Genomic DNA, 230,686 nt, shown 5'->3' with positions numbered 1-230,686 from the left:
GACGCTGAATTTTGCCATCGGCAAATGGTTCACCCCGGGACTGGGAGTACGTCTGCAATATAGCGGCCTTCAGGCAAGAGGATATACGTATGATGCAGGTGCTGACTACGTGAAAGGCACTCAGATGGATGACGGCTACTACAAACAGCGTTTCGACTATATGAATCTGCACGGAGATGTGATGTTCAATCTGAATGCGCTGTTTGGAGGATACAACCAGCACCGCGTATATGAGATCATTCCTTATGTAGGTGCGGGGTTCACTCACAACTACACAAAGCCTCATCGCGAAGCTTTGTCCGTAAACGCAGGTATCATCAATCGCTTCCGTATTTCGAATGCGATAGATATTAACCTGGAGCTGAGCGCAATGGGCGTTGAAGATAAGTTCGATGGCGAAGTTGGCGGCGATCATGGATATGATGGCGTGCTGAGTGCAACGGTAGGGTTGACATACCGTTTCCCCGCCCGTGGATTCCGTCGCCCGATGCCTCAGTTGATTTCTCAGGTAGAGCTGGCTGCCATGCAGGCACAGCTTGCAGAGATGGGAGCTGCCAACCAGCAGCTGCAGAATGCACTGGTTGCCGCACAGAACCAGCCGGTGGCCGAAGTTACAGAAACGGAAGTGATTGTTCCCGATCCGGACATTGCACCGCGTACCGTATTCTTCAAGATTGGCTCTGCAGAAGTTTCTCCGCGTGAAGCAATGAACTTGTCTTATCTGGCAGATCAGATGAAGCAATTCCCGAACGCCACTTACACCGTAAACGGATATGCTGACTCTGCAACCGGTACACCGGCATTCAACAAAGAGTTGAGTTTAAAGCGTGCACAAGCCGTGGTCGATGTATTGGTAAAACAATACGGAATTCCTGCTGACCGCCTGAAGGTGGATGCCGGTGGTGGTGTCGACAAGTTCGGACAACCGATTCTGAACCGTGTAGTGTTGGTGAAATCAGCCAACTAGGAGACGGGATAAAAGAAACAAGCTACAAGTTACTAGCTACAAAAGACGAGGGGCATGCGTTACCGTGACGCATGCCCCTTTTCTTAATTAACTTATGTGTTCTTCCCTTATTCCCCTCTAAATTTCTTTATTTGCTCTGCAATCAGTTCCGCGTCGTCAAAGTAGTTTATCTTCATAGCCTTGCGTACATCATCCAAAGTTGCGGCGGCAGTTTCCCTGGCAGTTTCGCAACCTTTCTTCAGCATGTCGTAGATGGCAGGGATGTCTTTTTCAAACTCCTTGCGGCGGTTGCGGATAGGCTCCAGTGTCTCTTGCATAATTTCGTTGAGGAACTTCTTCACTTTCATATCGCCCAGACCGCCACGCTGATAGTGGGCTTTCAGTTCGTCCAGATTCGGATATTCGGGCAGATAAAGGCTAAAGTGTTCCGGACGGCAGAAAGCATCCAGGTAAGTGAATACGGTGTTGCCTTCCAATTTTCCGGGGTCTTGCACACGCAGGTGGTCGGGGTCGGTATACATGCTCTTCACTTTCTTCTGCACTTCGTCGGCAGAGTCCGAAAGATAGATACAGTTGCCGAGGCTCTTGCTCATCTTGGCTTTGCCGTCCGTTCCCGGCAGGCGCAGGCAGGCTGCATTGTCAGGTAACAGGATTTCCGGTTCCACAAGGGTTTCACCATATATATAGTTGAAACGGCGTACGATTTCACGAGCTTGTTCAATCATCGGTTCCTGGTCTTCGCCCACGGGCACGGTGGTGGCGCGGAAAGCGGTGATGTCCGCTGCCTGGCTGATGGGGTAGGTGAAGAAGCCTACGGGGATGCTTGTCTCGAAGTTACGCATCTGGATTTCGGTCTTTACCGTCGGGTTGCGTTGCAGGCGGCTCACGGTCACCAGGTCCATGTAGTAGAAGGTCAGCTCGCAGAGTTCCGGTATCTGGGATTGGATGAAGATGGTGCTCTTCGTCGGGTCCAGTCCGCAAGCCAGGTAGTCCAGTGCCACCTCGATGACGTTCTGGCGCACCTTTTCTGGATTCTCCATATTGTCCGTCAGCGCTTGTGCGTCGGCGATGAAGACGAAGGTCTTGTCGTACAAGCCGGAGTTTTGCAGTTCCACTCTTCTTCTCAATGAGCCTACATAGTGTCCTATGTGCAGGCGTCCTGTGGGGCGGTCGCCCGTAAGGATGATTTTTTCTTTTGCCATATTATGTATTTTTTAGTTTCTTCATTGTATAAAAGCCATTAGGGCTGGCAAAGATACCTATAATTATCGAAACCTCAAGGGATGACGCTTTCTTTCCTTTTCACGTACACCTTATGGCTTCCGATGCCGCTTGTATCGATTCCGCTGCCGGGAGTATGTGCCCATTTGCGCAGTTCCACAGTGGCGGTGGAGCGGACGAGTCCGGTCAGTTGCCGGTAGATGCTGACAGTAAGGAAGGCGTGCTTGTCTAGATACTGATGCGCTAGAGCCAGACGTTGTTCGGGGGTGTATTTCTTCGACGAGTGTGCGGGTTTCCAGGAGGCACGTTCCAGTTCGCACCAATGGTTGGTTTCTCTAATCAAGGCCTTGTCTGTGCGGAAGTTCACGCCGCTTACGTAGATGCTCCGTGCGTTTCGCTTCGTGGTGCTTTCTTGGGGCTGTTCGCGTTCTTTGTCGGGGTAGATGGACAGTGCGGGGGTGAATACGCCCAATCCTTCTATCTTCACCGAGCGTCCCATTCCCATTTCGTGGGCCAGGGCTTCGCCCAGCTCGCAGATAATTCCTTCGGTTACGCCTTTCGAGAATCCCGAGGTCATGGCGATGTATTCCGCCAGTTCGCGCGTGCCGGTCTGTCCGGTCATCACCATCTTGGGGTAGGTGATCGGTTCGCCCGTGCCTTGCAAGTCGGGCATTTCTTTCATTTGGTAGCGTGTGGTCATTGTTGCGTTCTCCTTTCTTTTCTTTCCTTCGTTGCAAAGTCCTTTTCCCTGCGGAGCAAAGTTCTTTTGGTGGCGGAGAAATCTTAGAATAAAGCCTTTATTCCAAGGAATAGAAATTTTATTTTTAAGAATAAAAGCTTTGTTTGTAGAAACAGAATCCTTGTTCTATTTTTGTATAGGCACAAAGGTAAGTTTCCGTGGCGAGAAAAGCAAGTTTTGGTAGGGAGAATCTTCATATTTATCTGCAAATGCCTTTACTGAGGTATAGTCTTTCTTTTTTATATGGAATCGCATTTTTCGGAAAAAGATTTCGGTTGCGGGTGGCGGTCGTTCTTCTATTATGGAGGATGACGTTTCTTTTATGCAAAAAAACATGCCACAATTTGCTCTTTTCGTAAATAAGTCGTTACTTTGCACAAATTTTAAAGAGACTATGCAATCGCAGGAAATGAGAAGCAAATATAACCTCCGTTCGAATGAATTTCATTCGGGAGCCGTCAGTTTCTCTTTTTTCGAGAAAGATATTTTTAGTTCTTTGGTAATGCGTTAATCCTTTATTGGGTGACGCATTTTTTTTGTGAAATAGCTACAACTCGTAGTTCGTAGCTTGTAACTCGTAACTTAATAGACAACAAGAGAATATGGAAAAGAATTTAAAGAAAGTGCTTGTCTTGGGTTCTGGTGCGCTCAAGATTGGTCAGGCCGGAGAGTTTGACTATTCCGGTTCGCAGGCGCTGAAGGCGTTGCGCGAAGAAGGTATCGGTTCTGTTTTGGTAAACCCGAACATTGCTACTATCCAGACATCGGAAGGTATCGCCGATCAAGTTTATTTCTTGCCGGTAACTCCTTATTTCGTGGAAGAAATCATCAAGAAAGAACGTCCCGACGGCATTTTGCTGGCATTCGGCGGACAGACGGCGCTGAACTGCGGTACGGAACTCTACCAGAACGGAATTCTTCAGAAATATGGCGTGCGCGTGCTGGGTACCTCCGTTGAGGCGATTATGTACACCGAAGACCGTGACCTCTTTGTGAAGAAGCTGGACGAGATTCCGATGAAGACTCCGAAGAGCCACGCTGTGGAGAGCATGGAAGACGCACTGAAGGCAGCCCGCGAGATTGGCTACCCCGTGATGGTGCGCTCGGCTTATGCTCTGGGCGGACTGGGAAGCGGTATTTGTCCGGACGAGGAAGCCTTCATTAAATTGGCCGAAAGCTCTTTCACTTTCTCCAAGCAGATTCTGGTAGAAGAGTCTCTGAAGGGTTGGAAGGAAATTGAATTTGAGGTAATCCGCGATGCCAACGACCACTGCTTCACGGTGGCAAGCATGGAAAACTTCGACCCGCTGGGTATTCATACGGGTGAGTCCATCGTAGTGGCTCCCACTTGCTCATTGACCGACGAGCAGGTGAAAATGTTGCAGGAACTCTCCACCAAATGTATCCGCCACCTGGGCATCGTGGGTGAATGTAACATCCAGTATGCGTTCAACGCCGAGACAAACGACTATCGTGTCATCGAGGTGAACGCCCGTCTGTCCCGTTCTTCCGCATTGGCTTCCAAGGCTACCGGTTATCCGCTGGCATTCGTGGCTGCCAAGATTGCGTTGGGCTATACGCTCGACCAAATCGGCGAGATGGGAACTCCCAACTCGGCATATGCAGCTCCGCAGCTTGACTACCTGATTTGCAAGATTCCGCGTTGGGACTTGACAAAGTTCGTAGGTGTCAGCCGCGAAATTGGCTCCAGCATGAAGTCGGTAGGCGAAATCATGTCTATCGGACGTTCCTTTGAAGAAATTATCCAGAAGGGCTTGCGTATGATTGGTCAGGGAATGCACGGATTCGTGGGCAATGAGGGAGTGGAGTTCGATGACTTGGATTACGAACTGTCACATCCCACCGACCTGCGCGTCTTTGCCATTGCCGAGGCTCTGGAAAAGGGATATGCCATCGACCGCATCTTTGAGCTGACCAAGATTGACCCCTGGTTCTTGGGCAAGCTGAAGAACATCGTAGACTACAAGCAGAAACTTTCCCAATATAATAAGGTGGAAGACATCCCCGCCGACGTGCTGCGCGAAGCCAAAGTGCTTGGCTTCTCCGACTTCCAGATTGCCCGCTTCGTGCTGAATCCGCAAGGCAATATGGAGAAGGAAAACCTTGCCGTACGCGCCCGTCGTAAGGAGCTGGGCATCCTGCCCGCCGTGAAGCGCATCAATACGGTGGCTTCCGAACATCCGGAACTGACGAACTACCTCTACATGACGTATGCCGTTCAAGGTTATGATGTGAACTATTATAAGAATGAAAAATCAGTGGTTGTGCTTGGTTCGGGCGCTTACCGCATCGGTTCGTCTGTAGAGTTCGACTGGTGCTCGGTGAATGCCATCCAGACTGCCCGCAAGCTGGGCTACAAGTCCATCATGATTAACTATAACCCCGAAACCGTTTCTACGGACTACGACATGTGCGACCGTCTCTACTTCGACGAGCTCTCCTTCGAGCGTGTGCTCGACGTTATCGACCTGGAGCAGCCGCGCGGTGTCATCGTGTCCGTGGGTGGACAGATACCGAACAACCTGGCAATGAAGCTTCACCGCCAGTCAGTTCCCGTGTTGGGTACTTCCCCCATCTCCATCGACCGTGCCGAAAACCGTAACAAGTTCTCTGCCATGCTCGACCAGCTGGGCATCGACCAACCGGCTTGGCAGGAACTCACTAGCCTGGAAGATGTGAAAGGCTTTGTAGAGAAGGTGGGCTATCCGGTACTGGTGCGTCCGTCTTACGTACTCTCCGGTGCTGCGATGAATGTATGCTACGATGAAGAAGAACTGGAAAACTTCTTGAAGATGGCTGCTGAGGTATCTAAGGAATATCCGGTGGTGGTATCCCAGTTCTTGCAGAACACCAAGGAAATCGAGTTCGACGCTGTTGCCCAAAACGGTGAAGTGGTGGAATACGCCATCTCCGAGCACGTAGAGTTTGCCGGTGTACACTCCGGTGACGCTACGCTGGTATTCCCGGCACAGAAGATTTACTTTGCAACGGCACGCCGCATCAAGAAAATCAGCCGCCAGATTGCGAAGGAACTCAATATTTCCGGTCCTTTCAATATCCAGTTCCTGGCACGCAACAACGAGGTGAAGGTTATCGAGTGTAACCTCCGTGCATCGCGCAGCTTCCCGTTCGTATCCAAGGTGCTGAAGCGTAACTTCATCGAGACTGCTACCCGTATCATGCTGGACGCTCCCTATACACAACCGGACAAGTCGGCATTCGACATCGACCGTATCGGTGTGAAGGCAAGCCAGTTCTCCTTCTCCCGTCTGCACAAGGCAGACCCGGTATTGGGTGTGGACATGTCGTCTACGGGCGAGGTAGGCTGTATTGGCGACGACTTCTCCGAAGCATTGCTGAATGCCATGATTGCTACCGGATTCAGAATCCCCCGTCCCGAGAAGGGCGTGATGTTCTCCTCCGGAGCCATGAAGTCCAAGGTGGATTTGCTGGATGCCAGCCGCATGCTCTTTGCCAAAGGCTATAAGATTTATGCTACGGCAGGTACAGCCGCTTTCCTCAACGCCCATGGCGTGACGACGGAAGCCGTTTACTGGCCGGATGAACGCCCGGATGCGGAAAACAACGTGATGACGATGATTGCCGACCATGCCTTCGACCTGATTGTCAACATTCCGAAGAACCATACGAAACGCGAGCTGACCAATGGCTACAAGATTCGTCGCGGTGCCATCGACCACAACATTCCGTTGATTACCAATGCCCGCCTGGCAAGTGCCTTTATCGAGGCATTCTGCGAAATGAAGCTGGAAGATATCCAGATTAAGAGCTGGCAGGAGTACAAATAAATTGTTTGCTCTATAAACGATTGCAGGAGCGGAAAGCCGAAAGGTTTTCCGCTCTTTTGGTATACTGCGTTTATTTCCGTATTTTTGTTCGGGGCTGAGTCTCTGTATGAATCAAAAGAAGAAATAATATGAATGAAGTGGAAAAAATGCGTAGCTCCCAGTTGGCGGATATGTCCGTTCCGGAGATACAGGTGAAGTTCGAGCATGCCAAGCGCTTGCTGGCAAAAATGCGTGTGATGAGTACTTACGATGAGGATTACCGGAGTTTGCTGGAGGAACTGGTGCCAGGTATTCCCGCTACTTCCATCATCTGCCCGCCCTTCCATTGCGACCACGGGGATGGGATCCGGCTGGGTGAGCATGTCTTTGTCAATGCCAATTGCACTTTCCTGGACGGGGGATATATCACGATTGGTGCCCATACGTTGGTCGGTCCATGCGTACAGATATATACTCCCCATCATCCGATGGATTATATCGAGCGTCGTACGGAAAAGGAATATGCCTATCCGGTGACGATAGGAGAGGATTGCTGGATTGGCGGCGGTGCCATTCTGTGTCCAGGCGTCACCATCGGCGACCGTTGTATCATCGGTGCGGGTAGTGTGGTGACGAAAGATATTCCATCCGATAGCATAGCCGTTGGTAATCCGGCAAAGGTCATCCGGAAAAATGAGGCAAAAAAGTGAACGTACTAAATGCTTGAGAAACAGAGCGTGTCGCTAAATGACTAAAAAAATATCGAAAAATATTATGCAAAAGTTTTGGTAATGTCAAAATAAGCTGTACCTTTGCATCGCTTTTGAAACGGAAGTGTACGGGCGTTTAGCTCAGCTGGTTCAGAGCATCTGCCTTACAAGCAGAGGGTCGGCGGTTCGAATCCGTCAACGCCCACACAAAATCCAAGCACTTTCGTTCATCAAAAGGGCGTTTAGCTCAGCTGGTTCAGAGCATCTGCCTTACAAGCAGAGGGTCGGCGGTTCGAATCCGTCAACGCCCACTGGAAATTTTCATTCGAAGGTGGTCTTGCAAGTGATTGTAAGGCCATTTTTTTATCCGTTAACTTCCTTTTCTTAAAATCTTTATCCTTTATGTCTTGTTACTCAGAAAAAAGCAGTAATTTTGCAGTCCGATAATTATCATCATAAATACGACGTATGAAACTTGATTTACTTACCGCAATCTCTCCGATTGACGGTCGATACAGAGGCAAAACGGATGTTTTGGCTGCCTATTTTTCAGAATTTGCACTGATTAAATACCGTGTACAAGTTGAAATAGAATACTTTATCACGCTGTGTGAGCTGCCTTTGCCGCAACTGAAAGGGGTGGATAAGGGCGTTTTCGAAACCTTGAGAAACATTTACCGTAACTTCTCCGAAGCCGACGCGCAACGCATCAAGGATATTGAGAGCGTGACGAACCATGATGTGAAGGCTGTGGAGTATTTCTTAAAAGAAGAGTTTGACAAGTTGGGTGGTATGGACGACTATAAGGAGTTCATCCATTTTGGTCTGACTTCACAAGATATCAACAATACGTCTGTTCCTTTGTCTGTAAAGGAGGCGTTGGAGCAGGTGTACTATCCTCAAATAGAGGAACTGATAGCGCAGCTCCGTGCTTATGCGGAAGAGTGGGCCGCTATCCCCATGCTTGCCAAGACACACGGACAACCGGCTTCGCCTACCCGTTTGGGCAAGGAGGTAATGGTGTTTGTCTACCGTCTGGAACGCCAGTTGGCAACGCTGAAGGCTTGTCCGGTGACAGCAAAGTTCGGTGGCGCTACGGGTAATTACAATGCCCATCATGTGGCTTATCCGGAATATGACTGGAAGGCATTCGGCAATAAGTTCGTTTCCGAAAAGCTTGGCTTGGAACGCGAGGAGTATACTACCCAGATATCCAATTACGATAATCTGTCTGCCATCTTTGATGCCATGAAGCGCATCAATACGGTGATGATTGATATGAACCGTGACTTCTGGCAATATATCTCTATGGAATATTTCAAGCAGAAGATTAAAGCCGGTGAGGTGGGCTCCAGCGCGATGCCGCACAAGGTGAACCCGATTGACTTTGAAAATGCGGAAGGAAACCTGGGCATGGCGAATGCTATTCTTGAGCACTTGGCGGTAAAACTGCCGGTTTCCCGTTTGCAGCGTGACTTGACGGACTCTACCGTGCTCCGCAATGTGGGTATGCCGTTCGGGCATATCATTATTGCCATACAAAGTTCTTTGAAGGGTTTGCGTAAGTTGCTGTTGAACGAACCGGCCATCTACCGTGACCTGGACAATTGCTGGAGCGTGGTGGCCGAGGCTATCCAGACCATTCTGCGCCGCGAGGCCTATCCGCATCCTTATGAAGCGTTGAAAGCGTTGACCCGTACCAATCAGGCCATTACGGAAGCGTCTATCAAGGAATTTATAGAGGGACTGAATGTAAGTGAAGAGATAAAGAAAGAATTGCGGGTGATTACCCCCCATACTTATACGGGAATTTAAGCAACCACAGAAGTGTACCGGAGGAATTTCAACTTTTTACTCCGGCAATTGTTATAGAAACATATAAAATTCAAGGTATAATAGAGACAATGAATGGCCGTGAGGCCAAGGTTTAATTTTATTCGAATAAAAAACAATGAGTACAGAAAACGAAACTTGGCGTGATGCTTCTTCCGCAGAGGAGAACTCAGGTGCCGGCCGCGATGGTAACCAATTTAACAAGGAAGGTGGCTACAGCCGTCCGTCTTACAACCGTGATAATGGCGACCGTCCTTATCGCCCCAGATTTAACAGTGAAAACGGGGACCGCCCGCAGCGTCCTTATAACAGTGACCGCCCTTATCGCCCGCGCTTTAATCCTGGTGCGGACAATGGTGACCGTCCGCAGCGTCCTCGTTACAATAACGATAATGGCGACCGTCCCTATCGTCCGCGCTATAACAGCGAAGGCGGCGACCGTCCGCAACGCCCTTATGGAAACAATTCGGGTGACCGTCCTTACCGTCCGCGCTATAACAGCGAAGGTGGCGACCGTCCGCAACGCCCTTATAATAGTGACCGTCCGCAGCGCCCGCGTTATGGCAATGAGGGTGGTGACCGTCCGCAACGTCCTTATAACGGCGACCGCTCCTACAACAGCGACCGTTCTTATAATACAGACCGTCCCTATCGTCCGCGCTATAACAGTGAAGATGGCGACCGTCTGCAGCGTCCTCGCTACAATAATGAGGGTGGTGATCGTCCTTATCGTCCACGCTTCAATTCGGGTGGTGGAAGGCCTGGCGGATATGGTAACAGAGATAGCTATAGTCGTCCTGTCCGTCGTTCGGCCGATTATGACCCCAATGCTAAGTACAGCAAGAAGAAACAGATAGAGTATAAGGAGCAGTTTGTGGACCCGAACGAGCCTATCCGTCTGAACAAATTTCTGGCCAATGCCGGTGTTTGTTCCCGTCGCGAGGCTGATGAATTCATCACTGCCGGAGTTGTTTCTGTAAACGGAGAGGTCGTGACGGAATTGGGAACCAAGATTAAACGCGGTGATGAAGTGAAGTTCCACGACCAGACGGTCAGCATAGAACGTAAGATTTACGTCCTGCTGAACAAGCCGAAGGATACTGTGACTACTTCGGATGACCCCCAAGCACGTCGCACGGTGATGGATTTGGTGAAAGGCGCTTGCAACGAACGCATTTATCCGGTAGGTCGTCTGGACCGTAATACTACAGGTGTGTTGCTGCTGACAAATGATGGTGACCTGGCTTCCAAGCTGACGCATCCCAAGTATCTGAAGAAGAAGATATATCATGTGCATTTGGACAAGAACCTGACAAAAGCCGATATGGAGCAGATTGCAGCCGGCATTCAACTGGATGATGGGGAAATCCATGCAGATGCCATCAGCTATACGGATGACTTCAAGAAAGATGATGTCGGTATTGAAATCCACTCCGGCAAGAATCGTATCGTGCGTCGTATCTTCGAATCGCTGGGATACAAGGTGATGAAACTGGACCGTGTGTATTTTGCCGGTTTAACCAAGAAAGGCCTGCGCCGCGGCGAATGGCGTTACCTCACGGAACAAGAGGTGAACTTCCTGCGCATGGGTTCTTTTGAGTAATATATAATAAGGTATAATAACTGTTTTATGGAAAAGATTAGTAGAACAAAGATTGTTGACCTGCTGAAGCGTGAAGATTTTGGCGCTATGGTCAACGTGAAGGGCTGGGTTCGTACCCGCAGAGGTAGTAAGCAAGTAAACTTTATCGCGCTGAATGACGGTTCTACAATAAATAATGTGCAGATTGTAGTAGACTTGGGTAACTTCGATGAGGAGATGCTGAAAGAGATTACTACCGGTGCTTGTTTGAGCGTAAACGGTGTGCTGACAGAATCTGTCGGTTCCGGTCAGAAGGCCGAAGTGCAGGCCCGCGAAATCGAAGTGCTGGGAACTTGCGATAACACGTATCCGTTGCAGAAGAAAGGTCATTCCATGGAGTTCCTCCGTGAGATAGCCCATCTGCGTCCCCGTACCAATACGTTCGGGGCTGTGTTCCGTATTCGTCATAATATGGCGATTGCCATCCACAAGTTCTTTCATGACAGAGGGTTCTTCTATTTTCATACTCCGATCATCACGGCTTCCGACTGCGAAGGCGCAGGCCAGATGTTCCAGGTAACTACAAAGAATCTGTATGACTTGAAGAAGGACGAGAATGGTTCCATTATTTACGATGATGACTTCTTTGGAAAGCAGGCCAGCCTGACGGTTTCCGGACAGTTGGAAGGCGAACTTGCCGCTACTGCATTGGGAGCCATCTATACATTCGGTCCTACGTTCCGTGCCGAGAATTCCAATACTCCCCGCCACTTGGCAGAGTTCTGGATGATTGAGCCGGAAGTGGCGTTCAATGATATTGCGGACAATATGGACCTGGCGGAAGACTTCATCAAGTATTGTGTGCAGTGGGCTTTGGACAACTGTGCCGACGATGTGAAGTTCCTCAATGACATGTTTGATAAGGGATTGATTGAACGTCTGCAAGGTGTCTTGAAAGAAAACTTCGTGCGCCTGCCCTATACGGAAGGTATCAAGATACTGGAAGAGGCTGTTGCCAAAGGACATAAGTTTGAATTCCCGGTGTACTGGGGAGTTGACTTGGCTTCCGAACACGAGCGCTATCTGGTGGAAGACCACTTCAAGCGTCCGGTTATCCTGACTGACTATCCGAAGGAAATCAAAGCGTTCTATATGAAGCAGAACGAAGACGGCAAGACCGTGCGTGCCATGGATGTGCTCTTCCCGAAGATTGGGGAAATCATTGGCGGTTCCGAACGTGAATCGGATTACAACAAGCTGATGACGCGTATTGACGAACTTCACATTCCGATGAAGGATATGTGGTGGTATCTCGATACCCGCAAGTTCGGTACATGTCCCCACTCCGGATTTGGTTTGGGCTTTGAGCGTTTGTTGCTGTTCGTGACGGGCATGACGAATATTCGTGATGTTATACCGTTCCCACGTACGCCGCGTAACGCCGAGTTCTAGGTTTTGGAATATACAAACTGGATAAAATCATCCGCACAAACATTCTGTTGTTTGTGCGGTTTTTTTATATCTAAAAATGTTATAATCTCAAAATAAATCTTTATATTTGTGTCTAACGGAACGACATAACGTTAACCAACATCATACGAATATGAAACGGAACTATTTCTTTACCATGCTGGCAGCGGTGCTGCTTGCGGTAGCGGGAGCCAATGCGCAGGAGAGCGCAGAGTTTAGGCCTGCGGAACTGGCAGGAATTTGGCAGTTATGTCATTATGTGTCTGAAATCCCGGATGTTCCCGGGATATTGAAACCGAGTAACACCTTTAAAGTGCTGAGTGATGACGGCCGTATTGTCAATTTTACAATTATTCCAGGCAAAGATGCCATCATCACTGGATATGGGACTTATCAGCAGCTGACGGATAATTCCTATAAGGAAAGCATTGAGAAAAACATCCATTTGCCCATGTTGGACCATAAAGACAATATACTGGAGTTTGAAATAGGGGACGACGGGGTAATGTACCTGAAGTATTTTATAGCTAAGGACTTGAATGGTAATGAACTGAATACATGGTTCCATGAAACATGGAAGCGGGTGGGCATGCCTGCAAAATTCCCCGAAGACCTTGTTCGTTGATATTTCTTTTTCTTTCCCGTTTCTTTCTCATGCAGCTTTGAAAGCCTTCTATGACGGCATCGACCGATGAAGGCCGCATCATAAAGAGTTGTTCTGCGGAGATTCTTCCCTTTCTCCGCAGGATAACTTTGTCTGTTGTATATCAGCCAAGTGGCTCTCTAAAAAAAAGTGGAAAACTTTTGCCAGTTCTAAGAAAAACCGTACCTTTGCAAGCCGATTATTATCTCGAAAGGATAAGCATTTAATTCATAGCGAGTTAATCTTCCATTGTCCGGGATGACTGGCTTGCGGTGAAGAAAAACATTTTAGTAGTAACATTTTAAAAAACAATTAAGAGTGGATACTTTAAGTTACAAGACCATTTCTGCAAACAAAGCTACAGTGACTAAAGAATGGGTCATTGTTGACGCTACAGACCAGGTATTGGGCCGTCTGGGCGCAAAAGTTGCGAAACTGTTGAGAGGAAAGTATAAACCTAACTTTACCCCTCACGTAGATTGTGGCGATAATGTAATCATTATCAACGCCGACAAAGTAAAATTAACCGGTAACAAGTGGAATGACAAGGTATATCTGTCATATACAGGTTATCCCGGCGGCCAGAGAGAAATCACTCCTGCCCGTTTGCAGGCAAAACCGAACGGTGATGACAAGTTACTGAGAAAAGTAGTAAAGGGTATGTTGCCTAAGAACAAGTTGGGCGCAAAATTGCTGGGCAATATGTATGTATATGCCGGTAGCGAGCACAAACACGATGCTCAGAACCCGAAAATGATTGATATTAACATACTTAAATAAGAGATAATGGAAGTAGTAAATGCATTAGGCAGACGTAAAAGTGCAATTGCACGTATTTTCGTAAGCGAAGGTACCGGAAAGATTACTATTAATAAGAGAGACCTCGCAGAGTACTTTCCATCAAGCATTCTTCAGTATGTAGTTAAACAGCCGTTGAACAAGCTGGGTGTTGCTGAAAAGTACGATATCAAAGTGAACCTCTGCGGTGGTGGTTTCACTGGACAGTCTCAGGCTTTGCGTTTGGCAATTGCCCGCGCACTGGTGAAAATCAATGCTGAGGACAAGGCTGCTCTCCGTTCTGAAGGCTTCATGACTCGTGATCCTCGTTCTGTTGAACGTAAGAAACCGGGACAACCGAAAGCACGTCGTAGATTCCAGTTCAGTAAACGTTAAGAGTTGGAGAACGGTTGGGGCGGACAAGTTGCTTAATTCTCGACTTTCACCTCTCAACTCTCAACTGAAAAAGCGTTTAGTATCTAAACTACCGGGACTCTTCAGATTCAGACTACCCGGCGGTTGGTTTAGAAGAAACAAAAAAGAAAGTAAACGATTAATTTAAAAGAAAATGTCTAGAACAAATTTTGATACATTATTGGAAGCCGGTTGCCACTTCGGTCACTTGAAAAGAAAGTGGAACCCCGCAATGGCTCCTTACATCTTCATGGAGCGCAATGGTATTCATATCATTGACCTCAACAAGACGGTTGCTAAAATTGACGAAGCTGCTGAAGCTTTGAAGCAAATCGCTAAATCAGGAAAGAAAGTCCTGTTTGTTGCTACTAAAAAACAAGCTAAGCAGGTGGTTGCCGATAAGGCTGCATCTGTAAATATGCCTTATGTAATCGAGCGTTGGCCGGGTGGTATGTTGACTAACTTCCCGACTATCCGTAAGGCTGTCAAGAAGATGGCTACCATCGACAAGCTGACAAGCGACGGTACCTATTCAAACCTCTCCAAGAGAGAAATTCTTCAGATTTCACGTCAACGTGCAAAGTTGGACAAGACTTTGGGCTCTATTGCTGACCTGACTCGTCTGCCGTCTGCTCTGTTCGTTATCGACGTAATGAAAGAAAATATCGCAGTTCGTGAAGCTAACCGTTTGGGTATTCCAGTATTCGGTATCGTTGATACAAACTCTGATCCTACGAATATCGATTTCGTAATCCCGGCAAATGATGACGCTACTAAGTCAGTAGAAGTTATTCTTGATGCCTGCTGTGCTGCTATGCAGGAAGGTCTGGAAGAACGTAAGGCCGAAAAGGTAGACATGGAAGCTGCCGGTGAAGCTCCTGCCAACAAAGGCAAGAAGAAAGCTACAAAAGCAAGACTCGACAAGTCCGACGAGGAAGCAATCAATGCCGCTAAGGCTGCTGCTTTCATGAAGGAAGAAGAGGCTTAATCATACTGTTGAGAGTTGAGAATTGAAAGTTGAGAGTTACTTTACGGCAATTCTCAATTCTCTATTCTCAACTCTCAATTACTTTATAAGGATATTATTAACAATTAAATAAAAAGATATTATGGCTGTAAGTATGGCTGATATAACCAAGCTCCGCAAGATGACCGGTGCTGGTATGATGGATTGCAAGAATGCTTTGACTGAAGCTGAAGGCGATTTCGACAAGGCAATGGAAATTATCCGTAAGAAGGGACAAGCTGTTGCAGCTAAGCGTTCAGATCGCGAGGCTTCTGAAGGCTGTGTGCTGGCTAAGACTACGGGTGACTTTGCCGTTATCATCGCTTTGAAGTGCGAAACTGACTTCGTGGCTCAGAATGCTGATTTCGTGAAACTGACTCAGGACATTCTGGACCTTGCCGTAGCTAACAAGTGCAAGACTCTGGACGAAGTAAAAGCTCTGCCGATGGGCAACGGTACTGTACAGGATGCTGTAACAGACCGTAGCGGTATCACTGGCGAGAAGATGGAGCTGGATGGTTACATGACTGTAGAAGGCGCAAGCACTGTGGTTTATAACCACATGAACAGAAACGGTCTCTGCACTATTGTTGCTTTCAACAAGGCTGTTGAAGAAGGACTGGCTAAGCAGATTGCCATGCAGATTGCTGCCATGAATCCGATTGCGGTAGACGAAGATGGTGTATCTGAAGAAATCAAGCAGAAGGAAATAGATGTTGCTATAGAGAAGACAAAAGCTGAACAGGTACAGAAGGCTGTTGAGGCCGCTTTGAAGAAGGCTGGTATCAACCCGGCTCACGTGGACAGCGAAGACCACATGGAAAGCAACATGGCCAAGGGCTGGATTACTGCTGAAGACGTGGCAAAGGCAAAGGAAATCATTGCTACTGTTTCTGCTGAGAAGGCTGCACATCTGCCTGAACAAATGATTCAGAATATTGCTAAGGGTCGTCTTGGCAAGTTCTTGAAAGAAGTTTGCTTGCTGAACCAGGAAGACATCATGGATGGCAAGAAGACAGTTAGAGAAGTCTTGAAAGAAGCTGATCCTGAATTGAAGGTTGTTGACTTCAAGCGTTTTACTTTGCGCGCTGAATAATTCCGCTTAGAAACGATTCTATAAAAAGAAGTGGCCGTATATGGGGTTGAATTCCTAAACGGTCACTTTTTTTATGCCTCTACAGTTGCAGTGAGACGGATGATGGTTTGGTTTATCCTACGGGCTTAGTTTGCGTGTATCCTTCAGCTTTCAGCAGGTCAATGACACGCTGTTTGAAGTCGCCCTGCACAATGATTTCTCCATCTTTGGCACTTCCACCCACTCCACATTTACTTTTCAGCAATTTGCCCAGTTCTTTCAGGCCATTGTCGGTGCCCACGAAACCGGTGACAAGAGTGACGACTTTGCCGCCTCGGTTCTTGCGGTCCAGCTGCACGCGCAAGCGTTGTTGTGCAGGGGGGAGGGTAGCTTGCTCCTCATCGTCATTCATCTCATATTTGTAGTCCGGGTTGGTGGAATAGACTATATTCAACCGTTCTTTCCAATCATTATTCTTCATACTTTTTTTAAAAAAACTTCCCAAAAGTACGATATTATGTGGAATTATGCAATTAGAAATTATGTTAAGCTTTTGTTGCATCCGTGTTACTGATTAGAAAAAAAGCACTACTTTTGTCAATCGCAATATTGAGAACTTAAATAAGAAACTATGAGCAGTCCGTTACAGAAAAAAGAAACCATGAAGGTGCCGGAACCTACTTTGCGCCGGCTTCCGTGGTACCTTTCCAATGTAAAGTTGCTGAAACAAAAGGGGGAACGATTCGTATCATCCACCCAGATTTCCAAGGAAATCAATATTGATGCTTCACAGATTGCCAAAGACCTTTCGTATGTTAATATCTCGGGCCGTACGCGTGTGGGATATGAGGTGGACACGCTGATAGCTGTACTGGAGGATTTCCTGGGATTTACCAATATACACAAAGCATTTCTGTTCGGTGTTGGAAGCTTGGGAGGTGCTTTGCTGCGCGACTCGGGTCTGAGCCATTTCGGTTTGGAGATAGTGGCTGCTTTTGATGTGAAGCTTGAATTGGTGGGTACGACATTGAGCGGCATCCCCATCTATCATTCGGACGAGTTCAAGCAGAAGATGCAGGAGTACGATGTCAATATAGGCGTGCTGACGGTACCTATCGAAATAGCCCAGCAGATAACGGATTCCATGGTAGAGGGTGGTATCAAGGCCGTATGGAACTTCACCCCGTTCCGTATCCGCGTTCCCGAGAACATTGTCGTGCAGAACACTTCCCTTTATGCCCATCTGGCCGTGATGTTTAACAGACTAAACTTTAACGAAATCAAGTAATGAAGATTATTGCTGTAGGAATGAACTATGCTCTGCACAACAAAGAGCTGGGACATACACACGAGAATAAGGAACCGGTTATTTTTTTGAAACCCGATTCAGCTATACTGAAAGATGGCAAACCTTTCTTTATCCCCGACTTTTCCAACGAAGTGCATTATGAGGCAGAAGTGGTGGTACGCATCTGCCGTTTGGGCAAGAATATTGCTCCTCGCTTTGCCCATCGCTATTACGATGCGGTGACGGTGGGCATCGACTTCACGGCACGCGACTTGCAACGTAAGTTCCGTGAGGCGGGTAATCCGTGGGAGCTTTGCAAAGGTTTCGACAATTCGGCAGCTATCGGTACCTTTGTTCCTTTGGAACAGGTGGGCGGCAATGTACAGAATCTGGACTTTCGTCTGACGATTGATGATAAGGAGGTTCAACGTGGCCATACAGCGGACATGTTGTTCCGGGTAGATGATATCATTGCCTATGTCAGCCGCTTCATGACCTTGAAAATCGGTGACTTGCTGTTCACGGGAACACCCGCGGGAGTCGCTCCCGTCAGCATCGGACAGCACTTGCAGGGTTATCTTGGGGAAGGGAAAGTACTTGACTTCAATATTCGCTGATTATCTTCGTCTTGTTTTTTCTTGTTACCTCGCTTTTTTTCCGTACTTTCGTGTCAACTTAAAGAAGCAACGATATGAAGATACGTGTAGGTTTTGGCTTTGATGTCCATCAACTGGTGGCAGGGCGCGAACTTTGGCTGGGCGGCATCCGCCTGGAACATGAAAAGGGATTGTTGGGGCACTCGGATGCGGACGTGCTCATCCATACTATCTGTGACGCATTGCTGGGAGCGGCGAATATGCGTGACATCGGCTATCATTTTCCTGATACTGCCGGTGAGTTTAAGAACATAGACAGTAAGATTCTGCTAAAGAAAACAATAGAATTGATAGCTACCAAAGGCTATTCGGTAGGTAACATTGATGCCACCATCTGCGCTGAGCGGCCTAAGTTGAAGACCTATATTCCCGAAATGCAGCGTACGCTTGCCGCGGTGATGGGAATAGATGAGGATGCCATCTCCATCAAGGCCACCACCACGGAGAAACTCGGCTTTACGGGCAGGGAGGAAGGTATATCCGCCTATGCCACTGTATTGATAGTAAAGGAATAATAATATCAACTCAATTTAATCATCCACTTATATGAAGAAAATCTCCTTGGCCTTTTGTCTGACACTTTTATCCTCCTTGTTCTGCCCGGCACAAGTATCGCCTTTGCAGTTCAACAAGAACGGAGAGTTTAAAATCGTCCAGTTTACAGACATCCACTTCAAGTATGGCAATCCGGCTTCGGATATTGCTTTGAAGCGTATTGGCGAGGTGCTTGATGCTGAGTGCCCCGATTTAGTAGTCTTTACCGGCGATGTGGTTTATGCCGCACCTGCCGATACAGCCATGCGCAAGGTGCTTTCCTATGCTACGGACCGTAAGATTCCTTTTGTCGTAACCTTTGGCAACCACGACAACGAGCAGGGAAAAACACGTGCTGAGCTTTATGACGTTATCCGTTCCATGCCTTTCAATATCCAGCCCGACCGTGGCGGAGTAGAATCTCCCGACTATGTCCTCACACTGAAATCCTCGGACGGCAAGAAGGATGCAGCCCTGCTTTACTGTCTGGATTCCCATTCCTACTCCAAACTACCCGACGTAAAGGGGTACGACTGGCTTACTTTCGACCAGGTGAACTGGTACCGCCAGCAGAGTGCCACTTATAAAGCAAAGAACGGTGGGCAACCTTTGCCTGCACTAGCATTTTTCCATATTCCTTTGCCGGAATATAACGAAGCCGCTTCCGACGAGAACGCCATACTGATAGGTACCCGCATGGAAAAGGCTTGCGCTCCGGAACTGAATACGGGCATGTTCACTGCCATGAAAGAGGCTGGTGATGTGATGGGTATGTTTGTCGGGCACGATCATGACAACGATTATGCCGTAATGTGGAAAGGTATCCTGCTGGCTTACGGCCGTTTCACCGGTGGTAATACCGAGTACAACCATTTGTCCAACGGTGCACGTGTCATTTTGATGAAGGAAGGTGCCCGTACTTTCACCACCTGGATTCGTCTGAAAGGTGGCGAAATTATTGATAAGACGGTCTACCCCGACAGCTATATGAAGGACGATTGGCGTAAGCGTCCGTTGGTGACGGAATAATGGTGAACTTAAAAAGAACGATATGGACAAGATAAGGACCGGATTAGCCGCTTACGGAATGTCGGGACGTGTTTTCCATGCCCCCTTTATCTCCACTAACCCTCATTTTGAATTGACTGCCGTTACGGAGCGCAGTAAGGAACTCTCCCGGGAGAAGTATCCCGACGCTTGTATTGTGCGGAGTTTTGAGGAACTTATCGAAGTGGAAGAGCTGGATTTGGTTGTCATCAACACGCCGGACAGCACTCATTATGAGTATGCCCGCCGCGCCCTCGAAGCAGGTAAGCATGTGGTTGTGGAGAAGCCTTTCACCACCACCGTGGCAGAAGCTGAGGAACTTGTGGCATTTGCCGCAAGCCGGGGGCTGACCTTGAGCGTTTACCAGAACCGCCGGTGGGACTGCGATTTCCTGACAGTTAAGCAAATACTGTCCAAAGGCTTGCTGGGGCATCTGGTGGAGTTTGAATCCACCTTCCCCCGTTATCGTAATTTTATCAAGCCGAATACTTGGAAGGAAACCGGACAAGATGGGGGCGGCTTGACCTATAACCTGGGTGCCCACGTCATAGACCAGGCTGTGCAGCTGTTCGGTATGCCCGAAGCCGTCTTTGCAGATATTGCCACGTTGCGCAAGGACAGCAAGGTAGACGACTATTTCATCATCCATTTGCTACGTCCCTCAAAGGCGCCCGAAGTGAAGATAACGCTGAAATCCAGCTATCTGATGTGTGCGAGCGAACCCCGTTTCGTCCTCCACGGTAGGGAAGGTTCTTACGTGAAATATGGTTTCGACCCGCAGGAAGCCGCCTTGACCGAGGGCGTATTGCCCGGCACTTCGCACTGGGGCGAGGAGGACAAATCCTCTTGGGGACTGCTTTATACGGAAAAAGACGGTAGAATTGTTTATGAACCCTATCCAAGTCTTCCCGGTGATTATGCAGTTTTTTATGAGAATATTTATCGGCATATCCACCACGGCGAACCTTTGCAGAGCGATGCCCGCGAGGTGGTCGGAGTCATCCGCTTGATTGAGGCAGCCTGGGAAAGCAGCCGTATGCAGCGTGTGGTTCGTATCTGATAGAAAATCTTTTACCCGGTAGGGACGTGTAACTTTACATGTGTCAATCGGGTGTATTTCGTACTTCCTATTATATAGGTACGCGCGATGCGTGCCGATGCTATCTTCATTACTTCTCCCATCTGGTAGGCATGTTCCACGGCGGGCAGCTGGCATGATTTCCGGCTTGCCGTGCGTGCATTCAGCCGGATGCTGACGAAGTTGCCGATGGAGTCTTTCAGTTTCAACACTTGGCGTACATAGAAATAAGGAGTGGTCCCTTTGAGCTGCGTCTTGTAGGGGTTGTCTTCCAGTCGCACGCTGAGTACGGTCAGTGTCAGGTTCTCCACTTTTTCCCCTTCCTTCCCCAGGAAACGTCCGCCGGTGGTTTGGTACGTTTTTCTTCGTTGTATGTCGAGGTGGACTGAATGGTAAATCTTGGCAATCTGTACGAAACGTTCCTGCTTGGGGATGCGTGGCTGGAATTTGAAGGCTATCCACGTAAGATAGGCTGGGTCTATACGGAGAATTTCGTGCAGGAAATGTCCGTGGTATTTGCCTATGGAGATAATGTCGTCCCCTTTGCTCTGCATTCTTTTGGCATTGTACTCCACAAGCAGCAGGCTGCGCGGTGAGTAGAAGCATAGCGTGCTTGCCATCCGCAGCGTTTCGTGAATGTCGGTGGAAAGGTCGCAAATGTAGAAGATGGACTGTCTCCCGGGCAGTGGAGAGTAAATCCACAAAGTATATTGGAGATACTCAGGCCGGGGCAGTACGATAAGATAGGCGCCTACTTCCTTATAAGAGGCTCTCCCTTGATTGTATGCATTCAGTTTACTATACAATAAGTCTTGTTCAGTCTGCGGTATACCGGGTATGATTGGATTTGCCATAGCTCGGAATAATTTATTCCAAATATACATTTTTGGAATGAAAGAAACAAGGGGAAGCCAAGAAATATCAGAAGCGTATCATCAATTCCAATACTACTTTGTCTTGTTCCGACTCCTTCGCTATGCTGTTTTTGGCATAGAAGTATTTCTCGTAATTCAACCGGAGGTCTGTGCGGAATGCTTTGCTGAGGCTGAAGGTGATGCCGCCCGTTAGGCGTTGGCGTTTGTAGTCGGTCACCGTCAATCTGCCGGTTTCTTCATCGGCGGTTTTGGCGTCGCTCTGGTCGGTCATCATGTCGTAGCGCAGCAGGAAAGACATTTTGTTGAATACTTTCCGTAACGGCAGATCGTAGTTGATGAAGGTGTTGACAGCGTGTACATCTTTGAAAGCGTTGTCGGAATATTGCTTGTACAAATATTCGCCTTCGATATGGAAACGGCCGGTTTCATAGTAGGCACCGATGTCGTAGGATTGCATACGTACTTCTTCCGGCTGGATGCTCTGCACGCTCAGTGTTAGGTTCAGTCCTTTGGTGAAGAGAAATTGGGCTTTGGCGGAGTAGTTCACTTCCTTGTGCCATTCTTTCTGGTTAGTCAGTCCGGAACCGTTGAAAAGTCCTCCTTCCACAGTGATAGGTACACCGGTAGGCAGGGTATATCCTACTGTGAACCCCACGTCCCGTACATTGCCCACTTGCTTGGCGATGAACGAGCGGTTGGGGAAGTATTGCTGGTGCGGTGAGCGGTGGGCGTCGATGGTGAAGGGGACGCGCATTTGTCCGGTGGTGACTGTCAGTCCTTTTGTCGGGAAAAGCCGGGCGTAGGCATCCAGCATCTTGATTTGACCTTCGTCGGAGAGGTCTATCTCGGCTTTGTAGGCTACGCTAGGCAATACGTTACCCGTCACGCTGATGCGGGCATTGCGTACTTCGAAACGTCCTGCACCCATGGTGGTCTGATATTCGTATTTGGCGCGGATGGTTCCGTGGACTTCCGGTAGGTAGTCTTTGGTTTCCATCTTCTCCTTTTCAATCTTTTTTCCGTCCTCGTTGATGGAGGGCGTTTGGGCAATTGCGGCCAGCGGCAGCAGGGCAATTAGTACTGTCAATGCACTTTTTTTCATAATCTGTTGTTGTCGAATGATTTGTCGATGACAAAGTTCGGACATGCGTGTTGTGTTTTTGTGTCATATATGTTGCATTGTTGTTACAAAAACTGTTAGAGAGAAGAACTGTGATAGGTGCCGTTTTAATCTTTTTATGGCTTGATTTAGTTTCTTGCTTTTATTAAAACGTTGGTTGTTAGGATTATATGTGCACTGTAGCAAAAGTTTCAGTCTGAAATATCAATGAAATATTCCTATCTTTGAAGAAAATATCAAGAACGTTTGTTTTAGAACTCTGATGCTTATGAAAAGACAGTTGTTTTTAGCAGGAATAAGTTTGATGCTGGGCGGCATGCCGATGCTTGCTCAAGATATATCTCCGGTGAATTCCGTTTCTTACGAATGGAAGAGTGTACCGATAGTGGGAGGAGGCTTTGTGGACGGTATTGTTTTTCACCCAGAAGCTCCCGGTGTCCGTTATTGCCGCACCGATATGGGAGGAGCCTACCGGTGGGACGCTGCTTCCAACCAGTGGACGCCCTTGCTGGACTGGATAAGTCTGGATGAAAGCAATCTGCAGGGGGTGGAGAGCATTGCCATCGACCCGCAGAATCCGCAGAACGTGTATATTGCCTGCGGTACGTATACCAGTAGCTCCAATGGGGCCATACTTTGTTCTTATGATGGCGGCAGAACCTTTGCCCGTATCGATGTGCCCTTTACGATGGGCGGCAACGAGAACGGGCGTGGTAATGGGGAACGGATGATGGTGGACCCGCAGAATGGGAATATCATTTATATGGGAACCCGTTTGCATGGTTTGTGGCGCAGTATGGATAAGGGGCAGAGCTGGGCACGGGTGGTGTCTTTCCCGGATGTCTCCGAGAAGTTCAATCCTGCCGACCGTGCTGCATGGGGGAATCGCGGTAGTGGCATTGTCTGCATAGTCTACGATGTACAAGGTACTCAAGATGGGCGTGGTACCCGTGACATTTATGTGGCGGCTTCATTGATGGGAAGGGAAAATCTGTTCGTGAGCCACGACTATGGTGAAAGCTGGCAGCCGGTTGAGGGGCAGCCGGTGCAGTATCGCCCCACGCATATGGTCTTGACCGGTGACGGGCAATTGATTCTGACGTATGGGGATACTCCCGGTCCAAGCCAGATGGGGGATGGAGGTGTGTGGAAATACGATATCCGTAAAGGCAAATGGACAGACATTTCTCCCGTCAGACTGCCAGGTGGCGAAAAGGCAGGATTTGGCTATGCAGCCGTATCTGTAGATTCTCGTAATCCGAAGCATCTGATTGCCAGTACACACAGTCTAGGGGGCAAGCACGGTTATAAAAGTGATGAGATGTTCCGTACGACTGACGGTGGCAAGAGCTGGAAACCGATTTTCAAGACGGGATATGAGTATGATTATTCCAAAGCTCCCTATACAAAGGTAACGCCCCTACACTGGATGTTCGACATAGAGATAGACCCTACCGACGCTGAACATGCCATGTTTACCACCGGTTTCGGCGGTTGGGAAACTTTCAACCTCTCTGCCGTGGAACGTGGGGAACCGGTGAAATGGAGTATCATGTCTGCCGGTATCGAAGAGACCGTGCCTCTCGAACTCTATGCTCCCGAAAAAGGGGCGCGTCTGATTTCCGGTATCGGTGATTATGGTGGCTTTACGCATTTCGACCTCAATCGGCCCGATTCGTTGGGCAGCCATGCCAATCCTCATTTCGGAAATACGAATGGAGTGACGGGTGCCTGGCTGAAGCAGGATTTGATAGTCAGAGTTGGTACACTGTTCGGCCATCAGCCGGGTGCAAAGACCATTTCATATTCAGAAGATGGGGGCAGGCACTGGACTATGTGTGCCACTGTTCCGACGGAAAAGTCTCGTAATGGGCATATCGCCGTGGCAGCAGACGGCTCTTCTTGGATTTGGACACCCGACCGCTCGGAGGCTTATCTGACCCGTGATAAGGGGGCTTCTTGGCTATCTTGCCGTGGTTTGCCTAAGAATATCCGCGTCATTGCAGACAAGGTGAACCCCCAACGTTTTTATGCTGTAGATGCTGTGGCCGAAATATTGTATAGCAGCGAGGATGGTGGGGCGACTTTTCATGCCGACACATTGAATTTAACTGTTAAACGGTTCCAACGGGGTAATGCCGGTGCCGCCGTACGAAGAGGAGATCCGCGTGGAGGACAAGACCGTATCTACGCTACTCCCGGTCATGAAAAAGATTTGTGGATTGCAGCTTATGATGGTTTGTACCGCTCTGCTGCTTCAGAAAAATTTGATTTCCGTGCTTTGGATAAGGTACGTACCATCTATGCTTTTGGTTTCGGCAAGGCAAAGCCAGGCAATGATTATCCTGCCATCTATCTGATAGGCGTAGTTAACGGGCAATACGGTTTCTTCCGTTCTGACGATGCGGCGAACTCTTGGGTACGTATCAACGATGATGCCCATCAATATGGCCTGGTATTGCATATCTGCGGTGACATGCAGGAATATGGGCGGGTCTATATAGGGACACATGGTCGGGGAATTGTGACGGGAGTACCTGCGTCATAACTTTTCCATGTAGTCTTCATAACATCTCCGTATCTACTTCTCATCTAGTCCGTACATCTTCCGCCTCTATAGGAGCGGAGATGATACGGACTTTTAGGCTTTTATAATAGCTGTATAGGAACTTACTTTATTTAAGCAAAATATTATTCGTTTATTAATGTTTTATATATTGCATATCAATCTTCCCTTCATTTCTTAATAAATGTTGGCTAATGTTTTATGATGGTATTGCATAACCTTAAATGAAAACCTAATGATACATTTATATAGATATATTATTTTAATAATTAGCCTTTGCACTACCCAAATAGTTTCCGCATACGGATTGAGATTTCGTGGCGCAGCCAGCCCTATTGACGAAAGAACATCCTATGATGTGTTTGCCCACAGTTGTTCCTCTTTCAAAGACTACTTTGACTTGGAGTTCAACATGGCGTTGTATTCTACCGAGAGTATCGGCTATGTGTTGCGGGTTAAGGGAGCTGACGAAGGACAGATTTTCAATCTTTTCTTTGATTTTTGTGGCGATGATATCTTGTTCCGTCTGAACTAGGAGGGGAAGTGCGTGTTGATAGCCTTGCCTGTCAGTAAGGCGGAGGCATTGGTTCAAGGTGAAGATAGCTTTCAATCTGAAGCAGGATGAGATTACTCTCAAAATTCACAATCAAGAAAAGGTATGTAAGGGTATGCTGTTCTCTGATGAGTCCAGTCCGAAAATCGTGTTCGGTAAGAGTTACCACATCATTGACGTTTCGGAGATAGCTGTTGACAAATTGGTTGTGAATGCCGAGCATACTTACACATTTCCCTTGGATGAGGCAGACGGAGAATCTGTCTGTAAAAGGACCTCAGCGAGCATGGAAGCTCCGGGCATACCTTTATATATGGGTGTCAGTGGCATGGGAGCGGTTATTACAGCCTTTTCTCCGTTATCAACGGCCTCCATTTCATTCTTCAGGGCGTATGTGAGACGTACTGTGTCTTTCACATAGAGGTAGCCGGGTTTCATCTCAAGGGTCCTGGTATGTTCCTCGCCTATCTTGACGTATCTGCTTAAATCGACATTCTCCGGTTCGATGACGACTGTTACAATCGGGAAGGTTATCCATGGCGACCCGGTTACGGTGTGGCGTTTTATTGGTGGCCTGGGACTGGGGGGACGGTAATTTGTTCTGTCGCCCTGCTCCGGGTCTCTTCGATTGCTGCCTCTATCTGTTCCAGGTCGCATAGTCAAAAGGGAGCTTCGGGGCTCCGTTATCGGCAGGTTTGCATTTCTCACTCATCTTTCCAAACATCTTTCTCTTCAGCCATGCCAGGGAGGCGTTCAACTCAACGATCGTACCCCGGAGTTCTTCTATGGTCCTTACCTGGGCTGAGATGATCTCACTCTGTTTGCGGTTGATATCCAGCAGCTGTTCCATTGAGTATTCCACAGCTTGTCCGATTGCATCTTCTTTTGCCATTCAATATCTTTTTTGATGATATAAAGATAGCGAAAAGCTACAAGAAAAACAAGCCTTCAAGCTGTTTGTTTACAACCGTTTACCAATACTTTTTCAAATTGGAAAGCCGTCTCTGCCTGCCTTTACTGACATCTTCATTGATGCCTTCCACCATAACGATCAGGTCACTCCAGGTCGTGGGGTAAGAATGGGTGGTAGGATCATAGGCGGGTATCTTGAAGGTGCCTTCTTCAAGCAGCTTTTCATAAAGGACCAGACCTCCCAGTTCGGCATGGAGCAATTTTATCTTGGTCCGGAAACGGTTGTAGAAAATGAACACGTCTCCACTTCACTCTGTTGCTAACGGAAAAGAACGAAGATAAATTTTTCTCTGCTCATCATGTGTTTACGTCGCTGCATCATAGACATTATTTTTTGCAGCAAAAGTAAGGAGGAAAATGAAAGTAGAAGGTGTTATTATTCAAGTACTTACGATGAAAGCAAATTCAATCATTGTTGGTCCTTCGTCAATTTAGGTATGAAAATCATATCAAACTTTTGATTCTTAATTCTGTCATAAAGTCATAAAAATGTGGTTATTTTTTCCTTGATGTAACCTGTGATTACTATGATACCTCTTTATTATTCTGAAAATCTTTGGGAAGTACGCCAAACTTAGCTTTGAAGCATTTGGCGAAATAAGATGAGGAACAGAATCCTGTTTGCTCAAAGATTTCCGTTATGCGGTATCCTTCTTTTAACAACTCGGCGGCCCTATTCAACCTGCAATTCTTCAAGTATTCGTTGGGAGACATACCTGTAAGAGCCTTAAGCTTCCTGTAGAAATTAGAACGGCTCATGTTCATTATCGCAGTCAAAGAATCTATTGAGAAGTTTTCGTCTGACAACTGGTTGCTAATGTTTTCTTTCAGCATTTTAAGAAATTCCATATCTTTATTGGAGAAGAAAGCTTCTGTTTGATGTAAATTATTTTCTATGTTAGCCAACGGTTGTATACGTTTCTGCAAGGAACGGCGTAGCCTCAGCAAGTTCCTTATTTGCATACATAATTGCAATATCGTGAACGGTTTTTCCACATACGCATCCGCTCCGTGGCAAAAGCCTTCGGTCTTCGACTCAGGCAATGTCTTTGCCGTAAGCAAGATGACGGGAATATGCGAATATTCTATGTTGTCCTTAACCCTCTGACATAATTCCAATCCATCCATGACAGGCATCATCACATCGCTTACTATAATGTCCACATCGTGATTGTCTATTATTTTAAGAGCTTGTTCCCCGTTCTTTGCCTTCAGTATCTTAAACCACTTCTTCAAATTTGCCGATTCCATTTTCAGCAAGTCCGGATTGTCTTCAACCAGCAGGACTATGTGGTTCTGTTGCAGCAGTACGTCATCATCGGAAATAGCTTCTTTATCATTCATCATTGCAGAATCTGATAGGACTTCAAGCCTTTCATCTTCTGGTATCAGTTCGTTTTTGTATAAAGGCAGTGATAAAACAAATGTTGTTCCACCCTGCTCGTTGTCCTGCACATAGAGTTTCCCATGATGGTTTTCCGCCAACGTACGCGCATAAGCAAGCCCTATGCCTGTGCCGGGCTGGTGCTTTTCCCCTTTCGACTGATAGAAGACCTGAAATACCTTCTCTTTTTCTTGGTTGTCTATGCCCGGTCCGTCATCGGCAACATAGATATTGACATAATCGCCATCAACATTCGATGATAACACGACACTCTTTTCCGCATATTTCATGGCATTGCTAAGGAGATTTACCAGTATTTTCCTTATTTTATCCTTATCGACCCGTATTTCGTGCTGGAAATCTGCGCCCACATCGTTCTGTAGATTGATGTTCTTTATTTCCGCTATCCCTATAAACTGTTCATAAGTCACTTTGATAAGTGAACCTATATCGGTGGTTTCAAAATTAAGTTTCATTTCCCCCGATTCAATCTTCTGAAAATCGAGCAGCTCATTTGTCACCCCAATCAAATAGTTTACGTTCCTGCTCATTACTGAAAGATACTCTCTCTCCTTGCTGTTGACCGCAGAGTCTTTCATCAAGTTGTCCAGCGGAAGTTTAATCAACGTGAGCGGAGTCTTTATTTCGTGTATCAAGTTTATGAAGAAATTGATTTTGTTTTTGTACAATTCCCTTTCCTTCTCTTCCTTGAACCTTTCCATGCGCAAGTTGTACCTTTTCTTGAGGTGCCTGTCTCGCTTAATCAACAAATACGTCAGCATGGATATTGTCAAAATAGAATAAGCGCAATATGCCCATACTGATAAATACCAGGGTGGAGTAATGATGATTTGCAGCTTGGCAACCTTGTCGTTCCATACTTGGTCGTTATTCGAGCCTTTCACGTACAAGCAATACTTTCCGGGAGCGAGGTTGGTGTACGTTACGGAGTTGCTCTTCGTCTGATTCATCCACGATTTGTCCAGCCCCTCCATTTTATATGAAAACAAATTCTTTTCAGGCTCCACATAACTTAAAGATGCAAAATGCACAGTGAAGCTATTGTACGAATGTGGTATTCTTATTTTCCCAGACAAATATAAAGGTTTATCATTACCGATTATCTTTTCTTTTTCGGCATTTTCCTTGACTTTTAAGAAATTAATGTCAGTGATGTAAACAGGAGGAATAAATTTGTTTTGCTTGAAATTCAATGGATTAAACACGTTGAATCCATTGCTTCCACCAAACATCAAAGTTCCGTTTTTTGTGGTGTACGATGCACTTTCGCAGAAGAAATTCCTCTGCAATCCATCCAATGATGTGAAATGGGTATGATTTAAGCTGTCGTTCGTATTGAGACAACACAATCCAGAATTGGTGGAAAGCCACAACTTTCCTTCCATGTCCTGCTCCATGGAGTTCACCACTATATTTGAATGCAACCCATGTCCCCTGCCATATTCCCCGATAAAGCCATCCTTATCATAGTCAAACAAGCAAAGCCCGTTTCCGTTCGTACTTAATATGAGTTTACCTTCCTTGTCCTCGAAGATTTTTATTACAGAATTATTAGGCAAGGAATAAGGATTTTCCGGATTATGTTTGTAGTATCTCCATGTTTGGGTGTTAAGGTTGTGCCTGTACACTCCTCCGTTATCTGTGGCAAACCAGATATTATTTTTGCCATCCTCATATATATCGGCTATAGCCATCATAGCTCCCAAGATTGTTTCAGTCCTGAAGTTATCGTGTTTTTTGTCATAATAGCACACGCCCCAATTGGTGCCTATTATGATGTCTCCACCTTTAGTCCTTAATATCTTTTTTATATTATTGCTGGTGATGGTGTTTGGTGAGTTAAATGAACTAACGTAGTGCTTTGTTTTCCCAGTTGTAAGGTCCATAACAATCACTCCGTCCGACAATGTTCCTATCCACAATTCATTATTATTCCTGCATAGCGAGCGTATGTCATATTTCAGGTTCGTCCCTGAAGGGGATTCTTCCAGTAGATTTTTCTCTATGTCGTATTTGTACAATCCATTCTGCGAACCTACTAATATAGTGTTGTCCTCCATGCCTTGACAGAAAGCATTTACCATGTAGTTACCTGGTATGTTGTGATTGTAGAATCGCTTATTTCTAGGGCTTATGTGCATCACCCCCGAATGTTCTGTTAGCACCCATATCCCCCCCTCATTGTCTTTTACCAATTCGTTTATGTCCAGATTATAAATGCTCACTTTCTCTGAATATTCAAATTCAGAAATCGCCTCATCGTGGGGAGTGAATATATACAATCCTTTGTTTGTCCCTAACAGCAGTTCTTCGTTACCGAGCGGAATGATGCATTTTACAGACTTGAAGGTCGCATTTTCCAGTTTATGATGCACAATATCTCCCGATTGCGGATAAAACTCAAACAAGTCGTTTGTGTCGCCTCCTCCTATCCAGAGCGAATTTTTCCCTTTGCAGATGAACCTGTTCGTTAGCAAAGGAGTCTCAAGGTTCAGGCGATTTTCCGAGAAATTGTAAGCGTCTGCAAGCTTACCGTTGAGGTCAAAGTGTAAGAACTGTTCCTGCAAGGTGGTCAAATATAAATCTTTCCCATCGGTATATACGTCCAAGATGAACGAGTAGTGTGAATTGTACTGTTCAAGCACATCACTGTCAACATTGTACACGAAATATCCCTGTCCCATTGTGGCGACAAGTATTTTATTGCTGTCCAATTGTACGATTTTACTTACCTCGCTGCTTATGGAAACGCTGTATCTGGTTATTTTGTCGAACTTCTCAAGGGTGCCGATTCTGTCATAAACGTATACCCCGTAGTCAGTGCCCATCCATATCCTGCCTAATTTGTCTTCAAAGAGGGAGTGTATAGAAACGTTTCCTAAGTTGTTATCCGAAATCTTCAGTGGAATGTTCCTTTTACCATCGAAACAGCACAAACCGTTTCTTGTACCTATCCACACGAAACCAAACTTGTCTTGCAAGAGGCACTTTGTCGAATTATGCGGCAGTCCGTCTTTGTCTTGATAAATATTTATTATGTAGTTCTTGTAATCCTGCGCATTCAGACTAGATACCACGCAACAAAACAAAAATATGACCATTAATACGTTTTCCGTTCGTCTTCCAATAGTGTTTGTATGGTATTTTATGTGCATAATACTAAGAATGTTTTTAAGGCACTGTCATTGTATTTTATTTACACCAGCAAAGTTATAAAAATATTCATTAAAAAACAGGTAAGATTGCAAATCTATTTTAAAGGATTTGCAATTTTACCTGTTTACTTCTACCTTATAAAAGTACCCTGTATTTCGCTATCGGCTTTATTTGCCGAACAGCAACATTAGTGCCGGAATGCCTGATGCAGAGTAACTGTCTATCGTATCGGTAGGGTTCACCTTCACATCATATTCCCCACCGCAGATGTTCCTTTGTTCATCCCTATTGTTCCATCCTATGTTTATGGTGTGTTTCAAGAATGGCAGGTATTGCGATTGCCCACAATCGTAAACCAGCATGGCCATGTATTGTGCGAATATTGCCGTGTAAATGCCCTGTTCTATCCCATTCTCAAAAGGAAGTATCCCTTTTGGGGCCGACATGGTCTTTATGGAATAGTCGGCAACGAGTATGGCGTTATCTAAATACGACTTCTCATCGGTGGCTTGATACAGAAGTACCGATGCTCCTATGAAAGTAGCTTGGTTGTAGATGTGTGCCTTCCAATTGGGCGAGTCGCTTGTGCCGTGCTTGCTATCAGCTACCCTTCCGGTTTTGGCATCCAGTAAATTTTCTGTTCCCCATGCGTATATTTCTTTGGCTTTCTCCAAATATTGTGCTTTGGTTTGGTAGAGAGGTCTCTTTACATCTGCCTTTGGCTCTTGCCTGTCATCTGGCACGCAGTTGTAAAGAGTCATGGCTGCCACTACCGTTGGAAAGTTTATGCACGCCATTTTCCCATCGCGCTCACTGTCGTTGGGCTTAGGGTTTCTTATAGGATGCCATTGCCAGAACATCCCGCTTCTCTTAGGGTCATAAGACCCTGTATCGCCAACCTTTTCGGAACCGTACCATACTCGGCTGAAACTGGCTTCCGATAAGTCAAGGTACTCTTTTTCGCCAAACAGTTGATATGCACGCGCCAAGGTTATTGTCCACCACTGTATGTCATCGTATATGAACCAGCCCGTATTCTCATTGTTGTCATGGAAGTCGAAACCGGCATAATGTTTCTTGTTGCCTTCGAAGATTCTGCGGTTCAATTTCAACAAGTTTTCTTTCCTTTTGCTGTTCTTGGTCTTGCAGGCAAGTTTGTATGCATTCATGGCCATGTCCCAATAGATAGGCTGGCACCAGATGGCTGCCGCTCCGTTCCACCGGTCTTTGGCTTCAGAGTATGATGTGTTGGTCTTATATATGTATTTATTTTCATCAAGCAGACACTGGTTAAAGCCATCGTAAGCCTGCCATATTTCTTTTATCGCTTTGTCTTCCTGGCAAGAAGAAAAAGCAAACGTATAAATGCCCGCTATAAAGCCCAGTAAAATTAGCCTCTTTCCTTTTTTCATGTCAAATGTTATTTGTTCACTGAGAATTTGAATATCGTGTTGCTGTTGTATTTTTCTCCCGGGCGTAAGATGCACGACGGCCATTCGGGTTTGTTTGGAGTATCTGGATATTTTTGTGTTTCAAGACATACGGCAGCACGGCAGTTATACTTAATCCCTTTCTTGCCGATTTGTGTTCCGTCCAGGAAATTGCCCGTGTAAACTTGTATTCCAGGTTCATTGGTAAACACCTCCAGTTTTATTCCACTTTCTGTAGATTCCAGTGATGCGCACGCCGTGTTCAAATTGCCCTCGGTGTCAAGTATCCAGTTATGGTCTATCCCGTGTCCGTTCTTCAGTTGTTCGCACTCCTCGATCAGCTTGTCGCCCAGCCTTACTGGTTTTCTGAAGTCGAAGGGTGTTCCCTCCACAGGCAAAATTTCTCCAGTCGTCATAAATGTGCTGTCTATAGGAGTGTAGTTACTGGCGTTTACCATCATCAGATAGTCACTGTTACCCTTCTCCGGTTTTCCGTCAAGATTGAAGTAAGAGTGGTTTGTCATGTTTATGATAGTAGGCTTGTCAGTCTCGGCTTCGTAATTTATGTTTATGGCGTTGTCGTTCGTCAGAGTCATTGATACGGTACATGTCACGTTTCCCGGAAATCCCTCTTCCATGTCTTTCGCGAGATATGAGAGTTTGATTTCATTGTCCGAAACCTTCATGACATCATATATCACGTATTGGAAGCCTTTAAATCCGCCATGCAGACAGTGACCGTAGTTGTTTTGTGGCAACTGGTATTTCACTCCGTCCAAAGAAAACTGTCCGTTACCGATTCTGTTGGCATACCTGCCTATGCTTGCTCCAAAATCAGAGGGATAATCTATGTAATCTTTTATGGATTCAAATCCCAAAACTACATCGCGCATATTTCCGTCCTTGTCCGGAACCATTATAGAAACGATACGTCCACCAAAGTTGGTGACACATACTTCCATGTCGTTTTTATTTTTGAGTGTGTATAACCCTGTATTTTTACCATCCACTACGGCTTTGAAGTTTTCGGGTTGCAGTCCCGAAGCCGTCATTTGTAATTCTTCCTTTTTGTTGCCTGTGCAAGCCATTAATGCCCCCAAAACGAACACGGATAATACTGATGATTTCATAATGATAAGAGTTTGAAAATTAGATACAGCACTTTGGCTAGAAGTTTGAAGTCCAGCCAGAGTGCCGTAAATGATGCGTTAATTATTGTTATCCTGTGAATCTTTTTATCTCAAATATACTAATTTCTTTTACTTATTTTCAAGCATCTTGTCCATCAAAACCTTCATCCAATATCCTCCTATTACCGAACGTGCACGGAAGCCAACCCACAATCCGCCTTCGGTGTGGTGCCAATCGCTGATAGGCACTCGTGTAGCGGTTTCGTCAATATATTTATAGATAGGATTTGAGAATTTCTGGAAAGTGTCCATGTCTGAAGCCATGGCGGCGGTCCACATTACCCAGTCGGACTTTGTGTATTCCTTGCGGCTGTCCAGTGGAAGGCCGAATTCGTTCTGTTTGGTCAGGTAATAGTTTATTTCTTTTTCTATCACATTGTTAGGAAATAATTTAAGTCCCCACATCTTGTCCCATACCATATTGTATTTCTGGCTCCAAGTATCCTTGCGGTCGAAAGCAAGGCGATAGTGGTCGCCCTCTCGGGCCATTTCCTCCCATTTCACAGCCATCTTCTTAGCAATTTCGGCATATTCCTTGGCTACTTTGTTCATACTCAGCATTTTTGCCATTTCGCTATAAGCGGCCACTCCCATGATAGCTTTCACTGCAAGATTGGCGTTATGTGCCCAGTGTCCTGCAAAATCATCCGTGCAAAGTTGGTTCTCGGGGTCTTGTCCGTATTCCACCAAATAGTCAGTCCATATAGTAAGTAGGTCCCAATATTTTTTGGCATAGTTTGCATTGCCTTCAGCCTTTGCAATTGCAGCAGTAAGTATCACCATGTTTCCACTTTCCTCTATCGGCATATCACCTCCATAGACTTGTCCGTTGGCGATAGGATATGTACCAAGGTCGTGTGCGGCAAACGGTTTATTCCATCTTCCTGATGCACTGTATTCGAAAATACTAGTCATCATGGCCTTTTGCAGCTCGGGATTGTATGCCAGAAATAGCGGCGCCGACGGGTAAGTAAGGTCCACTGTGTTAATACATCCGTTACTGTTGTTTTCTTTAGAGAAAAACATCAAGTTTCCCTCCTTGTCGGTGAACAGCTTGTGTGCCGTTATGACCTGCCTGTAAGAGGCGGCACATATTTCGGCATATTTCTTGCCTCCCGCCTTCTCGGCATCGTTCATTATCATGGCATCGAAGTCTCGGCATCGTTCCATAACGTTGTTATAATTGTCTCTTGCGCGCTCAAAAGCATCGAAGATTGTAACTTTCCCGCCGTGCCTCCAGTATGCCATGTGGCGTTCGTACATATATTCTATGGAATAAACATCATCGTAACCCAGCATCATGAACCCGCTCTTTCCTTTGACAGATACATTGCCCAGATCATCACAGTATGCCATTGCCGGCATCTTGTCGGCTTTTCTGGTTATTACTTCCCCTTTCGACGGAAGTAGTTCTCCTTCCTTGGCAAACGAAGCTTTCATGGCATTGTAGTCGCCCAAGCTTACGGTGATGTTTGCATTACTGTTTCCGACCATGTACGCATATCCCCAGTCTATACATATCAGGTCTCCTTTCCTTTCTGTGACAGGTTGGTCAATGCTTCCTGCTTGAATGTAATTCATTCCGTTGTGCTTTATCACCTGTGCCTTGGTGGGCTGTGTCATTTCGTTTATGCTCAACTGTGGTGTGGTTTCTATGTACACTTGTACATCGTGTTCCTTCTTGTCAATGGACTTTGCCTGATATGATATGTAGTTGATAGGAGTAGAAATCAAATCCAAATCGTCAATCATCACCGGAGCAGTGAATACAATGTCAAGTTCTACCGGACCGCATGCAAACGTGTAATAAGTCTGTGTGGGCAATACATCTACCGATTTCTGCACTGCTAAGTTCTCGAAAGCTGCTGCATCGTCGGCTGGAGTGAAAATGCCGAAATCCACATAAGCCCCGCCCGTGGTGTTGTGACAGTGCGCTGCAATCACGTTCTTTCCGTTACGCAGTTTTTTCTTTGTCTCGCTTGTAAGTTCCAGCAGTACGTTGTTTTTCCAAGTATATCCGGTTGACACCAGCCTTTCACCGTTAAGGTAAAGCTCGAAAACATCATCGTGCGAATACTTTATATATATCGGAGCTTTTTCATCCACATCATTCAGTGTAAATTCGCGTCTCACCCAGATGTCTTCGGTTTCCCATTTGGTTCTTGCTACCGGTTGATCGTTTGTGCCGAATGCCCCTTTTCCTTTTTTCCATCCTGAAGCAGAGTAATCTATGTTCGTCCAATTTCCATCGGGCTGTTGGAATATGTAGTCGCCTTCCCAAGCTTCGCTTCCGGCCATGGGCAGCAAAGCCTGCAAATTTTGTTTTCCCATAAAACGATATACCTTGCCATCTACGCGAACTGCCCCTATCAACGATTTTTCATCGTTGGTCCAGTGCTTGGTCACACCTTCGTTCAAGTTATCGTATGGCGACCATATAGAAAAATATGGGTCTGATGTAATTAATGGCACAGAAGGCAAACGCAAATCTGTCTTTTGTACAGGGGTAAACAAGTCAGTAGCATTAATCTGACAAAAAGCCGTCAGCATTAGCATGGTTAATGTTGTACTTTTCTTCATAATTATCTTCTTTAAACTAATGACAATAAACTTAATTCTTATATATGCAATACCTATTTTCGTCAGGTTGATATGCCTGATTCCTCGACAATGCAAATGTAGCCATCGCACGACTCGCTCATAAATAAAGGTTAATCAAAAAAAAGTAATTTCTATTCAAAATGTGTTCATATATTCCTTGTAGATGTTTTTGTAGTGTATCTTAATTTGTCAATGCGTGCGCCAAAATCTATATAGCCGCGATTATTTATGTGAGTGTCGGCATTCATAGAAGAGTTATTATCACAAGAAAAGCCCTTCTTTGAAAATAACACAAAAAAAGAATACCAAAAAATAGCAAATCCTGTTCTATGAATGTCATAAATGAATCGGAGAACAGTTTGTGTTATTTATTGACCAATGACTTCCCTGTTTTTTCTGTCGTTTATTGTTGCTTTGCAACACTACTAATAGAAGAAAGCAACTTTACAAGCGAAACTTTTGCTATATTTTGATAATATAACCTTATTAATTAAAAAATGTACTATGTCTAGAAAAGAGCATTTAGTTTATTTAGCAAGTAGTAGGAGAATGTGGAACATATCCTTATGTATGGCTGCATTTTCTTTTTTGCCAAGTACATTCGTTTATGCTACAGCGGACAATCCGTCTGAAGAAATTGTACTGGCAATGAATTTGGTCCAACAACAGCGCACCGTAAAGGGAGTCGTAGTGGATGTAAATGGAGAACCCATCATTGGGGCCAATGTCAAAGCTGTGGGGAGCACAACAGGAACAATTACCGATGTCAATGGAGAATTCTCACTGACCGTGGCAACCGATGCGACTCTTGAAATCTCGTTCATCGGGTACAAGGCCCAAAAAGTGACCGTTGGGGCTTCCAATAAGGTAACTGTGACATTGAAAGAAGACACGGAAGTACTGGACGAAGTTGTAATTACCGGTTTTGGTATGGCGCAGAAGAAAGCTACGCTGACCGGTGCAGTCTCTTCGGTACGTTCGGAGGACATTGCGCGATCTTCGGCCGTTACAGCAGGTGGTGCGTTGGTAGGTAAGATTGCTGGTGTGAATACACGCCAGCAAGATGGACGTCCCGGTGCCGAAACTGCTTTGCAGATTCGTAACATGGGTACTCCGCTCTTCGTGATTGATGGTGTCATCTCTGACTCAGGACAGTTCAGCCAGATGGACTTCAACGATATTGAGTCTGTTTCTGTACTGAAGGATGCATCGGCAGCTCTATACGGTGTACGTGCTGCCAATGGCGTGGTGGTGGTGACTACCAAGAAGGGGGTACGCAACTCGAAGAATACTGTTTCGGTGAACGCTTATTACGGTTGGCAGAAGAACTCCAAGTTCATCAGCCCTGCCGGTGTGAAGGACTATGTACATGCCTATACTACGGCAGAATTTTTTTCGGGACGTCCGGGAGGCGACCGCCGTTATAACAAGGAAGAGTATGACAAATGGATGGCAGGTACGGAGCGTAACTACCAAGGATGGAATTGGAGCGATTATATCTGGGTATCTGCTCCGCAATATTATGTCAATACAAGCTTCTCGGGCGGTACGGATAAGGCAAATTACTATGTAGCCGTGTCTCACATCAACCAGGATGCCACCATCCGCAACTACGGTGGTTTCCGTCGTACCAATGCCCAGATGAACATTGAGATGAATGTAAACGAGCGCCTCAAAGTGGGTGCAAGCATGAACGGACGTATTGAAGACCGCCGTCATCCGGGAGTTCCTGGAGCTGATGATACTTGGTTGCCGCGTTTCGCTACGATGAAGAATCAGCCAACCAAACGTCCGTTTGCCAATGATAATCCTAACTATCCGCAAAAGGTATCAGACCAGGCCGAAACAAATTTTGCTATCTTGAATTACGAAACTACCGGTAAGGTTTCCGATGTATGGCGGGTGATTCAATTGAATGGTACAGCTGAGTATGAAATTTTGAAAGGGCTGAAGTTCAAGGGAATGTTGGGCTACTACTATGCTTATAATGAACTGGATAACCAGGAATATACTTATGAACTGTATGGTTACGACGAAAATAGTGATTCGTATTACGTGACTGACCGCATGGCTAACCCTTACCGTGAACGCAACCGCGAAAAAGTGGAAGATCAGTTCTCTAACTTTCAGTTGAACTTTGACCGCAAGTTTGGCGATCACTCCATTGTGGCCGTGGCAGGTTTCGAGGCCAGCCAGCGCAAGCGTCCCCGCATGTGGCTCCACTCTACGCCGGTTTCCAACAGTATGGATTTGATTCGCTTGAAGGAACTTGTAGAGTTCAATGATGATGGCGACCGCACGGAGGCCCGTATGGGATATTTGGGACGTATCAACTATAACTATGCCGACAGGTACTTGGTAGAACTGATTGGCCGTTGGGACGGTTCGTGGAAATTCCGTCCGGGACATCGTTGGGGCTTCTTCCCCTCTGCCTCTTTGGGATGGCGTGTTTCGGAAGAAAACTTCTGGAAAGAGAGTAAAATAGGTAATATCGTTACCAACTTCAAGTTGCGCGGTTCGTATGGTGAAGTGGGTGATGATGCTGTGGCCGACTATTCTGCCTTCGATTTCTTGCCGGGTTATAACTATAACAGTGGCGGTGCTGTGCTTGATGGCAACTGGGGGGGAGGTACGTCTACTCGTGGCTTGCCTAACCAGACTTTGTCATGGATGACTTCCAAGATTCTGGACCTCGGTATCGACCTTGGTTTCTTTAACAATCGTCTGAACGTGCAGCTTGATTACTTCCGTCGTATTCGCGAAGGTATCTCCGAATCTCGTTACGATGTATTGATTCCGAGTGAAGTGGGCTTTGGCTTGCCGAAAGAAAATTTGCGTTCGGATATGCACCGTGGTTTCGATGCTTCAATCGGTTGGACCGACCATATCAACGATTTCAACTACAGTGTGGGAGCCAATGTCACTTATTCGCGCTTCTGGGATTGGGAACAGTATAAACCCCGTTTCAGCAATTCATGGGATGAATATCGCAACAGCATCTGGCATCGTGTGGGCTATGTGAACTGGGGATATGAGGCTGTGGGCCGCTTCAATAGTTGGGAAGAAATTGCTAACTATCCTATTGACAACGACCGCAAAGGTAACCGTACAGTAGTTCCGGGCGATATCAAGTACAAAGACCAGAATAATGACGGTGTTATCAACTATCTGGACGAACGTCCCATCGGTTATCGTGTAGACAGTACGCCAACCCTGAACTTCGGTATCAATTTAGCGGCTTCCTGGAAAGGTTTCGACCTTGCCATGGACTGGACCGGTTCGGGAATGACTTCGTGGCAGCAATGCTATGAGACGGCCCGTCCCTTCCAAAACGATGGTAATAGCCCCGATGAAGTGTTGAAAGATGCCTGGCATCTGTCCGACATCTGGGATGCCAACAGTGAATTGATTCCGGGCAAATATCCGATGCTCCGTCTGAATTCGGACGAAACCAGTGCTTACGACAAAAGTACCTTCTGGCTACACAATGTGCGCTATATCAAGCTCCGTAACCTGGAGTTCGGCTATACGCTACCCAAGAATTGGCTGGGACGTAGCGGTATCAGCAACCTGCGTGTGTTTGTTTCGGGTACCAATCTGCTGACCCTCTCCAATCTGTCGGTAATGGATCCGGAATGTGTTTCGGATAACGGTTTGGACTATCCGCCGATGAGAGTGATAAACCTTGGTGTTAATCTTAAATTTTAAGTAAGCAATGAAAAAAAGATATTTGTTTGCAGCCGCGGTTGCTGCAATGTTGTCAATGAGCAGTTGTAGCGGTTTCCTGGATACGAAGCCCGATACGTTGCTGACACAGGATCAGACTTTCGGTGACCCTGAACTGGTGAAATCGGTATTGGCCAACTTTTACGGTCGGGTGACCATCGGCCAGCGCATCGATGATTGGGATCAGTGGACTATGCTGGATGAGGTGATTCATTATGATACGAACGATGACCAGAATATCGATCGCAACAAGTGGCGCAATTATGATTATACGCTGGTGCACGACCTGAACCAGTTCTTGGAAGCTATCAAGCCCTCTGCCGCTGTGGATGAGGCGACCAAGACGGCTTACATGGGTGAAGTGCGCTACATCCGCGCATGGCTCTATTTCTGTATGGGACGTACTTTGGGCGGTGTGCCCATTGTAGGCGACCAGGTATTCGACTATACGCCCGGCATGGACATCACGACACTGCAAGTGCCCCGTTCTACGGAAGAGGCTCTTTATGACTATGTCATTTCAGAATGCCAGGAAGCAGCCCGGATGCTTACTAAGGATACCAATAGAAATTCTGCACGCGCCAACTATTGGGTAGCGAAGATGCTTGAGGCTCGTGCGGCGCTGACTGCAGCTTCACTTGCTACTTACAACACGGTAGAAGCACATCCTCAGTTGCGTACTGCTGGTGGTGAGGTCGGCATTCCGGCTTCGCGTGCCAAGGATTATTATGAAACAGCTTTGGCTGCTGCCAAGGAGGTGATTGAGAATGGTCCGTACACTCTGATGCGTGCCAAAGACAATACACCGCAGGCTTATGCCGACAACTTCTACAAGGCCGTGTGCCAGAAAGACGGCAATACGGAAGTTATCTGGACACGCGACTACGTGTCACCGGGACAAACTCACGGATTTACGAAAAACAATCTGCCCAAAAGCATTGAGCAGGATACCGGAAGCGACCGTCTCTCTGTACTTCTGAATTTGGTAGAGGCATTCGAACCGATAAACGCTCCCGAAGAACAGAGAGGAACGACCGTGCCGTTCGAAGTTGGTACACCGGATAATCCACGTTTCTTCGATGATCCCACTGAACTTTTCCTTGAACGAGATCCGCGTTTGATGGGCTCCATCATCGTACCGGGCAGCACTTTCGACAGCAAAGTGATTGAAATGCAAGCCGGACAGTTGAGGAAAGAGAATGGAAACTGGGTTGAACTGACAGGTGCACGCAATTCGCACGATGATAGCGGCAACCTGATTACAGCCAATAACGGTCCGTTCGGAGGAAACGAGCGCGAGATAAACCGTACAGGATTTTATGTACGCAAGTACTTGGATGCCACTCCGTCGGCAGGTACCATCGGTAGAGGATCAGCTATGTGGAATGTTTATTTCCGTATTGCCGAAGCTTATCTGATTGCTGCCGAAGCAAGCTGGGAGCTGTCGCGCAATAATAGTGACACGGAAGCATTGAAATACATCAATGAGGTTCGTTCACGTGCAGGTGTATTGCCTTTGACAATGATTGACCACGAACGAATCATGCACGAGTATCGTGTAGAGTTGGCCTTCGAAGGAGGTCGCTGGTGGAATCTGAAACGCTGGATGGAAGCAGACAAGATTTGGACTGGAAGCGAAGATACGCGTACATCAAAGCGTCTGGGCTTGTGGCCTTACCGTGTAGTGGCTCCGGGCGATGTGAATAATGGTAAATGGGCGTTCATTGAGAAAGACATGCAGAAATTGGATTTGTGGCGTCGTCCATTGAAATGTACCGATGTGCAGTACTATTCTGAAATAGACAATGGTTGGATAAACAACAATCCGAAGTTGGTGAAGAATCCCTATCAATAACTTTAAAAAGAAGAAACAAAGAACATGAAAACGATATCTAAAGTTTTTTCAGCTATTCTTTTAACGGCTTTGACTCTTACGAGCTGTATGAAGGATAATTATGATGAACCTACTTCTTTTATCAGAGGAAGAGTGGTTTATAAAGGCGAACCTTTGCAACTGTGCGGAAACGAGGCGGTGAGACTGCAACTGTACCAGCGTGGCTATGCGAAGCACGATCCGGTAGAAGTATTCGTCAACCAGAACGGTGAGTTCTCCGTATGTATTTTCGATGGTCAGTACCAACTGATTACCAAGGACGGAAACGGTCCTTGGAGCCCTGCCGGACGTGACACGATAGAAGTAAGCCTGCGCGGACATGCGGAAGTGGATGTGGAGGTGACTCCTTATTACTTGGTGGACAATGCGCAAATGAGTTTGGACGGCAACAAAGTGAATGCTTCGTTTACGGTGAACAAGATTGCAGGCACAGGCATTGACCGTGTGTTTGTCATGTTGGGCACTACCCAATTCTTGAGTGACGGCGAACACAATGTGGACCGTTACGATGAAATGGATAACATGGGCAGTTACGATGAAACCGGGAAAACATATACTTTTGCTACAAAAGATTATACGAATCATCAAATGTTTCAGACGGCTCTGAAAAGAGGGACTTTGTTCGGTCGTATCTGTATATGGCCTAAAGGTTCTGACCAAGGAATCTATTCCGAGGTATTCCGCTTGAAATAATTGTCTTGTCAGATAAAGATTGTTGAATAGGGGGGAAGAGGGTGCCGGTTTTGCCCTTTTTCCCCTTCTTTGGGTTCGTCCGGCATGAACGTATTCTGACAGATAATAAGTGTTATTAGTTGTGATAGCGACATAGAAAAATAGAGTTTTGTTTTTAATGAAAATAGTAAATGAATAAATCATATATCCTTGCATTGGCATTATGTGCGGCCTCTTGTTCTTCAGTAACATCCTATGATGAAGCCCAAATGCTCAATGTCATTCCCACAGAGAAAGTTAATATAAATTATGTCAGTAACCGTGCGCCGCTACAGCCCATGCGGTTCATCAAACTACCAGTCGGCAGCATTCGTCCCGAAGGTTGGGTACGAACCATGCTGGAATTACAACGCGATGGTCTGAACGGACATTTAGGCGAAATCAGTGCTTGGCTGCAGAAAGAAGACAATGCGTGGCTGAAGTCCGGTGGTAAATGGGGCTGGGAAGAAGTCCCCTATTGGCTGCGGGGATATGCCGAAGTGGCCTATTTGCTGGAAGATGAAAGAATGTTGAAGGAGGCGAAGACATGGATTGAAGCGATTCTGGGCAGCCAACGTGCAGACGGGAATTTTGGTCCCTATATCGAAGTGAACGGCTCTCAGGATTTTTGGTCAAATATGGTAGCATTATGGATTCTTCAATCTTATTATGAATATTCTTCGGACGAGCGAGTCATTGATTTCATGACCCGTTATTTCCACTATCAACTGAGCGTGCCGGATGAAAAGTTCTTGTCGTCTTATTGGGAAAACAGTCGTGGTGGTGATAATCTCTGGAGTGTGGTTTGGCTTTACAACCGTACTGGTGATAAAGACTTGCTGAAATTGGCAGAAAAGTTGCATCGAAATACGGCAGATTGGACAAAATCAACCGAACTCCCGAACTGGCATAATGTGAATGTTGCCCAGTGCTTTCGTGAACCGGCCACTTACTACCTGTTCAATGGTGAAAGGAAGTATTTGTCGGCAAGCTATAATGTACAGAGTTTAATTCGACGTACATTTGGACAGGTACCCGGTGGAATGTTCGGGGCAGATGAAAATGCCCGCATGGGGTTCTTTGACCCTCGTCAAGGAACTGAAACCTGTGGCTTTGCCGAGCAGATGGCTTCGGATGAAATTATGCTTTTGATTACCGGAGATACTTATTGGGCAGAGAATTGTGAAGATGTGGCTTTCAATAGTTTTCCGGCTGCATTTATGCCGGATATGAGGTCGCTTCGTTATATTACCTCACCAAACATGGTGATGAGCGATAGCGAAAATCATAAGCCCGGCATTGACAATGCCGGGCCATTTTTGGCCATGAATCCGTTCAGTAGCCGCTGCTGCCAGCACAATCATGGCTTCGCATGGCCCTATTACGTGGAACATTTGATGATGGCTACACCAGACAATGGAGTGGCAGCCGTCCTTTATAACAGTTGTGATGTAACGGTGAAAGTGAGTGATTGTGAAACGGTGCTCATTAAAGAGCGGACAGATTATCCGTTCGATTCTCACATCTCATTTACAATAGAGAGCAATAAAACGGTAGCTTTCCCCTTTTATATTCGTATACCAAGTTGGACGAAAGCTGCGGAAGTGAAAGTAAACGGAAAAAAAATAAATGCCGATTTTGCAGAAGGAGAATATTTACGGATTCAACGCGAGTGGGAAAACGGAGATTGTATAGAAGCGGACTTCCCGATGGAAATATCTTATAGAACATGGCAAGTAAATAAAAACAGTGTCAGTGTAGATTACGGTCCTTTGACTTTGTCGTTGAAAATAGGAGAAAAATATGTAAAAAAGAATAGTACGGAAACGGCTATTTGGGATTCCCAGTGGCAAGAAGGAGCGGATGTGGAAAAATGGCCTTCATACGAAATCTATCCGGAAACTCCGTGGAACTATGCCTTGCAAATCAATTCAGGGGTTATGTTGAAGGAACACAGAAAATTGGAACCGAAGGTTAATCCATTCACTTCAGAGAATGTGCCTCTGATTTTTCAAGCAAAAGGAAGAATCGTTCCAGATTGGTCGGTAGATGAATACAAACTTTGCGGTGTACTGCCGGATGAGTGGTCGGCAAGGTCGGAGCAGGTTGATGATATTGAACTTGTGCCGATGGGAGCTATGAGGTTGAGGATTTCTGCTTTCCCAACATGCAATTAGCAGCTAAAGATTTATGTCCCGGCTATTTACGGCTTTGAGAGGAGTGAAAACCTTGTTTTAATCTTTCCTCCTCTCTATTTCTTCTTCTTTTCTTTTTTACTGTTTTTAAGTATACGACACCTGGATGTCGTAACACTTAAAATATACTTTTTGTAACCTAAATAGCTAAGCGAGCCTTAATTTAACGTGAGTTCGATATAAGAATAAATATCTTTCACTTATAATTAGAAACATAGCGATAAAAGTATTAAATTATAGTGCTCAATTATAACATTTAAACGATTACCACTATGTTTCCAGAGTCTAAAGTTACATTGTATGGCCGATGATTTTTGCAAGGAATTTACATTTCAACAGGAAAAATATATGATTGAGGATAAGAAGACCAAGCATCGTAACAACCCCAACCGTATGAGTGATGCAGAGATTATGGTTATTCTAATCCTGTTTCACTCCGGTGGTTTCCGTTGTTTCAAGCATTACTACAAGGAGTATGTCTGTAAACATCTGAAACACCTTTTTTCCGCGTCATGTTTCTTATAACCGTTTTATAGAACTGGAGAAGGAAGTATTGCTTCCCATGACCATCTTCATCAAAAAAAGTCCTGCTGGGAACCTGTACCGGCATCAGTTTCGTTGACTCCACTCCCTTACGTGTATGCCGTAACTAAAGAATCTTGATTCATAAGACATTTGAAGGGCTTGCCGAGCGTGGAAGATGTTTTATAGGATGGTTCTTCAGATTCAAGCTGCATCTGATAATCAATGACAAAGGAGAGATCCTCAATTTCATGTTCACGCCTGGAAACGTGGATTACCGGGAACCGTTGAAACAGGGTAAGTTTCTGGAAAACATCAAAGGAAAACTATGTGCAGACAAGGGATATATAGGTCAGGCTCTGTTTGAAAATCTTTTCCTGAATGGCATACAGTTTGTTACTAAAGTTAAAAATAATATGAGGAACTCACTGATGAGTATTGCTGACAAGATTCTGCTCAGAAAAAGCACCTTGGTTGAAATGGGCAATGACGAACTGAAAAACATCGCACAGATTGAACACTCAAGACATCGTTCATTCAATAACTTTATAGCCAACTCCTTGTCGGCGGCATACTGCTTTTTTGAAAAGAAGTCCGTCATTGACGTAAATTTTGTCAATGACGGACAACTTGCTATTTTTTGATTTTATTTCGAACCCACGTTATTTAAGGTTGGTATGTGACGAAGGTATCTGTTCAAATATGGATTTGATACGCTTCATGTCCAGTTTAGGAGTGCGATCATAATAATAAACTCCGTTCTTTTCCTGTTCCACATCGGTAAGTTGTGTATAACAAAAACCTACTACATGTTTTGAGTTTTTCAGCGCCTTTATTTGTGAGTCAAGGCGTTTGTAAAACTCTTCTTCTGTTTGCGGGATGTTGCCGTATCCCCACGAGTTTTTACGTTCTTCGGCTTTCATCCATCCGATTCCTCCGAACTCATCTACCATATACGGTTGTCCTTCGTACACAGCCAAGAAATTCTTATTGGCATTGCGATATGGCTCTTTTCCGTCTTTGAACTCTAACTGTTCTTCCAATTTGTTTCCCTCCTGTGTGTAGTTGTGCACACTCCAGATGTCGGTAAGTATGTGGTCATCGCCACTGGCGTCATTTATAGGCCGTGTGGCATCCATGCTTTTGGTGACATTATACACATCGCGAATCAGGCGCGGATAAGTACTTTCCCTGCTTCCCCATGTCTCGTTGAATGGAGTCCATGTGACAAGAGACGGATGGTTACGGTCGCGGGCTACTATGTCGCTCCATTCGCTGATGAAGTTTCGCACGGCAAGTTCGTCATTGATGTCCATTCCCCAACTTGCGCTTTCGCCCCATGTGATGTAGCCTAATTTGTCTGCCCAGTAATAGTATCTTTCTTCGAATACCTTTTGGTGAAGACGGGCGCCATTGAAACCTGCGCTTTTTCCAAGCATGATGTCATTCTTGAGTGCTTCGTCGGACGGAGCTGTCCATATACCGTCAGGATAGTATCCCTGGTCAAGTACGAGACGTTGGAAGTAAGGCTGGTTGTTGAGGTAAAATATGCCGTTTGCCGTATGTACCTTTCTCATTCCCGCGTATGAATGAACTTCGTCCACTACGTTACCCGACATGTCTTTTACTCTATAAATTAGGTCGTACAAAAATGGAGATTCCGGTGACCATAATTTCGGCTTCTTCACCGGAAGTACTATACATGCCGAGTTAGAGCATTTTACTTCTTTTCTTGCTATGATTTTGTCTTCGTCTTTAAGTACCACTTCCAAGATGTTGTCCGATTCGTTATGGAACTCTGGGAGTATTGAAAGTTGGTTTTGGTCTATGTCGGGACGTACGACAGACGATTTCAGTCCGTTTTTATCTACCGCTTCAAGCCAAACTGTTTGCCAAATGCCTGTAACACGAGTGTATGAACATCCCTCGGAGTGGTATCGGGAGCATTGCTTTCCTCCGGTTTGCTTTCCAGAGCGCAAATTGTCCTTCACATGGACTACAAGGTTGTGCGTGTTTCCCGGAGTGACAAAGCGTGTCAAATCTACGGAAAAAGAAGAACTGCCTCCCCAGTGTTCCTGCACGCTTTTTCCGTCAATGTAAATCTCGGACCAATAGTCTATCGCACCGAAGTTCAAGAATATCTTTTTATCCTTCCAGTTTTCCGGTATTGAAATCTTTCTTTGATACCACATGCAATTGATGAAATCGGTGTGTGTTACACCTGACAATTTGCTCTCGGGACAAAACGGCACGGTTATATCCTTGCCTAGATGTTCGGAATTGTATAACTGGCGGTTTTCTCCCGATTGCCCGAAGTCGAAATCGAAAGTCCACGTACCGTTCAGGTTAATCCACTGCTCGCGTTCGAACTGAGGGCGAGGATACTCTTTTCTGGGTAAAGTCTCAGCATTACCAAACTGCGCCATCAATAGGAATATGGCGACAACGATAAGTTTTTTCATTGTTCTTGATTGTTTTAAAATGGTATTAATCATATTGAAAGTCTTTTCAATTTCCACATAAGGATTTCTCGACTACAAATATTCCCCAAAGAATCAACATGTAAAGCCATATACTGATTTATAAAAGAAAAAAACTGTTCAAAAAGCCCTATTTATACGTTTTTTATTACTTTTGTGTGCGTCTTTTGATATTGATAGCAGCTCATTTCATTAAATCTAATCTTGATATGCGTAAAAGTTTAGTCTTTGCTATAATCATGGTGATATGCAGTGTGACTTCATGCCTGCATAAAGTTTCAGAAAATAATGATTGCGTTTCGAACACGTTTCAAAATCCCATTCTATCCTCAGGGCATAATCCGCAAGCTATTTTTTATAAAGGAAAATATTACTATACGCATGAAACGAACGATAGGATATTGCTATGGGAAGCCGATGATATAACAGACATGGGAAATTCTTTATGCAAAGAAGTGTGGAGACCGAAAGAAGATGTGGGAAGGCACAACTTATGGGCACCGGAGATACATAGGATTAATAATAAATGGTATATATATTATGCCGCGGATGACGGTAATACCGACAACCATCAGATATTTGTGCTTGAAAATGATGCAGAGACACCAATGACAGGAGAATTCAAGCAAAAGGGACCGATTATTTCCAATATAGATTGGAACTGGGGAATACATGCGTCAACGTTCGTGCATAACAACACGCAATACCTTATTTGGAGCGGATGGTCTCAACGAAGAGTGATGGAAGAGACTCAGTGTATATACATAGCAAGCATGAAAAATCCGTGGACACTCAGCAGTGAAAGGGTGATGATTTCAGAGCCTACATTCAGTTGGGAAAGACAATGGATAAATCCTGATGGCAGTAGGACGGCCTACCCGATATATGTCAATGAAGCTCCATATTTTATAAAGTCGCTCAATGGCGACAAGTTGTTTATCTTGTATTCGGCAAGCGGATGTTGGACACCTTACTATTGTGTGGGATTATTGCACTGCGATGCGGATGCCGATTTGTTGGCTCCGGTTTCATGGGTCAAGGAAAAGGAACCGGTATTTTCTTTGTCTATGAATGATAGTGTATGGGGACCTGGCGGCGCTTCGTTTGTTCCATCGCCCGACAGCAGCGAGTGGTACGTGTTGTATCACGCCAGAAATCTGCCCAATGGAGTAATCGGCAGTGGCGAACTGAGGTCGCCACGAATACAGAAAATATCATGGGATGAAAGAGGTTTCCCGGTTTTAGGTACTCCTGTCAGCCTGAATAAGCGTATGCAGAAACCCTCGAACAAGAGTAAGCAGGATTAAGCGTGTATGGGGGATTATAATGCTAGACCCACAAAAAAGTAATAAAAGAAGCTTGTACAGGGCTTTTTGAACAGTTTTTTTCTTTTATAGAGCAGTATGTGTCTTTATATATTGGTGCTTTAATGGATATTTGCAATCAAGAATTTTTTAATGCGAATGAAGTATCGTAATTTTATTCGTTAGAGGGCATCAATATTAACATATATAATTATACAAACGATATGAGAAAAAAGCTTTTATACCCCTTGTTGGTATCATGCCTTTTTGCGTGCAGTGACAAGGATACGTCTTATGAAGTCGTCAAGAATGACTTGAGAGCTCCAGCCTACCCGCTTGTTACCATCGACCCTTATGCCAGTGCATGGTCCATGAGCGATAACCTTTATGACAGCCCCGTTCGCCATTGGACGGGTAAGGATTTCCCTCTGATTGGCGTGGTGAAGGTAGACGGTGTTTCCTACCGTTTTATGGGGACTGAAGAATTGGAGATGAATGCAATCGTGCCCACCTCTCAGCAAGGGGACTGGACTGGACGGTATATCACAGACAAGCCCGCTGGCGACTGGACATCTGCCGATTACAATGATTCCGGATGGAAGTCGGACCGTGGTGCCTTTGGTACCAAAGAAAATGAGCCTACAGCCAAGACCCAATGGGGAACCCGCAATATCTGGGTGCGCCGTACGGTAAATATCGACCGCGATTTGACCGGCATACCTGTCTATCTGGAATTCTCCAATGATGATGATGCCGTATTCTATATCAACGGAGTGAAGATACACAGTACGGGAACCACGTGTAATAAGAACAAAGTCGTGAAACTTTCCGATGAGGCTTTGGCTGCTTTGAAACAAGGAGACAACATCATTGCCGCCGAGTGTATCAATCCGGTCGGCAACGGTCTGCTCGACTTCGGCCTGCAGATTCCGAAACATCAGGAAACCGTGTTTGGCAACACAGCCGTGCAGACCTCTGCCGACGTGCAGCCCATGCAGACACACTACGCTTTTACCTGTGGTGATGTCGACTTGAAAGTCACTTTCACGGCACCTCTTTTCATGGAAGACCTGAAGCTGTTGAGCCGCCCCGTGAATTACCTTACTTACAGTGTTGCTGCCCGTGACGGCAAGGAACACGATGTGGAGGTGTACTTTGAGGCCTCGCCGCGCTGGGCGCTCGACCAGCCTTACCAGCAATCTGCAAGCGAGGGATATGAAGCTGACGGGCTGCTTTACTTGAAGAGCGGAAGCAAAGAGCAGAATATCCTGGCTAAGCAGGGCGATGACCTTCGCATTGACTGGGGATATTTCTACATGGTTTCCGGTAAAGAAAACACAGCATACAGCATCGGCAACAGTACCGAACTGCGCAAGAACTTCGTGAACGGCACCTTTAATTCAGCTTCGCTTGCGGGTGAGTACAGCAACGGGAATATGGCCTTGGTGCGTGACTATGGTAAAGTGAGGAAGGTTACCGACAAGATAATGCTGGGATATGACGACATCTATTCCATCCAATACTTCGGTACAAACTTGCGTCCTTACTGGAACTCGAAAGGCGACCGTACCATCGAGTCGGAAATGCTGGCCGCCTACAATGAGTATGACGAGTTGCTGGCACGCTGCTATGCCTTCGATAAAAAGTTAATGGAGGATGCTTCTGCCGTAGGCGGCAAGGAATATGCCGAACTCTGCGCGTTGGCCTACCGTCAGTCCATTGCCGCCCACAAGCTGGTGGAAGCCCCCAACGGTGACCTTTTGTGGCTGTCGAAGGAAAACAACAGTAACGGCTGTATCAATACGGTGGACCTGACCTACCCCTCGGCTCCCCTCTATCTGATCTATAATCCTGAACTGGAGAAGGGCATGATGAACGGTATCTTCCATTATAGTGAAAGCGGCAAATGGACCAAGCCTTTCGCCGCCCATGATTTGGGTACCTATCCTCTTGCCAACGGACAGGTTTACGGAGGCGATATGCCGGTTGAGGAGAGTGGAAACATGCTGATTCTTACGGCTGCCATTGCTGCCGTAGAGGGCAATGCCGGCTATGCGGCCAAACATTGGGAAGTGCTCACCACCTGGACCGACTATCTGGTGGAAAAGGGACTCGATCCTGAGAACCAGCTCTGTACCGACGACTTCGCCGGACACTTTGCCCATAACACGAATCTTTCCATCAAGGCAATTTTAGGGGTAGCCTCTTATGGCCGGTTGGCCGAAATGCTCGGCAAGAAGGATGTTGCCGAAAGCTATACAACGAAGGCCCGTCAGATGGCGGCTGAGTGGGAACGTATGGCCAACGACGGTGACCATTATCGTCTGACCTTTGACAAGCCGGGTACCTGGAGCCAGAAGTACAACCTTGTCTGGGATAAATTGCTCGGACTGAATATCTTTGACACAAAAATTGCAGAAATGGAGATACCTTATTATCTGACGAAGCAGAATATTTATGGTTTGCCTCTGGACAGTCGTGAGACTTATACCAAGACCGACTGGATCATGTGGACTGCTACAATGGCTCCTGACCTGGCCACTTTCCGTGAATTCATCGTCCCCCTGCATAAGTTTATGAACGAAACGATAGACCGCGTGCCTATGTCCGACTGGGTGTTTACCGACAAGCCCAACTGGCGTGGCTTCAAGGCCCGCTCGGTAGTAGGCGGATATTACATGAAAATGCTTGAAGGCAAGCTGATTGGAAATAAACAATGACAAAATCTATTAAACGAATGAAAAGACTTTTTACATGGGGAACCGCCCTCCTTCTTGTAGGCGGTATGCAGGCGGCCTTACTGCCGGTTGACGAGCCGATTACTCCTGTTGATTACGTCAGCACCTTGGTTGGCACGCAATCCAAGCATGCCCTTTCTACGGGCAACACTTATCCTGCTGTGGCAATGCCTTGGGGTATGAATTTCTGGACACCACAGACCGGTACTATGGGGGATGGATGGGCTTATACTTATGATGCCGACAAGATTTGCGGATTCAAGCAGACACACCAGCCCAGTCCGTGGATTAACGATTACGGACAGTTTGCCATTATGCCTATCACCGGAAAGGTGGCTTTCGACCAGGACGAGCGTGCCAGTTGGTTTTCTCATAAAGCCGAGACCGCCACTCCTTATTATTATAAAGTCTATCTTGCCGACCATGATGTGACGGCGGAATTTGCTCCTACCGAGCGTGCCGCTGCCTTCCGTTTCACTTTCCCTGAAACGGAGGAAGCCTATGTGGTGATCGATGCCATGGACAATGGCTCTTTTGTGAAAATCATTCCGGCTGAAAAGAAAATCATAGGCTACACCACCAAGAACAGTGGTGGTGTGCCAAGCAATTTCAAGAACTACTTTGTATTGCAGTTCGATAAGCCTTTTACTTATACTGCTGCCGTGAAGGACGGAAAGATTGCCCCTCGTACCACCGAGGCAGGTGCCAATCATGCCGGTGGCATCATCGGTTTTCATACCCTCCGTGGCGAGCAGGTGAATGTACGTGTGGCTTCCTCATTCATCAGTCACGAGCAGGCCGAGTTGAACTTGAAGGAACTGGGTGACCGGACGCTTGAAGAGGTGGCGAAAGCCGGGCGTGACGAATGGAACCGGGTACTGGGCCGCATTGAAGTGCAGGATACCGACCTCGACCGTCTGCGTACTTTCTACTCTTGTTTCTACCGTTCGGTGCTTTTCCCGCGCAGTTTCTACGAGATAGATGCGCAAGGTCAGGTAATGCACTACAGCCCCTATAATGGTGAGGTGCTGCCCGGCTATATGTTTACCGACACCGGTTTCTGGGACACTTTCCGTTGTCTTTTCCCTTTCCTTAATCTGATGTATCCATCCATGAATGCCAAGATGCAGGAAGGGTTGGCCAATACTTACAAGGAGAGCGGTTTCCTGCCCGAATGGGCCAGTCCGGGACACCGTGGGTGCATGGTGGGCAACAATTCTGCCTCTGTGGTGGCAGATGCTTGGCTGAAGGGACTGCGCGGCTACGACATCGAGACATTATGGGAAGCTGTGAAGAACGGTACGGAGAAAGTGCATCCCGAGGTTTCCTCTACCGGACGTTTGGGACATGAGTATTACAATAAGCTGGGTTACGTGCCTTATAATGTGGGAATCAACGAGAATGCAGCCCGTACGCTGGAGTATGCCTATGACGATTGGTGCATCTACCAGCTGGGACTTTCGCTCGGCAAGTCGAAGAAAGAACTGGCTCCTTTTGCCAAACGCGCGCTGAACTACCGGAATCTTTTCGACCCTGCCCATAAGTTGATGCGCGGCAAGAATGAAGACGGTACATTCCAATCGCCGTTCAATCCCTTGAAGTGGGGTGACGCCTTCACCGAAGGAAACAGTTGGCATTATTCATGGTCGGTTTTTCACGATCCGCAAGGACTCATTGACCTGATGGGTGGCAAGGACTTCTTCAACCAGATGATGGATTCCGTGTTTGTGTTGCCGCCTGTGTTCGACGAAAGTTATTATGGTAGTGTCATCCACGAAATTCGGGAGATGCAGATCATGAATATGGGTAACTACGCTCACGGCAACCAGCCTATACAGCACATGATTTACCTCTATAATTATTCCTCCCAGCCGTGGAAGGCGCAGTACTGGCTGCGTGAGGTTATGGAGCGTATGTACAATGCCAATCCCGACGGCTATTGCGGTGATGAGGACAACGGCCAGACATCTGCTTGGTACGTGTTTTCAGCTTTGGGATTCTATCCCGTCTGTCCGGGTACAGACCAGTATGTGCTGGGTGCTCCTCTTTTCCGTTCTGTGCGTCTGCACTTGGAAAATGGCAAGACTGTGACGATTGAAGCTCCTGAGAATAGTCGTGCCAACTGCTACGTGCAGAAACTTACAGTGGATGGCGTTGACTATACACGCAACTTTCTGACACACGAGCAACTGACGAACGGCTCCTCACTGCGCTTCACTATGGACAATGTGCCCAACAAACTGCGTGGGACAGGAGAGGAGGATGCTCCTTACTCCTTCTCGAAAACGCTTAAAAAGAAGAAGTGACCTCAAAGCCAAAACCATAGCAATTAATGATGAGGGTGTGCCGAATGTCTGACGGAGTGATAGCTGAAAAATGTTTTGACACACCCTCTCTCTTTTACGATAAATCACTGTTTGAAAACCCTATTTACCATGAAACTTAAGAAACTTACTATTTACTGCTTGGCATTGTTTTGCTCCTCTTCTTCCGTTTATGCGCAATCTGGTGAAGAAGTTCAAAAGAAACGTAGCGGCAATCCGATTTTTCCCGGTTGGTATGCCGACCCTGAGGGAGTAGTGCTGGACGGGAAGTTCTGGATTTATCCTACATATTCCGCTCCTTATGATGAACAGACTTTTATGGATGCCTATTCTTCGCCCGACTTGGTGCATTGGACCAAACATCCACGCGTGCTTTCAAAGGAAAATATCCCATGGTTGCGCCGTGCTTTGTGGGCGCCGGCTGTTATCGAGGCCAATGACCGCTATTATCTTTTCTTCGGAGGGAACGATATACAGAACAACTCTGAGATTGGCGGCATCGGTGTGGCTGTGGCAGACAATCCGGCAGGTCCTTTCAAAGATGTGCTGGGCAAGCCCCTGATTGATAAAATTGTGAATGGCGCACAGCCCATCGACCAGTTTGTGTTCCGTGATGACGATGGCACTTACTATATGTACTATGGCGGATGGGGGCATTGCAACATCGTGAAACTGTCTTCCGATTTACTTAGTGTCGTTCCTTTTGATGATGGCACAGTCTATAAAGAAGTGACTCCTCAGGACTATGTGGAAGGTCCTTTCATGTTGAAACGTAACGGAAAGTATTACTTCATGTGGTCGGAAGGCGGTTGGGGAAGTCCCGACTACCGTGTGGCCTATGCCATTGCCGACTCTCCTTTCGGGCCGTTCCATCGCGAGGGAATCATTCTTCAGCAGGATGCCGATGTGGCTACCGGTGCCGGACATCATTCAGTGGTGCGTGGAAAAGGTAAGGACGAATGGTACATCATTTACCACCGTCGCCCGTTGGGAGAAACGGCAGCAAACAGCCGTGCCACCTGCATTGACCGGATGTACTTTGACAAAAAAGGAAAGATAAAGCCGGTGCGCATGACTTTCGAGGGAGTGAAAGCTACCACCCCTCCACTTGACTAATAGCAATTTTCAATTCGAATTTATATAGAAGAAATATGAGTCTTAATTCCAAAAAGATTTGTTTCAGTCTTGTTCTGGCTGCGGCTGCCGGGATGGTTCAGGCTGTCAATAGTAGCTGCCTTCTTGCCGATGCGGGCTTTGTAGCCGTGCAGGATAATACGGCATCTGCTGGTAACTATACCTCTAACCGTCCTAAAGAGAAACAACGACTTTTCCGTTCCACTGCCGTGGAGAAAGAGATTGTCCGTGTACAGAAACTTTTGAAGAACCGCAAGCTTTCCTGGATGTTTGCCAACTGTTTTCCAAATACGCTGGATACTACTGTGCACTTCCGCAAGGGCAGCGATGGAAAGCCTGATACTTTTGTATATACGGGTGACATCCATGCTATGTGGTTGCGTGACTCAGGGGCGCAAGTATGGCCATATGTACAGCTTGCCAATAACGACCCGAAACTGAAAGAGATGCTGGCCGGTGTTATTCTACGCCAGTTCAAATGTATCAATATCGACCCATATGCGAATGCTTACAACGATGGTGCGCTACCCGATGGGCATTGGATGAGTGACCTTACTGACATGAAGCCCGAACTGCATGAACGTAAATGGGAAATCGACTCGCTTTGTTATCCTTTACGGTTGGCTTATCACTACTGGCAGGTGACGGGTGACACTTCGGTTTTCGGTGCTGAATGGCTGGAAGCCATCCGCAATATTTATACTACTTTTTGTCAGCAGCAGCGCAAAGAGGGTGCCGGTCCCTACAAATTTCAACGCAAGACGGAGCGTGCGCTCGATACGCTGAACAATGATGGTCTGGGTGCTCCTGTCCGTCCGGTGGGACTTATCGTGTCCTGCTTCCGCCCGTCGGACGATGCCACAACGCTTCAGTTCCTTGTGCCTTCCAACTTCTTTGCTGTCACTTCCTTGCGTAAGGCTGCCGAGATTCTGGAAACAGTGAACAAGGAGACTGCTTTGGCTGCCGATTGCCGTGCCTTGGCCGATGAGGTGGAAATGGCTTTGAAACGCTATGCAACCTACAATCATCCTGAATTTGGTACCATTTATGCTTTCGAGGTTGATGGTTTCGGTAATCATTTGCTGATGGACGATGCCAATGTGCCTAGCTTGCTTGCCATGCCCTATCTGGGAGATGTAGACGTCAATGACCCTATTTATCAGAATACCCGCCGTTTTGTGTGGAGCGACAGCAATCCTTATTTCTTCAGCGGCAAAGCCGGTGAGGGTATCGGCGGACCGCATATCGGCTATGACATGGTGTGGCCTATGAGCATTATGATGAAAGCTTTCACAAGCCGGGATGATGCCGAAATCAAAACTTGCATCAAGATGCTGATGGATACGGATGCCGGTACGGGCTTCATGCACGAGTCGTTCCATAAGGATGATGCAACTAACTTCACCCGCCCTTGGTTTGCTTGGCAGAACACCCTTTTCGGTGAGTTGATATTGAAGTTGGTTAATGAAGGGAAGGTGGATTTATTGAATAGCATTGATTAAGATATAACATGAAGAACTTATATACATGGGTGGCTGCCTTCCTTTTCGTGGCATTGGCAATTTCGGTTATGGCTTGTACTTCTGCCTCTTCTGCTGGTACGGTGACGGTGGTTGACCGGCCGGATATACATGCTGTCAATACTAATTATATGGGTTACCGTGCCCCGCTTCGTCCATTGAACTTTATAAAATTGCCAGTAGGCAGCATCCGTCCCGAGGGGTGGGTAAGGAAATTTCTGGAGTTGCAGCGCGACGGCCTGACCGGACATTTAGGGGAAATCAGTGCTTGGTTGGAAAAGGATGACAACGCTTGGCTTACGACCGGTGGGGACCATGGTTGGGAGGAAGTTCCCTATTGGCTCAAAGGGTATAGCAGTTTGGCATATATTCTGAATGATCCGAAGATGATAGAAGAAACCAAATACTGGATCGAAGGCGTATTTGCCAGTCGCCAGCCGGACGGTTATTTCGGCCCGGTCAACGAACGCAATGGAAAACGCGAACTTTGGGCACAGATGATTATGCTCTGGTGCCTGCAATCTTATTACGAGTATTCTCAAGACCAGCGTGTCATAGCCCTGATGACAAACTACTTTAAATGGCAGATGACGGTTCCCGACGACCAACTTCTGGAAGACTTTTGGGAGAATAGTCGTGGAGGCGATAATATCATCAGCATTTACTGGCTTTACAGCCATACGGGAGATGCTTTTTTGCTCGAATTGGCCGAAAAGATTCATCGCAACACTGCGGACTGGACTCAGTCGACCTCTTTGCCCAACTGGCACAACGTAAACATTGCCCAATGTTTCCGTGAGCCTGCCATTTATTATATGCAGACCGGTGATTCTGCCATGCTGAAAGCCTCTTATAATGTCCATCGGCTGATCCGTCGTACTTTCGGGCAGGTGCCCGGTGGCATGTTCGGGGCGGATGAGAATGCCCGTTTGGGATATATCGACCCTCGCCAAGGGGTGGAAACCTGCGGGCTGGTTGAGCAGATGGCTTCCGATGAAATTATGCTTCGCATAACGGGCGACCCCTTATGGGCCGAGCATTGCGAAGAAGTGGCATTTAATTCTTATCCGGTTGCCGTGATGCCGGATTTTAAAGCGTTGCGCTACATCACTTGCCCGAACCATGTCGTCAGTGATTCCAAGAATCATCATCCGGGCATTGACAACCGCGGACCGTTTCTTTCGATGAATCCTTTCAGCAGTCGTTGCTGTCAGCACAATCATGCACAAGGCTGGCCCTACTTTGCCGAGCATCTGGTTTTGGCAACTCCCGACAATGGAGTGGCAACGGCTCTTTATGCAGCTTGCAAAGCTGTGGTGAAAGTAGCTGATGGAAAGGAAATCACTTTGCACGAAGAGACGAATTATCCTTTTGAGGAAGACATCCGTTTTTCTGTCTCTACCGAGGGAAAAGTCGTCTTCCCGTTCTATTTCCGAATCCCTTCATGGACTCAAAAGGCGAAAGTGTGCGTGAATGGTGAGGAAGTGGATGCGGTTCCCGTGGCAGGGAAGTATCTCTGCATCCATCGCGAGTGGTCGGATGGTGACTGTGTGGAATTGACGTTTCCGATGTCTTTGTCCATGCGCACCTGGCAGGTCAATAAAAACAGCGTAAGTGTGGATTACGGTCCTCTCACGCTCTCTCTTAAGATTGCTGAGAAATATGTGGAGAAGGACAGCCGCGAAACGGCCATCGGTGATTCTAAATGGCAAAAAGATGCTGACCCTCAAAAATGGCCCACTACTGAGATATATCCCGGCAGCGCGTGGAATTATTCGCTGGTGTTGGACAAGACAGAACCCTTGAAACACTTCGAGGTAATCCGTAAATCATGGCCGGCCGGCGACTACCCTTTTACGGTGGCCAATGTACCTTTGGAGGTGAAGGCTGTCGGCCGATTGGTTCCCGAATGGGAAATAGATGAAACCGGGTTGTGTGGCGTGTTGCCCGAAGAGGATGCAGCGAGAGGCGACAAAGAAGAAATCACACTCATCCCTATGGGAGCTGCGCGGTTAAGGATATCTGCGTTCCCGAATACAAGAGAATAAATTGATGAATGATGCGGACAGTAGTGAAGTGCTGACATCTTTAACTCCTGACTTGCATAAATAGAAAACTTAAAATAAAATGAAACGTATTGCTTTTTTGGATTACGTGCGCGTGTTTGCGTGCTTCTTGGTCATGTTGGTTCATGCCAGTGAGAATTTTTATGGAGCTGCCGGCTCTACAGATATGGTAGGACCGCAGTCTTTCCTTCAGAATGAGGCCGATAGGTTGTGGGTATCAGTTTATGATGGTTTCTCTCGTATGTCTGTGCCTCTGTTCATGATTGTTTCGGCTTATCTGCTTGCACCGATGAAGAAAGGACAAAGCTGTTGGCAGTTTTACCGCAAACGTTTCCTGCGCATCATGCCGCCGTTCGTCTTTTTCATGGTACTATATAGCACGTTGCCCATGTTGTGGGGACAGATAGACGGCGAACAATCTCTGAACGACCTTTCACGTATCTGGCTGAACTTTCCTGCGCTTGCCGGGCACTTCTGGTTTATGTATCCGTTGATAAGTCTTTATCTGTTCATTCCGGTCATTTCACCGTGGCTGGAGAAGGTTTCGGCCAAAGAAGAACGTTTCTTCATCGGATTGTTTCTGATTTCTACTTGTATACCTTTCCTCAACCGTTGGTTTGGTGAAGTATGGGGACAGTGTTTCTGGAACGAATATCACATGTTATGGTATTTTTCGGGTTATTTAGGCTATCTTGTGCTGGCACATTATATCCGCGTGCATCTTACTTGGGGGCGCTCCTTGCGTCTGCGGGTCGGTTTCCTGCTTATGCTGGTCGGCGCGGCGGCTACCATATGGTCGTTCTATGTCCAGGCTGTTCCAGGAGTGGTTCATTCTACACCGGTCATTGAGGTGGGATGGGCTTTCTGTACCCTTAATTGCGTGGCGTTGACGGCAGGCACATTTTTGTTGTTCGGCTGTATCAGCATTCCGCAGCCTCCGCGCATCATTGCCGAAATGTCTAAACTCAGCTACGGCATGTTTCTTATGCACATTTTCTGGCTTGGCTTGTGGGTGTCGGTGTTTAAGTCTACATTGGGATTGCCCACTGTGGCTGCCATTCCGGTTATAGCGGTATGTACGTTTATCAGTTGTTTCGTGGCAACCAAGCTCATCTCGTTGATACCGGGCAGTAAATGGATTATCGGGTAAAAACCTTGTATTCGCTTTCCCGTTGAAGGCTCGGGAGCTGTCAATTGCCTGCTGCTAACCTCACTGTAGTAGGGGCGTAGCGTCACTGCAAAATGGTTGCATTCTTTTTGCACTGATTATCTGCTGATTCATAAATGGTTATGCTAAGAGGAAAGGAGGTGTAATCAAAGACAGATGCGTAATTGATAAGAAAACGCCGGAACACCTATGAAGTGCGGTAGTGCGAAGGAAAGAGGTCTTACCGGAAAAGCCGATGAATAGGAAGGTTGAGGAAGAAGGTGAAGGCTGTGGAGGATGAAAATACTCTCTCTTTAGCTGAAAAGCTGTGTATTCTGCTTGAAAACGTGTACTTTTGCAGATTATATGAATGAATGGCAGAATATGAACAAATCCGAAAAGCGAGTATTAGTGGGAATGAGCGGAGGTATAGACAGTACCGCCACTTGCCTGATGTTGAGGGAACAGGGCTATGAGATAGTCGGCCTCACCATGTGGGTGTGGGGAGACGAACCGGTGGAAGCCCGCAACCTTGCCGACAGTATGGGAATTGAACACCATGTGGCAGATGAGCGTGAGGCTTTCCGGCAGATTATCGTTCAGAACTTTATCGATGAATATCGTCGGGGGCGTACTCCCAATCCTTGTGTGATGTGTAATCCGTTATTCAAGTTCCGTATCCTGACGGAGTGGGCGGACAGGTTGGGGTGTGCGTTCATTGCTACCGGGCACTACACCCGTCTGGAGGAACGGAACGGGAAGGTTTACATTGTTGCCGGGGATGATGATAAGAAAGACCAGTCCTATTTCCTCTGGCGACTGGGGCAGGAGGTGTTGAAGCGATGCATCTTCCCGTTGGGAGCATCCACCAAGATGCAGGTTCGCGAGTATCTTCGTGATAAAGGATATACGCTCAAGGCGGAAGAAGGGGAAAGCATGGAAGTCTGTTTCATCAAGGGAGACTACCGCGACTTCTTGCGCGAGCATTCCTCGGAGATAGACAGTGAAGTGGGGCCGGGATGGTTTGTCAATTCGGAAGGCGTCAAACTGGGGGAGCACAAAGGATTTCCTTACTACACTATCGGACAGAGGAAAGGCCTGGAGATAGCTTTGGGCAAACCTGCCTATGTGCTGAAAATTAATCCGCAGAAGAATACCGTGATGCTGGGCGATGCGGAACAATTGAAGGCCGGATATATGCTGGCCGAAGAGGAGAATCTGACGGATGAAGACGAATTCTTTGGATCGGAAGAACTCACCGTGCGCATCCGTTATCGCAGCAAACCTATTCCTTGCACCGTGAAGCGCCTGGAGGACGGGCGTCTGCTGGTGCACTTCTTGTCGGAGGCTTCTGCCATTGCTCCAGGACAGTCTGCCGTGTTCTATGTCGGCCGGCGTGTGGTTGGAGGCTCATTCATCGCTTCCCAACGGGGCATCGGGATGTTTCTTTAATTTTTAATTTATAATTTCTAATTGTGAAAAGACTTGTACTTCTTTCAGCCTTTGTCCTGTTTGCGGCGGGAGCATCGGCACAACAAGATACTTTGAAGTATCGTATCAGCCTGAAGGATAAGGCTGCCACCACGTATTCGCTGGAACATCCGGAAGCGTTCCTTTCTGAAAAGGCGATTGAGCGTCGCCGGAAGCAGAATCTTCCGATAGACTCGACAGACCTTCCGGTATGCCGTAAGTATGTGGATGAGATTCGCAGGCAAGGCGCGAAGATTGTCGTTACCGGCAAATGGGAGAATTTTGTTACAGTGTCCTGCAACGACTCTGCATTGATAGAGCGTATTGCCGCCCTGCCTTTTGTTCGGAAGACGGAAAAGGTCTGGATAGCTCCCGGAGGTGACGGGCCGTTCATGGCGACAGAGCGCGACTCTCTGATAAACCGCCCGAGCGTGCATCCCGACAGCATTTATGGATTGGCTGTCGACCAGATACGGCTGAGCAATGGCGATAAGCTGCACGAAGAAGGCTTCAAGGGACAAGGAATGACGATTGCCGTTATCGACGCGGGTTTCCACAATGCCGACAAGATAACCGCTATGCAGAATATCCGCATCCTGGGTACGAAGGATTTTGTGAATCCCCAATCGGATATATTTGCCGAAAGCAGCCACGGCATGGCGGTGCTCTCGTGCATCGCCATGAATCGCCCCGGTGTCATGACCGGTACAGCTCCCGAAGCTTCTTTCTGGTTGCTGCGTAGCGAAGACGAATACTCCGAGCATCTGGTAGAGCAGGACTACTGGGCTGCTGCTGTGGAATATGCCGATAGCGTGGGAGTGGATGTGCTTAATACTTCATTGGGATATTACGCTTTCGATGATAAATCCAAGAATTATAAGCTCCGCAATCTGGATGGGCACTATGCGCTGATGTCACGTCAGGCATCGCGCATAGCCGATAAGGGCATGGTATTGGTATGCAGTGCCGGAAATTCGGGCACCGATTCTTGGAAGAAGATTACGCCTCCGGGCGATGCCGAGAATGTGCTGACGGTGGGTGCTGTCGACAAGGAAGCTGTTCTGGCTCCTTTCTCGTCTGTAGGGAATACGGCAGACCATCGGATAAAGCCGGATGTTGTAGCCGTCGGGCTGGATGCCGACGTTATACGTACGGACGGCAACCAGGGAAGGGCGAACGGTACCTCTTTTGCCTCACCCATTATGTGCGGCATGGTGGCTTGCTTGTGGCAGGCTTGTCCCGAACTTACGGCAAAAGAAGGGATAGAATTGGTGCGCCGTTCCGGTGACCGTACGGATTATCCTGATAATATCTATGGCTATGGCGTGCCCGATATGTGGAAGGCGTATCAGGATTATCAGTCCGAAAGAAACAAATAACGAGAATTTCTGTTGGCTTGCCAATAGTGTATTGTCACTTTATCACGAATAAAGTACTGCTTTATTACGGATAAAATTTTATAAAGTTATAACTGGTTGAATGATAGCTATATGGAAGCCTTGTCTTTACAAGAGTTGAATGCCCTTGTGCGCCGTAGTCTGGAGCAGTGTCTCCCCGATGAGTTTTGGGTGCAGGCAGAGTTGAGCGATGTGCGTACCAACAGTACAGGGCATTGCTATCTGGAATTTGTGCAGAAAGATCCCCGTAGCAATAGTCTGGTAGCTAAGGCGAGAGGCACCATCTGGGCAAATGTGTTTCGGTTGCTGAAGCCCTATTTTGAGGAGGCTACGGGGCAGGCATTTGTTTCGGGCATCAAAGTGCTGGTTCAGGTCACTGTCAGTTTCCACGAACTTTATGGATATAGTTTGACAGTGCAGGACATAGATCCCACCTATACGTTGGGCGATATGGCGCGTCGCCGCAGGGAAATATTGAGGCAGCTTGAGGAGGAGGGAGTCCTCACTCTTAATAAAGAACTGGATATACCCCGCCTGCCACAACGTATTGCCGTCATATCTTCACCGACGGCGGCGGGCTATGGTGACTTCTGTCATCAGCTGGAAAACAATTCCCGGGGGTTCTACTTTTATACGGAGCTGTTTCCTGCCTTGATGCAGGGTGACCGTGTGGAGGAGTCTGTCCTTTCTGCTCTCGACCGGGTGAATGCACGCTTGTTCGAGTTTGATGTGGTTGCCATTATTCGCGGTGGAGGCGCCACGTCCGACTTGTCCGGTTTCGATACCTATCTGCTTGCTGCTGCTTGTGCACAGTTTCCGTTACCTATCATAACGGGTATCGGTCACGAGCGGGACGACACGGTGCTGGATTCTGTGGCACATACCCGTGTAAAGACCCCTACGGCCGCCGCCGAGTTCTTGATAGACCTCATGAACAATGCCGCCGATGAACTGGAAATGCTTGTTTCCCGCTTGCATGAGGGGGTCAGGAATCTGTTGCAGCAGGAACAGCGCAAGTTGTCTGTCTGCAAGAACCGGATTCCTTCTGTCTCATACCGCTGCATATCCGATGCAAAAATGGCTTTACTGACTGCGCGGAAAGATGTAGTGCAAGCTGTCACTTCCTATTTGTCCCGCTATCGCCACCGTCTGGAATTGTTGCAGCAACGCTTGGTGGATGCTTCACCGGAAAAGCTGCTTGCCCGCGGTTACAGCATCACGTTGAAAGACGGGAAGGTTGTGAAAAATGTCGGCTTGCTGAATGAAGGAGATGAAATCACCACCCTGCTCCAAAAAGGAGAAGTAACCTCAATCGTAAATCGTAAACCGTCAAATCGTAAATAATATGGTGTCCAAGAAAAAAGAAACCTACTCCGAAGCCATGGCACGTTTGGAGAAAATTGTCAGCCAGATAGACAACAATGAACTGGAGATAGATGTGCTTGCTGAAAAAATAAAGGAAGCAAATGGAATTATAGCATTTTGCAGCGATAAATTGACCAAAGCTGATAAGGAAATTGAAAAATTACTGTCGGAGAAGCGGGAATCTGAAGAATAAAAGCTATTTTTGTTGCAAAATGTACGTAATAGAAGTAACTAATACTTTGAGATATGAAAGAACTTGATTGGGCTAATCTGCCGTTCGGATACATGAAGACAGATTACAATGTGAGAATTTACTATCGTAACGAACAATGGGGCGAACTGGAAGTTTGCAGCGAGGAAACCATTCCTATGCATATGGCTGCCACTTGTTTGCACTACGGTCAGGAAGCGTTTGAGGGTTTGAAGGCTTTCCGTGGCAAAGACGGTAAAGTGCGTATCTTCCGTTTGGAAGAGAATGCAGCCCGCCTGCAATCCACTTGCCGTGGCATCTTGATGCCGGAACTTTCTACAGAGCGTTTCAAAGAAGCTATTCTGAAGGTGGTGAAGCTGAACGAGCGTTTCATTCCGCCTTATGAATCGGGTGCTTCTCTGTATATCCGTCCGTTGCTGGTGGGTACCGGTGCACAAGTAGGCGTACATCCTGCCAGCGAATATCTGTTTGTGGTGTTCGTGACCCCGGTAGGTCCTTACTTTAAGGGTGGATTCTCAACCAATCCGTATGTCATTATCCGCGAATTCGACCGTGCTGCTCCATTGGGTACCGGTACTTATAAAGTAGGTGGTAACTATGCAGCCAGTTTGCGTGCCAACAAGAAAGCGCACGATTTGGGTTATGCCTGCGAGTTCTATCTGGATGCCAAGGAAAAGAAATACATGGACGAATGTGGTGCTGCCAACTTCTTTGGTATCAAGGACAATACGTATATCACTCCGAAATCTACTTCCATCTTGCCCTCCATCACCAACAAGAGCCTGATGCAGCTGGCAGAGGATATGGGTATGAAGGTAGAGCGTCGTCCGGTTCCTGAAGAAGAATTGCTGACTTTCGAGGAAGCGGGTGCCTGCGGTACAGCTGCCGTTATCAGCCCCATCGAACGTATTGACGACGTAGAGAACGGCAAGTCATACGTTATTTCCAAAGATGGAAAACCGGGACCGGTATGTACGAAGCTTTACAACAAGCTGCGTGCCATCCAGTATGGTGACGAGCCAGATACTCATGGTTGGGTAACGATCGTTGAATAATACGGTAATGTCTATCGTATAAGACTTGCCGGGACTTTGTTTTTATACTTTTAGGCACGGATTGCGCGGAAAACACGGATAGATTTAAGAGAAACCGTGAAAATCCGTGCAATCCGTGCTTAAAATAATATGTTTTATGTTTCAATACTTCTTAAATGGGAAAAAACAAGTTAGAGAAGTTTGCCGATATGGCGAGTTATCCGCATGTTTTCGAGTATCCGTATTCCGCGGTAGATAATGTGCCGTTTGACATGAAAGGAAATTGGCATGGGCAGTTTTTCAAAAATGACCATCCTATTGTTCTGGAACTGGGCTGTGGTAGGGGAGAATATACTGTCGGATTGGGACGCATGTTTCCCGATAAGAACTTCATCGGAGTGGATATAAAGGGAGCCCGTATGTGGACGGGAGCTACCGAGTCGCTGCAATCGGGCATGAAGAATGTGGCCTTTCTGCGTACGAATATCGAAATCATCGACCGTTTTTTTGCTTCGGATGAAGTGAGTGAGATCTGGCTTACTTTCTCGGACCCGCAGATGAAGAAGGCTACCAAAAGGCTTACTTCCACTTATTTCATGGAGCGCTACCGCAAGTTCCTGAAGAATGACGGTATCGTTCATCTGAAGACGGACAGCAACTTCATGTTTACCTATACCCGGTACATGATTGAAAGAAACCGGTTGCCGGTGGATGTGATGACGGAAGACTTATATCACTCCGGCATGGCTGATGAGATACTCAGCATCAAGACCTATTATGAACAACAATGGCTGGATCGTGGTTTGAATATCAAGTACATCAAGTTCCATCTTCCGCAAGAGGGCGAGTTGCAGGAGCCGGATGTGGAGATAGAGCTGGATGAGTATCGCAGTTATAACCGTAGCAAGCGTAGTGGACTGCAAACCAGTAAATGATGTGAATCAGTGGTTAAAACTACTGCTGATTCGCATAAAATATAGTAAATAGTAAATCGTCAAATAGTAAATACAATGACATTATATCCAAAATTAATCCTTGATGCATTGGCAACAGTGCGTTATCCCGGCACTGGAAAGAATCTTGTTGAGGCTGAGATGGTGGCCGATAACATGCGGATTGAAGGGATGAAGGTCAGCTTCTCGCTGACATTTGAGAAACCGACCGATCCTTTCATGAAGTCGATGGTGAAAGCTGCCGAGACGGCTATACATACGTATGTTTCTCCCGAGGTGGAGGTTGTGATTACGACTGAAAGCCGTCAGGCGGCACGTCCGGAAGTGGGTAAGCTATTACCTCAGGTGAAGAATGTTATCGGAGTGTCTTCCGGAAAAGGTGGGGTAGGCAAGTCCACGGTTGCTGCCAACCTTGCCGTGTCTTTGGCAAAGTTGGGTTATAAGGTGGGTCTGCTGGATGCTGATATCTTCGGACCTTCCGTTCCTAAGATGTTCCAAGTGGAAGATGCCCGTCCGGTGGCGGAGAACATTGGTGGACGTGATTTAATTGTTCCGATAGAGAAGTATGGTATCAAGCTGCTTTCCATCGGTTTCTTTGTCGATCCCGATCAGGCCACCTTGTGGCGCGGAGGTATGGCAAGCAATGCTTTAAAGCAATTGATTGGTGATGCCGACTGGGGAGAACTGGATTATTTCCTTATTGACCTTCCTCCCGGAACGAGTGACATTCACTTGACTGTGGTGCAGACATTGGCGCTGACGGGGGCTATCGTTGTCAGCACGCCGCAGGCTGTGGCGCTGGCAGATGCACGCAAAGGCATCAATATGTTCACCAATGACAAAGTGAATGTGCCTATTCTCGGTTTGGTAGAGAATATGGCTTGGTTTACACCTGCCGAACTGCCGGAGAATAAATACTATATTTTCGGTAAAGAAGGAGCCAAGAGGTTGGCGGAAGAGATGAATGTACCGTTGCTGGGGCAGATACCTATTGTACAGAGCATCTGTGAGAGTGGTGATAAGGGCACTCCGGTTGCTTTGGATGAGAATACGGTGACCGGGCGTGCGTTCCTGCAACTGGCTGCCGCCGTAGTCCGCCAGGTAGACCGCAGAAATATGGAAATGGCACCGACACGGATTGTGGAAGTGCATAAATAAACATGGATATTTCCTTTATGAAAAAGGAGCAATTGCCCGTCGCCGGGTAACTGCTTCTTTTTCATTTAAACTTGTTTGGAGAGAGAATTAGTTTATTTAGTTGGAGTAACAGTGGCGTTCTGAACAGCAGGACTCTTTTCCGGTTCTTGCAGACGGAACATGATGGGAACTGTATATTTTACATTTACAGCTTGTCCTCTTTGCATGCCGGGCTTCCACTTAGGCATAATGGTAGTCAGGCGGATTGCTTCGGCATCCAGCAGAGGGTCGGCACTGCGGAGAACTCTGGGATTGATGATGTTGCCCTCTGTATTTACGATAAACTGTATGGTAACTCTTCCCTGAATCTTAGCTTGCTGTGCAGCTGCCGGATATTTGATGTTTTTGCTGATGAATTCCATCATTGCGGGCATACCGCCGGGATATTCGGGCATTTGTTCTACAACTTCAAAAATGGTTCCCTCCTCCGGTACCGTTGTACCTTCCGGAGCATAACCCACTACCACCAGTTCATTTATTTTGTTTTCAATGGGAGCATACTTCACCGGGATCTTGTCTTCTGTCAATCGGAACATTACTGGTACCGTAAATCTTACGCGTACTGCTTCTCCGCGTTGTGTACCGGGTTTCCATTTAGGCATGGCACTGACTACGCGCACGGCTTCTTTGTCCAATTCAGGGTCAACGCCACGCAGTATTTTTACATTGGTAATACTTCCATCCTTCTCCACAACAAATTGCACGATACCCCGTCCTTGTATACCTTTCTTCATAGCTGCTTCCGGATATTTGATGTTCTTGCTCAAGTATTCCATCAGTGCAGGCATACCTCCACCAGTGAATTCGGGCATATGCTCTACTACCTCGAAAATCGGATTGTCTGGAGTTCCCGGGTCGCTTTGCATGACTTCATTCCATTTCTCATTGTAAACGATTGTCCAATTCGTTTTGTTTTCTTTGGGTAATCTTTCATCAGTGAAAGAGATGCCTTTCTTTTTGTTTCCGTCTTGATATAAGAATAATAATTTTGCTTTGGGAGAGGCTTTGAATTCAAAACTTCCATCGGCTTGGGTAGTGACTTCGGTAGGAGTAGAATTAGGAACACTTAGTATTTTCACACCTTGTATTGGCTTTCCATCCTTGTCCACTACCTTTCCTTTGTAAGTCACGGTTTTCGTGTCTTGTTCCGGTTGGGGAGCTACTTGAGGGTCTTGAACTTCCGGTGCCGGTTGTTCGGTTTGGGGATCTACAGCTTCTATGACTTCCACCGCAATCTTCTTTGTGGTACGCGCTACGGTTTCGATATTGCTGACAATCATAAGTAAGGCCGCTAAAGGAAGGAACATCAAATATTTGGTTCTTCCTATTTCTTTGGTTCTCTTTTTGTTCATCATCTTGATGCGTTTTTTTAGAGGTAAAACATTGAAACTGTTATAGATGGTTACTGCAGCCTTTTGATGTGACAATCCTAACAAATGGTATTGATAGGTTTTGGAGTCATAGCCGTTTTCCAATACGCGGGCGTCGGCCATATATTCCAGATTGGTACGGATTTCCCGTTTCATGAGCCAGGCAAATGGATTACACCAGCAGAAAATGCACACCAGTTCACTGATGATGACATCAATGGAGTGCCATTGCCGGGCATGTGTCTGCTCATGGGTCAATATTTCGTTGAACTCCTCTTCCGTATGCGAGGACGGGTGGATAAAAATCCAGTGGAAAAAAGAGAAAGGCCCGTCTGCTTTGGGAAGTAGATGTATACTTGTGTTGCCTATTTGTATCTTGCGGCATCGGCATGTTAGGCGGATGATGCCTGCCAGTTGCATGATGAGGCGTATCATCAGCAATGCCACTATTCCCCAATAGGCGATATTGGCATATTCTGAAAGGATGCTTTTCCAGTCGGTCGGAGCCACTTCTGTGCCTACTGTGAGTTCCGGTAGCACAACGCTGGCATAGAGATCTGCCATGGCCACCATCGGTTCCTGCTCCGTAATCCACGTTTGTATGTTCAGCAAAGGTACGGCAGCGGAAACGGCAAAGAAACAAAGCAGTGCGGTTCTGCGCCAGCCGAAAAATGTGTCTTTGTAGAAGAACAGCCGATAGAATGCATAAAACAGTACTATCGCTACATTCACTTTCAGAAAATAGGCTAACATGTTTACTCCTTTCCTTTCTCTATCATATCTATAATGTCTTTCAGGTCATTGGCCGAAATCTTCTGGTCTTTGGCGAAGAACGAAACCATTTCCTTATAAGAATTTTCAAAGTAGTTGCGCACAAAACCGCTCATAAAGGTACGTTTGTATTCGCTTTCGCGTATAAGCGGGGTATACTGGTAGGTATTGCCTACACGTGCGGCACGGATATATTGCTTGCGCTCCAGGTTTTTCACAATAGATGCTACTGTTGTGTAGGGAGGCGCCGGTTTGGGATATTTGGCAACAATGTCTTTTACGAAGCAACTGCCCAGTTCCCAAATGTACAACATTGCTTCTTCTTCTTGTATCGTTAACTTTTCCATGGATAAAGTATTTAAATGAATTCAATACAAATCTACGAATATTTCGTAAACTGGCATCAAACAGTGAGTTAATTAATCTAAATGCGTTTACTGTATGTATATTCTTTTGTCTGATTGAAAAGAACATGGCTGTTGATAATCTTCTTTTGGTTAAGATTGTCTATCTTTGTTGCAATTAATTCTTTTACCTTAAATAAAGCAGAAATATGGGAACAGTTAAATCGTTGTTGCTGGGAATGTGCTTCGTATTGGGTGCATGCACAAGCCAGACTTCTACTGTGCAAACCACAGAGAAGGGAACTCAATGGGAATGGCAAAATGGTACCATTGTTGTCAAGACTCCCGAGCGTCCGGAAGGACAAAAGAGTGTATTGGGACTGACTACTCCGAAGCTGGAGGCAGTGCGTGTGGGTTTTGTTGGTTTGGGGATGCGTGGTCCCGGAGCAGTGGAGCGTTTCACTTATATTCCGGGTACGCAGGTAGTGGCTCTTTGTGATTATGAAGAGGCCCGTGCAGATAAATGTCAGGAGCTCTTGAAGAAGGCATCCATGCCCAAAGCCGCCGTCTATTCCGGTGACAAGGGATACGAGGAACTTTGCAAGCGTGATGATATAGACTTGGTTTATATTGCTGCGGACTGGCTGCATCACTTCCCCGTTGCCAAATGTGCGCTGGAGAACGGAAAGAATGTAGCGATAGAAGTGCCTTCGGCCATGAACCTGCAGGAATGCTGGGATTTGATTAACTTGAGTGAGTCTACCCGCAAGCATTGCTTCATCTTGGAGAACTGTTGCTATGACTGGTTCGAGATGAATACGCTGAACATGGCGCAGCATGGCGTATTCGGTGAAGTTATCCGTGCACAAGGTGCTTATATACATAACTTGAGCCCGTTTTGGGACTATTACTGGAAGAATGGAGAAAATGACAAGTTGGGCTGGCGTTTGGACTACAACATGAAGCATCGCGGTGACGTGTATGCCACTCACGGCCTTGGTCCGGTGGCGCAAGCACTGGATATTCACCGTGGTGACCGTATGGAAACGCTGGTAGCCATGGACACCAAATCTGTGGTGGGCAAGGAGTTGGTAGAGAAAAGAACCGGCGAGGAGTGCAAGGAATTCCGTAACGGTGACCATACCACGACCATGATTCGTACAGCCAATGGAAAGGTGATTGAGATTCAGCACAATGTAATGACGCCACAACCCTATAACCGTCTGTATCAGCTTACGGGAACCAAGGGATTCGCCAACAAATATCCGGTAGAAGGGTATGCGCTTGACGCTGACCAGCTGAGTGCATCGGGCGTTCAGCCCAAAGTGGATGATTTGAATTCACACGGTTTCCTACCGGAAACGGAGATGGAGGCACTCGTGGAGAAATACCAGCATCCCATTTTGAAGAAGTACGGTGAGATGGCGAAGGAAGTAGGAGGTCATGGTGGCATGGACTTCGTGATGGACAGCCGTCTGGTATATTGCCTGCAGAACGGTCTTCCTTTGGATATGGATGTATACGACCTTGCTGAGTGGTGCTGCCTTGCAGAACTGGGAGAACTTTCCATGGACAACGGTTGTGCGGCTGTGGCATTCCCCGATTTCACCCGTGGTGAATGGAATGTGGTGAAAGGCTACAAGCATGCGTATGCAAGTCCGGAAGAGGAAGCGGCTGCTATGGAGAAGGCAAAGGCATTCACTGCTAAACTGAAGGAGCAGGGAGCCAAGGAATGGGCTGAAAAGTAATAACGGTATACTGATAAAACAAAAAACAGCAGGCCTATCCCTGCTGTTTTTTGTTTTATCAGTTTGTCATTTAGTAACTTTCAATAATTCCTCCTTCATCTTTTCCACTCCCGGGAAACCAGTTTGCCTGAACGTGGTGTTTCCTTCTCGGTCTACAATCAGATAAGTCGGTACCCCTTCTATCTTGAATGCGTCCGAGAGGTATTTCCATTGGGTATCTGTCAGGCGGAAGTGTTCGCCGTGGATGTCGGGAATCATATTCTCCCAGGTCTTCAAGGGGGAGGTTTCACCGGTGATGTACAGATATACAATGTCCTTACCTTTCAGTTCCTCCTTCATGGGGACCATCATCTTGTTTGCCATACGGCATGGACCGCACCAGGTGGCCCAGAAATCTACTAACAATACTTTTCCTTTGAATTTGCTGATGATGGAAGTAAACAACTCTTCGTTGTTGACGTTGGTATCCACTTGGTGGATGGTGTAACCCGTCTTTTTCTTGTTGGCTTCGAGCTGTGCAAGCAACTCGTCATTGGCGGCAGTCAGCATTTCGCGGTATGCGGCGGGCATGGCGGCAACGGTTGCCTTTTGCTCGTCGGTGAGTGGGGTGAAGTTCTTGATACCCCGGTAGAGGGTGACATTACGGGCTATATCGAAGAAGATGCCTTTATCTGTTCCCCATGCTTTGGCCAGTTCCTCGCTCCGTTCTACATTTCTTGGAGCCATTTGTACATACTGGTTGGACAAGACTGCCTGCGGCACATTCAATATGCTCATGTCCTCGTCGGACACGTAGTTGGAGGGCACTTTCCGGGAAAGTTCCTGATAGTAGTTGTTTGCTTCCTCCCGTTTGATGAGATTGGCTTGTAGGGCAGCCGATGTCAAGATGCTGGCAACGGAAGACAGCATGGCATTCGTAGTCAGTTTGTTATTGATAGTCAAAAGTTGTCGGGTAGAAACACTGTAAGGCAATTTGTCTATTGCTTCTTGTGTTTCGCCGGATATTTGGAGTACGTATGCTTTGGCTGCATCAATATCCTTGCCAGCCAGTGCAGCTATGTTTTGATAGAGCTTGTCTTGCATGTTGATGTCGGGGTGGTTTCCGTTCAACTCTTGTGCCACGGTTTCTAGAGGCCCGTTGATGTATACCATTTCTCCATAGGGTTTCCCCTTGCTGTGGAATTTAGACTTGCGTCGGGAAGCTTCGCGTAGATTGACGTATATTTCTGTTGTCTTGCCCGGTTCCATGAAGAACTGGAGCATATGTTCTCTACCCAGATACATGGTACATGGGGTAGTGCCGGGCAACGTTACTTCTTTGGTGAAACTGCCGTCAGGCTGGATGTCGAGTGGTATGTCCATGATGTCTCCTTTGATATTCTCCCACACGGCAATACTGATTGGCATTGCCATATTGGGGCGTGAATCCAGGAGTTTCCCTTTCAGCATGGCTTTTCCATATTGGATGACCGGTTCGGGAAGTTCGGCATTAGGGTCGGTTTTGTGCACTACGGCGTTTTGGGGAAGTGCCAATTCCGGCAGTTTCTTGCTTTTCAGCTGTATTCCCCAGATGCTGAATCCGTTTTCCACCTTTTCGCCTTCGGTGAAGTCGAAGGAGGTAGCATTGTCGGATAGGGGAGGAAAGACCAGTTGGAATTCCGCTTCGCCCGATTCGGGCATCCAAAATTCCTTGCCTGGTGTGATGCCTATGCCGGAACGCAGTTGGTAGGTTTCTCCGTTATTGTCTGTCAGGTAGCTGTCGGGTGCAATCTGTATCCAGTACTTGGGACGATACTTGGCATAGATGTGGAGCACGGTTGCCGTGTCACTGATGACTACTTTGCTCACTTCGATGGAAGTCGTGTTTCTTACGATGAACGGTGGTTGGTCAATCACACGGTTTTTGGCTTGCAGGGTACAGCAGATGCACAGTAGGAAGCCTGCTAAGAGGAAATGGATGTGTTTCATATGAATTGTTTTTTGCGAAAATACGAATGTTTCGTAAAGAAACAAGCATGTGGGAGTTAATTGATGTAAAATGCTTCCATTTCTTCGTTTTTCAAAGAAACCTTGTATCTTTGCCGTCTGATACTTAACACTTAATATCTTGTCATATGAAAACCAGAATTCTTCTGATGGGCTTGTTGTTGGCTGCTGTTGCCAATGCCCAGACTGTCTATCACGATGCTTCCGCCTTCCCCCTTTTGGGCAAAGCAACAGAATCTACCCTTACCCGCTATGAGCGTCTGCCGGACTCTCTGCAGAACAGCTCCCGCAAGCCTTTGTGGGACTTGGGCCGCAACAGTGCCGGACTTGCCGTGCGCTTCCGTTCCAACTCTACAAGCATTTCCGCCAAATGGGAAGTAAGGAACAATATGAGTATGAACCACATGACGCCTACCGGTATTAAAGGCCTCGACCTCTACTGCCTGCAAGACGGCAAATGGATATTTGCCGGTAGCGGTCGTCCGCAGGGCAAGGTCAGCAAGGCGACTATCGTAAGCAATATGTTGTCCGAGGAGCGCGAATACCTTTTGTACCTTTCTTTATATGACGGGGTTACCTCGCTTTCCATCGGAGTGGATTCCCTATCTGCCATCACTCCACCGGCAGTGGACTTGCCGAAACGTGAGAAGCCGGTAGTATTCTATGGTACCAGCATCTTGCAGGGAGGCTGCGCTTCCCGTCCCGGCATGGCACATACCAATATTCTGGAACGTTGGCTCAATCGTGAGTGTATCAATCTGGGCTTTAGCGGCAATGCCTTGCTCGACCTGGAGATTGCCGATGTCATAGCCGGTGTGGACGCTTCTATGTTTGTCCTCGACTTTGTGCCCAATGCTACCGTGGAGCAAATGAGAGAGCGTGCCGATAAATTCTATACCATTATTCGCAGCAAGCATCCCGATACGCCTGTTCTTTTCGTGGAAGACCCTCTCTTTACCCACTCTCCTTTTGACACCAGGATTGCCAAGGAGGTGAAGGACAAGAATGAGACATTGAATGCCTTTTTTCGTTCTTTGAAGCAACGTGGAGAGAAAAACATCTATTTCCTTTCTTCCCGTGACATTATTGGCTACGACGGGGAGGCTACGGTAGACGGCATTCATTTTACCGATTTGGGCTTTATGAGGTATGCTGAGATACTTTACCCAATATTAGAGAAACACATGCGACCGTAATTAGGTATTACAGCCCCGTTTGTCTGTTTGCTGCCTTGCCGATGCTGTAGGGCAACTATTTGTTTCCTTTAACAAAACAGTCTGTTCCCTTATAGGAAACAGACTGTTTCAATATGGCGAACAAACTGTTTTTATATATTGGAACAAATTGTTCTGATACGCTGAAACAAAGTGTTCAAACGTATGTGAACACTTTGTTTCGTAGGCTTGGAACGATGTGTTACGCTTCTATACTCTTATGCTTCTTATACTCTTCAATTACATGTTTCCTGCTCTGCAATATCTGCCAGCGATATACCAGACACGTGGTGATGAAGTAGAAGCCCGTTTGTATCCATAGTGCCTGATACTCGAAAGAGACTTCATTGAGTGTGGCTCCCATACTGTTGATGCGTACGTAGCCGTTGATGCCGAAGGTAGAAGGGAAGATGTACGAGAAGTACTTCCAGAAAGCAGGCATGGCGGCTCCCGGCCACGAAATGCCGGAGAGGAACAGCAGCGGCACTGAGGTGAACACGAACAGCAGCATGCACGTTTCGCGGTTGCGGATGGCAATGGATGCTGTCATGGCAAAGAAAATACAAGCGGCCAGGTAGGGCAGGGTGAACAGAGTCAGGACACCGGGTATCGCTATTTGGTTGAGGCTGAAAAGCCATGGAACCACACACAGTATATATACCGATACCAGTGAATATACCATGAAGTAGCTCAGCCCTTTTCCCATCACAATGCGTAGTGTGCCGTTGTAGTGGCGGTTGATAGGCACCAGGTCGCGGAAGCGGTTCTGTTCGCGTGCCGTCCCGGCAGACAAGCCGATGCCGAGTAGCAGCGTTTGCTGGATAATCAATACCAATACTGCCGGAATCAGGAAAGCGGCAAATCCGTTGGTCGGATTATAGAGGGCGACATCCTCATACTCTATCGGGTAGGCGGTAATCTTGTCCTGGCGGTCGGTGGTATTGGCGCTTCGCTCCACTTTGATGTCTGCGTTCATGGCGAGCGACACGTTGGTGTTGGCGGTCAGCAAGGCTTTGTAATACAGCAGTCCGCTCATGTCGCAGAAGATACTGACCTGCGTCTGCTTACCGCGTACAATGTCGTCGCTGAAGCTGGAGGGGATGTAGATAATGCCGTATGCCCTGCGGTCTTTCAACATCAGTTTGGCTTCTTCCATATCGGCGCAGTAGCTCACGAGGCTCACTTCGGGACTGGAGTCCACTTTCCGCAGGTATTCGCGGCTCAACGAGGAGCGTGAGTCATCCACCACGACAGTGGGCACTTCGTGGATGGTTTCGTTGGTATAGATGAAAGCATATATCAACGGATAGACCAACGGAACGAGCACGAAGAAGATGAGCACGCCCTGGTCGCGGAAGGTTGTACCGAATTCCCGTTTCCATATATAGAACAAGTCATGAATGCCTTGTATCATTTTCTGTCTGAACGTCAGGTCTTTCATTAGGGCATGTATTTATAGTAAACCAACGCTCCTTTCAGCCTATGGGCTATAAGGAACGGGAGCATCATGAAAATAAGCAGCGCTACGTAGTTGACCCACGAGTAAATCATGGGGTATCCATTCAGTGCCTGGTCCACATAAATCAGGAAATAGTGGCGCAGGGGGAACAGATTTGCCAATGCCTGCAATACGGGGTGCATGCCCATGGCGGGGAATGACAATCCGCACATGGAGAAAGAGAGTACGCCCCATAGGGAAGCGAAACTGAGTCCCAGACGCAGGGTAGGCAGGGTTCCTATCATCAATATTCCCATGCCTTGCGATGCCAGCACCAGGCAAAGGGTGGCAAGCAGCATCGGCAGGATGCCGCTGTTGCAGGGAAAATGGAGGAAACCGTAGAGGTATACATTATATAATATTCCCATCAGGAAGAAGATGGCGGTATGCGGCAGCAGTTTGCCGGTAAGGGAAATCCAGATGGAGTTGTTGCCCATGCGCAGCCATTCGCGGGCTGTGCGGTCTTTTATCTCAACTCCGATGGAATAGACGGTCACCATGAAGATAAGCAGCATCAGTACACCCGGTGCAAAGGTGTTGCACAGATATACGGAGTAGTTCAGCCACGGGTTATTGAGTGGATGCGTATCTATGACGATGGGCTGGAGGAAGGCCATCGCTTGCTCCTCGGTAGCGCCTTTGGCATAGAGGGCGGTGCGGGCGGCGGCTCCCGATGCCAGTTCGCTCATCATCTTCATATCTTTGAAGAGCAGTGAGCCGGCAATGAGTAGTGTGTTGTTGGTGTAGAACGAGAGTTTGGGCTGCCGTTGCGCCTGCGCCTTGGCGGAGGTGCCTTCGGGTATATAGAAGAAGCCGTAAATCTCTCCGCGCTGCATGGCGGTGCGGGCTTCGTTGATATTGGGATAGCGAGCCACGACGGCTGTCTGCTCAAAAGCGTCCAAGTTACGTATCAGCTGGCGTGAAGTGGCACTCATGTCCTGGTCTACCACACCTACGGGCATGTCCGTAGGAAGCCCGGAGTCCATCAACGTGGTGAAGAATATGTAGCAGAACAACGGTGCTATCACCATACAGAACAGATAGAGCGGGCGGGAAACAAGACGGCGGCATTCGCGTCTTGCTACATTCCACAAAGCCGTATGTTTCTTATCTCTTTCCATCATCCTCCCCAATAACTCATAACTCCTTTTATTTCTCCAATATCACACTCATTCCCGGACGCAGTCCTTCCACCTTCTCTTGCGGAGCGGCTTTTACTTCGAATGTTTTCAGGTCGAACTGGCCGGTAGTCTTGGTCGCTTTCCAAGCGGCATATGTGCCGAGGTCTTTCATGTAGTACACTTTCAGGCGGATATTCCTATCGAGGGCAGGGATGAACGCTTCGAATTCGGTATTCATACCCAACCCTTGCAGCAAGTCCTCGCGTACATTGAAGGTTACCCACATGTCATCCAGAATAGCGATGTTCATAATGGGAGCACCCGTGCCCACAAGCTCGCCTACTTTGGGGAATATCTCGGATACCTCACCGGCAGTCTGTGCAATCAGGTAAGTTTCCTTGATGTACGATTCAACTTCGGCCACAGCTCCTTTAGCACGTTCCACCAAGGCAGCGGCAGCGGCTTTGTCCTCGCGTTCCGCACCGTTCTTGGCCATATCATACTGGGCTTTGGCGGCTTTCTCTGTAGCCTGGGCTGCATTGCGTTGGGCGGTAACTTCGTCAAGCTTTTGTGCAGACATCACGCCTTGGTCGTGCAGGTTCTTCACACGCGTGTAGGATTTTTCGGCAATCTCCAGTCCGGCCAGTGCCTTTTGCCACATTTCATAGGCAGCTTGTATCTGTTCCCGACGGGCGCCTTTCAAAGCTTTTTCGTTCTGGGCCTGGGCTGCCGATTCGGCGGCGCGTGCTTGTTCCAGTTTGGCCTGCACGTCCGGAGCCTCCAAAATGGCAAGGGTGTCTCCGGCTTGTACGCTTTGTCCCTCTTTTACACGAAATTCCAGAATACGTCCCGGCACTTTGCTCGATACTCGATACTCCGTTACTTCTGCTTGTCCTTGCACAATCTCCGGCCCTTTACGCAACATGAAGAAACCTACAAGGGCAACGATGGCAATAACTCCCGTCAGTGTGAGGAATGCCAACAACATGTTGCTGTTTTGTGATTTTGTATCTAACATATTATTTACTATTTACAATTTATGATTGAAGAAACGATCAATTATCAATTGTCAATTCCCCCGTTGCCTTTCTCAGATAGATTTCCGTCAGTTTTACGTCAATCTGTGCGTCTATCTTTTCCGATTGAGCAGAAAGCCATGCGGTATGCGCTTCGAGCACATTGCTGGCGGGTATAACGCCTTCCTCAAAGCCGAGTGTGGCGTATCTCAGGTTCTCGTTGGCTTTTTCCAGGTTCTTTTCGGCCATGGTCAGTTTTTTGGCAGCTTCGTTCACTTGGAAAGCAGACTGGTTGACCTGCAGCTCTATCTTTTCTTTGGCGTCATCCAACTGGTATTGGGCGATGCGTGCTTCCGATTTGGCTGCTTTTACTTTATAGATGCCTTCGCCCCAGTGCCAGATGGGTACCGATACCATGACACCCACGTTCCACATTCCTTTGAACTTCTTCTCAAAACTATTGAAGACGGAAGGGTTGGTTGCCATATAGCTGCCCATTAGTGCTATGGAAGGAAGATATTCCGAACGGGTGACATTTACTTTTTGCTTGTAAATCCGTGTGGCAAGTTCCAGGCTGCGTACTTCGGGGCGAGTGGCATAAACGTTGTTGATGTCGATGGCACCGTTTTTCAGAGTTGTGGGGGCCAGGTCTTCCTTCTGTTCGTCTGCGAGCATGATAGGAGTGGAAAGGTCAAGACCACACAGTTGGCACAGCAGCATCCGGGCAAGGCTCAAGCCATCGGTTACTTTGGTCAGAGTCATTTCGGCTTCATTCACTTTTACTTTGATGGAGAGTCCGTCTGCTTTGGTGGCAACGCCTTGGGCAATCATTTTGTCGACGTCGCTGTCGAGTTTCTGCAGTAGTTTCAGATAACCTTCTGCCAGCTTCTTTTTATGGGCAAGGGATACTACCTGCCAATATGCCTGGTCTGTACTCAGGATTACTTCCTGCATACCGGTGTTGTGCTGCTGGCGGGCCAGCTCTTCGGCGTATTTGGTGATTTTATTGTAGGCACGTATCTTGCCGCCCATATATAGGGGTTGGGTCAAGGTCAGTGCGCCCGCATACATGTTGCGGGTGTCTGTACGAAAGGCGTCAACCAAGGATTGGCCTGCACCGTCGAGGGCACCTACCAGGCTTTGTCCTAAAGCCGGCAGTTTCCCCGCTATTTCAGGATGAAGCTGCGCTATGACTTGGGCGGCTTGTTGCAAGGGGCCGCTGAGGTTTGTACCCAATCCGGACAAGGCCCCTTTTTGGGCATCACTGAGGATAGACAACTCTTTTTGGCTGCGCATATATCCACCGGTGGCCGAAATGTTGGGAAGGTAATTGGTGAATGCCGCCTTTTTTTGATAATGTGCAGCGTTGATTTTTTCTTGGCTTATCAGCAGTTCTTTGTTGTTGGAAATTGCCAATGCACGGCAACTATCCAAGCTCAATGCTTCCTGGGCCTTCACGGGGAAGGACAGGTATGCCAAACAGATGAAACAGAAGAACTTTTTCATTGGGCTATACATTAATTAAGGTGATGAATCGGTTACTTATACAACAACAATAATTGCATAAACAACGATGCAAATGTATAGGCTTTCAATGATATTGCAAAATAATTTAGAAATTTTTTTAGGCATAAGAACAAAAGAACACATTTTGCAGCGTTACGAAATCAGTAGTATGCCGCATGTTTTATGCTCTTTTGTTCTTACTTGTCTGAAAAATGTATTAATTCAAGTTGAATGATTGTGAACCGATAAGGGTGCCGTCAGTAAAAATGTCTACGCGGTAGGTACCTGCATAGAGGTATTCTTCTACATCCCAATATACGGTGACGGTTTGCTCTTCTCCGTTGTATTCTATATACTTCTTGATGGAATATACCAGTTCCCGGTTCTCGTATGGGAAGGTGTTTGAGGGACTTTTGGTCAGCACGTCATTGTCCGGTTTGGTGATGCGGATGTAGAGGGTGCGTTCGCCGGTTTCTGCAGTGATGTTTTTCACGATGGAGAAGTTTATTTTGAACTTCACGATGTCTTTCACTTTCTTGGCAGTCTTGCCGCGTTTGTTGGTGGGCTGCACAGAGATGTTGGTGGCGTCCAGTTGTGCGGCAAGCGTCACTGTCTTGGTCAGGTTCTTCTTTTCTTCGGACAAGTTGCTGATTTGCCGGGAAGCGGCGTTGTACTTTTGGGTGACATCGGCTATGATTTCCTTCTGTTGGGCAGTCAGGCGGTTCAGCGAGTCAATCTGGTTGATATAGCCTATCATGACTTTGCGGAGAGAGGCCAGTTCCTTCTTCAGACGGCGTATCTCGGTGGCATTGCTGCTCTTCACGGTGCGGAGTTCTTCCAATAAACGTTGGGTCTTCAGTTGTTCCTGCTCCAAAAGTACGGAGAGGGAGTCGTTGGAGACGGTCAGCTTCAGTTCGTCATATTGTCTGGCGAAGTCTGTGTATTGATTTTCAAGGTCTTCTTTATCCAGATTGAATTCCATCACCAGTTCCTTGTTGGTTTGCTTTTCGGAAATCAGCAGAATGGTAACTCCTATTAATAATAAGATAAGGAGGCTGCCTGCCACGATGAGAAGTGTATTCTTCTTAACTGCCATTTTTGATAATGATTAATGGTTAAGTGATTAATGGTTGTGGCTGATTATTCGTCCTACATTCATTAATCGTCCGCAAAATTAATCATTAATCATTAATCATCGTCCACTAATCATTGGCTAAATGTGTATTTAACTAAAATTATTACGGAAATATTTCTCTAATTACGAAGTTCGCTGTACTTTTGCGTCATCTTTAAAGAACACTTATAAACAAAAAACTTTAGAAATTATGTCAAAAGTAACCGTAGTAGGTGCAGGTAACGTAGGTGCTACATGCGCTAATGTGTTAGCCTTTAATGAAGTGGCTGACGAAGTGGTAATGCTGGACGTGAAAGAAGGCGTTTCAGAAGGTAAGGCAATGGATATGATGCAGACTGCTCAACTGCTGGGCTTCGACACCACTGTTGTAGGTTGTACCAACGATTATGAGAAGACTGCCAACTCCGACGTTGTAGTGATTACTTCCGGTATTCCCCGTAAACCGGGTATGACTCGTGAAGAATTGATCGGTGTTAATGCAGGTATCGTTAAGTCGGTTGCACAGAACATCTTGAAATATTCTCCGAATGCTATCCTTGTGGTTATCTCCAACCCGATGGATACCATGACTTATCTGTCATTGAAGTCTCTGGGCTTGCCGAAGAACCGTATCATCGGTATGGGTGGTGCTTTGGACAGCTCTCGTTTCAAATATTTCTTGTCTCAGGCTTTGGGCTGCAACGCCAACGAAGTGGAAGGCATGGTTATCGGTGGTCACGGTGATACTACCATGATTCCGTTGGCTCGTCTGGCTACTTACAAAGGACAGCCGGTAAGCACACTGCTGAGCGAAGAAAAACTGAACGAAGTGGTAGCTTCTACTATGGTAGGTGGTGCTACACTGACTAAGTTGCTGGGTACTTCTGCATGGTATGCTCCGGGTGCGGCAGGCGCTTATGTCGTTGAGTCTATCATCCACAACCAGAAGAAGATGATTCCTTGTTCAGTATATCTGGAAGGAGAATACGGTGAATCAGACATCTGTATCGGTGTTCCCGTAATCCTTGGCAAGAACGGTATCGAGAAAATCGTTGAACTGGAACTGACTGCTGACGAAAAAGCTAAATTTGCTGCCAGCGCTGCTGCCGTTCACAAGACAAATGCCGCTTTGAAGGAAGTAGGTGCTCTCTAATTGAGGGTAACTTAAAATGATAAGCAAACCTCACGGTCTTTTTCCGAAAGGAAAAGTCGTGAGGTTTTTTTTATTCTCCAAAAACAAGAATCATTATGAAAAAACTACTATTAGGTATTGCTGCCGTTTGCCTGGCTGGTTTTACTTTTGCGCAGGATGCTCCGCTGTGGATGCGTCATAGTGTCATCTCTCCCGATGGGACCACCATTGCTTTTACGTATAAAGGAGACATCTATACGGTGCCGGTTGCCGGTGGACGTGCCATGCAGATAACTACCAATCCCGCATATGATACGGCTCCGGTATGGAGTCCGGACAGTAAGCGGATTGCTTTTGCTTCGGACCGTATGGGAAGCCTGGACGTCTACATTGTGGCCAAAGACGGAGGCGAACCACGACGGCTGACTACCCACTCGGGAAGCGAAACGCCGCTTGCTTTTACAGATGCCGGACATGTCTTGTTCTCTGCGGGCATCATGCCGTCTGCCGAGGCTGTTGTCTTTCCCTCTAACGGGCAGTTCAACCAGGTCTATCGAGTATCAGTGGAGGGAGGGCGCCCGACGATGATTTCGTCCATGCCTATGGAGTGCATCTCCATCAATAAGGAGGGAGCGATGTTGTATCAAGATAAGAAAGGTTACGAGGACTACTGGCGTAAACATCACGTATCGCCCATTGCCCGTGACATCTGGATGTATACTCCGGGAAAAGAACCGCAGTACCGCCAGCTGACCACTTTCGGAGGAGAAGACCGTGAACCGGTTTGGGCTCCTGATGGAAAAACATTCTACTATCTGAGTGAGGAAAACGGCTCTTTCAATATCTACCGACGTACTCCCGGAGATGCGAAGGCCGTGCAGTTGACGCACTATACCAAAAATCCGGTACGCTATCTCAGTGCCGCTACGGACGGAAGGTTGTGCTATGGATTTGATGGTGAGATTTACACCCTGCTTCCCGGTGGAGAAGCGCAAAAGGTGAACATCAGCATTGTTTCCGACAGAAACGACAAGGACATTATCCGCCAGATTAAGAGTAGCGGTGCCACGGAAATGGCAGTGTCTCCGGATGGTAAGGAAGTGGCTTTCGTTTTGCGCGGCGATGTCTACGTCACTTCAGTGGAATATAAGACTACGAAGCAGATAACGAATACTCCTTGTCAGGAACGTACCGTAGACTTTGCCCCCGATGGGCGGACACTGGTTTATGCTTCCGAACGTGGCGGGCTTTGGCAACTTTACACTTCGACGATTGTGCGTAAGGATGAAAAGCTGTTTACCTATGCCACAGAGCTGAAGGAAGAACGCTTGACAAACTCGGATGCCGCTTCTTTCCAACCCCAATACAGCCCTGACGGTAAAGAGATTGCCTTTCTCGAAAACCGCAGCACCATCCGTGTCATCAATTTGAAGACAAAGGATGTGCGTACCGTTATGGATGGCAAGTACCAATACTCTTATTCGGACGGTGACCAGTGGTTCCAGTGGAGTCCGGACAGCAAATGGATTCTTTCGGACTATATCGGTGTAGGTGGATGGAACAACAAAGATGTTGTGCTGCTGAATGCCGATGGTAAGGGTGAAATGGTGAACCTGACCGAAAGCGGATACAACGATGGCAATGCCAAATGGGTATTGGACGGAAAAGCCATGATTTGGACCAGTGACCGTGCGGGGTATCGCAGCCACGGCAGTTGGGGAGCCGAAGACGATACTTATATCATGTTCTTTGATGCTGAAGCATACGACCGTTTCTTGATGAACAAGGAAGAAACCACTTTGCTTGAGGAAGTGGAGAAGGCAGAGAAGGAAAAAGCCGGGAAGAAAGACGAAAAGGATGCCAAGAAGAAAAAAGAGGATGCCGACAAAGATAAGGAGAAAAAGGTAGAGCCGTTGAAGTTCGATCTCGCAAACCGCTTTGACCGTATTGTACGCCTGACCGTCAATTCCTCGCATATGGCAGATGCCATGCTTTCTGCTAAAGGGGATAAACTCTATTATCTGTCTGTTTTTGAGGATGGGTACGATCTTTGGGAGCACAATCTGAAAGAGAATGTTACAAAAGTTCTTTTGAAGAAAGTAGGTGCAGGCGCTTTGCAGCCTGACAAGGAAGGGAAGAATATCTTCCTTTGTGCCCGCGACGGAATGAAGAAGATAGAGATTGAAGGCAGCAAGATTTCTCCAATTGAATTTGAGGCTTTCTTCGATTACCGTCCTTACGGTGAGCGTGAATATATCTTCGACCACATCTGGCAGCAGGTAAATGATAAGTTCTATGTGGCAGACTTGCAAGGTACGGACTGGAATGGATACAAAGAAACTTATAAGCGCTTCTTGCCTTATATCAACAATAACTACGATTTTGTGGAAATGCTGAGTGAGATGCTGGGTGAATTGAACGGTTCTCATACGGGAGCGCGTTATTATGCTTCGGGCGCAGCACTTCCTACGGCAGCTTTGGGAGTGTTCTATGATGAAGCTTATGCGGGCGATGGACTGAAGATTAAAGAAATTATAGCTCAGAGTCCATTGACGAAGAAAAAGACGGATGTCAAGCCGGGCTGTATTATCGAGAAAGTGGATGGTGTTGCCATTAAGGCTGGCGCTGATTATTTCCCGTTACTCGAAGGTAAGGCAGGCCGCAAGGTGATTCTCTCGGTCTATAATCCTGTTACCGGAAAGCGGTTTGAAGAAACCTTGAAGCCCATATCTTACGGTGCCCAGAATGAGCTGTTGTATAAGCGCTGGGTGGAAAACTGTCGCAAGAAGGTGGATGAATATTCCGGTGGGCGCATTGCTTATATTCACATCAAAGGTATGGATAGTCCGAGCTTCCGTAAGATTTACTCCGATTTGTTGAGCGAAAGCAGTCGTAAGAAAGAGGCTGTTGTGGTGGATACCCGCCATAACGGAGGCGGATGGCTGCACGAACAAGTAGCGACGTTACTTAGCGGCAAGGAGTATGAACGCTTTGTGCCGCGCGGCCAGTACATCGGCAGCGATCCTTTTGATAGATGGCTGAAACCTTCGTGTATGTTGGTTTGCGAGGATAATTACAGCAATGCCCACGGTACTCCTTTTGTGTACAAGACGTTGGGTATCGGTAAGCTGATAGGTGCTCCAGTGGCAGGAACCATGACTGCTGTCTGGTGGGAAAGCCAGATTGATCCAAGTATTGTATTCGGTATTCCGCAGGTAGGTTGTGTGGATATGCAGGGTAACTATCTGGAGAACCGGACTTTACAGCCGGACATCTTGGTTTATAATGAGCCGGAAGCTGTTTTGAAGGGAGAAGATGCACAGCTGAAAGCGGCGGTGGACCACTTGCTGAAGGGGTTGCAACAAAAGAGATGAGTTGTTAAAGCGCTGATTTTTATATAGAACTCAGATTATTTAACGTGAGTCCGACGAATTCAGACGCTCTGTTGATTCGTCGGATTCATGTTTTTTAAAGTTTTCTCACGTCAGTGTTCTATCTGCAAGAGTATATGACTGAGTTCCCGACATATAGGGACTTAGCCCCTTTCACATTACGACTGTAACCCCTAAACATCCGGATGATGTCTGTGAGAACACCCGGATGTTAAATCAAATTTAAAAGCTTTTGGTTGAAAATATACATTCTTATTGCTTCTACGTCTGGACTTGTTTTATTCTTCTGTCGCGTGTTGAATCAGTTATCGGCTACAGGTGGTAGGTATCTCATTTCGGTATGTCGTTTTCATCTATTCCCAGCCGAAACAAGGGCTGAATAATAATCTGTATTGTTTACAAATAGTGTGGGCCTGAATAGAGTCGTATTCTGAACCTAATTCTGTCGTATAGTGAATGCCATTCAGTCGTATATTGAATAAGGTTCAGTAGTATATTGAATGTATTGTGTTTAATGATGTTGATAATCAGGCTGTTATAGACTTTTGTTTCGTCCTTAATAAAATGCGACAAATTGCCGGAATATCATTGCGCTCATTTCGCAGTGGATACGAATAAGAATTTTGGGAAGTGATATAGGCTTATCTGATATCTGCCCCCCACATCAGTTTATTACGAAGCGTATCAAAAAAGATGTGGTTGTACCGCTTGACTACCTTTATGCTATAGTCGGCACGTGAGATGTGCAACCGGGTCGTTTCTTTGCAGGACTCGCTACGGCCGTCGATGGCAACCAAGAAGTTATGGCTGCGGCTTTCCACATCAAGTGTAATTTCCCAGTCGTCACAAATGACAATGGGACGGACGTTGAGGCTGTGTGGAGCCACAGGGGTGATGGCGATGGTTTTACTGTGAGGCACGATGACCGGACCACCGACGCTGAGTGAGTAGGCGGTGGAACCGGTAGGTGTGGAGACAACCAGGCCGTCAGCTTGATAGGTGGTCAACGGAGCGCCATTGATGGCGGCGTGGATACTGATCATGGACGAACTGTCCCGCTTCAATACGGCTATCTCATTGAGGGCGTAAGGGGATTGTATCAAGCGTTCATCGTCGCACCTCAGTTGCAGTACACTACGCTCTTCCACCTTATAGTGATTATTGTAGATTTCATCGAAGGTCTCTTCCATCTCTTCCGGTGAGATGTCGGCAAGGAAACCCAGCCGGCCGGTATTGATGCCCAATATGGGGATATTCTTCTTTCCTACACGGCTGGCTGCTTTCAGGAAAGTGCCGTCGCCACCGATGCTGATAACCATGTCGGCACAGAAATCATCTCCGTCAAACAATTCGGCGTCAGGTATGTTTAAATGTAAATCGGCAGTCAGGAAGTGATGGAATTCCCGGCAGATGCAGAGCTGTGCATTATGCTGTCCGAGCAACCGGAAGAGGTTTTCTGCATGCGAGGATTTCTTTGCTTGGTAGGTATTTCCGAATATGGCAAATTTCATAATCAATTCTGTTGGATTGAAGTGCAAAGATGCTATTTTTTTCTCAGAATGCTGCCAATATATAACTATTATTTGTACTTTTGTCCCAAACTATAAACCGAATTATGACTAGATTAAGCGTTAATATAAATAAAGTGGCAACGCTGCGCAATGCCCGTGGAGGTGATGTCCCGAATGTTGTGAAGGTAGCGCTGGATTGTGAAGACTTTGGTGCTGATGGCATTACGGTGCATCCCCGTCCCGACGAGAGGCATATCCGCCGTAAGGATGTATATGATTTGCGGCCGTTGCTGCGGACAGAGTTCAATATCGAGGGGTATCCTGCACCCGAATTTATGGATTTGGTCTTGAAGGTGAAACCGCATCAGGTAACTTTGGTGCCCGACAGCCCTACACAGCTGACTTCAAACGCAGGCTGGGATACCAAGACCCATTTTGACTTCTTGAACGAAGTGTTGGATGAGTTCAACAATGCTGGTATCCGTACTTCCGTATTTGTTTCCACCGATGCCGAAATGATAGAATATGCTGCCAAAGCCGGTGCCGACCGCGTGGAGCTATATACGGAACCTTATGCTACGGCTTATCCCAAAGGACGGGAAGCGGCTGTAGCTCCTTTTGTCGAGGCTGCCAAGGTGGCCCGCAGCTTAGGCCTGGGGCTGAATGCCGGACATGACCTGAGCCTGGTGAATCTGAATTATTTTTATCAAAACATTCCATGGCTGGACGAGGTGTCCATCGGGCATGCGCTGATTAGTGACGCGTTGTATCTGGGATTGGAGCGTACGGTCAAGGAATATAAAAACTGTCTTCGCTGATGAATGTAATGTTGTTATTGGCCCAAGTGGCTCCGGCACTGACTGACTCTATTGCAGGTGCCAATCCGGTACTGACACAAGTAAACGCTTCCGACGAAATGAATTTATGGAGCATGGCCATCAAAGGTGGCTGGATTATGATTGTCTTGGGTTTGATGTCCGTACTTTGTTTCTACATCTTGTTTGAACGTAATTATGTTATCCGGAAGGCGGGGAAAGAAGACCCTCAGTTCATGGATAAAATAAAGGATTATATTTTGGGTGGGGAATTGAAAGCTGCCATTGCTTATTGTCGCAGTGTGGATACTCCCTCGGCCCGTATGATTGAAAAGGGTATCAGCCGTTTGGGACGCCCGGTGAACGATGTGCAGGCTGCCATCGAGAATGTGGGTAATATTGAGGTTGCCAAACTGGAGAAGGGAATGACGATTATGGCCACGATTTCCGGTGGCGCTCCTATGCTAGGCTTCCTTGGCACGGTGACGGGTATGGTACGTGCATTTTGGCAAATGGCAAATGCCGGAAATAATATTGATATAACGTTGCTTTCCGGTGGTATTTATGAGGCGATGATTACCACGGTGGGCGGTTTGATAGTCGGTATCATAGCTATGTTTGCCTACAATTACCTGGTGACATTGATAGATGGCGTGGTCAACAAGATGGAAGCCAAGACAATGGCATTCATGGATTTGTTGAACGAACCGGCGAAATGATTAATTAAAGAATTAAGAATTAAAACTTAAAGGCGTGTTAAAACGTAGAGCTAAAATATCACCCAATTTCAGTATGGCGTCCATGACGGACCTGATTTTCCTGCTGCTGATTTTCTTTATGATAACATCTACCATGGTATCGCCCAATGCTATCAAGGTACTGCTGCCGCAGGGAAAGCAACAGACTTCTGCGAAGCCTTTGACAAGAGTCATCATAGATAAGAATCTGAATTATTATGCTGCTTTTGGCAATGACAAGGAACTGTCTCTGACGCTTGAAGAATTGACTCCTTTCCTACAATCGTGTGCGGAGAGGGAGCCTGAAATGTATATAGCTTTGTATGCTGACGAAACAGTGCCTTACCGGGAAATCGTGAAGGTGCTGAACATTGCAAACGAGAATAAATTCAAGATGGTGCTGGCTACACGACCACCGGAAAACTAAATCGTACATTGTACATGGCTAAATTGTAAATGCAATGGTGAATCGGAAGAAGAAAGGAAAATATATAGGTATGGCAGGTGCACTTGTGGTGCATGTTGCCATTATTGCCCTTCTGATACTGGTAGGATTCACACCGCCGGAACCCTCGGAAGAAGGCGGTGTACCCGTTATGCTGGGAGAGGTGCCCGATGCACTGGGCGCTGCCGACCCTTCTTTAGTAAAGGTGGATGTCATGCCGGAGGAAACCGCTCCTCAGGTGCAGGAAATGGTGGAGCAGGACATCATTACGCAGGAAACTGAAGAAACCGTTGCCATAAAGCCCAAAGCCGAACCCAAGAAAAAGGAGGAGGTGAAGAAACCGGAAAAGACGGAAGCCGAAAAAGCGGAAGAGGCTCGCAAACTGGCAGCGGCAAAAGCCGAACGGGAACGTAAGGAAGCCGAGGAAGCTGCCCGTAAACGGGTAGCTGGCGCTTTTGGCAAAGGTGCCCAAATGGGTAGTAAAGGCGATACGGAAGGCGAAGGTATTCAAGGAAGTCCTACGGGAAATGCTCCGTCCGGAGCCACTTCGGGTACGGGAGGCTACGGCTCGTTTAATTTGGGCGGACGTTCTCTTGGTGAGGGTGGATTGCCGCGGCCGGTATATAATGTGCAGGATGAAGGTAGGGTTGTGGTGACCATCACAGTGAACCCTGCCGGACATGTGATAGCAACCAGCATCAACCGCCAGACCAATACCGTCAATCCCGCATTGCGGAAAGCGGCGGAGGATGCTGCCAAGAAAGCCCGTTTCAATGCGGTAAGCGGCTTGAACAATCAGACGGGAACAATAACGTATTATTTTAATCTAAAATAAGAGGAGGAACAATTATGGGTACAGTTTATGTTTTTTTTGCCGACGGATTTGAAGAAATAGAAGCTTTTACTTCTGTGGATGTGATGAGACGCGCCGGACTGAACGTAGAAATGGTGACGGTAACCCCTGATGAAATAGTGACGGGAGCACACGATGTTCCGGTCTTGTGCGATAAGAATGTAGTGAACTGCGACTTCTTTGATGCAGAGCTTGTATTATTGCCTGGCGGTATGCCGGGTGCGTCCACTTTGGAGAAGTGTGGAGAACTGCGTAATCTGGTACTGCGTTTTGCCCAAGAGCAGAAACCGATTGCTGCTATTTGTGCGGCTCCTATGGTATTGGGTAAGTTGGGATTGCTGAAAGGCAAGAAGGCTACTTGCTATCCCGGCTTTGAACAGTATTTGGAAGGTGCCGAATGTACGGGTGCTCCGGTAGAAAGAGACGGTAATATCATCACTGGTAAAGGACCGGGCGCTGCCATGGAGTTTGCATTGGCCGTAGTGGAGCTGTTGCAAGGCAAAGAGAAGGTGCAGGAACTGAAAGAAGCTATGTGCGTAACAGATTTATGATTTTAAATCATAAATCATAAATCATAAATCATAAATGGTTCAGTATGCTCTGATTGTTGCCGGTGGCAAGGGCTTGCGCATGGGGACCGAACTCCCCAAACAGTTTCTCCCGATAGGGGGGAAACCTGTTTTGATGCGCACTCTGGAGGCGTTTTATGACTACAATGCTGAGATACGGATAATATTGGTGCTTCCCCACAGCCAGCAGGATTACTGGAGGCTGCTGTGCAGGGAGTACCGTTTTTCATTGCCGCATGCCATTGCAGATGGAGGGGAGACGCGGTTCCACTCTGTAAAGAACGGTTTGGCTTTGGTCAAGACACCAGCTTTAGTCGGTGTGCACGATGGGGTGCGTCCGTTCGTGGCCCGGGAAGTGATTGCACGCTGTTATGACTTGGCGGCCGAAAAAAAGGCCGTAATTCCGGTAATCGGTGTGGTGGAGACCGTTCGCCGTATGGAAGGGAAAGGCAGTGTGACTGTCGGCAGGGATGATTATAGATTGGTGCAGACTCCCCAGGTTTTTGATGCGGAACTGCTGAAAGCGGCATACGAGCAGCCTTATGCACCCCATTTTACCGATGATGCTTCTGTGGTGGAGGCATTGGGCGTATCTGTCTTTTTGACGCCGGGAAATCGGGAAAACATTAAAATAACCACTCCTTTTGATTTAAAAATAGCCACAGCTCTGATAGGTTCATGTTCGATTTAGCCACGCGTGACATAAAATATTTGTCGGGCGTCGGGCCGCAGCGTGCTTCGGTGCTCAATAAGGAATTGGGCATTTATTCCTTGCACGATTTGCTATATTACTTTCCATATAAATATGTAGACCGTAGTCGGATTTATTATATTCAGGAGATCGATGGGACAATGCCCTATATTCAGCTGAAAGGTGAAATACTAAGTTTTGAGATGGCTGGAGAAGGGCGCCAGCGCAGGTTGATTGCTCATTTCTCGGACGGTACGGGGGTGGTGGACTTGGTTTGGTTCCAGGGCATCAAATATTTGGTTGGGAAGTATAAAGTGCATCAGGAATATATTGTGTTCGGAAAACCGACCTTCTTCAATGGTAGAATCAATATGGCTCATCCGGATATAGACTCTGCTTCGGATTTGAAATTGTCGTCCATGGGGTTACAACCTTATTATAATACGACTGAAAAGATGAAACGGAGTTCTCTCAATTCGCATGCCATCGAGAAGATGATGAATACGGTGGTGCAGCAGTTGCGTGAGCCGTTGCCCGAGACCCTTTCTCCCGCTATACTTGCCGAGCATCATCTGATGCCGTTGACGGAAGCTTTGGTCAATATACACTTTCCCGCTAATCCGGATTTATTGCGTAAGGCAGAGTATCGGCTGAAGTTTGAGGAGCTCTTTTACGTACAGTTGAATATCCTGAGGTATGCAAAAGACCGTCAGCGGAAATATCGCGGTTATATTTTTGAAAGGGTGGGCGAAGTGTTCAATACCTTCTACTCCCGTAATCTTCCTTTTGAGTTGACCAACGCACAGAAGCGGGTGTTGAAGGAAATCCGTAAGGATGTAGGCTCAGGAAAGCAGATGAACCGCTTGTTGCAAGGGGATGTGGGAAGTGGAAAGACGCTTGTCGCACTGATGAGTATGTTGATGGCGCTTGATAATGGTTTTCAGGCATGCATGATGGCACCTACCGAGATCTTGGCAAATCAGCACTATGAAACCATCCGTGAGCTGCTGTATGGAATGGAGGTACGTGTGGAACTGTTGACCGGTTCTGTTAAGGGCAAGCGGCGCGAAGCTATCCTTGCCGGTTTGTTGACAGGAGACATACATATCTTAATAGGTACTCATGCCGTTATTGAAGATACGGTGAATTTTGCTTCGCTCGGTTTGGTTGTGATTGACGAGCAGCATCGTTTCGGTGTGGCCCAACGGGCACGCTTGTGGACAAAGAATGTACAACCTCCCCATGTATTGGTGATGACGGCAACCCCGATTCCCCGTACATTGGCAATGACGCTTTATGGCGACCTGGATGTGTCTGTTATCGATGAATTGCCTCCCGGACGTAAACCGATTGTCACTCTTCATCAGTTTGATAGCCGTCGGATAAGTTTATATCAGTCCATGCATAAGCAGATTGCCGAAGGCCGGCAGGTCTATATTGTCTACCCGCTGATTAAGGAAAGCGAAAAGATTGACTTAAAGAACCTTGAAGAAGGGTATCTGCATGTTTGTGAAGAGTTTCCCGAGTGTAGGGTTTGCAAGGTACATGGAAAGATGAAACCTGCTGAAAAGGATGCTCAGATGCAATTGTTCGTATCCGGCGAGGCACAGATAATGGTGGCTACCACCGTGATTGAGGTAGGTGTAAATGTGCCCAATGCTTCGGTGATGGTGATTGAGAACGCCGAGCGTTTCGGGCTGTCCCAGCTTCATCAACTTCGGGGACGTGTAGGACGTGGAGCTGACCAGTCCTATTGTATCCTGGTTACCGGCTACAAGTTGGCAGAGGATACAAGGAAGCGTTTGGAGATAATGGTGCGGACTAATGACGGCTTTGAAATAGCGGAAGCAGACTTGAAATTGCGTGGTCCTGGAGATTTGGAAGGGACACAGCAGAGCGGCATTGCTTTCGATCTGAAGATTGCCGATATAGCCCGTGACGGACAACTGCTGCAATATGTCCGTGAAGTAGCGCAAACGGTGGTGGATACAGATCCACATGGCATGTTGCCTGAGAACGAGGTCTTGTGGCGACAACTGAAAGCGTTGAGAAAAACGAACGTTAATTGGGCTGCCATTAGCTAAAAAACGGTTAAACATGCACTTTTATTACATTTTATGTTGTAAAACATGTTTGCTTGTAAGTCTCCTATCTATAGGGGATTAAGACATCTTTGCGAGCTTTACATTTTCCTCCTCTTCGAAAAAATAGTTAATGACTGATGTCGTTTTTCAGAGAGAAATGTTACCTTTGGGAGAATTTTTGAAAATCAATCTGGATATTCGCGTAGAACAAGTGGTGTTTGATTTGCCGAGATGCTTGCAACGGATATCAAAATGAATGACGAAACGGATGAATTTTAATTGGATAAAAACTGCTTTATTGGCTGCGACGGCAATGGTTAGCTTGAATTCTTTCTCGCAGGACTTGATTGCCCGCCAAGCCCCCGTCGACAGAAAACTTAAGAGTGTAGATTCACTGGCTTTGCAAAAACAGATACGTGCGGAACAATCATTGTATCCGGGTTTAGATTTGTATCCCAACTGGAACAACGAATTCGTACAAGCCTATGGCAATGCGATTGTGCCTGAGAGCTATACATTTGATTTGACCGGTTTCTGTATGCCTACTCCCAATACCCGTATCACAGATGTATTCGGTTACCGTCCCCGGAGAAGAAGAGCTCATTATGGTTTGGATATCAAGGTGTATGTAGGCGATACAATCCGTGCGGCTTTTGATGGAAAAGTGCGCGTTGTCAAGAATCAAGGTCGTCGTGGATACGGCAAATACGTTGTTATTCGTCACGACAATGGTTTGGAAACCGTTTACGGACACTTGTCTAAACAATTAGTTGATACAAACCAGTTGGTAAAAGCCGGCGAACCGATTGCATTGGGAGGAAATACCGGACGTTCTACCGGTTCACACCTTCACTTTGAAACCCGTTTCTTGGGTATTCCCATCAATCCTGCGCTTATGTTTGATTTTGAAAAGCAGGATATCGTAGCTGATTCCTATACTTTCCATAAGACAAAAGGCTCTTCCGGTACGGCGCGTAGCATGGCATCGGGTGAAGGTCTGTTCTATAAGGTGAAGAAGGGAGATACATTGGGCAGGATTGCCGCCCGTCAGGGAACCTCTGTAGACAAGCTCTGCAAGCTGAACAGAATTACGCGTAAAACAATCCTGAGACCGGGACAAGTATTACGCTGCTCATAAAAACGTAAACAATCTCTATAGAAGAGGGTACTTTAATAGATTTTAGAGTGCCCTCTTTTTCTTTTTCTTTAATTATTCCTATCTTTGCAGCGCACTGTGAAAATAGGCTGTATTCCAGCATAAACAAGCAAGGAAATGAAAGATACCAAGCAACAGTTTGAACATGTCATTGCGGTTTGCCGTGACTTGTTCTCCAAAAAACTTCATGATTACGGTCCGGCGTGGCGCATTCTTCGTCCGTCTTCTGTGACAGACCAGATATTCATCAAAGCTAACCGCATCAGAAGCATTGAAACGAAAGGAGTGACTTTGGTAGATGAAGGCATCCGTTCTGAATTCATAGCTATTGTCAACTACGGAATTGTAGGGCTGATACAGTTGGAGCTTGGATATGCCGAGGCTGCCGATATGACCAATGAAGAGGCATTGGTGCTGTATGATAAATATGCCAAAACCTCTTTGGAGTTGATGCTTGCCAAAAATCATGACTATGATGAGGCTTGGCGCAGTATGCGTATCAGTTCGTATACGGATTTGATATTGATGAAGATTTATCGGACAAAGCAGATTGAAAGCTTGTCCGGAGCGACTTTGGTTTCGGAAGGTATTGATGCCAATTATATGGATATGATTAACTATTCTGTATTTGGTTTAATTAAGATTGAATTTGGAGATTGACAAGAAACATATTATCAGGAAAGTTTGGGTGAACCTCTGCCGTTTTCTGTTGGGGGCTTTGTTCATATTTTCCGGATTTGTGAAAGCCGTTGATCCGTTGGGCTTCTTCTATAAAATTCAAGATTACTTGACGGCTTTCGGCATGATTTCCTGGTTTCCTTCTTATGCACCTTTGCTGGTAGGGATAGTGTTGTCTGCCATAGAGTTTAGTGTAGGTGTTTTCTTGTTTTTGGGTATACGCCGGAAGGTGGCATCTGCATTGGCGTTATTGCTGATGGCTGTAATGACTCCGCTAACACTTTATTTGGCTTTGGCGAATCCGGTATCTGACTGCGGATGTTTCGGTGATGCGTGGATATTGACCAATTGGCAGACTTTCGGCAAGAACGTAGTCTTGTTGGTGGCGGCAGTATCTGTATTCAAGTGGCAGGATTTACTGGTACGTTTCATTACTCCGAAGATGGAGTGGATGATTTCCATGTATACGTTTCTATTTGTGTTTGCGTTGTCCTTCTATTGCCTGGAGAATTTGCCGATACTTGATTTCCGACCTTACAGAATTGGAGCGAATATCAAGGAGGGCATGGAAATTCCGGAAGGTGCTAAACCAAGCGTGTTTGAAAGCCGGTTCATTTTGGAAAAAGGAGGAAAGCGTCAGGAATTTACATTGGACAACTATCCGGACAGTACATGGACGTTTGTAGAATCACATACGATACTGAAGGAAAAAGGTTATGAACCTCCCATTCATGATTTTTCCATGATGAGTCTGGATACATGGGAAGATATAACGGACAGCGTACTGTCGGATAAAGGATATACGTTTCTGCTGGTTGCCCATCGGATAGAAGGAGCGGACGACAGTAACATCGACCTTATCAATGAAATATACGATTACAGTGTGGAGCATGGTTATGGCTTTTATGCCTTGACTTCATCTCCGGAAGACGAGATAGAATTGTGGCGTGACAAGACTGGAGCAGAATACCCTTTCTGCCAGACAGATGATATTACGCTGAAGACCATTATCCGTTCAAATCCTGGTCTGTTGTTGGTAAAGGACGGAACAATTTTGAATAAGTGGAGTGACAACCGGCTGCCTGATGAATATGTGCTGACCGATAGCCTGGACAAGTTGGAATTGGGCAAGCAGAAACAGGAAAGTGACTTACAAACAATAGGCTATGTGTTGCTGTGGTTCATCCTTCCTCTGATGATGGTGCTTTGTGTCGATATTTTAGTCGTAAGGCGTCGGGAGAAACAACGCCTCAGACAACAATAGTATCAAATAGTAAATAGTAAATTGTCAAATAGTAAATACATTAACCCTTTTAATAATAAAAAAAATGAGAAAAAACATTGTTGCAGGAAACTGGAAAATGAACAAAACCCTCCAAGAGGGTATTGCTCTTGCAAAAGAACTGAATGAAACATTGGCTAACGAAAAGCCTAACTGTGATGTAATCATCTGTACTCCGTTTATCCACCTGGCATCTGTTACTCCTTTGGTAGACGCTGCCAAGATTGGTGTAGGTGCAGAAAACTGTGCAGACAAGGAGTCAGGCGCATATACCGGCGAAGTATCAGCTGCTATGGTTGCTTCTACTGGTGCAAAATATGTCATTCTGGGTCACTCTGAACGTCGTGCTTACTATGGTGAAACAGTTGCTATTCTGGAAGAAAAAGTAAAATTGGCTTTGGCTAACGGTCTGACTCCGATTTTCTGTATCGGTGAGGTATTGGAAGAACGTGAAGCAAACAAGCAGAATGAAGTGGTAGCTGCTCAGCTGGCTTCTGTATTCTCTTTGTCTGCCGAAGATTTCTCTAAGATTATCTTGGCTTACGAGCCGGTTTGGGCTATCGGTACCGGTAAGACTGCTACTGCAGAACAAGCACAGGAAATCCACGCTTTCATCCGTTCATTGATTGCTGAAAAGTATGGTAAGGAAATCGCTGACAACTGCTCTATCCTTTATGGTGGTAGCTGCAAGCCCTCCAATGCAAAGGAATTGTTTGCCAACCCGGATGTTGACGGCGGTCTGATTGGCGGTGCTGCCTTGAAGGTTTCTGACTTCAAGGGTATCATCGATGCCTTTAATTAATGGATAATGGAGGATTGATAATTGATAATGGGGATGTGCCCGTTGTCAGTTATCAATTCCCTTTGTTTTTCATTATCAATTATCTACTATCAATTATCAATTATGAAAAAGCTTGGTTTACTTTTAGTTGCATGTTTCGTTTTTGCAACGATTTCTGTAGCGCAGAACAATATTGTGAAAAGCCTGGAACGTAATGTACCAGGACAAGGCAGGGTGACTATCCATCAAGATGCGCGCATTGCGGCATTGATAGGTTCAGAATATGTACCTGCCGGTTCGGATGAGCAGAAAGTAATTAAAAGTTCGGGTTACCGCATACAGGTTTATGCAGGGAATAATACCCGTCAGGCCAAGAACGAAGCTTATGCGGTAGCTACCCGCATCAAGGAACATTTCCCCGAACTTACAGTTTATACCTCTTTCAATCCTCCTCGCTGGTTGTGCCGTGCAGGAGATTTCCGCAGTATCGAAGAAGCGGATGCCATGATGCGTCAGTTGCGGGCTACCGGTGTATTCAAGGAAGTCTCTATTGTGAAAGAGCAGATAAATATCCCTTTATAAAGAATATCATGTTAGGAAAAGAAGAAATTGTATCTCCTTCATTGGATGAACTGAAGGAACATTATCACCGCATCCTTACTCTGCTGGGTGAAGATGCCGGACGTGAAGGTTTGCAGAAGACACCTGAACGGGTGGCGAAGGCCATGTTGTCGTTGACGAAAGGGTATCATATGGACCCGCACGAGGTACTTCGTTCAGCCAAGTTTCAAGAAGAATACAGTCAGATGGTGATTGTGAAAGACATTGATTTCTTCTCACTTTGCGAACATCACATGCTTCCCTTCTACGGAAAGGCACATGTGGCATATATTCCTAACGGCTATATTACCGGACTGAGCAAGATAGCCCGCGTAGTGGATATTTTCTCTCACCGCCTGCAAGTGCAGGAACGTATGACTCTCCAAATAAAAGAATGTATTCAGGAGACGCTGAATCCGCTGGGGGTTATGGTTGTTGTGGAGGCTAAACACATGTGCATGCAGATGCGCGGAGTAGAGAAACAGAACTCCATTACCACTACATCCGATTTTACCGGAGCATTCAACCAAGCGAAGACCCGCGAGGAATTTATGAATTTAATCAGGCATAATTCTTGATGGAAAACTCTCCGAATTGAATTTAAAAATTCAGGATGACTCTGTCTCCCAGTCGCTTTGCCATGATGCTTTTTACTTTGTTCAATTCGTTGTAGCGCTCCATGATACTGTTGCATTGAGTTTCATCGTTGGCTATGGTAGGGTTTTGCAATGCAAATAGAGTATGCTTCAATTCTTCGCAGACGATGGCATATTTGAAGTTAATCATTAACCGTGGTATTAGCTCATAAAGGCGTTCTTCGTCCGTCACCATTTGTTCTATCTGTGATTTCCTTAACTGATAGCGGTTGCTGATAAGCTCCACGCTCAGCTTGCTGATGACGGGGTCGGGATGCGCCACAAAATACCGTTCGGCAGTAAAGCCCTCATTGTGGATACGTTCGGCAGCCTCTGTCAGGATTTGCCGGTGAAGCGGATTATGGAAGGCAAGCTCGTCTTCTTTTAAATCATTGACTATATATTCAGTTACAGTGATAGGAGTTTCCTGCCCCTCTTCATTGGTGACATTGCACATCACCCGCTCGCCATAGAGCACTACCATCTTCAGAATAAGCCGTTCGTATTTATAGAACTCCTGGCCTTCCTTGCCTTCCTGCGGGATGAAGGATACATATTCTTCCTGGGGTAGAAAAGGTGGAGGTGTTTCGGAAGGGAGACTGGCAGGCAGTGATTCGGGCGTGTAGCCGATAACTTGCTGTGCGTCGGGGGGGGCAACTGTGGCTGTTTGACTGCCATTGATGCCTGCTTCTGCATTGGCTCTTGAGGCATTGGCCGACCGACGCTCACGTTCTGCTCGCTCAGCTTGTTGCTCGGCTTGCTTTTCGCGACGTTTGGCAACCTCAGAAACCAGCAGTTTGTCTTCTACGTGCAGTAATTGGGCGCACTCCTTGATATAGACATCGCGCACAATGGCTTCGGGAATGATGGAAATGCTCTGCACAAGGTTTCCTATAAGCTCGGCGCGCTTGATGGGGTCTTTTCCTGCATCTTCAAGCAACAGATTGGTTTTAAAGCGGATAAAGTCCGTTTCATTCTCTTGTATGAAATTCTGGAATTCCGTCGCATTGTGTTTGCGAGCAAAGGAGTCCGGGTCGTCCCCGTCGGGCAGGAGGCAAACTTTGACGTTCATGCCTTCTTCTAGCAACATGTCAATACCTCGGATAGAGGCCTTTATACCGGCAGCATCACCGTCGTAAAGTACTGTCATATTGTTGGTGAAGCGATGAATCATCCGGATTTGTCCGGGTGTCAATGCTGTACCCGAAGAAGCAACCACATTCTCTATGCCCGATTGGTGCATGGAAATGACGTCTGTATAACCTTCGACCAGAAAGCAACGATCTTGTTTCATAATGGCTTGTTTGGCAAAGTATATGCCGTACAGCTCGTTGCTTTTATGATAAATTTCCGATTCAGGCGAGTTGACGTACTTTACCTTGACGCCTTTGGTGGCACCGGCAAGCACACGTCCTCCGAAAGCTACCACCTTGCCGGAGAGAGTGTGTACCGGAAAGATGACCCGCCCCCAGAAGCGGTCACGCAGTCGGTGGTCGTCTGTTTCGTAGCAGAGGCCGGTCTTGACGAGATAGTCTTTTTTGTATCCTTTCTTTAGGGCTTCTTGAGCGAGTGCATCGTGGCTCTCGGTACAGTAACCTAACTGGAACTTCTCGATGATGTCATCGCGGAAGCCGCGGCTGCGGAAATAGGCCATACCGATACTCCGTCCGTCTATGTGGTTCTTTAGGATGTTCTGGAAGTAGTCGCGGGCAAAGTTGTTTACGATGAAGAGGCTTTCCCGTTCGCTCTGTGCTATCTTCTCCTCACTGGATAGTTCGCGTTCTTTGATTTCAATGCCGTATTTCTTAGCAAGATATTTCAGTGCCTCAGGATAAGACATCTGTTCGTGTTCCATGATGAAATGCACTACATTTCCTCCTTTTCCGCAGGCAAAGCACTTGCAGAGCCCTTTGGCGGGGGATACATAGAAGGAAGGGGTTTTGTCATCGTGGAAGGGACACAGTCCTACATAATTCACACCGCGTTTGCGCAGGGTAACGAAGTCCGATACTACATCGTATATTTGTGCGGCATCAAGAATTCTGTCTATAGTGGGTTGGTCTATCATGAAAGCGGTTCTATTAACAGTGCAAAGATAAAAAAAATCCCTCGTTGAGGACGAGGGAACCTGATGTTTTCACAATGGACATTTTATCTATTTAATCTTTTCTCTGATTTTGGTCAGATACTTCTTCATGCCTTCCGCATCCTTGTTGTTGATGATTTCCAGCAGATTCTTCAGTTCCAGACGGATGTTCTCCACTTGTGAGGGAGTGCGCGGGTTGAAGAGAATTTCTTGGAGCAGGTAATCGTCTTCACTCAGCAATCCTTTGGCGATAGCCATGTGCTTTTTGAATGTAGTGCCCGGAGCTTCCTGGTGTTTCATGACTGCCGAAAATACGAAGGTAGAAACAAAAGGGATGGACAGCGAATAGGCTACAGTCTCATCATGTTCGTCGAATGTATATTCAAAGATATTTAGCTTCATTGTCTGGTAAAGGTCTTTAAAGAAAATTTTTCCCAAGTGGTCACCTTCGCTGATGATGATGGCATTCTCTGTATTCAGATTACTAAGACTGGCAAAAGTCGGGCCGAACATGGGGTGTGTCGATACATATCGGAAACCGCTTTCTTCGTAAAATTTCTTCAATCCGGTCTTTACCGAAGCAATGTCACTGATGATGCAGTCCTTAGGCAGTACTGGCAACACTTGGCGGAAGGCGTCCAGTGTGTATTTCACCGTAGCTGCATTGATGACTAGTTCTGGTTCGAATTCCTTGATTTCTTCCAATGTAGTGAAACGGTAGGTGTTGTAGACAAAACGCAGTTGGTGCGGGTTAACGTCGAACACAGCCGTCTCGTGCTGGAAACTCAATATATCTGTAAAGAAAGAGCCCATTTTTCCGGCTCCAAGTATTAATATTCTCATGATGTTTAATGTGCTAATGTGTTAATGTGCTGATGTGCTAATTGCCATGCGGCATTACTGCGCAGCCAATTAGCACATTGGCACATTAGTACATTAAATAATTACTTATTTATAATTTCCATTTGTTGCCTCACACTCTCTTCGTGTATCGCCTCAAATACCTTTTTGATGAACTCGGCATCCATACCGCACAATGCACCTTGCGAGCCGCGTTTCTCAAGGATTTCGTTGTAGCGTCCGGTTTGTAGGATGGTCATATCATGTTCCTTTTTGTAAGTGCCGATTTCTCGTGCCACACGCATTCGCTTGGCCAGCTCTTGAATGAGATTGTTATCACATTCGTCAATCTGCTTACGTAATTCACTGAGGTTTTCAGTGCTTTGCGTTTCCTTGCGGATGACGAGCAGGTTGAGGATGTAATCTAGCACATCCGGAGTTACTTGTTGTGCTGCATCGCTCCAGGCACAATCCGGGTTGCAGTGACTCTCGATAATCAGTCCGTTGAAGCCCAAATCCATAGCTTGCTGGCAGAGTGGAGCTACCAGTTCGCGCTTTCCACCTATATGGCTGGGGTCGCAGATGATGGGCAGGTTCGGGATGCGTCGGCGCAACTCAATGGGGATATGCCATTGGGGCAAGTTACGGTAGAGCTTCTTGTCATAGCTGCTGAATCCGCGGTGGATGGCACCTAGGCGTTTCAGGCCTGCATTGTTGATGCGTTCCAAAGCTCCAATCCAGAGCTCCAAGTCGGGATTTACCGGATTCTTTACCAGTACCGGGATATCGACGCCTTTCAGTGCATCAGCAATTTCTTGTACGGCGAAAGGGTTGGCGGTGGTACGTGCACCTACCCAAAGAAGGTCAACTCCAGCCTTTAGGCATTCGTATACATGTTTGGCGGTGGCTACTTCGGTGGAAACGTACATGCCGGTTTCCTTCTTTACCTCTTTCAGCCAGGCAAGGCCGTCTACACCGATGCCTTCGAAACCGCCCGGTTTGGTACGCGGTTTCCAGATGCCGGCACGGAATAGTTTGATGCCTTTGTCTGCCAGTTGTTTGGCAGTGCTCATTACTTGTTCTTCTGTCTCTGCGCTACAAGGGCCGGCAATGATGAGGGGGCGTTTGTCCTCAATGCCGGGAAGGGTGATGGGTTCTAATTCGAGTTCCATATTCTTTGTTTATTAGTTTTTTAAAGTTTGTTGTATGAATGTCTCTTTTTCACTGTCCGTTTTCCTATATGGGAATCGTCGTTTCCCTATATGGGAACTATCGTTACCCTATATGGAAAATGCATTTACCTGCCTTTGAAAATACAGGTAAACATAAGGGTATGATTCTTAATATACTATATCCTATGTGCTAATTCATTATCTCCTTGATGCGGCTCAATGCTTCTGCCAGCTTTTGGTCCTTGCAGCAGAGGGAGATGCGGATGTATCTCTTGCCGTTGCTGCCGAAGATAAATCCCGGGGTGATGAATACACGCGCCTTGTGCAGCACGCGTTCCGTCAGCTCCTCCACATCTGCACAGGTGTCGGGTATTTTGCCCCAGAGGAACATGCCTACCTGGTTTTCATCGTACGTGCATCCCAGGGTGTGCATGATTTCGCCTGCCAGCCTGCGGCGGTTGCGGTAGTTGGCGTTGTTGCCGTCATACCAGTCGTGTTCGGCTTCCAGTGCAGTGGCGGCGGCGAGTTGCATGGCGCGGAACATGCCGCTGTCGATGTTGCTCTTCACTTTTAGTATCCATTGCACGAAGTCGGCATTAGAGGCAAGCATGCCGATACGCCAGCCCGGCATGTTGTGGCTCTTGCTCATGGAGTTGAACTCTATGCAACACTCCTTGGCGCCGGGGATGCTGAGGATACTGATGGGGTGTTCGTTCAGGATGAAGCTGTAAGGGTTGTCGTTCACGATGACGATGTCCTTGCGGCGGGCAAAGTCTACCAACTTCCGGTATAGTTCGGGGGTGGCATTGGCTCCGGTGGGCATGTTGGGATAGTTGGTCCACATCAGCTTCACGCGGCTCATGTCCATTTGTTCCAGCTCGTCGAAGTCGGGCATCCAGCCGTTTTCTTCTTTTAGGTTGTAGTTCACCACTTCGGCACCGAGAATCTTGCTCAATGAGGTGTAGGTGGGATACCCCGGATTGGGCACCAGCACTTGTTCGCCGGGGTTGACAAAAGCAAGCGTCACGTGCAGGATGCCTTCTTTGGAACCGATAAGCGGTTGTATCTCTGTGTTGGGATTCAATGCTACGCCGTACCACTTCTCGTACCACCGGGCAAAGGCTTGACGCAGTTCGGGGATGCCCACGTAGGGCATGTAGCCGTGTCCATCCGGGTTGCAGGCGGCTTCGCAGAGCGTTTGGATGGTCTTTTCAGAGGGTGGCATGTCAGGGCTTCCGATGCCCAGACTGATGACATCCTTGCCTTCGGCGTTCATTTGCGCCACTTCTTTCAGTTTCTTCGAGAAGTAGTATTCGCTTACGCTTGCCAGACGTTCGGCTGGCTTTATCTTAGATGTTTGATTTTCCATCTTCATATTCTCCTAATATTTTTAGTTCTTTGGTCAGCGGTGTGATTGCTGCGATAGATTGTTTGTATCTCAGTACATTGTCGAACACGACATCTACGTAAAACTGATACTCCCATTCCCGTCCGATGATGGGGAGGGACTGTATTTTGGTCAGATTGATTCTGTAGAAGGACAAGATGGACAATACTTGAGAAAGGCTTCCTTCGGTGTGGGGCAGTGTGAACACCATGCTGGCCTTGTTGACATCCTTGCTGCGGTGCCGGTTCAGTTCATCCACCTGCCAAGGGTCGGCTACCACAAGGAAGCGGGTGAAGTTGTGCTTGTTTGTTTCGATGCCTTCCTGCAGAATCTTCATGCCATAACGCTCTGCGGCTGCTTTGGAGCAGATGGCAGCATGGCCTTTCAGGTTTTCTTTTTGGATGATTTCGGCACTGCGGGCGGTATCTTCGCCTTCCACCACTTTTATACTGGGGTGCTGTCCGAGGAATTCACGGCATTGCATCAGGGCGATAGGGTGGGAGTTGACTTCGGTAATATCAGCCCAGTCTTCATCGGGCAGGCAGACAAAACTATGGGAAATGCGCAGCTTGTACTCGCCAACAATCTGTGCACCACTTTGGCGTAATAGCTCATTGTTATGTAGCAAACTACCTGCAATGGTGTTTTCTATTGCCAGCATTCCTATGGTCTGACTGTCTTTTTTGATGGCACTGAACACGTCTTCAAAGTTGGCGCAACAGATTAATTCTATTTCTTCTCCTTCGAAGTACTTGTGTGCGGCGATGTCGTGATACGAGCCTAATATTCCTTGAATGGCTACCTTTCTCATTATTCTTTATTTTCTTGGTTATGCTATAAAAAAAATCCCGCTTCCATACGATGGAGCGGGATTCTGTATATTTACTTGTTTCTCTATTCAGTCCTTAAGCATCACTGTCACTTGATACATACAAACTCCCGCTCTACTTTCTGGCTAAAGTAAAAGTAAAAAAAGAAGTAATATGCATAAGTAAATGACTTCATACTTGTATTCTCTGTTTTTGAATTACGCGACAAAAGTAATGCTTTTCTTTTATATACAAACAAAAAACAATGTTTTTTTTAGGGATAGTAGCAATTTAACTTATTTCCCTTTAATTTGTACAATGACTTGAACCGGACGATGGTCGGATGAAATGGTGTCTTCTATGACTTTCCGGTATTGTACGTCAAACCGATACCCATTCTTGGAATAGCCGTAGATGTAGTCTATACATCGGTTGGGACGGTCTGCCGGGAAAGTATAAGAGGTTGTGTCATTGAGGGTGGCAAAATGTTTTGCCAATTCCAGCTGGGGAGCGCTTGCTGGTGCAGAGTTCATGTCGCCTGCCATAAAGATGGGCTTATCGACGTTTTGCAAGGCTTTTTCTATCAATGGTACGGCAAGGAGCTGGTCTTCTGGAGTGAGGGACTGGTGTGTGGCACAAAATACATAATCTTTAAATTCTGCAATAATGAGGGTACGTTTTTCTTCCCGTCCGGGCATTGGAATGATTTTGTATTTTATGGGTATCTCTCTGGAGAGGATTCCGATGCCGTAGCTTCCACCCTGAAAAGGAATGGCTGCTGCATAAGTCCCGTGCATTCCGGTCAGTTTTTCTAGTTCTCCGAGAGCATGGATTCCTTTGTTGCGCACCGTTACACTGTCAAGTTCCTGCAGGGCGACTATGTCCGGAGAAGTTTGACTGATAACATTGGCAATGCGTCGGTAATTGTACTCCTTGTCCATACCGATACAATTATGTACGTTATAGGACAATATGTTCACTTGCTGTGCATGGGCAGGTGCGAACATCAGTACAAAAAGTACTGATAGAAATAAATTTCGTTTCATTGGCGGCAATAATTGAATTTGTTATAATCCTAGGATATTACCGGTACTTCCCTCCGGTTGGTTACCATATTGTCCGTTAAAGTTCTGTATCTCTTTAGGATTGAGTTCCAGTCCTTTCTTCATGTCCTCCGCAGAGCCTTCCTTGTCTCCGTTCAGCAACTTGGCACGTCCGCGCTCATGATAGGCCTCTGCGAAATTAGGGTTCAGTTCTGTGGCTTCCGTAAAGAGCTCGATGGCTTCTGCCAGCTTGTTTTGGGTGATGTAAAGCTGTCCTAAGTAGAGGAAGGCTTGTTCGTTAAAGGGATTCAACTCCGTCACTTTCTGATAACTGCTTTCTGCTTTTTCTTTGTCTCCCGTAGCTTCTTCTATCTTTCCACGGAGCAAGATGGCACTTTCGTCTTCCGGGTCTTGTGCCAGAATGGTGTCTATGTCTTCCATCGCTTCCTTGTATTGCTGCATTTGGACCAGTGCTTCGGCACGGAGCAGACGGGCTTCGGTAAAATCATCTTTCAGTACGATGGCTTTCGTAAGATGAGCGATGCACATGATGCCGTCTCCTTGTCCATTGTTTGCTTTGCCTAGCAGGTAGTGTGCCATGGCGTTGCCCTCTTCTATTTCGATAGCTTTCTTTGCCGCTCCTGCCATGGCAGGATAGTCTTCCTGCATGTAGCATACGTTGGCAAGACTGAGGTAGGTGGAGGTATGTTCCGGCTCTATTTCGGTCATGCGTTCCAGTAGTTTGTGTGCCTCGTCCAGTTCGTTGGTCTGGGTGTAGACTTGGGCAAGGTAGCCCATGGTTTCAAAGTCTTCCTGAATGGCAAGGGCTTCAATGAAGCATTTGATGGCGTAGTCTGTACGGCCCATGCGTTGTGCACGCATACCGTCATACTTGAATATCTCAAAATTCTTCTGCTCGTTTTTTTGTTTCTCATTTGTCGGACTGTCTGACTTGCCGGAGAAAAAAAATTTAAAGAATCCCATAGGTGATTAAAAATTAAAGAATTAAAAAATAAAAAGGAAAAGGAGGAGCATGGCTGATAAGAGATGTTCCTCGTCAGCGGCAGGACATTCTTTTCCAACGGCAAAAGTAATGAATTATTTTTTGATTTGAAGCATTCCGTTGACAGCAATTACCTTGCCTTCGTCCAACAATTCATGTAACACATCGATGAGCATGTTTTTATCGTCCGGTATCTGTTCTGCCAAAGTGGCTGGAGTTTGTTGTTTATCAGATAGGGCTTGAAGAATCTTTTCAGAAAATTCCTTTTCCGAAAGGTGGCCGGAAGGTTTCTTGTTCTTCAAATTGATGCAAGTGTCGCACTGCCCGCAGTTATGCTCGTTCTTTTCTCCGAAGTAGTGTAGCAGCATCCGGCTACGGCACACGGTATCGCTGCTCACGTAATCCAGCATGGCACTTATGCGTTTCTCATATCGCTCTTTGCGTTCCTCGTACACGGTGGGAGGGATTTGCAGGTGGCGCATTTCAACCCTCTCTCGCGTGTATATTATATATGGTGTCTTTTTGCGGGGGATGTAACTGACGATATGTAGCTTGGCTAGGTGGATGAGCTGTTCATACACTTGCCGGCGTGTGAGTCCGGTGCATATGGCCAGTGAATCTTCATTGATGAAAGCATGGTCTGTGAAGACCCCGGTATAGGAGCGGAGAATGGTTTGGATGAGTTTGTCCATATCTTCGCCGAGCTCTCTCAGTTTATAAAGTTCATCTCGGCGGATAGTGAACAGTAGCCGGGATGCATTGTCTTGTTCATCTGTATATTCCAGGTATCCCGCTTGTGTCAGAATCTTCAAGGCACTGTCCACGGGAACGGGGAAGTACTTGAACTTTCGGCAAAAGTCTTCTATATTGAACTCGCGTACACAGCCTTGTCCATCTCCCATTGCCATCTGGTAATAGTATTGAAGATGCTCATATACTTCCTTTATATACTCTTTTTCAGGAAAGGTGTCGGGAATGCGTTTGTGCAGTGTTGCCTTATCCGACTTGGCGTAAAGGATGACCGCGTAGGCTTTTTGTCCGTCCCTTCCGGCACGTCCTGCTTCCTGGAAGTAGGCTTCTATGGAATCGGGCAGATCCATGTGGATGACAATCCGTACATCCGGTTTGTCGATACCCATACCGAATGCATTGGTGGCGACCATGACACGGCTTTCTCCTGTTTGCCAGCGTTGTTGGCGGATGTCTTTGGTGGCGTTATCCAGTCCGGCATGGTAGAAATCTGCGGTGATGTCTTCGTTGTGCAGCAGTTCGGTAATTTCCTTGGTGCGGCGGCGGTTGCGCACATAGATGATGGCGCTTCCGGGCATACGGCGCAGGATGTGCAACAGCTCTCCCGTCTTGTTTTCCGTCTTGCGGACGATATAGGCAAGGTTTTTGCGTTCGAAACTCATGCGGAACACATTTTCCTCACGGAAATGCAAACTGGCCTGGATATCTTTCACTACTTCCGGAGTGGCGGTGGCTGTCAATGCCAGGATGGGGATGCCGGGCAGCAGTTTGCGTATTTCGGCTATCTTCAGATAGGCAGGACGGAAATCGTAACCCCATTGTGATATGCAGTGGCTTTCGTCTACTGTAATCATACTGATTTTCATCTTCTGCAGTTTGGTGCGGAAGATTTCGGTATCGAGCCTTTCGGGGGAGATATAGAGAAACTTGAAATTGCCGAAGATGCAGTTCTCTAATGTGACGATGATTTCCTGCCTGCTCATGCCTGAGTAGATGGCAAGCGCTTTGATTCCTCGTTTTTTCAGGTTTTGTACCTGATCTTTCATGAGGGCAATCAACGGAGTAATGACCAGGCAAAGTCCTTCTTTGGCAAGTGCCGGAACTTGGAAAGTGATGGATTTTCCTCCTCCCGTGGGCATTAGTCCCAAAGTGTCCCGTCCCTCGGTAATGCTGTTGATGATGTCTTCCTGGATTCCTCGGAAGGCGTCATAGCCCCAGTATTGTTTCAGAAGCTTCCCCCCCAATCCACCTTCTCCAGCTCCTCCGCTATCAGGGGAGAGCAATCCCGTAGGGAGGGGAGTTTTGAAGTTACTATTGCTGTTCATGGTCTTATTAAACTTCTTGCCATTCCTATCGTAGGTGTTTCAAAATACTCTTAATGCTTTCTTTAGAAGCGGATTACGAGGAATAATGCGGATTCAGTAAAATAAATCCGTGGAATCCGCGTAATCCGCGCCTGAAATTATAACATAAAGAAAATGCTTATATACTTTTGATACATCCTCATGACTTTTAATTCGGCTTTATGTCTTCAATCTGCAACTGCACTTCACCCCTCTTATGAGTATTCTCTTCAATAGAATAGCAGATGTCGAAGGAACGTTTGGTCTTGATGAAGCGTACGTGGGAACTTTGCCCGAAAGCGATGCCGTTCATCACATTGTTCGATTTATTATCCACTAATTCCAGCTTGATATGTTCTTGGTCGCGACCTACGACTTTGCTGGTACCATAATCATAGACATTGTGCGTGCAGAAAATAGGTTTGGCATTGTCCGGTCCGAATGGATTGAACTTCTTCAGGTCGCTGAAGAATTTCGGAGTGATGTCTCTGAAATCAATCTCGGCATTGATGTCGATGACGGCGCATGTCTGTTCCGGCAGGATATTTTGTGATACGAACTCTTCGAAACGTTCGATAAAAGCTGGTACATTTTCCACCTTCATGGAAAGGCCGGCGGCATAGGTATGCCCTCCGAAGTTTTCCAGAAGGTCGCGGCAGTATTCAATGGCTTTGTAGACGTCGAATCCGGAGACGGAACGGGCAGAGCCGGTTGCCATGTCATCCGTGCGCGTCAGCACTACTGCCGGGCGGTAATAGATTTCAGTCAGCCGGGAGGCAACGATTCCGATGACACCTTTATGCCAGTCTTCATTGTACAATACTATAGAACGGCGATCGGCAAGTCCGTCCAAATCGGCCACAATCTTATTGGCTTCTTCGGTCATGGTCTTGTCCAAGTCCTTGCGGGTCTCATTGTATTGATTGATTTGTCCGGCTTTCTCCAGGGCAAGAGAGAAATCTTTTTCAGTAAGCAGGTCAACGGCTTCTTTTCCGTTCTGAATACGTCCGGAGGCATTGATACGAGGACCTATTTTGAATACAATGTCACTGACAGTGATATCCTTGTCCGTTAGTCCGCAGACATCAATGATGGCTTTCAGACCTACACTGGGATTGCTGTTCAATTGCTTTAGGCCATGGTAGGCAAGGATACGGTTTTCACCCATGATGGGTACAATATCTGATGCGATGCTGACGGCGCAAAGGTCCAATAGGGGAATTAGGTGATGGAACTCGATACCATTGTTGATGGCAAATGCCTGCATAAACTTAAAGCCTACACCGCATCCGGACAGATGCTCATAAGGATAGGTATTGTCTTCCCGTTTGGCATTCAGAATAGCTACAGCAGGGGGGAGTACATCATCGGGGACATGATGGTCGCAGATGATGAAATCAATGCCTTTCTCCTTGGCGTATGTGATTTCTTCGACGGCTTTGATACCGCAGTCCAATACAATAATTAAGCCTACACCACTTTCTGCGGCATAGTCTACTCCTTGGATTGAAACTCCATACCCCTCATTGTAACGGTCGGGGATATAGTAATCAATGTTCGAATAGAACTGTTGAATAAACTTATAGACCAATGCCACAGCCGTGGTACCGTCTACGTCATAATCTCCATAAACAAGAATGCGCTCTTTCTTTCCCATTGCCTTGTTCAGGCGCTCTACGGCTATATCCATATCCTTCATCAGGAATGGGTCGTATAAGTCCGGTAATTGGGGGCGGAAAAACTTTCGGGCATCCGCTGCCGTTGTTATTCCCCGCTCCACCAGCAATTTTCCCAATATTGAGCTAATTCCCAATTCTTGGGCCAGTTGTTGGCTTGCTTCTGCCTGTTCGGGTGTAATGGGTTGATAATTCCATTTGTAAGTCATTTTATATATTATTTTTTCTTTTTCTATCTCGAGATGTTGGGGAGTGGGGGCTAATACGTGCACTTTTCTCTAACAAGGTGTAAAGGTATGAAAAACTCTTGAAACGGAGGTGGATTCTGTGGAAAATCTTTATAACTATATGCATTCTCCACTAAAAATCTTTATTTTTGTATCTATAAAAAAATATCGCTATGCTTGTTTTTATTTCTTGTGCAAAGACCATGGCAGCGCACAACTCTGTTGTCGTGCCCGAAGTCACAGTCCCGAAATTTGAGGTGGAGGCTGTGCGGAATGCGTTGGAAATGTCTCAGTATTCGGTATCCGAATTGGAAAGGCTTCTTCGGGTGAATACCAAAATTGCTGCCGAGAACCGTTTGCGTTTTCATGATTTCTGTTCGGAAGAGAATTGTCCGATGCCGGCCATCTGCGCCTATACCGGAGCTGTTTTTAAACGTATTCTTCCGAAGGATTTTTCGGCGGAGGATTTTCGTTATGCGCAAGAACATCTGCGTATCACTTCTTTTCTTTATGGGTTGCTTCGCCCGCTGGACGGTATCAAACCCTATCGCTTGGAAGGAGATGTCCGTTTGCCCGAAAAAGGTGGAATATCCATGTTTGATTATTGGAAGCCTTTGTTGACGGATTACTTCATAGAGGAAATTAAAAACTGTGGCGGTGTTCTCATTAATTTGGCAAGTGCTGAAATGAAAGATTTGTTCGACTGGAAGCGGGTGGAGCAAGAGGTGCGTGTTATTACGCCCGAGTTTCAAGTTTGGAAGGCCGGACAGCCGAAGACTGTCGTTATCTATGCCAAGATGTGTCGCGGAGAGATGACGCGTTTTATTGTCAAGAACCGTCTGGAGTGTCCTGAGGAGTTGAAATCCTTTTCTTGGGAGGGCTTCGTCTGGGATGAGATACGCAGTACGGAGAATGTATGGCATTTTTTGTTAGGTACATCTATGTAATGAAAAGGTACATTACGTTTGGCTCGGATGTTACTATATGTTGCTTTTGATGTTTGCGCAAAATGAAGAACTAAATACGCAATTTAGGATGAGGGAAAAGAATGAACCCTCTACATTTGCATGCAGTAAACTTAAAAGCAATATACTATGAAGAGAAACGGATTTAGAACAGTTGTTGTATTAGCTTTGACCATATTTCTATTGAATGCTCCGGTTTGTGCTACAGCTCCCAGATTGCAGGATACTTGTGCGGAGGCGGGGGATGAGGCTGCATTGCGGCCTGAGTGGATGAGGATTCTCCATGATACACTTCCTATATGTAAGATTTCTATTCCCGGTTCACACGATAGTGGTAGTATCAAAGGAGGGCATATGTTGAAAACGCAAGCAACAGATATTCCTGCCCAATTGCAACAAGGCATCCGCGCTTTTGATATCCGTTTGGAAAAGAAGGATGATAAACTGGGGGTATTTCACAGCCATGCCTTTCAGGATATATATTGGGAAGATGATGTTTTACCTGCTTTTATACACTTTTTGCAAACATATCCTTCTGAGACTTTGATTGTTTCTTTGAAAAAGGAAGGGGGAGAATCGCGGGATTATGCTTCTCTGCTGTCTGCTTCTTTAAGCAACCCCAAGTATCAAAGTTATTTCGTGATGGACTTTCGCCCTGAACTGACGCTGAAAGATTGCCGTGGAAAGATTCTTTTCCTGCATAGGGATTATGCTATGGATAATTATCCTGGAGCAGCATGTGTAGGTTGGGAGGATGACAGCACTTGCCTGCTCACTCTTCGCAATAAAGATGGTAAGGAAGGGATAGCTCTGCTCGAAGATGAGTATCAATATGAATCGGGTGAGGAGGCCGGGAAGAAGGTCGGGGTTTGTATTCATAATATTGAAGGGATATCTGTTGAGCCGGTTTCTTCACGTCGGTGGGGGATTACTTTTGTAAGTGCGACGGGGCTGCCCTTGGGAACCCCTAAAGTCTTTGCTGATAAGGTGAACAAGTCTATTGCTGACTATTTAAAACAAAAGAATAGCCGGAATTGTGGTATTGTTTTTATCGATTTTGTCTGTGAACCTGGAGGAAAAGATTTGGTGGAATATTTGATTGACAGTAATGTTTGCGCAAAATGAAGATTTATATGCGCAATTGGGAATACTGAAAAAAGCATTTTTTTTAATTTTGCACATGTTGAACACCTTAATGTTATATACTATGAAACTGTCAATAGATTTAGGAGGAACCAATATTCGAATAGCCCAAGTGGAAAAAGGGAACTGCTTGAATAAAGTGTCGGTTCCATGTTTAGCTCAGCAAGATGCTTCTACTGTGTTAAACCAGCTTTCTCAGCTTATTCGGAATATGATGAATGAGCAGGTAGATGGTATCGGTATCGGTGTCCCTTCAATTGTTGATCCGGAGAAAGGAATTGTATATAATGTAGCAAATATATCTTCTTGGAAAGAAATACACTTGAAGGAGATTTTGGAGAACGAATTCAAGGTGGCAGTTGCCATTAATAATGATTCCAATTGTTTCACTTTAGGGGAGAGCCTATACGGCGAAGGAAAATCTTACACCAATATGGTAGGCGTTACTATTGGGACCGGAATTGGAGCTGGTGTTGTCATTGACCGCCATTTGTATGGTGGGCAATATATGGGAGCCGGTGAGATAGGCTCATTTCCTTATTTGGACTCTGATTTTGAACACTATTGCAGTAGTTTCTTGTTTAAACGTTATGGAACTACCGGTGCGGTAGTAGCTGAAAAAGCCCAGCAAGGAGAACAAACTGCATTGGAGATTTGGAAAGAGTTTGGGAGGCATTTGGGCAATCTTATAAAGGCAATTCTTTTTGCCTATGCTCCCCAAGCTATTGTTTTAGGAGGCGGTATCGTATCGGCTTTTCCTTTCTTTAAAGATGCTATGGAACAAACAATGCAAAGTTTCCCCTACAAAATCATATCGGATAATGTGAGGGTAGTGGCTTCGCATAAAAAGGATTCCAGTCTATTGGGTGCTGCCGCTCTTCTTGAGTAATAATCCCTATACGATTTAATTGAAAAAATAATAAACGTTTTATTGTTATATTGTTTCACGGATAAATAAGGGCTGTTAGAGAAATACTCCTTTTGTAATAACTATGTAATTCTGCTTTCTGACCTTTGTGGCAGAATTATAATTTTTATATTATAAACTTTAAATTTTGAATGCATGAAACAAGTAAATCTTAGAATCTATCGAACGATTCTGACCCTATTGTTGGGGCTGTTCTTGTCGGCAGGTGCTTATGCACAGCAGATTTCTGTGAAAGGAACAGTAAAGGATCAGAATGGCGAACCAGTGATTGGTGCCAATGTCCTTGTCAAGGGGACGACGAATGGGGTAATTACGGATGTGGACGGAAAGTTCGCATTACAAACCACAGAAAAAGATGTTTTGGAAATCAGCTTTCTGGGGTATAAAACGCAAGAAGTAAAGGCATCGTCGAAGCCTATTACCATAATTTTGCAGGAAGATGCGGAATTGCTTGACGAAGTGGTGGTCATTGGCTATGGAACGAGTCGTAAGGAAGACTTGTCCACCGCGGTTTCTACAGTGAAAATGGATGATAAGTTGAAAAGCCGTCCTGCAAATTTAGGTTCTTATTTGCAAGGACAAATGCCGGGAGTCATGATACAGTCCAATGGTGGAGACCCGATGTCCGATGTCTCTCTGTCTATCCGTGGGCGTGGTTCGCGTGGTACGGACGACAGTTATAACAGCGGTGATGGTGTGCTCTATGTGGTCGACGGCGTGCCGGGAGCCCCTTTCAACATGGAAGATGTGGAAAGTATCACTGTGCTGAAAGACGCTGCTTCTGCTGCCATCTATGGTGCTAGCGTAGGTTCGGGCGGTGTGGTTGTGGTAACCACCAAGCAGGCTTCCGCAGGCAAGGTGAAGGTGAACATCAACATTTCCAAGAGCTTTAAGAACGCTGTGAACCTGCCGGAGACGCTGACTGCCGAAGAGTATAACAGAATCTGGGCTGATGCTTGTACGGCTACCGGTGACCCTCTCCACGCTTCCAGAAACCCGGAGATTTTCCCTTATGGCAACGTTACCCGTACCGATTGGATGGATGCCATCTTCCGCACCGGCTCGCTGGAACACTATGCCCTCTCTCTGTCGGGGGGTAGCGATACGATGAAGGGTTTCGCTTCGTTTGCTTATGATGACGACAAGGGGGTGCTCCTCAATACCTATGCCCGCAAGTTCTCTGCCAAGGCCAATCTGGACTTCCAGGTGGTAAAATGGCTAAAGGTGAGCGAGCGTGTCAGCTACGAATATAAAAACGGACAGGGCGATGTAGGTACCGGTCACGAAGGTGTGCTCAATCAGGCTGTCTTCTTCCCCCGCTCGGCAAGTATATATGACTACGACAAAGAGGGAAAATTGATGATTGATGAAAAAACAGGCAAACCGCTTTACCATGGCACTATCCCCCGTTGGGCATCTGCAGAGGGCATCAATAGTCCTTACGGTGAGATGCGCAACCCTGTTGCCATGTTGGAACGCCTCGACCAGATACGACCTTCCAACCGCATCTACTCTACTACTTCGTTTGAGTTGAAGCCTGTTTCGGGTCTTACGGTGAAGAGTGACTTTACTGCCGGAATCGACATTCGTACGGAAGACATATTCAATTGCCGTGTTCCCGAAATCGGTCGCCCAAATTCTGATAACTCTCGCGATAAGACCAATACTTGGAACAGCAAGCTTTTGTGGGAAACTACAGCCACTTATGCCAAGGTGTTTGCCGACAAGCATCACTTCAGTCTCATGGCGGGTTACTCCATGAGCTACGAAAAGTATAAATATGACGCTTACTACACTACCGGCTACGTCAATGAGGATCGTCACTCCATTACCAACGGCCAGGCAGGCGAATGGAGCAAATTTCAGCCGGAGGAAAACATTTGGGAGGAAAGTATGTTGTCGGTATTCGCTCGTCTGGGCTACTCTTACGAAGACCGCTACTTCCTTACTGCTAGCGTGCGCCGCGATGCCACTTCCAAACTCTATAAGGATAACAACTCCGGCGTGTTCCCTGCATTCTCGGCTTCTTGGAAGATTTCTTCCGAAGAATTCTTTGAACCTTTGAAGAATGTGGTGAATCTGCTGAAAGTCCGCGGAAGCTGGGGACAGGTAGGTAACGTGGCATTGGTTCCGCGCTATTCTTGGAATGTGCCTCTGAATGAAACCGATTGGGCGATGATTTATGGTAAAGATTTGAACAACATTGTATATGGTGGTGTATATGCCGGTTCTATCGGTACGAAAGACTTGAAGTGGGAGACCACCGAGCAGTGGGGAGTAGGTTTGGACATGGGCTTGCTGGACAACAGCCTGAATCTTACTGTGGACTACTTTAATAAGCGCACGAAAGACCTTATCGAGGTGGTGCCTGTTCCTTCGGTGGCAGGTATCTCTGTCTCTCCTTACGGCAACGTGGGCGATGTGGTGAACCGTGGTTGGGAATTCGGCTTGAGCTACAGCAAGAAGATAGGACACGTGACATTTGGTGTAAACGGTAACCTTTCTACTGTTCACAATGAAGTGCTCGACCTTGGTAACCTTGAATTCATGCAACACAATGTGGTAATCAACAGTCTTACCCCGTTGCGTTCCGCCGTGGGCCATCCTTGGTATTCTTATTACGTGCTGAAGACCGAAGGTATCTTCCAGAGTCAGGAAGAGATAGACAACTTTACTTGGAGAGACCCCGAAACGGGCATCAAGCAAAAAGTGCAGCCCAATGCCAAGCCCGGTGACTTCAAGTATGTGGACTTCAACAACGATGGCAAGATTACCGATGATGACAAGCAATATCTGGGCAGCTATATGCCTAAGATTACTTTCGGCTTTGGCGGTAACTTGCAGTGGAAAGGCATCGACTTCAGCTTCCAGTTCCAAGGTGTGGGGAAATCCACCGTTTACAACGGCTTCAAGCAGATGGGTTACACCGGTCGCGGACAGGGTGGCAATATGCTTGCCGACGTAAAGAACTCCTGGGAATATAACAAGACTTCGGGCGTGCCCAGAATCGGTTTGATTTCCGATCCTAATGGAAACTACAACAGCTTGAACGACTTCTTCTTGGAAGATGCCAGCTACCTCCGCCTGAAGAACGTTACCATCGGCTACACATTGCCCGACAATGTGATGAGAGCCATCGGTCTGCCGGGCAGCACGGCTCGTTTCTACCTGAACGGCGAAAACCTCTTTACGGCTACCGATTATAGTGGTATCGACCCCGAAGTAGGAAACTTTGGTATCGACGGAGGTACATATCCCGTGGCACGCTCTTTCAGTATCGGATTTAACTTTAGCTTCTAAATGAAAACCAAACTCTAAAAAACAGTAGATTGAAATGAAAAAATATAAAACTATAGCATTGTCGCTCTTGCTGGGCTTTTCATTGGCCGCCTGCAGTGATTTCCTGGAATTCGACCCTTATGGACTGGAGGGCAGTACCAATTTCTGGAAAACGGAAGAAGATGTGGAAAAGGCGTTGAATGCTTTCCATGAGTTCACCTACCAAGAAGGAGTGACGGGCCGCGGATTCATGTGGTTTGAGAATTGTAGTGACAACATGGTGACCGGTCGTTCACAGAGTGAGGCACAGGCCATTAAGGATTTCCAAATGACCCCGGAAAACGGTCGCGACCAAAAAGACAATTGGCCGTGGATGTACCGCATCATTGCCCGTGCCAACGATGTGTTGCGCAATGTGCCCGACATGTCCATCTCCGGGAGTGTAAAGAACCGCGCCATCGGTCAGGCACGCTTCTACCGTGGTTTCAGCTATTTGTGGCTGGCTCCTTGGTATGGCGATAACGGTGTGAACGGCGGTATTCCTATCGTAACGGAAAAAACGCCGACTGCCGAAATAGACCAACCGCGTCCGACTTCGGTGCTTGCCAACTATGACATGATTATAGAAGACATGCGCGCTGCCGCCGATTTGCTTCCCTATTTGTCCGAAATGGCCAACGAAGACTATGGTCGTCCTCACAAGGCTGCATGCTGGGCATTTGCAGCTCGTGCGGCACTTTACGCTTCGCAGTTCGATGCTAAGTATTACGACACGGTTATTGAGATGTGTGACAAGGTGATGGGTATGACAGGCGCGGATAAACGTGGCCTCTATCCCGACTTTGCCCGTCTGTGGCGCGAAGAGAACAACTTCTGCGAAGAATACATCTTCTCGTTGCTGGGTAATGCAGTGGAAGGTCCTAAATTCCATGGCATGTCGTTTGAGAACGGTGGCTGGGGATTGTATAATACGTGGGGGTACTTCCAGCCTACGCTTGAGCTTTACAACGCTTACGAAGCAGGTGACGAGCGCCGTGACGCTACTATCCTTTATCCGGGCGATCATATCCGGTTTGTGGGGCAGGATGTTACATGGGCGGTAGGCTCATGGGCTACATCAAGCACGTCAGGCTTGACCTGGAGAAAATTCATGTCTCCTTGGGAAAACGCCGACTGTATAGGAAAAAAAGTGAACTCCAATATGAACAATGCCAGCAACGTGCTGGGCACTTGCCTTATCCGTTATGCCGACATTCTGCTGATGAAGGCAGAGGCCCTTATCTGGAAGAACGGCGAAGGTGATTCCGAGGCCAAGTCTCTGCTGAATCAGATTCGCAAGCGTGCCGGATTGCCTGAAAACAGCCAAGCCACCAAGGTGCAATTGAAGAACGAACGCCGTTGTGAACTTGCATTTGAGTTCCAACCCAGCCGCCACCTTGACCTCGTGAGATGGCACGATGCACAGGAAGCTTATGCCAAGCCGTTGCATGGGGTGAAGACCACTACTAACCCTGACGGCTCATTTAATGTGCAGGAGGTTGAAATCTGGCCTGCACGTACATTCAATCCGAATGTAAACCATGTGTTCCCGATTCCTGCCAAAGAGGTGGCAAACAGCAAGAACTTGAAGCAGAATGTTTATTAATGTTTAAATAAATCAATAAAATGAATACGAGATTTTATCCTTATATCATATTGGTGCTCTTCGTGATGGTCTTTGGGGGATTTTTCTCCAAAGCCAAGGCGCAGGACAACCGGTTTAAAGTGATTACTTTCAATGTCTTGTCCTTCGAACAGGAGGATAAATGGGGGGAGCGTAACTCTTTTGACGTGACTCCTTATTCCGACTTCTTGAAAGATGAAAATGCGGACTTTATCATACTCAATGAGGTGGAGAACAGAAGTTCCCGCCAGATGAGGGATGGAAAATATATAGATAAAGTGCAGGAAATTGCCGATAAGTTGGGTATGTTTGCCATCTATGGCTACTCTTACAACCTGAATAACAAGCAGGGACAAAACCCCGAAGAGAACTATACCTATTGCATGAACGAGCTTTATGGTAACGCCATTTTGAGCAGATACCCTATTATCGCTTCTCGTACAATGCAGCTTCCCCGTCCGGCAGGTTCTTCTGACCAGCGTGGTGCCGTGATTGCCGAGGTGGCGTTGCCTTCGGGCGACATCATTGCTGTGGTTGCCACTCACTTCGACCATACCGGAGGACAGCAGGAACAGGCGGAAGCATTGATTGCATTCTTGAACGATACCAAGGTGCCTGCTCTTCTGGCCGGTGACTTGAACGTTTATCCCGGTGCTTCGCCCATAGAGCTTATTGGAACTGAATTTGACCAAATGGGGAACCATTGGGTAGATTATATCTTTGCTTCCAAAGGCGGTTGGAATAAAATTAGTGAAAAGTTTGTGGATGCAGGAAAGCTTTCTGACCATGATCCGGTAATAGTTGAGGTTGAACTTAAAAAGTAATACGATAACGATATGAAAAAGAATATATTATATACATTCGCCGCACTAGGATTCTGCTCAGTACTGGCAGGCTCCTGTATCGCAGAGGACCTTGGAGTGGGCAATATCAAGCAGGAAGAGAACGCTAACTCCGATTGGAACAAAACCAGAAGCGTGGAAGTTCACTTTTTGTCGGCACTGAATGACGCCAACATTGGGGAAACCGATGCGATTGTCAATCATATCAACGCGTTGGGCGAGGATTGTTCCATTGGTGTGATAGACCGTGTGGACGTAAGCGGTGGCAGCAATATGGCCACTCATATCTCTTTTGCCACCAGCCGTTTTCCCGGTTATGCATTGAATAAGGTTGTTAAGAATGGAAATGGCATTGCTACGGAAGGCTCTCTTATCTTGTACAATCACAAGAACAATGCTGAAGAAGGATTCAAGGTGAGTAACGATTGCTTCATCAAGTTTATCAGCATTATGTGCAAGAGTATGGTGAAGGAGAACCAGAAGGACATATTGGTGCCTTTCGCTACGGCACGTTTTAGCTCTAAAGAGCAGATAAATGCTGCAAAATCGGCACTGGGAACCGTTGTGGACAGCAGGCACAATGGTGTGTTGATTGGTACTGTGAAAAGCAATCTTGTGGAGGACTTGAAGAGGGTTGCAGAGTCCATCAGCAACGTAAAGTTTAGCCAAGCTGATATTGCAGCCGGAGAATATGCTATCTTTATGGTTGCAGACAAATCGTGGGTTCTTCGTGAGACTACCACAAATTCAGTGTCCGGCAATGTGAAAGATTATTGTCTGGCCATTGAACCGGGTGTGGAATGATAAAATAGACCTCATTGCCATTGGTCTGATCTGCAAGGGTTGGTGTGCGTGGCATATCGGCTCTTGCAGAATTTTGTTATATGGGAAGGTTTTGTTATCTTTCCTCTGAAGAAAAAATGATTTCTTTATTATGGCGGTGTAAAAAACTCATGCTTTTTATGTACTTTTGTGTCTGTAAGAGTAGGAAAACATCGTAAACAATAACTTGAAAAACATTCATCTCAATGAATTTGAAAGAACTTCTGTATGCCGTTTTGGTCGGTGTAGTGTGTGGGGCTTGTTCGTCCGATGTGAAACAGCCTGTTGATTGCGTAGACCCGTTCATCGGTACCGGCTTCCACGGACATACCTATCCGGGGGCGACTGTGCCTTTCGGGGCAGTGCAACTGAGTCCCGACACGCGTGCCGGAAACTGGGATGCCTGTGCGGGGTACCACTATGACGACAGCACTTTGAAGGGATTTTCGCATACCCACCTTAGCGGCACCGGCTGCATTGACTTGGGCGACGTCCTGTTTCGCCCCACTACACAAAAGCCGGACTTGACGGCCGAAACGCTTTGTCTTCCTGCGGCTTTCAGCCATAAAGAAGAGGAGGCTTCCGCCGGATATTATTCCGTCGTGCTGAAAGAAGAAGGTATAAAGGTGGAACTGACGGCAACCGCCCATGCCGGTGTGCACCGCTACACATTCCCCGCTGGAAAGGAAGCGGCTGTCATCATCGACTTGGCACATCTGCTCGATAACGAACATATCTATGAAGCTACACTGGAACAGACGTCCGACTATGAGATTGCCGGTATGCGCCGCACTAGGGGATGGACGGATAACCAGTATGTCTATTTTGTGGCGCAATTCTCTAAACCTTTTAAGACGGTGGACTTTGTGCAGGAACGGAAACCGGTTGCTACACAGGCAAAATTGACCGGTACCCACTTGCAGGCTTGCTTGGCTTTTGACAACAGCGACGGAGAACCCTTGGTGGCAAAAGTCGGGCTGTCCGTTGTCAGCGAAAAGAATGCACGTGAAAATTTGGAATTCGAAGTGGCGGATTTCGATTTCGATACCGTGCGCAGTGCTGCTCGTACTGCTTGGGAACAGGCGCTCTCTGCCATTGTGGTAGAAGGCGGCAATGCGGACGACAGGAAGATTTTCTATACGGCTTTGTATCATTCGATGGTGGTGCCCAATGTGGTGAGCGATGTGAATGGTGAGTATCGCCGTCACGACATGACGACAGGCAGGATGCCCGAGGGCAGGAAGCATTACTCCACTTTCTCCTTGTGGGACACTTTCCGTGCTTGGAATCCGCTGATGACACTACTCGATGCCGGATTGGTGAATGACATGGTGAACTCTTTCCTGGATATTTATGATGCTTCGGGCGAACTTCCCATCTGGCCTCTTTCTGCCGGAGAGACGGGGACGATGATAGGCTATCACTCCGCTTCTGTCATAGCAGATGCTTATCTGAAAGGCATCCGTGGGTTTGATGCCGAGAAAGCGCTGGAAGCGATGGTAACCTCTGCCGAGAAGAACGAAAAAGGGGCGGACTGCTATGTGCGGAACGGTTTCATCCCCTCGAACATCAAGCGGGAATCTATCTCTTGCCTGCTGGAATTTGCCTACGATGACTGGTGCATAGCCCGCATGGCGCAAGAGATGGAGAAAGAAGATATTTGCAAGACATTCATTGCACGTTCGCAAAACTATGTGAATGTGTTTGATGGGGCTACCAAGTTTTTCCGTCCCAAACGGATGGATGGCAACTGGGAAGCACCGTTCAAGCCGTTGGAGGTGGGACGTGCCTATACGGAGGCCACTGCCTGGCAATATCGTTTCTTTGTGCCGCATGATGTGAACGGCATGATGCAGTTGTTTGGCGGCAAGGATGATTTTGTAGTGGCACTCGATTCCATATTCTCTTCGGACTTGAAGCTGGAAGGGGAACTTTCGGACATCACCGGCTTGATAGGTCAGTATGTGCATGGCAATGAGCCGAGCCATCATATCGCTTATCTGTATGACTATGTCGGTCAGCCTTGGAAAACCCAGGAACTGACACGCCGGTTGCTGCGTGAGATGTATGCACCCACTCCCGAAGGCATCATCGGTAACGAAGATTGCGGGCAGATGTCGGCATGGTATATCCTTTCAAGTCTGGGCTTCTATTCCGTGTGTCCCGGTAGCAATGAATTTGCACTGACCACGCCGCTGTTTGATAAGGTGGTGATAAGGCTGGCCAACGGAAAGACATTGTCTGTGCTTGCCAACAATCCGGAAAAGAATATCTACATAAACAAGGTAGAACTGAATGGAGAAGCCATAGAGGGTAACTTCATTACCTATGAACAGCTGATGGAAGGGGGCGAATTGCGTTTTACGCTGACAGACAAGCCGGACAAGAGCCGTGGAGTTTCGGAAGAGTCGGCGCTTTACTCTTATACTAAGGAGCATGTGGTGTCTGTCCCATACGTTGACAAAGACCTGAATCTGTTTATGGATAAGATAACGGTGGCACTGGCCACGGTAACGGCAGGAGCAGAAGTGAGATATACGCTGGATGGAAGCGAACCTACAGAACTGTCACCGCTCTATGAAAAGCCGCTGGAACTGGACCAGACTACTCCCATAAAGGCAAAAGGATTCAAGGACGGATTCTGCCCAAGCCATACACTCTCCATCATGGCCACCAAGGCTGAGATGAAACCTGCACTTGCAGTCTGTCCTGTGCGGAACGGCACATCCTACAAATATTTCGAGGGTACTTACCGGAAGGTGGCGGATATAGAGAAGAGTCCGTTGCTTGATATCGGTATCATGGCAGAACCTTCCATCAAGGAGGCACGTCAGGAAGACCACTTCGGCTATATCTTCTCCGGCTTGATAGAGGTGCCCGAAGATGGAATCTACACCTTTATGACTCGTTCGGACGATGGCAGCGTATTGTACATTGATGATGAGATGGTGGTGAATAACGATGGTTCGCACGCCGCTATTCCTGCTACGGGGACTGTGGCACTGAAGAAAGGATTCCATGCTTACAAGCTGTATTACTTTGAGGATTACGAAGGAGAAGAGCTGGGTTGGGGCTGGAAACTTCCTTCGGCACAGGAGCTGTCACCTATTCCTGCTTCTGCATTGTATGTGAAATAGTCAAAAAACAGATAACCATGAAGAAAATAGCTTTATTACTTTTCCCGCTTCTGCTCGTATCGTGCGGACAGGAGAAACAGGACAAGCCTGCCGTGCAGGAATCTACTATGAATGTGATGTCTTTCAATATAAGGTATGACAATCCAGAAGACAGCCTGAACAATTGGCGGTACAGGAAAGACCGTGCGGCCAATGCCATCCGCTTTTATGATGCGGACATTGTGGGCATGCAGGAGGTGCTGCACAACCAGTTGCAGGACTTGCAGCAGCGCCTTCCGGATTATGGAGTGATAGGTGTGGGTCGCACAGATGGTAAGGAAAAAGGAGAATATAGCGCGCTCTGGTATAAGAAAGAGCGTTTTGAGGTACTTGATTCCGGCACATTCTGGCTGAGCGAAACGCCCGAAGTGGCAGGTTCCAAAGGTTGGGACGGTGCTTGTGAACGTGTTGCCTCATGGGCGAAATTGAAGGACAAGGTTTCGGACAAGGAGTGCCTGGCCATGAACACGCACTTGGATCATGTGGGCGTTGTGGCACGCCGCGAGGGAATCAGCCTTATCTTGAATAAAGTGAAAGAATTGGGTAACGGGATGCCGGTGGTGCTGACCGGAGACTTTAACTCTACACCGGAGTCGGATGTCATCAAGCATATCACCAACCCGGAAGATCCGGGACATCTGACGGATGCACGCACGGTGTCGCCCGTAGTATATGGACCTGCATGGAGTTTCCACGATTTCGGCAGCATTCCCTACGAACGTCGTTCACTGATAGATTATGTGTTTGTGGGCAACGGATGGAAAGTGCTGAAATATGGTGTGTTGGCCGAGATGGAAAACGGGGCTTTCTTGTCGGACCATGCTCCGGTGCTGGTGACGGTAGAATGAAATGATATGTCGTAATTCACCACAGAGGACACAGAGTTCTACAGAGTTTTTTTGAATTATGAATTAAGAGAAGAATTTGTGTCAATCTGTGTAATTTGTGGTGAAAAATAAAAAATAGAAAGATGAAAAGAATAGCAAAGATAAGTGTATGGGCACTTTTGGCAATCGTGTTGCTGCCCGTTGGAACATCGGCACAAAGCCGTCGTGACAAAGAACAGACCTACGTGTTGGAACAACCGTATGAAGTGACCAAAATAACGCCTCCGCAAGGCAAGAAGGTGAAGAACGTCATCCTAATGATTGGCGACGGAATGAGCTTGATGCACGTTTATTCGGCATGGACCGCAAACAGGGGAAAGCTTTTCCTGGACAACTGCCAGGCGGTGGGTTTGTCTAAGACTTATTGTGCCGACAAGCTGATTACGGACTCCGGTGCCGGAGGAACGGCGATTGCCACCGGACAAAAGACCAATTACCACTATGTGGGAGTGGATACGGAAGGACGACCTTTGAAATCTCTGATTGATTTGGCTTCGGAAAAAGGAAAATCAACGGGTCTGGCAGTGACCTGCCGCCTATGGGATGCTACTCCTGCCGACTTCTGCTGTCACAACAAGGACAGGGATGCAGAAGAGGATGTGGTGACGGGATATGTGGATTGCAAGGCCGACTATGTGTTTGGCGGCGGTGCACAATACTTCGAGAACCGGAAGGACGGACGCAATTTGTTTGAAGAACTGCGTACGAAGGGTTTCCAGACACCCCGCACTTGGGACGAACTGGCGGCTATAGGGAGTGGCAAGGTGTTCGCAGTGCCTTATCCAAAGGATACACCTCTTCCGGCAGAGCGTGGCGACCTCTTGGCGCGTGCATCCTTGAAAGGTATCGAATTACTGAATCAGAACAAGAAAGGGTTCTTCATGATGATAGAGGGCTCGCAGCTGGATGATTACGGACATTTCAACGACCTGGACTTGCTGATGCAGGAAACGCACGACTTTGACCGTACCATCGGAGCTATCTATGAATGGGCTGCTAAGGACGGCGAAACGCTGGTTGTAGTGACGGCCGACCATGAAACCGGAGGACTTACGCTTGTGGACGGCGATTTGAAACAAGGCAAGATTGTCTGCAAGTTTTCCACCGGCAGCCATAGCGGTGTGATGGTGCCTGTATATGCTTTTGGTCCCGGAGCGGAAGAATTTACCGGAATCTATGAGAATACGACCATCTTTGATAAAATAAAGAAGTTGCTTAAATTATAACCAAATAACTCTATTTCCCATGCTGAAACATGTTTTATTGGCAGGTCTGTTGTCGCTCTCGGTGGGTTCGTCGCTCAATGCCCAGAGCTGTGGCAACGATGAGAAGTATCGTCTGCCCTACAAGAATACTTATGTGAAAGAACCGTTGGTCACTGAAAACGAATATCGTGTGGCAAAACCTGAGACGATTGTGCCGAAAAGCTTCGAAGAAGCCCGGCAGATTCTTCCCAATCCCATTTGGGGTGGACATGACAAGGAACTTGAAATGTATTGGAAGGCATGGGAAATAGCTATCGGTAATATTCGTGCTCCTCAAGCAGGCTCGGGTTTTGTCTCAAGCTATTTGGATACAGCTTATAATGGTAATATCTTTATGTGGGATTCCTCTTTCATTCTGATGTTTGCCCGCTATGGTACCCGTTTCTTTCCTTTCCAGAATACGCTGAACAACTTTTACGCCAAGCAGCATCCCGACGGTTTCATTTGCCGTGAAATAAAGGCAGATGGTGCCGATTGCTTTGAACGCTATGATCCGGTGAGTACCGGACCGAATTTGATGCCTTGGTGTGAGATGGTCTATTTCCATCAGTTTGGTGATACAGAACGCCTGCACAAGATATTTCCGGTACTTTGTGCTTATTATAAGTGGTTGAAATTGAACCATACTTGGAGAAATGGAACCTACTGGTCAAGCGGATGGGGAACCGGCATGGATAATATGCCCCGTGTTCCGTCGGAATACAGCCCTATCTACAGTCACGGGCATATGATTTGGTTGGATACAAACCTACAGCAATTATTTACTGCCAATTTACTACTTGAGATGGGCTTTTATCTGGAACGTTGGCAAGAGATAGAAGAGTTTGAAGACGAAGCCAAAATGCTGGGAAAATATATCCATGACAATCTTTGGGATGAAAAGACCGGTTTCCTTTATGACCAATATGCTGACGGTACTCTCTGTACAACCAAGGGAATAGGTGCCTATTGGGCTCTGTTTACTGATGTATTGGATTCTGTACAGTTGGACCGTATGGTGAAGGAATTGGATAATCCTGCCACATTCAACCGGAAACACCGTATTCCTTCTTTGTCTGCCGATAATCCCAAATACAAGGAGAATGGCCGTTATTGGCAGGGTGGCGTATGGCCGGGAACTAATTACATGGTGATGCAGGGACTTGTGCAGAAAGGTTATGGTAAACTGGCACGGGAGATTTGTTTGAATCATTATGCTCAAGTGTTTGAGGTCTATAAGAAGACTGGAACTTTTTGGGAATATTATGCTCCGGAAAGTGCTGAGCCGGGATTTATGGCAAGGGATAATTTTGTAGGTTGGGCAGGACTTCCTCCTATTGCCGAATTGATAGAATTTATTATCGGTATTCGGGGAGATTATGCCAAAAAGCAGATTATCTGGGATATGAATTTGACGGAGACTAACGGCATAGAACGTTATCCTTTTGGTCCCGAAGGGCTTATTTCCTTAAAAGCTGAGGCACGCCGTTCGGCAAGTGATGAACCTCGTATTACAGTAGATTCCAATATCGATTTTGAACTGTGTGTACTCTATGGTGGAAAAGAGAAAAAGATAAATGTGACATCCGGTAAGCATACCTATTAAAGAAGACATCAATCATGAAAAACAATATGTCAAGACGCCAATTTCTGAAGACTGGCGGGCTTGCCTTGGCTGCAATGACCTTTCAGCCCGCTTCCGTATTATCTTCATCCGGGACTTTGAGCCAGAGATATGTTTCGTTGCGTCCTTCTGCAAGCAAAAGGAGCTTCATTTCGAAGGCAGTAGATGCTGCCATTGAAGAAGCAAAGCCTAAAATAAAGGACGAGAAGTTGCGCTGGATGTTCGAGAACTGTTTTCCCAATACGCTTGACACTACTGTCAGATATAGAGTGAAGAATGGCAGACCGGATACTTTCGTCATTACAGGTGATATAGATGCCATGTGGCTGCGCGACTCTTCAGCGCAAGTATGGCCCTATCTGCCGTTGATGAAGAAAGATAGGGACTTGCAGCTGATGGTGGCAGGACTTGTCAACAGACAGACTGAATGTATCTTGATAGACCCGTATGCCAATGCCTTCAACGACGGGCCGTTGGGCAGCTATTGGGAAACCGACCATACACAACATATGGTTAAGGAACTGCATGAACGCAAATGGGAGATAGATTCTTTGTGCTATCCCATTCGTTTGGCCTATCATTATTGGCAATACACGGAAGACACGTCTGTGTTCGATGAAAATTGGCATAAAGCGATGCTGCTGGTGGTCAAGACCTTTAAAGAGCAACAGAGGAAACAAGGCTTAGGACCTTATAGCTTTACGCGCGATTGCGACCGCCCTACAGATTCGCAGATTAACAACGGATGGGGAGCACCGGTAAAGCCGGTCGGCTTAATCGTTTCTTCTTTCCGTCCGTCAGATGATGCTACACAATACGGTTTTCTGATTCCTTCTAATATGTTTGCAGTTGTGTCATTGCGCCAATTGGCCGAGATAGAGGATAAAGTTTATGGAAACAAGGACTTCTCTGGCAAATGTATAGCACTGGCAGATGAAGTGGATGCAGCTATCCGCAGGTATGGTACTTTCAATCATCCGGTTTGTGGACGTATTTATGCTTTTGAGGTCGACGGTTTTGGTAACGCGCTTTGTATGGACGATGCCAATGTACCCAGTTTGCTGGCTGCGCCTTATCTGGGTTATTGTTCTTTTAAAGATGCGATTTACCAGAGTACCCGCAAAATGATATGGAGTGACAATAATCCTTATTTCTTTAAAGGAAAAGCCGGCGAAGGGGTAGGAGGTCCTCATGTGGGATTGAATTATATCTGGCCGATGAGCATCATTATGAAGGCTTTTACAACGGATGATTCCGAAGAAATACGTGCTTGTCTGAAGCAACTTCGTGATACGGACGGAGGGACGGGCTTTATGCATGAGTCTTTCCATTCGGAGGATGCCGCGGACTTTACTCGTTCCTGGTTTGCCTGGACAAATACTTTGTTCGGTGAACTGATATTGAAGACAATCAAGGAATATCCCAACTTATTATCCCAAATACTATGAAGATAAGATATTGGTTACTGGCTATGTCATTCATTTTTCTCTCTTGTGGGAGAGTGGCTGATGATGTAGCGGCAAACTATGGTATTATACCCATGCCGAATGAACTTGCTCCAATGCAGGGAGTGTATGTCCTGCAAGGGGAAAAAACAGTGGCTGTCCCTTCCGGGGAAGCCGCGATGAAAGTTTTTCATTATTTGGAGGATGCGTTGAAAAACACTTCTGTAACGCTGAAGGGTATTTCGGAAACGGGAAAGGCCGATATTTGCTTATCTATAGATAATTCCTTGCCCAATGAGGCCTATACATTGGAGGTTTCTTCCGATAGGATAAATATATCTTCCAATGAAACTGCCGCAGGATTTTTTTATGGTGTCCAGTCTTTGCTGCAGCTCATGCCGGCAGCCATTTATGATGGTGACCGGAAATACGAAGGAAAGATTAGGATTCCTGCTGTCAGCATTACGGATGCTCCCCGTTTCCCTCATCGTGGGGCTATGATGGATGTAGGACGTAATTTTCTGCCCAAAGAGGAAGTGCTGAAGTTTCTTGATTTGATGGCATTCTATAAATTGAATAAATTCCATTTTCATCTGACAGATGACCAAGGATGGAGAATAGAAATAAAGAAATACCCGAAACTGACTGAAATAGGTTCTTATCGTAAACAGACTCAGATAGGACACTCTGATTATTATTTTCCACGGCGTTACGATGGAAAAGAAAAGAGAGGTTATTATACGCAGGAAGAAATAAAGGAAATTGTGAAGTATGCATCCGACCGTTTCATTACGGTCATTCCCGAAATAGAAATGCCGGGGCATGCATCCGCAGCACTGGCTTCCTATCCGGAACTTTCTTGCGGATTGGGAAAGACTTATGTGGTGCGTGATTATTTTGATGTTTTTGATGAGGTCTATTGTTCCAAAGAGCATACATTTGAATTCTTACAAAATGTGCTGACCGAAGTTATGGAACTCTTCCCCAGCCATTATATCCACATTGGTGGAGATGAGTGTCCCAAGAAAGCATGGAAGAAGTGTGCCCATTGCCAGCATTTGATGAAGCGGGAAGGTCTGCCCAACGAAGAAGCTCTGCAAAGTTGGTTTATCCATCGGATTGAGCAATTTGTGAACAGTAAAGGGCGTGACATCATCGGGTGGGATGAGATTCTGGAAGGAGGGCTTGCCCCTAATGCTACCGTCATGTCATGGCGTGGCGAGAAAGGAGGTATCGAAGCGGCTCGCCAACGGCATAAAGTCATTATGACACCCGGCAAAAAGTGTTATTTGGATTACTACCAGGAAAGTCCGGAATTCGCTCCGTTGGCTATCGGCGGTTTCCTTCCATTGGATACGGTGTACAATTATAACCCGCTTCCTGCAGAACTGACTCCGGAAGAACAAGCTTATATAATAGGTGTACAAGCCAATATCTGGGGAGAGTACATACAGACTCCCGAGTATTTTGAATATATGGCTTTCCCCCGTTTGCTGGCTATGTCAGAGGTGCAATGGACACAGCCGGAACATAAGGACTTCGAGTCGTTTGCCCGTAGGCTGGATAAGGAGTTTGAACGATTGGATTATTGCGGAGTGAATGCTTGCCGCAACTTCTATGAAGTTAATCAGACTGGTGCGTGGAACAAGTCGCAGCAGACTTATGAGGTGACTTTGAACACCTTCTGTCCGGATGCCGATATTTACTATGCCGTAAATGATTCAACGGTCAACACTTCATCTTCCCTTTATGGGACTCCGATACCGTTGGACGAGGATGCAACTGTTTATTCGGCAGTTTACAGAGACGGTAAGCCGCTAGGGAAAGTGACCCGCAAGAGTTTTGCTGTAAACAAGGCAACCGGATGTGACTATACTTGTAATCCTGAAGCAGGATGGGAGCACTTGAATAAAGGCTTCGGACTAACTGATGGACGATGTGGCTATGCCCGCGACATGCGTCGCTGGATTAGCTTCTACCAGGATACTGTACAGATTGTAGTGGAACTGAAGAAACCTCAAAAAGTCAAGGAAGTTGCCTTTTCTTCTTTATGGAGGCCGGTAAATGGGATATGGCCGGCAAGAGCGATGGGTGTCTCTGTTTCAATGGATGGTCAGACTTTTATTCCGGTGGGCACTAAACGGCTGACTTATGATTTTACCTTGACGGAAGGTACCCGCTTCCCGGTATCTCTTTCATTTGCCGAAACGGAAGCTGCATTTGTCCGCTTGGAATTATTGAGTGGTGGCTTGTGCCCGAAAGGATATTTTCATGAAGGGTTGCAGAGTGAGTTGGCAATAGATGAAATAGAAATATATTAATCTCAAGAAATTATGAAGAAAATAGTTGTTCTTTTAGTTGTACTGTTGGGCTGTATGCCGGTAACGGCTTTTGCGCAGAAGCAATTCTTTTTTAAGGATGGCAAGTTTGTAGTAGCACAGTTTACAGATTTGCACTGGATGCCGGGTTCTGCAAAGTGTGCCGAAACGGCAGCTACTATCCGTGCTGTCCTGGCAGCCGAACATCCGGATATTGCTATACTGAGTGGGGATGTGGTGACCGATGACCCTGCTATGGATGGATGGAAAAGTGTAGTGGATATTTTCAATGAGGCCAAGATGCCTTTTGTGGTGATGATGGGAAACCATGATGCAGAATACTTGACGCGCAATGAAATCTATGATTTCCTCTTGAAGTCTCCCTACTATGTGGGGGCAAAAGGCCCTGAAGATATTATGGGATGTGGTAATTGTGTGATTCCTGTTTATAGTCCGGAGAAGAAGGACCAGGTAGAGGCATTGCTCTATTGCATGGATTCCAACGACTATCAGCCTAATAAAATCTATGGTGCTTACGACTGGATTCATTTCGACCAAATAGAATGGTACAGAAAGCAAAGTAAACACTTTGCAGAGAAGAACGGTGGTAATCCCGTTCCTGCTTTGGCCTTCTTCCATATTCCGCTGATTGAATACAACGAAATCAGAGGTGACGGGAAAACTTATGGCAATGACAAAGAAGGTGGAGTTGCCTCTGCTAATATCAATTCCGGTATGTTTGCTTCCTTCCTTGACATGAGGGATGTAATGGGAGTATTTGTAGGACATGACCATGATAACGATTTTATAGGAATAGATAAAGGTATTGCATTGGGATACGGACGGGTGACCGGTGCGGATGCGTATGGAGAGTTGACGAGAGGAGCCCGTATCATTGAACTGTACGAAGACCAATTCAAATTTGACACATGGATTTCCACTCCTTCGGGAAGGGAGGCTGCCTACTATTACCCTTCAGGTCTGAATTCGGATGAGGAGCAGAGTATGGCTTATTTGCCGGCTACGGGAACTTCTCCCAAGAAGCAGGGTGTGGCATATACCTATTATGAAGGCAAATGTAAACGTGTTGCCGATATTGCCGCCTGTAATAAAGTGAAGGAAGGGGTGATGAAGAATTTCTCGATTGAAGAAGCAGCCGTCCCTGATCATTTTGCTTATGATTTCCGTACGTTGGTGAAAATTCCAGAAAGGGGAGTATACCGTTTCTATACTTTTTCCGATGATGGTTCTAAACTATACATAGACGGTAAATTGATTGTTGATAACGACGGTGGACACAGCGGACGCCGTGCCGAAGGGAAAGTCGCTCTCGAAGCAGGGTACCACGAGTTGCACCTGCTGTATTTCGAAGATTACATGGGCCAGGAATTGGAAGTCGGGTATTCGGGACGGAATGTTCTGGAAACCGTGTTACCTGATACCATGTTGTTTGTACCGGATTAAATCAGCGCTGGTAACTCTTTGTCTGGTACTCTTTCCGATATTCATTGGGGGAAACTTTCTTCAAAGCTTTAAATTGGCGGGACAAGTTCTTCAGGTTATTTATTCCGACTTGTTCCGCCACATCTGCAATCGGAGCATCACTGGCCAACAGCAATTGGGCAAAGCGTTCCATCCTAAGGTTGAAGATATATTTGTGGATGGACTGCTGGGTGACTTGCTTGAAACGAATCTCCAATAAACGGCGTGATAATGGTACTTGTTTCACTATATCCGATACAGTGATATCAGCCGCTATATTCTGATGGATATATTTCAGAGCGGTTTGGATATGGGCATCGGTGGTAGAATAGAAGTCGGTCGAAAGCCGGTTAATGATATTAACTGGTTGGAGCACTACGTCCCGATAAGTGGCCTCCTCATCATTCAATAGATGTTCTATGAGGGCGGCTGCCTCAAATCCGCCTCTTACAATGTTTTGGCTGATACTGGATAGGGGAGGGTCTGAAAGATTGCATATAATCTCATCATTGTCGACTCCTAATATTGCTATCTTGTCGGGCACTCTGATGTTGTTGACTTTACAGATTTCCGTAATGCGGTTACCTTGATTGTCATCGCAAGCCATGAGTGCCGTAGGTTGCGGCAATGACTTTAACCAATTGAGCAGAGGTGGTGCCTCATAAAACCATAAGTCATCAAGTGATTGATCTTGATAAGAATAGAAATTGTTTCCAAACCCTTGGGCTGCTATACATTCATAGAAACCCTCGCAACGTTCTTGTGACCATACCGTATCGCGATAACCGTAGAATGCGAAGTTCTGAAAGCCTTTACTCAGAAAAAACTCTGCTGCCATTCTGCCGGTCTTGCGGTAATCGCCGGTGATGTTTGGAATATTGCTGAACCTTGATTTATAATCCTGGGCCAACGCGATAATTCCGTTTTCACGGAATAGCTCCACATTGTCATCATTGTCAAATCTGCCGATGATTGCATCTGCATGCCATGTCTTTGCCCATTTTAAGACTCCTTCTATACCATGACTGTTTTTGTAGGAGGGTGGCATACGGCATACTACCCATGGTTCATGGCTTTTGGAATAGGCCAATACCCCCTTTAACAGATTGTACGAAAAGGACTCTGTAAAATCGGTCAATAATATCAATCGAATCATAGCAGTTGACTAAATGTAACAGATTGTTACTTATACAAATGTTAGCTTAATTGACAAATATAGGATTTTATTTCTTTTTCTTCAAATCTTTTCCCTCATATTTGCAGATTGCTTCAATCCACTCTTCTTCCAGTGGTTTGGATTCGTGTTTGGCGAGGTCGAAGGCTACCATGACGGAAGTACAAACGCATTTTACTTCTTGGGTTTCCGTATCGATGACACGCTGTGCCAGATGGAAACTCTTGGTTCCTATTTCAGTAACGGCAGTTTGCACGGCAATATGGTCCGAACCATAAATCTGCGCAAGGAAATTTGCTTCAATATGGACGACAACGATGCCATCCTTTTCCCAATCTACATCCGGGCATACGGAAGCGAAATATTCCGTTTTTCCTAAATCATAAAAAGAAAAGTAAACAGTGTTGTTTACATGGCCGAATTTGTCGACGTCATTGAAGCGTAGTTGTATGGGCAGGGTGTGGTTAAATTGAATTTCTTCCATTGTTTTCTCTTAAACTTTATTTATAATCGCTGCAAAAATACTATTTTTGCATGTTAATCCGTGAACTTATATATCAAGAAATGATAGAAGACATTAAAAAAGCCTGCCAGGTGATGAGCGAAGGCGGGGTAATTTTGTATCCGACAGATACGATTTGGGGCATAGGTTGTGACGCTACCAATGAAGAAGCGGTGCGCCGTGTATATGAAATCAAGCGACGCTCTGACAGTAAGGCGATGCTGGTATTGGTAGATTCCCCGGTAAAGGTGGATTTCTATGTGCAGGATGTTCCAGAGGTTGCCTGGGATTTGATAGAACTGGCTGACAAGCCTCTTACCATAATTTATTCCGGAGCGCGTAATCTGGCTCCTAATTTGCTTGCCGAAGATGGTAGTGTGGGTATCCGCGTCACCAGTGAGGCATTTTCAAAGCGGCTTTGCCAGCAGTTCCGTAAGGCGATAGTCTCTACTTCTGCCAATGTCAGCGGGCAACCGTCTCCCGGCAACTTCAGTGAAATAAGTGAAGACATCAAGTCTGCGGTAGATTATATAGTAGGATACCGCCAAGAGGAAACGGGACGCCCGAAACCGTCCAGCATCATTAAGTTGGGCAAGGGCGGAGTCATCAAGATTATTCGCGAATAAAAGGAAAAAATGGCAGAGGATAAGAGGAGTTTGTTGCAGCGCTTCATCATTTGGCGCGAAAAGAATATCAAGGAGAAGCAATTCATACTGATTCTCAGTTTTCTTGTGGGTATTTTTACGGCGTTCGCCGCACTGATACTGAAAGGCATCATACACTGGATACAGAACTTCCTGACGGACAATTTCAATGCGACGGAGGCCAACTATCTTTATCTGGTTTATCCGGTAGTGGGTATCTTCTTGACCGGACTGTTTGTCCGTTACGTGGTGAAGGACGACATCAGTCATGGTGTTACGAAAATCTTGTATGCCATCTCGCGGCGACAGGGACGTATCAAACGACATAACACTTGGTCGTCCATCATAGCCAGTTCCATTACCATCGGTTTCGGTGGTTCGGTCGGGGCGGAGGCGCCTATTGTGTTGACGGGTTCGGCTATCGGTTCTAATCTGGGAAATATATTCAAGATGGAGCATCGTACGCTGATGCTGTTGGTGGGATGTGGTGCTGCTGGTGCGGTTGCAGGCATTTTCAAGGCACCAATTGCCGGTTTGGTATTTACGCTGGAGGTACTGATGATAGATTTGACAATGTCTTCCTTGTTGCCGTTGCTGATATCCGCGGTGACGGCTGCAACTGTTTCCTATATCGTGACGGGTACGGACGCCATGTTCAAATTCCATTTGGACCAAGCTTTCGAATTGGAGCGTATTCCGTATGTCATTATGTTGGGCGTCTTCTGTGGATTGGTTTCCCTTTATTTCACCCGCGCCATGAACTCTGTGGAAGGCGTGTTCGGAAGGTTGAGAACTCCCTATAAGAAGCTGATAATGGGCGGTGCCATGCTGAGTATCCTGATATTCCTTTTCCCACCGTTGTATGGCGAAGGTTACGATACGATAGAATTATTGCTGAATGGAGTGAGTAATGCCGAATGGGACACGGTGATGAATAATTCCTTCTTCTACGGGCACGGCAATCTGTTGCTGATATACCTCATACTGATTATTCTGTTCAAGGTTTTTGCCTCGAGTGCCACGAATGGCGGTGGCGGTTGCGGCGGTATCTTCGCACCTTCATTGTATTTGGGGTGTATTGCCGGTTTTGTCTTTTCACATTTCAGCAATGAAATAGAGATGACGGCTTATCTGCCCGAAAAGAATTTTGCCTTACTGGGAATGGCGGGGGTTATGAGTGGGGTCATGCATGCTCCGCTGACCGGCGTGTTTCTCATTGCCGAACTTACGGGAGGATACGACTTGTTCCTGCCGCTGATGATTGTTTCCGTCAGCTCTTATCTTACCATTATCATGTTCGAACCTCACAGTATTTACTCCATGCGTTTGGCAAAGAAAGGAGAGTTGCTGACGCACCATAAGGACAAGGCCATCCTTACCCTGATGAAGATGGAGAATGTGGTGGAAAAGGATTTTGTGACCGTGCATCCCGAAATGGATTTGGGTGAACTGGTAAAGGCCATTTCTGCTTCGCATCGTAATGTCTTTCCCGTGGCCGATAAGGAAGGAGTACTGATTGGCATTGTTTTGTTGGACGATATCCGGAACATTATGTTCCGTCAGGAGTTATATCATCGCTTTACAGTGGGAAAACTGATGACTTCGGCTCCGGCACGTCTGTATGATACGGACAGTATGGAGCAGGTGATGCGTACCTTTGATGATACGAAGGCGTGGAATCTGCCGGTGGTGGATGCGGAAAACAAATACTTGGGATTCGTGTCCAAGTCGAAGATATTCAACTCGTATCGTGAAGTGTTGGTACATTTTTCAGAGGACTGAGGACATGTACAATTTACCATTTACAATGTACAATTTGCCATTCGGAGTGCTGTGTACATTGTACATGGTAAATAGTACATGAGTAGCCTCGCAAATTGTACATGGTAAATAGTAAATGGAGTAAATTGTAAATGAAATGGTGGAAAAGAAGAATTTGAGGATTGTATATATGGGTACTCCCGATTTTGCGGTGGAGGCTCTTCGTTGTCTGGTAGAAGGAGGTTACAATGTGGTGGGTGTCATTACGATGCCGGACAAGCCTGCCGGACGGGGGCATAAGCTCCAATTCTCTCCGGTGAAACAGTATGCACTGGAACATAATCTTCCGCTTCTTCAGCCGGAGAAGTTGAAGGATGAGGTTTTTGTGGAGGCGTTGCGTGCATGGAAGGCCGATTTGCAGATAGTCGTTGCTTTCCGCATGTTGCCGGAGGTGGTATGGAACATGCCGCGATTGGGCACCTTCAACCTGCATGCTTCCCTGCTTCCGCAGTATCGCGGCGCAGCTCCCATCAACTGGGCGGTGATTAATGGTGATACGGAAACGGGCATCACCACTTTCTTCCTGAAACATGAGATTGATACCGGTGAGGTTATTCAGCAGGTACGGGTACCCATTGCCGATACGGACGACGTGGGTATCGTTCATGACAAACTGATGCTGTTGGGCGGTCGCCTGGTGGTAGAGACTGTTGATGCCATTCTTGCCGGTACGGTGAAAAGTATTCCTCAAGAAGAAATGGCCGTAGTGGGTGAACTGCGTCCGGCACCGAAAATCTTCAAAGATACTTGTCGTATTGACTGGAACCGTCCGGTGAAGCGTATTTACGATTTTGTACGCGGCCTTTCTCCCTATCCTGCCGCTTGGACGGAGTTGGTCCAGCCCAGTGGAGAATCTATTGTAGTAAAAATCTTCGAGACGGAGAAGATAGGGGAATCCCATCAACTGGCTCCCGGAACCTTGCAGACAGACGGGAAAAACTATATCCGCGTTGCTGCCGAAGATGGCTTTGTCGGCATCCGCTCCCTCCAGCTTCCAGGCAAGAAGAGACTGAAGACGGATGAACTGCTGCGCGGCTTCCGGTTGACGGAAGAATGTGTGATGAAATAACTGATTGTCATTCATCAACTTCCTACTGCAAAACTACTGCATTTGTTTTGCAGCGTCACTGCAACTAATATGCAGTGTGACTGCAACTGCTTTGCAGTAGCACTGTAACACGTTTGCAGTGACGCTGCAAAAGGTATGCAGTAAGTTTGCAGTGAGAGTTTTGACTTCCAATGTTAGGCCGACTTAAATCTTTTATCTATATTTGTACATCACAAAGTTCGTAAACTTTAGAATACAGCATTATGAAACCAATCATATCCCCTTCTATTCTCTCTGCCGATTTCGGTTATCTGGCACGGGACATTGAAATGATTAACGAAAGTGAGGCGGAGTGGGTACATATCGACATCATGGACGGTGTGTTTGTCCCCAATATTTCTTTCGGATTCCCGGTACTGAAGTATGTGGCAAAACTGTCGCAGAAACCTTTGGATGTGCATCTGATGATTGTACAGCCGGAGAAGTTTATTCCGGAGGTGAAGGCTCTGGGAGCCCATGTCATGAATGTGCATTATGAGGCTTGTCCGCATCTGCACCGCGTGGTGCAGCAAATTCGCGAAGCAGGGATGCAGCCGGCAGTAACGATTAATCCGGCAACTCCCGTGTCCTTGTTGAAGGATATTATTAATGATGTATACATGGTGCTGATCATGAGCGTAAATCCTGGCTTCGGCGGACAAAAGTTCATAGAGCATTCTCTTGATAAAGTGCGCGAGTTGCGTGAATTGATTACGGTTACCGGTTCGCAGGCCTTGATAGAAGTGGACGGTGGCGTAAACTTGGAAACCGGTTCGCGTCTGGTAGAAGCTGGAGCAGATGTACTGGTGGCAGGCAATGCCGTTTTCTCGGCTCCCGATCCGAAGGAGGCCATCCGTGCATTAAGGAATCTGTAATCCGTCTTCTGGATTGATAATCGACAGCTGGCAACGGCATCCTTTCCTTCGACTGTTGATGCCGTTGGTAGTTGGTATTTTGTGTGGAGATGCGTTTCCACACGTGCTTTCTGCATGGGAGTATGTGGCAGGTTTTCTGCTTTTTCTTTTTATTATAGGTAGATACAAGCATACCGGATGGGTGTATGGAGCGGCGGTATACCTTTTCTTGGGTGGTACGGGGTTCTGCTTGATGAGTTGGCAGCAGGGAAAGACGGCATTTCCCTTTTCGGGCAAACCTGCTGTTTATAGGGTTTGTATCCGCGAGCATCCCGAAGAGAGGGAGCGCAGCATATTGTGCAGGGTTGTCCTGCTGGGAGAGGTAGAGCAGGATGCAGTTACGGGTTGCCCCCGGAATCATCTTTTTCTGGCTTATTTCCCGAAAGATTCTGCTACGGTCACTTTGTGCCGTGGTGATGAGTTGCTGGTATCTACCCGGCTTGTTCCTCCGGCAAACAATGATAATCCCGACGAGTTTGACTATGCTCGCTACCTGAGGCGGAAAGGCTATAGCGGCACGGCCTACGTGGCTGACGGACATTGGCGGAAGACGGGGCATAATGCCTCTCGCACTGTCAGCCAGGTGGCACTGGATTATAGGGCGAAAGTGGTTGGCTTATACCGGAGTTTGGGCTTTGAAGCTGATGAATTGGCAGTGCTTTCTGCGTTGACGGTGGGGGATAAAGAGGAACTGAGTGATGATATTGTGGAGACCTACTCCGTTTCGGGAGCCAGCCATGTACTGGCACTTTCGGGGTTGCACATAGGTTTTCTGTATGCTTTGCTCTTGTTTGTGCTTCGTCCTTTGTGGAGGCGATGGCGGCGGTTGAAACCTTTGTTGCTTTTGCTTCTGGTCCTTTTCTTGGTGAGTTTTGCTTTTTTCACGGGATTGTCCTCCTCGGTGGTGCGGTCGGTTGTCATGTTCTCTTTGTTGGCGTTTGCCGGTTTGAAGCCGGAAAAGCCGCTGACTCTGAATACGCTGGCGGCAACTGCTTTCCTGATGCTGCTGTGCAAGCCGGCCTGGTTGTTTGATGTCGGTTTTCAGTTGTCATTCTCGGCGGTTACAGCTATTGTACTTGTACAGCCTAAGTTGTATGCCCTTTGGAAGGTTGACAATTGTTTCCTGCGATATTTGTGGGGACTTATGACAGTGTCTGTGGCAGCTCAGCTGGGTACGGCCCCTTTGGTCATTGTCTATTTCTCCCGTTTTTCCACTCATTTTCTGTTGACTAATCTTTGGGTAATTCCCATGGTGTCACTCGTTCTGTATTCGGCGGTCTTTCTGTTGATGCTTACGCCGCTGCCTTTTGTACAACATCTGTTTGCAAGGGTAGTAGAGGCATTGGTACATGTCCAGAATGAAGTGCTTCGCTGGATAGAGCATCTTCCCGGCGCTGCTGTCGATAATATTTGGTTGGATATATGGGGCGTTCTGCTCGTCTATCTGTTCTTGGGGATGGCATATTATGGCTTTCTACGCCTTACGGTACGTAGAGTCTGCTTTGCGTTGCTGGCATTGTTGGCAGTGGTTTCCTGGCATTCCCTTTCCATCATGTCCAATGCTCCCCGGCAGGGGATTGCTTTTTATAGCGTGAGAGGTTGTCCCGTTGTCCATTGTATGGCAGACAACCGTCATTCTTGGTTGGCATGTACCGATAGCTTGCCGGATATGCCGCGTTTGTGCCGTGCCCTTTCTCCGCATTGGAACCGCCTGCATCTGGAGACTCCCCGACTGGTTACCGGAGATTATATAACTCCCGGCTTATCCATGCGCAACCAGATTGTCTCTTATGCCGGTAAGTGCATCTGTCTTCTTTCCGACAACCGTTGGAGAAACAAGAACTCTTCCCGTCCCCTCTCAGTTGATTATTTGTATATCTCCAAGGGGTATCAAGGTGGGATAGAGGAACTTACTTCGCTCTTTTCCATAGGGATGGTGGTACTTGACGCTTCTCTTTCAGACTATTATCAGAATAAGATTGCCAATAATTGCGTTCGCTTAGGTATTCCCTATCTTCTTCTTTCTCAAAAAGGTTCTTACCGCATATTGTTATAAATCACAAACTTTTTGTACTTTTGCCCCTTCAATTTGTTATAAACGCCAAATAGTAAATAGTCAATCGTCAAATAGTAAATAAATATATGTTGACCAAAGTAATAGAACAATCCAAGATAGACCATTTCACCAAATGGTTTGACCGTGCAGACAAGATAGTAATCGTTTCGCATGTGGGTCCCGACGGGGACGCCATCGGCTCTTCTCTGGGCTTGTGGCACTTCTTCAGCTCGCAGGGAAAGACGGCGAATGTTATTGTGCCGAACGCTTTCCCCGACTTCTTGAAATGGATGCCCGGGAGCAAGGACGTCCTTCTGTACGACCGCTACAAGGAGTTCGCTGACAAGCTGATTGCCGAGGCGGATGTCATTTGTTGTCTGGACTTTAATGCTATCCATCGTATAGATGCCATGGGTGACGCTGTTCTTGCATCCCCGGCAAGAAAAATACTGATAGACCATCATCTCCATCCGGAGGATTTCTGCAAGATTATCATTTCCCATCCGGAGATATCCTCCACTTCGGAACTGGTTTTCCGCCTGATTTGCCGTATGGGCTATTTCAGTGACATTTCAAGGGAAGGTGCGGAATGTATCTATACGGGCATGATGACCGATACCGGCGGGTTCACCTATAATTCCAATAATCGGGAAATCTATTTCATCATCAGCGAACTGTTGTCGAAAGGTATTGATAAGGACGAGATTTACCGCAGAGTGTTCAATACTTATTCAGAAAGCCGTCTGCGCCTGATGGGATATGTCTTGTCACAAATGAAGGTCTATCCGGACTATCATGCAGCCTTAATTTCCTTGACTAAAGCCGAACAAAGCCAATTTGACTATGTGCGTGGAGATAGTGAAGGGTTTGTGAACATTCCTTTGAGCATCAAAGGGGTGATTTTCTCTTGTTTCCTGCGTGAAGATACGGAGAAGCCGATGATAAAGATTTCTTTACGTTCGGTCGGTACGTTCCCTTGCAATCAGCTGGCTGCCGAGTTCTTTGGCGGCGGTGGTCATTTGAATGCTTCCGGCGGTGAATTTTATGGAACGATGGATGAGGCCCGCAAGGTCTTTGAGCAGGCTTTGGAGAAATACAAATCGCTGCTGAATGCCAAAGGATAAAAAAAGTTCAGTTGTAAAGGTTAAAAGTTACGAACTTTCTATCTGCAGCTTTCAACTTTCAAGGAAATCAGATACTTTTGTACGAAATTACTAAATAACAGAAATGAAGAAACTTACTTTATTCTTTTTTGCCTTACTTGCAGTTTGTTTAGCCTTCCAGGCATGCGATAATTCTAAAACTTATGCCGAAATGCTTGAGGAAGAAAAAGATGCCATCAAAGCGTTTATCAAAGACAGTAGTATTGTCGTTATTTCTCAAAGTGAATTCTATGCGCAAGATTCGACAACGGATGTAAGCAGGAATGAGTATGTGCAGCTGGCAAGCGGGGTGTATATGCAGATTGTGGATAAAGGTTCGACGAATCCTGCAGATACAGTTAAACCGAATGATTTGGTTTTGGTGCGTTATGAAGAATATGGATTGATAGAAAAGGCGGTGACTTCATCTAATTTGAATAATCCGACAGTTGTGGATGAATTCAGATATACGGTTACTTCTTCATCTATAGCCGGACTTTTTACACAAGGATATATGCTTGCATATTATGGATCGTCCGTGCCTGCCGGTTGGTTGGTCGCTTTGAATTATGTACGTGATGGGGCGCATGTGAAACTGATTGTACCATCTAAGATGGGGCAACAGACTGCCATGCAACAAGTGTATCCTTATTATTACGATATACATAAATTCCAAATTTGGAACTAACCTATAAATTTTAAATCATTAACCTATGACTCTAATCAAATCTATTTCTGGAATCCGCGGAACCATTGGCGGTGGTGCCGGCGAGGGATTGAATCCGCTCGACATTGTGAAGTTCACTTCAGCTTATGCTACCCTGATTCGTAAGACGTGTACTGTAAAAAGTAACAAAATCGTGGTAGGGCGTGATGCCCGCATCTCTGGCGAGATGGTCAAGAACGTAGTAGTCGGTACCTTGATGGGTATGGGCTGGGATGTAGTGGACATTGATTTGGCTTCTACTCCGACTACCGAGCTGGCTGTAACCATGGAAGGTGCCAGTGGAGGTATTATCCTGACTGCCTCACACAATCCCAAGCAGTGGAATGCGTTGAAACTGTTGAATGAAAAGGGCGAATTTCTGAACGCTGCCGAAGGTCAGGAAGTACTCCGCATTGCAGCTGCCGAAGAATTCGATTATGCCGAAGTGGACCAACTCGGCTCGTACCGTCAGGATTTAAGCTACAACCAGAAACATATCGACAGCGTATTGGCGCTTGACCTTGTAGACGTGGAAGCTATCCGAAAGGCAAACTTCCGTGTAGCCATCGATTGTGTAAACTCTGTAGGTGGTATTATTCTGCCGCAACTACTTGAACAACTTGGTGTTCAGCACGTAGAGAAGCTCTATTGCGAACCGACCGGTAACTTCCAGCATAATCCCGAGCCTCTGGAAAAGAACTTGGGTGACATCATGAACCTGATGAAAGGAGGGAAGGCAGATGTTGCATTTGTTGTAGACCCTGATGTAGACCGCCTGGCAATGATTTGCGAAGACGGCAAGATGTACGGTGAAGAATATACACTGGTTACTGTTGCCGACTACGTATTGAAACATACTCCGGGCAATACGGTATCCAATTTGAGTTCGACCCGTGCCTTGCGCGATGTAACTCGCAAGTATGGGCAAGGATATTACGCTTCCGCCGTAGGTGAAGTGAATGTAACTACCAAAATGAAGGAGGTAGGTGCCGTTATCGGTGGCGAAGGAAACGGTGGGGTAATTTATCCGGCCAGCCACTATGGACGTGATGCCTTGGTAGGTATTGCCTTGTTCTTGAGCCATCTGGCACACGAAGGCAAGAAGGTGAGCGAACTCCGTGCATCCTATCCTGCATACTTCATGGCAAAGAATCGTGTAGACTTGACTCCTGAAACAGATGTAGATGCTATTCTTGCCAAGGTGAAGGAGCTGTATAAGAATGAAGAAATCAATGATATAGACGGTGTGAAGATTGACTTCCCCGACAAATGGGTTCATCTGCGTAAAAGCAATACGGAACCGATTATCCGCGTTTATAGTGAGGCCGGTACACCAGAAGCTGCCGAGGAAATCGGTCAGCAGATTATGAAGGTGATTGAAGACCTGGCAAAATAAGACTGATTGTAATGACTGTTATATGTCCCACTTTTCTTTTGGAGAGTGGGACTTTTTTTAGGGAGTATTTATTGCTGCTACAATTCGATGACTTTCTCTATCTCTTCTTCAAAGTTTGGAGTAAAGACTTCCTTTCCTATGCTTTTTTTGATTTCATCAATGTTCCAGAAACGTCCTCCGTCCAGCTCGTCACTGGGGTGTATTTCACCGTCGTAGACCGTTTTGTGTACGAAGACCAGTTCCTTTTCGCGGGCAGACTCGAAGACATAATGCAAGACGGTTTCGGGAACAAAGTCGGTAATGCCGAGTTCTTCGCGTACCTCGCGTTTCAGCGCCATCTCTACACTTTCACCTAAATCGACGTGTCCGCCTACGGAGGTGTCCCACTTCCCCGGTTGTATGTCTTTCCATTCGGGACGTTTCTGCAGATACAGCTCACCTTTGGAATTGAATACATGAAGATGGATTACCGGATGCAGCAGTTTGCCACCGTTATGGCATTCGCCACGGGTGGCGGCACCTATGATGTTGTCTTGTTCGTCGACAAGGGGGAACATCTCTTGATTGTTATCGTGGTTCATTGTGTTTAGGGTATTAATAATGATGAATCTCCATAGCTCAGAAAGCGGAAATCATGTGCCAGTGCATAGTTATAAATCTTCTGCCAGTCGCCGTGTACGAAAGCTGATACGAGCAGCAGCAAGGTGCTTTGCGGTTGGTGGAAATTAGTCACCATAGCCTTCACGATTTTGTATTCATATCCCGGGGCGATGATGATTTGAGTGCTGGTATGCAGAGTCTCCATACTATGCTTGTCAAGATAGGCGACAATGGCTTGCAGGGCTTCTACTGCAGGGGTGGTGGCAGCCTTGGCAGACATTTCATAAGGTTGCCATTGGTGGACGTGCAAGTCTTCCTCCGTGGCTTCGGGATTATTCAGTAAGGTGGCTCCGATGTGATAAAGGCTTTCCAATGTGCGCACCGAAGTTGTCCCTACGGCCACTGCCTTGCCGTCGTGCGCTATGAGTTTTTCCAATGTGTTGCGCGAGACGGAGATGTATTCCGTATGCATTTCATGCCCTTCTATTTCTTCACTTTTCACCGGTTTGAAGGTTCCGGCTCCCACATGGAGTGTCAGTTCTTCCAATTCTACTCCTTTATTGCGCAATGCGTCCAATACGCGTGGGGTGAAATGCAGTCCCGCTGTAGGGGCAGCCACCGAACCTTTGATTTTGGAATAGACAGTCTGGTAAGTCTCCTTGTCACTTTCCTGGGTTTCCCGGTTCAAGTAGGGAGGGATGGGCAATTCACCGAAGACCTCGAGAATGTCGGCAAAAGTCACTTCCGGATTATTCCAGCGGAAGTTTACCCAATGGCTGGTTCCGTGGCATTCGCCCCGTTCGGCGGTCAGGGTGAGTGGTTTGCCTTTCACGGTCATCTCACGTCTCAGCATGCCTTCTTTCCATTTTTTCAGGTTGCCGACCATGCAGAGCCAAGCGGTATGCTCGGTTTGCTGGAAGTTGAGGGCATAGTCGTTCGGCTGTATAGGTTCTAGGCAGAATACTTCAATCAGTGCTCCCGTTTCTTTCCGGAAATGCAGGCGTGCTTGGATGACTTTGGTATTGTTGAATATCATCAGGCTTCCCGATGGCAGATACTCCGGCAGTGAAGTGAATCTGTCTTCTGAAACTTCTCCGTGGCGATACAATAACAGTTTGGACTGGTCACGTACGGACAATGGGAACTTTGCAATGCGTTCGTCCGGCAATGGGTAGTTGAATTCGCTGATTCTGATATGTCTGGGGTCTTCTTTCATGATGGCTTTCTCTTTATTATATCGGCTGCAAAGGTACGGATATTTGGGAAGATTTGAAGAATAAGGGAAATAATTCCTAACTTTGCAGGAAGAAAGTAGGAAAAGACAAACTAAAAGATACGTTACTATGAAGATAGGAGATAAAGTTCGTTTCCTCAGCGAAGTTGGGGGTGGTGTTGTGACAGGATTTCAAGGGAAAAACATCGTGTTGGTGGAAGATGCCGACGGTTTTGACATACCGATGCCCATAAACGAATGTGTGGTGATAGAGACCGATGATTATAATATCCCCACTCCGGCAGCCAAAGCGGCTGCCAAGAAGAAGCGGGAAGAAGAGCAACAATTGCGTACGACTGCTACTGCGGCAAGGCCGTCTGCTATGGAGTCTCAGGTTTCAGAGCCTCAAACGGTCCGTTTGGAGAAACCGCAGATATCTGTTTATCGTCAGCCCGAGATGAAAGGCGGAGATATCCTGAATGTTTTTCTGGCTTTTGTTCCGGAGGATATCAAGGCTGTCAGCACTACACCTTTCGAGGCATATTTGGTGAACGACAGTAATTATTATATGTATTATACCTATTCGAGTGCTGAAGGAAAGTCCTGGACAGTCCGTTCGCATGGTTTGATAGAGCCGAATACGAAACTTCTGCTGGAGGAGTTCGAAAAGTCCGAGTTGAACGACCGTGAACGTGTGATGGTACAGCTGGTGGCATTCAAAGATAACCGTGCGTTCACAATGAAACCGGCTGTCAGTGTGGAAGTCCGCATAGATATGGTAAAGTTCTATAAACTGCATACATTCCAGCAGACGGTTTTCTTTGAAACACCGGCCTTGGTGTATGATATTGTCCGGAATGACCAGCCTGCCAAGCAGGTGTATGTTTCGGCAGAGGAACTGAAGGAGGCTTTGATACAGAAAAAAACGGCAGATACTCCATCCAAACCGCAGACGGTCATCAAGCGTGGGGGCAAGAATGGGATTGTCGAGATTGACCTGCATATCGGCGAGTTGCTGGATGACACCTGCGGCATGAGCAACAGTGAAATATTGAATTACCAGCTGGACAAGTTTCGTGAAGTGATGGAACAATACAAGAAAAAGCGCGAACAACGCATCGTCTTTATTCATGGCAAGGGGGATGGTGTACTTCGTAAAGCGCTATTGGATGAGTTGAAACGTAAATATTCCAATTGCTGCCACCAGGATGCTTCGTTCCAGGAGTATGGATTTGGGGCGACGATGGTGACGATTAAATAAAATCAAGTATTTGAATAGTGAATAGGGCAGTTCAAACGTTGGAATGCCCTATTCATTATTTTTGATGGCTTATATAGCTAAATATTGTACTATGATGTGATTTTTTGTTTCGTTTTAATAAAGCGGTAACGTATGCTCTTTTATGGCTGAGAAATACGCCTTATACTTGACGGCATTTCGCAAAAATATTTTAAGTTTGCAGATGTATTGAATAAATAATCTAATTACGGGAAACATGGGAGAGAGGGTGGATAAGCGAATTCGATTTTACATTTATTGGATATTAGGGCTTGTGTTTCTAGGGGCTTGTGCGCCCGGAGATAAAGAGGACGTATACACAGAGATGAGAGCTTTTGAGGATTTTTCCCGTATAAATGGAGATTCTGTGGCCATTGTGCCCCGCAAGGTAAGGTTGAAGGCTCTTCAAAAGATGGAAGAGGCAAAGGACAGCTTGGTCAAGTATAATTATTTGGCAATGACACTGAAAACATATTTGATTACTTCGCAACTTGATTCGGCGCAAATCGTAATCCAACAGATACATGCCTTTATAGAAAGGCAGCATAGTTCCTCTCAAATGGCAGATTTGGAATCCGAATGTTTCAATATGAAGGGAAATATCTTTGCACGTATTGGGAATATGGATTCTGCCGAAATTTGCTTCCGGAAGGCTTATGAATTACGGATGAGAGGGACTAGGATTGAAGTGGTGCCAGATATTTTGATGAATCTTGCTGATGCGAATAACCGTTTAGGAAAATTGGATATAGGGGCAGCTTGGTATAGGAGAGCTTTGTTGATGTGTGACTCTTTGCATATAGCTTCTACCAAGAAACCTCCCATTTATTATGGTTTGGCACAAGTATATGTTACCATGCGTGATTTCGAACAGTGTGATTACTATTATAATCTGGCAGGGGAAAGCTATGACAGTATGCTGCCTTATGAAAAATATATTTATTTGAATAATAGAGGGACTTCTTACTATTATAGGGAGGATTACCAGACAGCGATAAAATATTTCCAAAAGGTTATTGATTTAGTCGAAGGATATGATGATATGAGTTTTGAACTTAATCTGGGGAGGTTGAATTTAGGAGACTGTTATCTTCAACTGAATATGGTTGATTTGGCTGTTAAATATATAAATGAATGCCAACCTTTTTTTGAGGAAATGGGGGTGAGTACTGCACTATATTATATCGATACGCAGAAAATAGAATTAGCCCTGCTTCAGAAAGACTTTCAAGAAGCACGCCGTTTATTGTCCGAGAGTGTAGTTTCTCCGGGCATCGACCCTGATATGGTACATATCCGTAATAAATACCTTCAGCAGTTTTACGAGGAAACCGGCAACTACAAGAGGGCTTATCACTATCTGCAGAGGAACAACCTGCTTGATGATTCTATCAGGAATGAGCGTGTCCGGATGCGTACGGCAGACTTGACTTTGCGTTATCAGCAGGATTCTACCTTGATGGCACATCGGGTTTTGCTTCAGGAGCAGAAAAACGAGGTGCTGGTGCTGAGGCAGACACAGTTTGTCGTGTTTGCTGTAGCTGTTGTATCTATATTGACGGCGGTTTTTCTTTATCTGTACAGCAAAAAGAAACGTGCTTTGTTGCTTGCACGGAATCATCGCACAGTCTCTACACTTCGTCTGGAGAATATCCGTAACCGCTTGTCCCCTCATTTCATCTTCAATGTGCTGAACTGGGAGATGGCGGAGCGGAATGTAGAAGAAAAGCAAGAGCTTTCGTCGCTGGTAAAACTGATGCGTCGCAATCTGGAATTGGCGGAACAACTGTGTGTAACCTTGGCAGAGGAGCTGGATTTTGTGAAAACATATATTAATCTGGAACGCCGTTCTTTAGGTCCGGATTTTCATTCGGAACTGAAGATAGAAAAGGATGTGCAGCCGGAGCAAATAAGGATTCCGTCTATGATGATTCAAATTCCGGTTGAAAATGCAGTGAAGCATGCGTTGCGCGAGAAGGAAGGTGAACGTAATCTTTGGGTTTCGGTCTGTCGCCGGGGAAACGGTATCTGTATAAAGATAACGGATAATGGTGGCGGTTATCGTCCAGACAGTCGGAACCGGGGCACGGGGACGGGAATGAAAGTCATTATGCAGACCATTCAGATTCTCAACAATAAGAATAAGGAGGCCATTGATGTTTCAGTGCACAATGTCTCTCTACAGAGTGGTGAGATGGGATGTGAGGTGACTTTCTGGTTGCCAGACAACTACGATTACAGGATTTAAAAGAACCGTTTAATCTCGTTTTTTGCAAGGATAGGCATATTTACGGATAAATAGTCCGTAAATGGCTTCTTGTTGCTTTGTATGGGAGCAGGATTATGTATATATTCGCGAAAAGAAAAACATAAAAGAAACATGGATAAATATAAGGTTGCAATAGTTGACGACGATGAGGTGGCTCTTGAGAATCTGAGTTTTGAATTGGGAAAGGATGCACGCTTTTCTTTGAAGGGAACTGCCCGTAATGGCAAGCAAGGGAAAAAACTCATTGCCAAGGTACAGCCGGATTTGTTGTTCTTGGATGTGGAAATGCCGGATATGACAGGAATGGAACTACTGCAGGAAATACGTGGCAGTGTTTCATGGAACATGCGGATTGTTTTCTATACGGCTTATGATAAGTATATGGTTCAGGCTATCCGGGAGGCTGCGTTCGACTATCTGTTGAAACCTTTTGAAGAGCAGGAGTTTCGGGATATTCTTGCACGTTTTGTAGAGCAGGCAGAAGCTGGGCAGAGAATGTCATATCCCATTGGTGCGCCGTTGCATGCCGGACAGACATTTATCGTATTTACGCCAACCAATGATATGCGTGCATTGCGTCCGGCTGAAATCGGTTTTTTTCGCTATTGCTCCGAGCGTAAGCAGTGGGAGGTGATACTAAACAACCAGCCGCCATTGGTGCTGCGTCGCGGAATGACTGCTGAGCAGATTACTCAATATTCATCCAGTTTCGTGCAGATACATCAATCGTATATTATCAATATTGATTATCTGATGATTATAAAGGATAGCAAATGTATGCTTTATCCACCATTTGACAAAGTGACGGAACTGCTGGTTTCCAGAAAGTATAAGAAAGAACTGCAAGACAGATTCTGCTTGTAAAGTGATAAGAATTATTTGGTTAGGGAGTTGACGCCGCAGACTTTGGTGGCGTTGACGTAAAGAAAAGGCATTGAACCTTTAAAGTCCAATGCCTTTTTATTTATCAAATACAATTTTCGTATTCATCAGAAGCGAAGCTTATTTCACTTCGATACCTTTGTTCTGCAGTGTGACATTTAATACTCTGGCATAATCGGCATACTGCTTTTCATTCAGAGTCTTTTTCATCAACTTCAGATTACCATAAACTGCATTACGGAGTAACTTCTCCTGATTCTTCTTGGAATTTGTAGCGCGTTCCATCTGTTCTGTAAAATATTCGCAGATGTTTGCCACTTCTTCATGCTGGTTGGAATCCAGATTCAAATACTTACTCAACTTTGTTATGTTGATGTTACCTTCCCATTTTGCAGTTGTAGGCTGGTTTTCTGCTGCAAATGTTGTAGCAGTCAGGCAGACTGCTGCCACTAATGTTAATCCTAAACGTTTCATAATACCTACTTTTTAATTGTTATTCCTAAAAACTAATTTCAATCTAATACCTATTGAAAACTCTCTAAGCGCTTAGCTTTTTCTTTTACCTATGCAAATGTAGGTATATGTTTTATAACACAAAAATGAATAAGGGAAAAAGTGTAGTCTATACCTTCATTTCTTGACTTAAATCAATTTTATAGTGTGAAAATGCTTTGTTTAGATGCTTTTTGTAATACGAATGTAATGTGGACTAACTGAATTTATATTTGTAGTAGTGGATAAAAGGATTTTTATTAGTCAAAATGTTATTGCCAAATAGTTTCGGGTAATTCTATGATTACTCTGCTTTCAGAGCAGACTCCCACAAAGCCTAATCCGCCTATGACGTTGCAAGGCAGACTGATAGGTTCCATTAAAGCATCGTCGTAATCCCCATCATCCAGGCAGTTTAAGGCTTTTAGATAGCGGTATTCGGCTTCAGTGATGCTAAGCAACCGTATGGTGATGGTTTGTTTGCGGGATATATGGTCGTAGTAGTGTCCCTCTATCGGATAATAATCTTGGTAGAGAGGGGTGTATACTTTCAATGTGGCATAAGAGTTACGGAAAGTGTTATCATTGAATATGTTGTATTTGTTATTTATGGTGGGAAACAATTCATTTTCTTCATCATCATAGTTGCTGGGGTGGCCGTCAGTCAGTATAACATCTTCCCGGTTGATGATTTCGTTCTGCCGGGGAGCAAGGATGGTAGTGTCTCTAGGTATGGAGGCCCAATGCCAAGAGCCGTCCTCGTCTTCCACTTTGATGAGGCTGCCGTTTTCATCCTCCAGATATTCTTTCCATTTGCAATAGTAACTACGGTCGTTCCAAATGTCCAGCCGGTAGTAGTTCTTCTCGTTGGGGCGGTCTTGCAATGTAATTTTGTATTGGCGGTAAAGGGTTTTCCCGCTGTACTCGCGCAGGTAGGCCAGGCAAGTATCCACGTGCAGGCTCTCTATCGGTTGTGGCACGGTGACTTCGGCACTGGCATGGTATTTTCCGTTTTCGGCAGTGGCTTCCAGACGTATGTTGTCACCGGGATGCAGTGTGCTGGTCAGACGATATTTCTTGAAACGTATACTTTTCAGTAATGATTCATAAACGTCCTTATCAAGTTCTCCTTCCAGATGCCCATAAATTTCTTCCGGGGAAACCGCTTTCGGAGTTTCTGCTATTTTGCCATTGATGTAGAGGGAAAGAGTTGCTTCGTTCAAATGTTCAATGCTATAGCCCTCGCCTAAGTGGAGATAGACATCATTCTCAGCTTGTCCGGTTTCGAGCAAGGCGTTCATGATGATTTGCGGATCTTGTTGTCCGGGATTGTAAGGAATTTCGTTTTCGCAGGCTGTTAGGAAGCTTACAATAGTTATATATATAATAAGGTGTAATTTCATTTTTGTTTTCATATGCCGAATTTGTTTTTAAAATCTATAAGTATAGGTAACAGAAGGAATACAAGGCAGTATTGTTATTTTCTTGATGACAGTTTGAGCTTTCTTCTGTCCGGTATTTCCATGATAAATACTTTCGTAGAAATCATCGTAGTATACGTTGTATCTATTTTGGTATTTGCTGTAAACGATATTCGGATTCATGGCATTGTATGCATTGTAGATACTGATATTCCAGGTACGAATACCATGTTTGGTCTTCTTGTTGAAGTTGACGCCGAGATTCAAACGATGGCTGGCGGGAAGGCGGTAATTGTTACGCCGGGAGATGTAGCCGGTTTCCTCAATAGAGCCATCGGGTTTGATGATGATTGTTGCCTTTTCGGGGATAGTGATACATCCACCGGTATTGAATATCCAGGAAGCTCCTGCATCAATGCGGTCACTGAACTTATGGCTGAGATTGAGGCTGATGCTGTGGCGGCGGTCATATTTGTAGGGGAACCATCGGCCTTGGTTGATGGTACCGTTCTTAAAACGGTGATCGGTCTTGGATAGGGTATATGCGAGCCAGCCGGTAGTCTTACCCAATGTTTTCTGTGCCATCAGTTCCAGACCGAAGGAGCGGCCTTCGCCCATTTCTACTTTTTCCTCCCAGTTGGTAGAGGTGCCGAAGAAGGATACACCGTCTTGATATTCAAGTATGTGTTTCATCTGTTTATAATATCCCTCGACGGAGAACTCCCAACCCGGCAGTCCGGAATAGTAGCCTCCTATGGAGAACTGGTTGGCATACATCGGACTGATGTCTTTGGTAATGGGTACCCAGAGGTCGGTAGGCATAGACAGCGGAGTAGAGGACAGCAGATGCACATACTGTGCCATGCACGTATAGGATGCTTTGGCAGAATATCCTTGTCCGAGGTCATAGCGGGCGGAAAGGCGGGGCTGCAACGAATAGTAGCTTTTCCCTTGTGTGTGGAACAGCGATGTGCGTACACCTGCATTCAGACTGAGCCTGGCGTTTACATTGAAATTGTCTTCGGCGTAAAGGGAGATTTCTTGTCCGCGCATGGCATGGCTGTTGCTGGTATTGTAAACCGTATCTTCCTGGAGGGCGCCATTATCTATATCTTGTATTTTCGAGGTAGCTATTCCCGGACGGAACGTATGGTGGATGTACTCTGCACCGAACTTGATGTGGTGCTGCGGCATGGGGGTGTAGTCAAAGTCCATACGCGCACTCCAGTCACGGATACCGGAGTTGAACTTGGAGGAGTAATAGTATCTGTCTTGTACTTTATTGGCGACAGTATAGGTATCTTCTATGTTTCCGTCCAGCCCCATCTCATATTTGTTGTATGAGACGGTGGTGTTGCAAAACAGCTTGCTGTTGAATACATAGTTCCAGCGGCCGTAGGCGATGGTGTTTCCCCAATTCAGATGGCTGTTGTCCTTGGAATAATTCTTAATGCTGTTGTCGTAATTGTCACCGTGGTAGTAACTGTCATAATGATAGTGGTCCTTCCCCTTGTAGAAACTGAGGAAGATGCGGCTACGGTCGCTGAATTTATGGTTGACCTTTGCATTGACGTCGTAAAAATAGTAGTTGTATTTGTCGGAATAGGTGTCGTCTTTGTCTACAATGAGATTTTTGAAGAATAGGGTGGGGATGGCTCGTGCGCTGAAACTGAAGGAGGTCCGTTCTTTCCAGATAGGGCCTTCGATATGCAGTTTGTCCGTCAACAGGCCTATGCTGAATGCGCCGTGGTATTTATGCATGTCTCCGTCGTTGGTCCGTACATCTACTATAGACGAAAGACGCCCGCCGTAGCGGGCAGGAAAAGAACTTTTGAAGAGTGTGGTGTTCTTTACCGCTTCGGGCGTAAAGATGGAGAATACTCCCAACAGGTGGTCTGCGTTGTAAACTGGAATTCCGTCCAGCATAACCAGGTTTTGGTCGGGACCTCCCCCTCGCACATACATGCCAGCAAAACCTTCCATGCCGGCTTGCACACCCGGCATCAGCTGAATGGTCTTCAGCAGGTCGGCTTCTCCCAATATGGACGGGGTATGCCTGATTTGTGTCATCGGTATCTCATGCGCTCCCATGGCTGTGCTTTCTATGCCGGCCTCCCGCTTGTCCGAGAGCACTACGACCTCTGCCAGCTGGTTATTACTGTCCAATCTGACGTTGAGCAAGGTGTCTTTCGTCAGCTCGAACCGGCTATGCCGGCTTTCGTAGCCCAGGTAGGAGAAAACCAGTTCCGTTTCCCCTTCCGGCAAGGTGAGGGAATAGAAACCGAAAGGATTGGTGGCAGTACCTGTGGAACGACGACTCTCAAGGATATTGGCACCAATCAGCGTCTCGGAAGACGCTCCGTCGGTCACGTATCCGCTGATGGTGAACTTACGGCTAACGGGTTTCTGCGGCACGGGCCGCTTATGGAGTAGAATGTGCTTTCCGGATATTTCGAACGTGATGGGTTCGTTTTCAAAGGCACGTTGCAATATCTCACTGATGTTCTTTTGTTTCATCTCCAGTGTGATGCGGTGCGTGAGCTTTACTTCTTCCCCATAGATGAAGGAGAATCCGGTTGCATTTTCCAGTTGCTTCACGAAACTCTCTAAAGTTGCGTTACGGATATTCAGGTTTATACGTGTTTCCTTGTTTTGTGCTGGTGCATGGAGTGAGGAGCTTAAAAGAACCACACACATCAGAAGTACGGTTCTGATGCGGTGGTGCGAACAGATAGTAGAGCTGGTCATTGTCAGTTAAGTTTAGTAGTAAGGATAATGGTGTTGTTTTCTTTTTTATAGGTAAAGTTACCGGCTTCCTTCAGTAGGTCGAGGATTTCTGTAAGACTCTCCCCTTCGCGGAAGGTAGCTGTCATGTGATAGTTCTTCAGGCTGTCTCCTTCGATACGTATATCGGTACGGAACGTTTCGGAAAGTTGACGAACGATTTCCTGCAAGGGTTGCTGATCGAATGTCAGTACGCTATGGATTACTTGGGTTTCCTCGGTAGTATGTACGGCTTCTGTGGGAATGGCTTCCCGTTGCGGTGCTACGTATAAGAACTGATAGGCTGCCCAGCTCGTTACACAGAGCAGGACTACGGCTGCGGCACTGGCTGTACGCATCCAGAACCGCTTCATGCTGCGGCGCTTTAACAAACGGCTTTCCAGCAGCTTCCAGCTGTTTTCTGCCGTAAAGCGTCCTCGTGGGGAACGGGTAGAAGCAACCAGTTTGTTCAGTACCTTGTCGAAATTCTCGTTATTCACTTTCATTTTTGGCAATTTATTAAGAGCCTATGACTCCTTTCCTGCATGTAAAGACAGCTGCTTTTCAGGAATTCCCTATGCCTATATCCTGAAATAATGTTAATCTAAAGCTCTTTGTCCGTGAAAGTCCGTCCAGCTTACGTGTGACTTCCTTGCTTCTCTGTTTCAATCAATAGGGAAAGTCTGCATGAGATGTGCATCTCATACATACATACGCGGCTTCTTGCGAGGAAGATAAAGCAGAGTTCACTCCGTCAGCAATGCTTCCTTGAGTCTTGTGAGTGCTTTTTGCAGTTGCGCGTCTACTGTCTTAGTGCTGATGTTCAGCTCCTCCGCCACTTGTGCATAGCTTTGTTTCTCTTCGCGCAGGCGGATGAATACTTCACGGCAACGCTCCGGCAGGCGGTCGAGCGCCTTGACATATCGGGCAAACAGTTCTTCGCTGATAAGAGTGTCTTCGGGGGAATCGGCTTGGTCTGAAAGTTCGGGAAGCTGTTCGGACGAAAGTGTAGGGTGCCGGTTCTCTTTTTCCAGGTAATTGAGGGAGGCGTTTTTGGTAAGGATAAAGCAGTAATCCTCTATGTTGTTCACTTCCGGCAACCGGGCGCGTTGTTCCCAAAGCTTCATGAAGACGTCGAGCACAATTTCTTGCGCCCACTCTTCGTACTTCACGAAATAGCAGGCAATACGGAACAAACGGTCGTAGCACAGATTGTAGAAACTGTGAAAAGCCCGTTCCGAGTCTTCTTCCTTCATTTGGCGCAAGTAGCGTCTGACTTCTTGTTCGGTCATGCAGTCTCCCGGTTTTGCTGTTAATCAATGAACATCAGGTCGCTTATTATGCCGTCCGAAACAAAGATGCCTTCCCGGGTCAGGCGCAGGCGGTCTGCCTGCATCTCCAGTTTGTGGCTTTGGAGGTATGGAGCCGCTATTTTCATGCAATATTGGCATAATTCCGTGCCGAAGGCTTCTTCCGTATATGTCAGGGAGGCTCCCCACATGGTACGCAGGGAAGTCATGATGTATTCATTGTAACGGGTCACTTTATCCAGGATTTCTGTTTCGGAGGAACGCTGTCCCTCTTCAATGGACTTTATGTATCTTTCCAGAGAAGCTGTGTTCCATTCCCTTGTCTCCGCATTGAAGGAGTGGGCGGAAGGGCCGCAGCCCAAATACGGAATGCCTTTCCAGTAAGCGGTGTTGTGGCGTGAGTACATGCCGGGCTTGCAGAAGTTGGATATTTCATAATGCTCATACCCCGCGGCTCCCAGGGTGTCCATGAGCGCCGAGAAGAAGCGCAGGCTACTCTCTTCATCTACTTCGCTGATGCGGTGGCTTTGCAGCATTTCGTAGATGCGGGTACCTTTTTCGTAAGTCAGATGATAAGCGGAGATATGCTCCACATCAAGGCCGACGGCTTGTTGCAGGTCGCATTCCCACCGTTGGTCTGTTTCATCCGGCAGTCCATAGATAAGGTCGATGCTGATATTCCGGAAGCCGGCTTGGCGGAGGCGGTGTACGGCTGCGATGGCTTGCGTGGCATTATGCCGGCGGTTCAACAGTTTCAGGGTGGGGTCGTCGAATGTCTGTATTCCCATGCTTATGCGGTTGAAGGGGAGGGTACGCAGCATGGACACATATTCTTCCGTCAGGTCGTCGGGATTGGCCTCGAGGGTAATTTCTTCGGCATGTTCTGTTCCATACACCTCTTTGATAGTCCGGAATATCTGCTCGAAATCTTCGTGGGCGAGCTGTGAGGGAGTTCCTCCGCCAAAGTAGATGGTCTCTATCGGTTCTTCCTTCAGATAACCCTTGCGGGTTTTCAGTTCAGTGCACAAGGCATGGATGTACTGCAGCTTCAATTCGCTGCGAGTGGTGGAATAGAAATCGCAATAGATACAGCGTGTCTTGCAAAAAGGTATATGAATATAGATGCCTGCCATGGTATGCTTATGGATATTTATTGCAAAAATAGTCTTTTGGCAGGAGAATATATCGGTTTTCGGGACATTTAATGTAATATGGAAGGAGTCAGTGTCTTGGTGTGTATTCTCAGTTTTGTCTGTAATCCGGAAAAATAGAACATTTTTTGAGTCGTATGGAAATTCATTATTCCGAATAAATTCCTTTTCTTTGTTATCAGAAAAAGGAATAGGTGTCTATTAAAATAATGGGTAATATGTTTGAAGGACTTGACTTTTGGTTTGAACAGATTATAGCTTATTGTATTGCCTTTGTACTGGTGCAGTTCATGCAGAAACAAATATAACGGTAAATACTTTAGTCATTTCCGTCGTGGAATGATTTAATCTTGGGCTTTTTTCTTGTGATTTCTGAGTTTCTGGGGCACTAATGACCGATATTTACCCCTTTTTGAAACAATAGTGCCCCCGAAATTACCGGGGATGGGGTAATTTGCAGTATTGAAAAACAAACTTAAATAATATCATGAGAAAAAGTAACTACTTATGGCTGCTGCTGGTGGCAGTTTTATTGCTGCCCGTTCAGGAAATGGCTGCCAAGAAGAAAAAAGAGAAGGAAGTGACAGACCGCGAACTTTGGGTCGGGGTGTTGTATCAAATGGCTGCTCCGGACTGAGCAATATGAGTGAAGGGAAGCTCTAGGAAAATATGCAGGTGGAGCTTAGCCCCACTTGGGATGGACGCGACAAACGGGTGACCTATATGGAATGCTTCGGCCGTTTGATGGCGGGGTTGGCGCCCTGGTTCTCTTTGCCGGACGATGACACTGCCGAAGGCAAACAGCGCAGGCAACTTCGCGAGTGGGCATTGAAAAGTTATGCGCAGGCGGTAGACCCTGAAAGCCAGGATTACCTGCTTTGGTGGAAAGAGGGGCAGCTGCTGGTCGATGCCGCTTATATTGCTGAAAGCTTCCTGCGAGGATACGATGCTTTGTGGGTGCCTCTGGATAGTTTGACTAAACGGCGTTACATTGAAGAGTTCACCCGGTTGCGCCGTGTGAACCCTCCTTATACCAACTGGCTGCTGTTCTCGTCTACGGTAGAATGCTTCCTGCGCAAGGCTGGGGCTAAGAGTGAGGCTTACCGTATTGTCTCCGCTCTGCGCAAGGTGGAAGAGTGGTATGTAGGTGCCTTGCCCCTGGGCTTGTCCGCTGACCATCCGTTCTGGACAGATGCTCCGCAGGCATGGACCTAGAAAAAGGCGTGGAATTATCTGACTACTGTAGCCTTGCAGCCCGATGGTCGCATAGGGTATGTACAGCCGATTGGCGAGAAAGCCATTCACGGACAAGTGGTTGATGCCCACTCTACTGCTAACTTTGGGGTAGGGGTATTTCTGCTGGCAGCTTGTGAGATGGTGCGTTTTTTGAATGCCGACTGATTTGAGAGAGTAAATAAGTGTATATGTTACACAACATATACACTTTCTTTGTATTATAATGTATATAGTGTTAATTTTACACCCGTTAAAAGGTTTAATATAAAAAGATTATGATTGTACGGATGAAAAACACTTTCCGGATGCTTTTGGCGGCAATGCTATTGTCGTTGTTTGCACTTCCGGGATATTCCTGGCAAAAATCCTTTCCCCAAAAAGATTATGTAGCTTATTTCACTGGGAATAGTGGCGATGAAGAAGCTGTCCGCTATGCTGTAAGCATGGACGGTTATACCTACTGGGCATTAAATGATAATGAACCGGTAATCGATTCGAAAGTCATCAGCTCCACCGGGGGAGTCCGCGACCCGCATATCTTCCGTTGCGAGGATGGCAAGACTTTCTATACAAAACCCCATTCAGAACTTTGCTTTGGCGCCCAATAACCTGACGGATGCTCCGCAAATCTGCCTCGACTTTATGAAACAAGTGCCCACTACTTGGGACGAGATCCGTTTCATTGACGGCTATCCAGGGAGACATATTGTTCTTGCCCGTTGTCATGGCAACACGTGGTACATAGCCGCTGTCAATGCAACGACGGAACCTCTGAAACTGAAACTTGACCTTCTTATGCTGGCAGGACAAGAGGTATCTCTGTATAGTGATAACAAGAAGATGCAGCCTCAATTAAAGCTGCAGAAGATAAAGACTGATGGTTCTCTGCAACTCACGGTTCGGCCGCAGGGAGGGGCGGTAATCGTGAAATAAAGAAGGCATGGAGCAACCCTTGTTTTGTAATGATATATTATGACGGATTACTTATTTTTTAAATATTTGATTATCAAGTGTCTATAATTGGCCTAATTCAGCCGTATACTGAATGGCATTCACTATACGACTGAACCCTATTCACTATACGACTGAATGGCATTCAGAATACGGCTGATTGTGACTATCGAACTAAATGTAAATGATTAATACCGACTTAATACCATGAATAGATTCTTGAAATTATTGTCCTTGTGTCTGTTCTTGACACTGACCGTTCCTTTGTGGGCTGTGATGAACGGAGTGGCGAATGAACCCGATTCAGTCTACCTCTTTTCCTACTCCCATGCCGACGGCAGTGGCGGTTTGAAACTAGCCTGGAGTCCCGATGGCAACCGATGGTTCAGTGTGGCAGACGGCAACTCCTTTGTCAACTCCGACTTCGGTCCCTGGGGGCTGGATCTGATAGAGTATGCCAATGGCGATGCGCGCCGCACCGTGTGGGGAGGAGGAACTGGGTGTGCCCATGGTAGACGAACACTATTACGTGGACTCGGGTTGGATGATTCACAACCAGGACTATTAGGGAAAGTAAGGATAAAGGATTAGGGATTAAGGATTAGAGATTAGAAACTCTGTGCTTTTGTGGCTCTGTGTTGAAATTAAAAATCCGTGTAATTCCGTGCTTGAAAACATAATAACTCAATACCTTAAAAGATATGAAGCAATTATTGACATTGGCATTTGTTGCAGCCATAGCCGGCAATGCATCGGCACAAAAGCAGCAGTCTTTGCATTCGGGTTATCCCATCGACCCGGTGCCTTTCACTTCGGTCAAGGTGACCGACAGTTTCTGGGGACAACGCTTGAAGGCAAACCGTGAGGTAACCATTCCGCTGGCTTTCGGCAAATGCGAGGAGACGGGACGCTATGAGAACTTTGTGAAAGCGGCTCATCCCAGTGACGAATATAAAGTGGAGGGCTTCTCCTTCGATGATACGGATGTCTATAAGACGATTGAAGGGGCAAGCTATTCCTTGCAGACTTACCCGGACAAGAAACTGGAAAAATATATCGACAGCGTGCTCGTCATCGTTGCCGCTGCCCAAGAGCCGGACGGATACCTCTATACGGCCCGCACGATGAACCCGAAACATCCGCACAACTGGTCGGGGCCGGAGCGCTGGTCGGAGGTGGAGAATCTGAGCCACGAGTTCTATAATCTGGGACACATGGTGGAAGGGGCTGTGGCCTATTACCAAGCTACTGGCAAGCGGAATTTTCTGGATATAGCCATCCGTTATGCCGATTGTGTATGCAAGAATATCGGCGAAGGTCCCGGACAGAAGCGTGTGATTCCCGGACACCAGATTGCTGAAATGGCATTGGTGCGCCTCTATATGGTGACGGGCGATAAGAAATACCTCGACCAGGCCAAGTTCTTCCTCGATGCACGCGGTACTACGGCGCGCAAGAATATCTATTTGCAGTCGCACAAGCCCGTGCTGGAGCAGGATGAGGCTGTGGGACATGCCGTGCGCGCAGGCTACATGTACTCGGGCATGGCTGACGTGGCCGCCATCACGGGCGACAGCTCTTATGTCCGTGCCATCGATCGCATTTGGGAGAACATTGTGGGCAAGAAGATATACATTACCGGTGGCATCGGTGCGCGCCATGAGGGTGAAGCCTTCGGCGACAACTATGAACTGCCCAACCTGACGGCCTATAACGAGACGTGCGCCGCCATCGGCAATGTTTATACCAACTACCGTCTGTTCCTGCTGCACGGTGATGCCAAATACTTCGACGTGCTGGAACGTACGCTCTACAACGGTCTGATTTCCGGTGTTTCGCTGGACGGCGGACGGTTCTTCTATCCCAATCCGCTGGCTTGCGACGGGAAGTACCGTTTCAATGCCGACCACACGATTACGCGCCAGCCGTGGTTCGGTTGCGCCTGCTGCCCCAGCAACATCAGCCGCTTCATCCCTTCGCTGCCGGGCTATGTCTATGCGGTGAAGGATGACAAGGTGTATGTCAATCTGTTCCTCTCCAACCGGGCCAAGCTGAAGGTGAACGGGAAGAATGTGGTGCTGGAGCAGGAAACCTCTTATCCCTGGAACGGTGATATCCGCTTGACAGTGGCAAAGGGCAACCAGCCGTTCGTCATGAATGTCCGTATTCCGGGCTGGGTACGCGGCAGTGTGCTACCGGGTGGCTTGTATTCGTATGCCGACGGAGAGGAGCTTGCCTACCGCGTGTCTGTCAACGGTCAGGAGGTGAAGGGAGCACTGCAGAAGGGTTACCTCAGCATCGACCGCCACTGGAAGAAAGGGGATGTAGTGGAAATTCATTTTGATATGCAGCCGCGTGTGGTGAAGGCCAATGACAAGGTTGCCGCCAACCGTGGCCGTGTGGCCATAGAGCATGGTCCGCTGGTGTATTGCGCCGAGTGGCCGGACAATGATTTCGATATCTCCACCCTGCTGCTGAACCGGCATCCGAAGTTCCAAGTGGTGGAGCGCCCCGACCTGCTGGGCGGTATCAACGAAATTACCACCCGTGCGCAAGCCTTGAGCTATGACGCCACGGGCCGCCTTGCCGCGAAGGATGTGAAGTTGACGTTGATTCCTTATTATGCTTGGGCGCATCGTGGTGAAGGCCGGATGGAAGTGTGGCTGCCGATAGAAGTGGGAGCCGCTTCGGCAGAACTGCAGGAATAAACTATGTATCTGTATCTAAAGATTTTATTATTTTTGTAAACTGTTTCCGTATTACTATAACATTTGACATTACTTATATGAAACAACTGATTACCACCCTTTTATTGTCTTGCGCCTTGAGTGCGCAGGCACAACATGTAATGACCGTTGACGTATCCCGGCCGACAGCCAAGATACAGCCCACGATGTACGGCATCTTCTTCGAAGACATCAACTTCGGTGCCGACGGCGGACTCTACGCTGAACTGGTGAAGAACCGCTCCTTCGAGTTCCCGCAGCCCTTCGTTGGCTGGGTACCCTTTGGTAACGTCACGGTGCAGGACGCCGAGCCCTGCTTCGACCGCAATCCCCACTACGTGCGCATCGTCAACGACGGCCGTCGGCTGCGTGCCGGGCTCGACAACGAAGGTTTCCGTGGCATCGGCCTCAAGCAAGGCGAGGAATACCGTTTCACTGCCTATGCCCGCACTCCCGATGCCCGCCCCATGAAGCTCTCCGTTGAGTTGCTGAACTCCCGCGGCGAGAATCTGTTGACCAAGGAAATCGAAATCAGCGGCAACAGCTGGCAGAAGCAGACCGTCCTCCTCCGCTCCCCCTTCACCGATGCCCACTCGCGTCTGCGTGTGGTGTTGCTGACGGAGGGTACGGTGGACATGGACCACATCTCGCTCTTCCCCGTCAAGACCTGGAAGAACCGAGAGAACGGTCTGCGTGCCGACCTCGCCCAAGCGCTCTATGACCTCAACCCCGGCGTCTTCCGCTTCCCCGGCGGCTGCATCATCGAGGGCAACACCCTTGCCACCCGCTACCAGTGGAAGAACTCCGTGGGCCCGGTGGAGAACCGTCCGCTGAATGAGAACCGCTGGAACTACACCTTCAAGCACAAGGCCTTCCCCGACTATTTCCAAAGTCTGGGCCTGGGCTACTACGAATACTTCCTGCTGAGTGAGGATCTCGGAGCCGAACCGCTTCCCGTTCTCAGTTGCGGCCTCTCCTGCCAGTACGAGAGCAACGAAGTGGTGCCCCTCGACGAGCTCGACCTCTACGTGCAGGATGCCCTCGACCTTATCGAATTCGCCAATGGCCCCGTTACTTCCACCTGGGGAAAGCTGCGTGCCGAGATGGGACATCCGGAGCCGTTCCACCTCAAAATGATTGGCATCGGTAACGAACAGTGGGATAAGGTCTATACCGAGCGTCTGGAAGTCTTTACCAAAGCCATCCGCGCCCACTATCCCGACATCAAGATTGTTGGCTCCTCCGGCCCCAACGCCGATGGTGACAAGTTCGACTACCTCTGGCCCGAGATGAAACGCATCGGTGTGGACCTGGTGGACGAGCACTACTACATGGCCCCCGACTGGTTCTTTGCCAATGCCGCCCGCTATGACAGTTACGACCGCCGCGGCCCCAAAGTCTTTGCCGGCGAGTATGCCTCCCACGACCACCCCACGGGCAAGGCCAACAATTTCCTTGCCGCCCTCTCCGAAGCAGCCTTCATGACCGGGCTGGAACGCAACGCCGACGTGGTGCACCTTGCCACCTACGCCCCGCTCTTTGCCCATGTGGATGCCTGGCAGTGGAATCCGGACCTTATCTGGTTCGACAACCTCCGCATGATGCGCACCCCGAACTATTACGTCCAGCAGATGTATGGAATGAATGCCGGTACCGACGTTCTCCGTCTGCAGATGGACGGCAAGCCGGTGGCTGGGCAAGACAGCCTCTATGCTACGGCCTCCCTCGATACCCCTACGGGAGAAATTATCCTGAAGCTGGTCAACGCAGGCAGTACCCCGGCCCAAGTGCAAGTTAACTTCAACGGTTTGAGGAAACGCCAACTCATCGGCGGTTCGTGCACGTATCTGCAGAACTGTGACTGGCGTACGGTGAATACCTTGGAACAAGAAGCTCTCGTTCCCCGTATCCGCCCGGTGCAAGTCGGCGTGCAATCCCTCGACTTGGAGCTGCAGCCCCGTTCATTCAGCGTCTACCGCCTGCATTGACATCCCTTTCCGAAAGGTGGAGGGAGATGGCATACAGTTAGTTTTCCCTCCCCTTTCCGGGGCATGAGCCGTGGAAAATTGCTTTCGTGAGCAAATATTCATCCTTTTTGGGCCGATTCTCCTCTTGAAATAGCCCGATTCGCCTTATTTTTGTAACAGCATTCGGAGCATTCCCTATGCTGTTATTACTATTTTTAAACTAATCATCATGAAGAAACATCTTATTACCGGACTGTTTGCAGCCTTGGCCTTGTCTGCCAGCGCACAGTCTTTCAAAGAATGGCTCGACCCTGAGGTCAACGCCGTGAACCGTGCCCCCATGCACACCAACTACTTCGCCTACGAGTCGGCCGATGTCGCCACCCGGGGCTTGAAAGAACAATCGTCCCGTTTCATGACACTGAACGGCATCTGGAAGTTCTTCTGGGTGAAGGATGCCGATGCTCGCCCTACCGACTTCTGGCGTGTGGGCTACAATGACAAAGGTTGGAACGACATCCCCGTCCCCGGCGTGTGGGAACTGAACGGCTTTGGCGACCCTATCTATGTGAATATTGGCTACGCCTGGCGCAACCAGTTCCAGAACAACCCGCCGCAGGTGCCCGTCGAGAACAATCATGTAGGTTCTTACCGCCGTGAGATTACCGTGCCCGCCGACTGGAAGAATAAGGACATCATCGCCCATTTCGGCTCTGTCACCTCCAATATGTATCTGTGGGTGAACGGCCGTTATGTAGGTTATAGTGAAGACAGCAAGCTCGAAGCCGAATTCGACTTGACCCCTTACTTGAAGCCCGGCCAGAAGAATCTGATTGCCTTCCAGGTATTCCGCTGGTGCGACGGTACCTATCTCGAAGACCAGGACTTCTTCCGCTACAGCGGTGTAGGGCGTGATTGCTATCTCTATGCCCGCGACAAGAAACGCATCCAGGATATCCGCGTCACTCCCGACCTGGATGCCGACTACCGCAACGGTTCCTTGAGAGTGCAGCTCGATGTGAAGGGTGGCGGTAACGTCAGCCTTGAACTGCTGGACGCTGCCGGAAAGCAGGTGGCTACAGCTGCTGCCAAAGGCAGTGGCACTGCCCTGATAAATGTGGAGAATCCTCATAAATGGACGGCAGAAACACCCTACTTGTATACTCTGCGTGCCACCCTGCAAGGCAGCAGTGAAGTGATTCCCGTAAAGGTAGGTTTCCGCAAGATAGAACTGAAGGGAGAACAGATACTTGTCAACGGCCAACCCGTCCTCTTCAAGGGCGCCAACCGTCATGAGATGGACCCGGACGGCGGTTATGTCATCTCTCGCGAACGTATGCTGCAGGACATCCAGGTGATGAAGCAGTTCAACTTGAACGCCGTGCGCACCTGCCATTATCCCGACAACAATCTTTGGTATGACCTTTGCGACCAGTACGGTATCTATGTAGTGGCAGAGGCGAATATCGAGTCTCACGGCATGGGCTACGGCGAGCAGACCCTTGCCAAGCGTGATGATTATAGAAAAGCGCACTTGGAACGCAATCAGCGCAACGTGCAGCGCAGTTTCAACCATCCCAGCATCATCTTCTGGTCGCTCGGCAACGAAGCCGGCTATGGTCCTAACTTCGAGGCCGCCTACGATTGGGTGAAAGCCGAAGACCCCAGCCGTGCCTGCCAGTACGAGCAAGCCGGTAAGACAGGCAAGACTGACATTTACTGCCCTATGTACTATGGTTATGAGGGCTGCCGGAAGTATTGTGAGGATGCCTCCATGACGAAACCTCTCATTCAGTGCGAATACGCTCACGCCATGGGCAATTCTGAAGGAGGCTTCAAGGAGTATTGGGATTTGGTTCGCAAGTATCCCAAATACCAAGGCGGCTTTATCTGGGATTTCGTTGACCAGTCTCCCCGTTGGACGGGCAAGAACGGCAAGATGATTTATGCCTACGGCGGCGACTTCAACCGCTTCGATGCCAGTGATGTGAACTTCTGCGATAACGGTCTTATCAGCCCCGACCGTGTGCCCAATCCTCACATGTACGAAGTGGGGCGTATCTATCAGGACATCTGGACTACTCCGGCCGACTTGGAGAACGGTGAAATCAATGTGTTCAACGAGTACTTTTTCCGCGACCTCTCTGCCTATTACATGGAGTGGGAGGTGCTGAAAGGCGGCAAGGCAATTCGTACCGGTCGCGTGGATAATCTGAATATAGCTCCTCGGCAGACAGCCAAGATTAAACTGGATTTGGGCAAGACCTGCCAATGTACCGAATGGCTGCTGAACGTTTCCTATAAGCTGAAGAACCGCGAGGGTCTGCTTCCCGCCGGCCATGTGGTGGCCAAGGACCAGCTGGCACTCAATCCCTACAAGGCTCCTTCCATGGAACTGAAGAACTGCGTGCAGAGCAATGTAGAGGTGGTGGCTCCCCAAGTGCAGGATAACGATTGGAAGTATCTCATCGTTTCAGGTGATGCGTTCCGGGTAGAAATCAACAAGCACAACGGTTACCTGACCAAGTACGAAGTGAACGGACAGAATATGATTAAGGACGGTGAGGCCTTGACGCCCAACTTCTGGCGTGCTCCGACCGACAATGATTTCGGTGCGGGCCTGCAACGCAAGTACATCGTTTGGAAGAATCCGGAAATCAAGTTGACTTCTTTCAACCAGCGTACGGAGAACAATCAGGTCATAGTAGAATCAGCTTACGATATGCCAGGTGTTTCCGCTAAGCTGGCCTTGACGTATGTCATCAACAATGCCGGTGCCATCAAGATAACCCAGAAGCTGATAGCCGACAAGAACGCCAAAGTTTCGAACATGTTCCGTTTCGGTTTGCAGATGCCCATGCCCCGCAGTTTCGAAACAGTCGAATACTACGGACGCGGTCCGGTTGAGAACTATAGCGACCGTAACCATTGCACAGATTTAGGCATCTATCGCCAGAGCGTGACAGAGCAGTTCTATCCTTATATCCGTCCGCAGGAAAACGGAACAAAGACCGATATCCGCTGGTGGAAGATGTTGAATCAGTCTGGCAGTGGCATTAAGATTGTGGCCGAAGCCCCCTTCTCCGCATCGGCCTTGCACTATACCATCGAGTCTTTGGACGAGGGTTTGGACAAGCAGCAGGGACACTCGCAAGAAGTGGAAGAGGCTGATTTGACTAATCTCTGTATCGACAAGGTACAAGCTGGTCTGGGTTGTGAGGACAGCTGGGGACGTATTGCGCGTCCGGAGTACCTGGTGCCATACGCTGATTATGAGTTTACGTTCATCCTTTCTCCCGTGCGCCACAGCATCGGAATAGAATAACATTTACTGCGTACTAAACCACTGGTTTCATAACACAGCAGCGGTCGCCCTCCCCATTGGAAAGGCGACCGCTTTGCTATTGATGCTTTGTTTGCTTTTGTATATTTCTTCGTTTATATCATGATACAACTTACCTTTTCCGGCAAATGCAATCTGTCAGATGATCGTTGATAAATCCCGAAGCTTGCAGATGGGCATAGCAGATGGTAGAGCCGAAGAACTTGAATCCCCGTTTTTTCATGTCTTTGCTCATGGTATCTGATTCGGGAGACGATACCGGAATCTCACTCAATGACTGGAAGTGGTTGATAATCGGTGTCCGATCGGGAAAGAAGGATAACGTGTAGTTGTAAAAGCTGCCGAATTCTTTCTGTATGGCAAGAAACAGCCGTGCATTGGTGATGGTCGACTTAATTTTCAGACGGTTTTTCACGATGCCGTCAAAATGCATCAGCCGTTCCACGTCTTCGTCAGTCATTTGCGCCACTTGTGAGGCATCGAAATTGCAAAAGGCTTTGCGGTAGCCTTCCCGCTTTTTGAGGATGGTTATCCAGCTCAGTCCGGCCTGGGCACTTTCCAATACAAGGAACTCGAATAGTGTCTTGTCGTCTGTTACCGGTTTTCCCCACTCTTCATCGTGGTATTTCACATACAGCTCGTCGGTTCCGCACCAGCCGCAACGTCCGTTTATAATGTCTTGCATAAGAGTTATTTTTGTAATGAGATGCTAAGATATTGTTTTCATTGTGAATAAACAAATCTATCTATTCAGAATGGACAGTTTCCATATTCTTTCTTACTTTTGCAAAAAGGTGGTTTGGCAAGAAGGACAAGATAACTCTTGCCAATCTCGGCAAGGCAGGCATCCAGACGGTATGTTACAACCTAATGCCGGTGATTGACTGGATTCGCACGGACTTGCAACATTCCTAGGAAGATGAGACATTTCCTATTCAAGCGTTTGCTGGCGCTATACAAAGGGATAGACTGGGAGGTTTTACGCGAAATATGCGTTATTTCTTGTCTGTCATCATGCAGGTGTGCGAAGAATATGGGATGAATATGTGATACACCCTAATGACCCTCCTTTTCAGATATTGTGGGCCGCGTATTGTGACAGACGAGGCGGATATTACCTCGATATTGAGGGCAGTGGACAATCCTCATAATGGCCTGACTTTTTATGCCGGTTCATTGGGTACCGGTGAACAGAATGATACCCGTGAACTGGCAAGGAAGTTTGCCAAGCGTACCCACTTTGTGCATTTGCGCAGTACGAAGGCAATGCCGGCTGTGGTAGACGATGAATTGTACGGAAAATCTGTTTGATTGATTTTTCGTGTAATCCATGTCTAAATAATCTATTAGCGTATGTAAGTCCGACTTAATAGTTGAAAGCCTTGGATTTTACGTAAACCTTGAAGTCTTTGATTCCACCCGGTACCTCGCTTTCCATTCTGGGTAGATATTGTATGCCGGTCAGGGTGCGGGTACTACCCAAGTCAATCACGACAGAATGCGGGTATGGAGTGTCTTTTGTTGTGCTCCAATAGGTTGATTCCTGGAGGTCGAAGATTTTGTCCGCAGAACAGTTGACGTGGGATACGTCTTCGCTGTCGGCATAATTGACAATCCAGGGTTCGCGTGACAGACGTTCCCCATTCTCATCCAGCAGATACATTTCGGCAATGCAAGCCAGGTCTTTTCCATCTTGTGCACTCAAGGCTTCCAGGCAGACATAACGTCCGGTGACGGGTTGGTCGAATTTGCGCTCCTGCCAACCGTTGCCGGGATTGAAGCTGCCGGAGAGGACGGGCTGCTCACCGGACAAGTCGAGATTTTCACCCTCATTGCGGTGTGTCAGCGGTTTGGTAACGAGTAGTTGGTCCAGCAATGGCTCGCTCAGTCCTTCGGACTTAACTTCTTTGGGACCGATGATGTCGAAGACAATCACTTCATTCTCGCCTTTCTTCAACCAGCATCCCGGGATGTAGAGGGTCTGTTGCGGGCCGATTTCCCAAATGCGTCCCATGGCGTGCCCGTTGACGTAGACAAGTCCCTTGCCCCAAGTCTCGAAGTTTAGGAATGTGTCGCTGGGCTTGTTCACCTTAAAGGTGGCACGGTAGCAACCCGGAATGTGTTGTCCTAACTCATCTTTCAGTGAGCCGATGGGCTGGAACTTCATGTTCTTATAGAAATCGTATGTATCTTCGAGATTATAGACTTCCCAATCCTTCAGGTTGCAGGTGAAAGGACGGCCGTCGATGTCTACGGTAAGTTCTACGCTTTGGGTGATACCCTTGAAGTCCTTGATGGCACGTCCAAAGTTGATGCGGCCCATGGCTTCTACCAGAATGTCGAGGCGTGCACCTTTGGGGCAGGCGGGGAATTCCAGTTGCTTTTCACCGTTGCGGCGGTCCAGTTTGCCGATGTATTTGCCATCTAGGAAAACTTGGGCATAATCGTGCGCATCGTTCACAGTGAGCAGGGACGGGGTTTTCATCTCGGGCAGTGTGGTGCGGTAGAGAATACTTCCGAATCCCTGGTTATATTCCTCCATGGTACGGATATTGCAGTCTTTCTTGGCAGCAGGAAGATTGTCGAACAAAGGAGCCATCTCTGTAAATTGGAAAGACGGAATACGGATGGGCTTGATTAAAGCGGGAACTTTAGCCTGCTTCTCGCCGTTCATGTATTTGGACAATGCTTTTCGCAATTCCCAGTATTTGGGAGTGGTCTGTCCCGATTCGCTGATGGGGCGTCGTAGTCGTAAGAGGTTACGTCAGGGGCGAATCCGGGTGAGTTGGCTCCTGCCCAGTGTCCCCAGTTGGTCCCTCCGTGGGTCATGTAGAGGCTGAAGGAGATGCCTTTGGACAACATCTCGTCAATGCCGGCAATCATGTCGGCAGCCGGACGGGTTTCGTGGTTGGCTCCCCACTTGTCGAACCAGCCGCTCCAGAATTCGGAGCACATCAGCGGGCTATCAGGACGGAGTTTCTTCAGCGGTGCAAACTGTTGGTCGATGTTGGCTCCTGTACCGAAGTTCATGGTCCATACCAGGTCGTGGAGTCCGTTCTTGGTGAAGTTGGACGCCCAGTCGCATTGAAACAGTGCTACGCCGGGGTAATTGGCGCGTACGATGTCGCGGATTTGCGATACGTAACTTTTGTCTTCCCCGTAGGAGCCGTATTCGTTCTCTACTTGTACCATGATGATGGGACCTCCGTTCTGTATGGTCATGTCGGCTACCTGCTCGGCAACGGCTTTTTCAAAGATGCCTACACGTTCTATGAAGTAAGGGTCGGATTCGCGCAGGCGTATGTCCTTCTTCTTGAGCAACCACCAGGGCAGTCCGCCCATTTCCCATTCGGCACAGACATAGGGCCCTGGGCGCAGGATGACATACATATCGTTCTGCTGGCACAAGCGGCAGAATTCTGCCAAGTCATTCTGCCCGGTGAAGTCGAATACACCCGGCTGAGACTCATGAGAGTTCCAGAAGACGTAGAGGCAGACTGTGTTCATGCCCAGTGCTTTGCACATTTTGATGCGTTGGTCCCAATAGGCCTTGGGGATGCGTGGATAGTGCAGTTCTGCGACTTTGAGACAAACGGCTTGCCGTTCAATAGGAATGTTCCTTTGCCGGCAGAGAAGTCGCCTTGTCCTTCCCATTGGGTACGCGGGTCCCAGCTGTCGCGCCAGGGTATCGTGATTGTTCCGTCCTTGCCGAATTCAAGCGGGAGCCATACGTAGCGCGAGTCCTCAAGGTCTTTCTTTTTCCAGCGGTCGAACATGGCAATGTAGGCATTTCCTTTTCCGTATATTTGCTGCACGTAAGTGCTTTGTGCATAGAAGGTCTTGTCTGCATCAGGACCGGTACATGGATTGCCGATGGTAGTCCATTGCCCCATGATGGAGTCGGCTACAGCCAGCTCGGCAACATTGGGATCCCAGCCGGTACAACCGGAAGAGAGCATATAGTATTTGCCGTTATACTTGAATACGGCGGGTGCTTCGCGGCTTTGCTTCACGAAATTGCGTGTATAGCGACCAGTGGGCTTCAGGTAGTCATCCGTTAGCTCGCTTATATATAAGGTAGCGTTGTTTTCCGAAGAGTAGAACTGATATGCCTTGCCGTTATCATCAATGAACACTGTTTGGTCGCGGCTCATCGCACCGTTGGGACGGAAGCTGCCTACATAGGTGAATGTTCCGGTAGGAGAATCGCTGACCGCTACGCCGGCACATGCCTTACTGTAGTCAGCACTTTCCACATGCGCCCACATGACGAATTTCTTTGTCTTCTCGTTGTAAATCACTTTGGGACGTTCCAGCACCTTGCTGGGGTGCAGGTCGTGTTTCTCGTCGTCTTTCACGGCAGGAAGTACAATACCCTCGAACTTCCAGTTCAGCAGGTCTTTCGAAGAGTAGCAGCTGACACCGGTTACGTCGGTGCGGTAGCATTCCCACGTAGCCCATTCGGGCAGGATGGTTTCTCCTTTTTTGTATTCGCCATACCAATAGTAGGTTCCTTCGTGGTAAAGAAGGCCGCCGCCATGGGCATTGATGGGATTGCCGTCGGTGTCTTTCCATACTTCCCCTGGTATGATTGCGGCATTTTTCGTTTGTGCTTTTGTTTTTGCAGATGGCAGGCAGCAAAGGCAGGCCAGCAATGCAAAACTCCAAATAATTTTCCTTTTCATTTAAGAATTCGGTATTAGATAATTAATAAATCGTTTATGTTTTGGGCAAAGATATGCGAAAGTTGAGAAATGGAGGGTATGTAAATGTGTCAAAAAGAGGTTGTGTCAAAATGCTGACACAGCCTTTTTTTATGCGCAAAGCCCAGACTTTCTCAAGCCCGGGCTTTGTTATTACCCAAAGTTTTCGTATCTTTAGGCATAAAGTTTTTCGTTATGGCAAAGTTACATTTTCGTCCTTACATTCCCAACCAAACCGTTCTTTTTCCACAAAGAATTGATGAAAACATAGCTGCGAACGACCCGGTCCGCATCGTGAATGCTGTTATTGACAACCTCAATCTTGAGAGTTTCAAGAAGCTTTATAAGGAAACGGGCCGTTGTCCTTATCATCCTAAAATGATGCTTAAGGTGATAATCTACGCCTACATGAATAATTATTATTCTTGCCGTAAAATAGAGAAGCACCTCCTTCGTGACATTCATTATATTTGGCTTGCCGGTAATGAGCATCCGGATTTTATCACGATCAACCGTTTTCGTAACCGTGTAAAGGAGGAAATAAATAATGTATTTACCCAGTTGATTTTTGTCCTTGCCGATAAAGGTTTCATCAGCCTTGATGTGGAGTATATTGACGGCACCAAGATTGAATCCAAAGCCAACAAATATGCTTTTGTCTGGCGCAAGACAGTCGAACGGAACCGTACGAGACTAATGGATAAAATCCGTATTCTCTTGGAGCAGGTGGATGAAACCATTGCACAGGAGAACTCTATAAAAGACACATCCGTGGAGTTTACTTCCTGCAGGCTCTCTGACATAGTGGATGAACTTAAAGAAGCCCTGGAACGCCAGCCTGCAACAAAGGATAAGGAAGAAAAGAAAGCCCTGCGCAAAAAGAAGAAGCAGGTCAGGGAACTTGAAGGGTATCGTGACAAGCTGATAGAATATGACAATCACCTTGATACCCTTGGAGAACGTAACTCCTATTCCAAGACCGATCCTGGTGCCACATTCATGCGCATGAAAGAAGATGCCATGAAGAACGGGCAGACCAAACCCGGATATAATCTGCAAATAGGTACTGAAAACCAATTTATCACAGACTTCCGTCTGTTTCCCAACCCTACCGATACACTGACCCTCATACCTTTTTTCCACTCTTTCCAGTACCGCTATAACCGTTTACCGAATATCTGCGTGGCAGACTCCGGTTACGGTTCGGAAGAAAATTACCGGTTCATGCAGGAGAATGGGATAGAAGCCTTCATCAAGTACAATTACTTCCATAAAGAACAGCGTCCCCGTTATACTCCCAACCCGTTCCATGCCGAAAGTCTCCATTACAATGCCCAAGAGGATTATTACGTTTGTCCTATGGGACAGCACATGAACCGTATAGGAACCAAACGTGACAAGACAGCGAGCGGATACATCACCGAAAGTGCCCGGTATAAAGCAAAAAGATGCGAAGGTTGCCCTTTGCGTGGCAGTTGTTTTAAAGCTCGGGGGAACCGTATTATAGAAGTCAACCACCGATTAAATCAATACAAACGGCAGGCACGGGAAAGGTTGCTCTCAGAAGAAGGTATCAAGCATAGAGGCAGGAGGTGTATAGAACCAGAAGCTGTGTTTGGACAAATGAAATACAACATGGCATACAGAAGATTCCGGCATGTGGGAGAAGACAAGGTTACAATGGACTTTGCTTTCTTTGCTATAGCCTTTAATATCAAAAAAATGTGCGCTAAACTGATAAAAGAAGGAAAGGGGCTCATTACAGTTGCCAAATATTTGTTTATGGGACTATTTATAACCCGATATAATTGGAATATAGCAACTTGCTGCCAAATGCATGAGGAAAAAGTAGCATAGCCAAAAGAAAATATAGCAGAACTTAAAATATAAAAGAGGTTGTGCCAACGTTTTGACACAACCTCTTTTTGTGATGTTTTTCTGTCTTTTCTATTTGGTTTGCACTTGTTTCTTAAGTTATAGGTAGGGGGTATTGTGTTTTATAACATGCTTCCCGATGTTGCTTTTCTTTGAATTAATGCCTAATTTGCGCCTCACAAAAAGTTAACGGCATCATCGTATGTCAGGTTATTCACTTAAAATCTTAATATATCATGAAAGTATATCAGACGAATGAAATTAAGAACATTGCCCTCCTTGGCAATGACGGCTCGGGTAAAACCACTCTCACAGAAGCGCTGCTCTTTGAGAGTGGTATTATAAAACGTCGCGGCAGAATTACTGCCAAGAATACAGTCAGCGATTACTTCCCGGTGGAACAGGAATACGGTTATTCTGTGTTTTCCACCGTTTTCCATGTGGAGTGGAACGGTAAGAAACTGAATATCATTGACTGTCCGGGTAGTGATGACTTTGTAGGAGCTGCCATGACGGCGCTCAACGTTACTGATACTGCCATACTGCTGCTGAACGGACAATACGGTCCTGAGGTAGGTACGCAGAACCATTTCCGCTATACCGAGAAACTGGGCAAACCGGTTATTTTCCTGGTAAACCAGCTCGATAATGAAAAGTGCGATTATGACATGGTACTTGAGCAGTTGCAAACCATATACGGTCCGAAGGTGGTGCCCGTGCAATATCCGCTGGCTACCGGACCGAATTTTAATTCGTTGATTGATGTACTTTTGATGAAAAAATATTCGTGGGGACCCGAAGGTGGCGCTCCCACTATTGAAGAGATTCCGGCCGAAGAAATGGAAAAGGCTACAGAGATGCACAAGGCTTTGGTAGAAGCTGCAGCCGAACATGACGAAGGCCTTATGGAAAAATTCTTTGAGCAGGACTCTTTGACAGAAGACGAAATGCGCGAAGGTATCCGCAAGGGACTGGCTTCACGCGGTATGTTCCCAGTATTCTGTGTCTGTGCCGGTAAGGATATGGGTGTACGCCGTCTGATGGAATTCCTGGGTAATGTGGTGCCGTTTGTGGACGAAATGCCACCGGTGCACAATACACGCGGTGAGGTGGTGAAGCCGGATTCTGACGGACCGACTTCCTTGTATTTCTTCAAGACTGCCGTTGAACCGCATATCGGTGATGTCCAGTATTTCAAGGTTATGAGTGGCAAGGTGCACGAAGGTGATGACTTCACCAATGCAGACCGTGGTTCCAAAGAACGCATTGCGCAGATTTATGCTTGTGCCGGTGCCAACCGTATCAAGGTAGAGGAAATGGTAGCCGGTGACATCGGCTGTACGGTGAAACTGAAGGACGTACATACCGGTAATACATTGAACGGTAAGGGCTCTGAAAACCGTTTCAACTTCATTAAATATCCGAACTCCAAATATTCACGTGCTATCAAGCCGCTGAACGAGTCGGATACGGAAAAGATGATGGTTGCTTTGAACCGTATGCGCGAGGAAGACCCGACGTGGGTGATAGACCAGTCTAAAGAATTGCGTCAGACTATTGTACACGGGCAAGGTGAATTCCATTTGCGTACCTTGAAGTGGCGTCTGGAAAACAACGAGAAACTACAAGTCAAGTTTGAAGAACCGAGAATACCGTATCGTGAAACGATTACGAAAGCTGCCCGTGCGGATTATCGTCATAAGAAACAGTCGGGTGGTGCAGGCCAGTTCGGTGAGGTCCACCTGATTGTTGAGCCTTACTACGAAGGTATGCCGTTGCCCGAAACCTATAAATTCAATGGTCAGGAGTTCAAGATGAACGTCAAGGGTACCGAAGAAGTTCCATTGGAATGGGGTGGCAAGCTGGTATTTGTCAATAGTATTGTGGGTGGTTCCATTGACGCACGTTTCATGCCGGCCATCTTGAAGGGTATCATGTCACGTATGGAGCAGGGACCGTTGACCGGTTCGTATGCCCGTGATGTACGTGTCATCGTATATGACGGAAAGATGCACCCGGTTGACTCCAATGAAATTTCCTTTATGCTGGCAGGACGGAACGCGTTCAGCGAAGCGTTCAAGAATGCAGGCCCGAAGATTCTGGAACCCATTTATGACGTGGAGGTATTTGTTCCGTCGGACAAGATGGGTGATGTGATGGGTGACTTGCAGGGACGCCGTGCCATGATTATGGGTATGAGCAGCGAGGCCGGTTACGAAAAATTGAGTGCCAAAGTACCTTTGAAGGAAATGTCATCCTACTCTACGGCACTTAGTTCACTGACCGGTGGACGTGCTTCGTTCATCATGAAGTTTGCCAGCTATGAACTCGTCCCGAGTGATGTGCAGGATAAACTGATTAAGGAATTTGAGGCTAAGCAAGCTGAAGAATGACTTTCAGGAGTTGGTAGTTTGGCTGTTGTAACTACCGGCTGCTAATATAACAATTGTTAAAGCCGTTGTTACTTCATGGCAAGTAATGACGGCTTTTTTCATTAACGTAGATTAAGAACATGTGGAATTGTGAATTGAATGATTAATTTTTTATTAAATTTGCAAACCAAAGACTTGTGTTTTTGTTATAATGCTCATAATACAACCTAAAAAATGGTCTTCGGTTAATTTACGAGAACGTCCGGTTAAATCAGGTTAATTGGTTAGGAGTGTTAATTAGGGAGTGTTAATTTTGTGACTATGAAAAAGTCAACTATATGGATATTAGGTGTTGTTATGGGTCTTTCCTTCCTCAGTTTGCTGTATTTGCAGATTGGCTATATTGAGGAGATGGTGAAGATGCGTAACGGACAATTTGAGGAGGCGGTGAAACGTGCGTTGATGGCTGCTTCGAAAGAGGCGGAGTCCGCGGAGGTTGTGCGTTGGCTGAATGAGGATATCTCCGAGGCGGAAAAGAAAGCATGGGAGCAATCGCAAAGCAGTAGCGGAGTGATGCGGACCCAGCGGTTTGTGATGACAGCTCCGGATGGCAGTGTCCGTTCTTCGGTGGAATTGAAGACTTTCAGCAATGAGCCTTCTGAATTGCCAAGAGCAATGATTTCACGCAAACATGGGGTAAAAACAATTCCCCAGACTTCACGCTCGCAGATAGAGATGCTTAAAAATCGCTATCTTTACCAGCGTGCATTGGTAGATGAGGTTGTGTTGCAGATGGTATATAATGCCAGTGACAAGCCGATTGAAGAGCGTGTTAATTTCAAAAGTCTGGACCAGTATCTTAAAGCTGGTCTGATAGAAAATGGTCTCGGTGATATGGACTATCATTTTAAGGTGATAGACCGGGAGGGTAGAGAAGTATACCGTTGTTCGGATTATAGCGATGTTGGGAGTGAAAGTTCTTATTCGCAGCCATTGTTTTTGAATGATCCGCCTGCCCGTATGAGTATCGTCAAGATACATTTTCCGGGAAAGAAGGATTATATCTTTGATTCGGTCAGGTTTATGATACCGTCGATGATATTTACTTTTGTACTGCTGGTGACGTTCATCTTTACGATTTACATCGTATTCCGCCAGAAAAAACTGACGGAGATGAAGAATGATTTCATCAACAATATGACGCATGAATTCAAAACACCGATTTCAACGATTTCGTTGGCGGCGCAAATGTTGAAAGATCCGGCTGTGGGCAAGTCTCCGGCCATGTTCCAGCATATATCGGGTGTTATAAACGATGAGACGAAGCGTTTGAGATTCCAGGTTGAGAAAGTGCTTCAGATGTCAATGTTTGACCGCCAGAAGGCTACATTGAAGATGAAGGAACTGGATGCTAATGAACTGATAACAGGTGTTATCAATACGTTTACGCTGAAAGTGGAGCGTTATAATGGAAAGATTGAATCGGAGCTTGAAGCTACAGATCCCGTGATCTTTGCTGATGAGATGCATATCACTAATGTGATTTTCAACCTCATGGATAATGCGGTGAAGTATAAACGTCCGGATGCGGATTTGCAATTGACGGTGAAGACCTGGAATGAGCCGGGCAAACTGATGATTTCCATCCAAGATAACGGCATCGGCATCAAAAAGGAGAATTTGAAAAAGATATTCGAGAAGTTCTATCGCGTGCATACAGGTAATCTGCACGATGTGAAAGGCTTCGGCTTGGGACTGGCTTATGTGAAGAAGATTATCATGGATCATAAGGGAACTATCCGAGCAGAAAGTGAACTGAACGTAGGAACTAAATTTATTATTGCATTACCTTTATTAAAAAATTGATTGATATGGACGAGAAACTGCGTATTTTATTGTGCGAAGATGATGAAAATCTTGGCATGCTTTTGAGAGAATATTTACAGGCAAAAGGTTACGCCGCCGAGTTATATCCCGATGGAGAGGCAGGATACAAGGCTTTCCTGAAGAATAAATATGACTTGTGTGTATTTGATGTGATGATGCCGAAGAAAGACGGATTCACACTGGCGCAGGAAGTGCGTGCGGCCAACGCCGAAATTCCAATTATCTTCTTGACGGCAAAGACGTTGAAGGAAGATATTTTGGAAGGTTTCAAGATTGGTGCCGATGACTACATCACCAAGCCCTTCAGTATGGAAGAACTGACTTTCAGAATTGAAGCTATTCTAAGACGCGTTCGCGGAAAGAAGAACAAGGAGAGCAACATCTATAAGATTGGTAAGTTTACATTCGATACGCAGAAACAGATTCTGGCGACTGCTGAGAAGCAGACCAAACTGACCACCAAGGAATCTGAACTGCTGGGTTTGCTTTGTGCACATGCCAATGAAATCTTGCAGCGTGATTTTGCATTGAAGACTATCTGGATTGATGACAACTATTTCAATGCACGTAGTATGGATGTATATATCACGAAGTTGCGTAAGCATCTGAAAGAAGATGATTCAATTGAAATCATCAATATTCACGGAAAGGGATATAAACTGATTACTCCGGAGGCTGAGTCTTGATGAGACTTGGCTTGGGAGGAAGAGAAGAAGAGAAAATAAAGAAGGCGGTCTTGCATGTATATGCAAACCGCCTTCTTTATTTCTTTCCTTTTGATATTAGTCGGCAATTCTCTTGTTGATGACAATGTAGGAAATCAATCCCACTACAACCAAAACGGCAGAACTGCCCAAGATGGCATTGTTGTTAACATTGCCGGTAAAAGAACATGCAACCAGGATTACAGCTCCTATTACGACTAATATCAATCCCAGATTTTTTAATAAACCTTTCATGTGTGTGTATTTTAATTAGATTATTATATTCTTTCGTATTCTTGTCACAAAGAAAAGCATAATTCTTTAACAAGCGAAATTATTTTTGCAAAAAATCCATATTTTAATAAAGAATGGAGAATGAGGAATGAAAAATGAAGCTTCATCCCCTTTTTTCTCCTCCCTTAATCTCTAATCCTTAAGCCCTAATCCCTATATCTTAGTCCTTGGTATTGAAGAAAATCTTTCTCAGTACCTCCTGGCTCACACTGAGCTCTTCGATGGTGATGCCTTTCAAGGCTTCTTTGAGGGTCTGGTTGGCAATGACGCGCGCACGTTCTTCCAGTTCCTTGCCGTCCTTGGTCAAATGTATCAGATTGGTGCGGCGATCTTTCTTGTCCGATATGCGCACGACGAGATGCTGACGCTCCATATTGTCTATTAAGCGCGTCATGCTGGGCTTGTCTTTGAAAGTTGCATTACACAACTCTTGTTGTGTCACCCCGTCCTTTTCCCATAAGAAGATGAGGACAGTCCACTGTTCCGGAGTAATCTCCAGACCGTTCTGACGGAAGTTACGGGACAGTTTGCGGTTAATGGCAGCCGACACTTTGCCGTTCAGTATGGCAAAGATAAGGCGGATATCAAAGTTAAATTGCTCTATCATGAAATTATTGTTTAAACAACTTTGCAAAGATAAGGCAAGCTGAAGACAATTCCTATATCCCTACACAAAAAAACATTAAATGTTTGTAGTTCAAAATAAAATGTCTACCTTTGCACCGCATTTTTAAAACGAATAATTTATTTATTTAATTAAACGAGTATGAATCAATACGAAACCGTTTTCATTTTGACTCCCGTTTTGTCTGATGTTCAGATGAAGGAAGCGGTAGAGAAATTCAAAGGCATCCTTACTGCTGAAGGTGCTGAGATTGTAAATGAAGAAAACTGGGGACTGAAGAAGCTGGCATATCCTATCCAGAAGAAGTCAACCGGTTTCTATCAGCTGATTGAGTTCAATGCAGAACCTACTGTCATTGAAAAATTGGAAGTAAACTTCCGTCGTGACGAGCGCGTTATCCGTTTCTTGACTTTCAAACAAGACAAGTACGCTGCTGAATATGCTGCGAAGAGAAGAAGTGTTAAATCAACTAAAAAGGAGGATTAATCATGGCACAACAAGTTCAATCAGAAATCAGATATTTAACTCCACCCTCAGTAGACGTTAAGAAGAAAAAATACTGCCGTTTCAAGAAGAGCGGTATTAAGTACATTGACTACAAAGATCCTGAATTCTTGAAGAAATTCTTGAATGAGCAAGGTAAAATCCTTCCGCGTCGTATTACCGGTACTTCTTTGAAGTTCCAACGTCGTGTAGCTCAAGCTGTGAAGAGAGCACGTCACTTGGCGTTGCTGCCCTATGTAACTGACATGATGAAATAATAGGAGGAGGAAAGTATGGAAATTATATTGAAAGAAGACATCGTAAACTTGGGTTATAAGAACGACATCGTAACAGTAAAGTCTGGCTACGGTCGTAACTACCTCATCCCGACCGGTAAAGCTGTTATCGCTTCACCGGCTGCAAAGAAAATGTTGGCTGAAGAGTTGAAACAACGTGCTCACAAGCTGGAGAAAATCAAAAAGGATGCTGAAGAACTGGCTGCTAAGCTGGAAGGTGTATCATTGAAGATTGCTACTAAGGTTAGCTCCACTGGTACTATTTTCGGTTCTGTTGGTAACATCCAGATTGCTGAAGAGCTGGCTAAATTGGGTCACAATATCGATCGTAAGATTATCGTTGTGAAGGATGCTGTGAAAGAAGTTGGCAACTACAAGGCTATCGTTAAGTTGCACAAGGAAGTTTCTGTAGAAGTTCCTTTTGAGGTGGTTGCTGAAGAAGCATAAATAAGTACGCTATAAATAGAAAGCCCGATTTCTTTGTATAAGAAATGGGGCTTTTTGTTTGTTTGAATCGCAAATTGGCCACTATTTGTAGAACTCGTCAATGGCAGATGCCGTTTCATCAATCTGCTTGATAAATCTGTTGTACATACGGGTTGGACTGTCATGGGTGAAATATATCTGCTGAATTAACTGGATTCCTTCCGGAAATTTAAAGAAAAAAAGTCCATTCTTCTGCTGTTGAGTAATCTGCATCATTGGTCAAGAATTTTTGTACCTCCGGTTTATTGATTAATTTATCAACCTTCTTTTGCTTTATTTCCATAAATGAATTAAAGGTTTCATAGGAGCCTTTTATTGCATTGTATGTTTTAATGATTTGAGTCGCAAGTTCCTTGTCTCTGATGGCAGACATGAGCGAGGACGTTTTAAGCATTTCCATTGCATCGTTAATGTAAATGAAGGTCTGTGTCTGAAAGGGTAAATTCCCATATTTCTCTAAAGAGTCGGGTGCTGCCTTTGCAATGTTTTCCTTGTGCTGAAGCAGATATGAAGCTCCTTGTTTTTCAAATTCTTCTCTTTCCATCATCTGTGTCATGTATCCCCGGTTGAGTAACATCTCATTTTTGACCAGTAATAGTGCATCCTTAAGTCCTTTCTGTTTTTTATGTTCTTCAATGAGGTTACTGCCGGCAAAGGTCAGTAAGATGCCTAATACAACTGCTGTGAAGTTACAGATAAAATCTCCCAATCGCCTTTTAACGGTGGGGCAGACAAAGATTTTTTTCAGCTTGTTTTTCATAAGTATGTGATTGAGATTTTATTGGTTGTATTCTTCATCAATGGCTGCAATGACTTTGTCTATTGCTTTCAAATGATTTTGGTAAATATCAGTACTTTGTATTTGGGGGATTTGCTGTATGAGAGCGACTCCTTCTGGATATTTGAAGTAGAAATTCCAATCAATATAGTTGGTGGAATTCATTCTTTTTTTGACATCGGGGACTTTCATCAACTCTTCCAGGCAACGCTGTTTTATGTTGCCGTATGAATCGAAAGCGCTTTGGCTGTTCCTGACTATAGCGTAGGCGGTCAAAATTTGCACAGTCAGTTCTTTGTTTTTGATTTTGGGAATGAGGCCGGAAGCTTTGAGCATTTCCAATGCGTCGTACATTGCATTAAAAGAAATGCTTTGGAAGGGTAATCTATCATATTTTTGTAAAGAATCCGGGTCGGCCTCCTGTATTCTACCTTTGTATTCCAATAGATATAAGGCGCCTTTTTGTTCCAGTTCTACTAATTCTTTTATATATGCTATATCTTCACGGTTCGTTTGCAATTCACTTTTTACCAATAGTATGGATTCCTTCACTTCTTTTTGGGCATTGTGTTCTGTAATCCAGTCGCTTCCTGCAAAGGTGATGATAATACCCAATATGACAGCAAGAAAGTTACGGAAGAAGTCTCCAAATTTATATTCAGTGCTTATTTGTTTTGCTTTTTCTATCAGTTTTGTTTTCATGTTTTTTTGAACGTATGTTTTATCAAAGATAAAGGAAAAATGCAAATAACAAAGAAGGGGCATATCTTATTATTAAGATATGCCCTTGCTTATTGTCAGTCAATAATTTTTAGTTTCTTGGCAATGCTTCTTTTACTACCATCTGGCGGCCTACATATTCTGCTCCATTCAGTTTGTTGATTGCTTGTTGGGCTTCAGCAGCTTCGGGCATCTCCACGAAGGCAAAACCTTTTGATCTGTTTGTATTACGGTCCATAATCAGTTTTACTGATTCTACTGTTCCATACTCTTCCATTACTTGTCTCAAATCTGATTCCCTAACGTTGTAGTTAAGGTTTCCAATGTACATATTCATAAAATACAAAAATAAAAAATTAATAATTCAATAAAGGAGTCTTAGGAAGTTGTAGTCAGAAATGAAAATTCTCAATGTGGTTAATCGAGGAGAGACATAATGAAACGCAGATCGTAATAAACCTCTTATTGTTTTGTTGATGCAAAGTAACGTTTTTTATTTGGTATATGCACTATACTTTATCATTTATCTGCCATATTATACCCTTTTTTGTGAAATAAGACCAAGACTTAACAATTGGAAGGGAAAAGAATGAGAGGATAGGGCATAAAAAAAGTCTGGTGTGCTTGTATGCACGTCAGACTTTCAATTCTCTCGAGTGTTGTACTGAAATTATTCAGCTACAACAGCTGCGCTATCTACTGCTACAGTGTCAGCTGCTGCTGCGGCTGCTGCTGCTTCAGCTGCTGCTGCTTCTACAGCTGCGATTGAGTCAGCGATACGGATAGAATCTGCAGTTGCTTGTTCAGCGTTAGCTGCTTTGTTGCCACAAGATGCGAAAGATACTGCTACGATAGCTGCAGCCATCAAAACTAATTTTTTCATTTTCTTTACTTTTAAAACGTAATACAATCAATTGCTTTATTAAAACGTTGCAAAGGTATGTACTTTTTGAATATGTTGTTCTCGAAACCCCAACTTTTTTTATATTTTTTTTGGAGCTTCGGCTGTTTTTATCCCTATCTATATGTTCTACAACATATTAATCTTCGGCAATGCTATTGTATAAGTATCTTTTGATACTTCTTTTGGGCGTTTTCTCAAATTCTGTCGGATAAAGTTGGATTTGGCTTACCTTTTCGTAGGTTGCCACGCTGTTATTCAGATTTTTGAGATTCTCATCCATGATAGTTTTGAGATTGTCCGGCTGGTTCAACCCTAAAGAATCCAGGGCTTCATAGTCGGCATACACCAATGCTACCAGTTTTTTGTTCCGTTCGATGATAAGGCTTTCCAGGACGAAAGGCATGTTATTGAGCCGCGCTTCTATTTCTTCGGGGAAGATATTCTGTCCGCTGGAACTGAGAATCATGGTCTTGCTGCGTCCGCGGATATAGAGGTTGTTGTTCTCGTCCAGTGTGCCTAGGTCGCCGGTGCGGAGCCATCCGTCTTCGGTGAAGACTTCTTTGGTGGCTTCCGGATTTTTATAATAGCCGGTCATCACGTTCTCGCCGCGTACTTGTATTTCGCCGAGTTTGTCGTCGGGGTTTTCCTTGTAGATACGGGCTTCCATGATGTCGAGTACCCGTCCGGAGGAAGTCGGGACGAATTCATTCCAGGGAGCGTAACTGATGAGAGGGGCACATTCAGTCATGCCGTAGCCGATGGTGAAGGGGAACTTGATGCGGTGGAAGAATTCTTCCACTTCCGGGTTCATGGCCGCGCCTCCTATGATGACTTCCTTGAAACGTCCGCCCAGTGCGTCAATCAGTTTCTTGCGGATTTGCCCGTATATCTGTCCGTCGAGCAAGGGAATGCTAAGCGCCCATTTCATGGTCTTTTTGTTGATGATGGGCTGTATGACATTCTTGTATATCTTTTCAATGACAAGGGGGACGGTGATAATCAGGTTGGGTTTCACTTCCTCGAAAGCTTTCATCAGAATCTTTGGGGAAGGCACTTTTCCCAACAGTGTGACGTGTGTGCCGACGGCCGTGGCGGTAAGGAAATCGAATGCGCAGCCGTATGCATGTGCCAAAGGCAGGAAAGAGAGCACTTTGTCCCCTTTCTTCAACAGCTCGGTACGTATGCCGAAGGTGACGTTGCCGGCCAGGTTGTTTCCCGTCAGCATGACGCCCTTACTGAATCCGGTGGTGCCCGAGGTATAATTCAGCAGCATGACCTTGTCGTTGGAAAGGTCCGTGTAAACGATGTCTTCCTTACGGAATCCGTTCGGGTAGGTCGCTTCCATTTCATCGCCCAGATGCTTGAGGAAACGCTGGATGGTTTCGCCGTCCCGCTGATACAGACAGCGGAAGTCGCTCAGCGAGAACACACCGCGAATTCCGGTAAGCCGTTCTTCTTCCAGATGTTCCCAAATGGCATCGCTGGTGAAGAGGAACGTCGATTCGGAGTGGTTTACGATATGATGGACATCATTGGGGTTGAAGTCTTGCAGAATGGGGACTACGATACCGCCGTAGGTGATGGTGGCCATATAGGCGATGCACCAGCGGGCATTGTTCTTGCCGATGACGGCTATCTTGTCGCCGCGGCGCAGTTGGCAGTACTTGAAAATAAGGTGCAGTCTGGCTATTTCTTGTGCCACTTCGCCATAAGTATAGCTCTCGTTTTCTCCATAGTTGGTATAGCAGGGGAGGTCCCAATTCTCGCGGAAACTATGCTCGTATAGTTTGATAAAGTTCTCTTGTATCATTGCACAAATTTTAGTTGAGTGTGCAAAAGTAGGAAAAATAGATTAATAATGTATATATTTGCAGCATAAATGTGTTTATAAGCTCATGATAGATACCAATATATTTCAAGATAAGACGGCGGTTTACTATACGTTGGGGTGCAAACTGAACTTCTCGGAGACCTCTACTATCGGTAAAATTTTGCGGGAAGCGGGCGTACGTACGGCGCGCAAGGGTGAGAAAGCGGATATTTGTGTAGTGAATACCTGCTCGGTGACGGAAGTGGCGGACAAGAAGTGCCGCCAGGCCATCCACAAACTGGTGAAGCAACATCCGGGTGCATTTGTCGTGGTGACCGGTTGCTATGCCCAGCTGAAACCGGAGACGGTGGCAAAGATAGAAGGTGTGGACGTCGTGCTGGGAGCCGAGCAGAAGAAGGACTTGCTTCACTACTTGGGCAATCTGCAGAAGCACGAGACCGGCGAGGCCTACACTTCCGCTTTGAAGGATATACGTTCGTTTGCCCCGTCTTGTTCGCGTGGCGACCGGACCCGTTTCTTCCTGAAAGTGCAGGACGGCTGCGATTATTATTGTTCCTATTGCACCATTCCCTTTGCCCGCGGACGTAGCCGTAACGGCAGCATTGCTTCTATGGTGGAGCAGGCCAGCCAGGCGGCTGCCGAAGGTGGAAAGGAAATTGTATTGACTGGCGTCAATATCGGAGACTTCGGCAAGTCTACCGGTGAGACTTTCTTCGATTTGGTGAAGGCGCTGGACGAGGTGGAAGGCATTGAGCGTTACCGCATATCCTCCATCGAGCCGAATCTGCTGACAGATGAAATCATAGAATACGTGTCCCGTTCCCGGCATTTCATGCCTCATTTCCATATACCGCTGCAGTCGGGCAGTGACGAGGTGCTGAAGCTGATGCGACGCCGTTACGATACCGCCTTGTTTGCCTCGAAGATAAAGAAGATAAAGAAAGTGATGCCCGATTCCTTTATAGGGGTAGACGTGATTGTGGGTACCCGTGGAGAGACGGAGGAGTATTTCGGGCAGGCTTATGAGTTCATCAAGAGCCTGGACGTGACGCAGCTCCATGTCTTCAGCTATTCGGAGCGTCCCGGCACGCAGGCCTTAAAGATAGACCACGTGGTGGCACCCGAAGAAAAGCACCGCAGGAGCCAGCAGTTGCTGGAGCTTTCGGACGAAAAGACCCGTGCTTTTTATGCGCGCCATATCGGGCAGACGATGCCGGTGTTGCTGGAACGTCCCAAACCCGGACTGCCGATGCACGGCTTCACTCCCAATTATATCCGTGTGGAAGTCCCTCATGATGCTGCCTTGGACAACCAGCTTGTGTCTGTGCGCCTGGGCGATTTCAATGCCGACGGCACCGCACTCTTGGGAGCAATGGAATGAGGAATGCCGCCTTTGCAACAAATAACTCATAACTTATAACTCATAACTGACGAAGTGAAATCAAAAATTGTCTATTGGCTGACTTATGCGGGCATGTGGCTTGTGGCACTTCTGCCTTTCCGGGTGCTTTATGCGTTGTCTGACGGGCTGTACTTCCTGATGCGCCACGTCGTGCATTATCGGAAGAAAGTCGTTCGCCGCAACCTTCGCAATTCCTTTCCGGAGAAGTCGGAAACCGAATTGATGGAGATAGAGCGCAAATTCTATCATTATATCTGCGATTATATGCTGGAAGAGGTGAAGATGCTGCGCATGTCTTTCGAGGAGCTCTGCCGCCGGATGAAGTATGATAATAAGGAAGAATACCTTGCCATGATAGAGAAGCATGGAGGCATTGTACTGCTGATTCCCCATTATGCCAATTTTGAGTGGATTATAGGCATGGGGGCCATCATGCATCCGGGCGACATCCCGGTGCAGGTGTACAAACCGCTAAGCAATAAGTATCTGGACGAGATGTTCAAGCATATCCGCGCCCGGTTCGGAGGATATAATGTGGCGAAACATTCCACGGCACGCGAAGTGATAAAGCTTCGCCGTGAAGGCAGGCGGATAGCCATCGGCCTGATTACAGACCAGTCGCCCAACCGCAGCGAGGCCCATTATTGGACTACTTTCTTGAATCAGGACACCGTGTTCATGGATGGCGCCGAGCGCATTGCCAAGCTGATGGACTTCCCCGTCTTTTATTGTGAATTGGAACGGACATCCAGAGGATATTGCAAAGTGCTTTTCGACTTGGTTACCGAAACTCCCAAGCAGACGGCGGATGGCGAGATAACCGAGTGCTTCGCCCGTCGTCTGGAGCAGACCATCCGGCGTGAACCGGCTTATTGGTTCTGGTCTCATAAACGTTGGAAAAAGAAACGAAAAGAATCTGTGCAACATGGATAAGATTGCTGTTGTCATATTGAATTGGAACGGATGTGATATGCTCCGTTCCTTCCTTCCCTCTGTTGTGCATTTTTCGGAGGCGGATGGTGCTGTGGTGTATGTGGCAGACAATGGCTCTACGGATGCCTCCGTGGCAATGCTCCGTCGTGAGTTTCCTTCTGTGCACTTGATTCTGCTGGAAGAGAACCACGGTTTTGCCGACGGATACAATCTGGCATTGAAGCAGGTGGAGGCAGAATATGTAGTGCTGCTCAACTCCGATGTAGAGGTCACCGAGCACTGGCTTGTCCCGTTGGCAGAGTATATGGATGCCTATCCGGAGACGGCCGCTTGCCAGCCGAAGATACGCAGTTGGCGTAACAAGGGGCAGTTTGAATATGCCGGAGCTGCGGGAGGTTTCATCGACCGCTATGGCTATCCCTTCTGCCGCGGCCGTATTATGGGCGTGGTAGAAGAGGACAAGGGGCAATACGACACGGTGATACCCATTTTCTGGGCTACGGGGGCGGCTCTGTTCATCCGTCTGGCGGATTACCGGGAAGCGGGTGGGCTGGACGGACGTTTTTTTGCCCACATGGAGGAGATAGATTTATGTTGGCGGCTTCGTGCCCGTGGCAGACAGTTGGCATGTATACCGCAGAGTGTGGTATTTCATGTGGGAGGGGCCACTTTGAAGAAGGAGAATCCGCGCAAGACCTTCCTCAATTTTCGTAATAACCTTGTCATGCTTTATAAGAATCTGCCGCAGGAGGACTTGGCGTCCGTGATGCGTGTACGTGTGGTGCTCGATTATGTGGCTGCGTTCAGTTTCATGCTGAAAGGCCAGTTTCCCAATGCTTTGGCCGTATTCCGTGCGCGCCGTGCCTACCACTCCTTCCGCGCTTCATTGGCAGCGTCCCGCAAAGAGAATCTGAAAAAAACTACGCTTGCCGTAATACCGGAACGGACAAAAAGCAGTATATTGGCGCAGTTTTATCTGCATGGAAAGAAATTCTTTTCCCAATTGTAGGAACTGTTGCCTTTTATAATTGTTCAATCTATTAAAGGTTTTGAATTATGGAAAAACTAATTAGAAAAATCGGATTAGTGGCACACGACGCCATGAAGAAAGACCTCATCGAGTGGGTACTGTGGAACTCGGAATTGCTGATGGGGCATAAATTCTATTGTACGGGCACCACGGGTACCCTTATCCTCGAAGCCCTCCGGGAGAAACATCCTGATGTGGAGTGGGATTTCACTATCCTTAAATCCGGTCCTTTGGGCGGTGACCAGCAGATGGGCTCGCGCATTGTGGACGGAGAGATTGACTATCTTTTCTTTTTCACCGACCCCATGACCCTTCAGCCGCACGATACGGATGTGAAGGCGTTGACTCGCCTTGCCGGTGTGGAGAACATCGTGTTCTGCTGCAACCGCAGTACGGCAGACCATATCATTTCCAGCCCGTTGTTTGTCGACCCGACGTATGAACGCACTGTTCCCGATTACAGCAACTACACCAAGCGGTTTGCAAATAAGCCGGTGGTGGCCGAAGCGGTGGAATCGGCAAAGAAGCGGAAACGGAAAAAATAGGCATTCATTGTGCTTCATAACCTTCACCTTTACAAGGAAGTAATTGATTGACAGAGCTTTCTGGTGAAAGATGTTTGAACGAAAAACAGATAAGGTGAATGATGCTGAAGCTGATAAATTTAAACCGATTATAAAAGTTGCACATACCCGACACAAGGGATGTGCAACTTTCTTATAGACTTTAGTTTTTGTGTTAGAATTGATAGCCTACGCTGAGCTGATAACCATAGTTGTGTAGGTTGCATTGTTTCTGTACTTTCTTTATGGATTCGTAGTATTGGAGTGAAACGGTGTATCTGCCTGCTATTACTGCTTTCATGCCTCCCACCGCACCATAATTCCAACGGTGGAAAGCGTCTATGGTAGCTTCATATTCATACGGGATGTCTGCTTCTGTCGGCACGATGTATGAATACCCGTCCATAGGCTTCCAATGATTGGTTTCTCCTGTATAATAAGGGTTCTTTACGTCGCATTTACCTGCATTGAAGTTGATGGAGCCGTAGACACCGATGTAGGGTATTAGGCTGAGGTTTTTGTTGATACGGATGTTGTAGCCTATTTTTATGGGGATGTTCAAGTGGTTCATCTTTATTTCCGTATCGGGGAAGTAAGGCACGCTGGCATTGAACAGCTTCATACTGCTTCGGGTTTGCATCCAGGTAAGTCCCGACATCAACATCCAATGGTGCTTGAACTCATAGTCCACGGTTCCGCCCAGTTGGAAACCGCCTCCCATGCTTCCCACTTGTTCGGCTTTCGATTTATCGTTTTTGTAGTGCGACCAGTTGCCGCCGGCTTCAACGCCGAATTTGACTTGTTGGGCAGAGGCTTGCATACAGCAGAAGACTCCTCCTAAGATAAAAGTTATGATTGCTTTCATTGATTATGTAAATCGGTAATTATAGTTGGTTTATAGCACTTACTATCTGTCATTCTGTATAAAGAAAAATGGCAGATAGTGTAAGATAAAATTAAGTATCGATGTCTTTTTTGACTTAGTTTGTTTTTACAATATAAAAGTCTCCCCCATAAGATTCACTATTGTTAAGTTTGGGAAGTTTGAATTTTCCCAGCTTATTTTCATAGAGTGCATACACGTTGTTATATTCTACAGAATCTTTGACATTACTAACAGAGTTGTCAGTCCAAACTCGTAACGTTCCAGAAAGATATTTTCCTCCGGGCTGTAAGCTGCCAACAGTTACATGCTTGTCGCCATCATTATGGTAAGCAAAGTATTGTATGTTATTGGTGTAAAGTTCTTGTCCATAAGGACCTATATATCTATATGCCATAGGACTTGCAGCGACTTGATAATAGATATCTCTATTGTCGTCTCTTTTCCATCTGTACCACATTTTCTTTTGACAGCCTACATGTACATTGATGTATGCTCTGCTGTCAATTTCTATATTTCCGGTTGTTTTCTTTTTACCTACTGTTTCTTTGAAATCAAATCTGTTGGTTGCACCGGCTCTCGTATCAGCAGCAAATACTGCTTTCTCAGAACTACTCATGTCATTGTTTAGTGAAATTTCTTTGACTTCATTGCCTATTACTACTTTTTTGTTTTCATTGATAAGGTAGGTAGAGAGGTTGTCGCCATCGGGAACGTACAGTGTCAAGTCTTCTACATCATATTTGTTCGTAATCAGTTTTTCACTGTACTTTTCTACGTATTGGGCATATCTCTTTCTGAAGTCGGCTTCGCTGGTTGCTACCGCGCCTATTTCATCTAATTCCATGTCTGCTTCGTTGGCAAGTTTCTGCAGAGAGATAAAGTTGTCTACGTATTCCAATCTTTCTTTAGCAGTCATGTGGCTGATTTCTGTTATAGTCGATTGGTAATCGGACTCGGAAATGAATCGTAGTGCAAGTTCTCCTTCTACAGAACTTCTGGTTGTAGTTCCATTGATTGGAATAATTTCCCCTTGGTTGGTGATTTGCACAATTTGAAGGTTTTTAGATTGGGGTACAGAAGGCTCGATTTGTGTGTTGATTTCTTCCTCTTGGCATGAAATATTAGCCAATAGGATGGTTGCAAGAAATAAAATTTTCTTCATGATTAATTGTTTAAAATGTAAATAATATGTTGGTTAATCCTCTTCCTCTAATGTGATTTCTCCCGTGATGTCTACAGCAGGGGAGGTTATTTCTATTGTATAAGGATAATCTTCAGGCGTATAGATATACAATGCTTTACTTTCGTAAATGGAGGTTTGTTGTTCGTTGATTACGATGTTCCCATTTTTATCTGCTACGGTGATGTCGGATTCATGCAATGGAAACTGAAATAGTATTTGCGGACAGTTATCGTTATTGCTTACATCTATAGTATAGTCTATAGGGATGCGTGGAAGCACATTTTTGCGTGTTTCATGTTTCCTCAAAAGGACTGGACGTTTTCTTGGCTTATTAACTGCTCCACTTATCGGTACAATAAAGAGTACCACTAAAAGAATCATAAATAACTTTGCTTTCATTATTCGTTGTTTTATCGATTTATGGCGGCAAAGTTAGAGGGAAAAACTAAAATGGAAGCATGAAATCAATCACACTTGTTTTTTTTGTAAGGTGTTGATTTGCAGATGTATTGTGTTTAGAATAATCACACTTACTTATTCTTTGGCTACATCCGTTCCTTTTTCATGCGGTATTTTCGTTGGGCAAGGGCATGTGTGTCGATATTGCCAAAACAAAGGGATATTGTTTGAGAAGAGAACCCAATTTCATCTAAGCAGAGAAATAATAAGTCTTCATCTGTCAATTTGGGATATTGGACTTTTATGCCAGCTATGTAATCAGTATAAATATCCAATACGGTTTCCTTTAGTTTTTTCAGTTCTGCATCTGTCAGTACACTTCGTTCTTTTTTACTTGACACGTTTTGTTTGGAGAGTTTTATTATCTTCTTGTATATGTCGCTTTGTTTGAACAGCCAGTTGCGCAAAGCCAGTTTTTCTTCTTTCAGTTTCTTTATTTGGTTTTCCCGCTCTTGTATCTCTTGATTGTTTTTTTCTTTTTCTTGTATTAATGTAGAATGCTCCCTCTGCAATAGAACTACAATGCGGTGACTCTCTTCGATGGTGGTTTCCAAAGAAGTGAGCTTTTCTTGGGCTTGTTTCAGGTTTTGCTCATTGATGAGTTGCAGCCTTTTTCTTTTGTTTATGCGATGTTGATAGAAGAGGGCAATGAGGAAGCAGCAGAATGTGAAACATGCGATCGCTGTCCTTAGTTTTTTTTGTCCTTTAAACTGTTCTTCCTTTACTTTTGTTTGAGAGTCATATTTATGGATAAGTTGCTGTATCTTATTGGATTGCTCGGTGAAATATATTGAGTCAATGATGTCTACAAACTGATATAGTAATTCTGTGGTTGCTTGATAATCCCCTTGCTCTTCTTTTATATAAGATAAGTTTAATAGAGCATTTGCCCGTCCTTTTATATTTGTGCTATCTTCTATTTTTTTGTTTATATAATATATGGCAGAATCTCTTTCTTCTTTATCCAAGAATATATTGCCAATATTGGCGTGATAATCACTTCTATTTTTGTTTCCGGGAAGCCATTGTAAGGACATTCGCGCATAATATAAGGCTGTATCATTCGCTTCTTTACTGGAATATTCTACACTGAGATTAAGGGCTGTTGTTGCAATCATGGCAGAATCTTTCGATATTTGGGCGTATTCCAAAGCCTTGCATTGAAGTATAAGTGCAGAGTCTTCTTTTTCTGTTACAGCATAAAAAGAGGCAAGGCTGTTCAATGCTATCGACTTGTCTTTATCCGTGGTGCAACATTTGTAAAGTTCTTGATACGCCTTTCCTGCTTTCTCGTACAGCCGTGCATCAAAGTATTCGTTTCCCAATGAGCTGAATAGATATTTTCTGGTTTCAATATCTTGGGGGAATTTCTTTATGATTTCCAGTCCTTCTAGCAAGAAGCCGATGGCCCGTTCGCTTTGTTCCATTTCCACTTCCAGTCTTCCTTTATAGAGAAGTGCCACGGCTCGTTCGCGCTCGTCATCGTCATAATAATCCAGTGCCACGTCCAGTAGCGAGTCGCAGGGTAGCAGAGGTTTTTCGCATTTGTCTGTGGCTTGTGCCAGCAGCAGGGCGTATCGGGCAGACTCCCGACGTGTAAGTTTGGTGGTTGCAGGCAGTGCCTCCAGCAGTCGCAGAGCACTGTCCGGATTTGCTGTCAGCAATGAGTCGGCGTTGTTCAATAAAGCTTCTGCCCGTCCGTCCGGTGGCAAGCGGCCGGTAGCAGGAAGAGAGCGACGATGGGGAGTAATGCCAGTCGTTGTATAGCGTTTCTCATTGACTTTTTGTTGATGATGGGGCAAAGGTACGGAATATTGGTATCAATGGTGGTATTCTACGGCAGAAAAGTTGCTGCATGCTCACTGCAGAACTTCTGTATACATTTTGCAGTGCTACTGCATATCTGTTGCAGCGTCACTGTAAAGCTGTTGCAGTACTACTGCAAATATATGTGCAGTGTTACTGCAAACCGTTTGCAGTGCCACTGCAAAAAGCATGCAGTGTCTTTGCAGTGGGAAGTGTCTGTGTATCAATAGTGAATGGGGTGATTCGGCAATCTGTCATTCTCCGCGGCGTTGGCATATTTCCACTCCTGCAGCCTCTATATCCGCGCCCATCGGTGGATTGCGCTTTGCCAGCTTGAGCGTTATCTCTTCTATCTGTGGGAAGTCGCGGAACAATCGGTTTATAATTCGCCCGCATACATGTTCCAATAGTTTGGAAGGAATGTCCATCTCTGCCTTCACAGCTGTATGTACATCGGCATAGCTCACGGTGTCGGCTACGTCGTCCGTTTCTGCCGCACGCCGGATATCAACTTGCAGGCGCAGGCTGACGGTAAACTCATTGCCTACCACGGTTTCTTGTTCGTCCACGCCGTGATGGGCGAAGAAGCGAAGGGTGTCAAGGAAAATATAACTGGTCATTACTTGTAGATTGTTTTCTGCAAACTTACTGATATTTTGTGGTACGGGCAAATCGGTATCCGGTTATTACGATTCAGGTTGCGGATTGTATTCTGTAAAATATAAAAATAGCGCGAAATTGTTTTTTATAGAATACAATTATGTGAGGGTCGGAATAAACTTATCGAATTATTTTAGACACGGAATTATACGGGTTATCACGGTTGCTTTCAATATTATCCGTGATTGTCCATGTAATCCGTGCCTAAAATAATGCTTTGCTAAGAATCCTTTCTTATCTTCCGGTGCTTTCTATCATGCTCCTTATTTTCTCGTTCAGGCTTTCTGCCTTCATCAGTTGTTCCAGTGTCAGGTGCATGCGCCAGCGCCAGTAGTGCCGCGGGTTGGCAGGAATATTGATGCGTTCTTCCTGTACGTTCGGGTTGCGCCATTTGCCGTCCATGGACATCCAGTCTTGCAGGGAGAGGATGCAGAGGATGGAGTTGCTATGGAGGTGATTGCGAACCACTTCTTCGCAGAGCTCCGGCGTGGCCGTTACCGGTGCGGCACCATAGTGTCCGAGCATGGTGTTGTAGTAACGCTGCGTCTGTTGGAAGTCTTCTTCCCACCAGCCGCGCAGGGTAGACATGTCGTGCGTGGAGATGGTGCAGACCGAACGGTACGGATACCAGTCAGTGTGGCCGAATTCTTGTTTCGGGTCTTTCGGCATACGTTGTATCTCCAGGGAAAGGATACGCAGGTCGTTCATCACCCATGCCACGCAATCGGGAATCATGCCTAAGTCCTCACCGCATACCAGCATGCGCGTGGACTGCGTCAGTTGCGGCAGTTTCTTCATGGCTTGCTGTCCCCAGAAGTCATTGTGGCGATGATAGTAGTACTGGTCATACAGCCGGTTGAAGGCAGCCTTTTCCCAATCGTTCAGTGCGCGGTAGATGTAGTCGTGTTGCACGCCGATGCGCGGATGGTATTCGTGCGGATTGTTGTGGTCGGGCACGAACAGCACATCGCTGATAAGGGCGTAAAGCCCGTCACGAATCCAGATGCTGTCATCGTCCGTTTTTCCGGCAAAGTAGGCTTCCACTTTGCGCTGGGTGTCGAACTCGGGACGCATGCGGTAAACCTCCCACGTGTCTGTCGGCTCTATGAAGGTCTGCTTCACATAGTCTGTATGCGGGCCGAAGATTTGTCCGAGGAAGTACTCATGGATATAGGGCTTCAGGAAGAAGTCTTCGCGGAATGCCAGCCCGTAGCTTTCTATCTCCTCGCGCGTCATGGGCAGGGCGGGGACGAATTGTCCCAACAGCCCGTGTACGGCGTGCATCGGTATCTCCCAAATGCGGAAGAAGCCGAGGATGTGGTCTATGCGGTAGGCATCGAAGTATTCCGCCATTTTGTGGAAACGCTTCATCCACCAGGCATAGCCGTCTTTCTCCATGACATCCCAGTTGTAGGTGGGAAAGCCCCAGTTCTGCCCGTTCACGGAGAAATCATCGGGCGGTGCGCCGGCTTGGCCGTTCAGGTTGAAGTAGTGGGGTTCCTTCCAGGCTTCCACACTGTTGCGGCTGATGCCGATGGGGATGTCGCCTTTCAGCACTACGCCGTTGGCGCGCGCATGTTCGGTGGCGGCAAGCAGTTGCAGGTGCAGATTGAACTGGATGTAGTAGTAGATGGCGATATGCGGATAGTCGGCAGAGTCCGGCCGGCACAATGTCTCTATCTCCTTGGCATCGTAGGTGGCATACTTGGGCCACTCGCGGAAATTCGGGGTCTTGTAGGCATCACGCAGGTAGCTGAAGACGGCATATGGCTGCAACCATTCTTTGTTGGCTTCGTAGAAATTACGGAAAGCATCCGATGCCAGCACCTTTTCCCCTTCCTGCTTGAAGATGAGGTGGAAGTATTCCCACTTTGTCTTGTTCACAGCTTCGTAGTCCACGGTGGGCAGGGCATTCAGTTCCTTCTGGCGTTTGTTGAATTCGGCCATCACCTTCTTGTCCTTCAAGCTGCCCAACTGCTTCAGGTCGGCGTACATGGGATGGAAGGCATAGATGGAGATGCTACTGTAAGGGTAGGAGTCTGTCCAGGTATGCGTCATGGTAGTGTCGTTGATGGGCAGAATCTGCACCGCCTTCTGATTGGTGGCAACTGCCCAGTCAATCATGCGCTTCAAGTCGCCGAAATCGCCTACACCGAAGCTTTTCTCGGAGCGCAGGGAGAATACGGGTACGGCTACTCCGGAACCTTTCCATGCAGGAAGATTGAAGTATACATAACGGTCGCCGACAGCCAGCGTTTCGTTGGCGGCTATCTGCGGGTCGGCCATATAGCGGTTGGGATTGTTCTCCCAGGCCACGGCACGGCGCTCTTTCTTGTTGTAAAGGACGAATTTATACTCCAGCGGGAAGCTGATTTTACCGGCATCCACTTCTACCTGCCATTCGGGGAAGTCGATGTCGCTCATAAGGGCAGCTTTGTCCGGGTTCCAGTCACCCAGCGCCTTCTGGTTTCCGCAGAGTGCCAGGCAGTGGTCATTGTCTATGCAAGGGGCGTACGCCTTTATCAGCAACCTCTTTTTGTAGCTTTTCGGGGCGGCACTGCGTTCGCGATGCGCCAGCAGGGATTCTGTGAAAGCGGATGTATAAAAATACTGCTGTTCGGGCAGATTCTTCCAACAATCTTCTATGCGGTAAACTTTCTTCGGATTGTCTGCAACGTGCAGGATGCGCGGCAGGCTGTTCCACTCTGTCCGTATGGTTCTGCCATCTCGATAGATGTGGTAACTGTATTCGACGTTTCCATTGCAGGGAATCTGGATATCCACTTCCGCGGTCCAGTGAATGCCGTCTACAGTGTGCAGGGGGGTGGCTTTGTCGGGCTGGTTGTTGCCAAGTTCCGGGATGGAACCCAGGACTTTGACTTCTTCACCCCAGCTGGTGCGATACTCGATATTGAATATTAGTGTCATATTATATTAGATTTAGAAATAGCAATAGCTGCAATGATTATGCAAGTATAGAAATTATTCCTCATAATCATGCAGCTACCGTTATCTAAGTCATTTAAATTCCTATGCAAACGTTTGTGCTTGCCGTGGGATTATCCACAGCGGGAAGCTCCGCACGTCTTGCAGATGAGGCAACCTTCTTGGTAAACCAGTGTTTCGTTGCCGCAGTTGGGGCATTTCTTGCCTTTGGCTTCCGTGCCGTCCTGGATGTATTTCTTCAGGGCGCGTTCCACACCGTTCTTCCAGGTGTTGATGTTTTCGCTGTCCAGTTGCAGTGAACCTACCAGCTTGATGACCTGCTCGATAGGCATGCGGTAGCGCAATACACCGGAAATCAGCTTGGCATAGTTCCAATACTCTTTGTTGAACTTCTCGGACAGACCCTCGATGGTAACTTTGTATCCGCGCTTGTTCTCGAACTGGAAGTCGTAACGCTTGTTTCCGTGCTCATCCACATTCTTGATGATGTGGCCCGACACCACATTCTTCGGCAGGATGATGCCTTCGTCATCGTCCAGCACACCGGTGAATATCTCGTAGGGATGATTGTCCAGCAAGCCGACGAATGCCACCCATTTCTCCTTGTTGTTCTGGAAGCGGACAACGTCTGCATCCAATATTCTGGGACGTGTTTCAACGACCGTAGGCGGTTTGCACGGGGGAAGCTCAGACTTTTTGTCGCTCTTGGTAGAGATGAGTACACCGGAACGCGAACCGTCGCGGTAAACCGTACAGCCCTTGCAGCCGGATTTCCATGCTTCTACATACAGACGGTTCACGAGGTCTTCGTCTACGTTATTCGGCAGGTTGATGGTTACGCTGATAGAGTGATCCACCCATTTTTGGATACGTCCCTGCATCTTGACTTTCATCAGCCAGTCCACGTCGTTGGAGGTTGCTTTATAATAAGGTGATTTCTCTACCAGGGCATCCACTTCTTCCTGCGTGTAGCGTTTGGCGGGGTTGTATCCTTGTGCTTCCATCCAAGTCACGAACTTGGGGTGGAACACGATATATTCTTCAAAGGCATCCCCGGTTTCGTCGATGAAGTCCACATGGACGTTCGTATCGTTGGGATTCACTTTGCGGCGGCGCTTGTACACGGGCAGGAATACGGGCTCGATACCGGAGGTGGTTTGAGTCATCAGGCTGGTGGTGCCGGTCGGGGCGATGGTCAGACAAGCAATGTTGCGGCGTCCGTACTTCTTCATCTCCTCGTACATTTCCGGGTCGGCTTCGCGCAGACGGTTGATGAACGGATTGTTCTTTTCGCGTTCTGTATCGTATACCTCGAATGCGCCGCGCTCTTTGGCCATTTCTACGGAGGAGCGATAGGCGTTGAGTGCCACCGTCTTGTGTACTTTCTCCGAGAACTCGGTTGCCTCTTCAGTACCATAACGCAATCCCAGGGCGGCAAGCATGTCGCCTTCTGCCGTGATACCTACACCGGTACGGCGGCCTTGGGCGCTTTTCTTGTAAATTTTCTGCCACAAAACGCGTTCTGTATGTTTCACGTCTTCGCTTTCGGGGTCGGCATCTATCTTGCTCATGATGCGCTCTATCTTCTCCAGTTCAAGGTCGATGATGTCGTCCATGATGCGTTGGGCCAAAGCTACATGCTTCTTGAATAGCTCAAAGTCAAAATAGGCGTCCGGCTTGAACGGATTGACTACGTATGAGTAAAGGTTGATGGCGAGCAGACGGCAGGAGTCGTATGGGCACAGTGGAATTTCACCGCATGGATTGGTGGATACGGTACGGTAGCCCAGGTCTGCATAGCAGTCGGGCACGGATTCCTTTAATATGGTATCCCAGAACAATACACCGGGTTCTGCCGATTTCCATGCATTGTGCACAATCTTTTTCCATAATGCGGATGCGTCAATGTCTTTTTGGAATGCCGGCTCTGTGGCGTCAATCGGATATTGCTGTGTATATGGTTTGCCTTCGATGGCGGCCTGCATGAAGTCGTCGGTCAGTTTTACGGAGACGTTGGCTCCGGTCACTTTGCCTTCGGTCATCTTGGCATCGATGAAGGCTTCCGAGTCGGGGTGTTTGATGGATACACTGAGCATCAGTGCGCCGCGGCGTCCATCTTGAGCTACTTCGCGCGTAGAGTTTGAATAGCGTTCCATGAAGGGAACCAAGCCGGTGGAGGTCAGTGCCGAGTTCTTTACCGGTGAACCTTTCGGACGGATATGGGATAAGTCGTGTCCCACGCCGCCACGGCGTTTCATCAGCTGTACTTGTTCTTCGTCTATCTTGAAGATAGCACCATAAGAATCCGCTTCACCGTCCACACCGATAACAAAGCAGTTGGACAGAGAAGCTACCTGATAGTTGTTTCCAATTCCGGTCATCGGGCTTCCTTGCGGAACAATGTACTTGAAGTGGTCGAGCAAGCCGAAAAGTTCCTCTGAACTTAATGGATTGGGATATTTGGCCTCAATGCGGGCTATCTCATTGGCTATTCGCCAATGCATGTCTTCCGGAGACTTTTCGTAAATATTTCCGAAAGAATCTTTGACTGCATATTTGTTTACCCAAACTCTGGCAGCCAACTCGTCGCCTTGGAAGTATTTTAAAGATTCTCCGTAGGCTTCGTCATAAGAATAATTTTTCTTTTCCACAGTGTTGTATCTCTTAGGATTAGTTACAAATAAGTAAAATTGTAGAAGTTGTACTTATTGTTAACAAATGCATTTGCAAAGCTATGAATGTTTTTCAATTTGGCAAAATTAAAATGAATGTTTTTATTAACCGGTGGATAGTTTTCTGTTGATTGGTGTTAATTTGTTGGTTTATAATGTTTTAATGCTTTGAGTAAACGAATAAGTTTTCCAAAATGGAATTTATTAACAACTTGTTGGGCTGAAAGGTTCTCGGTTTAGTCGAACATAAGGTTACTTTTATCTGCTCGTAAAGATAATAATTGTTCATTTCTTGTTGAAAAGATGTATTTTATTCCGGATATATGATGATGAAAAAAGTGTGAACTCTTGAATGAATTGTTCGTGGATTACATTATCTTTGCAAAAAAAAGAAAGAATGGAAAGCTTGAAACAAAGGAGAACAATCCGAAAATACCAGCAGAAGGATATTTCTGCTGATTTGTTAAATGATTTGCTTGAAACCTCTTTCCGGGCTTCTACAGTTGGAAACATGCAGGTTTATAGTGTGATTGTGACGCGTGATGCAGAGCGTAAAGCCAAACTGGCGCCTGCACATTTCAATCAGCCGATGGTTCAGACGGCGCCGGTAGTGCTTACTTTCTGCATAGATTTGCGCCGTTTCAGCAAGTGGTGTGAGCAACGTAAGGCTGAGCCGGGATACAACAACTTTGAGTGGTTTGTGACGGGGGCTGTCGATACCTTGCTGGTGGCACAGACTTTTTGCGTGGCTGCCGAGAAGAAGGGGTTGGGCATTTGCTATCTGGGAACTACCACTTACAACCCTCAGATGATTGTCGAAGCGTTGAAGTTACCGGAATTGGTGTTTCCCATCACGACAGTCACAGTGGGATGGCCTGCCGAACAGCCGGAACAAGTGGACCGTTTACCGCTGGAGGCCATTGTACACGAAGAGTTTTATCATGATTATACTCCTCAGGACATTGATCGGTTGTATGCCTATAAAGAATCGCTTCCTGAGAACAAGCAGTTCATCTTGGAGAACAATAAGGAAACGCTGGCGCAGGTTTTTACAGATGTGCGTTATACGAAGAAAGACAGTGAGACAATGTCGGAGAATCTTTGGAAGATAATGAAAAAGCAGGGATTTTGAAAATTAAGGATTAGGGAAGATTAGGGATAAGGGGTTAAGCTAATGCATACTTAGCTGCATTTAATCCTTTATCCTTAATCCCTAATCCTTTATTCTTATCCTTTTTTCAGTGCGGCTTGAATCTCGTCGATTTCCGCACGGAATGATTTGTCTACCTCTTTCAGCTCTTTGATGGTTTTGCATGCATGCAATACAGTGGCATGGTCTTTATGTCCAATTAGCGCACCAATTTTTGCAGTAGAGAACTCTGTATAGTTTTTGGCTAAATACATGGCTATTTGTCGTGCTTGCACCACTTCCCGCTTTCTGGATTTTGTGTGGATGGTGGCTGTTTCCAATCCGAAATGCTTGCATACGGTGTTGATGATTTCATCGACAGTTACTGCTTTGCTTTCACTGTTCACCACCTTGCGTACGATACGTTGCGTCAGTTCCAGGTCTATTTCTTTATTGTATATGGTGGAATGTGCCATAATGGAAATGACGATGCCCTCCAGGTCACGTACACTGTCGCCCACGTTTTCTGCAATATAGTCAATCACTTCTTGGGGGAACTGCAGGCCGTCACGGTGTATTTTGTTGCGCAGAATGTTCTTGCGGAGCTCTACGGTAGGTTTCTCCAGCTCAGCTACCATTCCCCATTTAAAACGTGTGATCAGACGCTCTTCCATGCCTTGTAGCAATACCGGTGCACGGTCGGAGGTAAGGATAAGCTGCTTGCCGTTTTGATGCAGATGGTTGAAGATATGGAAGAATGTATTCTGCGTTTTGGTTACACCGGCAAATTCCTGAATATCATCAATGATTAGAACATCAATGGTCTGGTAGAAGTTGATGAAGTCGTTAGTCGTATTGTTACGTACGGAATCGGTGTATTGCACTTGGAATAGGTGTGCAGATACATACAATACCCTTTTCTCCGGGTATAGTTCCTTGATTTTGGTTCCGATAGCATTGGCAAGATGGGTTTTGCCTACACCTGATGCTCCGTATAGGAACAGCGGATTGAAGATTGTTTTAGCCGGATTGAGAGCGACAGCTTCTGCAACGCTGCGCGACAGCTTGTTGCTGTAGCCTTCGATGAAGGTTTCAAAGTTGTATTCTGGATTAAGGTGCGGGTCAAGTTCGGGGACGGGAATCTGTGGGATCCTTTTGTCCATCACTTGTTTTTGCGGTATGATGGTACGTTGTGTAGACTCCAGGTCGACGGTTTTCCGCGAACTCTTGTCTACCATTACATTATACATCAATTTAGTTCCCTCACCAATGACCTTATAGAGAGTCTTGCGCAACAAATCAACAAATTTGTCCTCCAAAAACTCATAGAAGAACTGGCTGGGCACTTGTACGACCAGCGTTTTGTCTTCATATTTTAAAGGTATGATGGGAAGAAACCATGTTTTGTATGTCTGCTCCGGAACATTGTCTCTGATGATTTCAAGACAGCGATTCCACAGCCCGACATGATCTATTTCACTCATAACGGCTATAAATACATTTATTAATTAAGCATAACTTCTACGATTGCAAAATTGGCAATCTTATTCGAGAAAAACAAATCCTTTTTTTCTTGCGTTTTTAGGAAAAGTAATAAGCTCTTTACTTTCAGCTACTTATCGACTACTATGAGTATATTCCTTATATAGGGTGTATTGCATTTATCTAATACTTTGTCATATAGTGATTTATGTAGCTTTGCGTCTCTTGTTTTCCTTCTGTGTCCAGAGCAGGAAAAAGCCCTTTTTCGCTCCTTGTATAGAGCAAATGAGGGCTTTCCTTTTAATTCCTTTATGGACTTACTATTTAGACAAAATCTATATAATGCCAATCTTTTACTTATCTTTCTTGCCGAATAGGGAGAAATGGACGTATCGTTTCGGATGCGATTTTAAGTCTTCCAATAAACTTGCTGCGTTGGCAGTTGTGGCATTCAGATTATTATATAGAGAAGGATCGTTTAGCAAAAGTCCGATGGTATTGTCTTTCTGGTTCAATTTGTCTGTAATCATTTTTACATTATTCAAAGTTGCGTCTACCTTTTGCATGGCGGCAGCATAATCTATCTCCTTTAAGTTGTTGGAAATGAGTGCAAAGTTGTCTCCAATGGTATTGAGTTTGCCGGTCAGTTGTGGAATATCATCCTTCATTAGAGTTTGCAACTGGCGGCTTGTGACGGCCATACTTGCTGTTAAATCTTGTACGTTATGCAAGGTTGCAGGGATGGCGGGGTCGGTCAGTATGACATTTAAGGATGCGAGGATGGAATCCAGCTTGGGCAGCATCTTCTCTACTTGCGGCATCATGGTGGCAACTTTTTCCATCATTCCGTTGTTCAGCACGCCGGGGATTGTGTCTCCAATCTGGTATTTCTCCCGTGGGTTATTGGCAAGCAGCAGGTTCATCTTTACGCCGCCAAGCATTTCGGCTGCCAGTTCTGCCGTACTTCCTTTGGGAATGCGCAGCTCTGGGTCAACATCTATTTCGGCAACGACTTTGCCCGGTTGGGTATAGTCGTAGTACAAGTCGCGGACAATACCCACGCGGAAGCCGTCGGCAAAGACCGGGCTGGATTTTGTCAGCCCATTGACATTCTGGAATTTCACGTAGAAATAGCTGGAGGGCTTGAACATATTTATCCCTTTCAGGTAGTTGATGCCGTATACCAATATGCAAAGTGCAGCTATGCCTGCTATTCCTATTCTAACTTCTTTTGTAATATACTTCATGATGTATCTTTTGTTATTTATTTCTGTTTTTTTTAAATTCGCTGATGGCTGTGTTGACGTTTATCTTTTCTCCATTCTTGAACGCAATGATGAATGCGTCCTTGAATTTGTCCGTAATGCTACGTTTGCTGCGCAGCACCTTGTTGTAATCGGGTGATGCGCCGTACGTATATTTGTAGATTCCGCCTTCTTTATAATAATCCACGTCTTTCACTCCTTTCAGTCTTTTGTCATTCTTGGCCAGAGGACGTGAAGAAGTGAGTATCTGTATCTTAAACACGATGCCGCTCTGTTCTGTTTGGGAAACGGCTGCATTTTCTGATCTTTGTGGGCGTTGGGCAGCTTGGTTACTCTCCGCTTGAGGTGCATTATTTTTTTCCGGTGTCGCTGTAGCTGCGTTGCCTTCTTCTTGAACGGGCTCGGGTACATCCTCCGGAAGAATGGTATTGCTGCTTCCGTTCAATCGGATTTCCTGCTCGCGCTTATAGGTGAGGAAAGCGCGGAAGATACCGTTGGCAAGTGAGGTAGTTCCTGCTTCAGTGTTCAGGTACCGTTCCTCTTCCGGTGTGGAGATGAATCCGAGTTCTACGAGTATGCTTGGCATGGCACTGGCCTTCAATACCAGAAAACCTGCCTGATGCACGCCCCGGTCTGTACGTTTGCAGGTTTGGCGGAAATGCTTTTGTACGAGGGAGGCGAGGTGCACACTCTGTGACATGTATTTGTCCTGCATGAATTCGAAGATGATGTAGGACTCCGCTGAGTTGGGATTGAAGCCGGCATACCGCGTCTTGTAGTCGCTTTCGTAGAGGATAACGGCATTTTCGCGCTTGGCTACTTCCAGATTGGCATCCGATTTTGCCAGACCCAGTGTCCAGGTGGAGGCTCCTTTGGCCGTCCGGTTTTTGGCCAGGGCATTGGTATGTATGGAGATGAACAAATCAGCTTTGGCGTTATTGGCAATTTCAGCGCGTCGGTCCAGGGGGATGAATATGTCCCGGTCCCGCGTATAGATAACTTTTACATCAGGGCAGTTCTTCTTGATTTGTTTGCCAAGTTTGAGTGCTACATTCAGGTTGATATTCTTCTCTTTGGAAATTTTTCCCACTGCACCCGGGTCGTGTCCACCGTGTCCGGGGTCTATAACGACAACAAAGTCTTTCGCTTCAGCGCTGCCACTGCAAAAGGGGGAGATAAGCAGCCCTAAGCATATACTTATATATAATATGTATCGTCTGTATAGTTTCATATAATTGTAGCAAAGACAATGCTTCCTTTTCGCTTGGCAAATGTAGTGGAATTTTATAGAAAACTAATGGATTATGTTCAGTTTTATTGTTCTTCTTCTCATTTTTAGTGTAATTAATGTCTGTGTTTGAGTAATTAGTGACTCAATGTATTGATAATATGCGTAACTTTGCGGCAGATAATTAAAATAGCAAATCAAGTATGCTGGTTCGTTTTATAAAGAACTGGACGTTGCCTTTGGCAATGCTTGCCGGTACTTTGGGATATTTCTTTTTTGCAGACATTCCTTTTGTGGCGCCTGCCAAACCTTATGTGAATGGGGTGGTGGCTTTCCTGACTCCGCTTTTGATTTTTTCCCAACTTCTGCTCACTTTCTGCAAGGTGGAGGTGCATGAACTGAAACCCAAATCGTGGCATGGATGGCTACTGCTGTTCCAGACGGTTTCTTGCTTGATTGTTGCGGTATTGTTGGTGTGTTGCCCTATGGAGGAGGTCTACCGGGAAGTGTTTGAAGGTGCAATGGTTTGTCTCATTTGTCCCACTGCAACCGCTGCGGCTGTCATTACCGGTAAACTGGGTGGAAGTGCATCCAGCTTGACGACCTATACGTTGTTGTCCAATCTTCTGGCGGCTGTGGCTGTTCCTTTGGTTTTCCCGTTGGTGGAGCCTCATGCTGACATTACTTTTTTTGTTGCATTCCTGAAAATTCTGAGTAAAGTCTTTCCATTGCTGCTTTGTCCTTTCTTGCTGGCATGGTTTCTGCGTGCGTTTGTGCCGAAGATGCATCATTTTCTGTTGGGTTTCCATGATGCAGCCTTCTATTTGTGGGCGGTAGCTCTTGCCATTGTCTCAGGGCAGACGGTACGTTCATTGGTCAATAGTGATGCACCGATATTTGTTGAACTGCTGATAGCCCTGGCGGGACTGATAACCTGCTGTATACAATTCTATTTAGGAAAGAGAATCGGCGGCCATTATGGTGAGCGTATCAGCGGAGGGCAGGCGCTGGGGCAAAAGAATACGGTGCTTGCCATCTGGATGGCATATACTTATCTTAATCCGTTATCTTCCGTCGGTCCGGGATCGTATGTGCTGTGGCAGAATATAATCAATAGTTGGCAGTTATGGAAGAAAAGGAAAAATGAGACGGAATAACTACTGAGTATTTTACATCTTATTTGCTTTATGGACATAGAGGGTGGTTGCAACAATTATCAGTACAAATGCCATAATGAGGAATATTATCCGGATAAGACGATGTTTTGAAAATAGGTTGGCCATGCAGGCAGAAGCCACGCTGAAACGGGCTATTATAGAATCAATTGTGACGTTTTCGAAAAAGACTGATGCAATACTCCATAGTGCAATAATGGTTAATATTGCATTGGCTGATAAACAAAGAATTTTATCAAGTGGCATTCTAAATACTTTTCTTGTTCTCATATATAGGACTCTATGTTTTAACTCCTTTCATTCTTGCCTTTCGCTGAATCAGCCAAAGGATAGGGCAAAAATAAAAGAGAACTTCCTGACAGAATCAATATTATCTTGGAATATTGTTAAAAGGTTGAATTTCTAAACCTATGTTTATTCTTTGCTGTCAAAACTCAGTTTGTGTCTGATGCGGCTCATGTGAATAGGGGTTATTTTCAAGTAAGACGCAATTTCTTTTAGGGGTACCATTTGTAGGATTTCTGGACATTTTTTAAGAAGTTGGAGATAGCGTTCTTCCGATGTAAATCTGAACAAATCCAAGTAACGTGAATACGACTGAAAAAATAATTGTTCGGCTGCAATACGGGCTATTCGTTGATTTTCTTTGTTCTCTTCAAATTCTTGTAGAAGTAATTCGGAAGAACAGATGTAGATTCTACATGGGGTTATTGCTTGTATATTCAATTCAGATTTTATGTTATATAAACAATTGGGATAATCAGAGATAAATTCATTGGCAAAAGAAAAACCTACATTATATGTTTTGTTTTCAGTTTGGTTGATGCAGGTATATTTGATTACACCGGATACAATAAGCCCGAAGAAAGAACCGACTTCTCCCTCTCGGAGGATAAACTCATTTCTTTTATAATACCGTAGTTCTCCGTTTCTTAAACACAGTTCCCTAAAAAAATCAGTGTCTATATTGCCCATGTATGAATTAAAATCTGTCATTTACAACACATGTTTTTCGAAAGGTACAAAATTATTGTTTTATTCCTGATTTTCTGTCATTGTTGGTAAGCTGGTCGTGGACTCTCTCATTATAATACTTTAAAAATTTAACTTCACCTACGTTTTTTAAAAGCTTTTGGTTTTCAATGAAGTTTTGTCCGTATTTTAGCCAACGTTTGGTAAATCTTTTGAATTTAGTACATGGGAAATCAGAACATTGGAAACAATGTGTTATTCCTTTTTCCAAGCAACATAAATGGAATGTTTTACATTTTTCACAGCGAGAGCCATTCTGTTCTGCTCCTTTGCAGGGACTTTTTTCTCTTGTGTATATGGGACAACCACCACAAAAGACACCACAAGCAGGAATACGTCCGTTATACGATTTCATTCAGCCAGCTTTTTCTCCATCCAAAAATTGGTGAGATAAAGTTGGTTGGCTTTGCGTTTCTGTTCCACTTCTACTATATAGCCTCTTTTCTCAAAGAATGGACGGGCTGTCAGGCTTACTTCTGATGTAATTCGCATGATTCCTCTTGTGGTTGCATACCGTTCTATCTCATTTAGAAGTATGGTAGCAATGCCTTTACCTTGAAAATCTTTATGAACAAACATAGAATGCAAATATCCTTGGTGGGTAATGGATGAAAAGCCGACAATCTGTGACTGTTGATTGGTTGCCACAATAAAATAATGTGTCTTAATCATGTCTTTTATGCGGGAGAGGTCGTTTCCGCACGATGCCCAATCTGCCACTTCTGCTTCTGAATAGTCATGCTTGTTTATATGGAGGACTGTCTCTTGAAACAAACTCATAAGTTCAAGGGCATCAGACCGTTGGGCAATTCTAATTGTAAAATCTGTATTCATGTTTTTAAGTGCTAAAATGTATGCTTTTAGATGTTCCATGTTCTAACAGAAAGTCTTTCAATGTATTTATTGTGTTTGCAAAGATAATCTTTTCATTTCTAATTTATTGGTTTAGGAAAATCAAGTTGTTGATTCTCTGCTTCGAATATAAAAAGCATGCGAATATTTTATGAAGCATGGAAATCTGCTTTCAATCGCCAGCCAATGGCTGATGAGTTTAACCGGGTAGATTTCTTGCCAATTGGTTTCAGACCTGCTTATAAGAACAATTTATAACAAAGTACTCCCAATAAAAGCAAGACTAAAGCACATGCTGCAAGAATCGTCTTTGCCCTGAATAGATGTTCTTTATCTGACAATTCCTTTTCAGTAGTATTTCTTCGGATTTTTTCTATTTCCTCAATGGTTACATCGGCTCTCTCAGGACCTTTTCTGTCTACAAGGTATTCGTAGTGTTCCCGCATCCGTCCTCTGCTCAGCTTGCGAAGAGCACGGTTCTCTTTATCCCTTTGTAGCATGTCATTGATGCAGCCTAATGTTCCCATAAGCAGATTTTTATCATGTGTAAGCAAAATGGTTTGCTTGCACGTGTACTAAGATACGGCATTTATGTCGCTTTCGCAAGCGATTTGGTGTTTTTTTGATATAAACTGATGTGACGATACGATTTTGATGGTTATGTTAACTCATTGTCTGCCAGAGAGTAATTTTGCCAACCCATTGCCATGCCTATGGCAAAGTCTTGCCAATAGGGTGGCAAAATCTTGCCAACTTGTCGGCAAGAAAGACACATACTGTTCCCTATACCTTTATTATAGTGTGATAGCGTGATAAGTGTTTTTCCTTTTTTAAACTTTTGTGTAGAATGATGATGGGCTTCTTTTATTCTGTTTTGCCGGATGGCATCAGAAGCTCTTCTTCATTGTAGCGCGGTCGATCCTTCACCTCAATGTATATTTTGCCGATGTATTCGCCCACAATTCCCAAGGACACAAGTATCACGCCTCCTACCAACCAGACGGAAATCATCAGTGATGACCATCCGGGAACGGTGTTATGCTGTGTGTAGGAGTGAAGTGTCCATCCGGTGACACATAGTGCCACAAGAATAAAGATGCAGCCTATCCAAAAAATCATACGGACCGGTTTGACGGAAAAAGAAGTGATGCCGTCAATGGCAAAGTTGAGCATCTTCCGGAAAGGATACTTTGATTCTCCGGCAAAGCGTTTTTCACGGTTGTAATACACGCAGTCCGTCCGGTAGCCGATGAGAGGAACCAATCCGCGAAGAAAAAGGTTGCGTTCCCGGAAACAGCATAGGTGCTGTACGGCTCTTTGGCTCATCAGGCGGTAGTCAGCATGGTTGTAGACGGATTTTACCCCCATTGCTTTCATCAGCCGATAAAAGACTAAAGCGGTGTTACGTTTGAAGAAAGTGTCGGTCTTCCGTTCTTTACGTACGCCATAAACGATGTCATTGCCCGCTTTATAGCTGTTTATCATGTCCGGAATCACCTGGATGTCATCTTGCAAGTCTGCATCAATGGAGATGGCTATCTCGCAACGGTCTTTTACTGCATTGAGTCCTGCCAGCAGGGCATTCTGGTGTCCTACGTTTCCTGCCAGGTTCAGTCCGCAGGCATAGGCCGTATGCTGGTGCAGTTCTTTGATGATAGCCCATGTCTGGTCGGTGCTTCCGTCGTTTACATATAATATATAGCTTTCCGGGGAAATTTGTCGGGCTTGTATCAGCCGGTCGAATAATTGGCTCAATCGTTTATGGGTTTCATGCAGCACTGCCTCTTCTTTGTAGCAAGGTACGACAACGGCGAGTATGGGAGAGTTTTCCATCATAGAACAAATCTTTTTGCAATATTCGTAAGAAATCGGGAGAAAAACAAATTATCACTCTTTTCTTTTGAAAACGAAACGTACGAGTAAGAAGTTGACCGGAATGGCGATGGCGAAAACCGGAATGGGGGCCAGAGGTTTGGGGATGCCCATCCAGAGAGAGAGGTTCAGCAACCCCATGTGTAGCAGATAGCTGCATAAGTGTGCCCCTCCAAATCCGAAGGCTTTTCTCCATGAGGGCTTTCGGCCGAAGGTAAAGTAAGCAGTCAGATAGAAATTGGCGATGAAGCTGAGAGCATATCCCAGTGTATAGGCTATGTTTACATTGATAACCCGTTGTAATACAAAATACAATCCGTAGTGCAGAGCTGTCGCAAAGATGCCCACCATTACGAAGCGTACAAATTCCGGTAGTTGTTTCAGCCGCTTCATCTTAACATTAAATATCTACTCTCTGTTGCCATTATCATTGGGGCGGCAAAGTTAGGCATTGTTTCAGAATTATTTGTAATTTTGCTTTGCGAAATTAAGCTGCATCTCAGCAAATTGCAAATAAATTTGCATCTGCTTTCGGTTTGCGCTATCTTTGCGTCCAGAAAACATAAAAAACAAATAAGGTATGTCGGACAGAAAGAAGGCGTTCTGGTTTATTGCGCTGCTGAGTGTGCTTGTGGTTGTTCCCTTTCTGGGAGAAACCATTTTTTATTCCAAGGGGGAACCGCGGGAGGCGATTGTTGCCCTTTCTATGCTGGAAAGTGGAAACTGGATACTTCCGGTGAACTATGGTACTGATATTGCTTATAAACCCCCTTTCTTCTACTGGTCAATAGCTGCCGTCTCTTCCCTTTTTGGAGAGGTGACGGAGTTTTCCGCCCGTTTCCCGTCTGCATTGGCTTTTTTAGCCATGCAGTTGATGTTCTTTGCCTTTGTGGCAAAACGTAAAAACGTTCAAACGGCGTTTCTGGCCTCTATTCTTCTTTTGTCTTCTTTCGAGGTGCATCGGGCGGCTGTCGCTTGTCGGGTCGATATGGTTCAGGTTGCCTTTATCGTTATTTCCCTTTGTCTGCTGTTCCGCTGGGATGAGAAGGGATGCAGCGGAGTGCCCTGGCTTGCGGTGTTGCTGATGGGATGTGCCACGTTGACCAAAGGGCCGGTAGGCTCCATATTCCCTTGCGCATGTATCGGTGTGTATCAGTTGTTGCGCGGACGTTCTTTCTGGAAAGCGTTTTTCTCGTTGGCAGGTATCGGCTTGCTTTCTTTTGTTCCTTATTTAGCTTGGGTATACGTAGCTTACAGACAAGGTGGACAACCGTTCCTCGATTTGGTTCTGGAGGAGAATACCGGGCGGTTTATGGGCAAAATGTCCTACGAGTCCCATGAAAATCCTATATGGTATAATTTCCTGACTTTGATTTGGGGGTGGATCCCCTGGACGTTGGTTCTGGTAATTTCCTTGTTTGGCTTGAAGTGGAAAAATATGCGTTGTCTGCCGGAAGGGGAGACCCTGCTGTTGCGGTTGAAGAAGGGCTGGACTGCTTTCCGCAACCAGTCTCCGGTACAATTGTTCACGTGGCTGGTCATTCTGATAATCTTTGTCTTCTACTGCATCCCCAAGAGTAAGCGGAGCGTTTATCTGCTTCCCATCTATCCGTTTATGGCAGTGCTGATAGCTGAGTATCTGTTGGCTTTGGTACAAAAGGGGGCACGAGTTTTCAGGATTTGTGCAATCATCTTTGCTTCTTTGGGCTTGTTGCTTACGCTTGTTTTTGTCGTAGTTCGTCTCGGCCTGGTTCCCGACAGCGTTTTTGGAAGCGGACGTCATGCCGCTGAGAATGTAGCCTTTATGCATGCGTTGGAGGATGTGGCTTTGTCTGTTCCCAAGTGGCTCCTGGTGGCGCTTCCCGTAGTAGCTGCTGTCTGCACATCACGCATGGTGGTTAAGCGTGCGGATAGCCGGTCATTATTATATGGTATAGCAGGATGTATGCTTTGTCTTTTCGTATCATTGGATTCTGTTTATCAACCGACGGTGCTGGCTGTGAAATCTGATAAACATCTGGCTGAAAGGATCAATATGTATGTTCCGGAAGGTATGGTCTATTCTTACTCGAAAATGAGCTTTTATGGTGTTAACTTCTATCTGAAAGACCGCATGCGGCACATTGAAAAGGAACGTCCGTCCGGCGGGGAGGGATATTTGTTGGTTCCTGTAAAGGAGGAGGAGAATATGTTGGGAGAGCTGGAACAGACGTATCATCTGGAAAAGATATTCCGTACAGACAGACGCAGTTGTGATATGCGTAATGAAATCTGTATGTATAAATTCAGGGTGATTGACAATTCATAACCCATAACTTATAACTCATAACTCATAACTTAAAATGAATCCGATAGATATCATTAACAAATATTATCCGGAAGAGAATGAGTTGCGGCATATACTGTTGACGCACAGCCGTTCCGTAGCCGACAAGTCGTTATGGATTGCCGACCGCCATCCGGAACTTTCATTGGATAAGGATTTTCTGTACGAGGCTGCCATGCTGCACGATATAGGCATTTTTCTTACAGATGCGGCAGGTATCCATTGTTTTGGTGACAAGCCTTATATCTGTCACGGTTATTTGGGAGCCGACTTGATGCGTGGCGAAGGATATCCCCGCCATGCTTTGGTTTGTGAACGCCATACGGGTGCCGGACTTTCATTGAAGGAAATCATTGCGCAGGATTTGCCTGTGCCTCATCGTGAAATGGTTCCGGTCAGCTTGGAAGAACAAGTTATCTGTTTTGCCGATAAGTTTTATTCAAAAACTCATTTGGAAAAGGAGAAAAGTGTAGAAAAAGCCCGTAAAAGTTTGGAACGTTATGGTGAAGAAGGGGTACGGCGCTTTGATAATTGGTGCGAACAGTTCTTGTAGCAATCTAAATTTCTTTAAAAAGGGAGATTATCCGTATAAATTATGTACTTTTGCCCCTCCAAGCGTAAACTATTAGTTAATGACGCCATTGAAAGCAAATACATTCATATCATTCATACTACTATTCGTCTTGCTTCTTCTCTCTGGTGGAGCTGCTTCTCAGCATCGTAGAGGGAAGGTTGTACCTCCGGATACCCAACGGACGGATTCATTGCAACGTGGCGACACCTTGCAGGTGGGAGACACTTTACAACATGGGGCGGGATTGCCCAATGACTCGTTGCGACAAGATACGATAGCTCCCCCTCCTCCCAAGAAGGATGCGCTGGATGCTCCCGTCGCTTATGAAGCCAATGACTCCATTGTGTTTACACAGAGTGGTTTTGCTCATCTTTACGGTCAAGGGAAAGTGAGTTATCCAGGAGCTGATTTGGAAGCTGAGATTATTTCTATGGATATGGATAATAGCACGGTTTTTGCTCGTGGTGTAGTCGATTCTGTAGGGACAGCTAAAGGACGTCCGGTTTTTAAAGATGGAGACACCTCTTACGAAACTGACACTATCCGTTATAACTTCAAGAGTAAAAGAGGGCTTATCAGTAATGTTGTTAGCCAGCAGGGTGAAGGGTATGTGACCGGTAACAATGCAAAAAAAGGAAATAATGATGAGCTTTATATGAAAAGTGGGCGTTACACGACTTGTGATCATCATGATCATCCTCACTTTTATATGCAGATGACCTATGCCAAAGTGCGTCCGAAAAAGAATGTAGTGACGGGACCTGCCTATCTGGTTGTAGAGGATGTACCGCTCCCTCTTGCCGTTCCGTTTTTCTTTTTTCCGTTCTCAAGCAGTTACCAGTCTGGTTTTCTGATGCCTACCTATATGGATGACTCTAATCGTGGTTTTGGTCTTACTGACGGTGGATACTATTTTGCCATCAGTGATCAAATGGATTTGAAGCTGAGGGCGGATATCTTTACGAAAGGCTCTTGGGCGCTTAATATGGAGTCGAACTATGTGAAGCGTTATAAATATTCCGGTTTGCTTCAGGCGAGCTATCAGGTGACTAAGACCGGTGACAAAGGCTTGCCCGACTACTCAGTTGCCAAAGACTTCAAAGTGGTGTGGTCTCATCGGCAGGATCCTAAAGCAAATCCTAATTCTACTTTTTCTGCCAGTGTGAACTTTGCTACTAGTAGTTATGAGCGTACCAATATTGACAATATGTACAATTCGCAGGCTATGTCTCAGAATACCAAGACTTCCAGTGTCAGCTATTCGCGCAACTTTCCTGATCAGCATTTGAATATTTCCATGTCAAGTAATATTGCACAAAGTATGAAAGACTCTTCTATTGCTGTGACTTTGCCTGACATGACCATTTCCTTGAGTACTATTTTCCCTTTTAAACGTAAACATGCTGTTGGAGATGAAAGGTGGTATGAGAAGATTTCAGTACGTTATACCGGTCGTCTGAAGAACAGCATCAAGACGAAAGACAATCTGTTGTTCAAAAAGAACTTGATACGCGATTGGGAGAACGGTATGCAGCATGAGATTCCTGTAAGTGCCACGTTTACTTTATTCAAATACTTCAATGTTACACCTTCTGTGAATTATACAGAGCGTTGGTACACCCGCAAGGTGAAGAAGGACTGGGACGATGAGCAAGGCAAGGAGGTAAACGATACGACTTACGGTTTTCACCGTGTGTATGACTACAGTGCCAGTTTGGGTATCAACACTAAACTTTATGGTATGTACAAGCCGCTGTTCATGAAGAAGAAGGAGATACAGATCCGTCATGTCATTACCCCCTCTATCAGTTTCAGCGCTGCGCCCGATTTTACTTCATCCCGTTATGGCTATTACGATTCTTATATAAAGGATCAGAATGGTGTCCGTGATACTGTGCAGTATTCTTATTATGCTGGTCAGGTATTCACTCCGCCAAGTGGGGGAAAGCAGGGACTTATCAGTTTCAATATCTCTAACAACCTTGAAATGAAGTTCAAGGATAAGAATGACTCTATCCGCAAGGTGAGCCTGATTGACGATTTGACTATGGGTATCAGTTACAACACAGCTGCCCAGGTGCGTCCTTGGAGTGACTTGACCTTTAATCTTCGTCTGAAGTTGAGTAAGAGTTATACTTTGAGTATGAACTCTACCTTTGCCACTTATGCCTACGAGTTTGACGAGAACGGAAGGGTGGTGCCCGGTAACCGTACAGAATGGTCTTATGGTCGTTTTGGCCGTTGGTCTGGATATGGTACATCCTTCAGTTGGACTGTGAACAATGATTCGTGGAAGAAGATAAGGAACTTCTTCACCGGTCAGAAGGATGATGAGGAGCAGGACCAGGATCAGAATGCTTCGACGGAGGAAGACGGTGATATGGAGGGGGAAGCCACTGAGGGCGGTGCTCCGAAGAAGAAGACTGAGAAAGCTGCTGCTGACGCTGACGGTTATCAGGTATTCAAGATGCCTTGGTCAATCAATTTTAGTACTGGTTTTAATATTACGGAAGACACCAGTAAGCCCATTAATCGTAAGAACATGCGCTATCCGTACAAATTCAGCCTGAATTCCCTTAATATAAACGGTAACGTCAAGCTTACCAATAAATGGGCTGTCAGCTTCAATTCCGGTTATGACTTCAATGCGAAGGAGATAACGCAGACCGCTTTTAACATCACACGTGACCTACACTGTTTCAGCATGACGGCTGCCATATCACCTTTCGGACGATGGAAATACTATAACTTTACCATTCGTGCCAATGCAAGTATCCTGCAGGACTTGAAATGGGAACAGAGAAGCCAGACTCAGAGTAATATTCAGTGGTATTGATGTTTACCAAACGATTTCCTTTTCCCCGTGCTCTCTCAGGTAATCATTCGTTTTGCTGAAATGCTTGTTCCCGAAGAAGCCGTTATAGGCGGATAGGGGAGATGGATGTGCCGAGGTAAGTACCAAATGTCGGTTACGGTCGATGAATGCCCCTTTGCGTTGGGCATAGGCTCCCCAAAGAATAAATACAAGATGCTCTTTTTCTTCGGCGAGAATGCGGATGGCCGCATCTGTAAATGTTTCCCAACCGCGGTTTTGGTGAGAACCGGCTTGGTGTGCACGTACGGTGAGGGTAGCATTGAGCAGCAATATGCCTTGCTCTGCCCAGCGTGTCAGATTTCCGGTAGTGGGGGCATCAGTGCCAATGTCATTTTTTATTTCCTTGAAAATATTAAGTAGGGAAGGAGGGAAGGGAACACCATCATTTACGGAGAAGCAAAGTCCGTGTGCTTGTCCCGGACCATGATAGGGGTCTTGACCGATTATCACGACTTTTACTTTGTCAAAAGGGCATAGGTTGAATGCATTGAATATCAGCTTTCCCGGAGGATATATGGCATATTTCCCATATTCGTCCCGTACAAAATCAGTCAATGTACGGAAATAATCTTTCTCAAATTCAGGTTGCAGATGTGCTTTCCAGCTTTCTTCTATTTGAACATTCATAATTGGATCTGTTAGTAGTTTCGGATGCTAAAGTACAAAATAAAAAATAAAGTCCAACCTTTTGAGGGTTGAACTTTATATTATATGACGGGATAAATGTATATCAAATCAGGTGTATATTGTGTTCCTTACACTCTTTGCGCATATCTTCTGGCCAGATACTGGCTTGTATCTCACCGATATGCGCCTTGCGCAGATAGAACATACAGAGACGGGACTGTCCTATACCGCCGCCGATGGAAAGCGGCAGTGTATCATTCATCAAGCGTTTGTGGAAGTAAAGTTCCAGACGTTCCTCTTCGCCTTCCTCTTTGAGCTGGTGAAGCAGGGCTTCCTTGTCTACACGGATACCCATGGAGGAAAGTTCGATGCTGCGTTGCAGGATGTGGTCCCATAGCAAGAGGTCACCGTTCAGTCCGGGGAGGTCGTTCAGTCCTTTGCTGGTATAGTCATCATAGTCCGGAGCACGTCCGTCATGTTTCTTTCCGTCGCTCAGCTTGCATCCGATACCGATGATGAACACCGCACCGTATTTCTTGCAAATGGCATGTTCGCGGCATTTGGGTTCCAAGTCCGGATATAGTTGGCGCAATTCTTCGGCATGAATAAAGTGAAGTTTCTGGGGCAGGCAAGGCTTGATTTGCGGATACATCTCATATACCATATATTCTGTGCGCACCATGGCTGCATAGATACGGGTTACTATCTCCTTGAGGAATTCCACATTGCGGTCTTCGGCAGTAATGACGCGTTCCCAGTCCCACTGGTCTACATAAAGGGAATGCAGATTACCCAGCTCTTCATCGGCACGGATGGCATTCATGTCTGTGTAGATGCCATATCCTGGTTCGATATGATATTCGGCAAGCGTGAGGCGTTTCCATTTGGCGAGGGAGTGTACCACTTCAGCTTTGGCGTCACCCAAATCTTTGATAGGGAAAGTCACGGCACGTTCCACTCCATTGAGGTCGTCATTGATACCCATTCCTTTCAATACGAACAGTGGAGCTGTCACACGTCGCAGGCGCAGTTCGGAAGAGAGGTTTAATTGGAAAAACTCTTTAATTTGTTTAATCCCTAATTCAGTCTGTTTTAGGTCCAATAAAGGTTTGTAACCTTCAGGTGTTATCAGGTAGCTCATAAATCTATTCAGTATAACTTCTATTAAATTGCTCGGCAAAGATAGGAATAATATTGATACTTGCTTCTGTTTTGTGAAAAAAAATAGCAAAATGTTTGTATAATTGCGGTTAGTCTTCTCAAAGTAATAATAAAAATATTCCTCGGTTTGATATAAAAAGCGTTTGAATGTTAGGAATCTGCTAATTTTTTTATACTTTTGCATCCACATTTGGCTCCGTAGCTTAGTGAATAGAGCGTCAGATTCCGGTTCTGAAGGTCGTGCGTTTGAATCGCACCGGGGTCACAAAGAAAGGAACTCCCTTTGCATGAATACTTTGCAAAGGGAGTCCTTTTTTATACAATACATCCAGAAAAGTCAACCATACGGTTCTCTTTCTTGTTATAATTTCCATAGAGGCAGAGGTATGAAACAAATAATATTTATTTTTGCAATGTTAATGATTGGTCTGTCCTATGCCGGTAAGCCGGAAGGACGGTCAGAAAGGAGAACAGACATGAAACCAATGAAAGAGATTTATCTGGCAGGAGGATGTTTTTGGGGTACCGAACATTTCCTGAAACAAATAGAAGGTGTGGAGGCTACCCAGGTGGGATATGCCAATGGAAATATAGCCAATCCTACCTATCAGCAGGTATGTACCGGCACCACGGACTTTGCCGAAACCGTAAAAGTACAGTATGACGCCGATAAGGTGGACTTGCCTTTCCTTATCGACCTTTATTTCAAAACGATTGACCCTACCAGCCTCAATAAGCAAGGAGGTGATAGAGGTACACAATATCGCACGGGTATCTATTATACGGATACCGCCGACCTGCCCGTTATTCGTGAAACTGTTGACCGGCTGGCTGCCAACTACTCCCGTCCGTTGGTGGTAGAGATAGAGCCTTTGAAGAACTTCTATCCCGCCGAAGATTATCATCAAGACTATCTGGACAAAAATCCGGGTGGATATTGCCACATTAACCCCGCCTTGTTCGACTTGGCGCGTAAAGCGAAGATGAAGAAAGAAGGAGATGGCGAGTATTTAAATCAGGAAAAGTAACGGATAATGGATATACTGTTAATAAGTAATGAAGATACGTGCCGCAGCCGTATCGCGCAGGAACTCCTGCATGCATTTGGCAGGGGGATGAATATCTCTACGGCAGGAATTATGGAGGGGAACTGCGTTCCCGATGCCGTGTGCAATGTGATGGAACAGAATGGTTTCAGCGTATCTCGCAAGAAACCCTCTGGTGTCGGGACCTATACGCACCGGTCATGGGACTACGTGATTACCCTATGTAAAGAAGCCGGAGAAGAACTGAAATTTATCACTCTGGATGCCAAGCAGCAGGTGCATTTTGATTTTGAAGATCCCTTTAAAAATCGTTTTCAAAATGAAAGTGAGCAGGAGCAACAAGTTGCCGCACTCTATGAAATCATGTACCGGCGGCTGTATGAATTTTACCGTAATGAACTGAGCGAGCAGCTGTTGCCTCGTTGTACGTGCGGTGCAAATACCTATTGCCGTTGCGAATAGTGAAATATGTGTTTTTTTTTGAAGCAATCTCTTGACTCGTACCTAAGGGCAGGACCTATCTTTGCATCATAAACAAAATGCGCATGAGTTTATGAAGAATAAAATGAAGTTTAAAATCGGAGAGTTTTCCAAACTTTGCCAAGTGACCGTTAAGACGCTTCGTCATTATGAAGAGATAGGATTGATGATACCCGTTGAAGTGGATGAGTGGACGGGGTATCGCTATTACGACATCAGCCAGCTCCGGTGTATGAGCCGTATTGTTTACCTTAAGCAATTAGGGTTCAGCCTCGAAGAGATATCCGAGTTGTTTGCCGATGGCAAGGAATTTCCGGATGCTGAATTGTTGAAGGTTAAAATAGAACGTTGCAAAAACGAGATTGAACACTTGATATGGCGGCAGACCGAACTTGCCAAATTGGAAAATTTACTCCATAAACAAGAGAATGTTATGGAAAAAGTGTTTAAGAAATCCCTCCCTTCAAGAATTTTTGCTACCCATCGCCGTAAAATAGACTCTTATCAGGAGCTGTTCAATCTTTGTCCGAATATCATCGGGCCTGAAATGTACCGTTTGGGTTGTGAATGTCCTGCCCCGGAATATTGTTTCACGGTGGAATATAATGAGGAATATGGGGTTGATATTGATATCGAGTTTTTTGAAGCGGTGGCTGAACGCAAGGAAGATTCGGAGCTGATTAAATTCAAGGAACTTCCGGAAGTACCGGTTGCGCTCTGTGTCAACCATTACGGTGCTTATGAGCATATGCCCGAAACTTTCGCCGAGCTTTTTGCGTATGCCGAGGCAAATGGATACGAGGTTATTGACCGTCCCCGGTTTTGCCATATTGACGGCATTTGGAACAAAGAAACGGTGGATGAATGGATGACGGAAATTCAGTTGCCCATCAAACCTTCTTAATCAGCCTTTGATTTCTGCGGAAAGCTTTCAACCGTGAGAATACCCTAAAAATAGGGATAGGTAGTCAACTTATTTTCTGCGAACTTTGCAGACTGAAAAAAGAATTGAAATGAGAAGCCTGCATATTCTGTTCATATTGGTAGTTGTCACTTGGCTCGGTTTTCTGCTGAGAGCGCAAGAAGCTATTTCTATCGGGACTCGCCACACTTTGTTTTCGCATGTCTTGAATGAGGTTAGGGAGTATTGGGTGTATGTACCTGCAATCCGCCCGGGTGAAAAAGAGGAAAGTTATCCGGTTCTTTATTTGCTGGACGGTGATTCTTTTTTTCATTCGGTGGTAGGTTTTACTCGCTTGTTTTCCACCTCCAAAGTTTCTTCCTTACCGCCCTGTATCGTTGTGGCTGTCCTGAATACAGACAGAACCAGAGACTTTACGCCAACCTGTTCCGCTGCCCGGCGTGACGGAACTGTCCGTCCGGGCGATAAACCGGAAGGGGGTGGGGCAGGACAATTTTGCCGTTTTCTGACGGAGGAGCTACGCCCCGCAGTAGAACAAGACTTGCCGGTGAATGGACAACACTTGTTGGCCGGACATTCTTATGCCGGGTTGTTCACGCTGCATGTTTTGCTGAATTATCCCGGTGCATTTGATACATACATCGCCATAGACCCCAGTTTATGGTGGGATAAAGGATATTTTCAGAAACAGGTAGAACGGCAGGTAGATAAGGTTGACTTTTCAGGAAAGCAACTGTATGTTGCGTTTGCCACTCAGCCGCGTCCTGATAGGAAGCTGATCCACTTTCCTCTGACAGATGATTTTATAGGGAGTGCAGTTCCTCGTATGGAGAAGCGGCATTTGCGGGTGGTATTAAAAAAGTTCCCGGAAGAGACGCATGGAACGGTTGCTCTTCCGGGATTTTATGACGGACTGAAAACGTTGTTCTTCCGTTCTGCGGTTGGAATTTCTCTGCCGAACAAACCTCTCTGAAAAAAACTCTATTTTTCAGTAAGCTGAATGATATGGCCATTGTACTAAGGGGACTACCTATACGATGGTGAGGTCTGCCAAAATCCTGAAAGCGTCATAGCCTGAGTTGCCTTCCGGCAGAAAGCGCCGAGAAGCGCCGTTTCCTTATAAATCAGTATTTTCAGCTCCGGAGAAGGTTGAGTGTCCTTCTCCGGACACACTGATTAAAAAACTGCAAAAGTGCAGCCGGGGCTTCGTTGACTCCGGGCAATTGGAATAGTAGTACAACCACTGTTGTACAATGAGCGCAGCACCATATGCCCTGCTACCGTACGGAAGTGTATAAAAAAAAGAGTTGCCTGGAGAAACCCTCTCCAAGCAACTCTTTTCAGCTTCTTGATACTTTATAAAAATCTTTCTTGTCATCAATCGTCAATGTCAATCACCCTCATTTTAGAGTCAAATGTAATTTCCCAACGATTAGACAACTTTATCTCATACTCATTGTCATCGTACTCAATCTGAAGAATTCTTGCATCCGGATAATTGGTCTTTACATAGTTACGTATCGCTTCCGGTACAATCTGTGCAGGAACTTCACTTTGTCTGCATCGTACCTCCTTCCATTCTCCCGATTTATCAAATTCTACCTTCTCCCCATTCGTGAACACCACATCATAGCTTTTATAAAACATTCCCGACTCTAATTTAGCCATTGCCACCTTATGGTCTTTAAAGTAAGTCTTAATAAATGTCTGCGCCTTCGCGGGCAACTGGCTCACCTCTATCGGCTTATCATTATCCGCCATTACCATTGTATGCACTGCAAACATACAAACCAACATCATAACTAACTTTTTCATACTTCTCTATTTTTTAATAATTAATACTTTATTTGTTTTTTGTATTGCAAAGATGAGAAGGAAATCTGGAAAGAATTGGGAAAAAAACTCTATTTTTGGAAATGAAAAAAAAAAATCTATTTTGAAAATGGGTGTTGTGGCTCTTCACCTATGAATTTTTGTTTGCAATGAATATTATTTAAAGACACAATAGACTATTATGGCTATGAAAATATTAAATCAGTTTATCGATGATTTTGTAGGTGTTTTCCAATATCGGTTTATGGATACCTTTCAATATTTTAAAGAAAGGAAGAAAAGTGAATATTTAGGAGATAGATTTGAGGAATGGGTTGTGAAGAACTCCAATATTAGTAAAGATGGTTATTCGGATCTATGTGATAAGAAAATATTTTGGCGGCTTTTAGATTGGAGAGGTGATAAATACATTGAGGGTTATAGGCCTCTGTCTTCATCATCTCCGGATTTGTTGATGGAGTGTGTTACCACAGCGAGTACCATTCATGAAGTTGGAGATATTATAGCTGTAGAATGTAAATGGCGAAGTAAGATAGGTTTTTATCTCGATATAAGAGACATTGAAAAGTACGAGAGGTATATGAATTCTAATCTGTTGAGCCGTCCGGTAAAAAACTTGTTTTATGTTTTTGGCTTTGGATGGTGTGGTGATGGTCCGGAATCTGTTTATGTAGTTCCTGCCAGAGAATTGTACGATTATGATAAAGATACCTGTAGAATAACGTTCCCTATTAAAGAAACCGAGAAGGAGAAAATGGGTAGATTGGAGCGCTTTAAGAAGAAAGACAATAGATGCCTTCTGTACATCAAGTAATGACATTTAGAGCGATACGGCAGAATGTTAGATATTGATTAAACTATAAAAATCAGTAAAGTACTACTGTATACCGATAAAGTATGCAGTAGTACTTTGTTATATAAACTCGAATCAACTGTTATTGTTTGGGTCGCCGTCAATCTTTGTGGCGAAGGCTATTACTGGCATCTAATGCGGTTTGCAACCTTTCCCAGTCGTCACAAAGCGCCTGCATGGAAGGAAACAATAAATCAGCTCCGGCATCCAGTAATACCTGCTTGTCCAGTGGACCTGTATTGACTGCTACAGTGAATATGCCTGCTGCTGTTCCGGCTTGTACTCCGATAGGTGCATTTTCTACAACTATAGCTTCATTGGCTTGTACTCCGGCTTTTTCCAGTCCCATCAAATAAGGCTCAGGATGGGGCTTCCCGTATTTCACATCAAAGGCGGTCACCATGTGGTCGCGCTGAAACATACCGGGGAAGTTATGGGCAAGGCGGTTCAGCAGGGAGTGTTGGCCCGAACCGGTGACAAGTACCGGAGTAAGTCCTGCCGCTTTTACCTTTTGCAGTACTTCCCAAGCACCCGGCATACGTTCCGGTTCCGGGTGGGTACTGAATTCGGCACTTTTCTCTGCATAGATGCTTTCTATCATCTCGGGAGTGGCATCCTTGCCATACTGGCGTTGATAAACGATATTGATGGTGGAGGCTCCGGTACGTCCCTCGTGCATGTATGCCTCTTCACGGCTCAAGTGCAGGCCATGGCGTTTCATTACTTTATGCCAGGCATCGGCATGGTAGGGCATGGAGTTGAACAGTACGCCGTCCATGTCAAAAAGAACTGCTTTCAATTGGATGTTGGAATGCCCGTGCTTTTCCAGATAACGGGCGATAGAGTTTTCGAACACTTGGTAGATTGAGGATTAAAAATTAAGAAATGCAGGGTAAATAAATTGAGAGTTGAAAATCGGGAAACGGCTTTTCATTGCGCTTATTGCACAGTCATTTCTCAATTCTCAACTCTCAATTCCTGATTTATCAAAGTCTTGCCTGGATGGCTTTGGACTCTTCTTCGTAGCCCGGCTTGTTCAGCAGTGCAAACATATTCTTCTTGTATGCTTCCACACCCGGTTGGTTGAATGGATTGACTCCCAGAATGTAACCGCTGATGCCGCAAGCTATTTCAAAGAAGTAGAGCAGACCTCCGATGCTTTCTTCATTCAGTGCAGGGATAACGATGCGCATGTTGGGTACGCCGCCGTCAACGTGGGCAAGCTGTGTTCCCAATTCGGCCATCTTGTTCACTTCGTCCACGTGCTTGCCTGCCAGGAAGTTCAGTCCGTCGAGATTCGCTTCGTCCGAAGGTACCTGCAGGGAGTGCTGTGTCTTTTCCACGGAGATGACAGTTTCGTAGATGGTACGTTCGCCTTCCTGAATCCATTGTCCCATGGAGTGCAGGTCGGTGGAGAAATCTACGGCAGCAGGGAAGATACCCTTGTTTTCCTTACCTTCGGATTCACCATAAAGCTGTTTCCACCATTCGCTTACGTAGTGCAGTTTGGGATTGTAGTTTACGAGGATTTCAATCTTCTTGCCGTTCTTGTAGAGCTCGTTACGTGTAGCTGCATAGATGGCAGCGGGATTTTCTGCAAACGGAACATCTTTTCCACAAGCCTTTTCCATGGCAACTGCACCTGCAACCAGTTTCTCAATGTCGAAACCTGCTATTGCGATGGGCAGCAAGCCTACCGGAGTCAATACAGAGAAACGTCCGCCTACGTTATCGGGGATGATAAAGGACTTGTATCCTTCCTTGTCGGCCGTTACGCGGGCAGCGCCTTTCTTGGCATCGGTGATGGCAACGATAACCTTCTTTGCCATATCCTTGCCGCGTTGGTCTTCGCATTGCTTTTTCAGCAGACGGAACGCCAGGGCTGTTTCAGTAGTAGTACCGGATTTGGAGATGTTGATAACACCGAATTTCTTGTCTTTCAAGTATTCGGTAAGCTCATATAGATAATCTTCACCGATATTGTGTCCTGCATACAGAATGACCGGAGCCGTTTTCTTGTCTTGCAACCAGGTGAAGCTGTTTGACAAAGCCTCTATCACCGCACGTGCACCGAGATAACTTCCGCCAATACCGGCAACTACTACTACTTCGCAGTTGTCACGCAACGTCTGTGCGGTAGCCTTTAGGTCAGCCAGGTGCTCTTTAGTGATGGAAGAGGGGAGGTGCAGCCAGCCTAAGAAGTCGTTGCCCTTACCGGTACCATTCTCTAATGCTTCCTGTGCAGCCTTTACTTGGGCTTCATAGGCGAAAACGTTTTCTTTGGAGATGAATCCAAGAGTCTTTTCAATGTTCAAACTAATCATAATATTCTAGGTTTTAAATTCAGTATTTCGTTTTATCTTTTTTCGCGCTTACCGGAATGAATCGGTAAGCAGCTTGATTTCAATCGTCGGCGAGATACGCTCATACAGAATGTTGTATACTGCATCTACAATAGGCATGTTGACATGATAATGCTTGTTGATTTCCTTGATACATTTTGTACCGTAATATCCTTCAGCAATCATTTCCATCTCAATCTGCGCGCTTTTCACGGAGTATCCCTTGCCAATCATCGTGCCGAATGTGCGGTTACGGCTGAAATTGGAATATCCCGTCACCAGCAGGTCACCTAAATAAACGGAATCATTTACGTTTCTGTTCAGTGGATGTACCGTTTGCAGGAATCTGTTCATTTCCTGTATGGCATTGGACATAAGCACAGCCTGAAAGTTGTCGCCATATTTCAGACCGCTGCAAATACCGGCTGCAATGGCATATACATTTTTCAGCACCGAACTGTATTCAATGCCGGCAACGTCATTACTGACAGAGGTCTTGATGAATGAACTGGCCAGTTTGCGGGCAATGGTGCAAGCCTTGTCGGTGTCGGGACAAGCAATGGTCAAGTAAGAAAGGCGTTCCAGAGCCACTTCTTCCGCATGGCAGGGACCTGCCAATACAGCAATATTCTCAGCCGGGACGCCATATTCCTTAGTGAAATATTCCGAGACAATCAAGTTGTCATCGGGTACAATACCTTTGATGGCAGTTATGATGAATTTATCCTTAATCTTAGTCTTCAGTTTCTTCAAGTGAACCTTCAGATAAGGGGAAGGTGTAACGAAGATGAGCGTATCAGATTCTTTCACGACATCATTGATGTTGGAGTTGAAGTTGATACGCTTGGTATCAAACTTGACGCCCGTCAGGTAGGCAGGGTTATGGCCAAGCCGTTTGAAGTCGGCAATACGGTCGTCTCGCCGCATATACCAGTTTATCGACTCCGCTTGGGCCAGTACCATTTTGGCAATGGCAGTTGCCCAACTTCCTCCGCCCATGATGGCTATCTTACCGGGTAGTTTCATATCGAAATTAATAATTAAAAACTAAAAATTAAAAGGGGGTGAAGGAGCGCGCCTTCACCTTCCTCCTATCTTTAATTTTGCCTATTTAATTCTTTAATTTTTAATTCTTAATTCTTCCGACCCAGTCAGCAACTTCGTTTACGGTCGGGTTTGCCAGTTCCAATTTATATTTCTTGTTGATACCGCAAATGTCCATGTGGAGTTTTTGCGGATTCACATCTTTCATGTCACTCACCAGGTTGTAGCCGGCCTTCTGGATTACAGCCACCCAATCTTCGGGGATGCCCAGTTCCGTGTATCGTGCAGGAGCATCTTTGGGGACAACCTTTTCCGGACGCATCTGCGGGAAGAAAAGCACTTCCTGGATGAAGGATTCGCCCGTCATCAACATTGTCAGACGATCGATACCAATACCGATGCCCGATGTGGGAGGCATACCATATTGCAATGCTTTCAGGAAGTCCTGGTCGATGAACATCGCTTCGTCGTCTCCCTTTTCGCTCAAGCGAAGCTGGTCTTTGAAGCGTTCTTCCTGGTCTATCGGGTCGTTCAGCTCGCTGTAAGCGTTGGCAAGTTCCTTGCCGTTCACCATCAGTTCGAAGCGTTCGGTCAGTCCCGGCTTGCTGCGGTGCATCTTGGTCAGCGGGCTCATCTCTACGGGATAGTCGGTGATGAAAGTGGGCTGTATGAAAGTTCCTTCGCAGAATTCTCCGAAGATTTCATCAATCAGCTTACCCTTGCCCATGGTGTCGTCAATCTCCATATTCAGTTCCTTGCACACCTGGCGGATTTCGTCCTCGCTCTTGCCTTCGAGGTCGTATCCGGTCTTTTCCTTGATGGCTTCCAGGATGGGCAGACGGCGGTAGGGAGCTTTGAAGCTGATGGTCTTGCCGTCTATTTCGGTTTCTGTGCAGCCATTTACGACGATACAGATGCGTTCCAGCAATTTCTCCGTAAAGCTCATCATCCAGTTGTAGTCCTTGTACTGCACGTACAGCTCCATACAAGTGAATTCCGGGTTATGGTTCTTGTCCATACCCTCGTTACGGAAGTTCTTGCCTATTTCATATACACCTTCAAATCCGCCCACAATCAGTCGCTTCAAGTAAAGCTCGGTGGCGATACGCAGGTAGAGGTCCATATCCAGAGAGTTATGGTGGGTGATGAACGGACGGGCGCTTGCTCCACCGGGGATGGATTGAAGAATCGGCGTCTCCACTTCCGTGTAGCCGGCTTCATCCAGCACGGCACGCATGGTCTTGATGACGGTGGCGCGCTTCAGGAATTTTTCTTTCACGCCGTCGTTCACGATAAGGTCTACATAACGCTGGCGGTAGCGGAGTTCGGGGTCTTCGAAAGAGTCGTAAGCCACGCCGTCCTTATATTTCACGATAGGCAGGGGCTTGATGCTCTTTGCAAGTACGGTCAGCTTCTTGGCATGGATGCTGATTTCGCCCATCTGAGTACGGAATACGAATCCTTCGATGCCGATGAAGTCGCCTAAATCGAGCAAACGTTTGAACACGGTGTTGTACATCTCCTTGTCCTCGTCCGGGCAGATGTCATCGCGGGTGATATATACCTGGATGCGTCCTTTGGAGTCCTGCAATTCGATGAAAGATGCTTTACCCATGATACGGCGGCTCATGATACGTCCGGCAACGGACACTTGGCGAGGCTCTGCATCGTCGTTGAATTCAGCTTTAATATCGGTAGAGAAAGCATTTGTTACATACTCTGCTGCGGGATAAGGCTCGATGCCCATCGCGCGAAGTTCATTCATGCTGTTGCGACGAATGATTTCTTGTTCACTTAGTTCTAATACGTTCATTTCGCTATATTTCACTCAATTTGGGTACAAAAGTACGAAACATTTTTCAGATAGAGAACCTTTTTCCTTGAAATATAGGGAACGGGGGTGACATTAACCCTCTCCTTCGGCATCCACCCATTCGATGTGCGGGGAGAGGAGGGTGCGTTCCGTCACTTGTCCGCATTGCCCGCGGTAGTATTCGGGGATGAAGCGTATCTGCACCGCAGTGATTTGCGCCGGACTCACTTCTTCTGGGGTGTCTACTCCGGTGCCTTCCGAACGGCAGGTGTAGTAGAACGTCCCGATGCCCTTGAGCTTTACGGAGTGTCCCGAGCTCATCAGCTTGCCCAGCACTTCACCAAGGTTCATTAATACTGCATAGGTATCTCCCGGGGTTACCGTAGACATTTCCGACAATAATCGGGCTATTTCATCCGTTGTATAGGGATGTCCTTTGGTGACGGCTCTTGGGTGCCATTTGTCGTCGCCTTTCTGTTTTACTTTCTTATAGAATGCCATGGGGGCTTGTTGTTATTATGTGTCCGGCTCAACCGGTAGGTCAGGCATGATTCATACGGTATGAATGTGCCAATCATACGGTATGATTATATCAATCATACGGTATGATTATGGTAATCATATCTTATGATTTATCATTGAACCGCAAAGATAGCATAAATCATCCGCATAGTGTGCAGGTTTAAGGTGTTTTTTCTGCTGTTCTGTTTTAAAAAAAGAGTACCTTTGCACCCGCTAAAAAGAAATAGGTATATAATATGGCAGGACAAAAGACTCCCACGGCGTTGGGAACGGAAAGTATAGGTAAACTCTTGATGCAATATGCCGTTCCGGCAATCATCGCAATGACGGCATCCTCTTTATATAATATGGTAGACAGTATCTTCATCGGTCACGGCGTTGGGACGATGGCTATTTCGGGATTGGCGTTGACTTTCCCGTTGATGAATCTGGCTGCGGCGTTCGGTTCGTTGGTAGGAGTGGGGGCTTCTACACTGATTTCCGTCAAGCTGGGGCAGAAGGATTATGACACGGCACAGTGTGTGCTGGGCAATGTTTTTGTGCTGAACATGGTACTGGGAATTGCCTTTACCATCATTGTCATGCTCTTTCTCGACCCGATTCTCTATTTCTTCGGAGGCAGTGACCAGACGGTGGGCTACGCGAGGGATTATATGCAGATTATCCTTTTGGGAAATGCCGTTACGCACCTCTATCTGGGGCTGAATGCAGTGCTGCGCTCTTCAGGGCATCCACAGAAGGCGATGTACGCCACTATAGCCACGGTGGTTATCAATACCATACTCGACCCGGTGTTTATCTATGTTTTTGGCTGGGGCATACGTGGTGCTGCCGTCGCTACCATTGTGGCGCAAATCATCTCTTTGACGTGGCAGTTCAAGCTTTTCAGCAATAAGGATGAGCTGTTGCATTTCCACCGGGGGATATTCCGTCTGAAACGTAAGATTGTATTCGATTCGCTCGCTATCGGCATGTCTCCTTTCCTGATGAACCTGGCAGCCTGCTTCATCGTTATCATTATCAATCAGGGGTTGAAGAAGTATGGTGGCGACTTGGCTATTGGGGCTTTCGGCATCGTGAATCGTCTGGTTTTCATTGTAGTGATGATTGTGATGGGGCTGAATCAGGGTATGCAGCCTATTGCCGGATATAACTTCGGGGCGAAGCTGTACGGACGGGTGAACAAGGTGCTGAAACTGACGATAATCTATGCCACGGCAGTGACCACTTTCGGCTTTTTGGTCGGTATGCTGGTGCCGGACCTGGTAGTGGGCATCTTTACATCGGATGCGGAACTGACAGAGCTTTCGGTCACGGGACTGCGCATTACGGTAATGTTCTTCCCGATTATCGGTTTCCAGATGGTGACTTCCAACTTTTTC

The 230,686-nt window shown here is 46.4% G+C and carries 178 protein-coding genes, 3 tRNA genes and 9 pseudogenes (2 of these 190 cut by a window edge); 115 read left to right on the top strand and 75 right to left on the bottom strand.

Going from position 1 to position 230,686, the window contains the following annotated elements; genetic code table 11:
• Nucleotides 1-967: the 3' portion of an OmpA family protein gene (locus tag HUX74_RS19645; protein WP_035458168.1), read on the top strand. The gene continues 227 nt to the left of window position 1, outside the view; only the last 967 of its 1,194 coding nucleotides appear in the window; the start codon falls outside the window, past its left edge; it ends in the stop codon at nt 965-967.
• 107 nt (nt 968-1,074) lie between these two features.
• Here HUX74_RS19645 and trpS read toward each other — a convergent pair whose 3' ends face one another.
• Together trpS and HUX74_RS19635 are read right to left on the bottom strand one after the other, a co-directional pair.
• The gene (gene trpS / locus HUX74_RS19640; protein ID WP_138344876.1) at nt 1,075-2,169 is read right to left on the bottom strand and encodes a tryptophan--tRNA ligase; all 1,095 of its coding nucleotides are present in this window, start codon (nt 2,167-2,169) and stop codon (nt 1,075-1,077) included.
• 74 nt (nt 2,170-2,243) lie between these two features.
• Nucleotides 2,244-2,888, bottom strand: coding sequence for an HU family DNA-binding protein (locus tag HUX74_RS19635; RefSeq protein WP_174647266.1), 645 nt, complete (start codon nt 2,886-2,888; stop codon nt 2,244-2,246).
• A gap of 641 nt (nt 2,889-3,529) precedes the next feature.
• Between HUX74_RS19635 and carB the strand changes: the two genes are divergently transcribed.
• From carB to tsf, 12 genes are all read left to right on the top strand, one after another.
• Entirely contained in the window at nt 3,530-6,757 is a 3,228-nt protein-coding gene (gene carB, locus HUX74_RS19630; RefSeq protein ID WP_005833447.1) for a carbamoyl-phosphate synthase (glutamine-hydrolyzing) large subunit, read from the top strand.
• Nucleotides 6,758-6,885: 128 nt separating this feature from the next.
• The gene (locus HUX74_RS19625) at nt 6,886-7,446 is read left to right on the top strand and encodes a sugar O-acetyltransferase (RefSeq protein WP_044467352.1); all 561 of its coding nucleotides are present in this window, start codon (nt 6,886-6,888) and stop codon (nt 7,444-7,446) included.
• Nucleotides 7,447-7,576: 130 nt separating this feature from the next.
• Nucleotides 7,577-7,651, top strand: a tRNA-Val gene (locus HUX74_RS19620).
• A gap of 31 nt (nt 7,652-7,682) precedes the next feature.
• Nucleotides 7,683-7,757: transfer RNA gene (locus HUX74_RS19615), tRNA-Val, on the top strand.
• Between the two features lie 157 nt (nt 7,758-7,914).
• Nucleotides 7,915-9,261, top strand: a complete 1,347-nt coding sequence (purB, locus tag HUX74_RS19610) for an adenylosuccinate lyase (protein ID WP_005829591.1) — start codon at nt 7,915-7,917, stop codon at nt 9,259-9,261.
• Nucleotides 9,262-9,397: 136 nt separating this feature from the next.
• Nucleotides 9,398-10,882 carry a pseudouridine synthase gene (locus HUX74_RS19605; protein ID WP_174647265.1) on the top strand — a complete coding sequence of 495 codons (1,485 nt, stop codon included), beginning with the start codon at nt 9,398-9,400 and terminating at the stop codon, nt 10,880-10,882.
• Between the two features lie 27 nt (nt 10,883-10,909).
• Nucleotides 10,910-12,313, top strand: coding sequence for an asparagine--tRNA ligase (gene asnS / locus HUX74_RS19600; protein ID WP_174647264.1), 1,404 nt, complete (start codon nt 10,910-10,912; stop codon nt 12,311-12,313).
• Nucleotides 12,314-12,464: 151 nt separating this feature from the next.
• Entirely contained in the window at nt 12,465-12,956 is a 492-nt protein-coding gene (locus tag HUX74_RS19595) for a DUF4488 domain-containing protein (RefSeq protein WP_035450126.1), read from the top strand.
• Nucleotides 12,957-13,292: 336 nt separating this feature from the next.
• Nucleotides 13,293-13,754 (top strand): 50S ribosomal protein L13, encoded by a 462-nt coding sequence (rplM, locus tag HUX74_RS19590; RefSeq protein WP_117600785.1) that lies wholly within the window; start codon nt 13,293-13,295, stop codon nt 13,752-13,754.
• A 6-nt stretch (nt 13,755-13,760) separates the two neighbouring features.
• Nucleotides 13,761-14,147, top strand: a complete 387-nt coding sequence (rpsI, locus tag HUX74_RS19585; RefSeq protein ID WP_005829603.1) for a 30S ribosomal protein S9 — start codon at nt 13,761-13,763, stop codon at nt 14,145-14,147.
• A gap of 172 nt (nt 14,148-14,319) precedes the next feature.
• On the top strand, nt 14,320-15,153 hold the full coding sequence (gene rpsB / locus HUX74_RS19580) for a 30S ribosomal protein S2 (protein ID WP_005829604.1): 834 nt from the start codon (nt 14,320-14,322) through the stop codon (nt 15,151-15,153).
• Between the two features lie 121 nt (nt 15,154-15,274).
• Nucleotides 15,275-16,267 (top strand): translation elongation factor Ts, encoded by a 993-nt coding sequence (tsf, locus tag HUX74_RS19575; RefSeq protein ID WP_005829605.1) that lies wholly within the window; start codon nt 15,275-15,277, stop codon nt 16,265-16,267.
• A gap of 112 nt (nt 16,268-16,379) precedes the next feature.
• Here tsf and HUX74_RS19570 read toward each other — a convergent pair whose 3' ends face one another.
• Entirely contained in the window at nt 16,380-16,727 is a 348-nt protein-coding gene (locus HUX74_RS19570) for a translation initiation factor (protein WP_061411216.1), read from the bottom strand.
• 150 nt (nt 16,728-16,877) lie between these two features.
• On the opposite strand from HUX74_RS19570, the gene HUX74_RS19565 reads away from it, so the two are divergent.
• The 5 genes from HUX74_RS19565 to HUX74_RS19545 all read left to right on the top strand — a co-directional run bounded on the left by HUX74_RS19565 (nt 16,878) and on the right by HUX74_RS19545 (nt 20,831).
• Nucleotides 16,878-17,534 (top strand): redox-sensing transcriptional repressor Rex, encoded by a 657-nt coding sequence (locus HUX74_RS19565; RefSeq protein ID WP_061411218.1) that lies wholly within the window; start codon nt 16,878-16,880, stop codon nt 17,532-17,534.
• Nucleotides 17,534-18,151 carry a fumarylacetoacetate hydrolase family protein gene (locus HUX74_RS19560; protein ID WP_061411220.1) on the top strand — a complete coding sequence of 206 codons (618 nt, stop codon included), beginning with the start codon at nt 17,534-17,536 and terminating at the stop codon, nt 18,149-18,151. The genes HUX74_RS19565 and HUX74_RS19560 overlap by 1 nt, the downstream gene beginning before the upstream one ends.
• 74 nt (nt 18,152-18,225) lie before the next feature.
• Nucleotides 18,226-18,705 carry a 2-C-methyl-D-erythritol 2,4-cyclodiphosphate synthase gene (gene ispF / locus HUX74_RS19555; RefSeq protein WP_057259122.1) on the top strand — a complete coding sequence of 160 codons (480 nt, stop codon included), beginning with the start codon at nt 18,226-18,228 and terminating at the stop codon, nt 18,703-18,705.
• 31 nt (nt 18,706-18,736) lie between these two features.
• Complete coding sequence (locus tag HUX74_RS19550; RefSeq protein ID WP_174647263.1) at nt 18,737-19,753, top strand: metallophosphoesterase family protein; 1,017 nt, start codon at nt 18,737-18,739, stop codon at nt 19,751-19,753.
• A gap of 22 nt (nt 19,754-19,775) precedes the next feature.
• Nucleotides 19,776-20,831: a Gfo/Idh/MocA family oxidoreductase gene (locus tag HUX74_RS19545; RefSeq protein ID WP_174647262.1), complete on the top strand. Its 1,056-nt coding sequence runs from the start codon at nt 19,776-19,778 to the stop codon at nt 20,829-20,831.
• Nucleotides 20,832-20,842: 11 nt separating this feature from the next.
• Here HUX74_RS19545 and HUX74_RS19540 read toward each other — a convergent pair whose 3' ends face one another.
• Entirely contained in the window at nt 20,843-21,703 is an 861-nt protein-coding gene (locus tag HUX74_RS19540) for a hypothetical protein (RefSeq protein WP_061411225.1), read from the bottom strand.
• Nucleotides 21,704-21,770: 67 nt separating this feature from the next.
• A complete protein-coding gene (locus tag HUX74_RS19535; protein ID WP_254592899.1) occupies nt 21,771-22,826 on the bottom strand; it encodes a porin in 1,056 nt (351 codons plus the stop codon).
• 286 nt (nt 22,827-23,112) lie between these two features.
• On the opposite strand from HUX74_RS19535, the gene HUX74_RS19530 reads away from it, so the two are divergent.
• On the top strand, nt 23,113-25,392 hold the full coding sequence (locus HUX74_RS19530) for an exo-alpha-sialidase (RefSeq protein ID WP_254592898.1): 2,280 nt from the start codon (nt 23,113-23,115) through the stop codon (nt 25,390-25,392).
• Nucleotides 25,393-25,645: 253 nt separating this feature from the next.
• The gene (locus HUX74_RS20880) at nt 25,646-25,945 is read left to right on the top strand and encodes a hypothetical protein (protein WP_254592897.1); all 300 of its coding nucleotides are present in this window, start codon (nt 25,646-25,648) and stop codon (nt 25,943-25,945) included.
• Nucleotides 25,946-26,188: 243 nt separating this feature from the next.
• Here HUX74_RS20880 and HUX74_RS20875 read toward each other — a convergent pair whose 3' ends face one another.
• The 7 genes from HUX74_RS20875 to HUX74_RS19495 all read right to left on the bottom strand — a co-directional run bounded on the left by HUX74_RS20875 (nt 26,189) and on the right by HUX74_RS19495 (nt 36,696).
• A complete protein-coding gene (locus tag HUX74_RS20875; protein WP_254592896.1) occupies nt 26,189-26,626 on the bottom strand; it encodes a hypothetical protein in 438 nt (145 codons plus the stop codon).
• Nucleotides 26,601-26,855: a transposase gene (locus HUX74_RS20870; protein WP_226791225.1), complete on the bottom strand. Its 255-nt coding sequence runs from the start codon at nt 26,853-26,855 to the stop codon at nt 26,601-26,603. The genes HUX74_RS20875 and HUX74_RS20870 overlap by 26 nt, the downstream gene beginning before the upstream one ends.
• Nucleotides 26,856-26,934: 79 nt before the next feature.
• Nucleotides 26,935-27,174, bottom strand: coding sequence for an IS66 family insertion sequence element accessory protein TnpB (gene tnpB, locus HUX74_RS19515; RefSeq protein WP_174647259.1), 240 nt, complete (start codon nt 27,172-27,174; stop codon nt 26,935-26,937).
• Between the two features lie 286 nt (nt 27,175-27,460).
• Nucleotides 27,461-31,417 (bottom strand): hybrid sensor histidine kinase/response regulator transcription factor, encoded by a 3,957-nt coding sequence (locus HUX74_RS19510; RefSeq protein ID WP_174647258.1) that lies wholly within the window; start codon nt 31,415-31,417, stop codon nt 27,461-27,463.
• Between the two features lie 246 nt (nt 31,418-31,663).
• Entirely contained in the window at nt 31,664-32,908 is a 1,245-nt protein-coding gene (locus HUX74_RS19505; protein ID WP_174647257.1) for a glycoside hydrolase family 76 protein, read from the bottom strand.
• Between the two features lie 8 nt (nt 32,909-32,916).
• Complete coding sequence (locus HUX74_RS19500; RefSeq protein ID WP_138344894.1) at nt 32,917-34,056, bottom strand: aldose epimerase family protein; 1,140 nt, start codon at nt 34,054-34,056, stop codon at nt 32,917-32,919.
• Between the two features lie 129 nt (nt 34,057-34,185).
• Nucleotides 34,186-36,696 (bottom strand): glutaminase domain-containing protein, encoded by a 2,511-nt coding sequence (locus HUX74_RS19495; RefSeq protein WP_174647256.1) that lies wholly within the window; start codon nt 36,694-36,696, stop codon nt 34,186-34,188.
• A gap of 525 nt (nt 36,697-37,221) precedes the next feature.
• Between HUX74_RS19495 and HUX74_RS19490 the strand changes: the two genes are divergently transcribed.
• The 5 genes and pseudogenes from HUX74_RS19490 (at nt 37,222) to HUX74_RS19470 (ending at nt 46,409) form a co-directional block, all read left to right on the top strand.
• The gene (locus tag HUX74_RS19490) at nt 37,222-40,425 is read left to right on the top strand and encodes a TonB-dependent receptor (protein WP_174647255.1); all 3,204 of its coding nucleotides are present in this window, start codon (nt 37,222-37,224) and stop codon (nt 40,423-40,425) included.
• Between the two features lie 7 nt (nt 40,426-40,432).
• On the top strand, nt 40,433-42,298 hold the full coding sequence (locus HUX74_RS19485) for a RagB/SusD family nutrient uptake outer membrane protein (protein WP_138344899.1): 1,866 nt from the start codon (nt 40,433-40,435) through the stop codon (nt 42,296-42,298).
• Nucleotides 42,299-42,322: 24 nt separating this feature from the next.
• Nucleotides 42,323-43,030, top strand: a complete 708-nt coding sequence (locus HUX74_RS19480; protein ID WP_174647254.1) for a DUF3823 domain-containing protein — start codon at nt 42,323-42,325, stop codon at nt 43,028-43,030.
• A gap of 170 nt (nt 43,031-43,200) precedes the next feature.
• The gene (locus tag HUX74_RS19475) at nt 43,201-45,225 is read left to right on the top strand and encodes a beta-L-arabinofuranosidase domain-containing protein (RefSeq protein WP_138344903.1); all 2,025 of its coding nucleotides are present in this window, start codon (nt 43,201-43,203) and stop codon (nt 45,223-45,225) included.
• Between the two features lie 318 nt (nt 45,226-45,543).
• Nucleotides 45,544-46,409 (top strand): annotated as a pseudogene (locus tag HUX74_RS19470) (IS982 family transposase).
• Nucleotides 46,410-46,427: 18 nt separating this feature from the next.
• Here HUX74_RS19470 and HUX74_RS19465 read toward each other — a convergent pair.
• A complete protein-coding gene (locus HUX74_RS19465) occupies nt 46,428-48,227 on the bottom strand; it encodes a glycoside hydrolase family 2 protein (RefSeq protein ID WP_174647253.1) in 1,800 nt (599 codons plus the stop codon).
• Between the two features lie 227 nt (nt 48,228-48,454).
• Here HUX74_RS19465 and HUX74_RS19460 point away from each other — a divergent pair, with 227 nt between their 5' ends.
• The 14 genes from HUX74_RS19460 (at nt 48,455) to HUX74_RS19395 (ending at nt 68,066) form a co-directional block, all read left to right on the top strand.
• Entirely contained in the window at nt 48,455-49,552 is a 1,098-nt protein-coding gene (locus HUX74_RS19460) for a family 43 glycosylhydrolase (protein ID WP_138344907.1), read from the top strand.
• A gap of 221 nt (nt 49,553-49,773) precedes the next feature.
• Complete coding sequence (locus tag HUX74_RS19455; protein WP_174647252.1) at nt 49,774-52,269, top strand: glutaminase domain-containing protein; 2,496 nt, start codon at nt 49,774-49,776, stop codon at nt 52,267-52,269.
• A gap of 17 nt (nt 52,270-52,286) precedes the next feature.
• A complete protein-coding gene (locus HUX74_RS19450; RefSeq protein ID WP_174647251.1) occupies nt 52,287-54,593 on the top strand; it encodes a GH92 family glycosyl hydrolase in 2,307 nt (768 codons plus the stop codon).
• A gap of 129 nt (nt 54,594-54,722) precedes the next feature.
• The gene (locus tag HUX74_RS19445) at nt 54,723-55,727 is read left to right on the top strand and encodes a glycoside hydrolase family 43 protein (protein WP_098032184.1); all 1,005 of its coding nucleotides are present in this window, start codon (nt 54,723-54,725) and stop codon (nt 55,725-55,727) included.
• 35 nt (nt 55,728-55,762) lie between these two features.
• Nucleotides 55,763-57,247 carry a glycoside hydrolase family 125 protein gene (locus tag HUX74_RS19440; protein WP_117600801.1) on the top strand — a complete coding sequence of 495 codons (1,485 nt, stop codon included), beginning with the start codon at nt 55,763-55,765 and terminating at the stop codon, nt 57,245-57,247.
• A gap of 8 nt (nt 57,248-57,255) precedes the next feature.
• The gene (locus tag HUX74_RS19435) at nt 57,256-59,313 is read left to right on the top strand and encodes a beta-L-arabinofuranosidase domain-containing protein (RefSeq protein WP_174647250.1); all 2,058 of its coding nucleotides are present in this window, start codon (nt 57,256-57,258) and stop codon (nt 59,311-59,313) included.
• Between the two features lie 79 nt (nt 59,314-59,392).
• Nucleotides 59,393-60,481 (top strand): acyltransferase, encoded by a 1,089-nt coding sequence (locus HUX74_RS19430; RefSeq protein WP_117600803.1) that lies wholly within the window; start codon nt 59,393-59,395, stop codon nt 60,479-60,481.
• Nucleotides 60,482-60,862: 381 nt separating this feature from the next.
• The gene (gene mnmA / locus HUX74_RS19425; RefSeq protein WP_117713812.1) at nt 60,863-61,930 is read left to right on the top strand and encodes a tRNA 2-thiouridine(34) synthase MnmA; all 1,068 of its coding nucleotides are present in this window, start codon (nt 60,863-60,865) and stop codon (nt 61,928-61,930) included.
• Nucleotides 61,931-61,953: 23 nt separating this feature from the next.
• Complete coding sequence (locus tag HUX74_RS19420; RefSeq protein WP_174647249.1) at nt 61,954-63,327, top strand: S8 family serine peptidase; 1,374 nt, start codon at nt 61,954-61,956, stop codon at nt 63,325-63,327.
• A 111-nt stretch (nt 63,328-63,438) separates the two neighbouring features.
• On the top strand, nt 63,439-64,689 hold the full coding sequence (gene xseA, locus HUX74_RS19415) for an exodeoxyribonuclease VII large subunit (protein WP_174647358.1): 1,251 nt from the start codon (nt 63,439-63,441) through the stop codon (nt 64,687-64,689).
• A gap of 1 nt (nt 64,690) precedes the next feature.
• Nucleotides 64,691-64,903, top strand: coding sequence for an exodeoxyribonuclease VII small subunit (gene xseB / locus HUX74_RS19410; RefSeq protein ID WP_117600805.1), 213 nt, complete (start codon nt 64,691-64,693; stop codon nt 64,901-64,903).
• 53 nt (nt 64,904-64,956) lie between these two features.
• Nucleotides 64,957-65,976, top strand: a complete 1,020-nt coding sequence (locus HUX74_RS19405) for a branched-chain amino acid aminotransferase (RefSeq protein WP_016273137.1) — start codon at nt 64,957-64,959, stop codon at nt 65,974-65,976.
• 155 nt (nt 65,977-66,131) lie between these two features.
• A complete protein-coding gene (gene trmB, locus HUX74_RS19400; protein ID WP_117600806.1) occupies nt 66,132-66,890 on the top strand; it encodes a tRNA (guanosine(46)-N7)-methyltransferase TrmB in 759 nt (252 codons plus the stop codon).
• 75 nt (nt 66,891-66,965) lie between these two features.
• Nucleotides 66,966-68,066 (top strand): Mrp/NBP35 family ATP-binding protein, encoded by a 1,101-nt coding sequence (locus tag HUX74_RS19395; RefSeq protein ID WP_117965179.1) that lies wholly within the window; start codon nt 66,966-66,968, stop codon nt 68,064-68,066.
• A 92-nt stretch (nt 68,067-68,158) separates the two neighbouring features.
• Here the strand turns inward: HUX74_RS19395 and HUX74_RS19390 are convergent, their stop codons facing one another.
• Both HUX74_RS19390 and HUX74_RS19385 read right to left on the bottom strand, forming a co-directional pair.
• Nucleotides 68,159-70,228: a M56 family metallopeptidase gene (locus tag HUX74_RS19390; protein WP_117600808.1), complete on the bottom strand. Its 2,070-nt coding sequence runs from the start codon at nt 70,226-70,228 to the stop codon at nt 68,159-68,161.
• A 2-nt stretch (nt 70,229-70,230) separates the two neighbouring features.
• Nucleotides 70,231-70,593 (bottom strand): BlaI/MecI/CopY family transcriptional regulator, encoded by a 363-nt coding sequence (locus tag HUX74_RS19385; protein WP_005829755.1) that lies wholly within the window; start codon nt 70,591-70,593, stop codon nt 70,231-70,233.
• A 206-nt stretch (nt 70,594-70,799) separates the two neighbouring features.
• Here HUX74_RS19385 and HUX74_RS19380 point away from each other — a divergent pair, with 206 nt between their 5' ends.
• A complete protein-coding gene (locus tag HUX74_RS19380; RefSeq protein ID WP_119961226.1) occupies nt 70,800-72,338 on the top strand; it encodes a Gfo/Idh/MocA family protein in 1,539 nt (512 codons plus the stop codon).
• Between the two features lie 66 nt (nt 72,339-72,404).
• Here HUX74_RS19380 and HUX74_RS19375 read toward each other — a convergent pair whose 3' ends face one another.
• Entirely contained in the window at nt 72,405-74,306 is a 1,902-nt protein-coding gene (locus HUX74_RS19375) for a TlpA disulfide reductase family protein (RefSeq protein WP_174647248.1), read from the bottom strand.
• A gap of 146 nt (nt 74,307-74,452) precedes the next feature.
• On the opposite strand from HUX74_RS19375, the gene HUX74_RS19370 reads away from it, so the two are divergent.
• Complete coding sequence (locus HUX74_RS19370; protein WP_174647247.1) at nt 74,453-75,520, top strand: SGNH/GDSL hydrolase family protein; 1,068 nt, start codon at nt 74,453-74,455, stop codon at nt 75,518-75,520.
• A 220-nt stretch (nt 75,521-75,740) separates the two neighbouring features.
• Here the strand turns inward: HUX74_RS19370 and HUX74_RS19365 are convergent, their stop codons facing one another.
• From HUX74_RS19365 to HUX74_RS19345, 5 genes are all read right to left on the bottom strand, one after another.
• A complete protein-coding gene (locus tag HUX74_RS19365) occupies nt 75,741-76,979 on the bottom strand; it encodes an ABC transporter permease (protein ID WP_117965187.1) in 1,239 nt (412 codons plus the stop codon).
• Nucleotides 76,979-78,157 carry an ABC transporter permease gene (locus HUX74_RS19360; protein ID WP_119961270.1) on the bottom strand — a complete coding sequence of 393 codons (1,179 nt, stop codon included), beginning with the start codon at nt 78,155-78,157 and terminating at the stop codon, nt 76,979-76,981. Before HUX74_RS19360 ends, HUX74_RS19365 begins: the two co-directional genes overlap by 1 nt.
• Nucleotides 78,158-78,185: 28 nt before the next feature.
• Nucleotides 78,186-79,175 (bottom strand): HlyD family secretion protein, encoded by a 990-nt coding sequence (locus HUX74_RS19355; protein ID WP_131225440.1) that lies wholly within the window; start codon nt 79,173-79,175, stop codon nt 78,186-78,188.
• 37 nt (nt 79,176-79,212) lie between these two features.
• Nucleotides 79,213-80,679: a TolC family protein gene (locus HUX74_RS19350; protein WP_117974254.1), complete on the bottom strand. Its 1,467-nt coding sequence runs from the start codon at nt 80,677-80,679 to the stop codon at nt 79,213-79,215.
• 217 nt (nt 80,680-80,896) lie between these two features.
• Nucleotides 80,897-81,775 (bottom strand): hypothetical protein, encoded by an 879-nt coding sequence (locus HUX74_RS19345; RefSeq protein WP_138344919.1) that lies wholly within the window; start codon nt 81,773-81,775, stop codon nt 80,897-80,899.
• A gap of 229 nt (nt 81,776-82,004) precedes the next feature.
• Here HUX74_RS19345 and mdh point away from each other — a divergent pair, with 229 nt between their 5' ends.
• Nucleotides 82,005-82,946, top strand: coding sequence for a malate dehydrogenase (gene mdh / locus HUX74_RS19340; protein WP_005829779.1), 942 nt, complete (start codon nt 82,005-82,007; stop codon nt 82,944-82,946).
• A 95-nt stretch (nt 82,947-83,041) separates the two neighbouring features.
• Nucleotides 83,042-86,299 (top strand): S41 family peptidase, encoded by a 3,258-nt coding sequence (locus HUX74_RS19335; RefSeq protein WP_174647246.1) that lies wholly within the window; start codon nt 83,042-83,044, stop codon nt 86,297-86,299.
• Between the two features lie 659 nt (nt 86,300-86,958).
• On the opposite strand, the gene HUX74_RS19330 is transcribed toward HUX74_RS19335, so the two are convergent.
• The gene (locus HUX74_RS19330) at nt 86,959-87,828 is read right to left on the bottom strand and encodes an NAD kinase (protein ID WP_174647245.1); all 870 of its coding nucleotides are present in this window, start codon (nt 87,826-87,828) and stop codon (nt 86,959-86,961) included.
• Between the two features lie 104 nt (nt 87,829-87,932).
• Here HUX74_RS19330 and HUX74_RS19325 point away from each other — a divergent pair, with 104 nt between their 5' ends.
• The 13 genes from HUX74_RS19325 to folE all read left to right on the top strand — a co-directional run bounded on the left by HUX74_RS19325 (nt 87,933) and on the right by folE (nt 99,097).
• Nucleotides 87,933-88,646, top strand: a complete 714-nt coding sequence (locus HUX74_RS19325; protein WP_005829949.1) for a pyridoxine 5'-phosphate synthase — start codon at nt 87,933-87,935, stop codon at nt 88,644-88,646.
• Nucleotides 88,646-89,362: a MotA/TolQ/ExbB proton channel family protein gene (locus tag HUX74_RS19320; RefSeq protein WP_005833356.1), complete on the top strand. Its 717-nt coding sequence runs from the start codon at nt 88,646-88,648 to the stop codon at nt 89,360-89,362. The genes HUX74_RS19325 and HUX74_RS19320 overlap by 1 nt, the downstream gene beginning before the upstream one ends.
• A gap of 34 nt (nt 89,363-89,396) precedes the next feature.
• Complete coding sequence (locus HUX74_RS19315) at nt 89,397-89,807, top strand: biopolymer transporter ExbD (protein ID WP_005833355.1); 411 nt, start codon at nt 89,397-89,399, stop codon at nt 89,805-89,807.
• A gap of 34 nt (nt 89,808-89,841) precedes the next feature.
• A complete protein-coding gene (locus HUX74_RS19310) occupies nt 89,842-90,660 on the top strand; it encodes a TonB family protein (protein WP_174647244.1) in 819 nt (272 codons plus the stop codon).
• A 14-nt stretch (nt 90,661-90,674) separates the two neighbouring features.
• Nucleotides 90,675-91,229, top strand: a complete 555-nt coding sequence (locus tag HUX74_RS19305) for a DJ-1 family glyoxalase III (RefSeq protein ID WP_005829959.1) — start codon at nt 90,675-90,677, stop codon at nt 91,227-91,229.
• Between the two features lie 34 nt (nt 91,230-91,263).
• Nucleotides 91,264-91,938: a 2-C-methyl-D-erythritol 4-phosphate cytidylyltransferase gene (locus HUX74_RS19300; protein WP_131225428.1), complete on the top strand. Its 675-nt coding sequence runs from the start codon at nt 91,264-91,266 to the stop codon at nt 91,936-91,938.
• Complete coding sequence (gene recG, locus HUX74_RS19295) at nt 91,926-94,022, top strand: ATP-dependent DNA helicase RecG (protein ID WP_174647243.1); 2,097 nt, start codon at nt 91,926-91,928, stop codon at nt 94,020-94,022. The genes HUX74_RS19300 and recG overlap by 13 nt, the downstream gene beginning before the upstream one ends.
• 268 nt (nt 94,023-94,290) lie before the next feature.
• Complete coding sequence (locus HUX74_RS19290) at nt 94,291-95,160, top strand: M23 family metallopeptidase (protein WP_117965248.1); 870 nt, start codon at nt 94,291-94,293, stop codon at nt 95,158-95,160.
• Between the two features lie 135 nt (nt 95,161-95,295).
• Nucleotides 95,296-95,838 (top strand): DUF1599 domain-containing protein, encoded by a 543-nt coding sequence (locus tag HUX74_RS19285; protein WP_005833349.1) that lies wholly within the window; start codon nt 95,296-95,298, stop codon nt 95,836-95,838.
• On the top strand, nt 95,828-97,120 hold the full coding sequence (locus tag HUX74_RS19280) for a BT_3928 family protein (RefSeq protein ID WP_117965205.1): 1,293 nt from the start codon (nt 95,828-95,830) through the stop codon (nt 97,118-97,120). Before HUX74_RS19285 ends, HUX74_RS19280 begins: the two co-directional genes overlap by 11 nt.
• A gap of 64 nt (nt 97,121-97,184) precedes the next feature.
• On the top strand, nt 97,185-97,940 hold the full coding sequence (gene tpiA / locus HUX74_RS19275) for a triose-phosphate isomerase (protein ID WP_005829974.1): 756 nt from the start codon (nt 97,185-97,187) through the stop codon (nt 97,938-97,940).
• Nucleotides 97,941-98,042: 102 nt separating this feature from the next.
• Complete coding sequence (locus HUX74_RS19270; protein ID WP_117600821.1) at nt 98,043-98,501, top strand: SPOR domain-containing protein; 459 nt, start codon at nt 98,043-98,045, stop codon at nt 98,499-98,501.
• 8 nt (nt 98,502-98,509) lie between these two features.
• Nucleotides 98,510-99,097 carry a GTP cyclohydrolase I FolE gene (gene folE, locus HUX74_RS19265; protein ID WP_005829983.1) on the top strand — a complete coding sequence of 196 codons (588 nt, stop codon included), beginning with the start codon at nt 98,510-98,512 and terminating at the stop codon, nt 99,095-99,097.
• A gap of 22 nt (nt 99,098-99,119) precedes the next feature.
• On the opposite strand, the gene dnaG is transcribed toward folE, so the two are convergent.
• From dnaG to recJ, 9 genes are all read right to left on the bottom strand, one after another.
• Nucleotides 99,120-101,222, bottom strand: coding sequence for a DNA primase (gene dnaG / locus HUX74_RS19260; RefSeq protein ID WP_131225426.1), 2,103 nt, complete (start codon nt 101,220-101,222; stop codon nt 99,120-99,122).
• Nucleotides 101,223-101,309: 87 nt separating this feature from the next.
• Nucleotides 101,310-102,083 (bottom strand): prephenate dehydrogenase/arogenate dehydrogenase family protein, encoded by a 774-nt coding sequence (locus HUX74_RS19255; protein ID WP_117600823.1) that lies wholly within the window; start codon nt 102,081-102,083, stop codon nt 101,310-101,312.
• Nucleotides 102,084-102,184: 101 nt separating this feature from the next.
• A complete protein-coding gene (locus HUX74_RS19250) occupies nt 102,185-103,252 on the bottom strand; it encodes a bifunctional 3-deoxy-7-phosphoheptulonate synthase/chorismate mutase type II (protein ID WP_131225425.1) in 1,068 nt (355 codons plus the stop codon).
• A 190-nt stretch (nt 103,253-103,442) separates the two neighbouring features.
• On the bottom strand, nt 103,443-104,627 hold the full coding sequence (locus HUX74_RS19245; RefSeq protein ID WP_117965209.1) for a pyridoxal phosphate-dependent aminotransferase: 1,185 nt from the start codon (nt 104,625-104,627) through the stop codon (nt 103,443-103,445).
• The gene (locus HUX74_RS19240) at nt 104,602-105,450 is read right to left on the bottom strand and encodes a prephenate dehydratase (protein WP_131225424.1); all 849 of its coding nucleotides are present in this window, start codon (nt 105,448-105,450) and stop codon (nt 104,602-104,604) included. Before HUX74_RS19240 ends, HUX74_RS19245 begins: the two co-directional genes overlap by 26 nt.
• A 294-nt stretch (nt 105,451-105,744) precedes the next feature.
• Nucleotides 105,745-106,494 carry an endonuclease/exonuclease/phosphatase family protein gene (locus HUX74_RS19235; protein WP_117965211.1) on the bottom strand — a complete coding sequence of 250 codons (750 nt, stop codon included), beginning with the start codon at nt 106,492-106,494 and terminating at the stop codon, nt 105,745-105,747.
• A 21-nt stretch (nt 106,495-106,515) separates the two neighbouring features.
• Nucleotides 106,516-107,475, bottom strand: coding sequence for a lipopolysaccharide assembly protein LapB (locus HUX74_RS19230; protein ID WP_131225423.1), 960 nt, complete (start codon nt 107,473-107,475; stop codon nt 106,516-106,518).
• A 114-nt stretch (nt 107,476-107,589) separates the two neighbouring features.
• On the bottom strand, nt 107,590-109,569 hold the full coding sequence (locus tag HUX74_RS19225) for an ATP-dependent DNA helicase RecQ (RefSeq protein ID WP_226791221.1): 1,980 nt from the start codon (nt 109,567-109,569) through the stop codon (nt 107,590-107,592).
• A 187-nt stretch (nt 109,570-109,756) separates the two neighbouring features.
• Nucleotides 109,757-111,472: a single-stranded-DNA-specific exonuclease RecJ gene (gene recJ, locus HUX74_RS19220; RefSeq protein WP_117600829.1), complete on the bottom strand. Its 1,716-nt coding sequence runs from the start codon at nt 111,470-111,472 to the stop codon at nt 109,757-109,759.
• A 191-nt stretch (nt 111,473-111,663) separates the two neighbouring features.
• Here recJ and yaaA point away from each other — a divergent pair, with 191 nt between their 5' ends.
• From yaaA to HUX74_RS19150, 14 genes are all read left to right on the top strand, one after another.
• On the top strand, nt 111,664-112,437 hold the full coding sequence (yaaA, locus tag HUX74_RS19215; protein WP_138344947.1) for a peroxide stress protein YaaA: 774 nt from the start codon (nt 111,664-111,666) through the stop codon (nt 112,435-112,437).
• A 147-nt stretch (nt 112,438-112,584) separates the two neighbouring features.
• On the top strand, nt 112,585-113,580 hold the full coding sequence (locus tag HUX74_RS19210; RefSeq protein WP_138344948.1) for a phosphatidylinositol-specific phospholipase C: 996 nt from the start codon (nt 112,585-112,587) through the stop codon (nt 113,578-113,580).
• Between the two features lie 82 nt (nt 113,581-113,662).
• Nucleotides 113,663-114,487: an ROK family protein gene (locus HUX74_RS19205; protein WP_117600832.1), complete on the top strand. Its 825-nt coding sequence runs from the start codon at nt 113,663-113,665 to the stop codon at nt 114,485-114,487.
• Nucleotides 114,488-114,661: 174 nt separating this feature from the next.
• Nucleotides 114,662-117,826, top strand: a complete 3,165-nt coding sequence (locus HUX74_RS19200) for a TonB-dependent receptor (RefSeq protein WP_117600833.1) — start codon at nt 114,662-114,664, stop codon at nt 117,824-117,826.
• Between the two features lie 34 nt (nt 117,827-117,860).
• Nucleotides 117,861-119,450 (top strand): RagB/SusD family nutrient uptake outer membrane protein, encoded by a 1,590-nt coding sequence (locus HUX74_RS19195; protein ID WP_174647242.1) that lies wholly within the window; start codon nt 117,861-117,863, stop codon nt 119,448-119,450.
• Between the two features lie 20 nt (nt 119,451-119,470).
• The gene (locus HUX74_RS19190) at nt 119,471-120,292 is read left to right on the top strand and encodes an endonuclease/exonuclease/phosphatase family protein (protein ID WP_117600835.1); all 822 of its coding nucleotides are present in this window, start codon (nt 119,471-119,473) and stop codon (nt 120,290-120,292) included.
• A gap of 12 nt (nt 120,293-120,304) precedes the next feature.
• On the top strand, nt 120,305-121,114 hold the full coding sequence (locus tag HUX74_RS19185) for a hypothetical protein (protein ID WP_117600836.1): 810 nt from the start codon (nt 120,305-120,307) through the stop codon (nt 121,112-121,114).
• A 224-nt stretch (nt 121,115-121,338) separates the two neighbouring features.
• Nucleotides 121,339-124,269 (top strand): GH92 family glycosyl hydrolase, encoded by a 2,931-nt coding sequence (locus tag HUX74_RS19180; RefSeq protein ID WP_174647241.1) that lies wholly within the window; start codon nt 121,339-121,341, stop codon nt 124,267-124,269.
• Between the two features lie 17 nt (nt 124,270-124,286).
• Nucleotides 124,287-125,156 carry an endonuclease/exonuclease/phosphatase family protein gene (locus HUX74_RS19175; RefSeq protein ID WP_117600838.1) on the top strand — a complete coding sequence of 290 codons (870 nt, stop codon included), beginning with the start codon at nt 124,287-124,289 and terminating at the stop codon, nt 125,154-125,156.
• Between the two features lie 122 nt (nt 125,157-125,278).
• Nucleotides 125,279-126,421: an alkaline phosphatase gene (locus HUX74_RS19170; RefSeq protein ID WP_138344952.1), complete on the top strand. Its 1,143-nt coding sequence runs from the start codon at nt 125,279-125,281 to the stop codon at nt 126,419-126,421.
• 19 nt (nt 126,422-126,440) lie between these two features.
• A complete protein-coding gene (locus HUX74_RS19165) occupies nt 126,441-128,045 on the top strand; it encodes a trehalase family glycosidase (protein ID WP_117600840.1) in 1,605 nt (534 codons plus the stop codon).
• Between the two features lie 14 nt (nt 128,046-128,059).
• Nucleotides 128,060-129,511 (top strand): glycoside hydrolase family 125 protein, encoded by a 1,452-nt coding sequence (locus tag HUX74_RS19160; protein WP_117600841.1) that lies wholly within the window; start codon nt 128,060-128,062, stop codon nt 129,509-129,511.
• Complete coding sequence (locus HUX74_RS19155; RefSeq protein WP_117600842.1) at nt 129,508-131,829, top strand: glycoside hydrolase family 20 protein; 2,322 nt, start codon at nt 129,508-129,510, stop codon at nt 131,827-131,829. The genes HUX74_RS19160 and HUX74_RS19155 overlap by 4 nt, the downstream gene beginning before the upstream one ends.
• A 12-nt stretch (nt 131,830-131,841) precedes the next feature.
• Nucleotides 131,842-133,290: a PA14 domain-containing protein gene (locus HUX74_RS19150; protein ID WP_174647240.1), complete on the top strand. Its 1,449-nt coding sequence runs from the start codon at nt 131,842-131,844 to the stop codon at nt 133,288-133,290.
• Between the two features lies 1 nt (nt 133,291).
• Here the strand turns inward: HUX74_RS19150 and HUX74_RS19145 are convergent, their stop codons facing one another.
• Both HUX74_RS19145 and HUX74_RS19140 read right to left on the bottom strand, forming a co-directional pair.
• Nucleotides 133,292-134,464, bottom strand: coding sequence for a DNA-binding transcriptional regulator (locus tag HUX74_RS19145; RefSeq protein ID WP_016273079.1), 1,173 nt, complete (start codon nt 134,462-134,464; stop codon nt 133,292-133,294).
• A gap of 67 nt (nt 134,465-134,531) precedes the next feature.
• Complete coding sequence (locus HUX74_RS19140) at nt 134,532-134,966, bottom strand: thioesterase family protein (RefSeq protein WP_117600845.1); 435 nt, start codon at nt 134,964-134,966, stop codon at nt 134,532-134,534.
• 80 nt (nt 134,967-135,046) lie between these two features.
• Between HUX74_RS19140 and HUX74_RS19135 the strand changes: the two genes are divergently transcribed.
• The 8 genes from HUX74_RS19135 to glmM all read left to right on the top strand — a co-directional run bounded on the left by HUX74_RS19135 (nt 135,047) and on the right by glmM (nt 144,750).
• Complete coding sequence (locus tag HUX74_RS19135) at nt 135,047-135,610, top strand: L-threonylcarbamoyladenylate synthase (protein WP_117965256.1); 564 nt, start codon at nt 135,047-135,049, stop codon at nt 135,608-135,610.
• 9 nt (nt 135,611-135,619) lie between these two features.
• Nucleotides 135,620-137,410, top strand: a complete 1,791-nt coding sequence (locus HUX74_RS19130) for a chloride channel protein (protein ID WP_117965238.1) — start codon at nt 135,620-135,622, stop codon at nt 137,408-137,410.
• Between the two features lie 136 nt (nt 137,411-137,546).
• The gene (gene fmt / locus HUX74_RS19125; RefSeq protein WP_117965240.1) at nt 137,547-138,518 is read left to right on the top strand and encodes a methionyl-tRNA formyltransferase; all 972 of its coding nucleotides are present in this window, start codon (nt 137,547-137,549) and stop codon (nt 138,516-138,518) included.
• 242 nt (nt 138,519-138,760) lie between these two features.
• The gene (gene rpe / locus HUX74_RS19120) at nt 138,761-139,411 is read left to right on the top strand and encodes a ribulose-phosphate 3-epimerase (RefSeq protein ID WP_005830060.1); all 651 of its coding nucleotides are present in this window, start codon (nt 138,761-138,763) and stop codon (nt 139,409-139,411) included.
• Between the two features lie 58 nt (nt 139,412-139,469).
• Complete coding sequence (locus HUX74_RS19115) at nt 139,470-141,506, top strand: ComEC/Rec2 family competence protein (RefSeq protein ID WP_174647357.1); 2,037 nt, start codon at nt 139,470-139,472, stop codon at nt 141,504-141,506.
• An 86-nt stretch (nt 141,507-141,592) separates the two neighbouring features.
• Complete coding sequence (locus HUX74_RS19110; RefSeq protein ID WP_174647239.1) at nt 141,593-142,630, top strand: bifunctional oligoribonuclease/PAP phosphatase NrnA; 1,038 nt, start codon at nt 141,593-141,595, stop codon at nt 142,628-142,630.
• A 103-nt stretch (nt 142,631-142,733) separates the two neighbouring features.
• Nucleotides 142,734-143,336 (top strand): DUF4827 domain-containing protein, encoded by a 603-nt coding sequence (locus HUX74_RS19105; protein WP_117600851.1) that lies wholly within the window; start codon nt 142,734-142,736, stop codon nt 143,334-143,336.
• Between the two features lie 25 nt (nt 143,337-143,361).
• Nucleotides 143,362-144,750, top strand: coding sequence for a phosphoglucosamine mutase (gene glmM / locus HUX74_RS19100; protein ID WP_117600852.1), 1,389 nt, complete (start codon nt 143,362-143,364; stop codon nt 144,748-144,750).
• 77 nt (nt 144,751-144,827) lie between these two features.
• On the opposite strand, the gene HUX74_RS19095 is transcribed toward glmM, so the two are convergent.
• Both HUX74_RS19095 and HUX74_RS19090 read right to left on the bottom strand, forming a co-directional pair.
• Nucleotides 144,828-145,331 (bottom strand): NUDIX domain-containing protein, encoded by a 504-nt coding sequence (locus tag HUX74_RS19095; protein ID WP_174647238.1) that lies wholly within the window; start codon nt 145,329-145,331, stop codon nt 144,828-144,830.
• Nucleotides 145,332-145,336: 5 nt separating this feature from the next.
• Complete coding sequence (locus tag HUX74_RS19090; protein ID WP_117966711.1) at nt 145,337-146,566, bottom strand: S-adenosylmethionine:tRNA ribosyltransferase-isomerase; 1,230 nt, start codon at nt 146,564-146,566, stop codon at nt 145,337-145,339.
• A gap of 127 nt (nt 146,567-146,693) precedes the next feature.
• On the opposite strand from HUX74_RS19090, the gene HUX74_RS19085 reads away from it, so the two are divergent.
• From HUX74_RS19085 to HUX74_RS19075, 3 genes are all read left to right on the top strand, one after another.
• Nucleotides 146,694-147,824: a DUF2027 domain-containing protein gene (locus HUX74_RS19085; RefSeq protein ID WP_174647237.1), complete on the top strand. Its 1,131-nt coding sequence runs from the start codon at nt 146,694-146,696 to the stop codon at nt 147,822-147,824.
• 235 nt (nt 147,825-148,059) lie between these two features.
• Complete coding sequence (locus tag HUX74_RS19080) at nt 148,060-150,090, top strand: histidine kinase (protein WP_174647236.1); 2,031 nt, start codon at nt 148,060-148,062, stop codon at nt 150,088-150,090.
• Nucleotides 150,091-150,222: 132 nt separating this feature from the next.
• Nucleotides 150,223-150,975, top strand: a complete 753-nt coding sequence (locus tag HUX74_RS19075; RefSeq protein ID WP_117600855.1) for a LytTR family DNA-binding domain-containing protein — start codon at nt 150,223-150,225, stop codon at nt 150,973-150,975.
• A gap of 138 nt (nt 150,976-151,113) precedes the next feature.
• On the opposite strand, the gene HUX74_RS19070 is transcribed toward HUX74_RS19075, so the two are convergent.
• From HUX74_RS19070 to hemW, 6 genes are all read right to left on the bottom strand, one after another.
• On the bottom strand, nt 151,114-151,467 hold the full coding sequence (locus HUX74_RS19070) for a hypothetical protein (protein WP_057097580.1): 354 nt from the start codon (nt 151,465-151,467) through the stop codon (nt 151,114-151,116).
• Nucleotides 151,468-151,757: 290 nt separating this feature from the next.
• Nucleotides 151,758-152,900 carry a DUF4249 domain-containing protein gene (locus HUX74_RS19065; protein WP_174647235.1) on the bottom strand — a complete coding sequence of 381 codons (1,143 nt, stop codon included), beginning with the start codon at nt 152,898-152,900 and terminating at the stop codon, nt 151,758-151,760.
• Nucleotides 152,901-152,915: 15 nt separating this feature from the next.
• Entirely contained in the window at nt 152,916-155,654 is a 2,739-nt protein-coding gene (locus HUX74_RS19060; RefSeq protein WP_254592895.1) for a TonB-dependent receptor domain-containing protein, read from the bottom strand.
• A gap of 2 nt (nt 155,655-155,656) precedes the next feature.
• The gene (locus tag HUX74_RS19055) at nt 155,657-156,175 is read right to left on the bottom strand and encodes a DUF4974 domain-containing protein (RefSeq protein ID WP_117600857.1); all 519 of its coding nucleotides are present in this window, start codon (nt 156,173-156,175) and stop codon (nt 155,657-155,659) included.
• 240 nt (nt 156,176-156,415) lie between these two features.
• Entirely contained in the window at nt 156,416-156,961 is a 546-nt protein-coding gene (locus HUX74_RS19050) for an RNA polymerase sigma-70 factor (RefSeq protein ID WP_009037909.1), read from the bottom strand.
• A gap of 20 nt (nt 156,962-156,981) precedes the next feature.
• On the bottom strand, nt 156,982-158,112 hold the full coding sequence (hemW, locus tag HUX74_RS19045; protein WP_117966726.1) for a radical SAM family heme chaperone HemW: 1,131 nt from the start codon (nt 158,110-158,112) through the stop codon (nt 156,982-156,984).
• A 505-nt stretch (nt 158,113-158,617) separates the two neighbouring features.
• Between hemW and HUX74_RS19040 the strand changes: the two are divergent.
• The 9 genes and pseudogenes from HUX74_RS19040 to HUX74_RS19005 form a co-directional block, all read left to right on the top strand.
• Nucleotides 158,618-159,279: pseudogene (locus HUX74_RS19040) on the top strand (DUF2264 domain-containing protein); the annotation flags it as partial.
• Nucleotides 159,280-159,345: 66 nt separating this feature from the next.
• Nucleotides 159,346-159,531 (top strand): annotated as a pseudogene (locus HUX74_RS19035) (glycoside hydrolase family 88 protein); the annotation flags it as partial.
• Between the two features lie 110 nt (nt 159,532-159,641).
• Nucleotides 159,642-159,935 (top strand): annotated as a pseudogene (locus tag HUX74_RS19030) (glycoside hydrolase); the annotation flags it as partial.
• Nucleotides 159,934-160,299, top strand: a pseudogene (locus HUX74_RS19025) (glycoside hydrolase family 97 C-terminal domain-containing protein); the annotation flags it as partial. The pseudogenes HUX74_RS19030 and HUX74_RS19025, both read left to right, overlap by 2 nt.
• A gap of 225 nt (nt 160,300-160,524) precedes the next feature.
• Nucleotides 160,525-160,755: pseudogene (locus tag HUX74_RS19020) on the top strand (hypothetical protein); the annotation flags it as partial.
• A 16-nt stretch (nt 160,756-160,771) separates the two neighbouring features.
• Nucleotides 160,772-160,885: a hypothetical protein gene (locus HUX74_RS21110; protein WP_371808752.1), complete on the top strand. Its 114-nt coding sequence runs from the start codon at nt 160,772-160,774 to the stop codon at nt 160,883-160,885.
• A gap of 133 nt (nt 160,886-161,018) precedes the next feature.
• On the top strand, nt 161,019-163,025 hold the full coding sequence (locus HUX74_RS19015) for a glycoside hydrolase family 127 protein (protein ID WP_174647234.1): 2,007 nt from the start codon (nt 161,019-161,021) through the stop codon (nt 163,023-163,025).
• A gap of 77 nt (nt 163,026-163,102) precedes the next feature.
• A complete protein-coding gene (locus HUX74_RS19010) occupies nt 163,103-165,031 on the top strand; it encodes an alpha-L-arabinofuranosidase C-terminal domain-containing protein (protein WP_174647355.1) in 1,929 nt (642 codons plus the stop codon).
• 208 nt (nt 165,032-165,239) lie between these two features.
• The gene (locus HUX74_RS19005) at nt 165,240-168,335 is read left to right on the top strand and encodes a glycoside hydrolase family 2 TIM barrel-domain containing protein (RefSeq protein WP_174647233.1); all 3,096 of its coding nucleotides are present in this window, start codon (nt 165,240-165,242) and stop codon (nt 168,333-168,335) included.
• Nucleotides 168,336-168,465: 130 nt separating this feature from the next.
• Here the strand turns inward: HUX74_RS19005 and HUX74_RS19000 are convergent, their stop codons facing one another.
• Nucleotides 168,466-169,038 (bottom strand): DNA-3-methyladenine glycosylase I, encoded by a 573-nt coding sequence (locus HUX74_RS19000; RefSeq protein WP_117599977.1) that lies wholly within the window; start codon nt 169,036-169,038, stop codon nt 168,466-168,468.
• A 128-nt stretch (nt 169,039-169,166) separates the two neighbouring features.
• On the opposite strand from HUX74_RS19000, the pseudogene HUX74_RS21105 reads away from it, so the two are divergent.
• Nucleotides 169,167-169,266 (top strand): annotated as a pseudogene (locus tag HUX74_RS21105) (mannonate dehydratase); the annotation flags it as partial.
• A gap of 18 nt (nt 169,267-169,284) precedes the next feature.
• Nucleotides 169,285-169,625, top strand: a pseudogene (locus tag HUX74_RS18995) (mannonate dehydratase); the annotation flags it as partial.
• Nucleotides 169,626-169,719: 94 nt separating this feature from the next.
• On the opposite strand, the pseudogene HUX74_RS21100 reads toward HUX74_RS18995, so the two are convergent.
• Nucleotides 169,720-173,038 (bottom strand): annotated as a pseudogene (locus tag HUX74_RS21100) (beta-galactosidase).
• A 213-nt stretch (nt 173,039-173,251) separates the two neighbouring features.
• Here HUX74_RS21100 and HUX74_RS18985 point away from each other — a divergent pair.
• The 4 genes from HUX74_RS18985 to HUX74_RS18970 all read left to right on the top strand — a co-directional run bounded on the left by HUX74_RS18985 (nt 173,252) and on the right by HUX74_RS18970 (nt 179,876).
• Nucleotides 173,252-174,913: an IS1182 family transposase gene (locus HUX74_RS18985; RefSeq protein WP_174647232.1), complete on the top strand. Its 1,662-nt coding sequence runs from the start codon at nt 173,252-173,254 to the stop codon at nt 174,911-174,913.
• Between the two features lie 254 nt (nt 174,914-175,167).
• Nucleotides 175,168-177,324, top strand: coding sequence for a translation factor GTPase family protein (locus HUX74_RS18980; protein ID WP_117966737.1), 2,157 nt, complete (start codon nt 175,168-175,170; stop codon nt 177,322-177,324).
• A 300-nt stretch (nt 177,325-177,624) separates the two neighbouring features.
• Nucleotides 177,625-179,169: a sensor histidine kinase KdpD gene (locus HUX74_RS18975; RefSeq protein ID WP_117599979.1), complete on the top strand. Its 1,545-nt coding sequence runs from the start codon at nt 177,625-177,627 to the stop codon at nt 179,167-179,169.
• Between the two features lie 5 nt (nt 179,170-179,174).
• Entirely contained in the window at nt 179,175-179,876 is a 702-nt protein-coding gene (locus HUX74_RS18970; RefSeq protein ID WP_005830176.1) for a response regulator transcription factor, read from the top strand.
• 96 nt (nt 179,877-179,972) lie between these two features.
• On the opposite strand, the gene HUX74_RS18965 is transcribed toward HUX74_RS18970, so the two are convergent.
• Together HUX74_RS18965 and HUX74_RS18960 are read right to left on the bottom strand one after the other, a co-directional pair.
• The gene (locus HUX74_RS18965) at nt 179,973-180,149 is read right to left on the bottom strand and encodes a hypothetical protein (protein ID WP_165491355.1); all 177 of its coding nucleotides are present in this window, start codon (nt 180,147-180,149) and stop codon (nt 179,973-179,975) included.
• A 199-nt stretch (nt 180,150-180,348) separates the two neighbouring features.
• Entirely contained in the window at nt 180,349-180,795 is a 447-nt protein-coding gene (locus tag HUX74_RS18960; protein ID WP_005830183.1) for a MarR family winged helix-turn-helix transcriptional regulator, read from the bottom strand.
• A gap of 159 nt (nt 180,796-180,954) precedes the next feature.
• On the opposite strand from HUX74_RS18960, the gene rpsF reads away from it, so the two are divergent.
• Genes rpsF through rplI form a run of 3 tightly spaced genes read left to right on the top strand, consistent with a single transcriptional unit; the run spans nt 180,955 to nt 182,039 of the window.
• Nucleotides 180,955-181,299, top strand: a complete 345-nt coding sequence (gene rpsF / locus HUX74_RS18955; RefSeq protein ID WP_025832522.1) for a 30S ribosomal protein S6 — start codon at nt 180,955-180,957, stop codon at nt 181,297-181,299.
• 2 nt (nt 181,300-181,301) lie between these two features.
• A complete protein-coding gene (gene rpsR / locus HUX74_RS18950) occupies nt 181,302-181,574 on the top strand; it encodes a 30S ribosomal protein S18 (protein ID WP_004288442.1) in 273 nt (90 codons plus the stop codon).
• A gap of 15 nt (nt 181,575-181,589) precedes the next feature.
• A complete protein-coding gene (gene rplI / locus HUX74_RS18945; RefSeq protein WP_025832525.1) occupies nt 181,590-182,039 on the top strand; it encodes a 50S ribosomal protein L9 in 450 nt (149 codons plus the stop codon).
• A 208-nt stretch (nt 182,040-182,247) separates the two neighbouring features.
• Here rplI and HUX74_RS18940 read toward each other — a convergent pair whose 3' ends face one another.
• The 5 genes from HUX74_RS18940 to HUX74_RS18920 form a co-directional block, all read right to left on the bottom strand.
• Nucleotides 182,248-182,838, bottom strand: coding sequence for a hypothetical protein (locus tag HUX74_RS18940; RefSeq protein WP_254592893.1), 591 nt, complete (start codon nt 182,836-182,838; stop codon nt 182,248-182,250).
• Nucleotides 182,839-182,856: 18 nt separating this feature from the next.
• Nucleotides 182,857-183,558 (bottom strand): hypothetical protein, encoded by a 702-nt coding sequence (locus HUX74_RS18935; RefSeq protein WP_117599981.1) that lies wholly within the window; start codon nt 183,556-183,558, stop codon nt 182,857-182,859.
• A gap of 109 nt (nt 183,559-183,667) precedes the next feature.
• The gene (locus tag HUX74_RS18930) at nt 183,668-183,913 is read right to left on the bottom strand and encodes an RNA-binding protein (RefSeq protein ID WP_117966746.1); all 246 of its coding nucleotides are present in this window, start codon (nt 183,911-183,913) and stop codon (nt 183,668-183,670) included.
• Between the two features lie 333 nt (nt 183,914-184,246).
• The gene (locus HUX74_RS18925; RefSeq protein WP_005833237.1) at nt 184,247-184,459 is read right to left on the bottom strand and encodes a hypothetical protein; all 213 of its coding nucleotides are present in this window, start codon (nt 184,457-184,459) and stop codon (nt 184,247-184,249) included.
• A 157-nt stretch (nt 184,460-184,616) separates the two neighbouring features.
• The gene (locus HUX74_RS18920) at nt 184,617-186,290 is read right to left on the bottom strand and encodes a long-chain fatty acid--CoA ligase (protein ID WP_174647231.1); all 1,674 of its coding nucleotides are present in this window, start codon (nt 186,288-186,290) and stop codon (nt 184,617-184,619) included.
• An 85-nt stretch (nt 186,291-186,375) separates the two neighbouring features.
• Between HUX74_RS18920 and mtaB the strand changes: the two genes are divergently transcribed.
• Genes mtaB through HUX74_RS18900 form a run of 4 tightly spaced genes read left to right on the top strand, consistent with a single transcriptional unit; the run spans nt 186,376 to nt 190,221 of the window.
• Nucleotides 186,376-187,692 (top strand): tRNA (N(6)-L-threonylcarbamoyladenosine(37)-C(2))-methylthiotransferase MtaB, encoded by a 1,317-nt coding sequence (gene mtaB / locus HUX74_RS18915; RefSeq protein WP_174647230.1) that lies wholly within the window; start codon nt 186,376-186,378, stop codon nt 187,690-187,692.
• A gap of 54 nt (nt 187,693-187,746) precedes the next feature.
• Nucleotides 187,747-188,646, top strand: a complete 900-nt coding sequence (locus HUX74_RS18910) for a lysophospholipid acyltransferase family protein (RefSeq protein WP_131225409.1) — start codon at nt 187,747-187,749, stop codon at nt 188,644-188,646.
• The gene (locus HUX74_RS18905) at nt 188,639-189,655 is read left to right on the top strand and encodes a glycosyltransferase family 2 protein (protein ID WP_174647229.1); all 1,017 of its coding nucleotides are present in this window, start codon (nt 188,639-188,641) and stop codon (nt 189,653-189,655) included. The genes HUX74_RS18910 and HUX74_RS18905 overlap by 8 nt, the downstream gene beginning before the upstream one ends.
• Nucleotides 189,656-189,702: 47 nt before the next feature.
• Nucleotides 189,703-190,221 (top strand): methylglyoxal synthase, encoded by a 519-nt coding sequence (locus HUX74_RS18900; protein WP_117599984.1) that lies wholly within the window; start codon nt 189,703-189,705, stop codon nt 190,219-190,221.
• Between the two features lie 193 nt (nt 190,222-190,414).
• On the opposite strand, the gene HUX74_RS18895 is transcribed toward HUX74_RS18900, so the two are convergent.
• The 7 genes from HUX74_RS18895 to HUX74_RS18865 all read right to left on the bottom strand — a co-directional run bounded on the left by HUX74_RS18895 (nt 190,415) and on the right by HUX74_RS18865 (nt 200,830).
• Complete coding sequence (locus HUX74_RS18895) at nt 190,415-191,104, bottom strand: porin family protein (protein ID WP_117599985.1); 690 nt, start codon at nt 191,102-191,104, stop codon at nt 190,415-190,417.
• Between the two features lie 115 nt (nt 191,105-191,219).
• Nucleotides 191,220-192,287 (bottom strand): DUF4848 domain-containing protein, encoded by a 1,068-nt coding sequence (locus HUX74_RS18890; protein WP_117599986.1) that lies wholly within the window; start codon nt 192,285-192,287, stop codon nt 191,220-191,222.
• 33 nt (nt 192,288-192,320) lie between these two features.
• On the bottom strand, nt 192,321-192,707 hold the full coding sequence (locus tag HUX74_RS18885; protein ID WP_117599987.1) for a DUF3244 domain-containing protein: 387 nt from the start codon (nt 192,705-192,707) through the stop codon (nt 192,321-192,323).
• 146 nt (nt 192,708-192,853) lie between these two features.
• Nucleotides 192,854-194,569, bottom strand: coding sequence for a hypothetical protein (locus HUX74_RS18880; RefSeq protein WP_254592892.1), 1,716 nt, complete (start codon nt 194,567-194,569; stop codon nt 192,854-192,856).
• Nucleotides 194,570-194,827: 258 nt separating this feature from the next.
• The gene (folB, locus tag HUX74_RS18875) at nt 194,828-195,193 is read right to left on the bottom strand and encodes a dihydroneopterin aldolase (RefSeq protein WP_174647228.1); all 366 of its coding nucleotides are present in this window, start codon (nt 195,191-195,193) and stop codon (nt 194,828-194,830) included.
• Nucleotides 195,194-195,467: 274 nt separating this feature from the next.
• Nucleotides 195,468-198,161, bottom strand: a complete 2,694-nt coding sequence (locus HUX74_RS18870; RefSeq protein WP_174647227.1) for a 4-alpha-glucanotransferase — start codon at nt 198,159-198,161, stop codon at nt 195,468-195,470.
• Between the two features lie 131 nt (nt 198,162-198,292).
• Entirely contained in the window at nt 198,293-200,830 is a 2,538-nt protein-coding gene (locus tag HUX74_RS18865; protein ID WP_174647226.1) for an adenosylcobalamin-dependent ribonucleoside-diphosphate reductase, read from the bottom strand.
• A gap of 418 nt (nt 200,831-201,248) precedes the next feature.
• Between HUX74_RS18865 and HUX74_RS18860 the strand changes: the two genes are divergently transcribed.
• Nucleotides 201,249-201,983, top strand: coding sequence for an NADPH-dependent oxidoreductase (locus tag HUX74_RS18860; RefSeq protein ID WP_117600073.1), 735 nt, complete (start codon nt 201,249-201,251; stop codon nt 201,981-201,983).
• Nucleotides 201,984-202,078: 95 nt separating this feature from the next.
• On the opposite strand, the gene dnaA is transcribed toward HUX74_RS18860, so the two are convergent.
• The 3 genes from dnaA to HUX74_RS18845 all read right to left on the bottom strand — a co-directional run bounded on the left by dnaA (nt 202,079) and on the right by HUX74_RS18845 (nt 205,958).
• Complete coding sequence (gene dnaA, locus HUX74_RS18855) at nt 202,079-203,464, bottom strand: chromosomal replication initiator protein DnaA (RefSeq protein WP_117599991.1); 1,386 nt, start codon at nt 203,462-203,464, stop codon at nt 202,079-202,081.
• A 351-nt stretch (nt 203,465-203,815) separates the two neighbouring features.
• Nucleotides 203,816-204,709: an MlaD family protein gene (locus HUX74_RS18850; protein ID WP_174647225.1), complete on the bottom strand. Its 894-nt coding sequence runs from the start codon at nt 204,707-204,709 to the stop codon at nt 203,816-203,818.
• Between the two features lie 13 nt (nt 204,710-204,722).
• Nucleotides 204,723-205,958, bottom strand: coding sequence for an N-acetylmuramoyl-L-alanine amidase (locus HUX74_RS18845; RefSeq protein ID WP_174647224.1), 1,236 nt, complete (start codon nt 205,956-205,958; stop codon nt 204,723-204,725).
• Nucleotides 205,959-206,158: 200 nt separating this feature from the next.
• Between HUX74_RS18845 and HUX74_RS18840 the strand changes: the two genes are divergently transcribed.
• Complete coding sequence (locus HUX74_RS18840; RefSeq protein WP_174647223.1) at nt 206,159-207,112, top strand: transporter; 954 nt, start codon at nt 206,159-206,161, stop codon at nt 207,110-207,112.
• 12 nt (nt 207,113-207,124) lie between these two features.
• On the opposite strand, the gene HUX74_RS18835 is transcribed toward HUX74_RS18840, so the two are convergent.
• The 7 genes from HUX74_RS18835 to HUX74_RS18805 form a co-directional block, all read right to left on the bottom strand.
• Nucleotides 207,125-207,400 carry a hypothetical protein gene (locus tag HUX74_RS18835; RefSeq protein WP_226791215.1) on the bottom strand — a complete coding sequence of 92 codons (276 nt, stop codon included), beginning with the start codon at nt 207,398-207,400 and terminating at the stop codon, nt 207,125-207,127.
• Nucleotides 207,401-207,544: 144 nt separating this feature from the next.
• Entirely contained in the window at nt 207,545-208,126 is a 582-nt protein-coding gene (locus HUX74_RS18830) for a Crp/Fnr family transcriptional regulator (protein ID WP_174647222.1), read from the bottom strand.
• A gap of 31 nt (nt 208,127-208,157) precedes the next feature.
• Nucleotides 208,158-208,517, bottom strand: a complete 360-nt coding sequence (locus HUX74_RS18825; protein ID WP_117599997.1) for a DUF3795 domain-containing protein — start codon at nt 208,515-208,517, stop codon at nt 208,158-208,160.
• Nucleotides 208,514-208,996, bottom strand: a complete 483-nt coding sequence (locus HUX74_RS18820) for a GNAT family N-acetyltransferase (protein ID WP_174647221.1) — start codon at nt 208,994-208,996, stop codon at nt 208,514-208,516. Before HUX74_RS18820 ends, HUX74_RS18825 begins: the two co-directional genes overlap by 4 nt.
• A gap of 257 nt (nt 208,997-209,253) precedes the next feature.
• The gene (locus tag HUX74_RS18815) at nt 209,254-209,541 is read right to left on the bottom strand and encodes a hypothetical protein (RefSeq protein ID WP_138344977.1); all 288 of its coding nucleotides are present in this window, start codon (nt 209,539-209,541) and stop codon (nt 209,254-209,256) included.
• Nucleotides 209,542-209,878: 337 nt separating this feature from the next.
• The gene (locus HUX74_RS18810) at nt 209,879-210,850 is read right to left on the bottom strand and encodes a glycosyltransferase family 2 protein (RefSeq protein WP_138344979.1); all 972 of its coding nucleotides are present in this window, start codon (nt 210,848-210,850) and stop codon (nt 209,879-209,881) included.
• A gap of 51 nt (nt 210,851-210,901) precedes the next feature.
• Entirely contained in the window at nt 210,902-211,279 is a 378-nt protein-coding gene (locus tag HUX74_RS18805; protein WP_005833184.1) for a GtrA family protein, read from the bottom strand.
• Between the two features lie 187 nt (nt 211,280-211,466).
• Between HUX74_RS18805 and HUX74_RS18800 the strand changes: the two genes are divergently transcribed.
• The 3 genes from HUX74_RS18800 to HUX74_RS18790 all read left to right on the top strand — a co-directional run bounded on the left by HUX74_RS18800 (nt 211,467) and on the right by HUX74_RS18790 (nt 216,622).
• Nucleotides 211,467-213,194, top strand: coding sequence for a glycosyltransferase family 39 protein (locus HUX74_RS18800; protein ID WP_138344981.1), 1,728 nt, complete (start codon nt 211,467-211,469; stop codon nt 213,192-213,194).
• Between the two features lie 34 nt (nt 213,195-213,228).
• Nucleotides 213,229-213,765, top strand: a complete 537-nt coding sequence (locus HUX74_RS18795) for an HD domain-containing protein (RefSeq protein WP_119961171.1) — start codon at nt 213,229-213,231, stop codon at nt 213,763-213,765.
• Nucleotides 213,766-213,844: 79 nt separating this feature from the next.
• Complete coding sequence (locus tag HUX74_RS18790) at nt 213,845-216,622, top strand: putative LPS assembly protein LptD (protein ID WP_117600001.1); 2,778 nt, start codon at nt 213,845-213,847, stop codon at nt 216,620-216,622.
• Nucleotides 216,623-216,625: 3 nt separating this feature from the next.
• On the opposite strand, the gene ung is transcribed toward HUX74_RS18790, so the two are convergent.
• Entirely contained in the window at nt 216,626-217,288 is a 663-nt protein-coding gene (ung, locus tag HUX74_RS18785) for a uracil-DNA glycosylase (RefSeq protein WP_117600002.1), read from the bottom strand.
• A 103-nt stretch (nt 217,289-217,391) separates the two neighbouring features.
• Nucleotides 217,392-218,429 carry an aspartate--ammonia ligase gene (gene asnA / locus HUX74_RS18780; RefSeq protein WP_117600003.1) on the bottom strand — a complete coding sequence of 346 codons (1,038 nt, stop codon included), beginning with the start codon at nt 218,427-218,429 and terminating at the stop codon, nt 217,392-217,394.
• A gap of 212 nt (nt 218,430-218,641) precedes the next feature.
• Here asnA and HUX74_RS18775 point away from each other — a divergent pair.
• From HUX74_RS18775 to HUX74_RS18755, 5 genes are all read left to right on the top strand, one after another.
• Nucleotides 218,642-218,714: transfer RNA gene (locus HUX74_RS18775), tRNA-Arg, on the top strand.
• 121 nt (nt 218,715-218,835) lie between these two features.
• The gene (gene msrA / locus HUX74_RS18770; RefSeq protein WP_138344982.1) at nt 218,836-219,477 is read left to right on the top strand and encodes a peptide-methionine (S)-S-oxide reductase MsrA; all 642 of its coding nucleotides are present in this window, start codon (nt 218,836-218,838) and stop codon (nt 219,475-219,477) included.
• Nucleotides 219,478-219,483: 6 nt separating this feature from the next.
• Nucleotides 219,484-219,957: a hypothetical protein gene (locus tag HUX74_RS18765; RefSeq protein ID WP_138344984.1), complete on the top strand. Its 474-nt coding sequence runs from the start codon at nt 219,484-219,486 to the stop codon at nt 219,955-219,957.
• Nucleotides 219,958-220,048: 91 nt separating this feature from the next.
• Nucleotides 220,049-220,879: a MerR family transcriptional regulator gene (locus tag HUX74_RS18760; RefSeq protein ID WP_118273913.1), complete on the top strand. Its 831-nt coding sequence runs from the start codon at nt 220,049-220,051 to the stop codon at nt 220,877-220,879.
• A gap of 109 nt (nt 220,880-220,988) precedes the next feature.
• On the top strand, nt 220,989-221,870 hold the full coding sequence (locus tag HUX74_RS18755; protein WP_138344986.1) for an alpha/beta hydrolase: 882 nt from the start codon (nt 220,989-220,991) through the stop codon (nt 221,868-221,870).
• Nucleotides 221,871-222,274: 404 nt separating this feature from the next.
• On the opposite strand, the gene HUX74_RS18750 is transcribed toward HUX74_RS18755, so the two are convergent.
• A complete protein-coding gene (locus tag HUX74_RS18750; RefSeq protein WP_005833165.1) occupies nt 222,275-222,712 on the bottom strand; it encodes a PepSY-like domain-containing protein in 438 nt (145 codons plus the stop codon).
• Nucleotides 222,713-222,917: 205 nt separating this feature from the next.
• Between HUX74_RS18750 and HUX74_RS18745 the strand changes: the two genes are divergently transcribed.
• Entirely contained in the window at nt 222,918-223,544 is a 627-nt protein-coding gene (locus tag HUX74_RS18745; RefSeq protein ID WP_138344988.1) for a hypothetical protein, read from the top strand.
• Nucleotides 223,545-223,683: 139 nt separating this feature from the next.
• On the opposite strand, the gene HUX74_RS18740 is transcribed toward HUX74_RS18745, so the two are convergent.
• The 5 genes from HUX74_RS18740 to HUX74_RS18720 form a co-directional block, all read right to left on the bottom strand.
• Entirely contained in the window at nt 223,684-224,439 is a 756-nt protein-coding gene (locus HUX74_RS18740) for an HAD family hydrolase (protein ID WP_138344990.1), read from the bottom strand.
• A 130-nt stretch (nt 224,440-224,569) separates the two neighbouring features.
• Entirely contained in the window at nt 224,570-225,907 is a 1,338-nt protein-coding gene (locus HUX74_RS18735) for a glucose-6-phosphate isomerase (protein ID WP_117600007.1), read from the bottom strand.
• 48 nt (nt 225,908-225,955) lie between these two features.
• Nucleotides 225,956-226,951: an NAD(P)H-dependent glycerol-3-phosphate dehydrogenase gene (locus HUX74_RS18730; RefSeq protein WP_044467854.1), complete on the bottom strand. Its 996-nt coding sequence runs from the start codon at nt 226,949-226,951 to the stop codon at nt 225,956-225,958.
• Between the two features lie 100 nt (nt 226,952-227,051).
• Nucleotides 227,052-228,782, bottom strand: a complete 1,731-nt coding sequence (gene lysS / locus HUX74_RS18725; RefSeq protein ID WP_138344994.1) for a lysine--tRNA ligase — start codon at nt 228,780-228,782, stop codon at nt 227,052-227,054.
• A gap of 93 nt (nt 228,783-228,875) precedes the next feature.
• A complete protein-coding gene (locus HUX74_RS18720; protein ID WP_117600009.1) occupies nt 228,876-229,283 on the bottom strand; it encodes an HU family DNA-binding protein in 408 nt (135 codons plus the stop codon).
• A 257-nt stretch (nt 229,284-229,540) separates the two neighbouring features.
• On the opposite strand from HUX74_RS18720, the gene HUX74_RS18715 reads away from it, so the two are divergent.
• Nucleotides 229,541-230,686 carry the 5' portion of an MATE family efflux transporter gene (locus tag HUX74_RS18715; RefSeq protein ID WP_138344996.1) on the top strand. Its footprint extends 207 nt past the window's final position, so 1,146 of the gene's 1,353 nt are visible here — the first part of the coding sequence; its start codon is at nt 229,541-229,543; the stop codon falls past the right edge of the window.

Origin of the sequence: Bacteroides sp. Marseille-P8574 (assembly GCF_902825465.1) — a bacterium.
Taxonomy (GTDB): Bacteria; Bacteroidota; Bacteroidia; order Bacteroidales; family Bacteroidaceae; genus Bacteroides; species Bacteroides uniformis.
This window is presented reverse-complemented; position numbering and strand designations above follow the sequence as displayed.

What these genes read in the sequence shown, in the direction of transcription:
- HUX74_RS19550 (WP_174647263.1), top strand. Translation starts at nt 18,737, where the DNA reads ATGAAGAAAATCTCCTTGGCCTTTTGTCTGACACTTTTATCCTCCTTG.
- lysS (WP_138344994.1), bottom strand. Translation starts at nt 228,782, where the DNA reads ATGAACGTATTAGAACTAAGTGAACAAGAAATCATTCGTCGCAACAGC.
- HUX74_RS19255 (WP_117600823.1), bottom strand. Translation starts at nt 102,083, where the DNA reads ATGAGAATATTAATACTTGGAGCCGGAAAAATGGGCTCTTTCTTTACA.
- HUX74_RS20870 (WP_226791225.1), bottom strand. Translation starts at nt 26,855, where the DNA reads ATGGCAAAAGAAGATGCAATCGGACAAGCTGTGGAATACTCAATGGAA.
- HUX74_RS18800 (WP_138344981.1), top strand. Translation starts at nt 211,467, where the DNA reads ATGTCGGACAGAAAGAAGGCGTTCTGGTTTATTGCGCTGCTGAGTGTG.
- HUX74_RS19175 (WP_117600838.1), top strand. Translation starts at nt 124,287, where the DNA reads ATGAAGAAAATAGCTTTATTACTTTTCCCGCTTCTGCTCGTATCGTGC.
- HUX74_RS19095 (WP_174647238.1), bottom strand. Translation starts at nt 145,331, where the DNA reads ATGAACCACGATAACAATCAAGAGATGTTCCCCCTTGTCGACGAACAA.
- xseB (WP_117600805.1), top strand. Translation starts at nt 64,691, where the DNA reads ATGGTGTCCAAGAAAAAAGAAACCTACTCCGAAGCCATGGCACGTTTG.
- HUX74_RS19105 (WP_117600851.1), top strand. Translation starts at nt 142,734, where the DNA reads ATGAAGAAACTTACTTTATTCTTTTTTGCCTTACTTGCAGTTTGTTTA.
- mnmA (WP_117713812.1), top strand. Translation starts at nt 60,863, where the DNA reads ATGAACAAATCCGAAAAGCGAGTATTAGTGGGAATGAGCGGAGGTATA.
- HUX74_RS19075 (WP_117600855.1), top strand. Translation starts at nt 150,223, where the DNA reads ATGGATAAATATAAGGTTGCAATAGTTGACGACGATGAGGTGGCTCTT.
- rpsR (WP_004288442.1), top strand. Translation starts at nt 181,302, where the DNA reads ATGGCACAACAAGTTCAATCAGAAATCAGATATTTAACTCCACCCTCA.
- HUX74_RS19250 (WP_131225425.1), bottom strand. Translation starts at nt 103,252, where the DNA reads ATGGAACTCGAATTAGAACCCATCACCCTTCCCGGCATTGAGGACAAA.
- HUX74_RS18825 (WP_117599997.1), bottom strand. Translation starts at nt 208,517, where the DNA reads ATGAAATCGTATAACGGACGTATTCCTGCTTGTGGTGTCTTTTGTGGT.
- trmB (WP_117600806.1), top strand. Translation starts at nt 66,132, where the DNA reads ATGGGAAAAAACAAGTTAGAGAAGTTTGCCGATATGGCGAGTTATCCG.
- HUX74_RS19490 (WP_174647255.1), top strand. Translation starts at nt 37,222, where the DNA reads ATGTCTAGAAAAGAGCATTTAGTTTATTTAGCAAGTAGTAGGAGAATG.
- HUX74_RS21110 (WP_371808752.1), top strand. Translation starts at nt 160,772, where the DNA reads ATGCCAATGGCGATGCGCGCCGCACCGTGTGGGGAGGAGGAACTGGGT.
- HUX74_RS19210 (WP_138344948.1), top strand. Translation starts at nt 112,585, where the DNA reads ATGAAGAGAAACGGATTTAGAACAGTTGTTGTATTAGCTTTGACCATA.
- rpsB (WP_005829604.1), top strand. Translation starts at nt 14,320, where the DNA reads ATGTCTAGAACAAATTTTGATACATTATTGGAAGCCGGTTGCCACTTC.
- glmM (WP_117600852.1), top strand. Translation starts at nt 143,362, where the DNA reads ATGACTCTAATCAAATCTATTTCTGGAATCCGCGGAACCATTGGCGGT.
- HUX74_RS18830 (WP_174647222.1), bottom strand. Translation starts at nt 208,126, where the DNA reads ATGACAGATTTTAATTCATACATGGGCAATATAGACACTGATTTTTTT.
- HUX74_RS18750 (WP_005833165.1), bottom strand. Translation starts at nt 222,712, where the DNA reads ATGAAAAAGTTAGTTATGATGTTGGTTTGTATGTTTGCAGTGCATACA.
- HUX74_RS19635 (WP_174647266.1), bottom strand. Translation starts at nt 2,888, where the DNA reads ATGACCACACGCTACCAAATGAAAGAAATGCCCGACTTGCAAGGCACG.
- HUX74_RS19070 (WP_057097580.1), bottom strand. Translation starts at nt 151,467, where the DNA reads ATGAAACGTTTAGGATTAACATTAGTGGCAGCAGTCTGCCTGACTGCT.
- HUX74_RS19405 (WP_016273137.1), top strand. Translation starts at nt 64,957, where the DNA reads ATGAAAGAACTTGATTGGGCTAATCTGCCGTTCGGATACATGAAGACA.
- HUX74_RS18760 (WP_118273913.1), top strand. Translation starts at nt 220,049, where the DNA reads ATGAAGAATAAAATGAAGTTTAAAATCGGAGAGTTTTCCAAACTTTGC.
- HUX74_RS19085 (WP_174647237.1), top strand. Translation starts at nt 146,694, where the DNA reads ATGAAGATAGGAGATAAAGTTCGTTTCCTCAGCGAAGTTGGGGGTGGT.
- HUX74_RS19245 (WP_117965209.1), bottom strand. Translation starts at nt 104,627, where the DNA reads ATGAAGATGGAAAATCAAACATCTAAGATAAAGCCAGCCGAACGTCTG.
- HUX74_RS18960 (WP_005830183.1), bottom strand. Translation starts at nt 180,795, where the DNA reads ATGATAGAGCAATTTAACTTTGATATCCGCCTTATCTTTGCCATACTG.
- HUX74_RS19180 (WP_174647241.1), top strand. Translation starts at nt 121,339, where the DNA reads ATGAATTTGAAAGAACTTCTGTATGCCGTTTTGGTCGGTGTAGTGTGT.
- xseA (WP_174647358.1), top strand. Translation starts at nt 63,439, where the DNA reads ATGGAAGCCTTGTCTTTACAAGAGTTGAATGCCCTTGTGCGCCGTAGT.
- HUX74_RS18765 (WP_138344984.1), top strand. Translation starts at nt 219,484, where the DNA reads ATGGATATACTGTTAATAAGTAATGAAGATACGTGCCGCAGCCGTATC.
- HUX74_RS19080 (WP_174647236.1), top strand. Translation starts at nt 148,060, where the DNA reads ATGGGAGAGAGGGTGGATAAGCGAATTCGATTTTACATTTATTGGATA.
- msrA (WP_138344982.1), top strand. Translation starts at nt 218,836, where the DNA reads ATGAAACAAATAATATTTATTTTTGCAATGTTAATGATTGGTCTGTCC.
- HUX74_RS19185 (WP_117600836.1), top strand. Translation starts at nt 120,305, where the DNA reads ATGAAAAAGAATATATTATATACATTCGCCGCACTAGGATTCTGCTCA.
- recJ (WP_117600829.1), bottom strand. Translation starts at nt 111,472, where the DNA reads ATGACTTACAAATGGAATTATCAACCCATTACACCCGAACAGGCAGAA.
- HUX74_RS19465 (WP_174647253.1), bottom strand. Translation starts at nt 48,227, where the DNA reads ATGAAAAAACTTATCGTTGTCGCCATATTCCTATTGATGGCGCAGTTT.
- HUX74_RS19445 (WP_098032184.1), top strand. Translation starts at nt 54,723, where the DNA reads ATGAAACTTAAGAAACTTACTATTTACTGCTTGGCATTGTTTTGCTCC.
- HUX74_RS18895 (WP_117599985.1), bottom strand. Translation starts at nt 191,104, where the DNA reads ATGAAAGCAATCATAACTTTTATCTTAGGAGGAGTCTTCTGCTGTATG.
- HUX74_RS19605 (WP_174647265.1), top strand. Translation starts at nt 9,398, where the DNA reads ATGAGTACAGAAAACGAAACTTGGCGTGATGCTTCTTCCGCAGAGGAG.
- HUX74_RS19145 (WP_016273079.1), bottom strand. Translation starts at nt 134,464, where the DNA reads ATGATTCGATTGATATTATTGACCGATTTTACAGAGTCCTTTTCGTAC.
- HUX74_RS19300 (WP_131225428.1), top strand. Translation starts at nt 91,264, where the DNA reads ATGGTTCAGTATGCTCTGATTGTTGCCGGTGGCAAGGGCTTGCGCATG.
- HUX74_RS19385 (WP_005829755.1), bottom strand. Translation starts at nt 70,593, where the DNA reads ATGGAAAAGTTAACGATACAAGAAGAAGAAGCAATGTTGTACATTTGG.
- mdh (WP_005829779.1), top strand. Translation starts at nt 82,005, where the DNA reads ATGTCAAAAGTAACCGTAGTAGGTGCAGGTAACGTAGGTGCTACATGC.
- HUX74_RS19360 (WP_119961270.1), bottom strand. Translation starts at nt 78,157, where the DNA reads ATGGAAAGAGATAAGAAACATACGGCTTTGTGGAATGTAGCAAGACGC.
- HUX74_RS19195 (WP_174647242.1), top strand. Translation starts at nt 117,861, where the DNA reads ATGAAAAAATATAAAACTATAGCATTGTCGCTCTTGCTGGGCTTTTCA.
- HUX74_RS19320 (WP_005833356.1), top strand. Translation starts at nt 88,646, where the DNA reads ATGAATGTAATGTTGTTATTGGCCCAAGTGGCTCCGGCACTGACTGAC.
- HUX74_RS18925 (WP_005833237.1), bottom strand. Translation starts at nt 184,459, where the DNA reads ATGAAAAAATTAGTTTTGATGGCTGCAGCTATCGTAGCAGTATCTTTC.
- HUX74_RS19290 (WP_117965248.1), top strand. Translation starts at nt 94,291, where the DNA reads ATGAATTTTAATTGGATAAAAACTGCTTTATTGGCTGCGACGGCAATG.
- HUX74_RS19485 (WP_138344899.1), top strand. Translation starts at nt 40,433, where the DNA reads ATGAAAAAAAGATATTTGTTTGCAGCCGCGGTTGCTGCAATGTTGTCA.
- HUX74_RS19530 (WP_254592898.1), top strand. Translation starts at nt 23,113, where the DNA reads ATGAAAAGACAGTTGTTTTTAGCAGGAATAAGTTTGATGCTGGGCGGC.
- HUX74_RS19455 (WP_174647252.1), top strand. Translation starts at nt 49,774, where the DNA reads ATGAGAAAAAAGCTTTTATACCCCTTGTTGGTATCATGCCTTTTTGCG.
- tsf (WP_005829605.1), top strand. Translation starts at nt 15,275, where the DNA reads ATGGCTGTAAGTATGGCTGATATAACCAAGCTCCGCAAGATGACCGGT.
- HUX74_RS19005 (WP_174647233.1), top strand. Translation starts at nt 165,240, where the DNA reads ATGAAGAAACATCTTATTACCGGACTGTTTGCAGCCTTGGCCTTGTCT.
- HUX74_RS18810 (WP_138344979.1), bottom strand. Translation starts at nt 210,850, where the DNA reads ATGATGGAAAACTCTCCCATACTCGCCGTTGTCGTACCTTGCTACAAA.
- HUX74_RS19540 (WP_061411225.1), bottom strand. Translation starts at nt 21,703, where the DNA reads ATGGCAAATCCAATCATACCCGGTATACCGCAGACTGAACAAGACTTA.
- HUX74_RS19135 (WP_117965256.1), top strand. Translation starts at nt 135,047, where the DNA reads ATGATAGAAGACATTAAAAAAGCCTGCCAGGTGATGAGCGAAGGCGGG.
- HUX74_RS19235 (WP_117965211.1), bottom strand. Translation starts at nt 106,494, where the DNA reads ATGAAACGAAATTTATTTCTATCAGTACTTTTTGTACTGATGTTCGCA.
- HUX74_RS19110 (WP_174647239.1), top strand. Translation starts at nt 141,593, where the DNA reads ATGTTGACCAAAGTAATAGAACAATCCAAGATAGACCATTTCACCAAA.
- HUX74_RS19240 (WP_131225424.1), bottom strand. Translation starts at nt 105,450, where the DNA reads ATGAGAAAGGTAGCCATTCAAGGAATATTAGGCTCGTATCACGACATC.
- HUX74_RS19015 (WP_174647234.1), top strand. Translation starts at nt 161,019, where the DNA reads ATGAAGCAATTATTGACATTGGCATTTGTTGCAGCCATAGCCGGCAAT.
- HUX74_RS18745 (WP_138344988.1), top strand. Translation starts at nt 222,918, where the DNA reads ATGAAAATATTAAATCAGTTTATCGATGATTTTGTAGGTGTTTTCCAA.
- HUX74_RS18885 (WP_117599987.1), bottom strand. Translation starts at nt 192,707, where the DNA reads ATGAAAGCAAAGTTATTTATGATTCTTTTAGTGGTACTCTTTATTGTA.
- HUX74_RS19475 (WP_138344903.1), top strand. Translation starts at nt 43,201, where the DNA reads ATGAATAAATCATATATCCTTGCATTGGCATTATGTGCGGCCTCTTGT.
- purB (WP_005829591.1), top strand. Translation starts at nt 7,915, where the DNA reads ATGAAACTTGATTTACTTACCGCAATCTCTCCGATTGACGGTCGATAC.
- HUX74_RS19565 (WP_061411218.1), top strand. Translation starts at nt 16,878, where the DNA reads ATGAGCAGTCCGTTACAGAAAAAAGAAACCATGAAGGTGCCGGAACCT.
- HUX74_RS19010 (WP_174647355.1), top strand. Translation starts at nt 163,103, where the DNA reads ATGAAACAACTGATTACCACCCTTTTATTGTCTTGCGCCTTGAGTGCG.
- HUX74_RS19370 (WP_174647247.1), top strand. Translation starts at nt 74,453, where the DNA reads ATGAAAACCAGAATTCTTCTGATGGGCTTGTTGTTGGCTGCTGTTGCC.
- HUX74_RS19205 (WP_117600832.1), top strand. Translation starts at nt 113,663, where the DNA reads ATGAAACTGTCAATAGATTTAGGAGGAACCAATATTCGAATAGCCCAA.
- fmt (WP_117965240.1), top strand. Translation starts at nt 137,547, where the DNA reads ATGGTGGAAAAGAAGAATTTGAGGATTGTATATATGGGTACTCCCGAT.
- HUX74_RS18860 (WP_117600073.1), top strand. Translation starts at nt 201,249, where the DNA reads ATGGAAAGCTTGAAACAAAGGAGAACAATCCGAAAATACCAGCAGAAG.
- HUX74_RS19495 (WP_174647256.1), bottom strand. Translation starts at nt 36,696, where the DNA reads ATGAAGAAAAGTACAACATTAACCATGCTAATGCTGACGGCTTTTTGT.
- HUX74_RS19390 (WP_117600808.1), bottom strand. Translation starts at nt 70,228, where the DNA reads ATGTTAGCCTATTTTCTGAAAGTGAATGTAGCGATAGTACTGTTTTAT.
- HUX74_RS18905 (WP_174647229.1), top strand. Translation starts at nt 188,639, where the DNA reads ATGGATAAGATTGCTGTTGTCATATTGAATTGGAACGGATGTGATATG.
- HUX74_RS19350 (WP_117974254.1), bottom strand. Translation starts at nt 80,679, where the DNA reads ATGAAAAAGTTCTTCTGTTTCATCTGTTTGGCATACCTGTCCTTCCCC.
- HUX74_RS18985 (WP_174647232.1), top strand. Translation starts at nt 173,252, where the DNA reads ATGGCAAAGTTACATTTTCGTCCTTACATTCCCAACCAAACCGTTCTT.
- HUX74_RS19090 (WP_117966711.1), bottom strand. Translation starts at nt 146,566, where the DNA reads ATGAAAGAAGACCCCAGACATATCAGAATCAGCGAATTCAACTACCCA.
- asnA (WP_117600003.1), bottom strand. Translation starts at nt 218,429, where the DNA reads ATGAGCTACCTGATAACACCTGAAGGTTACAAACCTTTATTGGACCTA.
- HUX74_RS18900 (WP_117599984.1), top strand. Translation starts at nt 189,703, where the DNA reads ATGGAAAAACTAATTAGAAAAATCGGATTAGTGGCACACGACGCCATG.
- HUX74_RS19150 (WP_174647240.1), top strand. Translation starts at nt 131,842, where the DNA reads ATGAAGAAAATAGTTGTTCTTTTAGTTGTACTGTTGGGCTGTATGCCG.
- HUX74_RS19310 (WP_174647244.1), top strand. Translation starts at nt 89,842, where the DNA reads ATGGTGAATCGGAAGAAGAAAGGAAAATATATAGGTATGGCAGGTGCA.
- HUX74_RS19200 (WP_117600833.1), top strand. Translation starts at nt 114,662, where the DNA reads ATGAAACAAGTAAATCTTAGAATCTATCGAACGATTCTGACCCTATTG.
- HUX74_RS19560 (WP_061411220.1), top strand. Translation starts at nt 17,534, where the DNA reads ATGAAGATTATTGCTGTAGGAATGAACTATGCTCTGCACAACAAAGAG.
- HUX74_RS20880 (WP_254592897.1), top strand. Translation starts at nt 25,646, where the DNA reads ATGATACATTTATATAGATATATTATTTTAATAATTAGCCTTTGCACT.
- HUX74_RS19375 (WP_174647248.1), bottom strand. Translation starts at nt 74,306, where the DNA reads ATGAAACACATCCATTTCCTCTTAGCAGGCTTCCTACTGTGCATCTGC.
- HUX74_RS19130 (WP_117965238.1), top strand. Translation starts at nt 135,620, where the DNA reads ATGGCAGAGGATAAGAGGAGTTTGTTGCAGCGCTTCATCATTTGGCGC.
- HUX74_RS18735 (WP_117600007.1), bottom strand. Translation starts at nt 225,907, where the DNA reads ATGATTAGTTTGAACATTGAAAAGACTCTTGGATTCATCTCCAAAGAA.
- HUX74_RS19335 (WP_174647246.1), top strand. Translation starts at nt 83,042, where the DNA reads ATGAAAAAACTACTATTAGGTATTGCTGCCGTTTGCCTGGCTGGTTTT.
- HUX74_RS19225 (WP_226791221.1), bottom strand. Translation starts at nt 109,569, where the DNA reads ATGAACAGCAATAGTAACTTCAAAACTCCCCTCCCTACGGGATTGCTC.
- HUX74_RS18755 (WP_138344986.1), top strand. Translation starts at nt 220,989, where the DNA reads ATGAGAAGCCTGCATATTCTGTTCATATTGGTAGTTGTCACTTGGCTC.
- HUX74_RS19190 (WP_117600835.1), top strand. Translation starts at nt 119,471, where the DNA reads ATGAATACGAGATTTTATCCTTATATCATATTGGTGCTCTTCGTGATG.
- rplI (WP_025832525.1), top strand. Translation starts at nt 181,590, where the DNA reads ATGGAAATTATATTGAAAGAAGACATCGTAAACTTGGGTTATAAGAAC.
- HUX74_RS18975 (WP_117599979.1), top strand. Translation starts at nt 177,625, where the DNA reads ATGAAAAAGTCAACTATATGGATATTAGGTGTTGTTATGGGTCTTTCC.
- dnaA (WP_117599991.1), bottom strand. Translation starts at nt 203,464, where the DNA reads ATGAGTGAAATAGATCATGTCGGGCTGTGGAATCGCTGTCTTGAAATC.
- HUX74_RS18795 (WP_119961171.1), top strand. Translation starts at nt 213,229, where the DNA reads ATGAATCCGATAGATATCATTAACAAATATTATCCGGAAGAGAATGAG.
- HUX74_RS18730 (WP_044467854.1), bottom strand. Translation starts at nt 226,951, where the DNA reads ATGAAACTACCCGGTAAGATAGCCATCATGGGCGGAGGAAGTTGGGCA.
- HUX74_RS18840 (WP_174647223.1), top strand. Translation starts at nt 206,159, where the DNA reads ATGCTGGTTCGTTTTATAAAGAACTGGACGTTGCCTTTGGCAATGCTT.
- HUX74_RS19330 (WP_174647245.1), bottom strand. Translation starts at nt 87,828, where the DNA reads ATGAAATTTGCCATATTCGGAAATACCTACCAAGCAAAGAAATCCTCG.
- HUX74_RS19430 (WP_117600803.1), top strand. Translation starts at nt 59,393, where the DNA reads ATGAAACGTATTGCTTTTTTGGATTACGTGCGCGTGTTTGCGTGCTTC.
- HUX74_RS18890 (WP_117599986.1), bottom strand. Translation starts at nt 192,287, where the DNA reads ATGAAGAAAATTTTATTTCTTGCAACCATCCTATTGGCTAATATTTCA.
- HUX74_RS19440 (WP_117600801.1), top strand. Translation starts at nt 55,763, where the DNA reads ATGAGTCTTAATTCCAAAAAGATTTGTTTCAGTCTTGTTCTGGCTGCG.
- ispF (WP_057259122.1), top strand. Translation starts at nt 18,226, where the DNA reads ATGAAGATACGTGTAGGTTTTGGCTTTGATGTCCATCAACTGGTGGCA.
- HUX74_RS19165 (WP_117600840.1), top strand. Translation starts at nt 126,441, where the DNA reads ATGCTGAAACATGTTTTATTGGCAGGTCTGTTGTCGCTCTCGGTGGGT.
- HUX74_RS18930 (WP_117966746.1), bottom strand. Translation starts at nt 183,913, where the DNA reads ATGAATATGTACATTGGAAACCTTAACTACAACGTTAGGGAATCAGAT.
- HUX74_RS19065 (WP_174647235.1), bottom strand. Translation starts at nt 152,900, where the DNA reads ATGAAAACAAAAATGAAATTACACCTTATTATATATATAACTATTGTA.
- yaaA (WP_138344947.1), top strand. Translation starts at nt 111,664, where the DNA reads ATGCTTGTTTTTATTTCTTGTGCAAAGACCATGGCAGCGCACAACTCT.
- rpsI (WP_005829603.1), top strand. Translation starts at nt 13,761, where the DNA reads ATGGAAGTAGTAAATGCATTAGGCAGACGTAAAAGTGCAATTGCACGT.
- HUX74_RS19055 (WP_117600857.1), bottom strand. Translation starts at nt 156,175, where the DNA reads ATGAAAGTGAATAACGAGAATTTCGACAAGGTACTGAACAAACTGGTT.
- HUX74_RS18980 (WP_117966737.1), top strand. Translation starts at nt 175,168, where the DNA reads ATGAAAGTATATCAGACGAATGAAATTAAGAACATTGCCCTCCTTGGC.
- folE (WP_005829983.1), top strand. Translation starts at nt 98,510, where the DNA reads ATGTTAGGAAAAGAAGAAATTGTATCTCCTTCATTGGATGAACTGAAG.
- HUX74_RS19325 (WP_005829949.1), top strand. Translation starts at nt 87,933, where the DNA reads ATGACTAGATTAAGCGTTAATATAAATAAAGTGGCAACGCTGCGCAAT.
- HUX74_RS19480 (WP_174647254.1), top strand. Translation starts at nt 42,323, where the DNA reads ATGAAAACGATATCTAAAGTTTTTTCAGCTATTCTTTTAACGGCTTTG.
- HUX74_RS19545 (WP_174647262.1), top strand. Translation starts at nt 19,776, where the DNA reads ATGGACAAGATAAGGACCGGATTAGCCGCTTACGGAATGTCGGGACGT.
- mtaB (WP_174647230.1), top strand. Translation starts at nt 186,376, where the DNA reads ATGATAGATACCAATATATTTCAAGATAAGACGGCGGTTTACTATACG.
- HUX74_RS18805 (WP_005833184.1), bottom strand. Translation starts at nt 211,279, where the DNA reads ATGAAGCGGCTGAAACAACTACCGGAATTTGTACGCTTCGTAATGGTG.
- recG (WP_174647243.1), top strand. Translation starts at nt 91,926, where the DNA reads ATGTTCGATTTAGCCACGCGTGACATAAAATATTTGTCGGGCGTCGGG.
- carB (WP_005833447.1), top strand. Translation starts at nt 3,530, where the DNA reads ATGGAAAAGAATTTAAAGAAAGTGCTTGTCTTGGGTTCTGGTGCGCTC.
- HUX74_RS19380 (WP_119961226.1), top strand. Translation starts at nt 70,800, where the DNA reads ATGGGAACAGTTAAATCGTTGTTGCTGGGAATGTGCTTCGTATTGGGT.
- HUX74_RS19285 (WP_005833349.1), top strand. Translation starts at nt 95,296, where the DNA reads ATGAAAGATACCAAGCAACAGTTTGAACATGTCATTGCGGTTTGCCGT.
- HUX74_RS18870 (WP_174647227.1), bottom strand. Translation starts at nt 198,161, where the DNA reads ATGACACTAATATTCAATATCGAGTATCGCACCAGCTGGGGTGAAGAA.
- HUX74_RS18935 (WP_117599981.1), bottom strand. Translation starts at nt 183,558, where the DNA reads ATGAAAACAAAACTGATAGAAAAAGCAAAACAAATAAGCACTGAATAT.
- dnaG (WP_131225426.1), bottom strand. Translation starts at nt 101,222, where the DNA reads ATGATAGACCAACCCACTATAGACAGAATTCTTGATGCCGCACAAATA.
- hemW (WP_117966726.1), bottom strand. Translation starts at nt 158,112, where the DNA reads ATGGCAGGCATCTATATTCATATACCTTTTTGCAAGACACGCTGTATC.
- HUX74_RS19170 (WP_138344952.1), top strand. Translation starts at nt 125,279, where the DNA reads ATGAAAAGAATAGCAAAGATAAGTGTATGGGCACTTTTGGCAATCGTG.
- HUX74_RS19140 (WP_117600845.1), bottom strand. Translation starts at nt 134,966, where the DNA reads ATGGAAGAAATTCAATTTAACCACACCCTGCCCATACAACTACGCTTC.
- HUX74_RS18850 (WP_174647225.1), bottom strand. Translation starts at nt 204,709, where the DNA reads ATGAAGTATATTACAAAAGAAGTTAGAATAGGAATAGCAGGCATAGCT.
- HUX74_RS19115 (WP_174647357.1), top strand. Translation starts at nt 139,470, where the DNA reads ATGCCGTTGGTAGTTGGTATTTTGTGTGGAGATGCGTTTCCACACGTG.
- HUX74_RS19355 (WP_131225440.1), bottom strand. Translation starts at nt 79,175, where the DNA reads ATGTTAGATACAAAATCACAAAACAGCAACATGTTGTTGGCATTCCTC.
- HUX74_RS18815 (WP_138344977.1), bottom strand. Translation starts at nt 209,541, where the DNA reads ATGGGAACATTAGGCTGCATCAATGACATGCTACAAAGGGATAAAGAG.
- asnS (WP_174647264.1), top strand. Translation starts at nt 10,910, where the DNA reads ATGGAAAAGATTAGTAGAACAAAGATTGTTGACCTGCTGAAGCGTGAA.
- HUX74_RS19345 (WP_138344919.1), bottom strand. Translation starts at nt 81,775, where the DNA reads ATGGCAGTTAAGAAGAATACACTTCTCATCGTGGCAGGCAGCCTCCTT.
- HUX74_RS19270 (WP_117600821.1), top strand. Translation starts at nt 98,043, where the DNA reads ATGAAAAAGCTTGGTTTACTTTTAGTTGCATGTTTCGTTTTTGCAACG.
- HUX74_RS18790 (WP_117600001.1), top strand. Translation starts at nt 213,845, where the DNA reads ATGACGCCATTGAAAGCAAATACATTCATATCATTCATACTACTATTC.
- HUX74_RS19305 (WP_005829959.1), top strand. Translation starts at nt 90,675, where the DNA reads ATGGGTACAGTTTATGTTTTTTTTGCCGACGGATTTGAAGAAATAGAA.
- HUX74_RS18845 (WP_174647224.1), bottom strand. Translation starts at nt 205,958, where the DNA reads ATGAAACTATACAGACGATACATATTATATATAAGTATATGCTTAGGG.
- HUX74_RS19625 (WP_044467352.1), top strand. Translation starts at nt 6,886, where the DNA reads ATGAATGAAGTGGAAAAAATGCGTAGCTCCCAGTTGGCGGATATGTCC.
- HUX74_RS19155 (WP_117600842.1), top strand. Translation starts at nt 129,508, where the DNA reads ATGAAGATAAGATATTGGTTACTGGCTATGTCATTCATTTTTCTCTCT.
- ung (WP_117600002.1), bottom strand. Translation starts at nt 217,288, where the DNA reads ATGAATGTTCAAATAGAAGAAAGCTGGAAAGCACATCTGCAACCTGAA.
- HUX74_RS19160 (WP_117600841.1), top strand. Translation starts at nt 128,060, where the DNA reads ATGAAAAACAATATGTCAAGACGCCAATTTCTGAAGACTGGCGGGCTT.
- HUX74_RS19595 (WP_035450126.1), top strand. Translation starts at nt 12,465, where the DNA reads ATGAAACGGAACTATTTCTTTACCATGCTGGCAGCGGTGCTGCTTGCG.
- HUX74_RS19365 (WP_117965187.1), bottom strand. Translation starts at nt 76,979, where the DNA reads ATGAAAGACCTGACGTTCAGACAGAAAATGATACAAGGCATTCATGAC.
- HUX74_RS19500 (WP_138344894.1), bottom strand. Translation starts at nt 34,056, where the DNA reads ATGAAATCATCAGTATTATCCGTGTTCGTTTTGGGGGCATTAATGGCT.
- HUX74_RS19535 (WP_254592899.1), bottom strand. Translation starts at nt 22,826, where the DNA reads ATGAAAAAAAGTGCATTGACAGTACTAATTGCCCTGCTGCCGCTGGCC.
- HUX74_RS19060 (WP_254592895.1), bottom strand. Translation starts at nt 155,654, where the DNA reads ATGACCAGCTCTACTATCTGTTCGCACCACCGCATCAGAACCGTACTT.
- rpsF (WP_025832522.1), top strand. Translation starts at nt 180,955, where the DNA reads ATGAATCAATACGAAACCGTTTTCATTTTGACTCCCGTTTTGTCTGAT.
- folB (WP_174647228.1), bottom strand. Translation starts at nt 195,193, where the DNA reads ATGACCAGTTATATTTTCCTTGACACCCTTCGCTTCTTCGCCCATCAC.
- HUX74_RS19460 (WP_138344907.1), top strand. Translation starts at nt 48,455, where the DNA reads ATGCGTAAAAGTTTAGTCTTTGCTATAATCATGGTGATATGCAGTGTG.
- HUX74_RS18970 (WP_005830176.1), top strand. Translation starts at nt 179,175, where the DNA reads ATGGACGAGAAACTGCGTATTTTATTGTGCGAAGATGATGAAAATCTT.
- HUX74_RS18920 (WP_174647231.1), bottom strand. Translation starts at nt 186,290, where the DNA reads ATGATACAAGAGAACTTTATCAAACTATACGAGCATAGTTTCCGCGAG.
- HUX74_RS19505 (WP_174647257.1), bottom strand. Translation starts at nt 32,908, where the DNA reads ATGAAAAAAGGAAAGAGGCTAATTTTACTGGGCTTTATAGCGGGCATT.
- HUX74_RS18965 (WP_165491355.1), bottom strand. Translation starts at nt 180,149, where the DNA reads ATGAAAGGTTTATTAAAAAATCTGGGATTGATATTAGTCGTAATAGGA.
- HUX74_RS19570 (WP_061411216.1), bottom strand. Translation starts at nt 16,727, where the DNA reads ATGAAGAATAATGATTGGAAAGAACGGTTGAATATAGTCTATTCCACC.
- HUX74_RS19050 (WP_009037909.1), bottom strand. Translation starts at nt 156,961, where the DNA reads ATGACCGAACAAGAAGTCAGACGCTACTTGCGCCAAATGAAGGAAGAA.
- rpe (WP_005830060.1), top strand. Translation starts at nt 138,761, where the DNA reads ATGAAACCAATCATATCCCCTTCTATTCTCTCTGCCGATTTCGGTTAT.
- HUX74_RS18720 (WP_117600009.1), bottom strand. Translation starts at nt 229,283, where the DNA reads ATGGCATTCTATAAGAAAGTAAAACAGAAAGGCGACGACAAATGGCAC.
- HUX74_RS18940 (WP_254592893.1), bottom strand. Translation starts at nt 182,838, where the DNA reads ATGAAAAACAAGCTGAAAAAAATCTTTGTCTGCCCCACCGTTAAAAGG.
- trpS (WP_138344876.1), bottom strand. Translation starts at nt 2,169, where the DNA reads ATGGCAAAAGAAAAAATCATCCTTACGGGCGACCGCCCCACAGGACGC.
- tpiA (WP_005829974.1), top strand. Translation starts at nt 97,185, where the DNA reads ATGAGAAAAAACATTGTTGCAGGAAACTGGAAAATGAACAAAACCCTC.
- HUX74_RS19230 (WP_131225423.1), bottom strand. Translation starts at nt 107,475, where the DNA reads ATGGGATTCTTTAAATTTTTTTTCTCCGGCAAGTCAGACAGTCCGACA.
- HUX74_RS19000 (WP_117599977.1), bottom strand. Translation starts at nt 169,038, where the DNA reads ATGCAAGACATTATAAACGGACGTTGCGGCTGGTGCGGAACCGACGAG.
- HUX74_RS18835 (WP_226791215.1), bottom strand. Translation starts at nt 207,400, where the DNA reads ATGAGAACAAGAAAAGTATTTAGAATGCCACTTGATAAAATTCTTTGT.
- HUX74_RS18820 (WP_174647221.1), bottom strand. Translation starts at nt 208,996, where the DNA reads ATGAATACAGATTTTACAATTAGAATTGCCCAACGGTCTGATGCCCTT.
- HUX74_RS19450 (WP_174647251.1), top strand. Translation starts at nt 52,287, where the DNA reads ATGAAAAGACTTTTTACATGGGGAACCGCCCTCCTTCTTGTAGGCGGT.
- HUX74_RS19395 (WP_117965179.1), top strand. Translation starts at nt 66,966, where the DNA reads ATGACATTATATCCAAAATTAATCCTTGATGCATTGGCAACAGTGCGT.
- HUX74_RS19435 (WP_174647250.1), top strand. Translation starts at nt 57,256, where the DNA reads ATGAAGAACTTATATACATGGGTGGCTGCCTTCCTTTTCGTGGCATTG.